The sequence below is a fragment of the Acidiphilium iwatense genome, assembly GCF_021556475.1.
Taxonomy (GTDB): Bacteria; Pseudomonadota; Alphaproteobacteria; order Acetobacterales; family Acetobacteraceae; genus Acidiphilium; species Acidiphilium iwatense.
On record NZ_JAKGBZ010000001.1, the window covers coordinates 54,268 to 274,167 of the forward strand.

225 protein-coding genes, 4 tRNA genes and 3 pseudogenes (1 of these 232 only partly in view) are annotated in these 219,900 nt (G+C 65.2%); 149 read left to right on the forward strand and 83 right to left on the reverse strand.

Annotated elements, in window-relative coordinates; all coding sequences use genetic code 11:
- The 3 genes from L2A60_RS00300 to L2A60_RS00310 all read right to left on the reverse strand — a co-directional run.
- A protein-coding gene (locus tag L2A60_RS00300; RefSeq protein ID WP_235702369.1) for a J domain-containing protein crosses the window boundary here: on the reverse strand, positions 1 to 71 show its 5' portion. It extends 394 nt beyond the left edge of the window; only the first 71 of its 465 coding nucleotides appear in the window; it begins with the start codon at positions 69 to 71; the stop codon falls past the left edge of the window.
- A 3-nt stretch (positions 72 to 74) separates the two neighbouring features.
- Positions 75 to 2,348 (reverse strand): NADP-dependent malic enzyme, encoded by a 2,274-nt coding sequence (locus L2A60_RS00305; RefSeq protein ID WP_235702370.1) that lies wholly within the window; start codon positions 2,346 to 2,348, stop codon positions 75 to 77.
- A 188-nt stretch (positions 2,349 to 2,536) separates the two neighbouring features.
- Positions 2,537 to 2,619, reverse strand: a tRNA-Leu gene (locus L2A60_RS00310).
- 24 nt (positions 2,620 to 2,643) lie between these two features.
- Between L2A60_RS00310 and lipB the strand changes: the two genes are divergently transcribed.
- On the forward strand, positions 2,644 to 3,330 hold the full coding sequence (gene lipB, locus L2A60_RS00315; RefSeq protein WP_235702371.1) for a lipoyl(octanoyl) transferase LipB: 687 nt from the start codon (positions 2,644 to 2,646) through the stop codon (positions 3,328 to 3,330).
- 3 nt (positions 3,331 to 3,333) lie between these two features.
- On the opposite strand, the gene L2A60_RS00320 is transcribed toward lipB, so the two are convergent.
- On the reverse strand, positions 3,334 to 4,800 hold the full coding sequence (locus L2A60_RS00320) for an oligosaccharide flippase family protein (RefSeq protein ID WP_235702372.1): 1,467 nt from the start codon (positions 4,798 to 4,800) through the stop codon (positions 3,334 to 3,336).
- Between the two features lie 166 nt (positions 4,801 to 4,966).
- Here L2A60_RS00320 and L2A60_RS00325 point away from each other — a divergent pair.
- Positions 4,967 to 5,058: transfer RNA gene (locus L2A60_RS00325), tRNA-Ser, on the forward strand.
- A gap of 577 nt (positions 5,059 to 5,635) precedes the next feature.
- Here L2A60_RS00325 and L2A60_RS00330 read toward each other — a convergent pair.
- The 7 genes and pseudogenes from L2A60_RS00330 to L2A60_RS00360 all read right to left on the reverse strand — a co-directional run.
- A pseudogene (locus L2A60_RS00330) lies at positions 5,636 to 5,710 on the reverse strand (hypothetical protein); the annotation flags it as partial.
- A complete protein-coding gene (locus L2A60_RS00335) occupies positions 5,707 to 6,660 on the reverse strand; it encodes a recombinase family protein (RefSeq protein ID WP_235702373.1) in 954 nt (317 codons plus the stop codon). The gene L2A60_RS00335 and the pseudogene L2A60_RS00330, both read right to left, overlap by 4 nt.
- Before the next feature lie 21 nt (positions 6,661 to 6,681).
- Positions 6,682 to 6,852 (reverse strand): hypothetical protein, encoded by a 171-nt coding sequence (locus L2A60_RS00340; RefSeq protein ID WP_235702374.1) that lies wholly within the window; start codon positions 6,850 to 6,852, stop codon positions 6,682 to 6,684.
- A 145-nt stretch (positions 6,853 to 6,997) separates the two neighbouring features.
- Positions 6,998 to 7,354 (reverse strand): type II toxin-antitoxin system PemK/MazF family toxin, encoded by a 357-nt coding sequence (locus L2A60_RS00345; RefSeq protein ID WP_235702375.1) that lies wholly within the window; start codon positions 7,352 to 7,354, stop codon positions 6,998 to 7,000.
- Positions 7,351 to 7,542, reverse strand: a complete 192-nt coding sequence (locus L2A60_RS00350) for an antitoxin MazE family protein (RefSeq protein WP_235702376.1) — start codon at positions 7,540 to 7,542, stop codon at positions 7,351 to 7,353. Before L2A60_RS00350 ends, L2A60_RS00345 begins: the two co-directional genes overlap by 4 nt.
- A gap of 281 nt (positions 7,543 to 7,823) precedes the next feature.
- Entirely contained in the window at positions 7,824 to 8,081 is a 258-nt protein-coding gene (locus tag L2A60_RS00355; protein WP_235702377.1) for a hypothetical protein, read from the reverse strand.
- A 22-nt stretch (positions 8,082 to 8,103) separates the two neighbouring features.
- Complete coding sequence (locus L2A60_RS00360) at positions 8,104 to 8,505, reverse strand: hypothetical protein (RefSeq protein WP_235702378.1); 402 nt, start codon at positions 8,503 to 8,505, stop codon at positions 8,104 to 8,106.
- 375 nt (positions 8,506 to 8,880) lie between these two features.
- On the opposite strand from L2A60_RS00360, the pseudogene L2A60_RS00365 reads away from it, so the two are divergent.
- Positions 8,881 to 9,015, forward strand: a pseudogene (locus L2A60_RS00365) (IS481 family transposase); the annotation flags it as partial.
- Positions 9,007 to 9,303, forward strand: a complete 297-nt coding sequence (locus tag L2A60_RS00370; RefSeq protein WP_235702583.1) for a helix-turn-helix transcriptional regulator — start codon at positions 9,007 to 9,009, stop codon at positions 9,301 to 9,303. The pseudogene L2A60_RS00365 and the gene L2A60_RS00370, both read left to right, overlap by 9 nt.
- Here the strand turns inward: L2A60_RS00370 and L2A60_RS00375 are convergent, their stop codons facing one another.
- Positions 9,304 to 10,155, reverse strand: coding sequence for a helix-turn-helix transcriptional regulator (locus L2A60_RS00375; protein WP_235702379.1), 852 nt, complete (start codon positions 10,153 to 10,155; stop codon positions 9,304 to 9,306). It lies immediately after the preceding gene.
- 92 nt (positions 10,156 to 10,247) lie between these two features.
- On the opposite strand from L2A60_RS00375, the gene L2A60_RS00380 reads away from it, so the two are divergent.
- Positions 10,248 to 11,132, forward strand: a complete 885-nt coding sequence (locus L2A60_RS00380) for an SDR family oxidoreductase (protein ID WP_235702380.1) — start codon at positions 10,248 to 10,250, stop codon at positions 11,130 to 11,132.
- A 31-nt stretch (positions 11,133 to 11,163) separates the two neighbouring features.
- On the opposite strand, the gene L2A60_RS00385 is transcribed toward L2A60_RS00380, so the two are convergent.
- Positions 11,164 to 11,514, reverse strand: a complete 351-nt coding sequence (locus L2A60_RS00385; protein ID WP_235702381.1) for a hypothetical protein — start codon at positions 11,512 to 11,514, stop codon at positions 11,164 to 11,166.
- Here L2A60_RS00385 and L2A60_RS00390 point away from each other — a divergent pair.
- Positions 11,486 to 11,956 (forward strand): transporter, encoded by a 471-nt coding sequence (locus L2A60_RS00390; RefSeq protein WP_235702382.1) that lies wholly within the window; start codon positions 11,486 to 11,488, stop codon positions 11,954 to 11,956. The genes L2A60_RS00385 and L2A60_RS00390 overlap by 29 nt on opposite strands.
- Here the strand turns inward: L2A60_RS00390 and L2A60_RS00395 are convergent.
- Positions 11,853 to 13,241, reverse strand: coding sequence for an aminotransferase-like domain-containing protein (locus tag L2A60_RS00395; protein ID WP_235702383.1), 1,389 nt, complete (start codon positions 13,239 to 13,241; stop codon positions 11,853 to 11,855). The two genes, L2A60_RS00390 and L2A60_RS00395, sit on opposite strands and share 104 nt — an antisense overlap.
- A gap of 158 nt (positions 13,242 to 13,399) precedes the next feature.
- Between L2A60_RS00395 and L2A60_RS00400 the strand changes: the two genes are divergently transcribed.
- On the forward strand, positions 13,400 to 14,263 hold the full coding sequence (locus L2A60_RS00400; RefSeq protein WP_235702384.1) for a DMT family transporter: 864 nt from the start codon (positions 13,400 to 13,402) through the stop codon (positions 14,261 to 14,263).
- A 218-nt stretch (positions 14,264 to 14,481) separates the two neighbouring features.
- Positions 14,482 to 16,473 (forward strand): elongation factor G, encoded by a 1,992-nt coding sequence (locus L2A60_RS00405; RefSeq protein ID WP_235702385.1) that lies wholly within the window; start codon positions 14,482 to 14,484, stop codon positions 16,471 to 16,473.
- A gap of 2 nt (positions 16,474 to 16,475) precedes the next feature.
- Here L2A60_RS00405 and L2A60_RS00410 read toward each other — a convergent pair whose 3' ends face one another.
- Positions 16,476 to 16,946 carry a MarR family winged helix-turn-helix transcriptional regulator gene (locus L2A60_RS00410; protein ID WP_235702386.1) on the reverse strand — a complete coding sequence of 157 codons (471 nt, stop codon included), beginning with the start codon at positions 16,944 to 16,946 and terminating at the stop codon, positions 16,476 to 16,478.
- 53 nt (positions 16,947 to 16,999) lie between these two features.
- Here L2A60_RS00410 and hmgA point away from each other — a divergent pair, with 53 nt between their 5' ends.
- From hmgA to L2A60_RS00440, 6 genes are read left to right on the forward strand one after another with little or no spacing between them, the layout of a single operon-like run.
- A complete protein-coding gene (hmgA, locus tag L2A60_RS00415; protein WP_235702387.1) occupies positions 17,000 to 18,307 on the forward strand; it encodes a homogentisate 1,2-dioxygenase in 1,308 nt (435 codons plus the stop codon).
- A gap of 22 nt (positions 18,308 to 18,329) precedes the next feature.
- Positions 18,330 to 19,622 (forward strand): fumarylacetoacetase, encoded by a 1,293-nt coding sequence (gene fahA / locus L2A60_RS00420; RefSeq protein WP_235702388.1) that lies wholly within the window; start codon positions 18,330 to 18,332, stop codon positions 19,620 to 19,622.
- A complete protein-coding gene (gene maiA, locus L2A60_RS00425) occupies positions 19,615 to 20,259 on the forward strand; it encodes a maleylacetoacetate isomerase (RefSeq protein WP_235702389.1) in 645 nt (214 codons plus the stop codon). Before fahA ends, maiA begins: the two co-directional genes overlap by 8 nt.
- A gap of 9 nt (positions 20,260 to 20,268) precedes the next feature.
- Positions 20,269 to 21,222 (forward strand): MBL fold metallo-hydrolase, encoded by a 954-nt coding sequence (locus tag L2A60_RS00430; RefSeq protein ID WP_235702390.1) that lies wholly within the window; start codon positions 20,269 to 20,271, stop codon positions 21,220 to 21,222.
- A 25-nt stretch (positions 21,223 to 21,247) separates the two neighbouring features.
- Entirely contained in the window at positions 21,248 to 22,861 is a 1,614-nt protein-coding gene (locus L2A60_RS00435; protein ID WP_235702391.1) for an FAD-dependent oxidoreductase, read from the forward strand.
- Positions 22,861 to 23,058: a DUF2783 domain-containing protein gene (locus tag L2A60_RS00440; RefSeq protein WP_235702392.1), complete on the forward strand. Its 198-nt coding sequence runs from the start codon at positions 22,861 to 22,863 to the stop codon at positions 23,056 to 23,058. Before L2A60_RS00435 ends, L2A60_RS00440 begins: the two co-directional genes overlap by 1 nt.
- A 15-nt stretch (positions 23,059 to 23,073) precedes the next feature.
- On the opposite strand, the gene L2A60_RS00445 is transcribed toward L2A60_RS00440, so the two are convergent.
- The 3 genes from L2A60_RS00445 to betC all read right to left on the reverse strand — a co-directional run bounded on the left by L2A60_RS00445 (position 23,074) and on the right by betC (position 26,807).
- Positions 23,074 to 24,243: an outer membrane beta-barrel protein gene (locus L2A60_RS00445; RefSeq protein WP_235702393.1), complete on the reverse strand. Its 1,170-nt coding sequence runs from the start codon at positions 24,241 to 24,243 to the stop codon at positions 23,074 to 23,076.
- A 64-nt stretch (positions 24,244 to 24,307) separates the two neighbouring features.
- On the reverse strand, positions 24,308 to 25,204 hold the full coding sequence (locus tag L2A60_RS00450; protein WP_235702394.1) for a glycine betaine ABC transporter substrate-binding protein: 897 nt from the start codon (positions 25,202 to 25,204) through the stop codon (positions 24,308 to 24,310).
- A gap of 64 nt (positions 25,205 to 25,268) precedes the next feature.
- On the reverse strand, positions 25,269 to 26,807 hold the full coding sequence (gene betC / locus L2A60_RS00455; RefSeq protein ID WP_235702395.1) for a choline-sulfatase: 1,539 nt from the start codon (positions 26,805 to 26,807) through the stop codon (positions 25,269 to 25,271).
- Positions 26,808 to 26,927: 120 nt separating this feature from the next.
- Here betC and L2A60_RS00460 point away from each other — a divergent pair, with 120 nt between their 5' ends.
- Positions 26,928 to 27,884 (forward strand): LysR substrate-binding domain-containing protein, encoded by a 957-nt coding sequence (locus L2A60_RS00460; RefSeq protein WP_235702396.1) that lies wholly within the window; start codon positions 26,928 to 26,930, stop codon positions 27,882 to 27,884.
- Here the strand turns inward: L2A60_RS00460 and L2A60_RS00465 are convergent.
- Positions 27,835 to 28,830, reverse strand: a complete 996-nt coding sequence (locus tag L2A60_RS00465) for a GlxA family transcriptional regulator (RefSeq protein WP_235702397.1) — start codon at positions 28,828 to 28,830, stop codon at positions 27,835 to 27,837. The genes L2A60_RS00460 and L2A60_RS00465 overlap by 50 nt on opposite strands.
- 142 nt (positions 28,831 to 28,972) lie before the next feature.
- On the opposite strand from L2A60_RS00465, the gene L2A60_RS00470 reads away from it, so the two are divergent.
- The 10 genes from L2A60_RS00470 to L2A60_RS00515 all read left to right on the forward strand — a co-directional run bounded on the left by L2A60_RS00470 (position 28,973) and on the right by L2A60_RS00515 (position 43,152).
- Complete coding sequence (locus tag L2A60_RS00470; RefSeq protein ID WP_235702398.1) at positions 28,973 to 29,884, forward strand: BKACE family enzyme; 912 nt, start codon at positions 28,973 to 28,975, stop codon at positions 29,882 to 29,884.
- The gene (locus L2A60_RS00475; RefSeq protein WP_235702399.1) at positions 29,881 to 31,389 is read left to right on the forward strand and encodes a carnitine 3-dehydrogenase; all 1,509 of its coding nucleotides are present in this window, start codon (positions 29,881 to 29,883) and stop codon (positions 31,387 to 31,389) included. The genes L2A60_RS00470 and L2A60_RS00475 overlap by 4 nt, the downstream gene beginning before the upstream one ends.
- 57 nt (positions 31,390 to 31,446) lie before the next feature.
- Positions 31,447 to 32,943, forward strand: a complete 1,497-nt coding sequence (locus L2A60_RS00480; protein ID WP_235702400.1) for a purine-cytosine permease family protein — start codon at positions 31,447 to 31,449, stop codon at positions 32,941 to 32,943.
- Between the two features lie 340 nt (positions 32,944 to 33,283).
- Positions 33,284 to 34,237: a fatty acid desaturase gene (locus L2A60_RS00485; RefSeq protein ID WP_235702401.1), complete on the forward strand. Its 954-nt coding sequence runs from the start codon at positions 33,284 to 33,286 to the stop codon at positions 34,235 to 34,237.
- A 98-nt stretch (positions 34,238 to 34,335) separates the two neighbouring features.
- Positions 34,336 to 35,298, forward strand: coding sequence for a cyclase family protein (locus L2A60_RS00490; protein WP_235702402.1), 963 nt, complete (start codon positions 34,336 to 34,338; stop codon positions 35,296 to 35,298).
- Between the two features lie 9 nt (positions 35,299 to 35,307).
- Entirely contained in the window at positions 35,308 to 36,966 is a 1,659-nt protein-coding gene (locus L2A60_RS00495; protein ID WP_235702403.1) for a class I adenylate-forming enzyme family protein, read from the forward strand.
- Between the two features lie 64 nt (positions 36,967 to 37,030).
- A complete protein-coding gene (locus tag L2A60_RS00500) occupies positions 37,031 to 41,416 on the forward strand; it encodes a Hint domain-containing protein (RefSeq protein ID WP_235702404.1) in 4,386 nt (1,461 codons plus the stop codon).
- Positions 41,417 to 41,453: 37 nt separating this feature from the next.
- Positions 41,454 to 41,840 (forward strand): DUF4345 domain-containing protein, encoded by a 387-nt coding sequence (locus L2A60_RS00505; RefSeq protein ID WP_235702405.1) that lies wholly within the window; start codon positions 41,454 to 41,456, stop codon positions 41,838 to 41,840.
- Positions 41,841 to 41,973: 133 nt separating this feature from the next.
- Positions 41,974 to 42,588: a 30S ribosomal protein S4 gene (gene rpsD, locus L2A60_RS00510; protein ID WP_235702406.1), complete on the forward strand. Its 615-nt coding sequence runs from the start codon at positions 41,974 to 41,976 to the stop codon at positions 42,586 to 42,588.
- A 369-nt stretch (positions 42,589 to 42,957) separates the two neighbouring features.
- A complete protein-coding gene (locus L2A60_RS00515; protein ID WP_235702407.1) occupies positions 42,958 to 43,152 on the forward strand; it encodes a hypothetical protein in 195 nt (64 codons plus the stop codon).
- 4 nt (positions 43,153 to 43,156) lie between these two features.
- Here L2A60_RS00515 and panB read toward each other — a convergent pair whose 3' ends face one another.
- The gene (panB, locus tag L2A60_RS00520) at positions 43,157 to 43,981 is read right to left on the reverse strand and encodes a 3-methyl-2-oxobutanoate hydroxymethyltransferase (RefSeq protein ID WP_235702408.1); all 825 of its coding nucleotides are present in this window, start codon (positions 43,979 to 43,981) and stop codon (positions 43,157 to 43,159) included.
- Between the two features lie 14 nt (positions 43,982 to 43,995).
- Complete coding sequence (locus L2A60_RS00525) at positions 43,996 to 44,610, reverse strand: carbonic anhydrase (protein ID WP_235702409.1); 615 nt, start codon at positions 44,608 to 44,610, stop codon at positions 43,996 to 43,998.
- A gap of 183 nt (positions 44,611 to 44,793) precedes the next feature.
- On the opposite strand from L2A60_RS00525, the gene L2A60_RS00530 reads away from it, so the two are divergent.
- The 6 genes from L2A60_RS00530 (at position 44,794) to L2A60_RS00555 (ending at position 52,953) form a co-directional block, all read left to right on the forward strand.
- Complete coding sequence (locus L2A60_RS00530; protein WP_235702410.1) at positions 44,794 to 45,948, forward strand: amidohydrolase; 1,155 nt, start codon at positions 44,794 to 44,796, stop codon at positions 45,946 to 45,948.
- On the forward strand, positions 45,945 to 47,237 hold the full coding sequence (locus tag L2A60_RS00535; protein WP_235702411.1) for a hypothetical protein: 1,293 nt from the start codon (positions 45,945 to 45,947) through the stop codon (positions 47,235 to 47,237). Before L2A60_RS00530 ends, L2A60_RS00535 begins: the two co-directional genes overlap by 4 nt.
- Before the next feature lie 6 nt (positions 47,238 to 47,243).
- A complete protein-coding gene (gene recO / locus L2A60_RS00540) occupies positions 47,244 to 47,975 on the forward strand; it encodes a DNA repair protein RecO (RefSeq protein ID WP_235702412.1) in 732 nt (243 codons plus the stop codon).
- A 161-nt stretch (positions 47,976 to 48,136) separates the two neighbouring features.
- Positions 48,137 to 50,365 (forward strand): DNA topoisomerase IV subunit A, encoded by a 2,229-nt coding sequence (parC, locus tag L2A60_RS00545; protein ID WP_235702413.1) that lies wholly within the window; start codon positions 48,137 to 48,139, stop codon positions 50,363 to 50,365.
- Positions 50,352 to 52,445, forward strand: a complete 2,094-nt coding sequence (locus tag L2A60_RS00550; protein WP_235702414.1) for an FUSC family protein — start codon at positions 50,352 to 50,354, stop codon at positions 52,443 to 52,445. Before parC ends, L2A60_RS00550 begins: the two co-directional genes overlap by 14 nt.
- Positions 52,432 to 52,953 (forward strand): TIGR00645 family protein, encoded by a 522-nt coding sequence (locus L2A60_RS00555; RefSeq protein WP_235702415.1) that lies wholly within the window; start codon positions 52,432 to 52,434, stop codon positions 52,951 to 52,953. The genes L2A60_RS00550 and L2A60_RS00555 overlap by 14 nt, the downstream gene beginning before the upstream one ends.
- On the opposite strand, the gene L2A60_RS00560 is transcribed toward L2A60_RS00555, so the two are convergent.
- Positions 52,944 to 54,065: a glycosyltransferase family 61 protein gene (locus tag L2A60_RS00560; RefSeq protein WP_235702416.1), complete on the reverse strand. Its 1,122-nt coding sequence runs from the start codon at positions 54,063 to 54,065 to the stop codon at positions 52,944 to 52,946. The genes L2A60_RS00555 and L2A60_RS00560 overlap by 10 nt on opposite strands.
- Before the next feature lie 35 nt (positions 54,066 to 54,100).
- Between L2A60_RS00560 and L2A60_RS00565 the strand changes: the two genes are divergently transcribed.
- Together L2A60_RS00565 and L2A60_RS00570 are read left to right on the forward strand one after the other, a co-directional pair.
- Complete coding sequence (locus L2A60_RS00565; RefSeq protein WP_235702417.1) at positions 54,101 to 54,295, forward strand: type II toxin-antitoxin system HicA family toxin; 195 nt, start codon at positions 54,101 to 54,103, stop codon at positions 54,293 to 54,295.
- Position 54,296: 1 nt separating this feature from the next.
- On the forward strand, positions 54,297 to 54,689 hold the full coding sequence (locus L2A60_RS00570; protein ID WP_235702418.1) for a type II toxin-antitoxin system HicB family antitoxin: 393 nt from the start codon (positions 54,297 to 54,299) through the stop codon (positions 54,687 to 54,689).
- Between the two features lie 10 nt (positions 54,690 to 54,699).
- Here the strand turns inward: L2A60_RS00570 and L2A60_RS00575 are convergent, their stop codons facing one another.
- Positions 54,700 to 56,214: a leucyl aminopeptidase gene (locus L2A60_RS00575; RefSeq protein ID WP_235702584.1), complete on the reverse strand. Its 1,515-nt coding sequence runs from the start codon at positions 56,212 to 56,214 to the stop codon at positions 54,700 to 54,702.
- A 98-nt stretch (positions 56,215 to 56,312) separates the two neighbouring features.
- On the opposite strand from L2A60_RS00575, the gene cysQ reads away from it, so the two are divergent.
- Entirely contained in the window at positions 56,313 to 57,086 is a 774-nt protein-coding gene (gene cysQ, locus L2A60_RS00580) for a 3'(2'),5'-bisphosphate nucleotidase CysQ (protein WP_407932498.1), read from the forward strand.
- Between the two features lie 17 nt (positions 57,087 to 57,103).
- Here cysQ and L2A60_RS00585 read toward each other — a convergent pair whose 3' ends face one another.
- The gene (locus tag L2A60_RS00585) at positions 57,104 to 57,268 is read right to left on the reverse strand and encodes a hypothetical protein (RefSeq protein ID WP_235702419.1); all 165 of its coding nucleotides are present in this window, start codon (positions 57,266 to 57,268) and stop codon (positions 57,104 to 57,106) included.
- Positions 57,269 to 57,660: 392 nt separating this feature from the next.
- Here L2A60_RS00585 and L2A60_RS00590 point away from each other — a divergent pair, with 392 nt between their 5' ends.
- Entirely contained in the window at positions 57,661 to 58,245 is a 585-nt protein-coding gene (locus tag L2A60_RS00590; protein ID WP_235702420.1) for a YdeI/OmpD-associated family protein, read from the forward strand.
- Positions 58,246 to 58,382: 137 nt separating this feature from the next.
- Here the strand turns inward: L2A60_RS00590 and L2A60_RS00595 are convergent, their stop codons facing one another.
- Positions 58,383 to 59,279, reverse strand: a complete 897-nt coding sequence (locus L2A60_RS00595; protein WP_235702421.1) for an ROK family protein — start codon at positions 59,277 to 59,279, stop codon at positions 58,383 to 58,385.
- A 78-nt stretch (positions 59,280 to 59,357) separates the two neighbouring features.
- Here L2A60_RS00595 and L2A60_RS00600 point away from each other — a divergent pair, with 78 nt between their 5' ends.
- From L2A60_RS00600 to dmeF, 6 genes are read left to right on the forward strand one after another with little or no spacing between them, the layout of a single operon-like run.
- Entirely contained in the window at positions 59,358 to 59,606 is a 249-nt protein-coding gene (locus L2A60_RS00600; protein WP_407932499.1) for a sulfurtransferase TusA family protein, read from the forward strand.
- 1 nt (position 59,607) lies between these two features.
- Positions 59,608 to 60,537, forward strand: coding sequence for a histone deacetylase family protein (locus L2A60_RS00605; RefSeq protein ID WP_235702422.1), 930 nt, complete (start codon positions 59,608 to 59,610; stop codon positions 60,535 to 60,537).
- Positions 60,538 to 60,575: 38 nt separating this feature from the next.
- On the forward strand, positions 60,576 to 60,824 hold the full coding sequence (locus L2A60_RS00610) for an exodeoxyribonuclease VII small subunit (RefSeq protein WP_235702423.1): 249 nt from the start codon (positions 60,576 to 60,578) through the stop codon (positions 60,822 to 60,824).
- Positions 60,821 to 61,726 (forward strand): polyprenyl synthetase family protein, encoded by a 906-nt coding sequence (locus L2A60_RS00615; RefSeq protein ID WP_235702424.1) that lies wholly within the window; start codon positions 60,821 to 60,823, stop codon positions 61,724 to 61,726. Before L2A60_RS00610 ends, L2A60_RS00615 begins: the two co-directional genes overlap by 4 nt.
- Positions 61,727 to 61,749: 23 nt before the next feature.
- The gene (locus tag L2A60_RS00620) at positions 61,750 to 62,721 is read left to right on the forward strand and encodes a glycosyltransferase family 2 protein (protein WP_235702425.1); all 972 of its coding nucleotides are present in this window, start codon (positions 61,750 to 61,752) and stop codon (positions 62,719 to 62,721) included.
- Between the two features lie 27 nt (positions 62,722 to 62,748).
- Entirely contained in the window at positions 62,749 to 63,966 is a 1,218-nt protein-coding gene (gene dmeF / locus L2A60_RS00625) for a CDF family Co(II)/Ni(II) efflux transporter DmeF (RefSeq protein ID WP_235702426.1), read from the forward strand.
- Here dmeF and L2A60_RS00630 read toward each other — a convergent pair whose 3' ends face one another.
- Complete coding sequence (locus L2A60_RS00630; RefSeq protein WP_235702427.1) at positions 63,967 to 64,839, reverse strand: Kdo hydroxylase family protein; 873 nt, start codon at positions 64,837 to 64,839, stop codon at positions 63,967 to 63,969.
- Between the two features lie 229 nt (positions 64,840 to 65,068).
- On the opposite strand from L2A60_RS00630, the gene paaD reads away from it, so the two are divergent.
- Complete coding sequence (gene paaD, locus L2A60_RS00635; protein WP_235702428.1) at positions 65,069 to 65,548, forward strand: 1,2-phenylacetyl-CoA epoxidase subunit PaaD; 480 nt, start codon at positions 65,069 to 65,071, stop codon at positions 65,546 to 65,548.
- A 447-nt stretch (positions 65,549 to 65,995) separates the two neighbouring features.
- Here paaD and L2A60_RS00640 read toward each other — a convergent pair whose 3' ends face one another.
- Together L2A60_RS00640 and L2A60_RS00645 are read right to left on the reverse strand one after the other, a co-directional pair.
- Positions 65,996 to 66,196, reverse strand: a complete 201-nt coding sequence (locus L2A60_RS00640) for a hypothetical protein (protein ID WP_235702429.1) — start codon at positions 66,194 to 66,196, stop codon at positions 65,996 to 65,998.
- Positions 66,197 to 66,288: 92 nt separating this feature from the next.
- The gene (locus L2A60_RS00645; protein WP_235702430.1) at positions 66,289 to 67,941 is read right to left on the reverse strand and encodes an acyl-CoA synthetase; all 1,653 of its coding nucleotides are present in this window, start codon (positions 67,939 to 67,941) and stop codon (positions 66,289 to 66,291) included.
- Positions 67,942 to 68,132: 191 nt separating this feature from the next.
- Here L2A60_RS00645 and L2A60_RS00650 point away from each other — a divergent pair, with 191 nt between their 5' ends.
- From L2A60_RS00650 to L2A60_RS00665, 4 genes are all read left to right on the forward strand, one after another.
- Entirely contained in the window at positions 68,133 to 68,759 is a 627-nt protein-coding gene (locus L2A60_RS00650) for a hypothetical protein (protein WP_235702431.1), read from the forward strand.
- A gap of 101 nt (positions 68,760 to 68,860) precedes the next feature.
- Positions 68,861 to 70,360, forward strand: coding sequence for an IMP dehydrogenase (gene guaB, locus L2A60_RS00655; RefSeq protein ID WP_235702432.1), 1,500 nt, complete (start codon positions 68,861 to 68,863; stop codon positions 70,358 to 70,360).
- A 9-nt stretch (positions 70,361 to 70,369) separates the two neighbouring features.
- Entirely contained in the window at positions 70,370 to 71,650 is a 1,281-nt protein-coding gene (locus L2A60_RS00660; protein WP_235702433.1) for an RsmB/NOP family class I SAM-dependent RNA methyltransferase, read from the forward strand.
- 10 nt (positions 71,651 to 71,660) lie between these two features.
- A complete protein-coding gene (locus L2A60_RS00665) occupies positions 71,661 to 72,194 on the forward strand; it encodes a GNAT family N-acetyltransferase (RefSeq protein ID WP_235702434.1) in 534 nt (177 codons plus the stop codon).
- Between the two features lie 38 nt (positions 72,195 to 72,232).
- On the opposite strand, the gene L2A60_RS00670 is transcribed toward L2A60_RS00665, so the two are convergent.
- From L2A60_RS00670 to L2A60_RS00730, 13 genes are all read right to left on the reverse strand, one after another.
- Positions 72,233 to 72,607, reverse strand: a complete 375-nt coding sequence (locus L2A60_RS00670; RefSeq protein ID WP_235702435.1) for a GFA family protein — start codon at positions 72,605 to 72,607, stop codon at positions 72,233 to 72,235.
- 31 nt (positions 72,608 to 72,638) lie between these two features.
- Complete coding sequence (locus L2A60_RS00675; RefSeq protein ID WP_235702436.1) at positions 72,639 to 73,577, reverse strand: tyrosine recombinase XerC; 939 nt, start codon at positions 73,575 to 73,577, stop codon at positions 72,639 to 72,641.
- 1 nt (position 73,578) lies between these two features.
- Positions 73,579 to 73,983 carry an ExbD/TolR family protein gene (locus tag L2A60_RS00680; RefSeq protein WP_235702437.1) on the reverse strand — a complete coding sequence of 135 codons (405 nt, stop codon included), beginning with the start codon at positions 73,981 to 73,983 and terminating at the stop codon, positions 73,579 to 73,581.
- A gap of 3 nt (positions 73,984 to 73,986) precedes the next feature.
- The gene (locus tag L2A60_RS00685; protein ID WP_235702438.1) at positions 73,987 to 74,664 is read right to left on the reverse strand and encodes a MotA/TolQ/ExbB proton channel family protein; all 678 of its coding nucleotides are present in this window, start codon (positions 74,662 to 74,664) and stop codon (positions 73,987 to 73,989) included.
- A complete protein-coding gene (locus tag L2A60_RS00690) occupies positions 74,661 to 76,577 on the reverse strand; it encodes a dipeptide ABC transporter ATP-binding protein (RefSeq protein WP_235702439.1) in 1,917 nt (638 codons plus the stop codon). Before L2A60_RS00690 ends, L2A60_RS00685 begins: the two co-directional genes overlap by 4 nt.
- Positions 76,574 to 77,461: an ABC transporter permease gene (locus L2A60_RS00695; protein WP_235702440.1), complete on the reverse strand. Its 888-nt coding sequence runs from the start codon at positions 77,459 to 77,461 to the stop codon at positions 76,574 to 76,576. Before L2A60_RS00695 ends, L2A60_RS00690 begins: the two co-directional genes overlap by 4 nt.
- 15 nt (positions 77,462 to 77,476) lie before the next feature.
- Entirely contained in the window at positions 77,477 to 78,430 is a 954-nt protein-coding gene (locus tag L2A60_RS00700; protein WP_235702441.1) for an ABC transporter permease, read from the reverse strand.
- Between the two features lie 46 nt (positions 78,431 to 78,476).
- Positions 78,477 to 80,201, reverse strand: coding sequence for a peptide ABC transporter substrate-binding protein (locus tag L2A60_RS00705; protein WP_235702442.1), 1,725 nt, complete (start codon positions 80,199 to 80,201; stop codon positions 78,477 to 78,479).
- Positions 80,198 to 81,916 (reverse strand): peptide ABC transporter substrate-binding protein, encoded by a 1,719-nt coding sequence (locus L2A60_RS00710; RefSeq protein WP_235702443.1) that lies wholly within the window; start codon positions 81,914 to 81,916, stop codon positions 80,198 to 80,200. Before L2A60_RS00710 ends, L2A60_RS00705 begins: the two co-directional genes overlap by 4 nt.
- Before the next feature lie 206 nt (positions 81,917 to 82,122).
- A complete protein-coding gene (locus L2A60_RS00715) occupies positions 82,123 to 84,738 on the reverse strand; it encodes a TonB-dependent receptor (RefSeq protein WP_235702444.1) in 2,616 nt (871 codons plus the stop codon).
- A gap of 595 nt (positions 84,739 to 85,333) precedes the next feature.
- Positions 85,334 to 87,958: a TonB-dependent receptor gene (locus tag L2A60_RS00720; RefSeq protein WP_235702445.1), complete on the reverse strand. Its 2,625-nt coding sequence runs from the start codon at positions 87,956 to 87,958 to the stop codon at positions 85,334 to 85,336.
- 411 nt (positions 87,959 to 88,369) lie between these two features.
- Entirely contained in the window at positions 88,370 to 89,059 is a 690-nt protein-coding gene (locus tag L2A60_RS00725) for an energy transducer TonB (RefSeq protein WP_235702446.1), read from the reverse strand.
- A 257-nt stretch (positions 89,060 to 89,316) separates the two neighbouring features.
- A complete protein-coding gene (locus tag L2A60_RS00730; protein ID WP_235702447.1) occupies positions 89,317 to 90,189 on the reverse strand; it encodes an ATP-binding protein in 873 nt (290 codons plus the stop codon).
- A 125-nt stretch (positions 90,190 to 90,314) separates the two neighbouring features.
- Between L2A60_RS00730 and yajC the strand changes: the two genes are divergently transcribed.
- The gene (yajC, locus tag L2A60_RS00735; protein ID WP_235702448.1) at positions 90,315 to 90,677 is read left to right on the forward strand and encodes a preprotein translocase subunit YajC; all 363 of its coding nucleotides are present in this window, start codon (positions 90,315 to 90,317) and stop codon (positions 90,675 to 90,677) included.
- Positions 90,678 to 90,684: 7 nt separating this feature from the next.
- Positions 90,685 to 91,326 (forward strand): TMEM175 family protein, encoded by a 642-nt coding sequence (locus L2A60_RS00740; RefSeq protein ID WP_235702449.1) that lies wholly within the window; start codon positions 90,685 to 90,687, stop codon positions 91,324 to 91,326.
- A 48-nt stretch (positions 91,327 to 91,374) separates the two neighbouring features.
- On the opposite strand, the gene L2A60_RS00745 is transcribed toward L2A60_RS00740, so the two are convergent.
- Positions 91,375 to 91,980 carry a superoxide dismutase gene (locus L2A60_RS00745; RefSeq protein WP_235702450.1) on the reverse strand — a complete coding sequence of 202 codons (606 nt, stop codon included), beginning with the start codon at positions 91,978 to 91,980 and terminating at the stop codon, positions 91,375 to 91,377.
- Between the two features lie 118 nt (positions 91,981 to 92,098).
- Between L2A60_RS00745 and L2A60_RS00750 the strand changes: the two genes are divergently transcribed.
- The 3 genes from L2A60_RS00750 to L2A60_RS00760 all read left to right on the forward strand — a co-directional run bounded on the left by L2A60_RS00750 (position 92,099) and on the right by L2A60_RS00760 (position 94,959).
- The gene (locus tag L2A60_RS00750) at positions 92,099 to 92,839 is read left to right on the forward strand and encodes a squalene/phytoene synthase family protein (RefSeq protein ID WP_235702451.1); all 741 of its coding nucleotides are present in this window, start codon (positions 92,099 to 92,101) and stop codon (positions 92,837 to 92,839) included.
- A gap of 186 nt (positions 92,840 to 93,025) precedes the next feature.
- Positions 93,026 to 94,102 carry a tellurite resistance/C4-dicarboxylate transporter family protein gene (locus tag L2A60_RS00755; protein WP_262312233.1) on the forward strand — a complete coding sequence of 359 codons (1,077 nt, stop codon included), beginning with the start codon at positions 93,026 to 93,028 and terminating at the stop codon, positions 94,100 to 94,102.
- A gap of 23 nt (positions 94,103 to 94,125) precedes the next feature.
- A complete protein-coding gene (locus tag L2A60_RS00760; RefSeq protein ID WP_235702453.1) occupies positions 94,126 to 94,959 on the forward strand; it encodes a universal stress protein in 834 nt (277 codons plus the stop codon).
- Positions 94,960 to 95,042: 83 nt separating this feature from the next.
- On the opposite strand, the gene L2A60_RS00765 is transcribed toward L2A60_RS00760, so the two are convergent.
- Positions 95,043 to 95,858, reverse strand: a complete 816-nt coding sequence (locus tag L2A60_RS00765; RefSeq protein ID WP_235702454.1) for a transporter family protein — start codon at positions 95,856 to 95,858, stop codon at positions 95,043 to 95,045.
- 459 nt (positions 95,859 to 96,317) lie between these two features.
- Between L2A60_RS00765 and gyrA the strand changes: the two genes are divergently transcribed.
- The 4 genes from gyrA to L2A60_RS00785 all read left to right on the forward strand — a co-directional run bounded on the left by gyrA (position 96,318) and on the right by L2A60_RS00785 (position 100,391).
- A complete protein-coding gene (gene gyrA, locus L2A60_RS00770) occupies positions 96,318 to 99,056 on the forward strand; it encodes a DNA gyrase subunit A (RefSeq protein WP_235702455.1) in 2,739 nt (912 codons plus the stop codon).
- Positions 99,049 to 99,561 carry a pantetheine-phosphate adenylyltransferase gene (coaD, locus tag L2A60_RS00775; RefSeq protein WP_235702456.1) on the forward strand — a complete coding sequence of 171 codons (513 nt, stop codon included), beginning with the start codon at positions 99,049 to 99,051 and terminating at the stop codon, positions 99,559 to 99,561. Before gyrA ends, coaD begins: the two co-directional genes overlap by 8 nt.
- Complete coding sequence (locus L2A60_RS00780; RefSeq protein WP_235702457.1) at positions 99,558 to 100,109, forward strand: peptidylprolyl isomerase; 552 nt, start codon at positions 99,558 to 99,560, stop codon at positions 100,107 to 100,109. The genes coaD and L2A60_RS00780 overlap by 4 nt, the downstream gene beginning before the upstream one ends.
- Before the next feature lie 206 nt (positions 100,110 to 100,315).
- Positions 100,316 to 100,391: transfer RNA gene (locus L2A60_RS00785), tRNA-Lys, on the forward strand.
- Positions 100,392 to 100,403: 12 nt separating this feature from the next.
- On the opposite strand, the gene L2A60_RS00790 is transcribed toward L2A60_RS00785, so the two are convergent.
- The 4 genes from L2A60_RS00790 to L2A60_RS20725 form a co-directional block, all read right to left on the reverse strand.
- The gene (locus L2A60_RS00790) at positions 100,404 to 100,619 is read right to left on the reverse strand and encodes a DUF2934 domain-containing protein (protein WP_235702458.1); all 216 of its coding nucleotides are present in this window, start codon (positions 100,617 to 100,619) and stop codon (positions 100,404 to 100,406) included.
- A gap of 71 nt (positions 100,620 to 100,690) precedes the next feature.
- Entirely contained in the window at positions 100,691 to 101,281 is a 591-nt protein-coding gene (locus L2A60_RS00795) for a nitrile hydratase subunit alpha (protein WP_235702459.1), read from the reverse strand.
- Positions 101,278 to 101,556, reverse strand: a complete 279-nt coding sequence (locus tag L2A60_RS20720; RefSeq protein WP_329603543.1) for an SH3-like domain-containing protein — start codon at positions 101,554 to 101,556, stop codon at positions 101,278 to 101,280. Before L2A60_RS20720 ends, L2A60_RS00795 begins: the two co-directional genes overlap by 4 nt.
- The gene (locus L2A60_RS20725; protein ID WP_329603544.1) at positions 101,553 to 101,861 is read right to left on the reverse strand and encodes a nitrile hydratase; all 309 of its coding nucleotides are present in this window, start codon (positions 101,859 to 101,861) and stop codon (positions 101,553 to 101,555) included. Before L2A60_RS20725 ends, L2A60_RS20720 begins: the two co-directional genes overlap by 4 nt.
- Positions 101,862 to 101,993: 132 nt before the next feature.
- On the opposite strand from L2A60_RS20725, the gene L2A60_RS00805 reads away from it, so the two are divergent.
- From L2A60_RS00805 to L2A60_RS00820, 4 genes are read left to right on the forward strand one after another with little or no spacing between them, the layout of a single operon-like run.
- Positions 101,994 to 102,719, forward strand: a complete 726-nt coding sequence (locus L2A60_RS00805) for a TetR/AcrR family transcriptional regulator (protein WP_235702460.1) — start codon at positions 101,994 to 101,996, stop codon at positions 102,717 to 102,719.
- Between the two features lie 39 nt (positions 102,720 to 102,758).
- Positions 102,759 to 103,727: a transporter gene (locus tag L2A60_RS00810; RefSeq protein ID WP_235702461.1), complete on the forward strand. Its 969-nt coding sequence runs from the start codon at positions 102,759 to 102,761 to the stop codon at positions 103,725 to 103,727.
- A gap of 14 nt (positions 103,728 to 103,741) precedes the next feature.
- The gene (locus L2A60_RS00815; protein WP_235702462.1) at positions 103,742 to 105,202 is read left to right on the forward strand and encodes an amidase; all 1,461 of its coding nucleotides are present in this window, start codon (positions 103,742 to 103,744) and stop codon (positions 105,200 to 105,202) included.
- Between the two features lie 33 nt (positions 105,203 to 105,235).
- On the forward strand, positions 105,236 to 106,738 hold the full coding sequence (locus tag L2A60_RS00820) for an MFS transporter (RefSeq protein ID WP_235702463.1): 1,503 nt from the start codon (positions 105,236 to 105,238) through the stop codon (positions 106,736 to 106,738).
- Positions 106,739 to 106,753: 15 nt separating this feature from the next.
- On the opposite strand, the gene L2A60_RS00825 is transcribed toward L2A60_RS00820, so the two are convergent.
- Positions 106,754 to 107,608: a DUF2189 domain-containing protein gene (locus L2A60_RS00825; RefSeq protein ID WP_235702464.1), complete on the reverse strand. Its 855-nt coding sequence runs from the start codon at positions 107,606 to 107,608 to the stop codon at positions 106,754 to 106,756.
- Positions 107,609 to 107,828: 220 nt separating this feature from the next.
- Between L2A60_RS00825 and soxC the strand changes: the two genes are divergently transcribed.
- From soxC to L2A60_RS00870, 9 genes are all read left to right on the forward strand, one after another.
- Positions 107,829 to 109,082: a sulfite dehydrogenase gene (gene soxC / locus L2A60_RS00830; RefSeq protein ID WP_235702465.1), complete on the forward strand. Its 1,254-nt coding sequence runs from the start codon at positions 107,829 to 107,831 to the stop codon at positions 109,080 to 109,082.
- Positions 109,066 to 109,821: a c-type cytochrome gene (locus L2A60_RS00835; protein ID WP_235702466.1), complete on the forward strand. Its 756-nt coding sequence runs from the start codon at positions 109,066 to 109,068 to the stop codon at positions 109,819 to 109,821. Before soxC ends, L2A60_RS00835 begins: the two co-directional genes overlap by 17 nt.
- 10 nt (positions 109,822 to 109,831) lie before the next feature.
- Positions 109,832 to 110,170, forward strand: coding sequence for a sulfur oxidation c-type cytochrome SoxX (gene soxX / locus L2A60_RS00840; protein ID WP_235702467.1), 339 nt, complete (start codon positions 109,832 to 109,834; stop codon positions 110,168 to 110,170).
- A 10-nt stretch (positions 110,171 to 110,180) separates the two neighbouring features.
- Entirely contained in the window at positions 110,181 to 110,681 is a 501-nt protein-coding gene (soxY, locus tag L2A60_RS00845; protein WP_235702468.1) for a thiosulfate oxidation carrier protein SoxY, read from the forward strand.
- Between the two features lie 12 nt (positions 110,682 to 110,693).
- Positions 110,694 to 111,005, forward strand: coding sequence for a thiosulfate oxidation carrier complex protein SoxZ (gene soxZ, locus L2A60_RS00850; protein WP_235702469.1), 312 nt, complete (start codon positions 110,694 to 110,696; stop codon positions 111,003 to 111,005).
- A gap of 37 nt (positions 111,006 to 111,042) precedes the next feature.
- On the forward strand, positions 111,043 to 111,879 hold the full coding sequence (gene soxA, locus L2A60_RS00855) for a sulfur oxidation c-type cytochrome SoxA (RefSeq protein WP_235702470.1): 837 nt from the start codon (positions 111,043 to 111,045) through the stop codon (positions 111,877 to 111,879).
- A complete protein-coding gene (locus tag L2A60_RS00860) occupies positions 111,876 to 112,181 on the forward strand; it encodes a hypothetical protein (protein ID WP_235702471.1) in 306 nt (101 codons plus the stop codon). The genes soxA and L2A60_RS00860 overlap by 4 nt, the downstream gene beginning before the upstream one ends.
- Before the next feature lie 100 nt (positions 112,182 to 112,281).
- Positions 112,282 to 114,015 (forward strand): thiosulfohydrolase SoxB, encoded by a 1,734-nt coding sequence (gene soxB, locus L2A60_RS00865; RefSeq protein ID WP_235702472.1) that lies wholly within the window; start codon positions 112,282 to 112,284, stop codon positions 114,013 to 114,015.
- Positions 114,015 to 114,452: a DsrE family protein gene (locus L2A60_RS00870; RefSeq protein WP_235702473.1), complete on the forward strand. Its 438-nt coding sequence runs from the start codon at positions 114,015 to 114,017 to the stop codon at positions 114,450 to 114,452. The genes soxB and L2A60_RS00870 overlap by 1 nt, the downstream gene beginning before the upstream one ends.
- Before the next feature lie 6 nt (positions 114,453 to 114,458).
- Here the strand turns inward: L2A60_RS00870 and L2A60_RS00875 are convergent, their stop codons facing one another.
- The 7 genes from L2A60_RS00875 to L2A60_RS00905 all read right to left on the reverse strand — a co-directional run bounded on the left by L2A60_RS00875 (position 114,459) and on the right by L2A60_RS00905 (position 120,765).
- Entirely contained in the window at positions 114,459 to 115,178 is a 720-nt protein-coding gene (locus tag L2A60_RS00875; RefSeq protein ID WP_235702474.1) for an oxygen-binding di-iron domain-containing protein, read from the reverse strand.
- A gap of 21 nt (positions 115,179 to 115,199) precedes the next feature.
- Positions 115,200 to 115,697 carry a DsrE family protein gene (locus tag L2A60_RS00880; RefSeq protein WP_235702475.1) on the reverse strand — a complete coding sequence of 166 codons (498 nt, stop codon included), beginning with the start codon at positions 115,695 to 115,697 and terminating at the stop codon, positions 115,200 to 115,202.
- A 70-nt stretch (positions 115,698 to 115,767) separates the two neighbouring features.
- Positions 115,768 to 116,928, reverse strand: coding sequence for an MFS transporter (locus L2A60_RS00885; RefSeq protein WP_235702476.1), 1,161 nt, complete (start codon positions 116,926 to 116,928; stop codon positions 115,768 to 115,770).
- Positions 116,929 to 116,959: 31 nt separating this feature from the next.
- The gene (locus L2A60_RS00890; RefSeq protein WP_235702477.1) at positions 116,960 to 117,964 is read right to left on the reverse strand and encodes a substrate-binding domain-containing protein; all 1,005 of its coding nucleotides are present in this window, start codon (positions 117,962 to 117,964) and stop codon (positions 116,960 to 116,962) included.
- Between the two features lie 28 nt (positions 117,965 to 117,992).
- The gene (locus L2A60_RS00895) at positions 117,993 to 119,018 is read right to left on the reverse strand and encodes an ABC transporter permease (RefSeq protein ID WP_235702478.1); all 1,026 of its coding nucleotides are present in this window, start codon (positions 119,016 to 119,018) and stop codon (positions 117,993 to 117,995) included.
- Positions 119,015 to 119,800 (reverse strand): ATP-binding cassette domain-containing protein, encoded by a 786-nt coding sequence (locus tag L2A60_RS00900; RefSeq protein WP_235702479.1) that lies wholly within the window; start codon positions 119,798 to 119,800, stop codon positions 119,015 to 119,017. The genes L2A60_RS00895 and L2A60_RS00900 overlap by 4 nt, the downstream gene beginning before the upstream one ends.
- 107 nt (positions 119,801 to 119,907) lie before the next feature.
- Complete coding sequence (locus tag L2A60_RS00905; protein WP_235702480.1) at positions 119,908 to 120,765, reverse strand: NUDIX hydrolase; 858 nt, start codon at positions 120,763 to 120,765, stop codon at positions 119,908 to 119,910.
- A gap of 34 nt (positions 120,766 to 120,799) precedes the next feature.
- Here L2A60_RS00905 and L2A60_RS00910 point away from each other — a divergent pair, with 34 nt between their 5' ends.
- Positions 120,800 to 122,662 carry an ABCB family ABC transporter ATP-binding protein/permease gene (locus tag L2A60_RS00910; protein ID WP_235702481.1) on the forward strand — a complete coding sequence of 621 codons (1,863 nt, stop codon included), beginning with the start codon at positions 120,800 to 120,802 and terminating at the stop codon, positions 122,660 to 122,662.
- A gap of 78 nt (positions 122,663 to 122,740) precedes the next feature.
- Positions 122,741 to 122,989: a hypothetical protein gene (locus tag L2A60_RS00915; protein ID WP_235702482.1), complete on the forward strand. Its 249-nt coding sequence runs from the start codon at positions 122,741 to 122,743 to the stop codon at positions 122,987 to 122,989.
- A gap of 39 nt (positions 122,990 to 123,028) precedes the next feature.
- On the opposite strand, the gene L2A60_RS00920 is transcribed toward L2A60_RS00915, so the two are convergent.
- Positions 123,029 to 123,292 (reverse strand): DksA/TraR family C4-type zinc finger protein, encoded by a 264-nt coding sequence (locus L2A60_RS00920; RefSeq protein WP_235702483.1) that lies wholly within the window; start codon positions 123,290 to 123,292, stop codon positions 123,029 to 123,031.
- 241 nt (positions 123,293 to 123,533) lie between these two features.
- On the opposite strand from L2A60_RS00920, the gene L2A60_RS00925 reads away from it, so the two are divergent.
- Genes L2A60_RS00925 through L2A60_RS00935 form a run of 3 tightly spaced genes read left to right on the forward strand, consistent with a single transcriptional unit; the run spans position 123,534 to position 126,678 of the window.
- Entirely contained in the window at positions 123,534 to 124,643 is a 1,110-nt protein-coding gene (locus tag L2A60_RS00925; RefSeq protein ID WP_235702484.1) for a sugar ABC transporter substrate-binding protein, read from the forward strand.
- A gap of 59 nt (positions 124,644 to 124,702) precedes the next feature.
- A complete protein-coding gene (locus L2A60_RS00930) occupies positions 124,703 to 125,479 on the forward strand; it encodes an ATP-binding cassette domain-containing protein (protein WP_235702485.1) in 777 nt (258 codons plus the stop codon).
- Positions 125,476 to 126,678: a sugar ABC transporter permease gene (locus L2A60_RS00935; RefSeq protein ID WP_235702486.1), complete on the forward strand. Its 1,203-nt coding sequence runs from the start codon at positions 125,476 to 125,478 to the stop codon at positions 126,676 to 126,678. The genes L2A60_RS00930 and L2A60_RS00935 overlap by 4 nt, the downstream gene beginning before the upstream one ends.
- Before the next feature lie 4 nt (positions 126,679 to 126,682).
- Here the strand turns inward: L2A60_RS00935 and L2A60_RS00940 are convergent, their stop codons facing one another.
- A complete protein-coding gene (locus L2A60_RS00940; protein ID WP_235702487.1) occupies positions 126,683 to 127,294 on the reverse strand; it encodes a metalloregulator ArsR/SmtB family transcription factor in 612 nt (203 codons plus the stop codon).
- A gap of 163 nt (positions 127,295 to 127,457) precedes the next feature.
- Between L2A60_RS00940 and L2A60_RS00945 the strand changes: the two genes are divergently transcribed.
- The 5 genes from L2A60_RS00945 to L2A60_RS00965 all read left to right on the forward strand — a co-directional run bounded on the left by L2A60_RS00945 (position 127,458) and on the right by L2A60_RS00965 (position 133,401).
- Complete coding sequence (locus tag L2A60_RS00945; RefSeq protein ID WP_235702587.1) at positions 127,458 to 129,773, forward strand: xanthine dehydrogenase family protein molybdopterin-binding subunit; 2,316 nt, start codon at positions 127,458 to 127,460, stop codon at positions 129,771 to 129,773.
- A complete protein-coding gene (locus L2A60_RS00950) occupies positions 129,770 to 130,192 on the forward strand; it encodes a DUF1489 family protein (protein WP_235702488.1) in 423 nt (140 codons plus the stop codon). The genes L2A60_RS00945 and L2A60_RS00950 overlap by 4 nt, the downstream gene beginning before the upstream one ends.
- Entirely contained in the window at positions 130,189 to 131,019 is an 831-nt protein-coding gene (locus L2A60_RS00955; protein ID WP_235702489.1) for a S49 family peptidase, read from the forward strand. Before L2A60_RS00950 ends, L2A60_RS00955 begins: the two co-directional genes overlap by 4 nt.
- Positions 131,020 to 131,283: 264 nt before the next feature.
- Complete coding sequence (locus tag L2A60_RS00960; RefSeq protein ID WP_235702490.1) at positions 131,284 to 131,766, forward strand: GNAT family N-acetyltransferase; 483 nt, start codon at positions 131,284 to 131,286, stop codon at positions 131,764 to 131,766.
- A gap of 90 nt (positions 131,767 to 131,856) precedes the next feature.
- Positions 131,857 to 133,401, forward strand: coding sequence for a S53 family peptidase (locus tag L2A60_RS00965; protein ID WP_235702491.1), 1,545 nt, complete (start codon positions 131,857 to 131,859; stop codon positions 133,399 to 133,401).
- A gap of 24 nt (positions 133,402 to 133,425) precedes the next feature.
- Here the strand turns inward: L2A60_RS00965 and L2A60_RS00970 are convergent, their stop codons facing one another.
- Together L2A60_RS00970 and L2A60_RS00975 are read right to left on the reverse strand one after the other, a co-directional pair.
- Positions 133,426 to 133,689: a hypothetical protein gene (locus L2A60_RS00970; RefSeq protein ID WP_235702492.1), complete on the reverse strand. Its 264-nt coding sequence runs from the start codon at positions 133,687 to 133,689 to the stop codon at positions 133,426 to 133,428.
- A gap of 633 nt (positions 133,690 to 134,322) precedes the next feature.
- Positions 134,323 to 134,709, reverse strand: coding sequence for a DUF2784 domain-containing protein (locus tag L2A60_RS00975; RefSeq protein ID WP_235702493.1), 387 nt, complete (start codon positions 134,707 to 134,709; stop codon positions 134,323 to 134,325).
- Between the two features lie 26 nt (positions 134,710 to 134,735).
- Here L2A60_RS00975 and L2A60_RS00980 point away from each other — a divergent pair, with 26 nt between their 5' ends.
- Both L2A60_RS00980 and L2A60_RS00985 read left to right on the forward strand, forming a co-directional pair.
- A complete protein-coding gene (locus L2A60_RS00980; RefSeq protein ID WP_235702494.1) occupies positions 134,736 to 135,908 on the forward strand; it encodes a BaiN/RdsA family NAD(P)/FAD-dependent oxidoreductase in 1,173 nt (390 codons plus the stop codon).
- Between the two features lie 19 nt (positions 135,909 to 135,927).
- The gene (locus tag L2A60_RS00985; RefSeq protein WP_235702495.1) at positions 135,928 to 136,248 is read left to right on the forward strand and encodes a hypothetical protein; all 321 of its coding nucleotides are present in this window, start codon (positions 135,928 to 135,930) and stop codon (positions 136,246 to 136,248) included.
- Positions 136,249 to 136,592: 344 nt separating this feature from the next.
- On the opposite strand, the gene L2A60_RS00990 is transcribed toward L2A60_RS00985, so the two are convergent.
- Positions 136,593 to 137,138: a hypothetical protein gene (locus tag L2A60_RS00990; protein ID WP_235702496.1), complete on the reverse strand. Its 546-nt coding sequence runs from the start codon at positions 137,136 to 137,138 to the stop codon at positions 136,593 to 136,595.
- 85 nt (positions 137,139 to 137,223) lie between these two features.
- On the opposite strand from L2A60_RS00990, the gene L2A60_RS00995 reads away from it, so the two are divergent.
- Positions 137,224 to 137,373: a hypothetical protein gene (locus L2A60_RS00995; RefSeq protein ID WP_235702497.1), complete on the forward strand. Its 150-nt coding sequence runs from the start codon at positions 137,224 to 137,226 to the stop codon at positions 137,371 to 137,373.
- Here L2A60_RS00995 and L2A60_RS01000 read toward each other — a convergent pair.
- The gene (locus L2A60_RS01000) at positions 137,363 to 139,765 is read right to left on the reverse strand and encodes an EAL domain-containing protein (RefSeq protein WP_235702588.1); all 2,403 of its coding nucleotides are present in this window, start codon (positions 139,763 to 139,765) and stop codon (positions 137,363 to 137,365) included. The genes L2A60_RS00995 and L2A60_RS01000 overlap by 11 nt on opposite strands.
- 218 nt (positions 139,766 to 139,983) lie before the next feature.
- Here L2A60_RS01000 and ffh point away from each other — a divergent pair, with 218 nt between their 5' ends.
- From ffh to phbB, 11 genes are all read left to right on the forward strand, one after another.
- Positions 139,984 to 141,357 carry a signal recognition particle protein gene (ffh, locus tag L2A60_RS01005; protein WP_235702498.1) on the forward strand — a complete coding sequence of 458 codons (1,374 nt, stop codon included), beginning with the start codon at positions 139,984 to 139,986 and terminating at the stop codon, positions 141,355 to 141,357.
- A 65-nt stretch (positions 141,358 to 141,422) separates the two neighbouring features.
- Positions 141,423 to 141,767, forward strand: a complete 345-nt coding sequence (rpsP, locus tag L2A60_RS01010) for a 30S ribosomal protein S16 (RefSeq protein WP_235702499.1) — start codon at positions 141,423 to 141,425, stop codon at positions 141,765 to 141,767.
- A 23-nt stretch (positions 141,768 to 141,790) separates the two neighbouring features.
- Entirely contained in the window at positions 141,791 to 142,315 is a 525-nt protein-coding gene (rimM, locus tag L2A60_RS01015) for a ribosome maturation factor RimM (RefSeq protein ID WP_235702500.1), read from the forward strand.
- Positions 142,312 to 143,013, forward strand: a complete 702-nt coding sequence (gene trmD / locus L2A60_RS01020; RefSeq protein WP_235702501.1) for a tRNA (guanosine(37)-N1)-methyltransferase TrmD — start codon at positions 142,312 to 142,314, stop codon at positions 143,011 to 143,013. The genes rimM and trmD overlap by 4 nt, the downstream gene beginning before the upstream one ends.
- Before the next feature lie 25 nt (positions 143,014 to 143,038).
- Entirely contained in the window at positions 143,039 to 143,419 is a 381-nt protein-coding gene (gene rplS, locus L2A60_RS01025) for a 50S ribosomal protein L19 (protein WP_235702502.1), read from the forward strand.
- Between the two features lie 231 nt (positions 143,420 to 143,650).
- Positions 143,651 to 145,057, forward strand: a complete 1,407-nt coding sequence (leuC, locus tag L2A60_RS01030) for a 3-isopropylmalate dehydratase large subunit (protein ID WP_235702503.1) — start codon at positions 143,651 to 143,653, stop codon at positions 145,055 to 145,057.
- Positions 145,057 to 145,677 (forward strand): 3-isopropylmalate dehydratase small subunit, encoded by a 621-nt coding sequence (gene leuD, locus L2A60_RS01035; protein ID WP_235702504.1) that lies wholly within the window; start codon positions 145,057 to 145,059, stop codon positions 145,675 to 145,677. Before leuC ends, leuD begins: the two co-directional genes overlap by 1 nt.
- Before the next feature lie 6 nt (positions 145,678 to 145,683).
- Positions 145,684 to 146,796: a 3-isopropylmalate dehydrogenase gene (leuB, locus tag L2A60_RS01040; protein ID WP_235702505.1), complete on the forward strand. Its 1,113-nt coding sequence runs from the start codon at positions 145,684 to 145,686 to the stop codon at positions 146,794 to 146,796.
- A gap of 161 nt (positions 146,797 to 146,957) precedes the next feature.
- A complete protein-coding gene (locus L2A60_RS01045; RefSeq protein ID WP_235702506.1) occupies positions 146,958 to 148,046 on the forward strand; it encodes a glycosyltransferase family 4 protein in 1,089 nt (362 codons plus the stop codon).
- A gap of 79 nt (positions 148,047 to 148,125) precedes the next feature.
- Positions 148,126 to 148,482, forward strand: coding sequence for a hypothetical protein (locus tag L2A60_RS01050; RefSeq protein WP_235702507.1), 357 nt, complete (start codon positions 148,126 to 148,128; stop codon positions 148,480 to 148,482).
- A 68-nt stretch (positions 148,483 to 148,550) separates the two neighbouring features.
- The gene (phbB, locus tag L2A60_RS01055) at positions 148,551 to 149,273 is read left to right on the forward strand and encodes an acetoacetyl-CoA reductase (protein WP_235702508.1); all 723 of its coding nucleotides are present in this window, start codon (positions 148,551 to 148,553) and stop codon (positions 149,271 to 149,273) included.
- Between the two features lie 84 nt (positions 149,274 to 149,357).
- Here the strand turns inward: phbB and L2A60_RS01060 are convergent, their stop codons facing one another.
- The 3 genes from L2A60_RS01060 to L2A60_RS01070 all read right to left on the reverse strand — a co-directional run bounded on the left by L2A60_RS01060 (position 149,358) and on the right by L2A60_RS01070 (position 154,240).
- Positions 149,358 to 150,893 (reverse strand): flavin-containing monooxygenase, encoded by a 1,536-nt coding sequence (locus L2A60_RS01060; RefSeq protein ID WP_235702509.1) that lies wholly within the window; start codon positions 150,891 to 150,893, stop codon positions 149,358 to 149,360.
- 64 nt (positions 150,894 to 150,957) lie between these two features.
- Positions 150,958 to 152,424: an amidase gene (locus tag L2A60_RS01065; RefSeq protein ID WP_235702510.1), complete on the reverse strand. Its 1,467-nt coding sequence runs from the start codon at positions 152,422 to 152,424 to the stop codon at positions 150,958 to 150,960.
- Between the two features lie 217 nt (positions 152,425 to 152,641).
- Positions 152,642 to 154,240 carry a gamma-glutamyltransferase family protein gene (locus L2A60_RS01070; RefSeq protein ID WP_235702511.1) on the reverse strand — a complete coding sequence of 533 codons (1,599 nt, stop codon included), beginning with the start codon at positions 154,238 to 154,240 and terminating at the stop codon, positions 152,642 to 152,644.
- Positions 154,241 to 154,882: 642 nt separating this feature from the next.
- Here L2A60_RS01070 and L2A60_RS01075 point away from each other — a divergent pair.
- Positions 154,883 to 155,242, forward strand: a complete 360-nt coding sequence (locus tag L2A60_RS01075) for a tRNA-binding protein (RefSeq protein WP_235702589.1) — start codon at positions 154,883 to 154,885, stop codon at positions 155,240 to 155,242.
- Entirely contained in the window at positions 155,242 to 155,718 is a 477-nt protein-coding gene (gene gpt, locus L2A60_RS01080; RefSeq protein WP_235702512.1) for a xanthine phosphoribosyltransferase, read from the forward strand. Before L2A60_RS01075 ends, gpt begins: the two co-directional genes overlap by 1 nt.
- A 92-nt stretch (positions 155,719 to 155,810) precedes the next feature.
- Here the strand turns inward: gpt and L2A60_RS01085 are convergent.
- Positions 155,811 to 155,906, reverse strand: a pseudogene (locus L2A60_RS01085) (7-cyano-7-deazaguanine synthase); the annotation flags it as partial.
- Positions 155,907 to 156,007: 101 nt separating this feature from the next.
- Between L2A60_RS01085 and L2A60_RS01090 the strand changes: the two are divergent.
- From L2A60_RS01090 to L2A60_RS01110, 5 genes are all read left to right on the forward strand, one after another.
- Positions 156,008 to 156,715 (forward strand): hypothetical protein, encoded by a 708-nt coding sequence (locus L2A60_RS01090; RefSeq protein WP_235702513.1) that lies wholly within the window; start codon positions 156,008 to 156,010, stop codon positions 156,713 to 156,715.
- Between the two features lie 49 nt (positions 156,716 to 156,764).
- Entirely contained in the window at positions 156,765 to 157,532 is a 768-nt protein-coding gene (locus L2A60_RS01095) for a HesA/MoeB/ThiF family protein (RefSeq protein WP_235702514.1), read from the forward strand.
- The gene (locus L2A60_RS01100) at positions 157,525 to 158,046 is read left to right on the forward strand and encodes an SH3 domain-containing protein (RefSeq protein WP_235702515.1); all 522 of its coding nucleotides are present in this window, start codon (positions 157,525 to 157,527) and stop codon (positions 158,044 to 158,046) included. The genes L2A60_RS01095 and L2A60_RS01100 overlap by 8 nt, the downstream gene beginning before the upstream one ends.
- Positions 158,047 to 158,317: 271 nt before the next feature.
- Positions 158,318 to 158,803, forward strand: a complete 486-nt coding sequence (locus L2A60_RS01105; RefSeq protein ID WP_235702516.1) for a GcrA family cell cycle regulator — start codon at positions 158,318 to 158,320, stop codon at positions 158,801 to 158,803.
- A gap of 70 nt (positions 158,804 to 158,873) precedes the next feature.
- Positions 158,874 to 160,031 carry an MFS transporter gene (locus tag L2A60_RS01110; RefSeq protein WP_235702517.1) on the forward strand — a complete coding sequence of 386 codons (1,158 nt, stop codon included), beginning with the start codon at positions 158,874 to 158,876 and terminating at the stop codon, positions 160,029 to 160,031.
- Between the two features lies 1 nt (position 160,032).
- On the opposite strand, the gene L2A60_RS01115 is transcribed toward L2A60_RS01110, so the two are convergent.
- Positions 160,033 to 160,479: a MarR family winged helix-turn-helix transcriptional regulator gene (locus L2A60_RS01115; protein WP_235702518.1), complete on the reverse strand. Its 447-nt coding sequence runs from the start codon at positions 160,477 to 160,479 to the stop codon at positions 160,033 to 160,035.
- Between the two features lie 83 nt (positions 160,480 to 160,562).
- Here L2A60_RS01115 and L2A60_RS01120 point away from each other — a divergent pair, with 83 nt between their 5' ends.
- From L2A60_RS01120 to L2A60_RS01130, 3 genes are read left to right on the forward strand one after another with little or no spacing between them, the layout of a single operon-like run.
- The gene (locus L2A60_RS01120; RefSeq protein ID WP_235702519.1) at positions 160,563 to 161,342 is read left to right on the forward strand and encodes a VOC family protein; all 780 of its coding nucleotides are present in this window, start codon (positions 160,563 to 160,565) and stop codon (positions 161,340 to 161,342) included.
- A gap of 12 nt (positions 161,343 to 161,354) precedes the next feature.
- A complete protein-coding gene (locus L2A60_RS01125) occupies positions 161,355 to 162,434 on the forward strand; it encodes a WD40/YVTN/BNR-like repeat-containing protein (protein ID WP_235702520.1) in 1,080 nt (359 codons plus the stop codon).
- Positions 162,434 to 162,715: a ubiquitin family protein gene (locus L2A60_RS01130; protein ID WP_235702521.1), complete on the forward strand. Its 282-nt coding sequence runs from the start codon at positions 162,434 to 162,436 to the stop codon at positions 162,713 to 162,715. Before L2A60_RS01125 ends, L2A60_RS01130 begins: the two co-directional genes overlap by 1 nt.
- Before the next feature lie 38 nt (positions 162,716 to 162,753).
- Here L2A60_RS01130 and L2A60_RS01135 read toward each other — a convergent pair whose 3' ends face one another.
- From L2A60_RS01135 to groES, 3 genes are all read right to left on the reverse strand, one after another.
- Positions 162,754 to 162,942 (reverse strand): hypothetical protein, encoded by a 189-nt coding sequence (locus tag L2A60_RS01135; protein ID WP_235702522.1) that lies wholly within the window; start codon positions 162,940 to 162,942, stop codon positions 162,754 to 162,756.
- Between the two features lie 561 nt (positions 162,943 to 163,503).
- Positions 163,504 to 165,156: a chaperonin GroEL gene (groL, locus tag L2A60_RS01140; protein ID WP_235702523.1), complete on the reverse strand. Its 1,653-nt coding sequence runs from the start codon at positions 165,154 to 165,156 to the stop codon at positions 163,504 to 163,506.
- A 39-nt stretch (positions 165,157 to 165,195) separates the two neighbouring features.
- On the reverse strand, positions 165,196 to 165,510 hold the full coding sequence (gene groES, locus L2A60_RS01145) for a co-chaperone GroES (protein ID WP_235702524.1): 315 nt from the start codon (positions 165,508 to 165,510) through the stop codon (positions 165,196 to 165,198).
- 278 nt (positions 165,511 to 165,788) lie between these two features.
- Between groES and L2A60_RS01150 the strand changes: the two genes are divergently transcribed.
- The 15 genes from L2A60_RS01150 (at position 165,789) to L2A60_RS01220 (ending at position 176,743) form a co-directional block, all read left to right on the forward strand.
- The gene (locus L2A60_RS01150; RefSeq protein WP_235702525.1) at positions 165,789 to 166,046 is read left to right on the forward strand and encodes an usg protein; all 258 of its coding nucleotides are present in this window, start codon (positions 165,789 to 165,791) and stop codon (positions 166,044 to 166,046) included.
- A 182-nt stretch (positions 166,047 to 166,228) separates the two neighbouring features.
- On the forward strand, positions 166,229 to 167,041 hold the full coding sequence (locus tag L2A60_RS01155; RefSeq protein WP_235702526.1) for a hypothetical protein: 813 nt from the start codon (positions 166,229 to 166,231) through the stop codon (positions 167,039 to 167,041).
- A 129-nt stretch (positions 167,042 to 167,170) separates the two neighbouring features.
- Positions 167,171 to 168,559: a phage terminase large subunit gene (gene terL / locus L2A60_RS01160; protein WP_235702527.1), complete on the forward strand. Its 1,389-nt coding sequence runs from the start codon at positions 167,171 to 167,173 to the stop codon at positions 168,557 to 168,559.
- 3 nt (positions 168,560 to 168,562) lie between these two features.
- Entirely contained in the window at positions 168,563 to 169,975 is a 1,413-nt protein-coding gene (locus tag L2A60_RS01165) for a phage portal protein (protein ID WP_235702528.1), read from the forward strand.
- Entirely contained in the window at positions 169,972 to 170,376 is a 405-nt protein-coding gene (locus L2A60_RS01170; protein ID WP_235702529.1) for a hypothetical protein, read from the forward strand. The genes L2A60_RS01165 and L2A60_RS01170 overlap by 4 nt, the downstream gene beginning before the upstream one ends.
- A 202-nt stretch (positions 170,377 to 170,578) precedes the next feature.
- Positions 170,579 to 171,901 (forward strand): DUF4043 domain-containing protein, encoded by a 1,323-nt coding sequence (locus L2A60_RS01175; protein WP_235702530.1) that lies wholly within the window; start codon positions 170,579 to 170,581, stop codon positions 171,899 to 171,901.
- Positions 171,902 to 171,913: 12 nt separating this feature from the next.
- Positions 171,914 to 172,222: a hypothetical protein gene (locus L2A60_RS01180; protein ID WP_235702531.1), complete on the forward strand. Its 309-nt coding sequence runs from the start codon at positions 171,914 to 171,916 to the stop codon at positions 172,220 to 172,222.
- 1 nt (position 172,223) lies between these two features.
- Positions 172,224 to 172,628 (forward strand): hypothetical protein, encoded by a 405-nt coding sequence (locus L2A60_RS01185; RefSeq protein WP_235702532.1) that lies wholly within the window; start codon positions 172,224 to 172,226, stop codon positions 172,626 to 172,628.
- Between the two features lie 7 nt (positions 172,629 to 172,635).
- Positions 172,636 to 173,280 carry a hypothetical protein gene (locus L2A60_RS01190; protein ID WP_235702533.1) on the forward strand — a complete coding sequence of 215 codons (645 nt, stop codon included), beginning with the start codon at positions 172,636 to 172,638 and terminating at the stop codon, positions 173,278 to 173,280.
- On the forward strand, positions 173,280 to 174,125 hold the full coding sequence (locus L2A60_RS01195) for a hypothetical protein (RefSeq protein ID WP_235702534.1): 846 nt from the start codon (positions 173,280 to 173,282) through the stop codon (positions 174,123 to 174,125). The genes L2A60_RS01190 and L2A60_RS01195 overlap by 1 nt, the downstream gene beginning before the upstream one ends.
- A gap of 10 nt (positions 174,126 to 174,135) precedes the next feature.
- Positions 174,136 to 174,273 (forward strand): hypothetical protein, encoded by a 138-nt coding sequence (locus tag L2A60_RS01200; protein WP_235702535.1) that lies wholly within the window; start codon positions 174,136 to 174,138, stop codon positions 174,271 to 174,273.
- Between the two features lie 3 nt (positions 174,274 to 174,276).
- Positions 174,277 to 175,833, forward strand: coding sequence for a phage tail protein (locus tag L2A60_RS01205; RefSeq protein WP_235702536.1), 1,557 nt, complete (start codon positions 174,277 to 174,279; stop codon positions 175,831 to 175,833).
- A 12-nt stretch (positions 175,834 to 175,845) separates the two neighbouring features.
- Complete coding sequence (locus L2A60_RS01210; protein ID WP_235702537.1) at positions 175,846 to 176,274, forward strand: hypothetical protein; 429 nt, start codon at positions 175,846 to 175,848, stop codon at positions 176,272 to 176,274.
- The gene (locus L2A60_RS01215) at positions 176,271 to 176,576 is read left to right on the forward strand and encodes a hypothetical protein (RefSeq protein ID WP_235702538.1); all 306 of its coding nucleotides are present in this window, start codon (positions 176,271 to 176,273) and stop codon (positions 176,574 to 176,576) included. The genes L2A60_RS01210 and L2A60_RS01215 overlap by 4 nt, the downstream gene beginning before the upstream one ends.
- A 14-nt stretch (positions 176,577 to 176,590) precedes the next feature.
- Positions 176,591 to 176,743, forward strand: a complete 153-nt coding sequence (locus tag L2A60_RS01220) for a hypothetical protein (protein WP_235702539.1) — start codon at positions 176,591 to 176,593, stop codon at positions 176,741 to 176,743.
- Between the two features lie 509 nt (positions 176,744 to 177,252).
- On the opposite strand, the gene L2A60_RS01225 is transcribed toward L2A60_RS01220, so the two are convergent.
- Positions 177,253 to 177,438, reverse strand: coding sequence for a hypothetical protein (locus tag L2A60_RS01225; RefSeq protein WP_235702540.1), 186 nt, complete (start codon positions 177,436 to 177,438; stop codon positions 177,253 to 177,255).
- Between the two features lie 18 nt (positions 177,439 to 177,456).
- Here L2A60_RS01225 and L2A60_RS01230 point away from each other — a divergent pair, with 18 nt between their 5' ends.
- From L2A60_RS01230 to L2A60_RS01280, 11 genes are all read left to right on the forward strand, one after another.
- The gene (locus L2A60_RS01230) at positions 177,457 to 177,594 is read left to right on the forward strand and encodes a hypothetical protein (protein WP_235702541.1); all 138 of its coding nucleotides are present in this window, start codon (positions 177,457 to 177,459) and stop codon (positions 177,592 to 177,594) included.
- A gap of 17 nt (positions 177,595 to 177,611) precedes the next feature.
- The gene (locus tag L2A60_RS01235) at positions 177,612 to 178,298 is read left to right on the forward strand and encodes a hypothetical protein (RefSeq protein ID WP_235702542.1); all 687 of its coding nucleotides are present in this window, start codon (positions 177,612 to 177,614) and stop codon (positions 178,296 to 178,298) included.
- Entirely contained in the window at positions 178,295 to 178,486 is a 192-nt protein-coding gene (locus tag L2A60_RS01240) for a hypothetical protein (protein ID WP_316044763.1), read from the forward strand. The genes L2A60_RS01235 and L2A60_RS01240 overlap by 4 nt, the downstream gene beginning before the upstream one ends.
- Positions 178,479 to 179,486: a hypothetical protein gene (locus L2A60_RS01245; RefSeq protein WP_235702543.1), complete on the forward strand. Its 1,008-nt coding sequence runs from the start codon at positions 178,479 to 178,481 to the stop codon at positions 179,484 to 179,486. The genes L2A60_RS01240 and L2A60_RS01245 overlap by 8 nt, the downstream gene beginning before the upstream one ends.
- The gene (locus tag L2A60_RS01250; RefSeq protein WP_235702544.1) at positions 179,483 to 180,031 is read left to right on the forward strand and encodes a phage baseplate assembly protein V; all 549 of its coding nucleotides are present in this window, start codon (positions 179,483 to 179,485) and stop codon (positions 180,029 to 180,031) included. Before L2A60_RS01245 ends, L2A60_RS01250 begins: the two co-directional genes overlap by 4 nt.
- On the forward strand, positions 180,031 to 180,393 hold the full coding sequence (locus L2A60_RS01255; RefSeq protein ID WP_235702545.1) for a hypothetical protein: 363 nt from the start codon (positions 180,031 to 180,033) through the stop codon (positions 180,391 to 180,393). Before L2A60_RS01250 ends, L2A60_RS01255 begins: the two co-directional genes overlap by 1 nt.
- 26 nt (positions 180,394 to 180,419) lie before the next feature.
- Positions 180,420 to 181,544: a baseplate J/gp47 family protein gene (locus L2A60_RS01260; RefSeq protein WP_235702546.1), complete on the forward strand. Its 1,125-nt coding sequence runs from the start codon at positions 180,420 to 180,422 to the stop codon at positions 181,542 to 181,544.
- Positions 181,545 to 181,547: 3 nt separating this feature from the next.
- On the forward strand, positions 181,548 to 182,216 hold the full coding sequence (locus L2A60_RS01265) for a hypothetical protein (protein ID WP_235702547.1): 669 nt from the start codon (positions 181,548 to 181,550) through the stop codon (positions 182,214 to 182,216).
- A 21-nt stretch (positions 182,217 to 182,237) separates the two neighbouring features.
- Positions 182,238 to 183,491: a glycine-rich domain-containing protein gene (locus L2A60_RS01270; protein WP_235702548.1), complete on the forward strand. Its 1,254-nt coding sequence runs from the start codon at positions 182,238 to 182,240 to the stop codon at positions 183,489 to 183,491.
- 135 nt (positions 183,492 to 183,626) lie between these two features.
- The gene (locus L2A60_RS01275; protein WP_235702549.1) at positions 183,627 to 184,118 is read left to right on the forward strand and encodes a phage fiber-tail adaptor protein; all 492 of its coding nucleotides are present in this window, start codon (positions 183,627 to 183,629) and stop codon (positions 184,116 to 184,118) included.
- 10 nt (positions 184,119 to 184,128) lie between these two features.
- Complete coding sequence (locus L2A60_RS01280; protein ID WP_235702550.1) at positions 184,129 to 186,675, forward strand: right-handed parallel beta-helix repeat-containing protein; 2,547 nt, start codon at positions 184,129 to 184,131, stop codon at positions 186,673 to 186,675.
- Between the two features lie 6 nt (positions 186,676 to 186,681).
- On the opposite strand, the gene L2A60_RS01285 is transcribed toward L2A60_RS01280, so the two are convergent.
- Complete coding sequence (locus L2A60_RS01285) at positions 186,682 to 187,113, reverse strand: DUF805 domain-containing protein (protein ID WP_235702551.1); 432 nt, start codon at positions 187,111 to 187,113, stop codon at positions 186,682 to 186,684.
- A 77-nt stretch (positions 187,114 to 187,190) separates the two neighbouring features.
- Here L2A60_RS01285 and L2A60_RS01290 point away from each other — a divergent pair, with 77 nt between their 5' ends.
- The 6 genes from L2A60_RS01290 to L2A60_RS01315 all read left to right on the forward strand — a co-directional run bounded on the left by L2A60_RS01290 (position 187,191) and on the right by L2A60_RS01315 (position 192,349).
- The gene (locus L2A60_RS01290; RefSeq protein ID WP_235702552.1) at positions 187,191 to 188,804 is read left to right on the forward strand and encodes a collagen-like protein; all 1,614 of its coding nucleotides are present in this window, start codon (positions 187,191 to 187,193) and stop codon (positions 188,802 to 188,804) included.
- 2 nt (positions 188,805 to 188,806) lie between these two features.
- Complete coding sequence (locus tag L2A60_RS01295) at positions 188,807 to 190,942, forward strand: hypothetical protein (protein WP_235702553.1); 2,136 nt, start codon at positions 188,807 to 188,809, stop codon at positions 190,940 to 190,942.
- Positions 190,943 to 190,946: 4 nt separating this feature from the next.
- Complete coding sequence (locus tag L2A60_RS01300; RefSeq protein ID WP_235702554.1) at positions 190,947 to 191,297, forward strand: hypothetical protein; 351 nt, start codon at positions 190,947 to 190,949, stop codon at positions 191,295 to 191,297.
- A 37-nt stretch (positions 191,298 to 191,334) separates the two neighbouring features.
- Positions 191,335 to 191,556, forward strand: a complete 222-nt coding sequence (locus L2A60_RS01305) for a hypothetical protein (RefSeq protein ID WP_235702555.1) — start codon at positions 191,335 to 191,337, stop codon at positions 191,554 to 191,556.
- A complete protein-coding gene (locus tag L2A60_RS01310; protein ID WP_235702556.1) occupies positions 191,553 to 191,948 on the forward strand; it encodes a hypothetical protein in 396 nt (131 codons plus the stop codon). Before L2A60_RS01305 ends, L2A60_RS01310 begins: the two co-directional genes overlap by 4 nt.
- Before the next feature lie 140 nt (positions 191,949 to 192,088).
- Positions 192,089 to 192,349: a hypothetical protein gene (locus L2A60_RS01315; RefSeq protein ID WP_235702557.1), complete on the forward strand. Its 261-nt coding sequence runs from the start codon at positions 192,089 to 192,091 to the stop codon at positions 192,347 to 192,349.
- Here the strand turns inward: L2A60_RS01315 and L2A60_RS01320 are convergent.
- The 4 genes from L2A60_RS01320 to L2A60_RS01335 are packed head-to-tail and all read right to left on the reverse strand — an operon-like array spanning position 192,319 to position 196,967.
- Complete coding sequence (locus L2A60_RS01320) at positions 192,319 to 194,502, reverse strand: RNA degradosome polyphosphate kinase (protein ID WP_235702558.1); 2,184 nt, start codon at positions 194,500 to 194,502, stop codon at positions 192,319 to 192,321. The two genes, L2A60_RS01315 and L2A60_RS01320, sit on opposite strands and share 31 nt — an antisense overlap.
- A 30-nt stretch (positions 194,503 to 194,532) precedes the next feature.
- Positions 194,533 to 195,270, reverse strand: coding sequence for a DnaA/Hda family protein (locus L2A60_RS01325; RefSeq protein WP_235702559.1), 738 nt, complete (start codon positions 195,268 to 195,270; stop codon positions 194,533 to 194,535).
- A gap of 30 nt (positions 195,271 to 195,300) precedes the next feature.
- Positions 195,301 to 196,395 carry an AI-2E family transporter gene (locus L2A60_RS01330; RefSeq protein ID WP_235702560.1) on the reverse strand — a complete coding sequence of 365 codons (1,095 nt, stop codon included), beginning with the start codon at positions 196,393 to 196,395 and terminating at the stop codon, positions 195,301 to 195,303.
- Positions 196,392 to 196,967: a CDP-alcohol phosphatidyltransferase family protein gene (locus tag L2A60_RS01335; protein WP_235702561.1), complete on the reverse strand. Its 576-nt coding sequence runs from the start codon at positions 196,965 to 196,967 to the stop codon at positions 196,392 to 196,394. Before L2A60_RS01335 ends, L2A60_RS01330 begins: the two co-directional genes overlap by 4 nt.
- Positions 196,968 to 197,118: 151 nt before the next feature.
- Here L2A60_RS01335 and purM point away from each other — a divergent pair, with 151 nt between their 5' ends.
- Both purM and purN read left to right on the forward strand, forming a co-directional pair.
- On the forward strand, positions 197,119 to 198,189 hold the full coding sequence (purM, locus tag L2A60_RS01340; protein WP_235702562.1) for a phosphoribosylformylglycinamidine cyclo-ligase: 1,071 nt from the start codon (positions 197,119 to 197,121) through the stop codon (positions 198,187 to 198,189).
- The gene (purN, locus tag L2A60_RS01345; RefSeq protein ID WP_235702563.1) at positions 198,186 to 198,806 is read left to right on the forward strand and encodes a phosphoribosylglycinamide formyltransferase; all 621 of its coding nucleotides are present in this window, start codon (positions 198,186 to 198,188) and stop codon (positions 198,804 to 198,806) included. The genes purM and purN overlap by 4 nt, the downstream gene beginning before the upstream one ends.
- 263 nt (positions 198,807 to 199,069) lie before the next feature.
- Here purN and argF read toward each other — a convergent pair whose 3' ends face one another.
- Both argF and L2A60_RS01355 read right to left on the reverse strand, forming a co-directional pair.
- Positions 199,070 to 200,008 carry an ornithine carbamoyltransferase gene (gene argF, locus L2A60_RS01350; RefSeq protein ID WP_235702564.1) on the reverse strand — a complete coding sequence of 313 codons (939 nt, stop codon included), beginning with the start codon at positions 200,006 to 200,008 and terminating at the stop codon, positions 199,070 to 199,072.
- Positions 200,005 to 201,201, reverse strand: a complete 1,197-nt coding sequence (locus L2A60_RS01355) for an aspartate aminotransferase family protein (protein WP_235702565.1) — start codon at positions 201,199 to 201,201, stop codon at positions 200,005 to 200,007. Before L2A60_RS01355 ends, argF begins: the two co-directional genes overlap by 4 nt.
- 218 nt (positions 201,202 to 201,419) lie before the next feature.
- Here L2A60_RS01355 and L2A60_RS01360 point away from each other — a divergent pair, with 218 nt between their 5' ends.
- The 4 genes from L2A60_RS01360 to L2A60_RS01375 all read left to right on the forward strand — a co-directional run bounded on the left by L2A60_RS01360 (position 201,420) and on the right by L2A60_RS01375 (position 203,619).
- Positions 201,420 to 202,250, forward strand: coding sequence for a shikimate dehydrogenase (locus L2A60_RS01360; RefSeq protein ID WP_235702566.1), 831 nt, complete (start codon positions 201,420 to 201,422; stop codon positions 202,248 to 202,250).
- Positions 202,247 to 202,831: a dephospho-CoA kinase gene (coaE, locus tag L2A60_RS01365; protein WP_235702567.1), complete on the forward strand. Its 585-nt coding sequence runs from the start codon at positions 202,247 to 202,249 to the stop codon at positions 202,829 to 202,831. Before L2A60_RS01360 ends, coaE begins: the two co-directional genes overlap by 4 nt.
- Positions 202,828 to 203,502 carry a DNA polymerase III subunit epsilon gene (gene dnaQ, locus L2A60_RS01370; RefSeq protein WP_235702568.1) on the forward strand — a complete coding sequence of 225 codons (675 nt, stop codon included), beginning with the start codon at positions 202,828 to 202,830 and terminating at the stop codon, positions 203,500 to 203,502. Before coaE ends, dnaQ begins: the two co-directional genes overlap by 4 nt.
- 43 nt (positions 203,503 to 203,545) lie before the next feature.
- Positions 203,546 to 203,619 (forward strand) — tRNA-Gly (locus tag L2A60_RS01375).
- Between the two features lie 237 nt (positions 203,620 to 203,856).
- On the opposite strand, the gene L2A60_RS01380 is transcribed toward L2A60_RS01375, so the two are convergent.
- Positions 203,857 to 204,363 carry a DUF2147 domain-containing protein gene (locus tag L2A60_RS01380; protein WP_235702569.1) on the reverse strand — a complete coding sequence of 169 codons (507 nt, stop codon included), beginning with the start codon at positions 204,361 to 204,363 and terminating at the stop codon, positions 203,857 to 203,859.
- Between the two features lie 236 nt (positions 204,364 to 204,599).
- On the opposite strand from L2A60_RS01380, the gene L2A60_RS01385 reads away from it, so the two are divergent.
- The 3 genes from L2A60_RS01385 (at position 204,600) to clpA (ending at position 208,742) form a co-directional block, all read left to right on the forward strand.
- On the forward strand, positions 204,600 to 205,601 hold the full coding sequence (locus L2A60_RS01385) for a lipid A deacylase LpxR family protein (RefSeq protein WP_235702570.1): 1,002 nt from the start codon (positions 204,600 to 204,602) through the stop codon (positions 205,599 to 205,601).
- Positions 205,602 to 205,881: 280 nt separating this feature from the next.
- Entirely contained in the window at positions 205,882 to 206,211 is a 330-nt protein-coding gene (clpS, locus tag L2A60_RS01390; RefSeq protein ID WP_235702571.1) for an ATP-dependent Clp protease adapter ClpS, read from the forward strand.
- A gap of 200 nt (positions 206,212 to 206,411) precedes the next feature.
- On the forward strand, positions 206,412 to 208,742 hold the full coding sequence (gene clpA, locus L2A60_RS01395; protein WP_235702572.1) for an ATP-dependent Clp protease ATP-binding subunit ClpA: 2,331 nt from the start codon (positions 206,412 to 206,414) through the stop codon (positions 208,740 to 208,742).
- 274 nt (positions 208,743 to 209,016) lie between these two features.
- On the opposite strand, the gene L2A60_RS01400 is transcribed toward clpA, so the two are convergent.
- Complete coding sequence (locus L2A60_RS01400; RefSeq protein WP_235702573.1) at positions 209,017 to 209,655, reverse strand: glutathione S-transferase family protein; 639 nt, start codon at positions 209,653 to 209,655, stop codon at positions 209,017 to 209,019.
- Positions 209,656 to 209,919: 264 nt separating this feature from the next.
- On the opposite strand from L2A60_RS01400, the gene aroQ reads away from it, so the two are divergent.
- From aroQ to L2A60_RS01425, 5 genes are all read left to right on the forward strand, one after another.
- A complete protein-coding gene (gene aroQ, locus L2A60_RS01405; RefSeq protein ID WP_235702574.1) occupies positions 209,920 to 210,369 on the forward strand; it encodes a type II 3-dehydroquinate dehydratase in 450 nt (149 codons plus the stop codon).
- Positions 210,366 to 210,818, forward strand: a complete 453-nt coding sequence (gene accB, locus L2A60_RS01410) for an acetyl-CoA carboxylase biotin carboxyl carrier protein (RefSeq protein WP_235702575.1) — start codon at positions 210,366 to 210,368, stop codon at positions 210,816 to 210,818. The genes aroQ and accB overlap by 4 nt, the downstream gene beginning before the upstream one ends.
- A gap of 4 nt (positions 210,819 to 210,822) precedes the next feature.
- Positions 210,823 to 212,163 (forward strand): acetyl-CoA carboxylase biotin carboxylase subunit, encoded by a 1,341-nt coding sequence (gene accC / locus L2A60_RS01415; RefSeq protein ID WP_235702576.1) that lies wholly within the window; start codon positions 210,823 to 210,825, stop codon positions 212,161 to 212,163.
- Positions 212,164 to 212,333: 170 nt separating this feature from the next.
- Entirely contained in the window at positions 212,334 to 212,576 is a 243-nt protein-coding gene (locus L2A60_RS01420; RefSeq protein WP_235702577.1) for a hypothetical protein, read from the forward strand.
- Between the two features lie 13 nt (positions 212,577 to 212,589).
- Positions 212,590 to 215,343: a Hint domain-containing protein gene (locus L2A60_RS01425; protein WP_235702578.1), complete on the forward strand. Its 2,754-nt coding sequence runs from the start codon at positions 212,590 to 212,592 to the stop codon at positions 215,341 to 215,343.
- Here the strand turns inward: L2A60_RS01425 and L2A60_RS01430 are convergent.
- Entirely contained in the window at positions 215,308 to 217,110 is a 1,803-nt protein-coding gene (locus L2A60_RS01430; protein WP_235702579.1) for an ABC transporter ATP-binding protein, read from the reverse strand. The genes L2A60_RS01425 and L2A60_RS01430 overlap by 36 nt on opposite strands.
- A 184-nt stretch (positions 217,111 to 217,294) precedes the next feature.
- On the opposite strand from L2A60_RS01430, the gene L2A60_RS01435 reads away from it, so the two are divergent.
- Positions 217,295 to 218,344 (forward strand): glycosyltransferase family 4 protein, encoded by a 1,050-nt coding sequence (locus L2A60_RS01435; protein ID WP_235702591.1) that lies wholly within the window; start codon positions 217,295 to 217,297, stop codon positions 218,342 to 218,344.
- 28 nt (positions 218,345 to 218,372) lie between these two features.
- On the opposite strand, the gene L2A60_RS01440 is transcribed toward L2A60_RS01435, so the two are convergent.
- The 3 genes from L2A60_RS01440 to L2A60_RS01450 form a co-directional block, all read right to left on the reverse strand.
- On the reverse strand, positions 218,373 to 218,684 hold the full coding sequence (locus tag L2A60_RS01440; RefSeq protein WP_235702580.1) for a BrnA antitoxin family protein: 312 nt from the start codon (positions 218,682 to 218,684) through the stop codon (positions 218,373 to 218,375).
- Positions 218,685 to 218,950: 266 nt separating this feature from the next.
- The gene (locus tag L2A60_RS20545; protein WP_268920078.1) at positions 218,951 to 219,439 is read right to left on the reverse strand and encodes a helix-turn-helix domain-containing protein; all 489 of its coding nucleotides are present in this window, start codon (positions 219,437 to 219,439) and stop codon (positions 218,951 to 218,953) included.
- A 156-nt stretch (positions 219,440 to 219,595) separates the two neighbouring features.
- On the reverse strand, positions 219,596 to 219,900 hold a 305-nt coding region (locus tag L2A60_RS01450; RefSeq protein ID WP_235702581.1), incomplete at its 5' end, for a hypothetical protein.

Consider the following 219,900-nt stretch of genomic DNA (forward strand, 5'->3'; position numbering starts at 1 on the left):
CAGAACAGCACCAGGAACGCCGCTCCGGCGAGCAGCCCCGCGAGGATCAGGCGATCGGCGGCGTCCGCCATGCGCTATTTCGCGAGCAGCGCCGCTTCCATCGCGGCGACGGCGCTCATGTTGATCAGGCCGCGCGCGGTGACGCTCGGCACCGCGATATGCAGCGGCTTGGCGAGCCCGAGCAGGAACGGCCCGACGGTCACGGCTTCCCCGGCCGCCTTGAGCAGGTTGAAGGAGATGTTCGCGGAATCGATATTGGGCAGCACCAGCAGATTGGCCGAGCCGGTCAGCCGGCTGTCGCAGACCGAGCGCGCGCGGATCGGCTCGAACAAAGCGTCGTCGGCGTGCATTTCGCCGTCCACCTCCAGCTCCGGGTCTTCCGCGCGGATCAGCGCCAGCGCCTGGCGCATCTTGCGCGCCGACGGCGAGTTCGAGGCGCCGAAATTGGAATGCGAGAGCAGCGCCACCTTGGGCGCGATGCCGAACCGCGCCACCATGTCGGCGGCGAGATGGGTCATTTCGGCGATTTCCTCGGCGGACGGGTCCTCGTTCACATGGGTGTCGCAGAAGAACAGATTGCCGCTTTGCAGGATCAGCGCGGTCACCGCCGAAACCCGGCTGATCCCCTTCCGGCGCTGAATGATCGGCATGGCGTAGCGGAACTGGCGCGACCAGTCGCCCAGCCCGCCGCAGATCGCGGCATCCGCCTCGCCGGCCGAGAGCAGCATCCCGGCGGCGACGGTCGGGCGGCGGGAGAGCTGACGGGTCGCTGCGTCCGGCGGCACGCCGCGCCGCCCGACGATGCGCTGGTAGTCGTCGAGCAGGCGGCGGAACAGCCCGGTATCACGCTCGAAATCGACGATGCGGAAATCCTGCTCCGGCTTCATCCTGAGCCCGAGCGAGGCGATGCGGCGCAGGATGGTCTCGCTCCGTCCGACCAGCAGGGGTATGCCGAGCCGGTCGTCGATCACGCTTTGCGCCGCGCGCAGGGTACGCTCGTCCTCGCCTTCGGCATAGACGATGCGCTGCCGCGCCTGCCGCGCGACCTCGATGACCGGGCGGAGCAGCAATCCCGAGCGGAACACGAACCGCTCCAGCTCGTGGGCATAGACATCGAAATCGGCGATCGGCCGCCGCGCCACGCCTTCGTCCATCGCGGCTTTGGCCACCGCCGGGGCGATGTGCAGAATCAGGCGCGGGTCGAACGGTTTGGGAATGATGTAGTCCGGCCCGAACACCGGCGCCTGCCCGCCATAGGCCGCCGCCACCGTCTCCGACGCCTCGATCCTGGTGAGTCCGGCGATCGCCGTTACCGCCGCGAGCTTCATTCCCTCGGTGATCGCGGTCGCGCCCACATCCAGCGCGCCGCGAAAAATGAACGGGAAACACAGGACGTTGTTCACCTGGTTGGGAAAATCGCTGCGCCCGGTGCAGATGATCGCATCCGGCCGGTGCTCGGCGACCAGGTCGGGCATGATTTCCGGCTCGGGATTGGCCAAAGCGAGGATCAGCGGGTTCGGCGCGAATTTGCCGAGCCATTCGGCCTTCAGCACGCCCGGCGCGGACAGGCCGAGGAAAATATCGGCGCCGTCCAGCACCTCGTTCAGCGTCCGCGCCCCGGTCTCGCGGGCGAAGGCTTCAAGCGTGGGGTCGAGCTTCGGCCGTCCCTGGTAGATGACCCCTTCGATATCGGTCATCGTGACGTTCTCGCGCTTGGCCCCCAGCGCGATCAGGATGTTCACGCACGAAATCGCCGCCGCCCCCGCGCCCGAAGTGACGATCCTGACGTCGCCGATCGCTTTGTCCTGGAGACGGAGTGCATTGGTGACCGCCGCGCCGACGATGATCGCGGTGCCGTGCTGATCGTCGTGGAACACCGGAATATTCATCCGCGCCCGCAGGGTCTGCTCGATGCGGAAGCATTCCGGCGCCTTGATGTCCTCGAGATTGATCCCGCCGAACGAAGGTTCCAGCGCGGCGACGACTTCGATGAATCTGTCGGGATCGGGCTCGTTCACCTCGATGTCGAACGTGTCGATTCCGGCGAACTTCTTGAACAATACCGCCTTGCCCTCCATGACCGGCTTCGACGCCAGCGCGCCGATATTGCCGAGGCCGAGAACGGCGGTGCCGTTGGTGATCACCGCGACCAGATTGCCGCGGATCGTGTAGTCGTAGGAGGTGTCGGGATCGTCCTTGATGGCGAGGCACGCGGCGGCGACGCCGGGTGAATAGGCGAGCGCGAGGTCGCGCGAGGTCTCCATCCGCTTGGTCGGCGTGATCGCGAGTTTGCCCGGTCGCGGGTAGCGGTGGTAGTCGAGTGCCGCCTTGCGGAGCGTGTCATCCATGTTTTCGTTCCCCTTCTCGCCGGCAGAATGCGCGATCGCGGCGGCGGGAACAACCGGGGCGGCATGGCAGGCGCGCGTAGACGAGCTATGCGCGGACACTCCGTGCGGCCATATATGTGCGCGAACAAGCCGCTCGGGGCACTATAAATGTCCGCCGGGCCGGTCTCGCCAAGGTTTCGGGATCAGAATGCGGTCGAGAAGACTCGAACTTCCACAGGGTTTCCCCCACAAGCACCTCAAGCTTGCGCGTCTACCATTCCGCCACGACCGCATCGCAGCGGGAGCGCTATAGCCGATGGATCGGCAGGCATCAATAACCGCTCCGGTCGAGTGGGCGAGGGCGTCCGGCCGCGTCGATTACGCGGCGGCTTTGGCCGAAATGCAGGCCCGCGCCGTGGCGATTCGCGCGGGCGAAGCGGCGGAACTTGTGTGGCTGGTCGAGCACGCGCCGCTCTATACCGCCGGCACCTCGGCGCGCGACTCCGACCTGATCGGGCTTGGCGGAATTCCCAGCCATCGCACCGGGCGCGGTGGGCAATGGACCTATCACGGGCCGGGCCAGCGAGTCGCCTATGTCATGCTCGATCTCGCGAAGCCGCACGGCGCGGTGCCGGCGCGCGATATCCGCCAATTCGTCGCCGGGCTGGAAGCCTGGATGATCGGCGCGCTCGCGCGGTTCGGGGTGCGCGCGGAGACGCGCGCGGGGCGGGTCGGACTCTGGGTCGTCGATCCCGCGACCGGCGCCGAGCAGAAAATCGCGGCGATCGGGGTGCGGGTGTCGCGCTGGGTCAGCTTCCACGGCGTGGCGCTCAACGTCGCCCCCGATCTCGGGCATTACGCCGGCATCGTGCCCTGCGGCATCAGCCAGCACGGTGTCACTTCGCTGGCCGCACTCGGCGTCGATGCCGCGATGGACGCGGTCGATGCCGCGCTGCGGGCGGAATTCGCCAGGATTTTCGGAGTCGAATTGGTGGATTTCTGAAGGTCACACCGTTTCCGGCACGGCGGGCACGCGGCGAAACGCCCCGATCAGGCGACGGACCAGCCCGATCACGCGCGACGGGGCGAACAGCATCAGCACGGCGAGAAACGTGAGCCCGGCGATGCCCGCGCCGAGAACCAGTTGCGCAATGAGCGGCGTGGCGGGTGCTATGTGCCGGAGCAGAACAGCGGCTGCAATTCGGGCAGCGACCAAAGCGATGAGCGGGGCGGCGAACAGGCGCAGCAGCGGCCAGGCCGAGCGGCCGATGCCGATCGACAGCGCCGGCAATAGCACCAGCGCCGCGAGAGCGCCGCGCGCGGCCAGCGTCCAGGCCAGCGGCACCAGCCCGAACGGCGCCGAAACCCAGGCGGCGAGCGCGATGGTCAGCGCGTTCAGCGCCGCGAAGCTGGAGACGAGTCCCGGCCGCTTCAGCGCGGTCAGCATCGGGTTGACGAAGGCGTAGAGCGCCGCCGCCGGCACGATCAGGCTCATCGCGGCGAATACCGGAGCCGCCTCGGCCCAGCGGGCACCGAACATCAGCACCACGATCGGCTTCGCCGCCGCCCCGGCCATCGCCGCCGCGCCGAGCGAGACGATCGCCAGCGCGTCCATCAGCGTCTTCGCCACGGCGAAGCGGCGCTCCGGGTTCTCGCGCACCGCGACGAAGACCGGCAGAAACACCTTGCTCGCCGGAAAGATCGCCAGTTCCTGCAGCACCTCGGCAAGCCGCTGGGCGATGCGGAACTGCCCCACCGCGACCACCGGCATCCGCGCGCCGATCAGCACGACATAGCCGGTCGCCGCGATGTAATCGACGAACGCCGCCCCCATCATCGGGATGTTGAAGCGCAGCGCGGCGCGGATCACCGATAGCGGCGGCAGGACGGGCGGACGCCAGCGCGCGGCGATCGAGGCGGCGGCGGCGAAGAAGGCGATTCCCACCATGCGCTGGGCGACCAGCGCGCCTAGCCCGTGACCGGTGAACACCAGCGCCAGGGCCGCCGCACCGCCGAGCGCCGTGCTGCCGAACGACATCAGGCTGAGCGCGCGGAAGCCGAACCGTTGGGCGAGCCGGGCCGACGGCACGATCAGGAATGCGCCGGTGACGATATTGACCGCCAGGGCGCGGGTCACCCAGCCGAGCGCCTGTGCGCCATAGGCGTGCGCGAGCAACGGCGCCGCCGCGAACAAGAGGCCGGCCGCCGCCAGAGCGAGCAGGAACTGTGCCCAGAACGCCCCCGCCTCGACCGTGCGGTCGCCTGGCGAGGCGATCACCTGCTCGCCCGAGCCGCCGGTGGTGATCATCCGGCCGATTTCCGAAATCGCCGAAGCGATCGCGACCACGCCGACATCGCGCACCGATACGTGCCGCAGCAGGATCACCAGAACCGTGAAGCCGAGGCTGCGCTCGCCCAGCACGGAGGCGAGATTCCACGCCGCCCCGCGCGCCGCGCCGCGCCCCAGGCTCATTATCGGAGACCCATCGAAGTTGGCGGCATCAATGTTCGGGACATGAAGGGAAGAATAATGAATTCTTCAGTATCGGGACAGGGCGCAGTGCGAGAAATCGCATCACTCTTTACGAACCCCCGCGCTCTCTTTATGAACCGCGCCTGCATACGCCGTGGACCCCGGCGGAGGGGTGGCCGAGTGGCCGAAGGCGGCGGTTTGCTAAACCGTTAGACGGGTTAAACCGTCTCGTGGGTTCGAATCCCATCCCCTCCGCCATTTCAGAACAGAACTGCGAACGCCGGGCATAGCCGGCTTTACGCCGGCTGCGGTGGCCAGTGTCTGAAGCAGATTGGTCTTTGAGCCGATGATGCGGACCTCTCGATCTGCCACCTCGACGCGCTGGGCGAGCGCGCGGAGATGGTCGCGGCGGTAGCCGCCGCCGTCGATCCTGATCCGCTCGCGTGCCGTCCTGGCGAACCTCTGGACCATCTGCGGCGAGATGGATTGTTGGCTTGACGTCTCCAGCATCGCGGCGGCACGCGCAGCGTCGGCTCGCGCCTGGTCGCGGATCGTCTTGAGGCTTACGACGCGCTCCTTCAGCGCCGGGTCGTCGAGATCGGCGACGCCGGCCTCGATCGCGTCCATAGAGCCGCTTGAGCCGCAGGTCGGTCTCGGCGGCGCGCTTGTTCAATTCGGCGATATGCTCGCGGCGGCGCTCGGTGCGTTCCTGCAGGCGGTCGAGGATGGACGCCAGAAGCTCCTCGAGCCGTTCCGGCTGGAGCAAGCGATCGGCAAGGTGCTTGGCAACAAGGCTGTCCAGCTTCTCCATTGGAATCGAGCGGCCCTTGCAGCCGGTCTCGCCCTGCCGCGCTTTGATCGAGCAAGTGTAATAGCGATATCGCCCTCCCTTCCCGGTCCTGAGCGTCATGGCGCCGCCACAGGCGGCGCAGAAGCAGATGCCGGTAAGGAGGTTGGGCCGCTCACGACGCGCGCCGGCGTGACCTTCGGATTGCGGGCGCGCAGATGCGCCTGCACGGCATCGAACGTCGCCTGATCGATCAGCGGCGGCACGGCGACAGTGACGATCTCACTGGCGGGCTTCAGCGCCTTGCTCTTGCCGCGCTTGTTGAACTCGTGGCGGCCGACATAGGTGGTCCGCGTCAGGATGCGGTGAACCTGCCCGATGCCCCAGCGTCCGCCATCGCGCGTGAAGATGCGGCGTTGATTGAGATAAGCCGCGATGTTCTTGACGCCCATCGGGCCGGATGTCCCGTCGCCCTCCAAGGCGAGGCGGTAGATCAGCCGAATCGTGTCCGCGTGTAGCGGGTCGATTTCGAGCTTCTTCTTGATCTTCGCGCCGCGCTGCTTGGCCGCGACGACGCGGTAGCCGATCGGCGGCAGTGAGCCGTTCCAGAAGCCTTGCCGGGCGTTCTCCTTCAAGGCCCGCAGCACATGCTTCGCGTTTTCCTTGGACTGATACTCGTCGAACAGCGCCATGATCTGCCGCATCATGACGTGCATCGGATCGTCGCCGATCTCCTGGGTGATCGAGATGAGCCGCACCCCGTTCTTCGCCAGCCTGCGGACGTAGAACTCCAGCTCGAAGTGGTCGCGGAAGAAGCGCGAGAAGCTGTGGACGATGACGATATCGAACGGGGCGGGCTTGCTCGTACCCGCTTCGATCATGCGCTGGAACTCGGGGCGTCGGTCATTGGTTGCTGATGCGCCGGGCTCGACATAGGTCTCGATGAGCTGGTAGCCGCGCGATGCGCAATACGCCTCGCCTTGACGCTTCTGATCGGGAATCGAGACATCGTGCTCGGCCTGCCGCGCCGTCGAGACGCGCAGATAGAGGGCAGCGCGTAGCGGCACGGTCATGACGCATGTCTCCTTCTTAACTCATCGGCATGGCCCGAATAGCCCGTCGAACAGGTCGGCAAACCATCGCTCGAACACCTCCACCTCGGCCTCCGTGACGGGCACATGCTCCGGCCAGTCATCGGTGACGGTCCAGGTCGAAAGGTCGTGCTTCGGCGGTCGGCCGGGAAAGGGCCAAGGATAGCCGAGCAACGCTCCAAGCTGCTCGGATACGGTTGGAACAGGTTTACGCGCGGGCCGTGGCATAGCAGCAGTATCGCGCGGGCGCAGTTCAAGCAGAACAGCCCATGATTTCGCCGCGCTGCGCCGGGCTTCACCTCGGTCGCGGCGCTTCTCATCATTCTCCTTTCTGGCCCGTTCTCGGCGACACCGCCAGACCGAGGAACACCATGACAGCCTGGTTGAGCCGGACCACGTCCTCGTCGTCCAGCCGGCCAATCCGCTCGCCGACCTTGGACTTCGGGACGGTGGTGATCTTGTCCACCATCAGCCGGGAGGCGGAACGCAGCCCATTGCGCTCATTCGGCTCGACCGGAAGCCGGAACAGGGGCGCTTCCGTCGGGTCGGTGGTGAAGGCGCAGATCGTGATCGAGTCCGTCGCGTCGAAGCTGTCATCCTGCACGATGACGACGGGACGCGGCTTGCCCGCATAATCCTTGCCGCCGGAGACGGTCCAGATGTCCCCCCGCCTCATTCATCGTCCCAATCGGAGACGGCGTCGATGAACGCCTGGTCCTCGGCTGCATGGGCGCTCGCCGCCACGGCTAGCGATTGCCGGTGCGCCTCAGATCGGAAGGAAGACGCGCGCACATCCGGCACCCAAATCTGGATCGGCCGCAGGCCCTGGGCGCGCAGCCGGTCGCGATGCTCCTGCACCTTCATCTTGGTGGGCTTAGCGCCTCTAACCTGCGCCATGACTTGGTTCTCCAATATGGTTACATGTAATCTATCACGCAACGCTCGGCATGGAAAGCGGATTCGATCCGGCAGCTCAGCTATCGCCGACTGAGAAATGTGCAAAAAGTTGTTATTGGGCAATATGTTGACGGCACGGCGCACGTTGCGCTTCAGGGCCGCACATTGTCGGTTCGGCGAAAAACAGAAGTAAAAACAATCAACCGACCGATCCGCAATGTGCGGCCTTTTATCTGGCCCTCGCAGATTCAGACTTGGAACTGACGTGTCGAAACGCGATCTCCCCAAAACTCAGCGACCGCATCTTGATATTGACGCGCTTGCCGATGGGTCGGCCAGACGATCCGAAGATAGCCTTGCTGGTGAATGCGAAGGTTGGTTTGACCGCGCTTGCCAATGATTCCAGGGCGACCGAACTCGTCAGCCAGCCTCCGGACTTGACCGATAAGACGAGCTTTATGAAGATTCCCGAAATCATCAAAATATACGCGAACCGAAAACGCCATGTTGGATCTCTCCGTGAGGAAGTTACTCGTCGCCGTCGTCGGGTTCTGGCAAAGGTTCGAACTCCGCTTCCGCGTCGTCGATTGCGCTGGAATCGCCAGCTCGCAGTCGCTTGATCAGATCGTCACACCGCTTGGTGGCTATCTTGGTCCATGTCGCGGCGCTGTCTTTTTTCAGGAGTAGGAACTCCTCGGCGTCGAGGAAAACCAGCCAACCGTAATCGCGAGCCATCGCCTCGGTCCAATCATCGATCAGTGCATCCCGAAGTCGCTCGCGTACGGCCAGCCGCCGAAGCGAGTTTCTGGCCAATCGGAAGCGCGAGACGTCCTTGCCTCGTTCCGCGCTGTATCGCTGGATGAGGAGCGACACGAGAAGCGCGAGCTGACTGGCGGTAGGCAATACGGGTTGTGGCATAGCGACCTTCATCGGCTGACATCGGCAGAGTCGTTTATGGCACTATATTGGTGTCGCATCAACCAATTTGGTGCCCAGCACCAGTTTAATAGCGCCACAGCGAAAACGTAGTGATCATCGCTATCGGGCATGGCCCGCCAACTTAGCCGCATAAATAATTGATATAAAACAAAAATCCTGGCTATTGCGGTTCTACCCACACTTTATACCTAATACCTACGCCTAAGAGGCGGCGCAGCAAGATGATGGCTGAAGCGGCGTACAGGAAGGCTTCGGCGGATGATTTCGAGCGTGATGTGGATGGCGTTGGCCGCCCGTTCGCCCGCGTAGGTGTTTGATCCCGGACTTTTATGGTGCGATATTTTCCCGTGGATGGAAGGAGGCCCTATGGTCCAGGTTTTACATGGGCGCGCCACCACGACAGAGGCGGTCCGTCGAGCGATACAGCATAGTCAAGAGAGCCTGAGGGTTCTAGCCAAACGCTACGGGGTCAACCAAAAGACGGCCGCACAATTGGCGAAGGAGGCCGAGCTCTCTCGTTCAGCATTCTTCGAGCGGTTCAGCTGCGCGGTAGGCGTCACGCCGATGGAGTATCTGCTCGCCTGGCGCATGGCCTTGGCTAAGAACATGCTCCGGCAGAACGAAAGCGGCGTCGCCGAAATTGCGGAACGCGTCGGCTACGGCTCCGCAAGCGCGTTCAGCGTCGCATTCACCCGCTATGTCGGACTGCCGCCGGCACGATATGCGCGCGAGCAGACAGAACCGGCGACGCTTGCAGCCTCGACACGCCGCAGCAGCACGGAGCGATGATCATATCTCCTCGCGTCTTGGCGTCGAGCCGATCTGCGATCTGATCTTCTCCGTATCCGCCGGCGTCGCCGGGTTGTAGACCACCATGCTGAGATCCGTCCGTCCGTCGACCGAGAAGGCCGAATATTCAAAGGCGAGTGGTCCCAGCATCGGGTGGCGTATGTGCTTGACGGCTTCGTACTGGCCGCCACGCACATCGTTCTCCGCCCACATCGTCCTGAACTCGGGACTGAGCCGGCAGAGTTCATCAACGAGAGGTCCCACCTCCGCCGCGGCTCCTGCACGCGCGGCGTCTACACGGAACGCGCCCACCACGTGGCGCGCCACGCTCTCCCAGTCGTACTGCACGGCGCGGGCGCGCGGGTCGAGGAAGATGATGCGCAGCACATTTCGCTGATGCGGCGGCAAGGAGCCATAGTCGCCCAGCATGACGGTGGCCGCCCGGTTCCAGGCGACCACGTTCCAGATCGCCGTCCGAATGAGCGCAGGGCTCGGGTCCAACGCGTCGAGGACGCGCTGTAGCCGGGGCGTGACGCCGTCGTTCTCCTGGTAGCGGACCTCGGGCGGGCGTCCGAGGCCGAGCAGGAAGAGGTGCTCGCGCTCGACCTCCGTCAGCATCAGCGCGCGGGCGATCCGGTCGAGCACGTCGGCCGAGGGCGCGCCGCCGCGCCCCTGTTCGAGCCACGTGTACCAGGTCGGGCTGATATTGGCGCGTTGCGCCACTTCCTCGCGGCGCAGGCCGGGCGTGCGGCGGCGCTCCGGGGGAAAGCCGAGAGCGGCCGGGTCGAGCTTGGTGCGGCGGTCCCGCAAATAGATCCCGAACAGGTTCTCGGTAGCCAGATGCGCGCTCATCCTGTTAATCATCATACCATGATAAAGTCACTACTTTACCAGAATAAACCTTGGGCCGAGATTTGTCTGCAGCAAAACCTGGAGACCTGCTCATGCGTGTTTTCGTCACCGGTGCAACCGGATTCATAGGCATTCCCACCGTCAAGGAACTGATCGCCGCCGGACATAAGGTTCTCGGCATGGCCCGTTCGGAGGAAGGGGAAAAATCCCTGGCCGCCATTGGCGCGGATGTTCTTCGCGGTTCGCTTGAAGACCTTGATAGCTTGCGTCAGGGGGCAAGCGCTTCGGATGCCGTCATTCACCTGGCCTTCATCCACGACTGGTCGAAATTTGCAGAGAATTGCGAGATCGACCGCCGCGCCATTAAAGCCTTGGGTTCTGTTCTGGCTGGTTCCGCCAGCCCCCTCATCGTTACAGGGGGGCTCGCGGGATTGGCCGGGCCCGGTCAGATTGCGACCGAAGATGACGTGATACCGCCGGATTTCCCATTCCCCCGTGTTTCGGAACAGACGGCTCTCTCGCTGAAGGGCGTCCGCGCTTCGGTCATGCGCCTTCCCCAGGTCCACGACCCGATCAAACAGGGTCTCATCACCCCTGCGATCGAGGTGTACCGCGAAAAGGGCGTGTGCGCCTATGTCGGCGACGGACTCAATCGCTGGCCGGCGGCGCATATTTCGGATGTCGCCCGGCTTTACCGGCTGGCGCTGGAGAAGAATGAAGCGGGTGCCAGATATCATGCGGTCGCCGAAGAGGGTGTGCCGATGCGCGATATTGCCGAAGCCATTGGTGGGCGCCTGAACCTGCCGGTCAAATCCATCGCCCCGGAAGAGGCCCAGGCCTTTTTTGGCTGGCTCGGCATGTTTGCGGCATACGATATGCTCGCGTCCAGCGCGCAGACGCGGAAGACGCTCGGATGGGAACCAACTGGACCTGGGTTGATCGCCGATCTCGAACAACTGCGCGTATCCGATAGCTGACGTTCGCAAGGACAATCCGAGGCACAGGAGATCAGACCGAAGGTCGTGGTCTCGGGCGAGCCAAGGCATAAACGGCCACGATCGCTGCGGCGAGGCCTGAAGCCGCGCCGACGCCGAGGACCCAGCGTGGCCCGCAATGATTGGCCACCCAGCCGACGATCGGCGCGCCCCCGAGTGCGATGCCGACGCGCAGCGCCATCACCTGCCCGCGCGTGGCCGGCTCGGTCGAGAGCTGCATCAGGCTGTTCGTCGTGTTGGTGAAGGTAAGTGCCGCGGCGCCGATCAGCAGCAACGGGAACTTGGGCTTCTCACGCCGGGCGCCCAGAAGCGCGCCCGCCACCGTGCCGATCGCCATGATCGGCACGGTGAACGGCGACCTCACGCGGCTCGGTCTGCCGAAACCCGATCACCTCGCCCTCGCCCGCCGTCCGATCATGAACACGCAGATCCTGCACCATCTCGCGCATGGCGACATCGCCGCCACGAACCCGACCAATTCCCCGTATCATTCGGGCAACGAACTCGGCATCGACTTTGCCGCCGGCTGGAATTTCTCGCCGAAATTCGAACTGGGCATCACCGGCTACGTCTACGACCAGACCACCAGGGACAAGCTTACCGCCCCGCTGGCCGAAGGTTGGAGAATTCGACCAGATTGGCGCACGCCATGGCCATGCACTGCCTGGAGCAAGGCCGTCGGCATCCTCGCCATCCGCCGCCTCAACGTTCCGATTGCCGTGCCAAGTCGCGCGGCGCCTGCGATTGCCGCAGCGCCCGTTCGAGAACGGCAAACAGGCGCTCGTCGGTCGATTGAGCCACGTTGAAGCGCAGGAAGCCCCTGGCGGTCTGCGAGAGGCTGAACGCATTGCCGGGGGCGAGCACCGCGCCGTCGGCCAAGGCCCGCCGCGCGATGTCGGCGGCGTCGATCCCGCCGGGCAGCCTGCACCAGAGAAACATGCCGGCCTGGGGCTCGATCCATGGCACGATCCCGAGCGCTTTCAGCCGGGCGGATGTCTCGATCATGGCACGGGAAAGGCGCAGGCGCAGCGCCTCCATATGCTTGCGGTAGCTGCCGTCCCTGAGCAGCATCAGCACCAGTTCCGCCGAGAGCCGGCCGCCGCCGAAAGCGGTCGCGAGCTTGAGATCGGTCAGCCCCTCGATCCAGCCGCGCGACGCGGCGATGAAGCCGCAGCGCACCGAGGCCGACAGAGTCTTGGAGAAGCTGCCGATATGAATGACCCGGTCGAGACCGTCGAAGGCGGCCAGCCTCGGCGCCGGCGTGTGCTCGAAATCGGCGAAAATGTCGTCCTCGACGATGATCAGCCCAGACTGATCCGCGAGCTTGAGCAGCCGGTGTGCCACGACGGGCGACAGGGTCGCGCCGGTCGGATTGTGGATCGCCGAATTGGTGATGTAGAGGCGCGGCCGATGTTCGGCGAGCGCCTGCGCGAACATGTCGATGTCCGGCCCCGACGGCGTGTAGGGAACGCCGGCGACCTTCGCCCTCTGAGCCCGCAGAAGGGCATGAAAATTGAAATAGCAGGGATCGTCGACCAGCACGGCGTCGCCGGGTTCGAGCAGGAACCGGCACAGCAGATCGATCGCCTGCGTGCCCGATTCGGTCAGCATGATCTGGTCCGGCGGCACCTCGATACCGCGCTCGCCCAGGCGCCGCGCCAGAAGCTGGCGCAGCGGAGCAAGCCCGAGCGGCGAACCGTAATCGGTCAGAGTCGCGTCCCTCGCCCGCGCCAGGGTTCTGAACGCCCGGCGCAACGCCGCTTCCGGCATCCACGAGGCGGGCAGCCAGCCGCAGCCGGGCTTCATGATATCCTCGCCCGCCTCCAGCGCCTGGCGGGACACCCAGAGCGGATCGACCTCCCGGTCGAGCCTGGGGCCGATTTCCGCCAGCGATAGCGGCGCGAGCGGACTCGAGACATAAAAGCCGGAACCGGGGCGCGAGCGGATCGCGCCTTCGGCGGCCAGCCGCTCATAGGCTTCGACGACGGTGGACGTGGAGACAAGCATCGTCTTGGCGAGGGCCCGGATGGACGGCAGCTTCGCCCCCGGCGTCAGGCTGCGCGCGGCGATCCGCTGGCGAATCGCCGTCATGACTCGCCCGACCAGGGTTCCCCCCGCTCTTTCGATAAGCTGATGATCGTCCATCCGTACTGCTTCACGTGTCATAACAGTTTCGCGAAACCATACCGGATCGTCTCTGGCAAAGCCATGCGCCGGGTTCGATAACCGGCAAAACGACGGAGCAGGCGGTGGACAAGACGACGGCCGGATGGATCAACGGATTCCTGGGGATGCTGGTGTTCAGCGGGTCGCTGCCGGCGACGCGGGCGGCGGTGGTGGATTTCGATCCGGTGTTTCTGACCGTCGCGCGCGCGACCATCGCCGGCCTGCTGGCCTGCGTCCTCCTGCTCGCCTTTCGCGAGCAGCGTCCGAGGCGCGGCGATCTGATCTCCCTCGCCGTCGTCGCGCTGGGCGTGGTCGTCGGCTTCCCGCTGTTGACCGCGCTGGCGCTCCGGCTGGTCACCGCGGCCCATGCCATCGTCTTCGTCGGGCTGCTGCCGCTGGCAACCGCGATCTTCGGCGTGCTGCGCGGCGGCGAGCGTCCTCGCCCGGCTTTCTGGCTGTTCTCCTGCCTCGGCAGCGCGCTGGTCGCGGGATTTGCGCTGTCGCAAGGCCTCTCCGCCGCGTCTGTCGGAGATGTTCTGATGCTGGTGGCGATCGTCGTGTGCGGTCTCGGCTATGCCGAAGGGGCGAAGCTTGCGCGCCGGCTCGGTGGCTGGCAGGTGATCTCGTGGGCGCTTGTGCTGTCGCTTCCGGTCATGCTGCCGCTGACCTTGGCGACCATGCCGCCGTCCCTCGCGAGCATTCGCGGGTCGGCGTGGGGCGGCCTCGCCTATGTGTCGCTGTTCAGCATGCTGATCGGCTTCGTGTTCTGGTATCGCGGGCTGGCGTTGGGCGGCATCGCCGCGGTTGGCCAGTTGCAGTTGCTTCAGCCGTTTTTCGGCCTCGTCCTTGCTGCGATTCTGCTGCACGAGCGGGTGAGTCCGGCGATGATCGCGGTGACCGCCGCCGTCGTGCTCAGCGTCCTGGGCGCGAGGAAATTCGCGGCATAGCAAACGCGGCGATGTCGCGATGAACACCAGTGCCATCACGGCGCTGACCCGCGCCGCCGCCGGCTAGCGCGCTTATTTTTCCAGGCTCCTGTTGATCGCGCCGAACTGAACCGGCCATGTCGGCTCTTGCCGTCGGCCGTCGTACTCGCTTGAATGATCGCGTGCGGTCGTCGCGGAAACCTGCCACACTAGCGTCGCTTGACGAGGGAGAAGAAACGATGGGCAACGCCGAATCCCACGCAATCCAGCACGGACCGCGCGCGGTCGCGCTGATCGGCCCCTACGGCAGCGGCAAGACCACCCTGTTCGAAGCGCTGATGACGGCCTCCGGCACGCCGCTCCGGCGCGCCGGGGAGGCGAAATCGCACATCCCGAGCACCGAAACCCGGCTCACCCATTGCAGCTTCCTCGGCGATCCCTGGGCGATGCTCGACTGCCCCGGTTCGGTCGAGTTTGCCTATGAGACCGCTTCGGCGCTCGCCGTCGCCGATCTCGCGGTCGTGGTCGCCGAGCCCGACCCGTCGCGCGCGTTGGCGCTGCGCTCGATCTTCCGCATGGTCGAGGCGGCCGAGGTGCCGTTCATCGTTTTCGTCAACAAGATCGACACGCTGAAAGTGCCGCTGAAGGATCTGCTCGCAGCACTTCAGGCGGAGGCGGACCGGCCGCTGGTACTGCGCCAGATGCCGATCGGCGAGGGCGGGGCGATCACCGGCTATGTCGATCTGGTTTCCGAGCGCGCCTATCGCTACCGGCCCGATACCGCGTCCGAACTGATCCGCATGCCCGACGATATCGCGGGAACCGGGCAGGCGGCGCATGAGGCGCTGATCGACACGCTCGCCGACCGGGACGACGCGCTGCTTGAAAAGGTGATCGAGGGTGCGATTCCGACTCCGGCGGAGCTCTACGAACACCTGCAGAAGGATGTGGCGGAGCGGAGCCTTGCCGGGGTGATGCTCGGCGCGGCGGACCATGCCAACGGGGTGATGCGGCTCTGGAAGGCGCTTCGCCACGATACGCCCGATCCCGCCGCGACCGCTTTGCGGCGGGGCATCGCGCCGGACGGCCCGCCGCTCGCCCAGGTGTTCAAGACCACCTATGCCGGCCAGGCGGGCAAGCTCGCCTATGCGCGGGTCTGGCGCGGCAAGCTGCGGGACGGCGCGAGTTTCGACGGCGTGCGGATCGGCGGCATTCTCCGCAATCCGGGAAACGACACGCAGAAAATCACCGAGGCGAAAACCGGCGATCTGGTCGGCCTTGGCCGGCTCGACGGGGTCGCAACCGGGGCCGCGCTCGGCGAATCGCCCGAATCGCTGCGGTTTCCCGCCCCGCCGCCTGCGGTCCATGCCATCGCCATCGCCGCCGCCGACCGCAAGGACGATGTCAAACTCTCGGGCGCGCTGCAGAAACTTCTCGAAGAAGACCCTTCGTTCAGCCTGATCCGCGACCCCGAGACCGGCGAGATGCTGCTCACCGGCCAGGGCGAGATCCATCTCAACCGGGCGATCGACCGGCTCGCCAAGGTCTGGGGCCTTGCGGTCGGCACCGCGCGGCCGCGGGTGCGGTTCAAGGAAACCATCCGCAAGCCGGTGCACCAGCACGCGCGGCTCAAGCGCCAGACCGGCGGGCACGGCCAGTTCGCCGACGTGAAGCTCGATATCGCGCCCCGCGCGCGTGGCGAGGGCTTCCTGTTCATCGACCGGATCGTCGGCGGCGCGGTGCCAAGGCAATACATCCCGGCGGTGGGCGATGCCGCCGAGCAGGCGACCCGCAAGGGTCCGTTCGGCTACCCGGTCGTCGATATCGGCGTCACCCTGGTCGATGGCGGGTTTCATTCGGTCGACAGTTCGGACATGGCGTTCCGTTCGGCGACCCGCGCCGGCATGGCGGAAGCGCTCGCCAAGGCCGATCCGGTGCTGCTCGAGCCGATCCATCGCGTCACGGTGAGCGCGCCCAACATGTTTACCGCGAACGTGCAGCGCCTGCTCACCGGGCGGCGCGGACAGATCCTCGGCTACAGCGAAAAACCCGGCTGGTCCGGCTGGGACGATACCGAGGCGCTGGTGCCGGAGGCCGAACTGCACGGAATGATCATCGAACTCCGCTCGCAGACCGCTGGGTTAGGCGGCTTCGTCCATCAATTCGACCATCTGGCCGAAGCCCCCGCCCGGCTCGCCGAAAAGATCGCCCGCGACGCTGCCGCGCAGTAAAGTTATTCGCCCGTCGTCGTCTGGCGCGGCGGGAGCAGCTTGTCGATCAGCGCGCGAAAGACGCGCCTTTCCTCCGGCGACAGCACCGAGAGCGCGTCCCGCTCGTAAGCCAGCGCCAGCGGCTCGATCTGCTCGAAAACCTGCCGGCCTTTCCGGGTCAGCCGCAATTCGACCAGCCGGCGATCGGCGCCGTTCACTTTCTTCTCGACCAGGCCGATGCTTTCCAGCCGCGCCGTCGCCCGGCTCACTTTCGATTTATCCATGGCGGCCCGCTCGTGGATTTCGCGGACCGAGACGTTCCGGTGCTGCGAGAGATGGGCGATCACCCGCCATTCGGGAATCGAAATGCCGAAGCGCGCGGCGTAAACCTCGGCGAGTTCGTCGCTGAACCGGCTGGCCAGCCGGTTCACCAGATAGGGCAGGAAATGGTCGAGATCGAGCATGGCGCTCCTGGCGGTTGACAATCGTTTCATTTGATTTGATACAATATAGTCAGGAGCGGGACATATCCATAGGAAACACCGTGATGACGTTGCGCTACATGCCGGGTTTTGGCAACGATTTCGAGACCGAGGCGCTCGAAGGCGCCCTCCCGCAAGGGCAGAACTCGCCGCAGCGTTGCCCCTATGGCCTCTATGCCGAGCAGTTGTCCGGCTCGCCGTTCACTGCACCCAGGGGTGCCAACGAGCGCTCCTGGCTCTATCGGATTCGCCCCTCGGTCAAGCATGTCGGCCGCTTCCGGCCGGTCGACCTGCCATTCTGGAAAACCGCGCCGCATATCGTCCGGCACGGCCTGCCGCTCGGCCAGCTCCGCTGGGGCCCGGTGCCGATCCCGGACGAGAAACTGACCTTCCTGACCGGGATCAGAACGATCACCACCGCCGGCGACGTTTACAGTCACGCCGGCATGGCCGCGCATGTCTATCTCGTCACCGAAGCGATGATGGACGAGTATTTCTACAATGCGGACGGCGAATTGCTGATCGTGCCGCAAACCGGCGCGCTGCTCATCTTCACCGAATTCGGCAAAATCTCGGTCGGCCCCGGCGATATCGCGGTCATTCCGCGCGGGGTGAAATTCACCGTCGCGCCGATCGGCGGGCCGTCGCGAGGTTATGTCTGCGAGAATTACGGCGCCAAGCTGACCCTGCCCGAGCGCGGCCCGATCGGCGCGAACTGCCTGGCCAACCCACGCGATTTCAAAACCCCCGTCGCCGCCTTCGAGGACAAGGAAACGCCCTGCCGCGTCACGGTCAAATGGTGCGGCGACTTCCACGTCACCGACATCGATCATTCGCCGCTCGATGTCGTCGCCTGGCACGGCAATTACGCGCCTTATAAATACGATCTCAGAACATTTTCGCCGGTCGGCGCGCTCCTGTTCGACCACCCCGATCCGTCGATCTTCACGGTCATGACCTCACCCTCCGGCGAGGCCGGAACCGCCAACATCGATTTCGTGATTTTCCCGGAACGCTGGCAGGTGGCGGAGCATTCCTTCCGCCCGCCCTGGTATCACATGAACATCATGTCCGAGTTCATGGGGCTGATCTACGGGCGCTACGACGCGAAGGAAGAAGGGTTCACTCCCGGCGGCATGAGCCTGCACAACTGCATGCTGCCACACGGACCGGATGCCGGCGCTTTCGAAAAAGCGAGCACGGCGGAGCTGAAACCGGTCAAGCTGACCGATACCCTGGCCTTCATGTTCGAGACCCGGTTCGCCCATCAATTGACCGAATTCGCCGCCCAACTGCCGTCCTTGCAACATGACTATGTGGAGTGCTGGCGCGACATCGCGAAAAAATTCGACGGCTCGCCGGAGCCGAAATAACAGCGCGGACCGGAAAACCATGATGAAAAGCTGGATCGAAACCGCCAATCTAATCGAGTGTCATTTCAGCCTCGCCAACCTGCCCTATGGCGTGTTCGGCCGCGACGGCGAGGCGCCGCGTTGCGGCGTGGCGATCGGCGATGTCGTGGCCGACCTTGCGGCGCTGGAACGTCTGGGACTGATCGAGGCCGGGGACGCTCCGGTCTTCGACAAGCCGGCGCTCAATGATTTCATGGCACTGGGAAAACCGCGCTGGGCCGCCGTGCGGGCGCGGCTCAGGGCACTTTTCGCGCGCGACGGCGATCCGGCATTGCGCGACGATCCGGCGCTCCGGGCCCGTGTTCTGGCGCCGCTGGAGGCGGTGCGCCTGCACCTGCCGTTCAAGGTCGCCGGCTTCACCGATTTCTACGCCAACCGGCATCACGCCCAGAATGTCGGCACGATGTTTCGCGGCCCCGAGAATGCCCTGCCGCCGAACTGGCTCAGCATCCCGATCGGCTATAACGGCCGCGCCTCCACCGTCGTCGTCAGCGGCACTAACATCACGCGCCCGCTCGGCCAGATCAGGCCGGCCGGCCAGGGTCTGCCGGGATTCGGCCCCTGCCGCCGGCTCGATCTCGAACTCGAACTCGGCGCCGTGGTCGGCACGCCGTCGGTCATGGGCAGGCCGCTCACCGTCGCCGAAGCGGATGCCATGATTTTCGGCTATGTCCTGCTGAACGACTGGTCGGCGCGCGACATCCAAGCTTGGGAATACCAGCCGCTCGGCCCGTTCCAGGCGAAAGCCTTCGCCACCTCGATTTCGCCCTGGGTCGTCACCGCGGCGGCGCTGGCGCCGTTCCGGGTTGCCACGCCACCGCGCGAGCGGCCGTTGCTGCCCTATCTGACCGAACCGGGCCCGATGCTCTACGATATCGACCTCGAAATCCGGCTGCGGCCCCCGCGCGCGCGCCGGCCGACCACGATCAGCCGGACCAATTACCGCGAGATGTATTTTTCCGCGGCCCAGCAATTGGCGCACCACGCGAGCAGCGGCTGCAAAATGGAAACCGGCGATCTGCTCGGCTCCGGCACCATCTCCGGTCCGGCGAAAGACAGTCGTGGCTCGTTGCTGGAACTCGCCTGGGGCGGCGCCGAACCGCTGACCCTCGATACCGGCGAGATGCGGACATTTCTCGAGGACGGCGACACGCTAACGCTCACCGGCTGGGCACAGGGCGAGGGCTATCGCGTCGGCTTCGGCGACTGCACCGGCAGAATTCTCCCCGCACCGGCCGAGCCGGACTGGACAGCGGCGGAGGCGCACCTTGGCTGACCCCTCGCTCTATGGATATTTCCGGTCTTCGGCGGCGTATCGGGTGCGCATCGCGCTCAATCTGAAAAACGTGCCCGCCGAGACCGTCAGCGTGCATCTGCGCAAGGGCGAGCAGCGCGGCGGCGCGCATCTGGCGCTCAATCCGGCCGGGCTGGTGCCGGTCTGGCGGGAGGACGACGGTTTCACCCTCGGCCAGTCCCTCGCCATCATCGAGTATCTCGACGAATTACACCCGGAGCCGCCCTTGCTGCCGGCGGACCCAAGGCTGCGCGCATGGACGCGCGAAATCGCGCTCACCATAGCCTGCGACATCCATCCGCTCGGCAATCTGCGTGTGCTCGAACGCCTGACCTCCGAATTCGGCGCCGATGCCGGGGCGCGCAAGCTCTGGTACCGCCACTGGATGGCGCTCGGCTTCACCGCGATCGAGGCAAGGCTCGCCCAGACCGCCGGACGCCATGCGGTCGGCGATGCGCCGACATTGGCCGATATCTGTCTCGTCCCGCAGCTCTATAACGCAAGACGCTTCGGTCTCGACCTGACACTATATCCGCGCCTTGTCGCGGTGGATGAAGCCGCCCGCGCGCTGCCGGCTTTCGCCGCCGCCGCACCCGAACGCCAACCCGATAGCGAGTAGGAAACCCCCATGACTAGGCCAGGCTTCGCCTCCACCGGCGACATGACGGAAAAGCAGGTTTCGTTCACCGAAATCGGCCCCGGACTCTGGGCCTATACCGCCGAGGGCGATCCCAATACCGGAATCATCATCGGCGATGACAGCGTGATGGTGGTGGACGCGCAGGCAACGCCGGTGATGGCGCAACGGGTGATCGAAAAAATCCGCGGCGTCACCGACAAGCCTATCAAATACGTCGTGCTGTCGCATTACCACGCCGTGCGCGTGCTTGGCGCCTCCGCCTATGGCGCGTCCGAAATCGTCGCCTCCGAAACATGCCGCGCGATGATCCACGAGCGCGGCAAGGAAGACTGGGACAGCGAATTGGGGCGGTTTCCCCGCCTGTTTCAGGCGGCGGACAGCGTGCCGGGCCTGACCTGGCCGACCGTCACCTTCACGGACAGAATGACAATCCATCTCGGCGGCCGGCGGGTCGATCTCATGCATCTTGGCCGCGCCCATACGGCGGGCGACATCGTCGCCTTCGTGCCGGATGCAGGCGTGATGTTCTCGGGCGATATCGTGGAATATCGCTCCGCCTGCTATTGCGGCGACGCGCATTTCACCGACTGGCCGGCGACGCTGGCGGCGATCGCGGCGTTCAAGCCGAAAGCCCTGGCGCCGGGGCGCGGCGGCGCGCTGGTCGGCACCGCCAAGGTGGAAGAAGCCCTTGCCCTCACCAGCGATTTTCTCAGCAGCACGTTTCGCCCGGTCGCCGAGGTCGCCGCGCGCGGCGGTTCGCTGAAAGAAGCGATGGCCGCGTGCCGCGCCGAATGCGATGCCAAATTCGCGTCCTACGCCATCTACGAACATTGCCTGCCGTTCAACGTGGCGCGCGCCTATGACGAGGCACTCGGCATCGACACGCCGCGAATCTGGACGGCCGAGCGCGATAGGGAGATGTGGGCGGCGCTGCAAGGATAGAGAAAGCAAACGCGGGAGGGGAAAAATGGCGCGCTTCGCCTATGCACCGTTTCCGTATCGCACGCCGCCGGAACTTTCCGGCGGTCGCACGGGGCCCGCGCCGATGGCGATTGTCGGCGCCGGCCCGGTGGGCCTCGCGGCGGCGATCGATCTCGCTCTGCACGGCGTGAAAGTGGTGATTCTTGACGATAACGACACCGTCTCCACCGGCTCGCGGGCGATCTGCTGGTCGAAGCGGAGCCTGGAGATTTTCGACCGGCTCGGCATCGGCGAACGGATGGTGGCCAAAGGCGTGACCTGGCAGGTCGGCAGGCTGTTCCACCGGGACCGGGAAATCTACGCCTTCGATCTGCTGCCCGAGCAAGGCCACAAGATGCCGGCCTTCATCAACCTCCAGCAATATTACGTCGAACATTATCTGGTCGAGCGCTGCGCCGATTTTCCCGATCTGATCGATCTGCGCTGGAAAAACAAACTGATCGGTGTGGCCCGGCGCAAGGACGGCGTGGTGGCTTCGGTCGAAACGCCGGATGGCACCTACGACCTCGCCGCCGACTGGCTGATCGCCTGCGACGGCGCCCGCTCGCGCACGCGGGAATTGCTCGGTCTCGATTTCGCCGGGCAGGTCTTCGAGGATCGCTTCCTGATCGCCGATGTGGAAATGACGGCGGAATTTCCATCGGAAAGATGGTTCTGGTTTGATCCGCCGTTCCATCAGGGGCAATCAGCACTGCTGCATAAACAGCCTGACCATATCTACCGGATCGATCTTCAACTCGGCCGCGATGCCGACCCGGAAGAAGAAAAAAAGCCCGAACTTGTGATTCCCCGGATTCAGGCGATCGTCGGCGACCGGGAATTCAGCCTCGACTGGGTTTCGGTTTACACATTCCAGTGCCGCCGCCTGGACCGCTTCGTCCATGATCGGGTGATTTTCGCCGGCGATGCCGCGCATGTCGTCTCGCCGTTCGGCGCGCGCGGCGGCAATGGCGGTATCCAGGATGTCGATAACCTCGCCTGGAAACTCGCGATGGTGATTCATGGCAACGCTGATGCGGCGCTGCTCGCGAGCTACGATGAGGAGCGGATTCGTGCAGCGGACGAGAATATCCGCCATTCCGCGCGCGCGACCAATTTCATGACGCCGAAGAGCGACATGGAACGAATTTTTCGGAATGCGGCGATCGAGCTTGCCGCCGATCATGGATTTGCCCGCCGCATGGTGAATTCGGGCCGGCTGTCGCTGCCGTGCTCGCTCGCCGGATTGTCGCTGCAGACCGATGGACCGGATTGTGCCGGGGCCGCTCCCGGCCTGGTCTGCCCGGACGCGCCGGTGACCGGAGCCGATGGGCGAAATTCCTATCTCCTCGACCATCTCGGCGGCAGCTTCACCCTCCTGGCGATCGGCGATATCGAGGCGCCGTCAATTCCGGGACTCGACATCGTGCGGGTCGGCAAGCGGGGTTTCGCCGATCCCGAAGGGTTGGTCGCGGCCCGGCTCGGCCGCGATGTTCTTTATCTCGTCCGCCCCGACCAGCACATCGCCGCGCGGTTTGTAGCATCGACGCCGGAGGGCATCGCCGCCGCATTCGCGCGCGCCATCCGTATGAACCCGAAAAGAACCGAGGCAGCGGCATGATGGTTCCGATCGACCTTTCAACCGATCGCCTCGGCGGCCGGTCGGACGATGTTTACGCCGCCCTGCTGCACGCGCATGAGGGGCTCGATCCCGATGCGAGTGCGGCACTGAACGCGCGGCTGATCCTGATCCTCACCAATCTCGCCGGCGACCCCGACGCGGTGATCGCAGCGATCGCCGCTGCGGCAAAACGCTGAGGCGTCGATGTTTCGCTACAGCAGAAATCCGAGTTCGAGAACGCCGTAGAACTGTCCGGGTCCGCCCCGATCGGCGCCAAATCCCTGCCCCTGCGCATAGTGCGACAGATGAACATACGCCATCACCGGCCGCACGAAAACGTTTTTATATTGCCAGGTCGGGTTGACCTGAAAGCTCCAATAGGACACGCCGGCGCCGAAGCCGAACCAGTCGCCATAGATCGCCGCGTTGGCCCGATCCGCCTTGTCGGTGTTGCTGCCGACCCAGGCGATCTGGCTGCCGACCGACCATTGCTTGCTGACCTGATAGTCGGTGCTCAGAACCGCGCCCATGTAGCCATAGGTTTTCGCGGCGCCGACAACCGGGTCTTTCGGCGTCCATTGATACTGGACGTAAGGCTGCAGTGTCAGCTTGCCCACGACATAATTGATGCCGCCGCCCACCATGTTGCTGTTGTCGAAGGCGGAAGCCGCGGGTTTGCCGGCAATGATCGTCCTTCCGGCATTGAATCCACCGTAAAGATAAACATAGCTTGCCGGGTTCAGGGTATAGGTCAGCGCCGCCTGCACATAATTGAACTGCTTGGTATAGTAGCCATCGGAAAACTGGGCGTTCAGTGTCACCGGACCGTAACTGAAGTTCGCCTGCACGCCGCGTCCGGTGCCGATTTCGTCATATCCCGGACCGGAGAGAAAGAAATTTGGATTCTTCCAGTCCCGCCCATATTCGAACCCTTCGAGCGAGGTGAGCTTGCCGATCTCGATGCTGAAATGATCGCTCGGATTGAGCGACACCGCGGCAAAGTGAACGGGATCGGTATAGATCTGCCCGGCACGGGGCCGCGTATAGAGAATCTTGGGCGAATCGGCATAGCCGATCACCGGAAACGAATAGGCGCCGATCTCCACGTTGAACCGAACCAACCCCGACGGCTTGACGATATGAATTTGCGCATTGGCGATCGCCGCATTGGTCGGATTCTCGCGCCCGGAGCCATCCGGTATTGGATTGCTGACCACCGCGCCATAGCCGTCGATACCGCCGAGAACATCCCACGTTCCGAGCGGACCGAGATCGACCGGAATCGCTTGCGGTCCATTCATCGCGCGTGCCTCCGGCGCCGCCGCCAGAATCGCGCCAATACCCAGGCCACAAACTAACATCGAGTACATCAATTTCTTCATGTTTCATCGCTCCTTGGTTGTTTGGCGTCCCTGCTGGAAAGTCTTCTTTGTTATTCGGTCTCGTCTATTTGATGCCCAGTGCCTGTTCGGCGGCCGGCAGTGCTTTCTGGCCGGAAGCGGTCTTCACGCCCTTGAGCCAGCTTTGCAGAAGCTGCGGATGCTGCTTGAGATAATCCACCGCTTCATGTTTCGCGCTGACCTTTCCCTTGGCGACCGGCACCATCATCAAGTTTTCCATGGCGACGTTGAATTTCAGTTGCCCGAACAGATGCGCGAGATTCGGGCATTGTCGGGAAAATCCCGGACGCCCGAGCGTATAGACCGTCGCCTGGCCGTAATGCGGACCGAAATATGCGGCACCACCCTTGAGATAGGTGATATGGTAGCGCACGTTCATCGGATTGGGCTCCCAGGCGAGAAACGCGATCCACCGATGCCGGGCGACATCGCGCGAAACTTCCGACAACATGCCGACTTCGCTGGACGCGACTAGCTTCCAGCCCTTGAGGCCATCGGCATTCGCCGCGATCATCTTGCGGATATTCTGATCCGCCGGCGCTCCGGGACCAATTCCGTAGATTTTATGGTCGAATTTCGCGGCATGTTTGTTCAGATCGGATATGTTGTGAACGCCAGCGGCGGCCACATATTCGGGGACCGCCAGGGTAAATTTGGCGCCGCTCAGATTGGTGCCCAGACGCTCGAAACCGCCTTGATAGGATTTGACGAAGTGCTTCTGGGCCGGCATCCAGTTGCCTTGAAACACGTCGATCTGCTGGTTCTTGAGTGCCTGATAGATGATCGGCACCGCCAGATGTTCGATTTTCTGATGGTAGCCAATCGCATCCAGAACTGTTCCCGCGAGCGCGTCGGTGACGCGGATATCGGTCCAGGATGGCTGGCCCATTTTCACCACTTTGCAGGACGCGGGATCGGCCCGCGCCGTCACGGTTATCAACATCGCAACGTTGATGGCACCAAGCCAAACCAGAGTCCGATATTGTCTCGGCATGATCTTCATCCTTTCAGGTTTTCGTGACTTTCGGAAAGCGCGCGCGGCTCTCAAGCTCGCCGAGCTTCAGGTGATTGCGCATATATTGTTCCGAGGCATCGGTGACGGGCTGGAAATCCCAGTGCCGATACCGTCCTTTGCGCAAGGCATCGTTGATGAACCGGCGTCGCTTCTGGCTCGCCAGCACGTCGGCATGGATCGCGGGCAGATCCCAGCGGTGGCCGACCTCGTTGCGAAACGCCGCGACCAGTTCGGCATGGTCGGGGCTATGCGCGAGATTGACCACCTCGTCGGGATCGGCGCGCAGATCGAACAACTGATCGGGGTCGGCCGGCGAATGGATGAATTTGAATGCACCCCGCCGGATCATCACGATCGGCGCGACAGCACCTTCGCCCATATATTCGCCGAAAACCCCGTCGTGCCCGCCATCGCCCGAAAGATGCGCGAGCAGCGACCTGCCATCGACCGGTACGCCATAATCCAATGTCCGGCCACCCTGCGCGATATCAACGAGCGTCGGCAGTATATCCACCGACGACACCGAAGCGGTGACGGTTGCCGGGAGGAACCGTCCCGGCGCGTGCACGATGAGCGGTATCCGGCACGCATTCTCGAAAAACGTCATCTTGTACCAGAGACTGTGCTCACCGAGCATTTCGCCGTGATCGGCGGTGACCATGGTGACGGTCCGCTCCATCAGGCCGCATTGCCGCATCGTGTCGAGCAGAAAACCGATCTGGTCATCGACATAGGAAATCGCGGCATAATAGGCATGGCGCGCATCGCGGATATTGTCCTCGCTCACCGGCTCGCGATCCATATTGGAAACGTACCGGAGCCGTCGCGAATGCGGGTCGAGATCGGCGGCAGCGGGACGAATCCGCGGCATGTCGATCTCGACCGGCTTGTAGCGGTTCCAGTATTCCTCGGTCATCGCGAACGGGTCATGCGGATGGGTCAGCGACACGACCATGCAGAATGGCCGGTCGTCGTCGTCGCGCGCCAGGTCGAACAATTTCCGGCGCGCGCTGAAAATCACCTCATCGTCGAAATCCATCTGGTTGGTGCGCACGCACAGGCCGGCGTCGCGCACCGAACTCATGTCGTGATACCAGTCGGGCCGCGTGTCGAAGTCGCTCCAATCGGGAGTCCAGCCAAAATCGGCCGGGTAGATGTCGGTGGTCAGGCGCTCCTCGAAGCCGTGCATCTGGTCCGGCCCGCAGAAATGCATCTTGCCCGAAAGAATCGTGCGATAGCCGGCATTGCGCAGATGATGCGCGAAGGTGGGCAGGGTCGCCTGAAATTCGACGGCGTTGTCATAGGCGCCGATCGCCGATGGCATCCGGCCGGACATGAAGACATAGCGCGACGGCCCGCAGAGCGGGCTGTTGCAATAGGCGTTGGCGAAGATCACGCCGGTTTCGGCCAGCGCATCGATATGCGGCGCCTTGGCGACGCGGTTGCCATAAGCGGGCAGGGCGGCCGCGCCAAGCTGGTCCGCCATGATGATCAGAATATTGGGCTTGCGTTCAGGTCGCGCAGTCGGCACTCTTGGATGCTCCCGTTTGTCGAAATCCGGCTCAAACCGGAATGCTGAAGACAAAGCAGGAATGTTTGAAGACAGAATCTCCTAATGGTTCGTATTCGCATGACTAATGGCAACTGGCGTTTGATCTTGCCTTCTCTTGCCGTTTTCGAAGCGGCGGGACGGCATCTCAATTTCAGCGGCGCGGCGCGGGAGCTCGGCACCACGCAACCGGCGGTCAGCCATCACATGTCATGGCTGGAAACCGAACTCGGCTGCCTTTTGTTTCGCCGCCTGCATCGCGGCGTCAGCCTGACGCCGGAAGGCCGCGTCCTGTTCGACGCCGTCAGTTCGAGTCGCCAGGCGATCGAGCATGCGTTGACCGAAATCCACAACCGCTCCGGCCGGAAACTCGTCAACATCGCCACCGATTACGGCTTCGCCGGCGATTGGCTGATTCCGCATCTTGCCGCGCTCCCCTCGTCGGTTTCTGATGTCGAAGTGCGGATCGTAGCCTCTCAGTCCGCGATCGACCCCCGAACCGAAGCGGCCGATTTCGTCATTCTGCTGGGCTCGGGGCAATGGCCGGGCTGTGTTAGCACATTGTTGTTTCGCGAAACCGTCTATGCGGTTGCCAGCCCGCTTTTCCTTGCCAAATGCGGGCCGGTGAAAAATGCCGCCGAGCTGGCCCGGTTGCGGCTGCTGCATCTTGAAAGCCGCGACCGCTGCCCCTGGCTGACCTGGAGCGGCTGGTTCGCCGGCCACGGCGTCGCGTTGAATTCGCGCCAGGGCGATTTCTTTTTCAATACCTACTCGCTGGTCCAGCAGGCGGCGATCGCGGGGCAAGGTATCGCGCTCGGCTGGCGACCATTGATCGACCATGCGATCCATGCAGGGCTTCTCGTTCCGGTTCTGGATCAGCCGGTCTCCACCGACATGGGATATTACCTGGTGGAAGGCGCGAACCGGTCAACCCCGCCGGCTTTCGCCCGGTTTCGGGACTGGCTGGTGGCCGAATGCGCGCGCGCAGGCGCCGGGCCGCGCGCGAAATCTACCAGCGAAACCCCTCGGAAGCCTGACGGCGTGCGTCAATCGGGCTAACGCCGTAGCGGCTGCGGAATGCCCGCGCAAAGGCCGAGGCGGACCCGAAGGCATAGGCAGCGGCGGTTTCGGCGACACTGTTGCGCGTCTGCTGCAACATGCGCCGCGCCGCCGCGAGCCGCAGGTTGAGATAGTATCCGTAAGGCGACATGCCGAGCTGTGCATGAAACCGCAACTGCAGATTCCGCACCGACAATCCCGCCTGCCGGGCGATGGTCTCGATCGGCAGCGGCTCGGTCAGGCTGGTTTCCATGAAGCCGATGGCCCTGGCCAAAGCCGGGTCCTTGGTTTTCAGCTCGCCGGCCAGGACGATGTGCTGTGGCTGCTGCGCGATGGTCTTCTGGTCGTAGATGAAGATGCTGGCGGCATCCAGCGCCAAAGCGAGGCCGTGTCGCGCGCGGATCATGTCCAGGATCATGTCGAGGGTTGGCGCGGCGCCGCCGGTCGTGCAGCGCCCGCGATCGATCACATAGCGCTCGTTGACCACGTCCACGGCGGGAAATGCCGCCGCGAATTCCTCGATATCCTCCCAATGGGTGGTGGCGCGGCAGCCGTCAAGCAAACCGGCTTTCGCGAGCACCCAACTGCCGGATTCGATTCCGCCCAGCAGCATGTCGCGCCGCGCCAGGCGCCGCAGGCTGGAGGTCAGGCCCGCGGCGTGGCGCCGCGCACCGAAAGCGGCCACGACGAACAGCGCGTCGCGTATCTCATCGGTGGCAAATTTTCCTTCGACCACGATGGGAATCCCGGAACTGGTCGGCGGCGACGCACCATCGGTGGACAGCAGCCGCCAGCGATACAGCTCCCGGCCCGATGCCCGGTTCGCGGCGCGCAGCGGTTCGATCGTCGCGGCGAGCGACATCAGCGAAAAATCCGGCAGGACCAGAACGTCGATATGACAGATCCTGCCTTCGGCCGATGCGAATAGTCTTGACCAGTCCGACATGGATTTCCGTGAACGGAACGTAGAACTACCGAATTCGTATCAAGATTTTCGCTTTTTGTATAGCATGTTATGCGCACCCGAGACAAGCTTTGCGCGGGAATTTATCGCGGCGACAACGCCGCCTGTTAGGGAACGATCTGCCATGAACTGGGATATTTTCATTACCTGTGCCGTCACCGGCTCTGGCCTCACGGCCGACAGGAGCGAGCACATCCCGATCACCCCGAAGCAGATCGCCGATTCAGCCATCGAAGCGGCGAGGGCAGGGGCCGCGATCGCCCATATCCATGTGCGCGATCCCGCAACCGGCGCGCCGTCGCGCGACCCGGCCCTGTACCGGGAGGTTGTGCAGCGGGTGCGCGACTCGGAAACCGACGTGGTGCTGAACCTCACCGCCGGCATGGGCGGCGATCTCGTTCTCGGCGGCACCGATTGCCCGCTTCCGCTCGATCCGGCCAAGACGGACATGGCCGGCTCGGACGAAAGGCTGGCGCATGTCGCGGAACTGCTGCCGGAAATCTGCACGCTCGACTGCGGGTCGATGAACTTCGCCGAAGGCGACTACGTCATGACCAACACGCCGGCAATGCTCCGCGCCATGGCGCGGCGTGTGCAGACGCTCGGCGTGCGGCCGGAAATCGAAGTGTTCGACACCGGACATCTGGTTTTGGCAAAGCAACTGGTCAGCGAAGGGCTAATCGACGATCCGGTGATGATTCAGCTCTGCATGGGAATCCCCTACGGTGCCCCGAACGACATGGCCACCCTCCAGGCGATGGTGCAGAACCTGCCGGCCGGTTGCGTGTTCTCGGCCTTTTCGATCGGCCGGATGCAACTCCCCTATGTCGCGATGGCGGCGCTTGCCGGCGGCAATGTCCGCGTCGGGCTGGAGGACAATATCTGGCTGAACCGAGGTGTCAAAGCGACGAACGGCCAGCTTGTGGAACGCGCCGCGACGACATTGCGCGCCATGGGCGCGCGTCTGCTGGGTCCGGCCGAGGTGCGCCGCAAGCTGCGCCTGCGGAACCCGGCGGTCCAGGGAGCGGTAGCATGAGCGATATCCGAACCGCCGCGGTGATCGGCGCGGGCGTGATCGGTGCGGGATGGGCCGCGCGCTTCGTGCTGAACGGCATCGACGTTATCGTTCACGATCCCCACCCGGAGGCCGAGCGCCGCACCCGCGACGTGCTGGCGAATGCCGAGCGTTCCCATGCCCGCCTGACCATGGCGCCGAGCGGCCGGCAGGGAACGCTGCGTTTCGCCCCATCGATCGCGGAGGCCGTCGCCCAGGCTGATTTTGTGCAGGAAAGCGCGCCGGAACGCGAGGACGTCAAGAAAGCCCTGCTCGCCGAAATCGACGCCAGGGCGCGCCCCGATGTGCTGGTGTGCTCGTCCACTTCCGGCCTGCTGCCGAACCGCCTGCAAATGGACATGAAATACCCGGACCGTTTCCTGGTCGGGCACCCGTTCAACCCGGTCTATCTCCTGCCGCTGGTCGAATTGTGCGGCGGCAAACGGACCGCCGCCGATGCCATCACCCGCGCGCGCGAATTCTATAACGGGATCGGCATGCGGCCGCTCGTGGTCCGCAAGGAGATCGACGGCTTCATCGCGGACCGTCTGTTAGAGGCGCTGTGGCGCGAGGCGCTCTGGCTGGTGCATGACGACATCGCCACGGTCGAAGAGATCGACGATGCGATCCGCTTCGGCGCCGGTCTGCGCTGGGCCTTCATGGGCACCTTCCAGCTTTACCGCCTCGCCGGCGGCGAGGACGGAATGCGTCATTTCATGGCGCAGTTCGGTCCCGCCCTGCAATTGCCCTGGAGCAAGCTGACCGATGTGCCGGAATTGACCGATGCGTTCATCGACAAAATCGCCAGGCAATCCGACGCCCAGGCCGGCGGCGCTCCGCTTCGCGACGCGGAACGCAAGCGCGACGATTGCCTGGTGGCGATCATGCAGGCGTTGAAAGCCCAGGACTATGCCGCCGGTGCGGTATTGGCAGGCTACGAAGAGAAACTCTTCGCCGCGGCGCATGAAGACGCCGGTGCTGAGCGCGAGACCGATCCGACCCAGCCTCTGCAATTGCACACCGGCCGCGTGCTCCCCGAATGGGTGGACTACAACAACCACATGACCGAAAGCCGCTACCTGCAAATATTCGGCGACAGTTCCGACGCGCTGTTCCACTCCATCGGCATCGATGGCGACTACCACGCATCCGGCTTCAGCTATTACACGGTGGAGACGCATATCGTTCATCGACGCGAAATCGCCGGTCTTGAACCGTTCTATACCACCACGCAAATCCTCGATGCCGATCCGAAGCGCCTGCACGTGTTTCATCGCCTGCATCACGGCCGATCGCATGATTTACTGGCCAGCGCTGAACAAATGCTGCTGCATGTCGATACGCGGCAGAGCCGTGCCTGCCCCGCGCGCGCCGACATCCACGAACGGGTCATCGCCCTGCGTGACGCGCATGTCCACCTGGAACGGCCCGAGCAGGCCGGACGGCATGTCGGCGTGATGACCGCGCCTGAGATCGCGGCGCCCTAACACCATCCGGCTCGCCTGCGACAGGTCCGAGCCATCGCGAACGAAAAAGAGAGAAAAATGCAGGAAACCGTCCATCATATCGCCGGTCGCCCGAGTCCGACCGCCAGCCGGTCCAATCTGGTCGAAGCCCATTCGATCGATTACATTCCGCTGAAAGAACGTCATGGCAAGGTCTGGCATCTGTGGCCGGTCTGGTTCACCGGCGATGCCCATCTCGCGACCCTCGCGACCGGCGTGCTGGGTCTGTCGATGGGGGCCAACCTGATCTGGACGATCATCGCGATCGTTCTCGGCTGCGCGTTCGGCACGTTCTTCATGGCATTCCACTCGACGCAGGGTCCGCAGCTTGGCCTGCCGCAGATGATCCAATCGCGGCCGCAATTCGGCTATATGGGCGCCTTGCTGGTCTGGATCATCGCGCTCGTCTGCTATATCGGGTTCAATGCGTTCAATCAGTTGCTCGCCGGCCAGACGATTCATCAACTGACCGCCGTTAACACAAAGTTATCGTTTTCGGTCTTCACCATCGTTTCGATCGTCATCGCAATCATCGGCTATGATTGGATTCATAGGGCGCAGCGGCTGATATCGTTCATCATGATCGCCGTTCTGGTGGTTTTCACCGTCGGCGTCAGCGCCTATGCCGGATTTCCCGGACACGCATTCGATCTGGCGTCCTTTCAGTCCATCCCGTTCCTCGCCGAATTTTTCGCGGCGGCGGCCTATCAGTTGAGCTGGGCGATCTACGTTTCCGACTATTCGCGATATCTGCCGCCCGATGTCGGCGTTCGCGCGTCATTCTGGTGGACCTATCTCGGCGCCTTGATCGGCGGCGCCTGGATGATGATCGTCGGCGCGCTCGCCGCAGCCCTGGCGCCCAAGGTCGATGTCGCGCAAGCCGTCCTCCACGCGGGAAATCTGATATTTCCGGGGTTTGGCGTCATCGTTCTCGTCGCCTCGTTTCTTGGTCTGATCACCATCACCGGTCTCAATTTTTACGGCGGCTCATTGACGCTGCTCAGCGCGGTCGATTCGTTCAAGCCGGTGAAAACCAGCGTGAAGACCAGAATTATCAGCGTGCTCGCGGTCGCGGTCGCGGCAACCGCGATCGCCTTCATGGCCTCGGGGAATTTCATGACCGGATTCGGTAATTTCCTGACAATTCTGCTGTATCTGTTCACGCCGTGGACGGCGATCAATCTCGTCGATTTCTATTTCGTCCGGCACGGAATGTACTCGATCCGCGAAATTTTCAATCCAAAGGGCATGTATGGCCGCTGGAACTGGCGCGGCCTGGTCGCCTACGCGATCGGCTTCGTCGTCATGATCCCGTTTTTCAGCACCGGCATCTATACCGGGCCGATCGCCCACATGCTGGGCGGCGCAGATATTTCGATGCTCGTCGGCCTGCCGGTTTCCACCATCGTCTACCTTCTCGCGTGCCGTTCCCTGAACCTCGCCGGCGAGCGGCGCCTGGTGGAGCGCGCCGATGCGAGCCTGGAGCCGGTGGTCGCGAAACGAAGCCACGCGCCAGCAATGGCCGACGCCAAATGACGACAGTGTGATCGGAACGCGACTTTCCAATTTATACCGGCCACTATTGTAATAATGTCGGCTATTGTGGATGCGGAAGACTTCCCTTCGTGTGCTGGGGGGATTGTGTGTCATGACGCCCGCTATATATCAGTCCGTGCATCCAAACACTTGTCGAACTGTGTTTTTTGGTCGGGCCTGCGGGATCGGCAGCCCGGCAGGCCCGGTCTCCGAACGATCGGGCAGTTCGCTCGCCAAACCGCACGCCCTTATTCCCTGGAACCAACGCCCCGTGTCGCCCATGCCCCAGCCCAGAACCACTCCGAGCCTTCCCGCATCGGCAGACGCCAATTGGCGCGCCATGGTGGCGCCCTATCTGAGGCCGGATGCGCGGCGTGCGCTGATCCAGTTGGTGAACACCGGATTGCCGTTCCTTGCGGTAATGGCGAGCATGTTCGTGGCGCTGGACCATGGAATCCTGGCGGCGGCGCTGCTGTTTCCCGTCGGTGCGGTGTTGCTGGTGCGGTTGTTCATGTTCCAGCATGACTGCGGACATGGCTCGTTCTTCGCGGCGCGCTGGGCGAACGATCTGCTTGGCTGGGTGCTGGGTGTGCTGACCCTGACGCCATACACGTCCTGGCGCGGCAGTCACGCGATCCACCATGCCAGTGCGGGCAATCTGGACCGCCGCGGCATCGGCGACGTCACCACGCTGACGCTGCCCGAATATCTGGCCCTGCCGAAATGGCGGCGACTTGCCTATCGGCTCTACCGGCATCCTCTGGTGATGTTCGGTATCGGCCCCATCTGGCTGTTCTTCATCTGCAATCGTATCCCGGCCGGCAATCCCCGGCGCCGCTGGCGGGACTGGCTGAGTATCATCGGCACCGACGCGGCTCTGGCCGCCATGCTGGCCACGCTGGTGCTGACCCTCGGGCCGGCGGCGGTGCTGCTCGGCTGGCTGCCGGTCATGCTGCTGGCGGCCTCGATCGGGGTCTGGCTGTTCTATATCCAGCACCAGTTCGAGGACGCGTACTGGGAGCCCCGGTCGCGTTGGGATTTCCGCGCGGCGGCGCTGCAGGGCGCCTCGTTCTACGACCTGCCGCGCGTCCTGCACTGGATGACCGGCAATATCGGGTTTCATCACATTCACCATCTTTCCAGCAGAATTCCGAATTACCGGCTGCGCGAATGCCACGAGGCAAATCCCGCCTTCCAGGCAGCACCTCGGCTGACCTTGCGCGCCAGCCTGAAATGCGCGCGCCTTGCTTTGTGGGACGCGGAACGGCGCAAGCTGGTGCCGTTCGGGGCGTGACATCGCGGGGAATTTTGCCGCCGAATCGCTCGGAATAATCCTCTTGCGCGCAAACGATCCCGAATGCAGGATGCCGCAAACATCAGGAGGAGATCGCCATGGCCTTGCGCGCGGAAATCCCCGTCACCGAACTGCTCAAGAACGATCCGAAGAACTGGGGCCGCTGGGGTGCGGAGGATGAGGTCGGCAGCCTGAATTTCCTGACCCAGGCGGAGGTTCTGCGCGGCGTTCAGGCGGTGAAGCAGGGCAAAACCTTCACCCTCCAGGTAATGATGGGCCATCCAAAGGGCGATCCGGTCTGGCCCGGCCGCGCCCAGCCGGTGCGCGTCAACGTGATGGACAAGGGGCATTATCTATGCGGCAAGGGCCCGGTGTTTCCCGGCCACGCCGAATACGCCGACGATATGCTCATCATGTATCTGCAAGGCTCGACGCAGTATGACGCGCTCGGCCATGTCTGGTGCGACGACACGCTCTATAACGGCTACGACGCGCGCACCACCGCCGGCAAAATGGAAAAAGCCAGCGTCCTGCCGATCGCCGAACGCGGCGTCGCCGGGCGCGGGATATTGATCGACATCGCCCGCCATCGCGGCAAACCCGTGCTCGATCGTGGCGAGACGTTCACCCATGAGGACGTTCTCACCGCCGCCAAGGCTCAAGGCTGCACCATCGAGAAACACGATATTCTACTGATCCGCACCGGCTGGATCGGCTCGTTCTACGATCGCGACAAGACCGAATTCTACAAGGATTTCATCGAGCCCGGCCTCACCTATTCGCCGGCACTGGTCCAATGGTTTCATGAAATGGAGATTCCCAACCTCGTCACCGACACCATCGCCAACGAGGTCACCGCCGATCCGGTTTCCGGCGTGGTCCTGCCGCTGCATAACGCGCTGATGCGCAATCTCGGCATCACCTTCACCGAAATCGCCGCGCTCGACGCGCTGGCCGAGGATTGCGCGAAGGACGGCCAATGGAGTTTTCTCTACACCGCCGCACCGTTGAAGGTCGCGGGTGGCACCGGCGCGCCGGTCAATCCGGTGGTGATCAAATAGGCGGCGGCCATGAGCGTTCCCGCGAGCGTCTATGACGACAAACCCTGGCTCGGCCTGTATGATCCCGGCCAGCCCGAAACCTTGACCCAGGATTATACCGATGCGCTGGCGATGTTCCGCTCAGCCGTCGTCCGCGCGTCCAACCGCCCGGCGATCCTGTATTTCGATGCCGCGATCACCTATGCCGAACTGGATCGTCTGAGCGATTCTCTTGCGACTTTCCTGATCGAACGCGGTTTCGCGAAAGGCGACCGCTTCGCGATCTATCTGCAGAACGTGCCGCAATTCGTCATCGCCATCGTCGCGGCCTGGAAAGCCGGCGGCATCGCGGTCGCGGTCAACCCGATGAACCGCGTGCGCGAAATCGGCGTGCTGTTCGCCGATTGCACACCGCGCGCGGTGATCTGCCATGGCTCGACCTATGAACAGACCGTCGCGGCGCTCGATCCAGCGCTCCGCCCGCAAATCGTCATCACCACCAGCGCGCTTGCCTTCCAGACCCGCAACGATCCGCGCCTGTTCGCAGAGGTCAAGCCCGGACGCGTCGCCCACACGGCCGATTTCGAAACCGTCATGGCCGAAGCAGGCAAGCCCACCCCGCCGCCACGATCCGGCGCGAACGACATCGCCTTCCTGGTCTATACCTCCGGCACCACCGGCGTGCCGAAAGGGGCGATGAGCACCCATGGCAACGTGACGTTCAACGCCCAGACCTATCGCGACTGGATCGGCCTGGATGAGGGCGCGCCGCTCCTTGGCATCGCGCCCTTGTTCCACATCACCGGGCTGATCGGCCATGTGGCGGCGGCCTTCATCACCGCCGCCCCGCTCATCCTCGCCTATCGGTTCGAGGCGGGCGTGATGCTCGATGCGATCGAGGAACACAAAGCCGCCTTCACCATCGGCGCGATCACCGCCTTCATCGCGATGATGAACCATCCGAGCGCGGTGCCGGCGAAACTCGGAACGCTCACCAAAATCTATTCCGGCGGCGCGCCGATTCCGCCCTCCGTGGTCGTCGCGTTCCGGGAAAAATTCGGCCACTACATCCATAACGGCTATGGCCTGACCGAGACCAATTCGCCTTCGCATGTCGTGCCGCTGTCGCGCGAGGCGCCGGTCGATCCCGCTTCCGGCGCGCTGGCCATCGGCGTGCCGGTCTATAACACCACCTCGTGGATCTGTGATGACGACGGCAAACCCGTGCCGATCGGCGAGGTCGGCGAAATCGTCACCCAGGGCCCGATGGTGGTCCCCGGCTACTGGAACAAACCCGACAAGACAGCCGAAGCGATCCGCGCCGGGCGGTTCCACACCGGCGATGTCGGCTTCATGGACCGGCATGGCTGGTTCTACCTGGTCGATCGCAAGAAGGACATGATCAACGCCGCCGGCTACAAGGTCTGGCCGCGCGAGGTCGAGGATGTGCTCTACACCCACCCCTCGGTGCGTGAGGCCGCGGTGGTCGGCGTGCCGGATTCCTATCGCGGCGAGACGGTCAAGGCGGTGATCAGCCTGAAACCCGGCGCCACGACCACGCCGGAAGCCATCATCGCCTTCTGCAAGGAGCGTATGGCCGCCTATAAATACCCGCGGGAGGTCGCGATCATCGACGATCTGCCGAAAACCGTCACCGGCAAAATATTGCGCCGAGAATTGCGCGGTTGATCAACATCCATGTTGAACAACTTGTAGTTGAATTGTAACCTGCCTCCCATCAGCGGAGGCAGGCATGAGCGGAACGTTGCAGATCGTCGGGCCGGGCGAGGTCGAGTTGATCGAGGGTGTCGCCACCACCTCGCTCGATCTGCTGCCGCCCGGCGGCATCGCCCTGGCCGATTCTAACCCTGCTGCAAGCGTTTCCGTCACCCTGCAAAGCCCGGCCGCGCTGTCGGCCAGCAGCGCGGGCGGCGCGACGATTTCCGGCGTGTCCGGCAACCTGACCATCTCCGGCGCCCTCGCCGCGGTGAATGACGCGCTCGCCAACCTGTCGATTTCCGGCACCGCGCCGGGCACCACCACGATCGCGATTGCGGCGAGCGACGGCACGCTCGGCACCACGGCCACGCTCGCAGTGCAGACCGTGCCGGACGCGCCGCCCGCCTTCGTCGCACCGCCGTCAAGCCTCGCCCTCACCGCCGGAATCGCCACGCCGCTCGGTCTCACCCTCGCCGACGGTGCGGCGTCGGCGCTCGGTGTGCTGGGCGCGGCCCCGGAATCGCTCACCGTCACGCTGATCGCGAGCAGCGGTGACTTATTGCTCGACCCTTCGGCATTTCCGGGCATCGCGATCGTCGGCGATGTCACCGATGCGATCACCCTGTCCGCGACCTCCGCCGATCTCGCCGGGCTGAACGCCGCCCTTTCCGCCATCGCGCTGGAGGCGCCGTCCGGCGGCACGTTCGAATACATCGCGCGGCAGACCGGCGGGCCGCTGACCGCGACCGTCACCTCGGGCAGCCTGACCTATGCCGCGTCGGGCAGCATCGCCGCGAGCACCGAAACCTGGTCGGGCGGCGCAGGGGACTGGCAAAATCCGGCCGATTGGTCGGGCGGCGCGGCACCCGGTCTCGGCAGCACGGTGACCATCGGCAATGGCGCGACACTCGAAGGCGACGGCGTCGCGGCGCAAATCTCGCTCGCGGCGAATGCCTCGGTGGTTCTCGACGCCGCGATCGGCGTCGGCTCCGCCGATCTTGCCGCCGGCGGCACTCTCGCGATCATTGGTGGCAGCTTCAACGCGGGCGGCGTCACTCTCGGTCCGGCCGGCGCGCTGATCGATTTCGGCGCCCTGGTGCTGGACGGGCTGGACGCGCAGGGCACGGCGCTGCTGCCCAATGGTGCGGTGCTTGGCGGCCCGGTCGCGGTGCAACAAGGCGGGTTGATCGACTTTGCCGGGCTGGTGCAGGTGGATTCGGCGGCGGCGACGACCGGCCTCATCGCTATTTCGCTGGATGCCGGCGCCACCATCGAGGGCGCCGGCACGCTGATCGCCGGCAATTTCAGCGAATCCGAAAACATCGCCGGCCCAGGCACCATCCTCGCCCGCGGCCCCGCGCCGCTCACCGTCTCGGCGGGCAGCCTCGGCGGCGGCGCGCATCTGGTCATCGCCCCCGGCGCGGTGCTGGAACTCGGCGCGATCTCGCCCTTGTTCGGCGTGTTTAACCCGACGCCGATCAGCGTCGATGGCTCGGCGACCATCAGTTTCGCACCCGGCGCGAGCGACGCGCGGGATCGTGGCCCCTATGCCAGCGCGCTGGGCGAGCAGGGCGGCGTGCTGGTGCTCGACAATCCCGGCCATTTTTCCGGCACCATCGACAATTTCGCCCCCGGCGACCGCATCGTATTCGGTACCCTGACCAGCCTGTCGGTGTTCGACGTCACCGGCACCTCCTTCGAGGTTTCGGGCGTGAACGCGGCGGGCCAGACCGAGATCGTGACAATCCACGCCAGCTACGCCAGCGGATCGAGCCCGGCGATCGAAACCGACGCCGCCGGCAATCCGGTGATCGGCCTGCGCGCCACCGGCGCCGCCCTCACCGTGAACGACACCCCGGCCACCAGCGCGGAAATCGACGCGGTCGGCGGCTTCGCCACGCCGATCGAGGGGCTCGGCCTGATCGTGCCGAGCAACGGCGGCGCCGGGCTGGTCCTCACCATCGCCCCGGTCACCGGGCTGATCGCCGAGTCGGGCGGTGCAGCGACCGCCTCGCTCACCCTGACCGCCGCGACCGCGCTCGCGCTGAACGCCGATCTCGCGGCGCTCGCCTATACGTCGCGGGGCAGCGGTTCGGGCGATACGCTGCGCTTTACCGGCGGCGGCGGGCTCGCCGGCTTCACCGCCGCGATCGGCGTCGCTGTCACCGCCCCGGCCACCCTCGGCTTCGATGGCGCCAGCGGCGCCGGGTTCGGCGCCGACGATGCCTGGCAGGGCGGCGTCGCCCCCGCGAACGGCGATCTGGCGGTGCTCGGCACCCATGCCGGCGGCCCGGACATCGTCACCGGATCGGGAGTCGCGGGCGAGGTTTCCATCGGCGGAGCTTACGATCTTGCCGGGGTTTTCGATCTGCCCGGCCTGGCCGGCACCGCGCTCGACATCGGTTCCGGCGCGACGGCGCTGTTCGACGCCAACGCCGTCGTCACCCTCGGCGGCGCGGCCATGATCGGCGATGTAACGGGCGCGGGCACTCTGGGCGTCGCCGGAACCCTGGTTGGCGATATCACCGTCGGTGGCGCGGCGCGGGCGGGCGGCAGCCTGCTCGATGTCACCGGCAGCATCTCGGGTTCCAGCCTCGCGATCGGCACCGAAGCGCCGGCAACGGCCGATGTCGCGGGAACGCTGGGTTTCGCGGCCACCACGCTCGGCGGCGCGGCCGGCTCCGGCGCGATCCTCGCCGCCGGCACCGCATCGCTCGGCCTCGGCGCGCTCGATATCGCGAACGGTACGCTGTCCCTCGCCGGCAGCGCCATCGCGACCGCTGGTTCCACTACCCTCGCCGCTGGGTTGCTGGCCATTGGACCCGAAACTGGCCTCACCGCCGGCACGATCGCGATCGGAGTTGCCGCGACGCTGGATCTCGCGGGACATCTCGCCGCCTCGGTACTCGATGCCTCCGGCGCGGCAACCATCGCGGGCGGTGTGGCATCGCTCGCCGGCGCGGTCAGCCTCGGCTCCGGTGCAATGCTCGATTTTGCCGCCGGCACGCTTGCCGCCGCGAGCCTCACCGTCGCCTCCGGCGCCACCCTCACTGGTTCCGGCGCGATCGGTGCCGCCGCGACCGGCGTGTCGCTCATTCCGATCGATGCCGCCGGCATGCTCGAAGCCGAGGGCGGCACACTGATCCTGGGCGGCGATCTCGCCGGCGATGCGGCCATCGCGGCGAACGCGGTGCTCGATCTGGTGGGCGGCGCATCGGGCGGCACCATCGGTTTCGCCGGGACCGATGCCGTGCTCACCATCGACGATGCCGCCACCATGCGGGATTCTGTGGTCAATTTCGCCGCCGGCGACGCGATCGACCTCGTCGGCATCGCGCCCTCGCTGGTCAGCGTCGCGAACGGCACGGTGAGCATCGCCGATCCCGCGCAGTTCGCGCTTGCCACCGGCTCGGGCCAGCCATCCCCGACAGTCTCTGGCGACGGCCATGGCGGCAGCCTGATCACCGCCGGCGGCGCGATGCCGTGTTTCACGCGCGGCACGATGCTGCTCACCCCGGACGGCTACCGGACGGTGGAAAGTCTCCGGCCGGGAGACAAGCTTGTCACCATCGGCGGCATCGCCCGGCGCGTCGCCTGGATCGGCTGGCGCAGCCTCGATCTCGCGACCGATCCTTCGGTGGACGCGTTGCGCCCGGTGGCGATCGCGCCGGGCGCCTTCGGGCCGGGCCGGCCGGGCCGCGTGCTCGCCGTCTCGCCGCTGCACGCCATTTTCGTGCAGGACGCGCTGATCCCGGCGATATTGCTGGTCAACGGCGCCACCATCACCCGCGACGCGGCGGCCTTCGCCGTCACCTATTATCATGTCGAGCTCGACCGGCACGATATCGTGCTCGCCGAAAACCTGCCCGCCGAAACCTATCGCGACAACGGCAATCGCGGCCGCTTCGCCGAATCCCTCGGCGTACCCGGCGCATTCCTGCCCGCCTGCGCCGAACTGATGCTCGGCGGCACGCCGCTCCGCGCCGCCCGCATTGCACTGCACCGGCGCGCGCTCGCGTTGGGCTATGAAATCGTCCATGGCACCCGGCTCGACGCCGCGATCGGCGCGGATATCGTCGTCGCCCGGCGGCGCGGCACGCGCATGATCTTCGATCTGCCGAACCCCACAAACCGGATCGCGCTGCGCACCGCGTGCGGCGTCCCGGCCGAAACCGATCCGGCATCCGAGGACCGCCGCCGCCTCGGCGTCTGCGCGGGCGCGGTCCGCGCCGATGGGCGCATCGTCGCCGCCGAAACCGGCGCCGGATGGCATCCGCGCGCCCCTGCCGACCGGGGACGCTGGAGCACGGAACGGGCGGAGCTTCTGCTGCCACGCGCCGCGCGGCGCATCAGCATGGAAATCCTCGGCAGCATTCCGTGCTGGCAGGCGAGCGCCATGCCTTATATCATGTCTCGCTGATCTTGCGCCGCACCGCAAAAGGCGCATGTGCCATCCCATGCGCGCGACACTCTCCCGCCGGACCCTGCAAATCGTGATAGCCATCGCCGGGCTGGTCCCGATCGGCGCCGGACTTGCCGGAATCATCGCGGGCCCAGGCTTCGTCGGGCAGGTGCTGGCAATCCCGGACCTCACCAGCCATTTCGCCTATCTCTCGGGGCTGCTGCTCGCCATCGGCCTGCTGTTCTACAGCACGATCCCACGTATCGAGCGCCACGCCGCCCGGTTCCGCCTGCTGACCCTGATCGTGGCGATCGGCGGCCTCGGCCGGCTTGCGAGCCTGGCGCTCCATGGCGTTCCCGGACCGTCGATGCTCTTCGGCATGACCATGGAACTCGTCGTCACCCCGCTTCTGTGCCTCTGGCAGTCGCGTATCGCCATTTGACAATCCGCCTCGCCTTCTGTAGCGCCTCCCGCATTGCCGGGAACGCGGACGCATCTTCGGGATGCGCGCCCGTCTCGCTGCGCGTGCAGCGGGGCCTACCGGCGCAACACGAAGAAAAAGGAGTGCGGCACGCATGACCAAGCGTACCGAAAGCAAGTACAAGATCAACCGCCGCCTCGGCGTCAATCTCTGGGGCCGGTCGAAATCGCCGATCAACAAGCGCGAATACGGCCCCGGCCAGCACGGCCAGCGCCGCAAGAAGCCGTCGGATTTCGGCGTGCAGCTCATGGCCAAGCAGAAACTGCGCGGTTATTACGGCAATATCGGCGAAAAGCAGTTCTACCGGTATTACGAGGAAGCGGTCCGCCGCCGGGGCGACACCTCGGAAAACCTGATCGAATTGCTGGAGCGCCGGCTCGATGCGGTGGTCTACCGCATGAAATTCGCGATCACCCCGTTCGCCGCCCGCCAGTTCGTCAGCCACGGCCATATCCTGGTCAACGACCGCCGCGTGAACATCGCCTCCTATCAGGTCCGCGACGACGACGTGATCGAGGTGCGCGAGAAATCCAAGCAGCTCGCCGTAGTGCTCGACGCCACCCAGAGCGCCGAGCGCGACGTGCCGGAATACATGGAGGTCGATCACCGGGCGATGAAGGGCCGCTTCACCCGCGCGCCGAAACTGGCCGACGTGCCCTATCCGGTGCAGATGGAACCCAACCTCGTCGTCGAGTTCTACTCGCGTTAAAAGACTGCCCGTAAATTCTACTCCGGCGGCCATGCAACGCGGTTTTCTCCGCTTCCGGTGCTCACGTGCCTTCAGGCACGCTCCGCACCGGTTCTCGAAAACCACGCCGACCGACTCGCCGGAGCGAATTTCCAGACAATCTTTATGTCCTGTCCGGGTAATCCGTTAATTTCGCGTCATCCGCCCACGCGCACATTGCCAATCGCGCCGGAGCAGGCACTATGCCGGCTTCGGCGCTAGAGCAAGGTAGGTTCTGGTTGAACCATTCCGTTCAATCAGAACCGGCCAGCTTGCTCGCCAAAACAAAAGTAGAGCGTGATTGACTTGAACCGATCACGCTCTACTCCCATTGGTAATGAAAGGGTGAGCATGACATCACTTCGGACCGATCGAACCATCCGCTCCAGGCGGCTCCGGGGCGCGATCACCCTTGCGCTGGGGCTGGTCATGGCAGGCGCCTTGTCGGGCTGTATTTCGCTCGGCGGCGGTTCGCCGCCGCAGAAAACCTATATCGTCGTGCCGCCGGGATCGCAGGCGGTCCCGGTCCCGCCGCCGAACCAGTAAGCGATCAAGACTCGGGCGGAAACGCCCGCGCCCTGACCTCCTCGGCATAGTGGCCGATCGCGCCCCGGACCAGCCCGGCGCCGTCCAGATAGGTCCGGGCGAAACCGGGCACATAGCCGCCGGTCAGGCCAAGCACGTCGTGCAGCACCAGAATCTGCGCATCGGTGCCACCGCCCGCGCCGATGCCGATGGTCGGCACCGCCACGCGCCGGGTGATCTCGGCCCCGAGTGGCGTGGGGATCGCTTCCATCAGCACCATGCGGGCACCGGCTTCGGCCAGGGCGACCGCATCCAGGATCAGCCGTGCCGCCGCATCCTCGGTCTTGCCCTGGCGCTTGAACCCGCCGAACTGCCGCACATGCTGCGGCGTCAGCCCGATATGCGCACAGACCGGCACCGCCCGCGCCGACAGGAACCCCACGGTCTCCACCATGGCGGCGCCGCCTTCGAGCTTGATGACATCCGCCCCGGCCTTGAGCAGTTCGGCGGCGCTGGCAAAGGCCTGCGCCGGTCCCGCCTCGAAGCTGCCGAACGGCAGATCGGCCATGATCAGGCAGTCCGGCGCGCCGCGCGCGACCAGCCCGGTATGATACACGATCTGGTCGAGGCTGACGCGCAGCGTATCGCGCTCGCCCTGCACGGTCATTCCCAGCGAATCGCCGATCAGGATGCCGTCGATCCCCGCCTCCTGCGCCAGCCGCGCGAACGGATAGTCATAGGCAGTGATCAGCGCGCGAATTTCGCCGTCGCGCTTGGCGCGATCCCAGGACGCGATCGATTTCCGGTCCGTCTTCCGCGCCGGCGTGACCTGTCCGACAGGCTTGTCCATCCCGTTCTCCGTTGTCATGGTTCGCCCAGTCCGCCATCCGGCAGGACGCGCCCGAGCGTGCCGGTGCCGACATCGAAATAAAATCCCTGCACGGCCAGATGCCCGGCGTCGCGCGCATCGGCGATCCAGGGAAACGTCGCGAGATTTTCGAGCGAAACCCGCACGGTCTCGATCTCGGCCGCCCGCCGCAGCGCCTCGGCATCGCCGTCCGCGACCGCCTCGGCCCGGCGCTTGGCCGGCTCGGCGATGCGCACCCAGTTCGCGACGAAATCGCTCGCCTCGGCCGGCGGTTCGTGGAGCAGCGCGTGGATGCCGCCGCAACCGCTATGGCCGATCACCGCGATGCGCCGCACCTTCAGCACCTTCACCCCGAATTCCAGCGCTGCCGAGGTGCCGTGATTCGCCATGTCCGGCGCATAGGGCGGCACCAGATTGGCGATGTTGCGCACGGTGAAGATATCGCCCGGCGCGCAGTCGAAAATCATCTCGGGGGCGACGCGCGAGTCGCAGCAGGCGATCGCCAGCGTGTGCGGCTGCTGACCGTCGCGCGCCAGCGCCTCCAGGGCGTCCCGCTGGTGCGGCCAGCGTTCCGTGCGAAACCGCCGGTATCCCTTGATCAGTTCGTCCATGCGCATCCCCTTCGGAACACCAGACTCTATTATTTTGGTGACCTGCTGATTTCTGAAGTCCATGCAAGAACTTCAGGGGCAGGGCACCTGCCTGTAGCAACCTTGGTGCGGTGCGGCAAATCCGCCTCTTGCCGAGTGCCGGAACCGGGGCTTATCTCTTTTGTCCGACCAACAGGTGTTCCCATGCCCGATTTCGCCGCCGAACGCATCGCCGATACGCTCACGACCTGGCGCCATCATCTGCACCGGCACCCCGAAGTGTCGTTGCACGAGGAAAAAACCGCCCAGTTCGTCCGCGACAAACTCACCGAACTCGGTATCCCGTTCGAAGCCGGCATCGGCGGCCACGGCGTGGTCGCCACCTTGCGGCGCGGCGGCAATCGCAGCGTGGGCCTGCGCGCGGATATGGACGCGCTGCCGATCGTCGAGGCCACCAACCTGCCCTACGCCTCCGCCAATCCGGGGGTGATGCATGCCTGCGGCCATGACGGGCACACCACCTCGCTGCTCGGCGCCGCCATCCTGCTGCGCGACGACCCCGACTGGTCAGGCACGGTGCATCTGGTGTTCCAGCCCGCCGAGGAAGGCTTCGGCGGCGCCCGCGCGATGATGGCCGACGGCCTGCTCGCGCGCTTCCCGATGGAGCGCATCTTCGGCTACCACAACTGGCCCGGCCTCGATGCCGGCACGGTGATGATCCATGACGGCCCGATGATGGCCCAGGGCGAGCGTATCGCCATCACCGTGCACGGCCATGCCGGCCACGCCGCGATGCCACATCTCACCAGCGACCCGGTGATGTGCGCCGGACATATCCTGGTCGCCCTGCAATCGGTGGTCGCCCGCAACGTCAACCCGCTGGACGCCGCCGTGGTCTCGATCTGCGTGCTTCAGGGCGCCGAGGCGGAAAACCAGATCCCCGACACCGTCACCATGCGCGGCACCTTTCGCGCGCTGAGGCCCGAAGTGTTCGAGCTGGTCTCGGCGCGGATCAGGGCGGTGGTGACCGGCACCGCCGAGGCGATGGGCTGCCGCGCCGATGTCGTGTTCGAACGCACCGTCGCGGCCACCATCAACCACAAGACCGAAGCTGAACTCGCCGCCGAGGCTGCGGCGAGCATCGGCATGCCGGTCCGGCGCGATCTGCCGCCCACCATGGCGAGCGAGGATTTCGGCTGGTATCTGCGCGAAATCCCCGGCGCCTATGCCTGGATCGGCAACGGCCCGGCGCGCAAGGGCGCGTTCCTGCACAACCAGGGTTACGATTTCAACGACGCGATCCTGCCCGCCGCCGCCACCTATCTCGCCGCCACCGCGAAACGGGCGCTTGCCGGATGAGCACTGGCTTCGAGCCCGAGCTTCCGACGCGCTGGCTCGCCCCGCTCTCGGCCGATACCCGCCGGCACCTTGCCCGGTTGCTGATCGGCGAAGCGGCGGACGCACCCGAACCGGAACCTGCTCCGGCGCTGCGGCCCGAACCGGCGCCCGCCATCGATCCCGCCGCCGCGCTCGCTGCGGCGACGGCCGGAAAAATCGGCCTGGTCAGCGTGTCCTGGCCGGATCTCGCCCATCCGCTCTGGCTGCGTGCCGGCTCGAACGATGCCGCCGACTGCGCCGCCACCATGCGCGACTTCGCCGCGCAGTTGCGCATTCCCTTCGCGCCGAAACGCATCATCGAACTCGGCGCCGGCGCCGGCTATCGCAGCGTCGCCCTCGCCCAGGCGCACCCGGACGCGACGATCGCCAGCCTGGAAGCGGTGCCGGCGCTCGCCCGGCTCCATGCGCTGAACACGCTGCCCTGGCGCCAGATCGCCGGCGCCAGGCTCGCCGTGTCGGAGACGGCGCGGCACTACGCCGTCGCTTCCCATGCCGATACCGGCCGCCCCGCGCTCGCCGCCATGGAAAACGGCCCGATCCAGGCCGTCACCCTGGCCGAACTCTATCGCCGGCTCGGCTGGGACGGCGCGGATGTGCTGATCGCCGACCCGGATTTTTGCTCCGGCCTCGATAGTGCCGCCATTGCGCCGGCACTTGCCGGGATTCGCCTGATCGCGATCGCCCGCCCCGGACCGGACGTTGCCTTGCCCGCCGGACTGCTGGCCAACCTGCCGGAGGCCACCCATGCGCGCCGGGCCAGCCGCGACTACGAGCTGTTCTTCAGGCGCGAATCCGAAACGCCGGTCGCTCCGCCGCGCCGGCTCGCCGCGTTCGATATCGGCGGCGCCGCCACGTCCTGCGAGCGCATCGGCATCACTTCGGACCCCTGGTCGTTCTTCCCGATCAGCGATACCGGGTTCCGGCTGCACCCGAACCCGGCCGATGCACTGCCGCCACGGCTGATCCTGCGCCAGTTTCTCGCCGGGCCCCGCCGGTTCGAGTCCACCTTGCGCCTCAACCATGCCGAGGCACGGCCGGTCCGGTTCCGCGTGGCGATTTTCGCCGGCGAGACCGATCGCGCGATCCATCGCGACGAAACCGTGCTGAGCGCGAGCGAAACCCGGCAATGGTCCGCCGACCTGCCGCTCTATTTCGGCGAGGCGCGGATCGCGTTTTCGACCGAAATGGCCGATCCCGCCGATGCCAACGGCTTCGCCTGGGCCGAATTCATCGATCCGGGCTTTCTATAACGCGCCTTGGAGTGGTCCGAACCCGTCATCGTCCTCAGCATCGCCCCGTATGGCGAGGGCGATCTGCGCGCCGTGGTGCTCACCGAGGCGCAGGGCGCCTGGCACGGGCTCGCGCGCGGCGGCGCCGCGCGGCGGGGCGCCGCGATCTGGCAGGAAGGCAATCTGGTCGCGGCCCGTTGGGTCGCGCGCCTGCCTGAACAGCTCGGCAGCCTGACCGGCGAGCTGGTCCATCCCGCCGCCGCCCTTGCCATGGAAAATCCGCTGGCGCTCGCCGTGCTGCGCGCCGCCTGCGCGGTCGCCGCCGGCGCGCTGCCGGAGCGCGAACCGCATCCCTCGGCGTTTCTCGGCCTCGCCCGCCTGCTCGCCGGCATCGCCATCGAAAACGCGGCACTCCCCGCTTTGGTGCGCTTCGAGGTCGATCTGCTGCGCGAACTCGGCTACGGGCTCGATCTGTCCGCCTGCGCGCTTACCGGGGTCACCGAAAACCTTGCCTTCGTCTCGCCGCGCACCGGCCGCGCAGTCGCGCGCGAGGCCGCCGGCATCTGGGAATCCCGCCTGCTCGTCCTGCCGGCATTCCTGGTCGGCGACGCCCCGGCCGATCTCGCCGCCTGCCGCGACGGCCTGGCGCTGACCGGCCATTTCCTCGCCCGCGACGCCTTCGGCTCGCGCCACGCGCCGCTTCCCCAGGCCCGCCTCGCCCTCTATGACCTAGTGTCCCGATTCGGCAATTCGTCGTAGCCGAACCAAGCGCTCTACGAATTGCCGAATCGGGACACTAGGTAAACATATGGTTCGAGTGTGGTTCATTGTTCTGAAGTTCCTAAAATCGCCACCGCATACGCGTAGGAACTTCAGAACCACCGCACTCGTTAGACGAAGACTGAACGGAGACGATACCCATGCCGGATGATCACCGGGGCACGATCCAGGACACCCCGCTCGCAACCGCACTATCCGAGCGTTATCTGGCCTATGCGCTCTCGACCATCATGGCGCGCTCGCTGCCCGATGTGCGCGACGGCCTGAAGCCGGTGCATCGCCGGCTGATTTTCGCGATGCGCCAGCTCAAGCTTGATCCCGGCTCCGGCTTCAAGAAATGCGCCCGCGTGGTGGGCGACGTGATGGGCAAATTCCACCCGCATGGCGACATGTCGATCTACGAAGCTCTGGTGCGTCTCGCGCAGGATTTCGCCTCGCGCTATCCGCTGATCGAGGGCCAGGGCAATTTCGGCAATATCGACGGCGATAACGCGGCGGCGATGCGCTACACCGAAAGCCGACTCACCGAAATCGCCGCTGCCCTGCTCGACGGAATCGACGAGGATACCGTCGATTTCCGCGCCACCTACGACAACGAGGACAGCGAACCGATCGTGCTGCCCGGCGCGTTTCCCAATCTGCTCGCCAACGGCGCCGCCGGCATCGCGGTCGGCATGGCAACCTCGATCCCGCCGCACAACGCTGGTGAGCTGTGCGCCGCCGCGATCCGTCTGATCCGCGATCCCGAAACGCCGACCGGCGATCTTCTCGATATCGTCCAGGGGCCGGATTTCCCGACCGGCGGAGAACTGGTCGAGGACCGCGAAACTCTGCGCGCCGCCTACGAGACCGGTCGCGGTTCCCTGCGCGTCCGTGCGCGCTGGACCAAATCCGATCTCAAGGGCGGCATGTGGCAGATCGTCGTCACCGAAATTCCCTATCAGGTGCAGAAATCCCGCCTGATCGAGCAGGTCGCCGAACTCCTCGCCGAGCGCAAACTCCCGCTGCTCGCCGACATCCGCGACGAGAGCACCGAACATGTGCGCATCGTGCTGGAACCGAAATCGCGTAACGTCGATCCCGATATGCTGATGGCCAGCCTGTTCCGCGCCACCGCCTTCGAGCAGCGTTTCTCGATGAACATGAACGTGCTCGACGCCGACCGCACGCCCCGCGTGATGAGCCTGCGCGATATGCTGCGCGCCTGGCTCGATCATCGCCATGTCGTGCTGGAACGGCGCTCGCGCCACCGCCTCGCCGCGATCGCCCGGCGCCTTGAAGTCCTCGAAGGCTATCTCGCGGTGTTTCTCAATCTCGACGAGGTGATTCGCATCATCCGCACCGAGGACGAACCGAAACAAGCCCTGATCGCCGCGTTTTCGCTAACGGATACCCAGGCCGAGGCGATCCTCAACATGCGGCTGCGCAGCTTGCGCCGGCTGGAGGAAATGGAAATCCGCAAGGAGCACAAAGCGCTTTCGGCCGAACGCAAATCGCTCGCCGCGATGCTCGCCGACCCCGCGAAGCGCTGGGCGCGGATCGAGGCCGAAATCGAGGACACGCGCAAGCGCTTCGGCACCGGCCCGCTCGGCGTGCGCCGCACCACCATCGGCGCTGCCCCAACCGTTGTCGAGGTCACTGCCGAAGCCCTGGTCGAGCGCGAACCGCTCACCGTCATTCTCTCCGACAAGGGCTGGGTCCGCGCACTGAAAGGCCATGTCGCCGCCGATGCCGATCTCCGTTTCAAGGAAGGCGACCGCCTCAAATTTCTGCTCCGCTGCGAAACCACCGACCGCATCGCGGTGTTCGCCACCAATGGACGCATCTATACCATCCGCGCCGCCGACCTGCCGCGCGGGCGCGGCGATGGTCAGGCGATCCGGCTGTTAGTGGAACTCGGCAACGAGGACGATGTGGTCGCCCTGTTCGTCGCTGACCAAGCCGCGCGCTACCTGGTCGCGAACACGGCGGGCAGGGGCTTCATCGTCGCCGGCGCGGAACTCGCCGCGGAAAAGCGCACCGGCAAACAAATCCTCACGGTCAAACCCGGCGAGGAAGCCAAACTCTGCATCCAGGCATCGGGCAATCATCTCGCGGTGATCGGCCAGAATCGAAAACTGCTCGTCTTCCCGCTCGACCAGGTGCCGGAGATGACGCGCGGCGCCGGCGTGATCCTGCAGAAATACAAGGATGGCGGCCTTGCCGACGCCAAAACCTTCACCCTCGCCGACGGTCTCACCTGGCGCCTCGGCGACAAGACCCGCACGGAAACCAGGCTCGCCGACTGGCTCGGCGCGCGCGGCCAGGCCGGCCGCCTGCCGCCCAGCGGCTTCCCGCGCTCCGGCATGTTCGGCGATGGCGCGGGCTGAAGCCACGCTCGCTGGAATCGCCGATCGCGACCGCGCCGGCCTGCCGTCGATTGCCGGCCTCACGCTGAATTTCCGCGCGATTTCGCTGCTCGAAGGCGTGCGCGCGGCAATCGCGGTCGCCGGCACCATGGCGGCGGGCTCGCTGCTCGGTGCGCCTCGCCTCGGCATCGCGGCTCTCGGGGCGCTGCTCGCCTGCTTCGCCGATCCGGGCGGCCCGGTGCGCGCCCGCCTGCCGCCGATGCTGATTTTCGGCGTGCTCGGCGCCATCTGCTTCTCTGGCTTCGGCCTGATCCTCGCGCGCAGCCCGACTTTCGCGATCCTGCTGGCGGGGGCGACGATTTTCGCCTGCAGCTTCGCGCGCATCTACGGCCAGGGCGGGTTGCAGACCGGCAATCTCCTCGCCGTCGCCACCGTTCTCTCGCTCGATACGCCGGTGCGCGCCGTCTCGGCGGCACTGGCGCCGGGCGTCGCGTTCTGGGCCGGTGCCGCCGGTGCCGCCTTGCTCACCCTCGCACTCTGGCGCATCCGCCCGTTCGGCCCGGCGCGCGCCGCCTTGGCCGATATCGCCGCCGCCCTCGCGTCGCTCACCCGCGATCTGGTCGATCTCGCGGCGGACGGCACCGCCCGTTCCGGTGAGGACGAATTCGATCTCCATGCCCGCGGCCATCGGCGCGCGGTGCGCGAGGCGATCGAACGCGCCCGTGCCGTCACCCTCGCGACTCTGCGGCGCCGCGGCGCTGCCAGCGCGCGCGCCAACGCGATCGCGCTGCGCCTCGCGATTTTCGACCAGTTGTTCGGCGCCCTGATCGCGATCGGCGAGGCGCTGGCTGCCGATCCGGCGCCGCGCCGCGCCGTCGCACCCGCCTTGCGCGATCTCGCCGCCCTGCTCGACGCCGTCGCCCCGGCGATCGAGGCGGATCGCTCGCTCGACATCGACAAGCTGCACGCATCCCTCGCGAGCCTGCGCGAAGCCGCCGCAAGTCTCCCTGCCGGCATCGCGCTGCACCGCCTGCTCGATGTCGTCGCCGAACGGCTCGCGGTGGTGCTGAACGTCTCGAAGGCGCCGGGCCCGCAGCCACTGACAGACGGTACCGCCCCGGACTGGCGCGAGACGATCTTCGGCCCGATCCGCGCCAACCTAACCTGGAATTCAGTGCCGCTGCGCCATGCGGTGCGCACCGCGCTGGTCAGCACGCCGGTGCTCGGCTTCGTGTTCTGGCTGGGCGATCCGTTCGGCCACTGGCTCGCGATCACGGTGATTTTCGTGCTTCAGCCGCATTTCGCGGGAACCTGGGTGCGCGCGATCGAGCGGGTCGCCGGCACCGCGGCGGGCGGCGTCATCGCCGCGCTGATCGGCCTGGTCTGCCACACCCGGCTGGAACTCGCGCTCGCGATGATCCCGCTGACCATGCTCGCCTTCGCGATTCGCGGGGTGAATTACAGCGCCTATATCGCGATCCTCACGCCGATGATCGTACTGCTGATCGAACAGATCGCGCCCGGCATGAATCAGTGGCGCATCGCGGCCTCGCGGGTCGGCTTCACCCTTGCCGGCGGCCTGCTCGCGGTCGCCGCGAATCTCGCGCTCTGGCCGAGCTTCGAGAGCAACCGGCTTGCCTCGGCGCGCGATGAGGCGATCGCCGCGCATCGCGCCTATCTCGCGGCGAGTTTCGCGCATCTGCTCGACCGGGCACCGTTGCCCGATGCGGCGCGGCGGCAGGCCGGGCTTGCCAGCAACAATCTCGAAGCGTCGATCTCGCGCGCCCTGATGGAACCCCATCGCACGCGCGATCCGCTGCTGCGCTCGGCGCTGGTGGCCGATGCCGCGCTGCGCCGCGTCGCCGGGCGGCTCGCCGTGCTCGGTTTCGATCGCGCACCGGCCGCACCCGAAGACCGTCCGCTCTGGCAGGCGTGGCGGGATTGGCTGGATGCCGCGTTCGATCCCGCGCGCGGCCCAGCCTCGCCGGCGCCGGCGCCGGTCGGCGGCGAAGTGGCACGGGAAAGCTTGACCCGGCTCGCGCGGCAGGCGGAACTTGTCGCCGAGGCATTGCATCGTGAGGCCGATCATGAACGGGAGTGACGAAAAACCACCGCGCGCGGTGCGCATCGTCGAGGCGCTGCTGTTCGGCGGGCGCTGGTTGCTCGCCCCGCTCTATCTCGCGATGCTGGTTCTGCTCGCCTTGCTGGTCGTGCGCTTCGTGCTCGAACTGATCCACGCGGTGCCGACCCTGCCGACGATGGACGAAACCCATGTCATCATGACGGCGCTGTCGCTCATCGACCTCTCGCTCACCGCCAATCTGGTCGTCCTGGTGATCCTCACCGGCTACGAGAATTTCGTCGCCCGCATCACCCTGGCGGAGGGCGACCGCAGGCCGGACTGGATGGGCAATATCGATTTCAGCGGGCTGAAGCTGAAACTGATGGGCTCGATCACCGCGATCGCCGCGGTCCATGTGCTGCGCGTGTTCCTGGAGGTGCGCGGCGAGCCGGACCGGGTGGTGCTGTTCCAGGGCGGGCTGATGCTCGCCTTCGTCGTCACCGGCCTGTTACTGGCACTGACCGACCGGGTCGCCGGTCATGGCTGACCGCACAGCGCCGCGACGAAACGCCTGAATTTTCCGGCATCTGCGCGAAACACGCCGGGCGCGGTTTCAGCCACGCCTTCGGTGAAATAGGCGATGCGCTGGCCGCGCAGCGCCGCGATATGCGACTGGTCGGGTGCGGTGAACCGGATCACCCCCACCGCGGCACCCTCGGGCGCGAACAGCGCGTTATGCATGCCCGAACCCGCCTGGCCCAGAACTACCCGCGCCTGCGAGAACCGCCCCACCTGCTCGGCGAATTCCAGCGTTTCGGGATGCACCACGGAAAACCCGAACGCGCGCGTGGCGATATCCGCCAGCTCCGCTTCGTTGGCGAGCACGCGGTTCGGCGCCGCCGGGTTGGAAAATTCGCCGCGCGCCACGAACAGCCGCTCGATCGGCGACGATGGGGGCACCGCGATGCGCGCCGCGAATTCGGCGAACCATGCGCGCGCCGCCGGATGATACCCCGCCGCGCGCGAGACCAGCGGCAGAATAATCGCCCGATCCAGGTCGAGTTGCTCGCTTCGCGAATCGAACCAGATCGCGCCCGCGTCGCCGATGCCGAAATGCCGGTCGAGACTCCGCAGCAGCCAGTCCGGCATCGCCCGGTCGAGCACCGGCATCGCGTCGCCGAACACGGCGGGAAAGCGCCGCGCCAGTAAAAGCTTCGGCAGCATCTCGATCAGGAAATGGCCGAACACCTGAATGCCCCAGCCATGAAACACCAGCGCCGTCCTGCCATCCCGCCGCACCGGTAGGGCGCAGGGCGCGGCGACCAGCGCGTCGCGGAATTTCTCCAGCACCGGCTTCACGTAAACCGGCATGATCGCGTCATCGTCGAGCAGCGCGCCGCCGCGCCAGATCAGCCCCGGCCCGTTCAGCCTGACCGCCATCGGCCCCAGCGACGCGAGATCGAACGGCTCGCCCGCCATCCCGTCCGCGTGAAACTGCACCCAGTGCTCGGCGACCAGTGCCACATCGTCGATGCACAGACGGGGCAAGGGGCGCGGCATCGCCGCCCCCGCCAACCGGATGCGCGTAACCGGCGCATCCCCGAGCCGTACAAGCCCCGACCATCCACCGGATTGTGCCGTTGTCGAATTCAGCCCCATGTTGACATCACATAATTATGTGTATAAATCCACATATGAATAGCCGCCTCGTCCTGAAGGCATTGACCAAAGCCGGATGGCAGACGGTTCGGATCACCGGCAGCCACCATCACCTTCGGCACGACGAACGCCCCGGAACCGTGACTGTTCCGCATCCGAAGAAAGACCTGCCGATTGGCACGCTCCGCAGCATTGAGCGGCAATCCGGCATCACGCTGAAAGAGAACTAGAATGATCCGCTACTACCCCGCCGTCATCGAGAAAGGTACCGAAGGCTACGGCGTGATTTTCCCCGATCTGCCTGGCTGCGTCAGCGCGGGCGACACGGTGCAGGAAGCGGCGCGCAACGCCGAGGAAGCGCTCGCCACCTGGCTCGACCTCAGCACCGAACATGGCGACGCCATCCCCGAGCCCGGCAACCTCGATACCACCCCGGATTGGCTGGGGGATATCGACATCGCTGCCCGCATCCTGGTGCGCTGCGAAACCAAATCCCGCTCGGTCCGCGTCAACATCACCCTGCCGGAGGATTTGCTGCAGGCGGTCGACCGCTATGCGGAGCGGCATGGTTTCAGCCGGTCCGGCGTGCTCGCGCAGGCCGTGCGCGAGCGTATCCGGGCATAGAACTCCGGCATTACTGCTCGTAATGCTCGGCCACCAGCCGGTCGAGCAGCCGCACGCCGAACCCGGTCGCACCCTTAGGCGCCAGCGCGCCCTCCTTGGTGCCCCAGGCCATGCCCGCGATATCCAGATGCGCCCAGGGCTTGCCGTTGACGAAGCGCTTGAGGAATTGCGCGGCGGTGATCGATCCGCCGGCCCGTCCGTTGCCGATATTCTTCATATCGGCGATCTCGCAATCGATCAGCTTGTCATAGGCCTCGCCCAGCGGCATCCGCCACACGTCTTCCCCGGTGGCCTTGCCCGCCGCGATCAGCCGCTCCGCCAGCACGTCGTCATTGGCGAACAGCCCGGCATTCTCGTGGCCGAGCGCGACGATGATCGCCCCGGTCAGGGTCGCGAGATCCACCATGAAGCGCGGCGCGAACCGCTTCTGCGCGTACCAGAGCACGTCGGCCAGCACGAGTCGCCCCTCGGCGTCGGTGTTGAGCACCTCGATGGTCTGGCCGGAATAGGATGTGACCACGTCGCCCGGCCGCTGCGCATTGCCCGACGGCATGTTCTCGACCAGCCCGACCAGCCCGACCGCATCGACCCGCGCCTTGCGTCCCGCGAGTGCCGCCATCAGCCCGATCACCGTGCCCGCGCCGGCCATGTCCCATTTCATGTCCTCCATCCCGGCGGCGGGCTTGATCGAAATCCCGCCGGTGTCGAAGGTCACGCCCTTGCCGACGAACACCACCGGCTCCTTCGGCGCCGGCTTGGCCGCTTTCTTACCCGATTTCCCATGCTCCTCCGCCGGCGTCGCGCCGAGCCACTGCATCACCACCATGCGCGGCTCGTTCTCGCTGCCCTGCGCGACGCCGAGCAGCGCGCCGAAGCCGAGCTTCTCCATATCGCGCCGGTCGAACACCTCCACGGCAACGCCCAGCGATTTCAGCGCCTTCGCCCGGTCCGCCATCTCCTCCGGGCTGAGGATATTCGCGGGCTCGGAAACCAGATCGCGGGTCAGTTCGACCCCCGACGCCACCGCCGCCAGCGGGATATACGCCGTGCGCGCCGCCGCCGCGTCGCCCGCGAGAATGGTCACCCGCTTAAGCTTCGGCTTCGCGTCCTCCTTCAGCGTGGTGCGGTATTTGTCGAACCGATAGCTGCGCAGCCGCGCGCCGAGCCCGGCATGGGCGAGCATCGCCGCATCCAGCCCGTCCGCCGCGATGCTCGCCTGCTCGTCCTTTTGCAGCGCGGCGGCGGCTTTCGCGCCGGCGGTCTCGGCATGATGCGCGGTGAGTTCATCGAGCTTGCCGAGCCCCACCGCAACCACCCGGTCGAGCCCGGCGCCGGGGGCCAGCAGCACGGCGCTCTGATCCCGCTTGCCCTTGAACGCGGCGGCGGCGAGCGCGCGGGCGAGCCCGCCCTTCAGCGCCGCATCCAGCTCGGCGGCGAGGCCGGTGAGCGCCGCGCCCTCACCCAGCAGCAGCGCGAGCGCGCCCGATTTCGGCAAAGCGGCCTTGGCGAAAGCGATGTCGATCATCCGGTCCCATCCCCAATTGTCGTGGCGGCGTTTCGTTTCGCCGCGCACCATGCCCGCCAATTTGGCGTTTTCCAAGCCCCGCGATATCAGCCGCACCCATGAACGCCATGCCGAACGATACCGAACTCCTGGAACTGGCCGCGCGCCTCGCCGAAGCCGCCGGCCGCGAAATCCTCGCGGTCCGTCAGGCCGGATTCACTATTGATCGCAAGGACGATTTTTCCCCCGTCACCCTGGCCGACACGCGTGCCGAAAAACTCATTGTCGCCGGGCTGCGCGACGCCACGCCGGACATTCCGGTCATCGCCGAGGAAGAAGTCGCCGCCGGGCGCATCACCGAACCTGGTGCAAAATTCTGGCTGGTCGACCCGCTGGACGGCACCCGCGAATTCGCCGCCGGGCGCGATGAATTCGCCGTCTGCATCGGGCTGGTGGCGGACGGCAGGGCGGTGCTCGGCGCGGTCGGCGCGCCGGCCCAGGGCATCGTCTATGCCGGCATCGTCGGCCAGGGGGCCTGGAAGCGCGACGCCAGCGGCACCACCAGAATCGAGGCGCGCACCCCGCCGGCCGAGGGCATCACCGTCTACGCCTCGCGCCACTACGCCGATGACCCGCAACTCGCGGCCTATCTCGCCCGCTACAAGGTCGCCAAGCTCACCAATATCGGCTCGGCGCTGAAATTCTGCCGCCTCGCCGAGGGCGTCGCCGATTTCTACCCGCGCCTCGGCCGCACCATGGAATGGGACACCGCCGCCCCCCAGGCGGTGCTCGAAGCCGCCGGCGGCCGCGTCCTCACCATGGACGAATTTCCGCTCCGCTACGGCAAACAAGGCTTCGAAAACCCCCATTTTCTGTGTTTTGGCCGGGGATAGCGGACACCACGTGCAGCTTACGCCCTTTTGCGCGGCTGCACGGCGGCTTCGAGCGCCTGGCGGATGAAACGCTGATACGGCATCCCGGCCTTGGCCGCCCTGGCTTTCACCGCATCCAGCTCGAAGCCGCCGCCGGCCGCGTCGTCATTGCGAGCCCGCGTGACACGGGCGAACCAATCCACACGGCCCGTCATTGCGAGCCCGCGTGACGCGGGCGAAGCAATCCAGCGACCGGAAGGGCCGGCTTACGCCTGTCTTGCGTCTTGCGGATGCACGGCTGGCATGGAATGTCGATCATCCTCCTGCCCGCCTTGAAAGCGCATCGCGGCAAACATTTCTGCTCCGGGCACCACCGCCCGCCGAACCCCATGCTCGGTCGTGAATCACGCCCAGACTATGCACCGGAATTCCGCACCACAAAGGCCCGCTCCATGTCTATGGGGTGACATTGGCCTGAAATCGCGAATTATGCACCAAACGGCAAAATTGGGTGGTTTGCGGATCGACAGCTATCAGACCCGGGTTAACGGAAGCGGACCTTTATCGAATCCACGGACCGCGCTAAGGGTAGAGAATGACTGAATTGCGTTCTGGCCTTCCGATAGTTTCATTTGCTGATCAAATTGCACTGGAGAGCTGGTTGGCGGCGCAACCGAGCGATTCCAACGGTGCGTGGGTTAGATTTCATAAGAAGGGTTCGAGCGTCGCCAGCGTCACCAAAGCTCACGCGATCGACAGTGCCCTTTGCTATGGCTGGATCGACGGTCAACTCGACAAGTATGATGCTAAAAGCTGGTTGATACGCTTTACCCCACGCCGACCGCGCAGCAAGTGGTCGGATGTAAATCGGAAACGCGCGCTGGAACTGATTTCGGAGGGGCGCATGCAGGCGTCTGGACAGTTGGAAATTGATAACGCGAAGGCAGATGGCAGATGGGAGGCGGCGTATGCACCAGCTAGCAAAGCTGAGGTTCCACCGGATTTGCAGACCGCGCTCGATGCGAACCCGAAGGCCGCAGCTTTCTTCGCTACGCTCATTGGCGCTAACCGATATGCGATCTTGTATCGGATTGGCGCGGTGAAGAAAGCTGAAACCAGAGCCCGAAAGATCAGGGACTTCGTTGGTATGCTAGAACGCGGAGAGACCGTTCACGGCTGAAACGACCGCTTTCGGGATCGTCCACTCGGCGGTCCGGTGACCGACATGGGTCGATTTCCGCTGGTGCGAAATTCTTGATTTTCGTTCCAGCGAGGCCCGTTTAAATCGCCGCTGCCCAATGCGATGCGCCGGCTGGCTCACCCCGCCGGCCACAGCCATGCCGCGCCGCGCACGCCCGACGAATCGCCGTGCTTGTTGCGCCGTATCGGCGTCTCGAACGTATCGCTGATCACATAGGGCGGCATCAGCGCGGGAACCCGCTCGTACAGATGATCGAGATTGGACAGGCCGCCGCCGAGCACGATCACGTCCGGGTCCAGGATGTTCACGATCATCGCCAGCCCGCGCGCCAGCCGCTCGGCATGAATATCGAGTGCGCGGATCGCTCGTTCGTCGCCCGCTTCCGCGCGCGCCGGCAGCCCGCCGGCATCGCGCGCGCCGATCCCGTCCGCCTCGGCGGCCAGCGCCGGGCCGGACACATAGGTCTCCAGGCACCCCACCTTGCCGCACCAGCATCGGCGCATCGGCATTTCGTCGGCGCGCGGCCAGGGCAGCGGGGTATGGCCCCATTCGCCAGCAATCCGGTGCCGCCCTTCCAGCACCCGCCCATTCACCACGACGCCGCCGCCGCACCCGGTGCCGACAATCACCCCGAACACGCAATTCACCCCGGCGCCGGCGCCATCCGCGGCCTCGCTCATCGCGAAGCAATTGGCGTCGTTGGAAACCCGCACCTTGCGGCCCAGCCGCGCCTCCAGATCCTTGTCGAACGGGTTGCCGTTCAGCCGCTCGGAATTGGCGTTCTTCACGAAGCCGGTGGCCGGGCTGATCGTGCCGGGAATCCCGATCCCGATGCCGTGGGCCGGTCCCAGCGCGCGTTCGGCGCCCGCGACCAGCTCGGCGATCGTCTCGATCGTCGCGCGATAATCGGGCGGTGTCGGCACCCGCACCCGGTGTTCGAGATCGCCGCTCGCCATCAGGGCCGCGATCTCGATCTTGGTGCCGCCGAGATCGATGCCGATTCGATAGGTCATGGTCCATCCTATGTGCGGGTTCGCTTGTCCCTCTATCCTCCAACGCGGCTCTTGCTCAAGAGGCCGCGAGGCGTCACCATGGTGCCCATGGCGGAAGCGGTGATCGACGCGAAATACCTCAAGGGCCCGATGCCGGTGCTGCGCGCCGCGCGCGCCCTGCGCGCGCTCGATGCCGGAGAAAAACTGCGCGTGCTCGCGACCGATCCCGGCACCGTCGCCGATTTCCGCGATTTCTGCCGCGACAACGGCCACGCCCTGATCTCCTGGAGCGAGGCGAAAGGCGTGTTCAGCTTCACCATCAGGCGCGGCGAAGGCGCGAAAACCTGACATGCCGGTCGCCCTGATCACCCACCCCGACTGTTTCGATCACGATACCGGGCCGCACCACCCCGAGCGTCCGGCCCGGCTGCGCGCCGTGCTCGCCGCCCTCGAAGCGCCCGAGTTCCAGCCCCTGCTGCGCGAAGCCGCGCCCGAAGCGCCGGAAGAGGCGATCCGCGCGGTGCATCGCGACGAGTATGTCGATGCGATGTTCGCTCTGGAACCGGAACCCGGCCAGCACATCCATCTCGATGCCGATACGGTGGCCAGCCCCGGCACGCTGCGCGCCGCCCTGCGCGCCGCCGGCGGCGCGATGCGCGGGGTCGATGCGGTGCTGGAAGGCTGGGCGCGCGCCGCCTTCGTCGCGACCCGCCCGCCCGGCCACCACGCCGAGCCCGACCGCGCGATGGGGTTCTGTCTGTTCGCCAACGCGGCGATCGCCGCCAACCACGCCCGCGCCCACGGGCTGCGCCGCATCGCGGTCGCCGATTTCGATGTCCATCACGGCAACGGCACCCAGGCGATCTTCGAGAACGACGCCGATCTGTTCTACGCCTCCTCGCATCAATTCCCCTGCTACCCAGGCACCGGCCGCGCCACCGAGCGCGGCATCGCCGGCAACCTCGTCAACGCCCCGCTCCGGCCCGATACCGGATCGGCGGAATTCCGCGCGGCGTGGCGCGACATCCTGATCCCCGCGCTGGATTGGTTCGCCCCGGAACTGCTGATCGTCTCGGCGGGGTTCGATGCGCACCGCGCCGATCCTCTCGCCCAGCTCAATGTCGAGACCGAGGATTTCGCCTGGGTGACCACCGCGCTGATGGATGTCGCCGAGCGCCATTGCGGCGGACGCATCGTCTCGCTGCTCGAAGGCGGCTACGATCTCGGCGCTCTGGCGGCGGGCAGCGCGGCGCATGTCCGCGCCTTGATGCGCATCTGATTCGCCGCTACCGCACGGGAAATCCAGGAGTTATTCCGATGCCAACCACGCCGGACCCCGCGCCTGATATTGCGTCCTTCTCGTTCGAGGAGGCGCTGGCCGAACTCGAACGCATCGTGCGCGGGCTGGAATCCGGCCAGCAAAGACTGGAGGACGCCATCGCCGCCTATGAGCGTGGCGCCGCGCTGAAGCGCCATTGCGACGCGCGGCTCGCCGAGGCGGAAAGCCGGGTGCAGGCGATCGTCGCGGGCGCCGGCGGCGCGCTCTCGCTGAAGGACGCGCCATGAATCTCGCGCCGGAGAACACAACGCTGCGCGCGGCGCTGGACGATGCTGCTTCGATCATCGAATCCGAGCTGGATGCGCTGCTGCCGCTGGCCGAAGGCGAGGAGCGCCGGCTGGTCGAGGCGATGCGCTATTCCGTGCTCGGCGGCGGCAAGCGGATGCGCGGCTTTCTGGTGATCGAAACCGCGCGGATGTTCTCGGTCAATATCACCTGCGCGGCCAGGGTCGCCGCCTCGGTCGAGATGCTGCACGCCTATTCCCTGGTCCATGACGATCTTCCGGCGATGGACAATGACGATCTCCGGCGCGGCAAACCCTCCTGCCACAAGGCGTTCGACGAAGCGACCGCGATCCTCGCCGGCGATGCGCTGCAGACCCGCGCCTTCGAGGTTCTCGCCGAGCCCGACACCCATTCCGACCCCGAGGCGCGCTGCGAACTGGTCGCCGCCCTCGGCGCCGCCTCCGGCGCGCGCGGCATGGCCGGCGGGCAGATGATCGACATGGTCTCGGAAGGCCAAACGCTGGAACCGCCGATGATCACAAGGCTGCAGGCGCTGAAAACCGGCCGGCTGATCCAGTACAGCGCCGAGGCGGGGGCGATTCTCGGCCGCGCGCCCGGTCCGCTGCGCCATCTCATCGCCGCCTATGGCCGCGATCTCGGCGCCGCGTTCCAGATCGCCGACGATATTCTCGATGCCGAAGGCTCCGAGGCGACATTGGGCAAAACCGCCGGCAAGGACGCCGCCCAGGGCAAGGCCACCATGGTCTCGGTGATGGGGGTCCAGCGCGCGCGCATGCACGCCGGGCACCTCGCCCAGCAGGCCGCGACCTATCTCGACAGTTTCGGCGAAAAGGCCGACCTGCTCCGGGCATTGGCCGCCTTCACCGTCGCCCGGCGCAGCTAGCCGATGCAGGGCGGGTGAGGGCGATGCGCCTGGTTGCCGTCACCCGCATCCTGAACGAAGACGATATCGTCGAAGCCTTCGTGCGCCACAACGCGGTCCATGTCGGGCACATGATCTTTCTCGACAACGGCAGCACCGACCGTACCCTCGCCATCCTGAAAGCGCTCAAGGACGAGGGGTTTCCCCTCACCGTGTTCCAGACCCTGTCGGCGCGGTTCGACGAAGCCTCGTTCAACACCTGGCTCTATCGCCTCGCCGACCAGATGCACCGGGCCGATTGGGTGATTTTTCTCGACGCCGACGAATTCATCGCGGCCGAGACCGAAACCAGCCTCGCCGAAGCGCTTGCCGGCCGCGATGACGACGATCAGGCGATCACCGTGCCGCTCATCCATTATTTTGACTATGCGGAAGACGACCGGACCGAGCCGGTCGTGCCGGTCAGGATGCGTTGGCGGATGCGCGCGCCCACCGGCACCTACAAAATCTTCGTGCGCGGCGGTCTGGGTACCCGTGTCGTCATCGATGCCGGCAATCACTGCGGATTTCTCGACGGCAGGATGTTACCGGCGCCGCTCGACCGGCGCATCGGCCTCGCCCATTATTCGCGCCGCTCCGGCTGGCAGAACCTCCATAAAATAGTCAATGGCTGGCTCAAGATCCTCGCCGCCGGCGAGGCGGCGATGGCGCAGGGTTGGGCGGCGCATTACCGCGCGCCATTCGAGCAATTGCGCGATACGCCCGGCACGCTCGTCGGCAATCCGCTCTATTTCTCGCCCGGCGCGGACCGTTCGATCGCCGAGGAAGCGCCTCTGGCCTATCGCGGCGGCGCGCTGCGCTATACCGAACCCGCCGATCCCGCGCTGAAAGCCCTTGAACTTCTGCTGCGCTACGCCGAGCAGCTCGCCCGCAGCCATGGCAGGCTGATCGACCAGTCGGTCGAAGCCCGCCGCCTCGCCGATGGCTGGAACGCCGAGCGCCGCTTCCTGTTCTGATCCGGTTTTTTCGGCTATGATGACCCGATGACGAACGGGCACCGGCATATCTTCCTGGGCGAGAGCAATGCGCGCAACGAGCGCCGCACCTGGTTCGTCGTGGCGCTGACCACGGCGATGATGCTGGTCGAAATCGTCGGCGGAACTCTCTTCCATTCGATCGCCCTGGTCGCCGACGGCATCCATATGAGCACCCATGCCGGCGTCATGCTGCTCGCGGCCCTCGCCTACCGCTATGCGCGCCGCCATGCCGAGGATTCGCGATTTGCGCTGGGCACCGGCAAATTCGGCGATCTCGCCGCCTTCGCCAGCGCCATCGTGCTCGCGATGTTCGCGCTCCTGATCGGCTACGCGGCGATCAGCCGGTTTTTCGCGCCGGAACATATCGACTATGCCGCCGCCATCCCGATCGCGGTTATCGGCCTCGCGGTGAACGCGGCGAGCGCGCTGCTGCTCGCTGGCGATCACGACCATGGCCATGATCATCATCACGGTCACGACCATGGGCACGACCATCATCACGACGACGCGCATCCGGTGCAGAGCCGGTTCGGCCTGTTCGCGCTTGAGGTGTTCGAAGACGGCGTACCGCCGCGCTTCCGCCTGACCGGCCCGGCCGAGGGCCTCGCCGCGACCATCGAAACCGTCAGGCCGGATGGCACGCGCCAGAGCTTCGCCATGGTCGCGCGCAGCGGTTTTCTGGAGTCGCGCGACGAGATCCCCGAACCGCACCAGTTCCAGGCGGTCGTGCGGCTGGATCGGGGCGGAACGTCGGAAACCCACGACATCGCGTTCGCGGAGCACGCGCATGACGATGCGCTGCATCGCGACAACAACATGCGCGCCGCCTATGTCCATGTGCTTGCCGATTCGGCGGTCTCCGGGCTGGTGATCGCCGGGTTGCTGATGGCGAAATTCCTTGGCTGGGTCTGGATGGACCCGATCATGGGGCTCGTCGGTGCCGGCGTCGTCGCCAACTGGTCCTATGGGCTGATCCGCGCCGCCGGCGCCATCCTGCTCGACATGACGCCGAGCCCGGATATTCCGGCGCGGATTCGCTCGGCATTGGAGCGGGACGGCAACCGGATCACCGATCTGCATGTCTGGCGCCTCGGGCCGGGCCATCTCGGGGCGATCATCGCGCTCCAGTCGCCCGCGCCCGCGCCGCCGGAGCGCTACAAGGCGCAGCTCGCCGCGATTCGCGAACTCTCGCACGTCACCGTCGAGGTAGAGGAAGTCGTATAGTCAGACCATAGCCGCGCCGCACATGCGCTTCAGCACGGCGAGCGGCGCGGTCTCCGGCCGCGCCAGCGCGCCCGGTTCGACATAAAAACTCTGTTCGAGCGCATTGCGCCCGGCGGTCGCCGCGTGCGCCACCTGATCGGTGAACACCGCCCAGGCGCAGCCGGGCGGAAAATCGACCTCCTGTACCGGCGCATCGCGCTGCCAGCCGAGATCGCGCTTGGCGGCGTCGTGCAGGAACAGCATCACCTCGTCGTAGCGGCTGCGCCGCGCCCTGGTTACGCCGAGCCGGTGCAGCAGCCAGGATTTTCCCGGCACCGCGCGCGGCAAGGACGGCAGGAACCGCGCCGCATAGGTTTCGAAATCCGGCCCGATCCGCCAATGGCGCGGCGTGCCGTCGAGGTCGATATTGGCGAAGACGCGCAGGATGCGCCGGCCTTGCATCGGGCGGCTCGGAAACGCATCGACATGCAGGCGCTTGTCGTCCTGCCGCCAGGAGGAGTGCCGGCCGGAAATCTCGACCGGGCGGAAGCTGGTCCGCGCCCGTTCGAGCCCGGCGGCATAATGCGGCAACAATCCTTCGACCAGGGACCGCGCCGATTTGCCGAACCGGTCGAGCATCGCGGTCAGCGTTGCCAGTTCGGTGCCGGAGATGGTGCTGCCCTTGCACTGGCCGGTCGCGGGATCGAGGCTGATATTCTTGGCCGAACCATCCGAGCCGGCGGAGCGGACCAGCGCCGTCTCCGTGTCGTCGAGCGGAAAGCCGAGCGACGGGAACAGCAGAACCGCCCCCGCCTCGAGCCGCTCGGCGGCACGCCGGCGGAAATTGTCGTCATAGGGACCGGCCCAGGAAACGATGTCCAAGGTTTCGATCATAGCAGGCGAATTCTAGACGATTTCCGGCAAAGATGAAATCACATTTTATCGAGATGAGCGGTGTCGCTGTGACAAAAAGTTAATTATAATAACTGTCCTTTGTTTCACGTGAAACAAAGGAACCAGACCGGACCTATTTGCCCAAATCCGCCCGGATACATCGCTTGCACCGTCCGGTCGTTCTCTCCATGAATATCCGACATCCGTTCCCGTCCTGCCGGAGCCCGCCATGAGCGACGAAACCGACCTGGTTGCAACCGACATCGTCCGCCGCGCGCGTGCGGTGGTCGAATGCATTGCCGACCCCGAGCTGCCGATGCTCAGCGTCGTCGATCTCGGCATTTTGCGCGACATTCTCCCTTATCAGGGCGGCGTCGAGGTACTGATGCTGCCGACCTATCCGGGCTGCCCCGCGCTCGACATGATCGCGCTGGAAATCAGCAGGGCCCTGACGGCGGCGGGAATTTTCCCGGTCAAGGTGACGATGGTGACCAGCCCGGTCTGGAGCACCGAATTGATGTCGGCAGACGCGTTGCGCAAGCTGCGCGACGCCGGCATCGCCCCGCCGGAACGCAACAAGCCGGTGGTCTGCCCGAAATGCCTGGCCGACGCGGTCGAGGAAATCAGTCCGTTCGGCGCGACCGCCTGCCGCGCGGTGTGGCACTGCACCGAATGCGGCGAAAGCTTCGACCGTTTCAAGTGCCATTAGCTTCAAATGCCGCTATGCGTAGGAACTTCAGAGCCACCACACTAATAACCAATCTCATGAATCTCGACTCATGAGATTTGGTATGCGCGCGGGTTGGCGGGCGGCGCGCGCGAACATAAAGAGCGAATACCATGGGTCGCGATCAGCGAGACATGGTATAAGAACGATATAGCTTTAAGCGGAATCGCGCAGCGACCCGCAGAGCTGTGAAATTGCCCGCTCTAACGTGCCGTGCCGGGATTTCAGGATCGTTCTGAAATCCGGGACGGCACGAGACCGGTAATTCCAGAACCGGGATTCAGGGCGATCCGACGGGAGCCGATAGCGCGGATTCACCAGGAGCAAAGGCTGAATTGGCTTGGCATGGGGTTTGCTTATCTGTCTGCATCATCAGGCAGCAGGCGCGGAGCTTCGCGCCATAGGAGCAAACATGACCCCGTATGCGGCTCAGATCCGGTTCTTCTCGATCGCGCCGGATCGCATCGAGAATTCATCAATGAGGCTGGGATGGCAGCGGCCCCTGTCATTGCGCACAAAGGCGCCTTCGAGCCGGAACGAACGGCGCGGCATCGCGATGCCCGGCCTGACGGCGGTGCTTCCGTGTCTCTGCTCCTGCCTGTTGATTCTGTGGTTCGCGTTGTATTTCATTCCGGCGGCGCAGAGTTTCGCGCGGAACCTTGATGCCGGCAGTCATGGTCGTTGGATGAACGTCCAGTCAGGACACTGAAAAGCCGGTGCTTTCAATCATGGGCCGAAGACGATCGCGCCGCCTCGCGGAGCAGGAATTTCTGGATCTTGCCGGTCGAGGTTTTCGGCAGCTCGCCGAAAATCACCCGTTTCGGCGCCTTGAACCGCGCCATACTGGCCCGGCAATGCGCGATGATGTCTTCGGCGCTCGCCGCCATGCCCGGCTTCAGCAGCACGAAGGCGCAGGGAACCTCGCCCCAATGCGCGTCCGGGGCGGCGACCACGGCGGCTTCCAGCACCGCCGGATGGCGGTACAGCACAGTTTCCACCTCGATGGTCGAGATGTTCTCGCCGCCGGAAATGATGATGTCCTTGGCGCGATCCTTCAGCTCGATATAGCCATCAGGATGCGTCACGCCGAGATCGCCGGTGGCGAACCAGCCGCCCGCGAAAGCGGCTTCGGTGGCGTTCGGGTCCTTGAGATAGCCCATCATGGTGATGTTGCCGCGCATGAACACCTCGCCCATGGTGGCGCCGTCGGCGGGGACCGGTGCGTGGGTCATCGACTCCGCGACCATCAGCCCTTCCTGCACCGGGTAGGTTACGCCCTGGCGCGCGCGCAGCGCGGCACGCTCGCTAGGCGGCAGATCGTTCCATTCATCCTTCCAGGCGCAGACCGTGACCGGCCCATAAACCTCGGTGAGGCCATACACATGGGTGACGCGGATGCCGAGCGCTTCCATCCCCTCGATCACCGCGGCGGGCGGCGGCGCGCCGGCGGTCATCATCGCGAGACCGCGGCCCGCGAAGACCGCGCGCACCGGCTCCGGCGCGTTGAGCATCATGTTCATGACGATCGGCGCGCCGCAGAGATGGGTGACGCCGAAGCACCCGATCGCGGCGGCGATCGATGCGGCGTCGATCCGGCGCAGGCAGACATGGGTGCCGGCCAGCGCGGTAACGGTCCAGGGAAAGCACCAGCCGTTGCAGTGGAACATCGGCAGGGTCCAGAGATAGACCGGATGCTGGCCCATGCTCCAGGTGACCGCGTTGCCCAGCGCGTTCAGATAAGCGCCGCGATGGTGATACACCACGCCCTTGGGTTTGCCGGTGGTGCCGGAGGTGTAGTTAAGGCTGATCGCCGACCATTCATCGTCCGGGAAGCGCCAGGCGAATGCCGGATCGCCCGAAGCGAGCAGGGCTTCGTAGTCCATGATGCCGAGACATTCGCCGCCCCCGCCTTGAGCATGGGGCCCTTCGGGATCGGCGATGTCGATGACGATCGGCGCGGCATCGCCGAGTTCGGCCAAAGCGGCTTTGACCACCGGGGCGAATTCGGTGTCGGTAAGCAGAAGCTTCGCCTCGCCGTGGCGCAGGACATAGGCGATGGTCGGGGCGTCGAGCCGAACGTTCAGGGCGTTGAGCACCGCGCCGGCCATGGCGACGCCGAAATGCGCCTCGACGGTTTCGGGAATGTTCGGCGCCATCAGCGCGACGGTGTCGTTCGCGCCGATGCCCTGGGCGACCAGCGCCGAGGCGAGAGCACGGCAGCGGCGATAGGTTTCCGCCCAGTTCTGGCGCCGCGCGCCATGGACGATGGCGGTGCGCTCGGGCCAGATCGCCGCACTGCGCGCGAGGAACGACAGCGGTGAGAGCGGCTGGTAATTCGCCGCGGTCTTGCCGAGTCCGGTGCGATAATCGGTCATGGACGGTTCCTGTCGTTCGTTGCGCGGAAGTTAACAGCATGTAGGCCGCCTCGCCAATCGCGGCGGGGTGATCGCCGTGCGCGGTGTTGTGAATGCAAGCCGCGCGTGGCGTTCTGGACTTTGCAGGCGGACGCGCCAAAATCGTCCGACGATCGGCGTTGCCGAGATCACGGGATCATAGGAGATGCGTCATGGCCAGGAAAAGACGTTGGTTGATCGCGGCGGCCGCGGTGGCGCTCCCCGCTGCGGCACTGGCGGCCCACCGGGGGACCGGCACGAATAATAGACCGGGGACCGGGGCTTTCTATCGGCCTGTTGCCGCCGCGCAGCGGGTGCAAGGTGCGGTTCGCCCGGTCGGAATGATGGTTCCGGCATTTCAGCCGGTGATAATGGAACTGCCGCCGCTGGTGCCGATGGCGCTGATCCGTCAAGTTGTTCTGATACAGGATCAGATGCAGGCGAGTATGGCCGCATTGCAGCAATTTGCGATGCAACCGATGATGACGGCTTCACCTCCGCCGGGCGGTGCCGGCTTTGCCCAGGTGACGATGGTATCGGTGAGTGGTCTGCGTGGTGCGTGCGGCGAGAGCATGACCGTCGTGCCGGGGCCAAACGGTCAGCCGGTAGCTTCGGTCCGGCGGTTCGGCAATGGCTGCGCGCCGGTTCCGGCGGCGATGCCCGCGCCGGTGGCGCCGATGTCTGCCCCCGCTCAAGCCGTACCGCATCTGCCACCTGGCGCGCTGCCGCCGCCATCCAAGCTGATCTACGCGGATTACAAGCTTCCGCAGAAGACTTCCGTACCCGCGCGGCAGGGCTGAGCACGAGGCGGCGGGGCAGAAATGCGCCGCCGGCCTTGCCGCCATGGTCGCCGATGGCTAGTAGGGATCGCCAAGGTTTCGCAACTCCCCGAAGGTGAGCCATGGCTTCCCCACAGACTGACGCCGGACCGCGCGGCATCGACCGGATCACCGAGGCATTCGCCTTCGACGACGTGCTTCTGGTGCCCGATTATTCGCAGGTCCTGCCCGGCGCGGTCGATACCGAAACGCGGCTGACCCGCACGATCCGGCTGAACATCCCGCTGATCTCGGCGGCGATGGACACGGTGACCGAAGCGCCGATGGCGATCGCCATGGCGCAGCAGGGCGGCATCGGCGTGATCCACAAGAATTTCACCCCCGAGGATCAGGCCGCCCAGGTGCGGCAGGTGAAGAAATTCGAGAGCGGCATGGTGGTCAACCCGCTGACCATCCATCCCGACCAGACCCTGGCCGATGCCCAGGCGCTGATGACGCAATACCGGATCTCCGGCGTTCCGGTGGTGGAACGCGAAACCAATCGCCTGGTCGGCATTCTGACCCATCGCGACGTGCGGTTCGCGACCGATCCGGCCGCGCGGGTTTACGAGCTGATGACGCGGGAGAATCTGGTGACCGCGCCCGCCGATGTCGCGCCGGAAGTGGCGCGGCACCTGCTGCACAAGCACCGGATCGAGAAGCTGCTGGTGGTCGACGACGCCTATCGCTGTGTGGGCTTGATCACCGTGAAGGACATGGATAAGGCCGAGGCGCATCCGCTCGCCAACAAGGACGAGCTGGGGCGGCTGCGCGTCGCCGCGGCGACCGGGGTGGGCGAGGATGGCGCGGTGCGCGCCGAGGCGCTGATCGGCGCCGGAGTAGACGTGATCGTGGTCGATACCGCGCACGGCCATTCCGAGGGCGTGCTGCGCGCGGTCTCGCGGATCAAGGCGCGGTCGAACGCGGTGCAGATCATCGCCGGCAATGTCGCGACGCCCGAAGGGGCGGCGGCGCTGATCGAGGCGGGAGCGGATGCGGTGAAAATCGGCATCGGGCCGGGCAGCATCTGCACCACGCGGGTGGTCGCCGGGGTGGGGATGCCGCAATTCACCGCCGTGCTGGAAACCGCCGCCGCATGCCGCGAGGCTGGCGTGCCGGCGATCGCCGATGGCGGGGTGCGCACCTCGGGCGACATGGTCAAGGCGCTCGCCGCCGGGGCGGATTGCGTGATGGTGGGCTCATTGCTCGCCGGCACCGACGAAGCGCCGGGCGAGGTGTTTCTGTATCAGGGGCGCTCGTATAAATCCTATCGCGGCATGGGCAGCCTGGGGGCGATGGCGCGCGGTTCGGCGGATCGGTATTTCCAGCAGGAGATCAAGGATACGCTGAAACTGGTGCCCGAGGGAATCGAAGGCCGCGTCGGCTACAAGGGGCCGATGGCGGCGGTGGTGCATCAACTGGTCGGCGGGCTGCGCGCAGGCATGGGCTATACCGGCTGCGCCAATATCGCCGAATTGCAGACCAAGGCGCGGTTCCGGCGCGTCACCGGGGCTGGGCTGCGGGAAAGCCATGTCCATGATGTCGCGATCACCCGCGAAGCGCCGAATTACCGGCAGGACTGAGACCCTATCATGACACCGGCCGGACGGCTTCAGGCGGCGATCGAGCTGCTCGGCGCGATCGAGGCGGATCGCCGGCCCGCGGACGCCGTCGCCAACGAATTCCTGCGCACCCGCCGCTTCATCGGCGGCGGCGACCGGCGCGACATCGGCGAGACGGTGTGGTCGGTGCTGCGCGCGCGGCGCCGGCTGGGCTGGTGGCTCGAACGGATCGGCGCCGAGCCGACACCGCGCCTGATGGTGCTGGCGCTGATGGTGCTGGGCGGGGTGACGGTGCATCGCGCGGCCTCCGAATTCGGCGCTTCGCGCTTCGCCCCGCCGGCGCTGGACGAGGCTGAGCGCCGGGCGCTGGAGAAGCTCGACACGCACACGCTCGATCATCCGGACATGCCGGACGGGGTGCGGCTCGAAATGCCGGATTTCGTCGTGCCGCTGCTGCGCGCGCGGTTCGGCGAGAAATTGGCGGCGGAATGCGCGGCGCTGATGGTACCGGCGCCGCTCGATCTGCGGGTCAATCTGCTCAAGGCGACGCGCGAGGCGGCGATCGGCGCGCTGGCGAAGGTAAAACTCAAGGCGGAGCCGACGAAACTGAGCCCATGGGGCCTGCGGCTGGCGGCGCGGCAGAATGTGACGGTTGCGGCGCCGTTCCGCGATGGCTTCGTGGAAATCCAGGACGAGGGCAGCCAGCTGGTCGCCTTGCTCGCGGATGCGCAGCCGGGGATGCGCGTCGCCGATTACTGCGCGGGCGCGGGCGGGAAAACTCTGGCGCTGGCGATGACCATGCAAAACAAGGGGCACATCATCGCCTGCGATGTCTCGGCCCCGCGCCTCGACGGCGCGATCAAGCGGCTGCGCCGTGCCGGCGTGCATAATGCCGAGCGGCATCTGCTCGCGCCGGGCGATAAATGGGCCAAGCGGCAGGAGCGGAAATTCGATGTCGTCCTGGTCGATGCGCCCTGCACCGGAACCGGAACCTGGCGGCGCAATCCCGATGCGCGGCTGCGGCTGACCGAAACCGATCTCGCGGAACTGACGGCAAAGCAGGCGGCGATCCTCGACGAGGCGCAGCGTCTGGTCAAACCGGGCGGCGCGCTCATCTATGCGACATGCTCGATGCTCGCCCCGGAAAACGAGGATCAGGTCGCGGCGTTTCTGCGCCGCCATCCGGGGTTTCGCGTGACCAAGCTGGGCGACGCGTTTCCGGCCCATCTTCGGGGCGATTATCTGCGCCTGTCGCCCGCGCGCGACGGCACCGATGGTTTCTTCGCGTGCCGGCTGGAGCGCGCGGCATGACGGCGCCGCGATGATTACCATACGGCGCGCGCGGCCTTCGGATGCGCCGGGGATCGGCGATGTCCATGTCGCGAGCTGGCGCAGCACCTATGCCGGGGTGTTGCCGGAGCCGGTGCTGACCGGGCTCTTGGCGCCGCGCCAGGCCGGGTATTACGACCGGGTGATCCGCAGTGGTGGCGGGGTGCATGTCGCGGTCGCGTCGGGGGCGGATGCGGCGCCCGAGAGCGGCACCAGGGTCGTCGGGTTCGTGACCGCGCGGCGGCGGCGCGGCGCGCTCGCCGAGGGCGAGATCGAGACGCTCTACGTGCTCGACGATTTCCGCGAGCGCGGGCTGGGGCGGCAATTGCTGCGCGCGGCGGCGGCGCATCTCGCGGCGCATGGCTGCAATTCGGTGTTCCTGTGGGTGCTGGCCGATAATCCGGCGCGCTGGTTCTACGAGCGGATGGGCGGCAGGCACGTGGCGGACGGCACGGTCGGGGTGGGCGGGATACCGGTGGCGCAGGCGGCGTATCGCTGGGAGCCGATCGATCCGCTGGTCGGGTAGGGCTTTTCGCCCTGAATATCGGCCTGAAAACCGGATATTTATTCTCGCATGAACCGTTGCGCGGCAGCCTCCCAGTTTTCCCCGTCAAACGGGTGGATCTTCAGCCGCGACAGGTCGATGTCATCGACACAGCGCAGATTCACGGCCCACATGGTCGGAACGATTCTTGGGTGGCTGAAAGGGCTGACACCGCAGGCTTTGCAGAAGTAGTGCTTGGCGGTCATTGTGCCGAATTGGTAGAAGCCGAGATCGGCTTCGCCGGACAGCATGCGGAAGTGCGCATCGTCTGTGCCGTGCCAGATGGCGCCTTTCTTGCGGCAGATCGAGCAGTTGCACTCAATGGCCGCGTCAACGTTACCGTCGAAGTCGAAGGTAATGCGTCCACAGTGGCACGCGCCTTTATGTCTTTGCATGCGATAGGTCCTTATTGCGCTCTTCCGTCGATCAGCGCGCTCCGGCTCTTGGATGCGCGGATTGCCAGACCGCGAGCAACTGCGCGGTATCGACATCGGTATAGCGCTGGGTGGTGGACAGGCTGGCATGGCCGAGCAATTCCTGGATCGAGCGCAGATCGGCACCGCCGGCGAGCAGATGGGTCGCGAAGGAATGGCGCAGCGCGTGCGGCGTTGCGTGTTCCGGCAATCCGTTGGCCCGGCGGAAGTCGCGCAGCCGTTTCTGCACCACGCCGGCATTGAGCCGCGCACCGCGCGCGCCGATAAAAAGCGGGGAGTCGGGCGCGGCCGGATGATGGCGCAGCCAGTCGGTGAGGGCGGTGCGGATGATCGGCAGGAGCGGAATAACCCGTTGCTTGCCGCCCTTGCCGCACACGATCAGCGCAGCACCCTCGGGCGGCAGATCGGCGATATCGAGGGACAGGGCCTCGTTGATGCGCAGGCCGGCACCGTAGAGCAGCGCCATCAGGGCCGAATCGCGCGCGGCAATGGCGAGAGTCGCCGCGTCATCGCCGATCGCATCGACAACCGCGCGCGCATCCGGCGCGGTCAGCGCGCGGGGCAGCGGGCGACGGGCGCGCGGGGTGACGATCAGGCCGGGGGCTTCGTTGGCGATGCCATGACGGAGCCTGAGAAACCGGTAGAAGCTGCGTATCGCGGAGAGTTTTTTCGCCCGCGTCGCGTTGCCCGCATTGGCGGCGATGGCGGCGAGATAGGCGCGCAGATCGGCCAGGGCGAGGCCGGCGAGATCGGCGCCGGTGGGCTCATGCCCGAGATGGTTGGTCAGGAAACCGAGAAATTCGGCGAGATCGCCGCCATAGGTCTCGGTGGTTTTGGCGGCGGCGCGGCGTTCCCCCGCTAACCAGGACAGGAACGCCGCGCGCAACGCAACTCCGCTCAGCCGTGACGCAGGGCCACCGGCCCCGCCCATCTCAGTGCTTGGTCGCGAGGCCGATATCGGTGATGCCCGATTTGCGGATCGCATTCATCACCTGCATCAGCCGCTGGTATTTGATCGACTTGTCGCCGGCGATGATGACATCGACCTTCTTGTTGGCGTCCTTGAGGCCGGTCAGATAGGTCTGCAGCCCCGCACGGGTGATCGACTGGTTTTTCACGTGCAGCCCGCCGGTGGGGTCGATCATGATGACGATCTGGGTCGGTTTCAGCTCGTTCGCCGTCGAGGCGCCGGGCAGTTGCAGCTTCACCCCGGAATCCGGGATCATTTTCAGCACGATCATCACGAAGAACACCAGAAGGAACATCATGATGTCGATCATCGGCACGATTTCGAGCCGGGGTCGCTCGCGTTCGAGCATACTATGCCTGCGGCGCATGGATCAGACTCCCGCGTATTCGGAGGCGCGGCTTTCGGCCAGGGTCTCGTTGCTTGCCGGCGAACCGTCCGACAGGCCCTTGGTATGGAAGCGGTTGACCAGGACGACCTTGATGAGTTCGAGCTGCTGGATGATCCGGCGGCTGAGCGCATTGAAGTAGTTCACGAAATAGACCGCGATGATGGCGATCAGCAGGCCGGCTCCGGTGGAGACCAGCGCATCCGCGATGCCGCCGGTGACCTTGGACGGGCCGCCATGCTGCGACAGCACGTTGAACGCCTGGATCATGCCGATGATGGTGCCGAACAGGCCGAGCAGCGGCGCGATGGTGACCGAGGTGTCGAGAATCCAGAGGCCGCGATTGATCCGCGGCATGCTGTCCATGATTTCTTCCTCGAGATGATTATCCAGTTCGTCGGCGGTATCGGCGCGCGAGGCCAGCGCGGTGACGATCAGGTGGCCTTGCAGCGTCTTGCTGTTCGCTTCGGCGAGGTCGCGCAGCCCTTCGACATTGCGATAGCCGAGCTGGCGCAGTTTCGCATGGATGCGGGTGCCGGCGCTGATCGTCCGCTTGAGCAGCCAGAGGCGCTCGAAAGCGACGACCAGGGTGATCAGCAGAAGGATGGGCATGACGGCCAGAAGGCCGCCGGTGAGAAGAACAAGTCGAATGATTTCATTCATGGGTTATACTCCTTGGTCTGAGCGGTCTCGTGCTGAGCGGTTCGGGTTGCGTAGACGGGCATTTCATCCGCTCCGCCGCGTCCGCCCTGAGCGGCGCGAGGGCGGAAATGCGGCGAGGCGGCGATCAGTTCTTTCGTATAGTCGTTGCGCGGATGCGCGAGCACGTCGCCCGCCGGTCCGAACTCGACCAGTCTTCCGCCGTTCAACACGGCGACCTTGTCGGCCATATAGCTGACTGCGGCAATGTCATGACTGATAAGCATATAGCTTAAACCATCTTGACAAGCCAAATCTTTCAAAAGGTTCAATAAAAGTGCTTGGGTTGAAACATCGAGACTCGATGTGGGCTCATCGAGAACGATTATGCCAGGATTCGTGGCAAGAGCCCGCGCGATCGCGATGCGCTGCGCCTGGCCGCCCGAGAGCGAGCCCGGAAACATCGGCAGCATCCGCTCCGAAAGCCCGACCCGGTCGAGCAGTGCGGCGGCCTGGGTCCAGCGCTTGCGTTGGCCCGAGATTCCCGAGAGTTTCAGCGGTTCGGCGACGATATCGCCGATGCGCATCCGCGGGTTGAGGGATTCGCGCGGGTCCTGGAACACGACCTGGATGCGCCGCCTGGCGAGACGGCGCCGGCGGTGTTTCATCGCGCCGAAGCTTTCGCCCTCGAACACGACGCCGCCGTGATAGGGAATCATCTGCAGGACGGCGCGGCCCAGGGTCGATTTGCCGGAGCCGCTCTGGCCGACAATGCCGAGGCATTCGCCGTGCTTCAGGGTGAACGAGATATCTTCGAGCGCGCGCAGCCGGTCCTTGCGGCCGACGATGCCGCGCAGGAAGCTGGTCGCGGTTCGTTCGTAATCGACGGCGAGGCGATCGACTTTCAGCGCGGTGCCGTCCACCGTCCGCGCACGCGGCGGCGGCGACTCGGTCACCGCGTCGAGCGTGTCGGCCTGGGTGATCTCGCGGCCGCGCCGGCAGGCGAAGACCGTGCCGCCGGTGGTGTCGGGCGCCGGATAGGCGGTCTCGCACGCGGCTTCGCGGAAGGCGCAGCGCGGCGCGAAGCGGCAGCCCGGCGGGCGGGTTTCGGGATCGGGCAGATTGCCCTGGATGCTGGTCAGGCGGGTCTGGCCGAGCCGGGGGATCGCGCCGAGCAGCGCCTGGCTATAGGGGTGGCGCGGCTGGTCGAAGAAGTCGCGGGCGCGGCCCCATTCCACCGAGCGCCCGGCATAGAGCACATGAACCTGATCGGCGTGTTCCTCGACGATCGAGAGATCGTGGGTGATGAACAGCACGCCCATGCGGTGTTCGCGGCGTAAGCGGGTGAGCAGCGCCAGAATCTGGCGCGCGACGAGAAGATCGAGCCCGGTGGTGGGTTCGTCGGCGATCAGCAGCTTGGGCGAGCAGGCCAGCGCCATCGCGATCATCACCCGCTGGCGCATCCCGCCGGAGAACTGATGGGGATAGTCGTCGAGCCGGTCGGCGGGGTTCGGGATGCCGACCTCACCCAGCAGATCGAGCGCGCGGGCGCGGGCGGCGCGGTCGCTCTCGCCGGTATGCAGGCGATAGACCTCGGCGATCTGATTGCCGACCCGCGTGGTGGGGTTGAGCGCGGAAAGCGGGTTCTGGAACACCATGCCGATATCGCGGCCGCGCACCCGGCGCATTTCGGCATCGTTCAGGCGCGTAAGGTCGGTATCGCCGAGCTGGACGCGGCCGGCGATTTTGGCGCCGCGCGGCAGCAGGCGGATGATGCCGAGCGAGGCGACCGTCTTGCCCGAACCGGATTCACCGACCAGCGCGGTCATTTCCCCGGCGGCGACGGTGAGATTGACATCGTCGAGGATCGGCACCGGCTTGCCGCGTCCGCGCTTGAGCGCGACCGACAGATTGTCGAGGGTGAGAACCGCGCTCATCGTGCCGCACCGAACCGCGCGAGCAGCCCCTGGCCGAGCAGGTTGGCGGCCATGATCGCCAGAAAGATCATCGCGCCGGACGGCAGGATCATCCACCACGGGTTGAGCGCGATCAGGTTCAGCCCGGTCTGCAGCAGGCCGCCCCAACTCGTGTGCGGCGGCTGCACGCCCAGGCCGAGAAAGCTCAGCGCCGAGAGAGCGAGCACCGAATCGCCGATCAGGAAGGTGGCGTTGACCACCAGGATCGGCGCCATCACCCGCAGGATATGAACGCGCGCGACATACCAGGTGCCGCCGCCGAACTGGCGGGTGGCGAGCACGAAATCCCGCCCGCGCTGAGCGATCGCCTCGTTGCGCACGAGCCGTGCGAGGCCGGGCCAGGACGTGACCCCGAGCAGGACGACCAGCGAAAAATCATTGAGCGGCACCAGGGCGGCGAAGAAGATCAGCACGACGAGGGTGGGCAGAGCGAGAATCGCATCGAGCAGGCGCATCAGCACCTTGTCGAACCAGGACGGGCCGAGTGCGGCGGCGAGACCGTAGACGATGCCGAGCATGAAGGTGAGAATCGCCGCCGGAATGCTGACGATCAGCGTCGCGTAGCCGCCGGAGATCAGCCGTGCGAGTTCGTTGCGGCCGATCTGGTCGGTGCCGAACGGGAAGGCGGCCGAGGGTGGCTGCAGGGCGTGATGGCCATGCACCGCATAAGGGCTCGCGTGATAGAGCAGCCCGCCGACCAGGCTGAAGCCGAGCACGAAAACCGACAGGGCGATGCCGGCGATCAGCGTGCCGCGGTCGCCGATCCAGATCGAGGCGCGTTCGATCGCCGAGCGGCGCAGCATTCCGCCGGGGGCGGCGAGCGATTGCGACAGGGAATTACTCATGATGCGCGTCCATCCTCATTCGAATCTCTCCCTGGGGTCGAGCAGCCCGTTCACCAGATCGGCGAGCAGATTGCCCAGCACGGTCATCACGCCGATCAGCAGCACGATCGCGGAAATCACCGGATAATCCTGCGACAAGGCCGAGCGCCACAGCAGGTAGCCGAGCCCCGGATAGTTGAACACGGATTCGACCAGCACCGAGCCCGCGAAAATATAGGGAAAGGACAGGCCGAGAATCGTGACCAAAGGCCGCAGCGCGTTGCGCAGCACGTGGCGGAACAGCACGGCGCGGAAGGTCAACCCCTTGGCCAGCGCGGTGCGCACATAGTCCTTGCCCAGCTCCTCATGTACCGAGGAGCCGAAATAGCGCGACAATCCGGCGACGCCGAGCAGCCCGACGGTGAGCACCGGCAGCACGAGATGCCGCGCATAGACCAGGAGGCCGGGGTTTTCGATGCGCAGATCGGTGATGCCGCCGGTCGGCAATATCCCGAGCGTCACGCTGAAATACAGGATGAAAATGGTGCCGACGAAAAATGTCGGCAGCGCGTAGAGCGAGAGTTGGAATGCGCCGATCAGCTTCGCCGGCCAGCGCCCGTAGGTGACGCCCTGGACCAGCCCGATGCCGATCGACAGCACGACCGAAAGCACGATCGCGCCGATATAGAGCGCCAGGGTGTTCGCCATGTAGTCGCCGACCAGCTGGGTGACCGGCCGGTTCAGCAGATAGGAATAGCCGAGCCGGCCCTGGAGCAGGTGCCACCACCAGATCGCGTATTGCTTCCAGAGCGGCGCCGCGAGGCCGAGGCGCACATTGAGTTCGTGGACGGCGGCGGGCGTGGCTTTCTGGCCGAGAATCGAATAGGCCGGGCCGCCGGGGGTCGCATGGGTCATCGCGAAGACGATGGACACCAGGATGACCAGCGAGAGGATGGCGGTGGCGAGCCGCGTGGTGATCATGCGCAGCATGTTTTTGCTCCTGCTCCGTGCCTCGTTCCGTGGTGGCGACGCCGGGTCATGGCTTGGTGTTCGCCGCGAGCTGGGCGCCGCAATGCGGCGTCGTCCAGTGCAGATATTGCGGCGACCAGGAGCCGGTTGGCGAGAATGTCTTGCGGATGCCGCGCAGCCCGTCGCGCGCGAGCAGCACGACGCCGGTATTGTTCTGGAAAATCACCGGCTGCTGCTCGGACGCGTAATCCTCGTATTTGTAGAGCGCCTGATTGCCGGGGGTGGTGGTCACCGCGGCGAGCAGGCGATCCATTTTCGGATCGTCATAGCCCATCTGGTTGTAATTGCCGTTGCTGCGGAACTGCGGGCCGTCCGACGGGTAGCTGCCGAGCGACCAGCCATAGCTCATCGCCTGCCATTCGAGCGGCTTGTAGGTCATCGCGATCAACTGGTTGAACGTCACCTGCCGGATATCCATCTGGATGCCGACCGCCCGCAAATTCTGCTGCCATAGCTCGGTCCACAGAGTTGCCGTCGCGCCGCCCGAGGGGATGACGTTGGTGAATTCGAGCTTCCTGCCGTTCTTTTCGCGAATCCCGTCCGGCCCGACTTTCCATCCGGCCGCGTCGAGCAGTTGGCGCGCCTTGGCCGGATCGTAGCCGACCGGATATTTGCCGGCGCGCGCCGAGGGCGACAGGAAGGTCGGCGGATCGACCGGCACCGGTCCGTATTGCGGCTTGACCGTGTTATGGTAGAGGACCCGGATCGCCTGTTCCTGGTTGATCGCATCCGCGATCGCCTGGCGGACGCGGAGGTCGCGGAAGAACGAAACGCTCGGGTTTTTGTAGTTCAGCTGGATCATCTGGAAGCCGAAATTCGGTGTCACCTCCATCATCCGCACGTTCTTCAGCCGGTGGCCGGCTTGCCAGAGCGAGAAGGGCAGGTTGCTGACATCGAGCGTGCCGGTGCGCATGCCGAGGATTTCCGCGCCCGAGGAGTGCAGGAACTTCATGATGAAGCGGCGGATCCGCGATTTATGGCCCTGATAGGTGGGGTTCGGCCCGAAAGTGATGTGCCGGCCCATCTTGAAGCTGACGATCCGGTAAGGCCCGTCGATCACCTTGAAGAAACTAGGGTCGGATTGCCGGCGCCACATCTGGTTGACGGTATATTTGCCCCAGGAATGGGCGGGATAGGGGATGAACTGGCTGAGGCCGGTGATCTCGAACCAGTTCGGGTTGACCGGATGTTTCAGCACGATCTGGAACTGTTCGGGGCCGAGCACCCTGAAGTGCTTGATCAGCATCGGGATGCCGCCTGACCCATAGGGGATGTAGGCCGTGCCGAGCTTTTTGATCAGATCGTAGGTGAATTGCACGTCTTTGGTGGTCACCGGCCTTCCGTCGGACCAGGTCCAGGGCTTCATGGATACCGTGAAGGTCGTGTCGTCCTTCGAAACGCCGATCTTCGTCGCGAGGCTGCGCGAGAAATCGATCTTGTGGTCGCGGTTGACCCAGAGCAGCCCGTAATAGAGCAGGCCGGCGGCTTCCTGGTTGTATGCCGAGCTGAGCACGAACGTATTGAGCGAGGTGACCGAGGCGGGCGGGGTGCCGAGGCCGACGCCGGGCGGCACGATCACGGTGCCGCAGGCAAGCGGCGCGGCGGCGAAACCAGGGCGCGCGGTCGCCAGCGCGGCCAGGGCGGCGAGCCCGACGGCGGCGGGCAGGCGGCGCAGGATGCGATTCCGGGGAAGCGCATGGGCCGTATCGGCGGAATTGGGGTGGCCGGTCATGGGCTGGCGTTCTCCGCGACCCGCGCCGTGCATTGCGGCAGGGCCCAGTGCAGATATTGCGGCGACCAGGAGCCGGTGGACGGGAACGACTTGCGGATGCCCTTCAGCCCGTTGCGGACCATCACGACCGATCCCGGCTCGTTGAAAAAGATTTCCGGCTGCTGTTCCGCCGCGTAGTCCTGATACGCATAGAGCGCCTTGTCGCCCGGCTCGGTGCGCACCGCCTCGATCAGCCGGTCGAGCTTCTTGTTGCTGTAGCCGGCCTGGTTGTAGGCTCCGCCGGTTTCGAGCTGATTGCCGTCGGACGGATAGGAGGCGAGCGACCAGCCGAAGCCCATCGCCTCCCAGGTCAGCGGACGGTGCGACAGCGCGAGCAACTGGTTGAACGTCACCTGGCGGATATTCATCTGGATGCCGACCGCGCGCAGACCCTGCTGCATCATTTCGGCATAGAGCATCGCCGTCGCGCCGCCCGCATAGGTGAGATAGGTGAATTCGAGCCGCCTGCCGTCCTTCACGCGGATGCCGTCCGCCCCCGGTTTCCATCCGGCCGCGTCGAGCAGCCCGCGTGCCCTGGCCGGATCGTAGCCGACCGGATATTTGCCCGCCCGCGCCGAGGGCGACAGGAAGGTTGGCGGATCGACCGGCACCGGCCCGTGCTGCGCGTGGGACATGCCATGAAACAGCAGCTTGATAGCGGCTTTCTGGTCGATCGCGTCGGCGAACGCCTGCCGCACCTTCAGGTCGCGGAAAAAAGCGACTTTCGGGTTGCGGAAGTTGATCTGGATGAAGTCGAACCCCCAGTTGGGGGTCATGCGGAGCAGGTTGATGTTCTGCAGGCGCCGTCCCGCCTGCCAGAGCGAGAAGGGCAGGTTGCCGATATCGAGCGTGCCGGTTTTCATCCCCGCGATGACCGCGCCGGACGAATGCAGGAACTTCATGACGAGGCGCGGGATTTCCGGCTTGTGGCCCTGGTAGGTCGGGTTGACGCCGAAAACGACGTGCCGCCCCATGCGGAAGCTGACCACGCGATAGGGGCCGTCCACCACCTTGACGAAGCTCGGCTGCGACTGGCGCCGCCATATCTGATTGATCGTGTATTTCCCCCAGGAATGCGCGGGGAAGGGGGTGAGGATCGGCAGGCCCTGGAGTTCGAACCAGTCCGGGTTGACCGGATGCTTCATCACGACCTGGAATTTTTCGGGACTCAGCACCGCGAGCGATTTGATCAGCGTCGGCACGCCGCCGGTGCCGTAATTCAGGAAGGTCGGTCCAAGTTTCCTGATGAGGTCGTAAGTGTACTTCACGTCCGCGGCGGTGACCGGCACGCCGTCCGACCATGTCCACGGCTTCATGGATACGGTGAAGGTCGTGTCGTCCGTCGAAACGTCGATCTTCGTCGCAAGGCTGCGCGACCAGTCGATCTTGTGGTCGCGGTTGACCCAGAGCAGCCCGTAATAGAGCAGGCCGGATGCCTCGGTGTCATAGGCCGATTTCGCGAGCAGCGGGTTGAGCGAGGTGACCGAGCCCGGCGGGGTGCCGAGGCCGACGCCGGGCGGCACGATGACGGTGCCGCAAATGGGCGGTGCCCCGGCAAAAACAGCGGGGGCGGTGACGATCGTGGCGAGGGTGAGCACGGCGGCGGACAGGCGGCGCGGACGGCGATTCCGGGGGCTTGTATGGGCTGTATAGGCAATCTGGGGGTCGTCGGTCATGGTCTGGTCTCGCCGGTTCTCGGAATGCGCGTCAGGCAGCAAGGATATCATGCAATGTAGCGCGAAAAGAGACGAGGCTTCTCTCATGAATGTGTATCTTAGAACGAATTGAGCAAGAAAAAATCATCAAATCGTGCAATCTGGAAGGGTTTTGCGCATCGGGGCGGCGCTGGCGCGCCACCCCTTTGCAACCGGACATTGTCCGATCAGAATTTCGCCGAGACGTTGAAGAAGATCGAGCGCGGGATGCCGACGAAGGAGGAAGCGTAGGTCGGGGTCGGCACGAAGCTGCCATTTAGCGGGATTTCCGCTGGCGCCAGGAAGAAGTGCTGATAGTAGTGCAGCCCGAGCAGATTGTGGATGTTCAGCGAGAATTTGAGCGACTGGATATGGTCGTAGCCGTGCAGCCGCAATTTGTAGCTCAGGAACAGATTCATCAGGATGTGGCCGGGCAGCTTGAAGTTCTGAACCGGCGGCAGACCGCCGAGCGCCTGGGCGAGATTGCCCGGCGCGGTCGGATAATAGGGCGAGGTCGCCTGAGACAGCGCCGAATTCGGAACGCCCGAAACGATGACCGGAGAATTCGGCAGCACCGGCAGATCGAAGGTGATGTATTGCTGGCCGGTATACTGGCCGGAGAGTCGGGCACTGAACGGTCCGCGATCGTATTCGACGCCGAAATTGCCCAGCCAGTTCGGAATACCGGCCAGTGGCTCGCCCTTGAACACGTAGCCGAATTGACCCTCGAACGGCGTATCCTGCGCGAAGAAATTGTTGAGATAATTCGCCTTGGTATAGGAGGCGTTGCCGAACAGTTCGATATCGTGGGTCAGCCGGTATTTGCCGGAGAATTCGTAGCCGCGATACTGGGACGATCCTGTGTTCGAATAGAACGACAGCAGGGTCTGGTAGTTGGTGTAGAACGAGAACTGGTCGTTGATCTTCTGGTAGTAGATGTCGGCGTTCAGATAGAGGCGCGAGGTGTCGTAGCGCATGCCGGCTTCGTAGAGATGCACGATTTCCGGCGTCGGCGCATGGGTCGTGCTCCCTGCCGTTCCGAGCGTATAATCGGTCGCCGGGGCGAAGCGGGCGGATTTGCCGTAGCTGGCGTAGGCGACCAGGTGATAGGGCAGGTCGTAGCTGATGCCGAAATAGGGTTCGGCCACCGCGCCCCAGTTCTGCAGTTTCGCCGGCAGACCCTGCAGGCTGAACTGGGTGATGTTGCTGGTATAGATCCCGGTGAAAGTGACGCCGGGCAGCAGGTGCAGCCTATTGTGCAGCAGGCTGATCTTGTCCTGCAGATAGGCGGAATAGAGCGTGCGCTGGACGCCGCCGCCGAACCCGAAGGAGTTGTAGCCGATCTCATTCGGCATGTTCGGCGTGGCGTACATGAAGCTTTGGCCGCTGCTCGATTCCTTGGCGATCAAAGCGCCGATGGTGATGTCGTTATGCGGCAGGAAGATATTGGCCTTCGGGGTGAAGCCGATGGTGGTGCTGTGATTATTGATCTGCTCGGCGGATTCGCCGTAGGAATAGCAGGTCGCGTTGGTCGGGCTGCATCCCGCCGGCGCGAACATGAACGGATCGTAGGTGAAAAACCCCGGCTTGTAGGCGCCGGGGTTGGTCGCTACGCCATTGGCTACCGCCGTCGGCCCGAGAGCGCCGTAGCCGAGATAGGGAACCTGGAAATTCACCTGATACGGGAAATTCGGGTCCGGCGAATAGGTTCCTGGCGCGTAAGGGTTCATGAAGCTGGTGAAATCCGACGACGAGCGGATCATGAACAATTTGCCGCTGACGATCAGGTGCGGATTGATATAGGTCTCGTCGCTCAGGATCGCGGTGAGGTATTTGTTGTTTTCCTTGCTGAAGCTCAGGGAATGCGGGAAATTGTAGCTGTAGCTGTTGGCCTGCTGCAACGGGACCGGAATCGAGAATGCCGAGATATAGCCATCGGCCCGGTTGAACAGAATCGTTCCCGAAAGGTGGGATAACCCTTCGTCATAGGGCTTGACGATCGAGAACAGCATGTCGCCGGAACGGATCGAGTTGCCGTCCGGGAAGCCGGCGGTATATTGCTGATTGTAGCGCAGCAAAGCGCGCGGCGCGTCGATCCCGCTGCCGATCCGGCCGGTGTTGATCTCGAAGCCGGCATGGGTGGTGTCGAACGAGCCGATGCCGCCGAAAATTTCCGCATAGGGCTTCGATGTCGGTTTTTTCGTCTCGTAGGCGATGGTGCCGCCGACGGTCGCGAAGCCCTGCTTGTCCGGCGGCGCGACACCCGGATAGACGGTGGTGGCGGAGAGCTGGCCCAGGGTGATCGGCGAGCCGACATTGTTGTTCAAAAAGGCGCCCTGGGAGCCGGAAATCAGGTCCTGCATCGGGATGCCGTCGAGCGTCTGGGCAAGCTGCGAGTTGCGCACGCCGCGCACGGTGAGCACCGGAACGCCCTGGCCGATATTCTGCTGATATTCGTTGACCGAGGGGGTTTGCTTCAAAAGGCTCTGAATCGAGCCGGCCTGCTCGCCCTCCGCCTCGATCTGCTTGTGGCCGACGCTCGATACCGCGTTGGCGATGTTCTTTTCCTTCAGCAACAACTCATGGTAGAATTTCTTGATCTTCGCGATATGCACCGCCTGGGCTTCCGGGGTCGCGGCACTGCCGCCCGGAATGATCGGCCCGGCGCCGGTCGCCGGTGCGGCCGGCACGATCACCGGAGCCGGCGCGTTCTGCGCCCAGACCCGCGCGGAGAATACCATGCCGGTCGCGACCGAACAGGCGGTGAGCAGCAACAATCGCTTACGCGTTGACCCAACTTGCATGTACAACCCCCAGAGCTCTTTACGAGCAGAAAAACCAGTTCCCGTTCAGGGCAATTCGTTTCGCCGCTCCGGCTCGGACCCATGCCGAATTTGATGGACGGCGTATTACAGACCCGCGCATGTCGCATGGCGTCAATTTCGCTGCCAAGAGCGCCCGAGCAACAGGATGCCGGTTTTCGGGTGCGGACCGATCCAATATTGCGCTGCAACATGCCGCGAGTCGCACACGTCAGCCTGTTTCTGTCGCGGGATGGGGGGGGGATTGAACGAAGCTGTCTGTCGCATTTGTGCAACATGACGTTTCATTGCCCGAAACCTGCGATTGCGCAAAATTATCACGATTGCGTGATCGACTGTTTCATCGGCACATGAAAACACGGTTTTCCGCGTTTGTTCCGTCTCAAAAATATACTAACGCCGGGACTCGCGGAAACGACGCCTTTCAGGACACCCGGTGATGGATCACGTCGTCGCTGCGCTCCTCGTGACGACGGATGGGGGGGGGCTGGTTCGCGCAATGAGGCTTCAAGTGCCGCATTGCTCAAAAAAACCGGCCCCGCAAGGGGCCGGTTAGTGGGTGTGGTAGTCCGGTTAATCAGAACCGCGCGGTGACGTTGAAGAAGATCGACCGCGGAATGCCGACGAAGGCCGAGGCGTAGGTCGGGGTATTTACGAAACCACCCGCGCCGTTGGGAATTTCCGCCGGCGAGAGGAAGTAGTGCTGATAGTAGTGCAGCCCGAGCAGATTGTGGATATTCAAGGAGAATTTCAGATACTGGATATGGTCGTAGCCGTGCAGCCGCAGTTTGTAGCTCAGGAACAGATTCATCAGGATGTAGCCGGGCAGCTTGAAGTTCTGAACCGGCGGCTGGCCGCCGAGCGCCTGGGCGAGATTGGCCGGCCCGCTTGGATAATAGGGCGCGGTCGCCAGGGCCAATGCGCCATTTGGGACCCCCGGAACAATGACCGGAGTGTTCGGCAAGACCGGCGGCAGATCGAAGGTGATATATTGCTGGCCGGTATACTGGCCGGAGAGCCGGGCACTGAACGGTCCGCGATCGAATTCGACGCCGAAATTGCCGAGCCAGTTCGGGATCGCGGCGAGCGGATTGCCCTTGAACACGTAGCCGAATTGACCCTCGAACGGCGTATCCTGCGCGAAGAAATTGTTGAGATAATTCGCCTTGGTATAGGAGGCGTTGCCGAACAATTCGATATCATGAGTCAGGCGATATTTGCCGGAGAATTCGTAGCCGCGATATTGGGATGAGCCGGTATTCGCGTAGAATGACAGCAAGGTCTGATAGTTGGTGTAGAACGAGAACTGGTCGTTGATTTTCTGGTAGTAGATATCGCCGTTCAGATAGAGGCGCGCGGTGTCGTAGCGCAGCCCGGCTTCATACAGATGCACGATTTCCGGCGTCGGCGCATGGGTGGTGCTTCCCGCCGATCCTCGCGAATAATCGGTTGCCGGCGCGAAGCGGGCGGATTTGCCGTAGCTGGCATAGGCGACCATGTGATAGGGCAGGTCGTAGCTGATGCCGAAATAGGGTTCGGCCACCGCGCCCCAGTTCTGCAATTTCCCCGGCAGGCCCTGCAGGCTGAACTGGGTGATGTTGCTGGTATAGATCCCGGTGAAAGTGACGCCGGGCAGCAGATGCAGTCTATTGTGCAGCAGGTTGATCTTGTCCTGCAGATAGGCCGAGTAGATCGTGCGCTGAATGCCGCCGCCGAACCCGAAGGAGTTGTTGCCGATCTCATTCGGCATGTTCGGCGTGGCGTACATGAAGCTTTGGCCGCTGCTCGATTCCTTGGCGACCAAGCCGCCGATGGTGATATCGTTATGTGGCAGGAAGATATTGACCTTCGGGGTGAAGCCGATGGTGGTGCTGTGATTATTGATCTGCTCGGCGGATTCGCCGTAGGAATAGCAGGTCGGGTTGGTCGGGCTGCAACCCGCCGGTGCGAACATGAACGGATCATAGGTGAAGAAGCCCGGCGCATAGGCTTCAGGATTTGTTGCCACGCCATTGGCTACCGCCGTCGGCCCGAGAGCGCCGTAGCCGAGATAGGGAACCTGGAAATTCACCTGATACGGGAAATTCGGGTCCGGCGAATAGGTTCCTGGCGCGTAAGGGTTCATGAAGCTGGTGAAATCCGACGACGAGCGGATCATGAACAATTTGCCGCTGACGATCAGGTGCGGATTGATATAGGTCTCGTCGCTCAGGATCGCGGTGAGGTATTTGTTGTTTTCCTTGCTGAAGCTCAGGGAATGCGGGAAATTGTAGCTGTAGCTGTTGGCCTGCTGCAACGGGACCGGAATCGAGAATGCCGAGATATAGCCATCGGCCCGGTTGAACAGAATCGTTCCCGAAAGGTGGGATAACCCTTCGTCATAGGGCTTGACGATCGAGAACAGCATGTCGCCGGAACGGATCGAGTTGCCGTCCGGGAAGCCGGCGGTATATTGCTGATTGTAGCGCAGCAAAGCGCGCGGCGCGTCGATCCCGCTGCCGATCCGGCCGGTGTTGATCTCGAAGCCGGCATGGGTGGTGTCGAACGAGCCGATGCCGCCGAAAATTTCCGCATAGGGCTTCGATGTCGGTTTTTTCGTCTCGTAGGCGATGGTGCCGCCGACGGTCGCGAAGCCCTGCTTGTCCGGCGGCGCGACACCCGGATAGACGGTGGTGGCGGAGAGCTGGCCCAGGGTGATCGGCGAGCCGACATTGTTGTTCAAAAAGGCGCCCTGGGAGCCGGAAATCAGGTCCTGCATCGGGATGCCGTCGAGCGTCTGGGCAAGCTGCGAGTTGCGCACGCCGCGCACGGTGAGCACCGGAACGCCCTGGCCGATATTCTGCTGATATTCGTTGACCGAGGGGGTTTGCTTCAAAAGGCTCTGAATCGAGCCGGCCTGCTCGCCCTCCGCCTCGATCTGCTTGTGGCCGACGCTCGATACCGCGTTGGCGATATTTTTTTCCTTCAGCAACAACTCATGGTAGAATTTCTTGATCTTCTCGATATGCACCGCCTGGGCTTCCGGCGTCGCCGCCCCGCCGCCCGGAATGATCGGCCCGGCGCCGGTGGCGGGCATTGCCGGCACGATCACCGGAGCCGGCGCGTTCTGCGCCCAGACCCGCGCGGAGAATACCATGCCGGTCGCGACCGAACAGGCGGTGAGCAGAAGCAGCCGTTTGCGACCCGGATGAGACAATTTCATGAAAATTCTCCTGAGCGGCCAAGGATGACGCGCCAGCCATCGCGAAAACGAATGGCTGGTCTGCGCATCATTTATTGGACGGAGGGCTTTGCCTAGAGCTTTTTAGCAACAGGCGGAAAATGTCTGTTCCGAGAATGGCTTGGCGACAGCACTTAAAATCTGTCGTTTGGGGATTTTTGAAATTATTCCCGTAAAACTCCTTAAAATTCAGCAATAAAGTTTTTCAAATTGCAACAATTTTGTCATACCGTGAGATGACGGGAAATTAATCACGATTTCGTCATTGTGGATTCTAGGGAATGAATGCTGCCCGGTTTGCCGGAATTCCGGTCAGAATGCTCCAATTTCAGGCGGTTTTCTGGCATAAAAAACCCCGCCGCGACGGGCGGGGTTTTGCCGGGGCTTGACGTCTCAGCCGTTGGCGTAGGGCAGGATCTCGATCGGCAGGGCGAACACCTTGTTCTGCCCGCCGGGGAAGGGCGGGAAATGCATCCGCCGCACCGCCGCGAGCGCCGCTTTGTCGATCAGCGGGTTGCCGCTGCTGCGATAGAGGCTCGCCGAGATCAGTTGGCCGCTCGGGGTCAGGGTGAACTCGATATAGGCGGTGCCGCGCAGCTTCAGCATCCGCATCGCCCGGCTGACATGCACGAGATGCTGGATCGGCGCGCGCAGCCCGGCGGCATAGGCCTGGAAGTTGTAGGCCGGCGCGGGCGGCGGGGCCGGCGGCGGCGGCGGTTTTTTCAGCGGCGGCGGCGGCTTGTGATGGATGATCACGTGCTTCACCGGAATCGGGATCTTGGTCGGCATCGGCGAGACGTGATGGATGATCGGGTGCGGAATCGGCTTGGGCACCGGCACCGGCACCGGCGGCGGCGGCTTGGGCAGCGGCGGCGGCGGCTTGTGCTTGGGCAGTTGCACCATATGCACGAAGGTCGTCGGCACGTTCGGCCTTGTGACATGCGGCAGATGATGCGCGGCATACCAGATGCCCGCGAAAGCCAGCGCCATCAGCGCGATGCTGATCCCGCTTGCGCCCGGCAGCCCCAGCTCGTCGGGTTCCCAGGGCGGCAGGCCCCCGTTCATGGTCGCGCCATCCAGCATCAGCACGCTCTCCAGCCGGTCGGTTGGTCTCGGTCACGCATCGTCATGCAAGCCTGTCCACGGATCAGATATGGGTCTGTAATGCGGTTGACACCGGCGATGTCAAGCAACCGCCATGCCGGAAACCGCCGGTTTGGCTTGTGTGCAGTGCAATAGAGATGCGCATTTCGCAGCGGTGTTTCGCGGTTTGTCCCATGGCCTTGCCATCGCTTGCGCCGGGAGGTTCCGCACCGCAATTTCTGGAAACGAAAATTTTTTTAGCCTCTGGCATGGTGCGGGGCGATATCCCGCCCCAGGCGCCCGGCGATATCGTTGATGAACTGCCAGGCGACCCGGCCGGAGCGCGCGCCGCGCGTCACCGACCACTCGGCGGCCTCCGCGTGCAGCGCCCCGGCCTCGATCGGCAGGGCGAACCAGGCCGCATAGGCATCGACCATCGCGAAATAGGTGGCCTGATCGCAATTGTGAAAGCCGATCCACAACCCGAACCGGTCCGACAGCGAGACTTTTTCCTCGGTCGCCTCCGAGGGGGTGATCGCGGTCGCGCGTTCGTTCTCGATCATGTCGCGCGGCATCAGGTGGCGCCGGTTCGAGGTGGCATAGAACAGCACATTGTCCGGCCTGCCCTTGATGCCGCCGTCGAGCACCGATTTCAGCGCCTTGTAGTCGGCATCCTCGCGCTCGAAGCTGAGATCGTCGCACAGGACCAGGCACCGGCGCGCTTCGGCGCGCAAAACGTCAAGAAGATCGGGCAGGGTCGCGATATCCTCGCGATGGATCTCGACCAGAGCGAGGCTGCCGGGATGGGCGGCGTTCGCCGCCGCGTGAGCGGCCTTGACCAGCGAGGATTTGCCCATGCCGCGCGCGCCCCACAGCATGACATTGTTCGCCGGCAGCGAGCGGGCGAAGCGCAGCGTGTTCTCCAGGAGAATCTGCTTCTGCCGGTCGACTCCCTGAAGCAGGGAAATATCGACGCGCGAGACCCGCGCCACCGGCTCCAGGGTTCGCCGCGCCGGGTGCCAGACGAAGGCGTCGTGCCCGGCGAGCGAGGCCGGCTGCGCCGGCGGCGGCGCGAGCCGTTCCAGCGCCGAGGCGATGCGGGTCAGGATATCGAGGGCGGTTTGATCCATGAGAGCTTCCGGCTTGACGGGCTGGGCAGGCAAACTGCCTGGCCCGGCTTGACGGGCTGGGCCGGCTAATTATGGTCCCGCCCGGTCCGCGACAAGCGGTCTCGCCACAAATCAGGGTTTCATCCATGTTCATCGCCACCGCCTATGCCGCCAGCGCCGCCTCGCCCGACGGAGGAATGTCGGCCATTTTCAGCTTCGGGCCGCTGGTTCTCATCGTCGTCGTTTTCTACTTCATCCTGATCCGGCCGCAGCAGCAGCAGGCGAAGACGCAGAAGACGCGGCTCGCGGCGATCCGCCGGGGCGACCGGGTGGTGACCGGCGGCGGCATTATCGGGCAGGTGGCGAAGGCGGCCGAGGGGGCGGAGGAGATCGAGGTCGATCTCGCGCCTAACCTGCGCGTCACCGTGCTGCGCAGCACGATCAGCTCGGTGCTGACCGAGAAGCAGCCGGAGGCGAAGCCGGCCGAAGCCAAGAAAGCCGCGAAATAGGAGACCGATGCCGGACCGGCAGGAGCTATCCTACAACCGGATTTCCGGTCAGAATCTCGACCGGCTGGCCGCGCTGAGCGACGGGCTGTTCGCGATCGCGATGACCCTGCTGGTGTTCGACCTGCATACTCCGGTGGTCGCCGCGATCCATGACGAGGCCGGGCTGTGGCGCGCGCTGCTGCGTCTCGGCCCGCATTTCGCGACGTTTCTGATGAGTTTCCTGACCCTGGGGATTTTCTGGGTCGGCCAGCAGACCGGGCTCGGCATGGTCGCGCGGTGCGACCGGCATCTGACCTGGCTCAATCTCGGCTTTCTGTTCGCGATCTCGCTGCTGCCGTTCTCGACCAGGCTGATCGGCGATTTCCCGGACTATCGGCTGGCTCTCGGCTTTTACTGGCTGAACATCCTGCTCGGCGGCGTGATGATCTATGCGAGCTGGCGCTATGCCCGCGCGGCCAGGCTGCTGAAACCCGAGATCACCGAGGCGACGGCCTGCGCGATGGAGCGGCGCGTGCTGGTCGCACAGGGGCTCTATGCAGCGGGAGCCGCGCTCTGCTTCATCGATGTCGGGTTCAGCATCGCCGCGATCATCCTGGTGCAGATGATCTATGTGATCGGGCCGCGCACCGGATTTCTCGCGCGGCTGTAACGCGACGGCTCCGGGAGCGGCTTCCCGGAGCCGTCTTGGCGCAGAAAATCAGCCCAGAAGATGTTCGGCGTGGGCGTAGTGCGCCAGCTTGTCGAGCCAGTTCTGCACATAGTCCGGCCGGCGGTTGCGGAAATCGAGATAGTAGGAGTGTTCCCAGACATCGATGCCGAGCAGTGCCTTGCCTTCGCCGGTGGCGAGCGGGTTCGAGCCGTTCGGCGATTTGGTGACCGCGAGCTTGCCGGCGGGGTTGAGGATCAGCCACGCCCAGCCGGAGCCGAACTGGCCGACCGCGGCGGCCTTGAACGCTTCCTTGAATTTATCGACCGAGCCGAAATCCTCGGCGAGCTTTTTTTCCAGCTTGGCGGGGATCTTGCCGCCATCCTTGGGCGACATCGCCGGCCAGAACAGCGTGTGATTCCAGTGCTGCCCGGCATTGTTGAACACCGGCGCCATGTCCGCCTTGTTGTGGGTGTGCTTGATGATCTCTTCGAGGCTCTTGCCCTGCAGCTCGGCATTCTTCTCGACGAAACCGTTCAGCGCCGTCACATAGGCCTGATGGTGCTTGTCGTGATGCAGCTCCAGGGTTTCCTGGCACATGCCATGCGCGGTGAGGGCGTTGTGGGGGTAAGGCAATGCGGGGAGTTCGAATGCCATGGGGCATCTCCGATCCTGTTTGGAATTTTATGTCTGATCCGGCGCGCGGACCGCGCCGGCTGCACTGATCTAGCTATGGTCCGGGGGGTGCAGCGTCAAGCTTCGATCGTGTCCGGCAATGAATGAGGCGGCGCTCGCCGCGCTGGTGCGCCGTGCCGATCCCGATCGGTTCCTCGGGGCGATTTTCGCGCCGGCGGCGCTGCGGCGCGATTTGCTGCTGCTCTATGCGTTCAATCACGAGCTGGCGCGGGCCCGCGAGGTGGCGAGCAGCGGGCCATTGGCGCTGATCCGGCTGCACTGGTGGCGCGAGGTGGTCGAGGGTGCGCGCCGCGACCACCCGCTGGCGGCAGCACTCCGTGCCACGCTGGAAAAGGGCACGTTCGATGCCGGGGATCTTCTCGGCCTGATCGACGCGCGCGAGGCCGAGGCCGAGCCGGTCCCCGACCGGGCCGCCTTCCTCGCCTATGCGCGCGGCACATCGGGCGGCCTGATGCGCATTGCCGGAAGGTTGCTCGGCGCGGCGGATGACGACGGCCTGGCCGCGCTGGGGGATCTGGGCACCGGCTATGCGATCGCGGCGATTCTGCGCGCCGCCCCCGCGCTGCGTGCGGCGGGGCGCGATCTGTTGCCGCAGGACGGCGCGGGCACCACCGCGTTGATCGCGGCGGCGCGGCCCCTGCTTGCGGCAGTGCCGCCGCGCGCGGCGTTGGCGGCGGCACTCCCCGCCGTGCTGGCGCGGCGCGATCTCGCCAGGCTCGAACGCGGCGTTTCGCTCCGCCCGCGCGGCCTGCCCGACCGGCTGGCGGTGATCGCGGCGGGGTTTCTGGGGCTTGGACATTCGCGATCGGATGGGAAATGATCCGATCATGAACGGCGCCATTGGGGACGCACCCTGAAGCAGGCCAGCCCGCGGCATCCCTGGCAAACTCACGCCGTCGGACCTATATTCCATAGGCCGGCGCAGAGGCGTGGCAACGCCGTGTTGCCGCGGGATGCAAAGGCTTGGGGCGCATCGCCTGCGCGAACACGCTCCCGGAATTCGAGGATGGCAAGCGGCTCGACAGCAGAGGCCGGCCCTCGTTGGCTCAGGGACTTTTTCCCTGGCTATTTCGCCATGGTGATGGGGACGGGCATCGTCGCGGTGTCGGCACGGCTGCTTGGCCGCGTGGCGTTGGCTTGGCCGCTGTTCGTCGTCAGCCTGATCGCCTATCCGCTGCTGTGGGCGATACTGCTGGCCCGCATCGCGCGGTTTCCCCATGCGGTGCTGACCGATTTCAAGAGCCACGAGCGCGGGCCGACCTTCCTCACGATCGTCGCCGCCAACGGCGTGCTCGGCAGCGAGTTCGCGGTATTCAACACGCTGACGTTCCTGCTGCCGGTGCTGTTCTGGTTCAGTCTCACCTTATGGGCGTTGCTGGTCTATGGCTTTCTCACCGCAGTCACGGTCAGCACCGCCAAGCCGGACCTGGCGCACGGACTGAACGGTGCCTGGCTGCTGCTGGTGGTGGCGACGGAATCGATTGCCGTGCTGGCCTGTTTCCTTGCGCTGCGCACCGGCGCGCCGCCGCCGCTCGTGTTTGCAGCCCTCTCTTTCTATCTGCTTGGCACGATGCTCTATGTGTTGCTCTCGGCATTGATATTCTTCCGTTGGGTATTCCGCCCGATGCATCCGGCGGAGATGGGCGCGCCGTGGTGGATCAACGTGGGCGCGGTGGCGATCGCGACGCTCGCCGGTGCACGGCTGATGGCGTTACCCGGCGATAATCCCAATCTCCTTCTGCTGCAGCGCTTCGTGGCACCTTTCACCGTGCTGTTATGGGCCACCAGCACTTTTTGGATTCCTCTGCTCGTGATTTTGTTTCTCTGGAAGGAATTGCGACGCGGTCCGCATGGTTATGATCCGGGCCTATGGTCGGTCGTGTTTCCGCTCGGCATGTATGTCGCGGCGACGCACGAATACGCGACCGAGGCGCATCTGCGGTTCCTCGATGCCATTCCGCATGTGGTGTTCTGGGTGGCGCTTCTGGCCTGGGCGCTGACCTTCGTGGGCATGTGGGTGCAGCTGCTGCGCCCGCTTTCCGTCCTGCCCCACGGGCGCGACCACCAAGCGCCCCCCCTGTGAAACCCAAAAACTGAGGTGCTGTCATGCCGGAAACGATCCTGGTCCTGTTGCGACACTCCGAGGAGGCAAATTCACTGCTTGGTGCCGCCGCGCGCCTTGCGGAAATCATGGGCGGCGCCCGCGTCAATGCAGTCGCGGTTTGCGAGACAATTCAGATCGCCCCGTCACCCGCGGCAACGCTGGTCGGCAGAAGCGAAGCCCTGCTCGATGCCAGGGAAGAAGAACGGGAGCGGGTCCTGGTCTTGAGAGGATTGTGCGATGGCTGGAACGCGAGCACCGGCCGGCGGGCTGCGGAGGTTCACTGGTTCGAGGCGGAGGGGGGCACGGAGGACATCGTGGCCCAATGGGGGCGGCGCGCCGACGTCATCGTCACGGGGCGGCCCTCGCCGGGGGACTGGCTGGGGCATCAGGCGTTCAAGGCCGCACTGCTCGGCACGGGCCGGCCAATTCTGATGGTGCCGCCAGGGCCGGCCACCTCGGAGACGGGTGCAGCATTCGGCCGCTGCATCGCCATTGCCTGGAGGGACGACAAGCAGGCGCTTAGGGCGGTGCTTCCGGCGCTCCGTTGGCTCGCCGGCGCCGAGGAAGTGCACGTGCTGGTCGGGGTGAGCGATACCGCGCACGCCCTCGGTGTCCCCTCGGTCCTCCTGGAGCACGGGCTTAGGGCCAGCCTGCATGTGCTTGCGCTTCGTCCGGGCCCGCTCGGTCAGAGGCTTCTCGACCTCGCACACAATCTCTCCGCTGACCTGCTGGTCATGGGCGCCTATGCGCACAGCCCGCTGCGCGAATTGGTCTTTGGCGGCGTGACGCGCCACATGCTCGCCTGCGCCGACCTGCCGGTGCTGATGCGCCATTGATTCGCGGAGGCGGGCTCGGCGCGGCCGGCATGCGATAGGGTCAGGGTGTGCCCGAGCAGGGAGCACACCTTGAAGGCCGGTTATCAGGAGCCGAGCGGCACGATGATGCGGAACCAGAACCGCGTATCCTGGCCGCCGTAATGGGTTTCGCTCACCGTTTTGGTCAGATAGGTCTGCAGGATCACTGGGCCGAAATTGTAGCCGACCAGGCCGCCGAGCGCGAACTGGCTCTGTTTCCGGTAGCCGGCATAGGGCGTGTTGAGATCGGTCGAATAGTAGCCGACCGGGCCCACCGACCATTTGCCGAAGCTCTTCGTCGCGGTGAGATCGAGGTTGAGGAAATTCGGGTTGGTCCGGCTATCGAGCTGGGTGCCGTAAATGACGCTCGCGGTCAGGTCGTAACCGCCGCCGGTATAGCTGAGCGCGCCCCATTGGTTGATCGACGAGGAATGGTCGGCGACCGGCGAATCGATGCCGATATAGGCGCCCAGCGCGTAGCTCGCGCCGAAGCCGTCGCCGAGATTCCAGGCGAGCTGGCCCTGGATCAGCGGGTTGTACCAGCCCTGGGCATGAAAGCCCGGCGTGCTCGCCTCCACCAGCGGGGGCGCCACCAGTGCCTGCACCTGGGCGCCCAGAATGTGGAACGGCGTGGCCCAGACGATCACCGGAATCGTGACGCCGACCGTCTCGTGGCTCGGTGGCGTGCGGCCGCCGAAATCGGTGGTATCGACGAAATAGAACCCTTGCGGCAGCGGCGCGCCGGCCGCAAGGCCGATGCGCTCGCCCGGCTGGGTCACCGAGCCGGCATGGGCGGTCTGCGTCGGGCCGATCAGAGCCAAGGCGCAGGCCAGGGCGATGCCGCACGCCAGGGCGTGCGGGATTTTCGTTTTGGTTGTCATGAACGTAACTCCCTGTTATCGGACGGCGATGCCCTGAGACGCGGCCATCCGATGGAATTTTGCATTATTGGTCGTTATCGGGCCCAGGAAACCGATGGTTCCTCTAACGGAAAAAGGCAGGTCCGCCGGGGAAAACGGCCCCTGCCAGCGTCATCGGCTCCTGGCCCATCTGCGATCGATTCTGCCGAGTCGGACACCTCCCTGAAACAGGTTTTCCTTGATAATCCGCGTGCGGAGGCGCGCATTGCGATCCTCCGATACATTAAGCAAATGCCGTGCCAATCGTGACACGGGGAGCTGGGCTCCGTGTTTTCGTTTTCTGAAAAACGAAACCGTCACGAAGGAGGACACCCTGTCGCGAAATTCCGGGACAGAATGACAGCGGACGGACCCAATGGCGCTGCGATCGGACCGGCCTGGCCTCTCGCCGTGGCATTCGACAGATGATATGACGCCGCCATGACCGATCAGACCGACCAGACGGAGGGGCCGCGCGGCCTCGCCCCCGTGGCCATCGAGCAGGAGATGCGCCGCTCCTATCTCGATTACGCGATGTCCGTGATCGTTTCGCGCGCCCTGCCGGATGCGCGCGACGGGCTCAAGCCGGTGCACCGGCGCATCCTCTATGCGATGGCGGAATCGGGCAACACGCCGGACAAGCCCTATCGCAAATCCGCCCGCATGGTCGGCGACGTGATGGGTAAATACCATCCGCATGGCGACGCCGCGATCTATGACGCGGCGGTGCGCATGGCGCAGGCTTTTTCCATGCGGGTGCGGCTGATCGACGGCCAGGGCAATTTCGGCTCGGTCGATGGCGATCCGCCGGCGGCGATGCGCTATACCGAGGCGCGGCTCGCCGACGCGGCGATGGCGCTGCTCGCCGATATCGACCGGGACACGGTCGATTTCCAGCCGACCTATGACGAGAGCGACAATGAGCCGCGGGTTCTGCCCGCCGCGTTCCCGAATCTTCTGGTCAATGGCGGCAACGGCATCGCGGTCGGCATGGCGACCAACATTCCGCCGCATAATCCAGGCGAGATTATCGATGCGACGCTGCATCTGATCGAGCACCCCGAGGCGACGCTGGACGATCTGATGAAAATCGTCCCCGGCCCGGATTTCCCGACCGGGGCGTTGATTCTGGGCCGCTCGGGCATCCGCAGCGCCTTTGAGACTGGGCGCGGCTCGATCGTCGTCCGCGCGCGCGCCGCGATCGAGGAGATCCGCAAGGATCGTCTCGCGATCATCGTCAGCGAGCTGCCCTATCAGGTGAACAAGGCCAATCTGCTGGAGCGCATCGCCGAGCTGGTGCGCAACAAGGAGATCGAGGGCATCGCCGATCTGCGTGACGAGAGCGACCGCGACGGGATGCGCATGGTGATCGAGCTGAAGCGCGACGCGACGCCCGAGGTGGTGCTGAACCAGCTCTATCGCTTCACCCAGTTGCAGACCGGCTTCGGCATCAACATGCTCGCCCTCGATGGCGGCCGGCCGCGCCAGTTGGGTCTGCGCGACGCGCTCGACTGCTTCATCGTGTTTCGCGAGGACGTTATCCTCCGCCGCGCGCGGTTCGACCTGAACAAGGCGCGGGACCGGGCGCATCTATTGGTCGGGCTCGGCATCGCCGTCGCCAATATCGACGCGGTGATCGCGCTGATCCGCGCGGCCCCCGATACGGCGACGGCGCGGGCCGCGCTGATGGCGCGGGACTGGCCGGCGGGGGACGTGCTGCCGCTGCTCGCGCTGATCGACGATCACGGCAATCAGGTGACCGGCGCGGGCACCGTGCGGCTGACCGAGGCGCAGGCGCGCGGCATCCTGGAATTGCGCCTGCAACGGCTGACCGGCCTCGAACGCGACAAGATCCAGGCCGAACTGCGCGAGGTCGGCGAGAAGATCGGCGAGCTGCTGGACATCATCGGCTCGCGCCCGCGCCGGCTTGAGGTGATGCGCGACGAATTGCTCGCCGTGCGCGAACGCATCGCGAGCCCGCGCCTGACCGGCATCGAGGACAGCGTCGCCGATCAGGACGACGAAAGCCTGATCGAGCCGGGCCAGATGGTCGTGACCATGACGCGCGACGGCTTCATCAAGCGCACCCCGCTCGACCTGTTCCGCGCGCAGAACCGGGGCGGGCGCGGCCGGGCGGCCGCCTCGATGCGCGGCGACGACGTGATCACCCGCAGCTTCAACGCCCATACCCATCAGTTCGTGCTGTTCTTCAGCCAGGGCGGCAAGGCGTTCCGCGAAAAAGTGTGGCGCCTGCCGGAATCCGCGCCGGCCGCCAAGGGCCGCGCGATCGTGAATATCCTGCCCGAACTGAACGGCGACGCGATCACCACGGTGCTGCCGCTGCCGCAAGATGAGAGCCTGTGGAACGATCTGCACCTGGTGTTCGCCACCGCCTCGGGCAATGTGCGGCGCAACCGGCTGGCCGATTTCCGCAATGTGCGCGCTTCCGGCCTGATCGCGATGAAACTGGACGACGGGGACCGGCTGATCGGCGTCGCCACCTGCCGCGAGGGTGACGACGTGTTCCTGGCCACCGGGCTGGGCCGCTGCATCCGGTTCCAGATCACCGACGAGACGTTGCGGGTGTTTGCCGGGCGGGATTCGGCGGGGGTGCGGGGCATCCGGCTGGGTGCGGGCGACGAGGTGATTTCCCTGTCGGTGCTGCGCCATGTCGCGGCAAGTGTCGAGGAGCGGGCGGCCTATCTCAAGCTCGCGTCCGCCCAGCGGCGCACCGGCGCGGAGGACGAGGCCGAGCCGGCGATGGACACCGAGGACACCGCGGCGGAGATCGCCCTCGCGCCGGACCGCGCGGCGGCCCTCGCGGAGGTCGAGGACATGCTGCTCACGGTGACCTCCGGCGGCTTCGGCAAGCGCAGCTCGGCCTATGAATACCGGGTCACCGGGCGGGGCGGGCAGGGCATCGCCAATATCGGCCTTGCCGCGCGCAACGGCCGCTCGGTGGTGGCGACCTTTCCGGTGCGCGCGGGCGACGACATCATGCTGGTCACCGATCAGGGCAAGCTGATCCGCGTGCCGGTCGATCAGGTGCGCATCACCGGGCGGCAGGCGATGGGGGTGACGCTGTTCCGGGTCGACAAGGACGAACACGTCACCAGCGTGTTCCCGGTGCTCGACGAGGGCGACGACGAGGTGGAGACGGCGGGCGCGGACAATGTCTGACCGCGCGCTGACCGGGTTGTATCCCGGCACGTTCGATCCCGTCACCAACGGCCATCTCGACATCATCAGCCGCGCCGCGGGCCTGTGCGAACGGCTGGTCATCGGGGTCGCACGGAATATCGGCAAGGGGCCGCTATTCTCCAGCGACGAGCGGGTCGAACTGGTCCGCGCCGAGATCGGCCCGATCGCCGAGCGCACCGGGACGGTGATCGAGGTTCTGCCGTTCTCGACCCTGCTGATCGGCTTCGCCCAGGAAGTCGGCGCGAACGTGATCGTGCGCGGCTTGCGCGCGGTTTCCGACTTCGACTACGAGTTCCAGATGGCCGGCATGAATTATCGCCTCGATCAGTCGATTGAAACCATCTTCCTGATGGCGAGCGAGCGGCACCAGTTCATCTCGTCGCGCTTCGTCAAGGAAATCGCCCAGTTGGGCGGCGATATCGCAAGCTTCGTGCCGCAACTGACCCTCGAACGCACCCTCAACCGGGTTGGCAGAACCGCATGATCAAACGACGCACCATTCTCGCCGCCGTTGCGGCTTCCCCTCTCGCTGGAGTCCTCATGTCCGAAACCGCGACCGCCGCCGATCTCGCCAACACCATCTATCTCACCTTGCCGTTCGGCCGGGTGACCATCGTGCTGCGGCCCGATCTCGCGCCGCTCACGGTGCAGCGGATCAAGACGCTGACCGGCCAGGGTTTCTACAATGGCTGCGAATTCTTCCGGGTGATCGCCGGGTTCATGGCGCAGACCGGCGATCCCACCAATACCGGCACCGGCGGCAGCAGCCTGCCCAACCTGCCGGCGGAGTTCACCACCCAGGCGAGCTTCCTCACCGGCACGCTGGGGATGGCGCGCACCAACGACCCGAACAGCGGCAACAGCCAGTTCTTCATCTGCTTCGCGCCGGCGACCTTCCTCGACGACAAATACACCCTGTTCGGCCAGGTGACCGAGGGCATGGAGTTCGTGGATCAGATTAAAAAGGGTCAGGGCCAGAGCGGACGGGTGACCGACCCGACCAGGATCGTGACAATGGAACTCGCGGCCTGAGCCTCTTTCGAAACTCTACTCCGGCGGCGATCCGGCGGCATTCCGCTGCGCTCCGATGCTCACGCACATCAAGTGCGCTCCGCTTCGGTGCTCGCAAAACGCCGCCGGCTCACTCACCGGAGTGAATTTCAAAAGAGGCTCCATGTCGCCACCCCTTGACGAAACCCGCCGGAGTTGGTCTTTCCGGCGGGCGGCGATTTTGGTGAGAGCCTGTAGCTCAGTCGGTAGAGCACGAGACTTTTAATCTTGGGGTCGTGGGTTCGATTCCCACCGGGCTCACCAATTCACACCAGTTTATCGTCCGGGGCCGGTGATGCCGGTATTCGAGTGCGGGTCGCTGGCGGGAAAGCTGCCGTCATCCGCATCGCTGGTCCGTTCCTCGCGTGCGCGCTCTTCAGCCTTGGCCTGGTGCCAGAACGTCTCGTGCTGACCTTCGGGGCTGCCGGCCTGCTGCCAAAGCGCGTAGGCGCGTTCCCGTATCCTCTGTTCGCGATCGTCGCTGTTCGGCATGGCTGCCTCCGCCCGATGCTATCCTGAACAGATAATCCCGCGCGACCCTGCTTCAATACCGAATTACCGCGCTATGTCGCGATCGCGGGAATCGTCACGCCGATCATGTCGCCGTCGCGAACGATCGCGGCGAGGCGCGCCTCGTCCCAGCCCTCGGTGCCGGCGGGGCGCAGCGGCAGCACCATCCAGCGGTAATCGGCGGTGCTGTCCACCACCCGGAGTTTGACGGTGTCCGGCAAAACCGTGCCCCATTCGGCCAGCAGCCCGCGCGGATCGCGCACCGCCCGCGCCCGGTAGGCGGCAGATTTGTACCAGAACGGCGGATAGCCGAGCACCGCGCGCGGGTAGCAACTGCACAGCGTGCAGACCACGAGGTGATGCAGACCGGGCGTATCTTCCAGCACGCCGAGCGGCGGCAGGCCGCGCATCGGGATATCCAGCGCCTCGGCGGCGCGCGCGCCGTCGGCCAGCATCAGCGCGCGATAGGTCGGGTCCGCCCAGGCGCGGGCGACCATGCGCGCCCCTTGCGCCGGGCCGCCGGCATCGGTCACCCGGATGCGCTCGGTGATTTCCGCGCCGGTCGCGATGGCCTTGTCGGCGAGCACGGCGCGCAGTGCCGCCAGCAGGCGGTCGGAATCGGTTTCGGTCAGGTTCATGCTCATGCCGACTCCAGCCAGTGCTGAAAAATCTCGATCATCAGCTCGTCTCCGGTCGCATCCGGCCAGACCGCCCGTGCATCGAACCGGACGTGATAGAGCGGCACGGTCGCCGCCGGACGGGCGAAGGCGAGATCTTCGGGATTGGCGAAATCGCCGAGATGGCGCACGATTTTGCCCTCGACCCCGCGCACGTAATGCGGCGTGCGGATATGGCAGCGGCCGCGCCGCTCCGGCCAGTCGTCGCGCACCCGCACCGCCGAGCCCGGCGCGAAGATCATTGCTGCTCCAGGGCGCGGCGCAGCTCCGCCTCGGTGATCGCGTCCTTTTCCAGCAGGATCGCGACGATCGCGCGCAGCCAGCGCTGGTAATAGGACAGGCGATGATAGTCGGTTTCCGGCAGCGCCTCGATGCCGCGCCGCAGCTCGTCGACCGACATGATCCGCTTCTGCCCGAGCACCTGCCGGATCGCATCGACCGTGCGGTCGAACTCGGTCAGCGCATGGGGTTCCTTGTCGACCGGCGCGCAGATGAACGGCGAGACGCCGCCAAGATCGTGCATGGCGCGTGAAGGGGATGGTTCCATGGGGCGGGATATTAACGGCGGGCGACGCGAATTTCCATCCCCGCCACTTGACTCGCCGACAAAACGTTAATTAGATTGAATTAATACAGTCGAATTAATTGCCGGGCAAGCGGCGGGGCGGGCGGAGCGGGCGTGAAGGCGATATCGGACCAGGCCGGCACGACAGGCGGAAATGCGAGCGAGCATGCGGAGGAAACCCGCGCCTTGCTTCTCGATGCGGCTGAGCGCCTGTTCGTCGAACGCGGGATCGATGCGGTCAGCCTGCGCGAAATCGTCCGGGCCGCCGGGCAGCGCAACGCCTCGGCGCTGCATTATCATTTCGGCTCGCGGGACGGCGTGCTGGAAGCCTTGATCGACCTTCGAATGCCCGCGGTGAACGCGCGCCGGCTCGCCCTCATGGCGCCGGTCATGGCGGGCAGGCGAAAACCCGCGCCGCGCCGCCTGGCGGAAGCCCTGATCCTGCCGCTCGCCGAAATCGCGGAACCCGGCAACGAGCACGGCAACTGGGTGCGGCTGGCCGCGCAGATCTATGCCAATGACAGCATCGGCTTCGCGGCTATTTTCCGGCGCAAGAACTACGACGAAGGCTTGCGCCAGGTGGGTCTGGCGCTGCGCCGCGCCCATCCCGGCGCCCCGCCGCTGCTGCTCGACCAGCGCAACATGCTCGCCGTCCGCCAGGCGGTTCACGCGCTCGCCGACTGGCAGCGCGGCGTGCTGACCCGGCAGAGCGGTGTCGCGATCATCTCCTTGCCTCTGTTCGTCGCCAATCTGCTCGACGTGACCGAGGCGATGCTGGCGGCGAAATTTTCCGCCGAAGCGCTGCGGCTGGCGCCGAAAGACGATCCTGAAATGCCTTAACGAACGATCGATCAAAACAAAACGGGAGACCAACGATCCATGCAGTTCAAAATAAAGAGCAAAAAATTTTCCGCCGTTTTTGCCAGCGCCGCTTTCAGCGCCGTGGCGACGGCGGGGGTTGCCCGCGCCGGCGGACCGCTGCCCTATGATGCGGCGACGCCGGTGCCGAACACCAGCGTGGTGATGGTCTACGACCAGTTCGCCAGCGCCAGTTCGGCCTATACCGTGAGCGGCACGAAAATCGGCAATACGCGCATCCAGACCGACGTGCCGGTGCTGCGCCTCGTCCATAGTTTCGGCAACATCGACAATATCGCGCTGTTCGGCGTGCAGGTGATCGCGCCTTACGTTGCCTTCCTCGGCACCCAGGAGGAAGGCGGAAGGATGCTCACGCACAGCAGCGGCTTCGCCGAGCCGCAGCTTTCCGCTTATGCCAAATTCTTCAACGATCCGAGCGAGGACCAGACGCTCACCCTGACCTATTTCGTGAGCCCGCCGAGCGGTTCGTATAACCCGGCCTATACGCTCAACGGCTCGACCAACAACTGGGTGAACAATTTCGAAATCGGCTTCGTGCATCGGATCGCCGGCGCGACGAACAAGCGGCGGCTCGATCTTCAGGTCTGGGGCGATGTCTATTTCTACGGCGCCAATACCGGCGCCAGGATCGCGACCAGGCGCGGCGCCGTCGCCGCGGCCACGCACACCGAGCCGGTCGAACAGATCATCGCCTATCTGCCCTACTATTTTCACCCGCAAACGGCCGGTTATGTCGGGCTGAGCTTCGAGCAGACGTTTGGCGGCAAGCAGTATCTCACCTCTCCCGCGCTCGGCGCGCTGCGCTACGATACCGGCACGCGCAACAACTTCACCCGGATCGGCCTGATCGCCGGCTCGTTCATCGCGCCGACCATGTTCATGCAAGGCGAGATCTCCACCGATGTCAGGGTGCGCGGCGGTGTGAAGAACGACGTGTTCGCCGAAGTCCAGATCGGCAAGATCTTCTGACGGAATTGTTCCGAATGCGGGGGATTTCGATGGAACTCGGTTTCCGGTCCGCTGGCTTCGTCGCGCGCCAGATAAAAAACGGCAGGCTGTCCTGCGTGGACGCGCTGGAGTATTTCATCCGGCGGGTGGAGGCGTTCGATGGCAGGCTGAACGCGGTCGTGGTCCGGGATTTCGAGCGCGCGCGCCGGCAGGCAAGGGCGCTCGACCGAAACCGGGCATCGCTCGATTGCCTGCCGCCGCTCTACGGCGTGCCGATGACGGTGAAGGAAAGCTTCGACGTGGCCGGCCTGCCGACGAGCTGGGGCGTCGAGGCGTTCCGCTCTAACGTCGCGGCGGACGACGCGGTCGCGGTGGCCCGGCTGAAGCGCGCGGGTGCGGTGATTTTCGGCAAGACCAACGTGCCTGTCATGCTGATGGATTGGCAAAGCCGCAACCCCGTCTATGGCGGAACCGCGAATCCCTGGGATATCGCGCGCACGCCGGGCGGCTCGTCCGGCGGGTCGGCGGCGGCGCTGGCCGCCGGGTTGACCGCGCTCGAGACCGGCAGCGATATCGGCGGGTCGATCCGCGATCCGGCGCATTATTGCTGCGTCTATGGTCACAAGCCGAGCTGGAATGTGATTCCGGCGCAGGGTCATGCCCTTGGGCCCGGCCACGCCGCGACGGATATCTCGGTGGTCGGGCCGATGGCCCGCTCGGCGGGCGATCTCGCCCGCGCGCTGGCGGCGATGGCCGGGCCGTTGCCCACCGAACCCGGCCTCCGCCTGGTTCTGCCGAAACCGCGCGCGACCGCGCTCAAGGGGTTGCGCGTCGCGATCATGGCCGAGCATCCGCGCTGCCCGGTCGCCGCCGAAATCCGGGCGGCGTTCGCCGGGCTGGCCCACCATCTGCGCCGGGAGGGCGCCCTGGTCGACGAGGCGGCGCGGCCGGACGCCGATCTGGATGCCGGCGACGATCTGTACCGGATGCTGCGCAACGCCGCGCTGTCGGGGCGCCTGCCGGATGCGGAGGCCGAACGGCTGCGGGCCAAGCTTGCGCGTCCGCACGACCCCGAGGAGATGCAGCCGGCGCGGGACATGCTGATGGACCATCGGAACTGGCTGCGCCGTCACGAGGAGCGATGCCGCCATCGCGCGGCCTGGCGCGGGTTTTTTCGGTCTTTCGATGTCATGCTGACGCCGGTGGGCGCCACGGCGGCGCCGCTGCACGACGATAGCGGCCCGTTATGGCGCCGGACGATCATGGTGGACGGCGAGCCGGTCAACGCCGCGCGGCAATTGTTCTGGGCCGGTCTCGCCTCGATGCCGCTGCTTCCCGCCACCGCGGCGCCGCTCGGCTTCACCGGGAGCGGGCTGCCGTTCGGCATGCAGATTATCGGCGCGCCTTACGACGACCGGACGACCATCGCGGTCGCCGGCCTGCTGGAAAAATCCTGGCTCGATTTCAGCAAGCCAGACGGATACGCCGACGGATAATACCCGCACGAAAAAATGAACAAGGAGGAATTCATGTCCATCTCGCTCTGGCGGCGCGACCTGCCGCACTACCCGGATGCCGGACCGCGACGCTTCTACCTGCTGCTGGTCGTCGCGATCACGATTTCGCTGTATTACTCGCTCTACGCGGCCAGCGGCGTGACCCCCCTGCTGCTGGCCGGATTGCATCTGCCGTTCCGCGATTTCGTGTTCATCCTTGCCGGCGGCAATCTGGTCGGCGCCTTCGCCTCGCTGCTGGCGGGGCTGAGCGATCGGTTCGGCCGGGCCAATCTGGTCGTCTACGGACTGCTTGTGGTCGGCGTGCTGGTCGCCTTCGTGATGCCGAGCGTCACCACCGGCGCGCAATGGGCGCTCGGCTTCGGCGCGATTTCCTTCGTCGAAGGCATCATCCTGGTCGCCACCCCCGCGCTGATCCGGGATTTTTCGCCGCAGGTCGGCCGCGCCACCGCAATGGGATTCTGGACCATCGGCCCGGTGCTCGGCAGCCTCACCGTCAGCCTGGTGACGACTCTGACCTTGCCCGTCACCCGCACCTGGCAAAGCGAATACCGCATCTGCGGCGCCGTCGGCCTCGCCATGTTCGCGATCGCGTTTCTGTTCCTGCGCGAACTGGCACCCGCCCTGCGCGACCAGTTGATGGTGAGCGAACGCGACCGCACCCTGGTCGAGATGCGCGCGAAGGGGCTGGATATCGAAGCCGGCCTGCGCAATCCGTGGCGGCAGATGCTCCATGCGGATGTCATCGCCTCGGCGTTCGGCGTGTCGGTCCTGCTGCTGTTCTATTATACCACGGTCGCGTTCGGGCTGATCTATCTGGTCACCGTGTTCCGGCTCTCGGTGGGTGAGGCCAACGAGGTGGCGAACTGGAACTGGGCGACCAATGCGGCCGCGCTGATCCTGGCCGGCGTGTTGTCCGACCGGCTCAGGGTCCGCAAGCCGTTCATGATCCTGGGCGGGCTTGGCGGGCTGGTGTTCATCGCACTTTATCTGCTGCAGGCCGGCGGCCATCCGTCCTTCGCACGGCTCGCTTTTCTGGTCTGCGCGCAATCCTTGTTCGTCGGCTTCGCCTATGTCACCTGGATGGCGTGCTTCACCGAGACGGTGGAGGCGCGCAACCCGGCGCTGACGGCGACCGGCCTCGCGATCTGGGGCTGGCTGCTGCGGCTGGTGGTGACGGCATGTTTCCTGGCACTCCCCTTCGTCGTGAAGGCGGTGAATCCGCTGATCGAAGCGCCCTATTACATCGCGGCCTACAGGCACGCGCTGGCGGCGCATCTAGCACCCGGCGCCGCGCTGCTCGCGCATCTCGCGGCGATCAAGGCGGCGGCCGAAGCGGCGCCCGGCCAGTGGCGGAGCTGGTTCTGGATTTGCGAGGCTGGCATCGTGGTGTTTCTCGGCACCGTGTTCCTGATGCGCGGCCGCTGGAGTCCAAAAGCCGCGCGGGCGGATGACGCGGCGCACCATGCGCAAGTGGCCCGCGAACTCGCGGCACTGCGCGATCAGCCGGCGGAATAGGCGGGCGATTGCGCCCTAGCCTATCACCCGCCGGTAGAGATGCCAGGTGGAATGGCCGAGGATCGGCAGGACCACCGCGATGCCGAGCAGGGCGGGCAGCGAGCCGATCGCGAGCCCGACGGCGACGATGCAGCCCCACAGAAAAAGGGTTTTCGGATTCTCGTAGAGCGCGCGGGCCGATATGCGCAGCGCCGTGGGCATGTCCACCTTCCGGTCGAGCAGCATCGGAAACGACATCGCGCCGATCGCCAGCGCGATCACGGCGAAGACGAAGCCGACCGCGATGCCGAGCACGATCATCTCCCAGCCCGGTAGCGTCGTGAGCGTCGCCCTGGCGAAGGCCGAGAACGAAACCGGCATCGCGGGGCCGAGGGTGCGCAGATAGATCAGATCCGCCGCCCCGAGCCAGAGCAGGAACAGGCAGATCTGCACGATGCCCATCGCCACGATCGAGCCGATCTGCGGCGAGTGGACCAGACGGATCGCGTCGATGACACGCGGGGATTCGCCCGCCTCGCGGCGGCGGCTGAGTTCGTAGAGCCAGATCGAGGCCAGCGGCCCGATCAGCGCGAACCCGGCGATCAGCGGAAAGATCAGCGGCAGCACGTGCCGGTTCGTCGCGACGGCGGCGAAGAACAGCCCGGCGATCGGGAAGACGATCGCCAGCGTCACCACGTCGGTGCGGTCGGCCTTGAAATCCTCGAGCCCGAGGGCGAGGGCGGCACGCAGATCGTTGGTGGTGATCCGCCGCACCTCGGGCTTCGTCGGGGCGGTTTGCGGCCAGTACTCCGCCTCGCTCGCGGAGCCGACTTCGCCGGCAGCGTCCGGCGGCGCCGAGAGAACCCACTCGATCGGATTGCGGATATGCATCGCCCGCCTCCTCTTGGTTGCCGGACAAAGATAGATCACAGTTAAGGCGCGCCTTCGCCCGATATCAAGATGGACCGGCGGCGGGACCGTCCGGTCGTTTCAGCATGGCCGGCTGGGGCGATCGTTGCGCGATACGACGAAAAGCATCCTTGACATATTCCATATGTCAAATATAGCATGTATCAACTGAATAACGACAATAATGTCGGGTCGGGGGAACATGGCCAAGCCGAATCGCCGGGATATCTTCAAGATGGGCGCCGCCGCCGGAGCGACGGCAATCGCCGCCTCGGCCCGCGCCGCGGCGCAACCGGCGGCAGCACCGCCCGCCGACGATTCCTGGTCGAACGCGCTCGGCCCCGGCGTCGATTCCCGGCCCTATGGCCGGCCGTCGCGCTTCGAGAAGGATGTCGTGCGGCGCTATGTGCCGTGGCTGTCGCCGACCCGCGACGCCGATGCCAGCTTCACTCCGCTGCAGGACCAGCCGGGCATCATCACCTCTAACGGGTTGTTTTTCGAGCGCTATCATGCGGGCCGCCCGACGATCGATCCCGACCGGTACCGGCTGATGATTTCCGGGCTGGTGCGCAAGCCACTGCTGCTCACGCTCGACCAGTTGATGCGGTTTCCCTCGGTCTCGCGCATCCATTTCATCGAATGTCCGGCCAACGGCGCGACCGAATGGCCGGCGGCCCAGCTCAATTCCCTGCAACTGACCCACGGCATGGTCGGTTGCGCGCTCTGGACCGGGGTGAAACTGTCCACCCTGCTCGACGAGGTCGGGTTGCTGCCGGAGGCGAAATGGCTGCTCGCCTCGGGTTCCGACGGCGCGCATATGGACCGTTCGCTGCCGCTGGAAAAATGCCTCGACGACTGCATCGTCGCCTATGGCCAGAACGGCGAGGCGATCCGGCCCGAACAAGGCTATCCGGTGCGGCTGGTGGTGCCGGGCTGGCAGGGCAACGTCAACATCAAATGGCTGCGTCAGCTCCAGCTCGGCAAAACCCCCTGGATCACCCGCGAGGAGACCAGCGAATATTCCGAATTGCTGCCCTCTGGTAAGGCGCTCGGGTTCACCTGGGTGATGGACGCGAAATCGGTCATCACCTTTCCGTGCCCGGAAAAGCCGCTGACGGGAGGGCCGGGATTCTACGAAATCCGTGGCCTGGCCTGGAGCGGTCGCGGCCGGATCAAGCAGGTCGATGTCTCGCTCGATGGCGGCGTGAACTATCGGCGAGCAAAACTCGACGAACCGGTCCTGTCCAAATGCCTCACCCGCTTCACCCTGCCCTGGCGGTGGGACGGCAAACCGGCGCTGATCCAGTCCCGCGTCACCGACGAGACCGGCTACGTCCAGCCGACCATCGCGCAGAAGCACAAATTCTGGGGCAACGACCCGGTCTACGAGAACAATTCGATCCAGACCTGGCAGATCCTGGCCAGCGGGGCGGTGAACAATGTCCAGATCTCGTAGCATTGCCGCCGCAGCCGTCGTGCTGGGCGCATTGCTCGGGGCGCGCGCGGCCATGGCCGGAACCCCGGTCGCGAGCACCCAGGCGCAGGATCGCGCGGTCTGGAACGCCGAAGGCGGCGCGGGCCACTACAAACCGGCCAAACCTGTGGGGTATTACGCAATCGGCACTACGCCGACGCCGGCCGAGATCGCCGGCTGGACCATCGCGATCCCGCCGAGCGGCGCCGGATTGCCGGCAGGGCAGGGCACGGCCGCTCAGGGCGAGACGATCTACGCGAGCAATTGCGCGATGTGCCACGGCACGTTCGGTCAGGGCAAGAACGGCTATCCTCAGCTTGTCGGCGGCGTCGGGTCGCTCGCATCGTCGGCGCCGGCGAAAACCGTCGGCAGCTACTGGCCCTACGCCACGACCGTCTGGGACTATATCAACCGGGCGATGCCGTTCTACGCGCCGCACACGCTGAAACCCGATCAGGTCTATGCGCTGACCGCCTATCTCCTGAACATGAACGGCATCGTGCATTCCGGCTTCGTCGCCGATGCGACAACCCTCCCGGCGGTGAAAATGCCGAACCGCGACGGATTTATCTGGAAGGACCCGCGGCCGGTGACGCATAATGCCGCCTGCATGACGCAATGTGCCAACCCGGTTACGATCAAAATCACCTCCAACGCGGCGTCGATGAACCTGACGCCGCGCCTGACCGGGCCGGTCGATCACATGAAACCCGGCAAATGAGGATGGTGCCATGAAGAGTCTCGCGATCGCGCTGGTTCTGGGCTTTCTGCCGGTCGCGGCGCTGGCGGCGACGAAAGCGGATATCGAAGCCGGCCGGAAAATCGCGACGACGACGAGTCTCGGCAATTGCGATGCGTGCCACATGTTCGCCGGCGCCGATGAAGCGGGAAATATCGGCCCGGAGCTGAAAGACGTGAAAACCATGATCCCGGACCGCAAGATTTTCTACGCGATCATCTATGACGAACCGGCGCGCAATCCACGGACCCTCATGCCGCCATTCGGCAGGAACGCGATTCTGACGCCGAAGCAGATCAACGACGTCATCGACTTCATGTACACGAAATAAGCGAGGATTCATGAAACACGCCGACCAGAGCAAGCCTCGTTCGCCGCGCCGCCGCGAGGTGCTTGCCGGCGCCGCGGCGGGCACCGCCGCGATGCTGATCCCTCCCGTCGCATCGGCGGCGAGCGATGCCGGAGCCGCGCAAGCCTCGATCTATCCCGCCAGGGCCTTCGCGCAGACCAGCGAAGCGGCGGCGCTGCAGGCGATGTTCGGCAAGACGCCGGCGCATTCGTCCGAGGTCAGGATGAGCGCGCCCGATATCGCCGAGAACGGCGCGGTGGTGCCGGTCGCGGTCGATGCCAATCTGCCGGATGTCACCACGATCGCGATCATGGCGATCGACAATCCCTTCACCATGGCCGCCGCCTATAAAATTCCCGCCGGAACCAGCACAGCGATTTCGAGCCGGATCAAGCTCGCCAAGACGACCAAGGTGGTCACCGTCGTCGAATCGGCTGGAAAACTCTACAGCACATCGAAGCAGGTCAAAGTCACCCTCGGCGGCTGCGGTTAGGAAAACGGAGCGATGGCACATCAAATCCTGGTTCACGCGATGGCGGCGGGCGGCAGCACCACGGTCGAGGCGCTGGTCAAGCACCCGATGGATTCGGGTTTCGTGAAGGACAAGGCAGGCAAGCTGATTCCGCCGCATTATATCGAGGTGATCGAGTTCACCCATAACGGCAAAGTGGTTCTCACTGGCTTCTGGGGGCCTGCGGTCTCGAAAAACCCGTTCATCAAATTCGCGTTCAAGGGCGGCAAATCCGGCGACAGCATCGGCGTGTCCTGGGTCGACAACAAGGGCGAGACGGCAAGCACGACGGCGAAGATCATGTAACGACAAGGCGACGCGTCGAACAAGGGAGGACCGACACATGAAATTCGCGTATCTGGCCTTGGCGCTCTTGGTCATGACGCCGGGAGCATTGGCGTCGAACAAGCCCGATCCGGCTTCCGACCTGAAGGCGTTTCAAGGCTATTTCCTCAAGCGCTTTCCGAAAATTCCGCTCGCCGCCTATGTGAACGGTCCTTATGATTTCAGTAAATCCGAGCGCGCGCAGTGGAAACAGATCATGGAGTTTCCGCCGTATCAGTTCGCGCTCGATCACGGCAGGAAACTGTTCGAGGCCAAATTCCCGAACGGCAAAAGCTACGCCGCGTGCTTTCCGCATGGCGGCATCGGGATCGCCCAGAACTATCCGATGTTCGATCCGAAAACCGGGCGCGTAGTCACGCTCGGCATCGCGGTCAATCGCTGCCGGGTCGCGAACGGGCTGGGCAAGCTGAAACTGACCACCGGACCGATGGCCGATATTCTCGCCTACATGACCGATACCTCGCGCGGCAAGACAATCGACGTGACGGTGCCGGATAACCCGAAAGCGCTCGCGGCCTATCAGGCCGGCAAGCAATATTTCTATTCGCGGCGCGGGCAGTTGAATTTTTCCTGCGCGAGCTGCCATGTTCAGGCGGCGGGGATGCATCTGCGCGGCAATGTGCTCGCACCCGCGCTCGGCATCACCGCATCGTTCCCGCTCTACCGCTCGAAATGGGGCAATATGGGCACGCTGGTGCGCCGCTTCATCGGCTGCAACAAGAAGGTGAGGTCGGTGCCCGACAAGCCGGACAGCGCCGCCTATCGCGATCTCGCCTATTTCCTCACCTCTATGAGCGACGGCTTGCCAATCGCGGGTCCGGGAGCGCGGCCATGAAACCCATCGTCGCGATCCTGATCGCGTTAGCACTTCCGGCCGCCGCATCGGCCGCCGGTGCGACCAAGGCGAGCGCCGCTCGTGAAATCGCCCTGGCAAAACCGAAACTGCGTGTGGCGGCTTCGATGAACGACCAATGGACGCCGACGGTCGCCGCATTGAAACAGGCCGAGACAGCGGAGCGGAAGGGCGATTTCGCGACCGCGCAAGCCAAGGCGATGCGGGCGCGAAAACTCGCCGAATTGTCGATTGCCCAAGCGATGCAACAAAAGAAACTCTGGGTGAACGAGGTTCCGCGCTGATGTGCCGCCGGATTCGCGATCGTCATTGCGAGAAGCGAAGCGCCGAAGCAATCCAATGCTTGGCTGGATTGGATTGCTTTCAGAAAGACTTGATATAAGCATGAAAACCTCCAGGCGCGGCGTGATGATCGCGGCGGGAAGCACCGCCCTGCTGCCGCGCATCGGCATCTCCGCCAGCGACCCCTACGACGTGCCGATGCGGGGCGATGTGCGGATCATTCACCAGACTGATACGCACGCCAACGCGCTGCCGGCGCAGTTCCGCGAGCCGTCGCAGAATATCGGTGTCGGCAGTGCGGAGGGCCAGCCGCCGCATCTGGTCGGCCACGCTTTCCTGAACCACTACCACATGAAACCGGGAACCCGCCCCGCTCACGCCTTCACCTTTCTCGATTTCGAAAATCTTGCGCATCGTTTCGGCCCGCTCGGCGGCTTCGCTCATCTGAAAACCGTGATCGACACGCTGCGCGCCGGCACCGGACCGGGCAGATCCCTCCTGCTCGATGGCGGCGATCTGTGTCAGGGCTCGGGTGTCGCCAATCTCACCGGCGGCCTCGACATGGTGGCGCTCGCCAACCTGCTCGGCATCGACGCGATGACCGGGCATTGGGAGTTCACCTACGGGCAGGAAGGGATTCGAAAGATCATCGCCGCCTTCAAGGGAAACTTCATCGCGCAGAACGTGTTTCTCTCCGCCGAGGCGGGAATGATGGGCAAGCCCGCCTTCGACCAGACCACCGGATCGGTGTTCGAACCCTTCATCATCCGCGCGTTGGGCGGTTATCGCCTTGGCATTATCGGCCAGGCGTTTCCCTATGTGCCGATCGCCCATCCGCGCCGCTTCACCCCGGACTGGCGCTTCGGCATCCGCGCCGCAAACATGCAGAAACTCGCCGACGCGCTGCGCCGGAAACACAAGGTCGATGCCGTGCTCCTGCTGTCGCATAACGGCATGGAAGTCGATCTCAAGCTCGCGTCCGAGGTTAGCGGGATCGACATCATTCTGGGCGGCCACACCCATGACGCGGTGCCGGTCCCGGTTCTGGTCAGGAATGCCGGCGGCAAGACGATCGTGACCAATGCCGGCACGGCGGGCAAATTCGTCGCCGTGCTCGATCTCGACCTCGCCAGGGGCAAGCTCAAGGATCTGCATTACCGGCTGATGCCGATCTATACTGACATGATCAAACCGGACCCTGCCGTATCGAAGGCGATCGACACCTGGTCCGCGCCGCACCGGGCCATGCTCGGCGAAAAGCTCGCCGAGGTGGACGATCTTCTGTACCGGCGCAATAATTTCTACGGCTCGGTCGACCAGGTCATCATGGATGCGATGCGCGAGGAGATGGACGCCGAAATCGCCTTTTCGCCCGGTTTTCGCTGGGGCAATTCCTATCTGTCCGGCACCGATTTCACCATGGGCGATCTGCTGAGCGAAACCGCGATCACCTACCCGATGGCCTATACCCAGATGATGACGGGCGCTTCGATCAAGGCGATGATGGAGGATGTCTGCGACAATCTGTTCAATCGCAACCCCTATTATCAGCAGGGCGGCGACATGATCCGCGTCGGCGGCATGAACTATGCCTGCGCGCCGCGCCGGTCGATCGGCCATCGCATCTCGGACATGGCGCTCGACAACGGCAAGCCGATCGAACCGAACAAGAGCTACAAGATCGCGAGCTGGGCCTCGGTGACCCTGCCGCAGACCGGCAAGCCGATCTGGGACATCGTCGCCGCCAATCTGAAGCGCAAGAAAACCATCCGCATCGGCAAACCCAATCAGGTGAAACTGATTGGCGTCGCGGGCAATCCGGGTTACGCTGCCTGATGCAGAGGCGGGCGACACTGTTCGGGCTGCTGGCGGCCGGGCTCGCGGCCGGATCGAAATCCGCGCGGGCCGGCCAGAATCCGTTCGCGACCCACAAGCTCGTGCTGCAACTCTCCGACGCCTCGGCCGAAAAACAGCAACTGATCATCAGCGTCGCCAATTCGGTTCTCAAGGACTATCCGAATACCGCGTCGATCGTCGTCGTCGCCTTCGGCCCTGGCGTCGCCTTGCTCTATGCCAACGGCCCCGAACGCGTCGCGGTCGATAGCCTGGTCGCTCAGGGCGTCGAGTTCGATGTCTGCATGAACACGATCGACACGATCAAGCGCAAAACCGGCCATGCGCCCAAGCTCAACCCGCGCGCCCGCCCGGTGCCCTACGGCGTGCCACGCATCATGCAGCTCGTCGCGAAAGGCTACGTCCTGGTCAGGCCGTGAGCACGATCATCCCAGCACCTCGCCCAGGATGATTGCAAGTTCCCGCAAAGCCGCAGCGCCATCCCCGGCATAGCTTGAGCCATGCATGATCGCGAGCGTTCGCGGGGCAAAGCACGCGAGATCCTCCAGCGCGCGGCCGGTATTGTGCGTATAGGGAATCGCATGGGCGAACGGTCCCGCCTCGCCGTCGATCAGCGATGTTCGCACCCGGTCCAGGATTGAGCCGGCGGATAGCGGCTCGCCCGCGCCGGATTGCAGGAAAAGGTCGGAACAGAACAGGGTCCTGTCGGTTTCTTCGAAGAGCAGGCTCGCATCCCAGCCGTGCGGCAAATGCGGCGTCGCCAGAAGGCGAAACCGGCGCTTGCCCGTGATCAGCACGTCGTCATGCCCCAGCACCCGCGCCGTGCGCATCGCAAAATCGTTCACGCTGACCAAGGCGCCGACCAGCCCGCAGACCGGCTCGGCGCGCGGCGCCAGCCCCAGCCATTGGTTCAGCGCGCCGCACTCGTCGGACTCGAAATGGCTGAAGCCGATATGGCGGATCGACGCCGGGTCGACCAGCCGGACGACGGCATCACGAAGCTCGGGAAACATGCCGCGCAGCCCTGCGTGAAACAGCAAGGGCTCGTCGTCGCGGACCAGGAAGTGGTTGAATGTCAGCCCGATGTCCGGCACGTAAATCGAGATGCGATACACATCGGGCGCGATCTCATCCACTTGTGCCATCTCGGTTGCCGCGCCGGACCGTCACGGTTTGATATAGGCGAAACCGTGGGTTTCGAGCTGCATGATGCGCACGATTCCCGCCGGCACGATAACCGCCTGGGGCACCAGAACGGGCATGTGGCCGGTCGCGTGCATCATCGCCATCATCGTGTTGTGGCAGGCGTCGAACTCGATGCCCTCGGCGTCCATCGCGGCGATGCGCTTCGCATCCGGCGAGTTCGCGAGCAGCATCTTCAATCCCGGCCCGTAGGCAACGACGACGATCTGCACCTTGTCGTCGCCCATGAAGTTGAGCACGTTCTGGGCGTTGTTGAGCGCGAGAGTCCAGACCGCCGGATAAGCCTCGCTCACCTGGAGCACCAGATGCCGGGTCGCGAATTGATGGGGATGCTGGAAGATTGGATGGTCGAATTTGAAGTCCTTCAGCATCGACGGATTCGCTCGCGCCAATCCTGCCGGCATGAATCCGAAAACCGCTAATCCGAAAAACGCGGCGACCAGCCTTTGCCTTGCCGTCATGCCCATCTCCTCAACTTGCCGTTTTTGATTGCTCCCATCAATAGAACGGCTGGGCGGTAAAATAAAGCGATCAGGCGATCATCGTGACGATTCCCGCGAGCTGGAACAGAACCGAAATCGCGGCAAGTGCGGCGATATTCACGTCATAGAGAGCCCCGAGCAACAGGCTGCCGGCGAACCAGGCCGTGCCGCGCACCAGATCGAACAGCCCGAACGCCGTGGCACGCTCCTCCGTGCGAACCATGCCGCCGATCGCCGCCTTCAGAACCGAATTCTGCACGCCCATGCCGACACCCCAGAGCGCGACGCCCGCCACCGCCGCGCCGAACCCGCCGAGAAACACCAGCGGCGCGGCAAACGCGGCAAGGCCGAGGCCGATCGCGGGGGCAATCATACCGCGCCGGTCGAACCATGAGCCGCTGGCCAATGATGCCGCCCCCGACGCTCCCATGGCGATCGCATAGAGAACCGGAATCCAGAGCGGCGCCATCGTGCCGGCCTTGCCGAAGTGAAACGCGATCAGCGCGAAATCGGCATAGCCGGCGGCCAGCATCGCGGCGGCGGCGGTGAAGCGCCAATAGGCGGTGCCGAAATCGAAACGCTTCGGCAGCCGTGCCTTGATGATCAGCCGCCCGCGCGCCGGATAGCGCAGCCTTGCGCCGATCAGCACGGCGTAGCCGATCACCGCCGGAATCGCGAGGAATCCGAAACCCTGACGATAGACGCCGCCCAGCCCGAGAATCAGCGCGATGCCGAGCGGCCCGATCATCGCCCCGGTCTGGTCCATCGCCTCGTGCAGGCCGAAGCCCCAGCCGAGCCCCTTGGCTTCGGCGGCGCTCGCCAGCATGGCGTCGCGCACCGGCGTGCGAATCGCCTTGCCGGTGCGTTCCAGCAGCAGCAGCAGGATCACCACCGGCAGCCCGCCCGCCAGCGCCAGCAGCGGCAAGGCGAACAGGTTGAACGCATAGCCGGTGAACATGATCGGCCAGTATCGGCCGGTGCGGTCGCCGAGATAACCGGAGACGAGGCGCAGCGCATAGCCGATGAACTCGCCGAAGCCGCCGACGAAGCCGACCAGCAGGCCGGAGGCGCCGAACTGCGCGAGATAGGGGCCGGCGATGCTCCGGCCGCCCTCATAGGTCATGTCGCTGAACAGGCTGACCGTGCCGATCAGAACGATGAAGGCGACGGCGCCGCGCCGGATGCGATCGGGATGTGCCGTGTCATCCATGATCGCACCCGTCTGCCCCAGGCGGGGCCGGTCAGTAAATCCCTTTCTTGATCAGCGGAATCATCTTCTCGATCATCGCGCCGTTATCGGTCCCGGCGGCGGTATTGGTGTTCATCCCCTCCAGCCCGAATTTTTTCGTCAGCACGCATTGCGCGACCGGCAGGAACCCTTGCAGATAGAGCTGCTGGTTGAGCGTCACGGTGATGTATTTGCTTTTCAGCCCGGAAATCGTCGCCGGCGCGAGGTCGATGCCGCCGACAGTGATCTGCCCCGGCTTCTTGCCCGCCTCCTTCAGCGCCTGCGGAATGAACGAGGTCACCAGCCCCTGCTGGGTGCCGATCGCCTTGATGGTCGGGTGCCGCTCGATGAACGCGACGATGATCGGCACCGCCAGGGCCGGATCGGAATTCACCTTGTTCGAGATGTTGAGCGTATAGACCTTCAGCCCGGCCTTTTTCAGCCCGTGCGCCAGCCCCTTGTCGGACAGCCCGCGAATCCCCTCGGCGAACACGCCGTATTCGAGCGCGATATCGCCCTTTTTCAGATTGCCCGCCTTGATCATCGCCTCGGCGGTGGTCTCGCCGCCCTTGAACAGATAGGTGCCGGCATAGCCGAACCCGTTGGCGCGATACAACGCCTCCAGCTTGGGCAGCGGCACGTTGCCGGCGGTCACAACGATTCCTGCCTTTTCCGCCTGCGCCACCAGGGGCATGAACGGCTTGTTGCCCGGATGCCCCATGATCTCGATGCAGTCGGGCTTCGCCGCGAGCGCCTGGCGGAACTGGGTAATCATGGTTTCAGGCTGCCAGTTGGAATATTGCTCGACCAGCTTGACGCCGAACGCGCGGGCGGCGTCCTTGGCGCCGATCTCGCGCGGCAGGGTCGAGCCGTCGCCGGGGCTGCCGCCCATCTGGAAATACATGGTCAGTCCGGCGCCGAGTTTCGCGCCCGAGGGTGCGGCTATCGCAACCCCCGAAGCAAATGCCAACAATGCAGCGGCACCGGCGCCGCGACACAGGATCGAACGTATTTTCATGGATTGGTCTCCCCGTTGTCAGTAACGATTAAGTCCTGCCGCGCAGCCGCCGGTGCAGCAGGCGCAGCCGCGCCGGATCGTCGAGCCCGATATGCAGCACCACGGCGGATACGAACACCAGCCCGACGATCACCTCGACCCAGAACCCCGCAACCCCGGTCGCGACGATCCCCGCATCGAGCATCCCGATGATCAGCGCGCCGAAAAAACTGCCCACCACCGTCGCCGATCCGCCGAATACCGAGGTTCCGCCGATGAACACGGCGGCGAGCGCGGAGAGCAGAATGCCCTGGCCCTGGGTCGGGAAATAGCTCAGGTTTTCCAGGGTCATCAGCACGCTCGCGAAACCGGCGAGCGCGCCCATCAGGACGAACAGCTTGATCCGCTCGCGCATCGTATTGATGCCGACCACGCGCGCGACCTCCCGCGAATCGCCGATGAACAGCAGATGCTCGCCGAAACGGTGCCGGTTCAAAATGAACCAGACCGCCACCGCGACCCCGAGCGCCCAGAACGCCTCGGCCGGAATGCCGAACAGCGTGCCCGCGAAAACTCCGTTGATCGCGCTGCCGGTGAGGCGTTGCAGCGTGTAGGACATGCCGCCCGACAGAACCGTGGCCACGCCGGACCAGAAGAACGACGTGCCGATGGTGATGATGATCGAGGGAATCCCGATCACCGCGACCAGCCAACCATTGATGATGCCGATGACGGCACCGCCCGCGATCGCGGCGGCGAGCCCGAGCCAGGGCATTCCGAAATGCCGCGTGACATAGGCGAACAGGAAACCGGATAACGCGATGACAGCGGGAAACGACAGATCGATCTCCCCCGCCGCGATCACCAATGTCAGCCCGAGCGACAGGATCAGCATTGGCGGGATGGTGACGAGGAACGAGTTGTAGATCGGCCAGTTCAGGAAAACCCCCGGCGCGAAGCCGATGAACAGCCCGATCAGCACGAAGAACACGACGATGATCGGCAGGCCTTCGAGCTTGAATGCCGGGCGCCGGGCCAGCATCGGGGCGGTCTGTTTCATCGGGGTTCCGCTCATGCCGCCACTCCGGCGTGCTTGGTCTGCTGCAGCCCGATCAGGAACCGGGTCAGCTCTTCAAGGTCCATTTCGGCAGGCCGGATATTGGCGACGATGCGCCCACGGTCGAGCACCACCAGCCGGTCGGCCAGCGCGTGCACATGGGCGAGATTATGCTCGATATAGATCGCCGCCCGCCCGGACTCCTTGATGCGGCGCACGAAATCCAGAACCTTCTGCACTTCCTTGATCGCGAGTGCCGTGGTCGGTTCGTCGAGAATGATCAGATCGGCGTCGAAATGCATTGCCCGGCCGATCGCGATGCCCTGGCGCTCGCCGCCGGAAAGCTTGGACACCGTCGACTCCGCGTCGATCCCGACGCCGCGAAACCCGAGCTGGCGCTGCAAAATCTCGTTGGCGATGCGCCGCTCCTCGCGCACGTTGATGAAGCCGAACCGGTTGACGATCTGCCTGCCCACGAAAAAATTGCGCCAGAGCGGCTGTTTCTCGCCGAGCGATTTTTCCTGATACACCGTCTCGAAGCGCAGATCATGCGCGCGGCGCACCGAAAAATTGTTCCAATCGACTGCCTGATCGCGAATGAACAGCCGCCCGGAGGAGGGCGGAATCACCCCGGTCAGCGTCTTGATCAGGGTGGATTTGCCGGCGCCGTTATCACCGATCAGCCCGACGATCTCGTTGCGCCCGATCGCCAGGTCGATATCGGTCAGCGCGCGCACCTTGCCGAAGGAGACGCAAAGTTTCTCGGCGCGGACGATGTGCTCATAGGCGCGGTCGGACATGTTTGCTCCCTTGGCGCTTGGGCACGCGAGCGCCTTGCTGTTTTTTATCGAAGGAAGACAGGTCTATGTCAATTGAATTTATGGCGATTATGGAATTATTTTCTGTATCATGGAACTGTAGCCGCCGGCATCGCCGCGAGGGTTGTGCGCAAACCCCCCGCATCGTCGGCGAGAACGTCGTGGCGGAGCAGAAAATCGATCAGCACGAGATTGACGTTGAACTTGAAATCCTCGCCGGACGCCATGCGCTCCAGCACGAGCCTGGCCGGCATCAGCTCGAAGCTCTCGACCTCGCCATCCGCCGCGTGCGGCACGAAATCCTCGGGCAGGTCGAGATCGTAGCACACCAGCACGTCGCGCCGCAGGCCTTCCGGGCGCGCCATGTCATAGGCGATGCGGGAAACCTCGCGCGTCCCGGCGATCAGCGCCTCGGGAATCGCCGCCTCCTCGGCGGCTTCCTTCACCAGGGTCTCGTCCGGCGTCATCCCCGCCGACACGCCGCCGCCGACCAGATTGTCGAGCTTGCCCGGATCGAGCTTTTTCTCGGCACTGCGCCGCGCGATCCATAGATGCAGCCCATCGGCGCGGCGCACCACGCCGTTCAGATGCGCGCCAACCCCGATCACGCCGAATGCCGGCAGGGCGCCGCGATCGAGCACCGCGAGAACCGGCCCGCCGAGGCGCGCCCGCACGTCGAAATCCTCGCCGCGCATCCGAAACCCGAATTGGGGCGCGAGCCCGGCGGCGATCAGGTTCAGTCGCGCGGCATCATCGGGTGCGATCGTCACGCCGCCGGGCTCGACCGTCGCAGCCCCCGCCAGCGCCGCGGCGAGGTCCGGCGCCACGTAGCCGACATGGGACGCACCGATGCGGAGCGGAATCCGGTCGCCCGGCAGGGTCGCGTTGCGGCATCGCGCGATATGGCCGTGCAATGCCGCCAATACCTGCCCTTCTGCCTTAACCATTTGCAATCCCGCGCTCACGTGCCATTTGCCGGAGATGGCCCGAACCGTCGATATTGCCAAGCCCGATCGCTCCTGGCGCACCATCAAATCCCTGCTGCCCTATCTCTGGCCCAAGGGCGAAATCTCGCTCCGGGTCCGCGTGGTGCTGGCCGCGGCCGCGCTCATCCTCGCCAAGGTCGCTGTGGTGATCGTGCCGATCGTGTATTCCTGCGCGGTCAACGCGCTGTCGCCCAAGGCCGGCCCGCTGATGATTCCGGCAGCCCTGATCGTCGCCTACGCGATCGTGCGCATTGCCGCTTCGGGTTTCAACGAATTGCGCGACGCGCTGTTCGCCGCCGTGCAGCAGCGCGCGGCGCGGGTGGTCGGCCGGGAAACCTTCGAGCACCTGCACGCGCTGTCGATGCGCTATCACCTCGACCGCCAGACCGGCGGCCTTTCACGGGTGATTCTGCGCGGCACCACCGGCATTCAGACCGTGCTGCGCCTCGCCACCTTCAGCGTGGTGCCGACCCTGTTCGAACTCGTCCTCACCATGGGCGTTTTGTGGACCCTGTTCGACTGGCGCTACGCCGCCGTAACCCTGATCGCGGTGGGCGGCTACATGGCGTTCACCTTTTCCTTCACCGCCTGGCGTATCAAGTTCCGCCGCCAGATGAACGAGACCGACAATGTCGCCCAGACCAAGGCGATCGACAGCCTGCTGAATTTCGAGACGGTGAAGTATTTCGGCAATGAACGGCACGAAAGCCGAAGATTCGACGAAAGCCTCGCCGCGTATGAAACCGCGGCGGTGCGCTCGCAAGTGACCCTCAGCGCGCTCAATCTCGGTCAGGCCGCGATCATTTCAGTCGGCCTCGCGGTGATGATGCTGATGGCGGCGCGCGGCGTCGCCGCCGGCAGGCTCAATATCGGCCAGTTCGTCCTGGTCAACACCTATCTCATCCAGCTCTACCAGCCGCTCAACTTCCTCGGCTTCGTCTATCGCGAACTGAAACAGGGGCTGGTCGACATGGAGCAGATGTTCTCGCTGCTCCGCACCCAGCAGGAAATCACCGACCGCGCCGACGCAAAAACCCTGGCGCCGCGCGGCGCGCCGGTCGCCGTCGAATTCGCCGACGTCCGGTTCGGCTACAACCAGGACCGTGAAATCCTCCACGGCATCGCGTTCCGCGCCGAACCGGGGCGGAAAATCGCGCTGGTCGGCCCGACCGGCTCGGGCAAATCGACCATTTCGCGCCTGCTGTTCCGCTTCTACGATGTCTCGGAGGGCGCGGTATTGGTCGACGGCATCGATGTCCGCGATCTCGCCCAGCAATCCCTGCGCGCCGCGATCGGCGTGGTGCCTCAGGACACCGTGCTGTTCAACGACAGCATCCGCTACAACATCGCCTATGGCCGGCCCGGCGCGTCCGACGCCGAGATCGAACAGGCCGCGAAACTCGCGCAGATCCACGATTTCATCGCCTCCCTGCCGCAGGGCTACGAAACCCGCGTGGGCGAGCGGGGCCTGAAGCTGTCGGGCGGCGAAAAGCAGCGCGTGGCGATCGCGCGCACCATCCTGAAGGACCCGCGCATCATCATCCTCGACGAGGCGACCAGCGCGCTCGACACCGCGACCGAGCAGGACATCGGCACCGCCCTGCGTCAGGTCGCGCGCGACCGCACCACCCTGGTCATCGCGCACCGGCTTTCGACGGTGATCGACGCCGACGACATCTTGGTGCTGCGTGACGGGGTCATCGTCGAGCGCGGCACCCATGCCGCGCTGCTGGCGGCGGGCGGGGTCTATGCCGCCATGTGGGCGGCGCAGTCGGAACTGGCCGACGCGGAACAGACGGCGGATCGCCTCGCCACCGGCCCGGCCACGCGGGAACTGGCCGCGAATGTGGCGGAATGAGCCATGGTGGTGCTTAATTTAGACATCGTCGATCATTAACTGACAAGGGTGCGTGAGATGACGAGTCAGGAGTCTTGCATGACGGATATGGGCGATTACGCGACCGAGGAACAGATTCTGAAAGCAGGCTCGATGATCGACCGGGTGGTCAAGCACATGATCGAGCAGAAGCTGCCGCCCATCGCGGTCGCCTCGGCGCTGCTCGGCGGCGCCCTCAACGTGCTGTCCGCCTCGTTGCCCGACGATGCGATCCTGCGCATCCTGCACAACGCGATCGACAGCGTCGAATCCGGCGAACTGCGCGACATCGACCAGCCCCGCCAGTAAATCCGGCAGGTTCTGACCAAACCGCAACGGCGCCGAGCGCTATCTGAGCTGGCTGTCCTTGTTACCCCTGCGGTTGAACCCGCTGTTCACCGGACGACGATCGAGCGCAGACTGACACACGACGCAGGTTCGGGCTCCGGGCAGCGCCCGGCGGCGCGCTTGCGGGATTTCCTCGCCGCATTCCACGCAATGGGTCTCGCCCTCGCCCGTGGGCATGAGCGCTCGGGCTCTCATCACCTCGTCCGTGATGGTATCGTCGATCTGATCCTGCACCGCCCCGTCCGGAGCCCATCCGTTCGCCATCGCCGCTATCCGACTGCCTTATCGTCCCAAGGAGCTGAGATAGGGAATCCCAACGCCCGATCCAAGCATCGCGATGCGCACGGCATTCCCGAGAAACCCTGACTCACTACCCCAAATTCTTCCTGCTTGACACCGGAACGGGTTCCACGATAACGACCGATTTACTACAAGGGTCAAATTAATTTGGCGCGCCGCGCAGCCAGCCGGATGCGCCGAATTTCGTCGAACAGGGAAAAACGCCATGACAATCGCTTTCAGGTCCATCCTTGCCGCCTCCGCGCTCGCCGCCGCCGCATTCGGCGTGCAGACCGCTCATGCCCAGGCCATCGCGCAGCCCAAGCCGGTCAGGATCAGCACGAAAAAAACCACCATCGCCTTCCTGCTGCCGGAGAACTCCTCACCGCGCTACGAGCAGGTCGATCGCCCCTGGTTCATCAAGATGGCCAAGGCCGCCGACCCCAACGCGAAGCTCATCGTCAGCAACGCCAATTCCAGCCCGGATACCCAGCTCAACCAGGCGCAATCGGCGATTTCCAACGGCGCCGACGTTCTCGTGGTCGATCCGGTGGATGGCAAGGCGGGCGCGGCGATCGTCAACTACGCCGCACGCAATCACATCAAGGTCATTTCCTATGACCGGCTGATCCAGGATTCCAAGCCCGACTACTATGTCTCGTTCGACAACGTGAAGGTAGGCGAGCTCCAGGGCCAGTACATCGCCGCGCACACCAAGGCCGGCGGCCATGTGATGATGATCAACGGCGCGCCGACCGACCCCAACGCGTTCGATTTCCGCAGGGGCGCGATGAACGTGCTCGGCCCGCTGTTCAAATCGGGCAAGCTGCATCTGGCCTATACGGTGATGACGCCGGACTGGAGCGCGCAGAACGCCTTCACCGAATCCCAGCAGGCGCTGACCCGGCTGCACAACAAGGTGAATGCGGTGCTCGCCGCCAACGACACCACCGGCGCCGGCGCGATCCGCGCGCTCCAGGCGGTCGGGCTCGCCGGCAAGGTGCCGGTGACCGGCCAGGACGCGACCAATGGCGGCCTCACCTATATTCTTGAGGGCCTGCAGTCGATGACCGTGTTCAAATACGTCCCCGACGAAGCGGCGGCGGCGGCCCAGCTCGCGGTCGCGGTGGCGACCCACACCAAGCCGCCCGCCGGGCTGCTGAACGGCAAGACCAACAACAAGATGATCGACGTTCCCTCGGTCCTGCTGACCCCGGTGGTGGTGACCAAGAAGAATCTTGCGGCAACGGTGATCAAGTCCGGCTATACCACCTGGAAAGCGATCTGCGTCGGTCCCGCCGCCGATGGCGCGATCTGCAAGACGCATAGCGGCTGAATTTGGTGCGGGGAGCGGGAAAAACCCGCTCCGCCGGCGTTGGTTTCGGGAGGGATATCATGAGTGGCAGTGCCGCAACGCCGTTGCTGACCGTGCGCGGCCTGAAAAAGCGCTTCGGCGCGGTCACCGCCCTGCGCAATGTCGGGTTTTCGGTCGAGCGCGGCGAGGTGACCGCCCTGCTCGGCGATAACGGCGCGGGCAAGTCCACCACCATCAAGGCGATCGCCGGGGTCGCGCCGATCGACGAGGGCGAAATCCTGCTCGAAGGCCGGCCGGTCACGATCCGCCACCCCTCCGAGGCCAATGCGCTGGGGATTCAGACCGTCTATCAGGATCTCGCCCTCTGCGACAATCTCGGCATCTGCGCGAACCTGTATCTCGGCCGCGAACTGATCGCCAAGCCCACGCCGCTCGGCCCGCGCGTGCTGCGCGATGTCGAAATGGAGGCCGAGGCCCGCCGCGTGCTGAAAACCCTGCGCATCAACCTGCCGGCGCTCGATACCCCGGTCGCCTCGCTGTCCGGCGGACAGCGCCAGGCAGTGGCGATCGCCCGCGCGGTGCTGTGGAATTCCAAGCTGGTCATCATGGACGAACCGACCGCGGCTTTGGGCGTCGCCCAGACCGCCGAGGTGCTGCGCCTGGTGCGCGACCTCGCCGGCCAGGGCTACGGGGTCATCCTGATCACCCATAACATGCAGAACGTGTTCCAGGTCGCCGACAATATCGCGGTGCTGCGCCTCGGCGAGACCGTGCTGGAGGCGCGCAAGGCCAATCTCACGCCCGATCAGGTGGTGGGCGCGATCACCGGAACCCTGGCGATAGGAGCGGCGGCATGACCACGACCACCCAACCGGCCGTGCCGGTGCAATCGCCGTTCAAACGCTGGCTGTCCGGTGTCGCCAACGCGTCCGATCTCGGCATGCTGCCGGTGATCGCGGCGCTGATCGTCATCTGGATCGTGTTCGAGGTGCTGAACGCGAATTTCCTTACCCCGCGCAACCTGTCGAACCTCGCGGCACAGATCGTCGTTACCGGCACGCTGGCGCTCGCCGAAATCTACATCATCCTGCTTGGCATGATCGATCTGTCGATCGGCTGGAACTCGGTGCTCGCCGCCTCGATTTTCTCGCTGAGCACGGTGTTTTTCCATCTGCCGGTCGTGGCCGGGCTGGTGCTCGGCATCGTTTTCGCCACAGTGGTCGGTTTTCTCCAGGGCATGCTGGTTTCGCGGGTCGGGGTGCCGAGTTTCGTGGTGACCCTGGGCGGCGCGATGGTCGCCGAGGGCATCACCCTCGGCATCCTCACCCCGCATGGCGGCTCGGTGCCGCTCTCGGATTCGCTGACCACCGCGATCGGCACGCTCAACCTCGCCCCGCTCTGGAGCTGGGTGCTCAGCATCGTCCTGTTCGGCGCCTATGCCGCCGTCACCCTGAACCAGATCCGGCAGCGCACCGCCGGCGGCCATGAGGGCGGTTATGCGGCGGTGATGCGCCTGATCGGCGTCGGCGTTCTGCTGTTCGGTGCCGTGTTCATGCTGAACGCCTATCGCGGCGTGCCGTTCCTGCTGCTGATTTTCCTGATCGCGCTGTTCGCCTCCGCCTTCGTGACGAAATCGACCCAGTTCGGCCGGCATCTCTACGCGGTGGGCGGCAATGCCGAGGCGGCGCGCCGCGCCGGCATCTCGGTGCGCGGCATTCAGCTCGCTGCCTTCATCATCGCCGGGTTCCTGGTCGGCCTCGCCGGCTATCTCGACGCCGCGCGCCTCGGCGTGGCCTCCGCCTCGGTCGGCAACGGCGATATCATGCTGAACGCGGTGGCGGCGGCGGTGATCGGCGGCACCTCGCTGTTCGGCGGGCGCGGCAGCGTCTACGGCGCGCTGTTCGGCGCGCTGGTGATCGAGAGCGTGAGCAACGGGATGAACCTGCTGGGGGCTGCATCGTCGGTGCGGTTCATCGTCGAAGGCGGCATCCTGCTCGCCGCGATCACGGTGGATACCGTGCTGCGGCTGAAACGCCTGCGCACCGGCCGGGCCTGATCGCTCATCGTTTCGTCGGGCGCAGCCTTGCGGGCACCTTGGGCTGCATCAGCCAGTCCGCGTCGGGGCGCACCCACCAGTAGGCGCCTTTGCGGCCCATCATGCGGTGCGACAGGAACAGGCTCTTGAGCTGGGCGATGTCGGGATAGAATTGCTTGAGGTCGTAATCCAGATCGGGCTCGCGAATCCGGCGCCGCTTGTCGATCCGGCTGATGATGTAGCCCAGCACCGCCCGGCGCTTGCGTGCCGATTGCGGAATCTCGGTGATGCTGGTGTCCGGCCGCAGATAGGGTGCGGCGATCGTGCAATCCGCCTCGCGCGACATGACCGGGTGCGCCAGCGACGCCGTGCCGTCGCGGGTCAGCAGAATATCGCCGATCTCGGTCAGGTTTTCCTGGATCAGTGCATACCAATGCGTCGTCCCGGCGAGGCGAAGCCGGACCAGCCCCGCCTTGCGCAGGGTGCTCAGATGATGCGATGCTGTCGGCGGCTTGATGCCGGCCAGGGCAGCGAGATCCTGCACCTTCTGTTCGCCCTGGGCGAGATGACCGAGAATCGTCAGCCGCTTCCGGTCGGCCAGGGCCTTGAGGGCGTTCACCAGTTCGAAATAGAGCATCGATCCCCGCCGAATTATGACGATATTTAATTTTACTAACTCATAATTAGATCGCCTCCGCCGGGGTGGGCAAGCAAAACGGCACCTGTCTCTTGTATTTTCCCGGCCGCGCCATATCCTTCGGCAGGGTTCCCGATGCAAAAATAAAATGGGGTTGTCGATCATGGTAAAATTCGGAATTGCGCAGCCGGTCAAGCGGGTCGAGGATTCGCGGCTGCTCAAGGGCGCGGGCCGCTATACCGACGACGTGCCGGCCAACGGCGCGCTGCGCCTGCATGTTGTGCGCTCGCCCCATGCCGCGGCGGTCATCGCCGGGATCGACGTCAGTGCGGCGAGGGCGATGCCGGGCGTGGTCGCGGTGATCACCGCCGCCGATCTCGCCGCCGAGGGGATCGGGGCGATTCCCTGCGTCATCCCGCTGGCCAATCAGGACGGCTCGCCGCGGGCGAACGCGGACTGGCCGGTGCTGGCGCGGGGCGTGGTGCGCCATGTCGGCGAGCCGGTCGCCTTTGTCGTCGCCGAGACCATCCAGGCCGCGCGCGACGCCGCCGAGGCGGTGGAGGTGACCTATGAGACGAAGCCGTCAGTCACCGAACTGTCCCGCGCGATGGATGGGGATGTGCCCCTGGTGTGGGACGACGTGCCGCGCAACCTTGTGTTCGACTGGGCGGTGGGCGATGCCCAAGCGGCCGATGCGCTGTTCAAGCAGGCCGCGCACGTGACGAGGCTCCGCGTGGTGAACAACCGGATCGTGGTCAATTCGATGGAGCCGCGCGCCGCCCGCGCCGAATACGATGCCGCGACCGGCCGCTGGACCCTGACCTCCGGCACCCAGAGCGTCTGGATGCTCAAGGACATCCTCAGCCAGGCGGTCTTCAAGGTCGCTCCCGACAAATTCCGGGTGATCACACCCGATGTCGGCGGCGGATTCGGCATGAAATTCTTCGTCTATCCCGAGCACGTCATGGTCTGTTATGCCGCGCGCAAATTCGGCCGGGCGGTGAAATGGATCGCCGATCGCGGCGAGGCGTTCCTGTCCGACACCCATGGCCGCGACCACGTGACCGAGGGCGAATTGGCACTCGACGCGGCAGGGAAATTTCTTGCCCTGCGGGTGCGCGACATCGCCAATATGGGCGCCTATCTGTCGAATTTCGCGCCGCTCGTCCCCACCGTCGCCGGCACCAAGGTGCTCGCCAGTGTCTACGGCTTCAAGGCGGTCCATGCCCAGGTCTCCGGCGTGCTGACCCATACCGTGCCGGTCGACGCCTATCGCGGCGCCGGGCGGCCGGAGAGCAATTACCTGGTCGAACGGCTGATCGATGCGGCGGCGCGCGAGATCGGTGCGGACCGGGCGGAACTGCGCCGGCACAATTTCGTCCCGTCGAGCGCGATGCCGTATCGCTCGGCGCTGAACGAGATTTACGATTCGGGCGATTTTCATAAAGTGCTGGACCGGGCGCTCGACGTGATGGACTGGAAGGGTTTCCCGGCGCGGCGCGCCCGCTCGGCGGCGGAGCAAAAACGGCGCGGCATCGGCATGGCCTATTACCTGGAGGCGACCGGCGGAGCGCCGGAGGAACGGGCCGAAATCCGCTTCACCCGCGACGGTTTCGTCGATGTGTTCGTCGGCACCCAATCGACCGGGCAGGGGCATGAGACCGCCTATGTCCAGTTGGTCGGCGACCGGCTGGGCATCGACGCGGAACGCATCCGCGTCCGCCAGGGCGATAGCGATGCGATTCCGAGCGGCGGTGGCACCGGCGGCGCGCGCAGCCTGTATTCCGAGGGCCAGGCGATCGCGCTGACCACCGCGAGCATCATCGAAAAGGGCAGAAAGGCGGCGGCCGACATGCTGGAGGCGGCGGTGGCCGACATCGTGTTCGAAGCCGGCGCGTTCAAGATCGTCGGCACCGACCGGCAGGTCGATATCATTTCGCTCGCCGGAACCCTGCATGACGCGGACGGCAACGCGCTGGATACGGCGGAGATCGCGGCCATCGAGAAACATACCTTCCCGAATGGCTGTCATATCGCCGAGGTCGAGGTCGACCCCGAAACCGGGGTGGTTTCGGTGCTGCGCTATCTGGTGTGCGACGATGTGGGGACCATCGTGAACCCGATGATCGTGCGCGGCCAGGTGCATGGCGGCGTGGCGCAGGGGCTCGGCCAGGCGCTGCTGGAAAACACCGCCTATGACCCGGAAAGCGGCCAGCTCATGTCCGGCAGCCTGATGGACTACGCCCTGCCGCGCGCCGACGATGTGCCGGATATCGAGGTCGAGTTCGTCGAAATTCCCTGCGCGTCCAACCCGCTCGGCGTGAAGGGCGCGGGCGAGGCCGGCGCGGTGGGTTCGCCGCCGGCCCTGATCAACGCGGTGATCGACGCGCTGGCCGAGGACGGGGTGCGCGGCATCGACATGCCGGCGACGCCGGAGCGTATCTGGCAGGCGATTTCCAGTGTAAGACAGGCGGCGTGATTCACTTGGTCAAGCTCGCGGTGGGGGTGAAGGATGTCGGCCATCTGGCCGAGATCCAGCGCCGCCGCGCGCAAGCCGAGCCGCCGCTGCGCCACCGGACCCGCTCGATGCCGAAACGCGCGGATGAGCTGCGGAATGGCGGCTCGATCTATTGGGTGGTCGGAGGGCTCGTTATCGTGCGGCAGCGCGTGCTGGACGTGACCCTCGATGCATGGGACGATGGCTCGCCTTGCGCCGGGCTGGTGCTCGACCCCGCGCTGGTGCGGGTCGCGGCGCGGCCGATGCGGCCGTTTCAGGGCTGGCGCTATCTGGCACCGGAGGATGCGCCGATGGATATCACGCGGGACGCGGCGACAATCGAAGACAAGCTGCCGCCCGAATTGCGGCGCGATCTGCGCGCGCTGGCGTTGCTGCCATGACCGATTTTGCCGAATTGCGGGCAAAATTGCCGAAAAAACTGCCCTGGACGCCGGTGACAGTGCCGGTGGTGCGGATGACCGGCGTGATCGCGCCACGCGAGGCGGCGGTCAATCTCGACCGTTTCTCCGGCGCGCTGACGCGTGGGTTCAGCACGGCGAAAGCGGGCGAGAAACTGCTGATCCTGGCGATCGAAAGCCCCGGCGGATCGCCGGTGCAGTCGGATCTGATCGGCCGGTTCATCCGCCGCAAGGCGGGTGAGACCGGGGTGCGGGTGGTCGCGGTGATCGGCGATGTCGGGGCGTCGGGCGGCTACTGGATCGCCTGCGCGGCGGACGAGATTCTCGCCAATCCGATGAGCATCGTCGGCTCGATCGGGGTGATCGGCGGCGGGTTCGGCGTGCCGGAACTGATCGGCCGCCTGGGCATCGAGCGGCGCATCGTGACGGCGGGTTCCAACAAAATGCGCAACGACCCGTTCGCGCCGGCGCGGCCCGAGGACGAGCAATTCACGCGCGCATTGCTCGACGATATCCATGCCGGGTTCAAGGCGTGGGTGCGCGAGCGGCGCGGTGCGGCGATCGACGGGCATGAGGACGCGATTTTCGATGGCTCCTACATGCTGGGCGAGCGGGCGAAATCGCTTGGCCTGATCGACGGGTTCGGCGATGTGCGGAGCGTGATCGCCGAGCGGTTCGGCGCCAAGGCAAGACCCGATTTCATCGGGCCGAAGAAGCGGTTCAGCCTGCTGCGCCTGCTCGGGCGCGGTGCGGGGGCGGAGATTCTGAACGCGATCGAGGCCGAGGCGATGAAGGCGCGGCTGCGTTAGGTCGGCTTTAAGAGTGACCGGTGAAGCAAGCTTCTGCCTACGCCCAATGTCATTGCGAGAAGCGAAGCGCCGAAGCAATCCAGAAATTCTTGAGCATTTTTCCGAAAATGTGGATTGCTTCCGCCGGCGCTTCGCTTGGCATCGCAATGACGGCGTTGGGGTGTGGATCGCTTCGCCGGCTTCGGCCTCCTCGCGATGACGGGGTTTGTATCGCGTGGCGGGCCGGTCTTGCCCAATCGCGTCGGATCGGGCGATGATGCGGTCATGACAGAGAACGGAACAACTGAAGACTCGCCGATGCTCGTCGCCGATCCGGTGCGGCCCGAGGAAACCGGGCTTTTGCTCGATATGGCGCGGACGTTTCATAGCGAGGACGGGCATCCGATGGATGCGGCGGCCGAAGCGGCGACGCGGGCGAGCGTGACCGGCGAGGGTCATGCGGCGCTCGCGCCGACCTGGCTGCTGCGCCATGAGGGCAGGGTGGTCGGTTATTTCGTGCTCTCGCTCGGCTACAGCCCGGAGCATGGCGGGCTCGATGCCTTCATCGACGATATTTTTCTGGTTCCAGACATTCGGGGTCGCGGCTTGGGCCGCGCGGCGCTCGGTTGCGCGGTCGAGTCGGCGCGCGCGCGGGGCGCGCGGGTGCTGATGCTGGAGGTCGAGAAACACAACGACCGCGCCTATCGGCTCTATGCAAGCGAAGGCTTCGTCGATACCGGGCGGCGACTAATGTACCGTCATTTATAGAAACATTAAAGCGAGGTCACGGGACGGTTTGCGCTTGCCGATCCGGCGCGTCCTCCGCCATGGTGCGGGGTGAATAACCAGGAGATGACGATGGCCGATCCACGCTATGTTCCGTTTCCCGACAGCCACCACGAGGCGCCGCGCAATGCGCGCCGCATCGGCAGGCTCGACGATGGCGAGCGCGTGGAGGCAAGCGTCTATGTGAAGCCACGGCCGGCAACGGCGGGGCTAGACTCGCATGAGGCGGTGCTGGAAGATCGCGCGCGGCGTCACGCGCCGGATATCGACAGGATCAGGCATTTCGCGGCGGATCATGAATTTGACGTGATCGAGGCGGATGCGCGGCGCCGGCTGGTGCGGCTTTCCGGCACGGCGGGGGCGATGCGCGCGGCGTTCGGCGCCGAACTGCACTGGTTCGAGGGCGGGGGCGCGCGGTTCCGCGGCTATACCGGGGCGCTGCAGCTGCGCGCGGATATCGCCGATATCGTGGAATCGGTGCTCGGGCTGGATACCAGGCCGGTGGCAAAGCCGCGCCTGCGGATAATGCTGCCGGCGCAGGCGGGGGCTGCCTATCTGCCCAATCAGGTCGGCGGGTTCTACGGGATTCCGACCACGCCGACCGGTGCGGGCGAGTGCATCGCGATCATCGAACTGGGCGGCGGGTATCACCAGAGCGACATCACCGCCGCGTTCGGCGCGATGGGGCTGACGCCGCCAACCGTGGTCGCGGTGAGCGTGGACGGCGCGACCAATGCGCCCAGCACGGCGAATTCGGCGGATGGCGAGGTCGGGCTGGACATTCAGGTGGCGGGCGGCATCGCGCCGGGGGCGAAGCTCGCGGTGTATTTCACGCCCAACAGCGATGCCGGGTTCGCCGATGCGATCACCCGGGCCGCGACCGATGCGGTCAACAAGCCGTCGGTGATGTCGATCAGTTGGGGCGGCCCGGAATCGGGGTATTCCACGCAGGGCCGCACCACGCTGAACACCGCGTTGCAGGACGCGGCGAATGCCGGGGTGACGGTGACGGTCGCATCGGGCGACAATCTGGCGACCGACGGGGTTTCGGACGGCGCGGTGCATATCGATTTTCCGGCGGCGAGCCCCTATGTGGTCGGCTGCGGTGGCACCAGCATCACCGTGTTGGGCGGCGCGATCACCGCCGAGACGGTATGGAACAGCGGTGCGAACGGCACCGGTGGCGGGATTTCCACCGTGTTCCCGGTGCCGTCGTTCCAGTCCGGGGTGAAACTGCCGGCGAATGTCAGTACCGGCGGCACCGGGCGCGGGGTGCCGGATGTCGCGGCCGATGCCGATCCGGCGACCGGGTTTCAGGTAATTGTCGATGGGCAGAATTTCGTCGCCGGCGGCACCAGCGCGGTCGCACCGCTCTGGGCCGGGTTTTTCGCCCTGGTCAATGCGGCGCGCGGATCGCGGCTGGGGTTCGTGAACCCGGCGCTCTATGCGAACGCGGCGGGGTTCCGGGAAATCACCACCGGCAATAACAAGCCGGCGGGATCGAACCTGGGTTACAGCGCGGGGCCGGGCTGGAATGCCTGCGCCGGGCTGGGCGCGATGCTCGGCGCGAAATTGTTTGCCGCGCTGAAGGCGGCGAAGGGCTCGCCGGTGGCGTGACGCTCCGCGCGATGACATGACCCGTCATGGATCGGCGTCATTGATTTGGATGGAGACGGGCATGCCGTGCAGCAGACCGAGCGGCGCGGCGGCGGCTTCGATATCGTCGGCGTGTTTGGACATGCTTCCCAGAAAAACGCAGTGCTCGTTGACAATTATCGGCGCGTGCGCTCTTTGATTATAACGTTTTCTCTCCATTGGCTGAGCAGATGGGCTCAACTCGTCCACAACCCGCTTGAGAACAAAAATGGACGACCCGCTTCTAACGCTCAAAACGCTCTCGAACAACACTCACTATATTCGCGATTTTTATTATCGGATGATTCTAGGATTTACTGTTCTTTTAGATATTTATATTGTTGGTCTCCAGATTGTTGACGTTTTTGTTTTTATTGATTTTTAACCACTGAAAAAAATTCCAATTTATATTACAAATTTAATTCTTTTTACTGTAATTCCAGTAACGTTCTACACAGCAAAGTATCTGTCAATAAGAAAAACTCGATATTATTTGATGTATAATATTTCTATATATGCAATTTTTTCCATTTCATTTATGGCATGCTATGTACATGCTATTGGTAATATTTTGGAAACCTTGCCTGCCGGCCCATTTCGTCTAGCATTCACTTATCAATATTTCTTTGGCGTGCTGTGCTGCAGCATAAATGCGATGTATGCTTTTTCAAAGAAATATATTTATTTTCTTCCTAACTCTATGCGTAATAAATGATAATTTCTGTGCGTCGGATTCAACCGCCGTAGGCTACGCTCAGTGATTTGGTGGCCTGATTGTCGGTTCAAGAACCTGACCGAAAAAGATAGTTGAGTGATTTCAGTAGGTTGTGTTTCTGTCTGCTTTCCACAACGGACGGAAGCACGATGCCCTGGAAATCACTCGGCGGGCGGATTGCCGGCAGGTCAAGGGCGGGAGGAGAAACGCCGGCCGAACGGGACGAGGATCGAGAGGGCGGCGACGTAGAGAAACACCGTGACATAGAGCGCGGTGAAGACCCAGAGCGGAAAATTCCAGTAGATCAGGCGATCGACAAAATGCACGATCAGCGGCGGCGGCGATGCACTTCGGCCGGTCAGTTCGCTCTGCCAGAGGGTGAGGATGCAGGCGCGGCCGGCGAGCGCCTGGCCGGCGACGATCGCCATCAGGGCGAGGTGCAGCAGGCGGAGCCAGGCGATGCGGACGATGCGCCAGCCGAGCCACGCACCGAGCGGGATGACGACGAGGAAAGCGACGTTGAACGCGATGACGACGAGGTGGAGTGCCAGGACCGCTTCGGCGAGAGCAATCATGGCGGGACAGTAGGACGGGGGTTCGGTTGCGGCAATTCGACGTGGTGGTTCTGGGCGCGGGTGCGGCGGGGTTGATGTGCGCCATTGTGGCGGGGCGGCGCGGCCGGCGCGTGCTGGTGCTCGATCATGCCGATGAGCCGGGCAGAAAAATTTTGATTTCCGGTGGCGGGCGCTGCAATTTCACCAATATCCATACCGCGCCGGAGCGGTTCTTTTCGGCCAATCCGCATTTCTGCAAATCCGCCCTGTCGCGCTACACGCCACGGGATTTTCTGGATCTGGTCGAGAAGCACGGCATCGCGTGGCACGAAAAGACGCTGGGGCAATTGTTCTGCGACGGTTCGGCGCGGGCGATCGTGGCGATGCTTCTGGCGGAATGCGAGGCGGCGGGCGTAAAAATCCAGTTGGGCTGCCGCATCGCGGAGGTGACGCGGACCGAGCGGTTCCGGGTCGAGACCGATACGGGAGCGATCGCGGCAGAGTCTGTGGTGCTGGCGACGGGAGGCTTGTCGATCCCGAAACTGGGGGCGACCGGGCTGGCACATGATATCGCCGTGCGGTTCGGGTTACGGCTGATCGGGATCAGGCCAGGGCTGGTGCCGCTGAGCTTCGCGGCCGCCGATCTCGCGCGCACCCAGAAGCTGGCGGGTGTGTCGCTGCCGGTGGACGTGCGGTGCGGAGCGAAAAAATTTCGCGAAGCGATGCTGTTCACCCATCGGGGGATTTCCGGGCCGGCGATTTTGCAAATTTCGTCGGTGTGGCGGGACGGGGTGCCGATCATGCTCGATCTGCTGCCGGATGAAGCCGCCGGGTTTCTGCAGGCGCGGAAACGCGCGCGGCCAGGCGTTTCAGCGCGTACGGTGCTGGCGGAGGTGCTGCCGCAACGGATGGCGGACGTGTTTCTGCCGGACGAGTTGTCAGCGGGCCGGATCGGCGCACAACCGGACCGGGCGCTGATGGCATTGGGATCGGCGTTGAAGTCGTGGCAGGTTACCCCCGCCGGCAGCGAAGGCTATGCGAAGGCCGAAGTGACGCTGGGCGGGGTCGATACGGCTTGCCTGTCCTCCCGGACCATGGAGGCGCGCAGCGCAAAAGGGCTGTTCGTGATCGGCGAGGCGGTGGATGTGACCGGCTGGCTCGGCGGATATAATTTTCAATGGGCCTGGGCGAGCGGCTGGTGCGCCGGGTGCGTGGCCTGAACCGGAAGGGAGCAGAAGAATGGATCGCGACGAGCTTACGAGATGGGCGCTGGCCAATGGCTGGCAGATGATCGGCGGGCACCCGAGCCTGACCAAGCCATCCGCGCCGAAAGAGGCGATCGTGCGGATGGTGTTCAAGGCGACCCTGGTGAATGTGGAGGCAAAGAAGCCGGCGGGCAAGTGGGAAAAGGTGTCCGGCGCGCCCTACGGGCAGATCGCGCCCGATGAGGAGAGCGGATTGCCGCGCGGCCTGGGGTTCACCAGCCTGCAAGGGTTTCGGATGCTGATGGAGGATAACAAGGACCGCGCCGTGTTCGCCAAATTCACCGGGAAGGCGTGAGCGCTAGCCCTCGACCGTCGCATTACCTCCCCTGCCAAACGCATCTTCGGGTATCGCGGCTGCAAACAATTGCAGCCCTTCTGAAATGATCAAGTCGGTTCGAAATTCTTATCGACCGTCAGTTGTCCGCGATTTATCGGACGGCGATCGGAAGCGGTCAATTGCTGGATCAAGGTCGAGAGGGGCCGCGGTCCGCCACCATGCGCCGTGGCAATCGCACTCGAAGCCAAACGCGCAATGGGCGTTATCGTTCTCAATTCGGGGAGCGTGCGCCCTTCGACGGCTCCGAACAGGAGCGGGTCGAGTTTCCATGCCCGGCGTCCGGGGTCAGGCCGTCGGCATGGTTAGATGCCCTCCCCCAAGGGTTTGTCGAACGCCTTGGCGGCGATGGTGGTTTCTTCACCCAGTGCGTTTCGCGTCGCGATGACGTGTTCGATGAAGATGTGACCATCCACCCGCTTCGTCCAATGGCCCTTGCCGGTCAGCAAATAGCCGACATGCGGCCGGTCGGGCCCGTTGACGTCGATGCCCGGAGGAATGTCATCGAGGTCGATCATCAACTGCCAGTTGGTCGCGTGGGTGCCGTGGCCGCCGATCGTCCGCATTTTCCATTCGACCGGGACCCGCCCGCTGAGCGGTGTCATGCGCTCAATGCCGGTCGGCGATATGGGGGCCGTCTTGGTGGCGAAGAACTGGCCGCCGAAATCCTTTCGTTTAAGGTCGAGCTGGCCGCTGGAGTAGGTTTTCACCTTGGCAAAGATGATTTCGAGCGCCTGGTCGAACAATTCGGGCCAATGCTTGACGACGGCATGGGGGGTCCGAAGCGGATTGTTCTGGATATCGGCGTCACAATCCTCCAGGGTGTAGGTTCCGCCGCGCACCTTTGGCATCGTGTCTTGCCTCCCTCGCGAAGCAGCGCGGTGTTCTTCGGTTCGTCCCGCCCGGTCGGGCGAGGCTGCCGATCCGGCGCTTCACATGCAGACTAACGCAGTTGCGCGCTGCCTGAAAGTGCTTTCTATTCCCGGTTGCCGGGCCGATACCAGCGGGTTGGCGCGCATGGATGGCTTCGCGTTGCTCGCCATGACGATCGAGGCGCGGGACGCTGGGGTGATCGTCAGGCGGTGATATTGGCGGTCCAGCGGTCGAGCCAGGATTGGGCGGGTTCGGGCCGGCCGAACAGATAGCCCTGCATCGCATCGCAGTCGCGCATGCGCAGGAAACTTGCCTGCGCCTCGGTCTCGACCCCTTCGGCGACCACCGAGAGGCCGAGATGGCGGGTCATCGCCAGGATCGCCTCGGCGAGGGTCGCGTCCCGCGCGCCGTCGGGCAGATGGCGGATGAAGCCGCGATCGATCTTGATCTCGGCGATCGGCAGGGATTGCAGATAGCCGAGGCTGGAATAGCCGGTGCCGAAATCGTCGATCGAGAACCGCACGCCAAGGGACGCGAGCGCGCGCATTTTCGCGGCGGCCTCGTCGATCCGGTCGATCAGCAGGCTTTCGGTGATTTCGATCAGCAGATCGTGCGGGTCGACGCCGGTTTCGGCGAGAATGCGCTCGACATCGGGCACGAAAGCGGGATCGCGGAACTGGCGCGGGCTGACATTGATCGCGATGCGCAGCCGCCGCCCCTGCCGCGCCTGGGCGGCGATGATGCGGCAGACCGCGCGCAGCATCCATCGGCCCATGGCGAGCACCACGCCGGTCTGCTCGGCGATCGGGATGAACTCGCCCGGCAGGACGATGGTGCCGTCGGCACGGCGCAGGCGGATCAGCGCCTCGGCGCCGGTGACGTCGTTCGCCCGTCCGACCTGGGGTTGCAGCCAGACCTCGAAACGGTCATGATCGAGCGCCTCGCGCAGCGCCTGTTCGATCGCGTGGCGATGGGCGACGCGATCCTGCATCGCCGGTTCGAAGAACGCGACGCTGACCGAATCCGACGCCTTGGCCTGATACATCGCGATATCGGCCTGGCGCAGGATATCGTCGATGCCGGAAGCGTCCTGCGGGAACAGCGCGATGCCGATGCTCGCGGTCACGTAGCATTCATGGGTCACGGCGTGGATCGGCGGGGCGAGGGCGGCGCGCAGTTTCTCGGCGAGTTCATGGGCGATTTCCGCCGCGCGGTCCGCCGTGTCGGCAAGCCGGGCGAGCAGGACGACGAATTCGTCGCCGCCGAGGCGCGCGACGATATCCGAGGCGCGCAGCGCGGCTTGCAGCCGGCGGCCGACCTGGTCGAGCACGATGTCGCCGATCGAATGGCCGTGCAGGTCGTTGATCGCCTTGAAACCGTCGAGGTCGATGAACAGCAGGGCGCCGGCCAGGCCGGAGTCCCGCGCCGTCGCGATTTCGGTTTGCAGGCGCAGCCGCAGCGCGGCGCGGTTCGGCAGGCCGGTCAGCGGATCGAAATAGGCGAGGCGTTGGATATCCTCGTCGGCCTGGTGCTTTTCCGTGATGTCGACCCAGGCGCCGACGATGCGCGCCGTGCGCCCGTCTGCATCGCGGATCGCGGTCAGCTCGTCGCGCACCCAGCGATAGACGCCGTCGCGGCGCCTGAACCGATAGCGGTGAACGATGGTGTCCTGGGTCAGCAGGCGACGGCTTTCGGCAAGGGCGGCGGGCCGGTCGGCGGGGTGGACGTTGTCGGTCCACCAATCGGCGCCGAGCGCCGCGTCCGGCCTGTAGCCGAACAGGCGCTCGATATTGGCGCTGATCTCGGCGAACTTGAACGATGCCGGATCGGCCTCGCCGTTCGGGCTTTCCATCGCGTAGATGACGGTGGAACTCGCTTCGAGCAGGCGGGCGAGCCGCTGTTCGCTGGAATGCAGGGCGGCGCGGGCGGAATCGCGCGCGGCGCGGTCGCGCAGGGTGCGGATGCCGTAGGCGAGATCGGCGGCGAGCTCGGCCAGCAGCCGGATCTCCTCGGCGTCGAAGCCGCGGTACGGGGCACCGCCGGCGGGTTTCCGGCCGGTCGCGTACAGGGTGAGGGCGCCGAACGCGGCGCCTGCCTCGCCGCGCAAGGGGAGCGCGATGCAGGCGGTGTAGCCGGCGCGCCTTGCAGTATCGCGCCAGGGCTCCATGCGGGGATCGTGTTCGAGATCGTCGATCGTGACGACACGGCCTTCGCGCACGGCGGTTCCGGTCGGGCCCCTGCCATGGGGATTGTCCGCCCAGGAGAGCGGCAGGGATTCCAGCCGGTCGAGCCCGATGCCGGCTTTCGCCACCGGCCGCAAAGCCGCCTCGGCACCGGATTCCGCCATGCCGACCCAGGCCGCGCTGTAGCGGCCGACATCGACGGCGAGGCGGCAGATCGCGGCGGTCAGCTCCGCTTCGCTTGCGGCGCGGGCCAGGGCCTGGTTGCAGCCGATCAGGGTCTGCAGGGCCCGGTTGGTCCGGTCGAGCAGCGCGTTCGACCGGGCCAGCGCATCCTCCACGGGACCGGCCGGGTCCTCATGCCGCCGAATCGCCTCGCTCCCGAGCGGCTCGATCAATGAATTTTCGCTGCCGTCACCCACCACTTCACCCAATCACGACGCTCCGTGCGACGTTCGGCCAATCCTATGAAGGGAGACGGTTAATAGATAACTAAGACTGAAAGTAAAAAAATTTAGACATATCAAGGCTGTGGGGGCGAGGCTTGACCGGGGAGGCGGGTTGGGGCAGATCTCCGCCCTCTCGATCCGCCGCGCTGCGAGTTTCGCACCGCGGCGCGTTTTGCGTTTGAGGAGCCATAGCGATGTTCGACGCCCTTTCGGGCAAACTGGGCGATGTGTTCGACCGGCTGCGCCGGCGCGGCGCGCTGTCCGAGACCGACGTGATCGAAGCGATGCGCGATATTCGTCTCGCGCTGCTCGAAGCCGACGTCGCTCTGCCCGTGGTGCGCGATTTCATCGCGAAGGTGCGGCTGCAGGCGGTGGGCGCCGAGGTCCTGAAATCGGTCTCGCCCGGCCAGCAGGTCGTCAAGATCGTCAACGACGCGCTGATCGAGGCGCTGGGCGGCGCTGGCGCGGTGCCGCTGAATTTGAACGCGGCATCGCCGATCCCGTTCCTGATGGTGGGCTTGCAGGGCTCGGGCAAGACCACGACTTCCGGCAAGATCGCCCTGTTCCTCAAGGACAAGCAGCGCAAGAAGGTGCTGCTGGCGAGCCTGGATACCCAACGGCCGGCGGCGCAGTTGCAACTGGCGCAGTTGGCGGAACGTGCCGGGGTGGCGTCGTTACCGATTATCGCCGATGAGGGGCCGGTGCAGATTGCCCGTCGCGCGATGGATACCGGGCGGCGCGAAGTTTTCGATGTCGTGATCCTGGACACCGCCGGACGGTTGGCGATCGATGAAGCGCTGATGGACGAGGTCAAGGCGATCCGCGCCGCGACCGAGCCGGCGGAGACGCTGCTGGTCGTCGATGCGATGACCGGGCAGGACGCGGTGGCGACCGCGAGCGCGTTCAACGAGGCGGTGAGCGTCACCGGCATCGTGATGACGCGGCTCGACGGCGATGCGCGCGGCGGTGCGGCGCTGTCGATGCGGGCGGTGACCGGCGCGCCGATCAAGCTGATGGGCATGGGCGAGAAGCTCGATGCGCTGGAGCCGTTCCACCCCGAGCGGATCGCCGGGCGCATTCTGGGCATGGGCGATATCGTTTCGCTCGTCGAGCGGGCTTCGGAGAATGTTGACCAGGAGAAGGCGGAAAAGCTCGCGGCCAGGATGGCGCGCGGAAAATTCGACCTGGAAGACTACGCTGAACAGCTCAAGCAGATCACCAAGATGGGCTCGCTGTCCGGGATTCTCGGCATGTTGCCGGGGGTGGGCAAGATCAAGCAGCAGCTCGCCGATGCCGATCTCGATACCTCGATATTGAAGCGGCAGGCGGCGATTATTTCCTCGATGACCCGCGCCGAGCGGCGCAATCCCGACCTGATGAAGGCGAGCCGCAAGAAGCGCGTCGCCGCCGGGTCGGGGACTTCGGTGCAGGAGGTCAACCGGCTGCTCAAGCAGTTCGACCAGATGAAGGATATGATGAAACGCGCGCAGAAGCTCGGCCAGAAGGGTTTGGCGCGGGGTGGACTGGCCGCGCTGATGCCGCAAGGCGGCGGACGCCGCCCGTTTTGACGCAAGGATGCGGCGGACGCCGGCCGTTCTGAGTTTTTGTTGTTTCAGTAAGGAGACTAAAGCAGATGTCGCTAAAGATCAGACTTGCCCGCGCCGGTGCGAAAAAGCGGCCATTCTACCACATCGTGGTGGCCGATAGCCGCAGCCCGCGCGACGGCAAGTTCATCGAGAAGCTCGGCAGCTACAACCCGATGCTGCCGGCCGAGCACGAGGACCGGGTGCGGCTGCAGAACGAGCGCATCACCCATTGGCTGAGCCAGGGCGCGCAGGCGACCGACCGGGTCGCGCGGTTCCTCGGCCGGGCCGGGCTGGCGCCGATGCCGGCGATTCCGCCGCAGCCGATCCAGTCCGCGCCGAAGAAGAAGGCCCAAGAACGTGCCGCCGAGCGCGCCAAGGCGGCCTCGGCGTAACGGACCAGGGTACACACCCTAACGTGAGCGACCGGCTGATCCTGATGGGGATGATCGGCAAGCCGCATGGGGTGCGGGGGGCGGTGCATGTGCACGCCTATACCGAAGACCCGCGCGCGCTGGCCGAGCTGAAGCTGCGGGATCAGCGCGGGCGAATCATGGCGCTGGACTGGACCGGCGACGGGATCGCGCGGGTCACGCTGCATGAAGCGGATGGCGCCCATGTGGTCGCCGATCGGGATGCGGCGGCGCTTCTGGCCAATACGCGGTTGTTTGTCGAACGGAGCCAGTTGCCGCCGGCGGACGAGGACGAATTCTACCTCGTCGATCTGATCGGGCTGGCCGCGATCGGGGAAGACGGCGCGACGCTCGGCACGATCGCCGCCGTGCACGATTACGGCGCGGGAGCGAGTATCGAACTCGACGACGGGCGGCTGATTCCGTTCACCAGGGCCTCGGTGCCGGCGATCGACCTCGACGCGAAGCGGGCGACCGTGGTGCCGCCCGCGGAAATCGAGGCCGAGCTTGAAAGCAAGGCGGGGCCATGAGCTTTCGCGCCACCGTGCTGACCCTGTTTCCCGAGATGTTTCCGGGGCCGCTCGGCCATTCGCTGGCGGGGCGGGCGCTGGAGTCCGGCATCTGGACGCTCGATTGCGTGAATATCCGCAATTTCGGTCTCGGCCGGCATCGCGCGGTGGACGACACGCCGTTCGGCGGCGGCGCCGGCATGGTGATGCGGCCCGACGTGATCGACGCCGCGATCGCCTCGGTGCGCGACGAGCGCCAGCTGATCGCCCTCACCCCGCGCGGCGCGCCGCTGACCCAGGCGCGGGTGCGCGACCTCGCCGCCGGGGGTGGCGCGATCCTGCTCTGCGGCCGCTACGAAGGCTTCGATCAGCGCGTGCTCGACGCCAACGGCGCCGAGGAAATCAGCGTTGGCGACTACGTGCTCTCGGGCGGGGAAATCGCTGCCCTCGCCCTGCTCGACGCCGCCATCCGCCTGCTTCCCGGCGTGATGGGTGCGGCGGACAGCGCCGCCGAGGAAAGCTTCGCCGAACCATTGCTCGAATATCCGCACTTCACCCGCCCCGCCGAATGGCGCGGCCGCGCCGTGCCGGAAACTTTGCTGTCCGGCCACCATCAGGCGGTCGCCGACTGGCGCCGCGCCGAAGCCGAAACCATCACCCGCGCCCGCAGACCTGACCTTTGGGCACGATACATTGCCAGCCAGCCGGCTCGGCCGTAAATGAACACCGCGAAAGGATATCCCGATGAACGTGATCCAGACAATCGACGCCGAACAGATCGGCAAACTGACCGAAAGCCGCGCCGTGCCGGAATTCCAGCCGGGCGACAACCTGCGCGTCTCCGTCCGGGTCAAGGAAGGCGAACGCACCCGCATCCAGGCGTTCGAAGGCGTGTGCATCGCCCGCTCCAACCGGGGCATCAACTCCAACTTCACCGTGCGGAAAATCTCCTACGGCGAAGGCGTGGAACGCGTATTCCCGCTCTATTCCCCGAACGTCACCGAAATCGCGGTGACCCGCCGGGGCGACGTGCGCCGGGCGAAACTCTATTACCTGCGCGGCCGCCGCGGCAAATCGGCGCGCATCGCCGAAGCGGCCCGCGAGACCCCGGCCGCCGGCGTTTGAGTCCAAGGGTAAGATCAGGGGGCTTTGCCCCCTGAAACCCCCACCAGGAACTGAGTTCCTGGACCTCCCTCATTGGGCTCTGGCAGGCGGGGGCAGTGCTATCGATGTGGCATGTCAGCCCCCGCCTGCCAGAGCCCCAACTAGCGGGGTCCGGGGCCTAAGGCCCCGGCGGAGTCCAGAGGCGGAGCCTCTGGCCTACCCTTTTGGTCCAAACGCCGAAGGAGTGGTCGCATGGCCGAAGCGCGGACGATGTTCGACAAGATCTGGGCGGCGCATGTCGTCGACCGGATGCCGGACGGGACGTGTATTCTCTATATCGACCGGCATCTCGTGCATGAGGTGACGAGCCCGCAGGCGTTCGAGGGGCTGCGTGCGGCGGGGCGGGGCGTGCGGCGGGCCGATGCGACGATCGCGGTTGCCGATCATAACGTACCGACCGAGAACCGGGCGGCGGGGATCGCCGAGCCGGAATCCGCGCTGCAGGTGGCGACACTGGAACGCAATGTGCGTGAGTTCGGGGTGCCGTATATTCCGGTGACCGACGCGCGGCAGGGGATCGTGCATATCATCGGGCCGGAGCAGGGGATTTCGCTGCCGGGGATGACGATCGTGTGCGGCGATTCGCATACCTCGACGCATGGGGCGGTGGGAGCCCTGGCGTTCGGGATCGGCACGTCCGAGGTCGAGCATGTGCTGGCGACGCAGACTTTGCTGCAGAAACCGGCCAAGAACATGCTGGTGCGGGTGGATGGGGTTTTGCCGGCGGGGTGTTCGGCGAAGGACATCATTCTCGCGGTGATCGGCAAGATCGGCACGGCGGGCGGCACTGGCCATGTGATCGAGTATGCCGGCGGGGCGATCGAGGCACTCGACATGGCCGGACGGATGACCGTGTGCAACATGTCGATCGAGGCGGGCGCGCGGGCCGGGCTGATCGCGCCGGACGAGGTGACGTTCGACTATGTGCGCGGGCGACCTTTCGCGCCGAAGGGCGCGGCGCTGGAGCGGGCGACCGAGCATTGGCGGAGCTTGGTTTCCGACGCGGGCGCGCATTACGATCGGGTGGTGACGCTCGACGCGAGTGCCTTGGTGCCGCAGGTGACCTGGGGCACCAGCCCGGAGACGGTGGTGCCGATCACCGGGCACGTGCCGGACCCTGCCGCGGAGCCGGATGCGGGCAAGCGGGCGCAGATGGAGCGGATGCTTCAATATATGGATTTGCGGCCCGGCCAGGCGCTGGCGGGAACGAAAATCGACGCGGTGTTCATCGGCTCCTGCACCAATGCGCGGATCGAGGATTTACGGGTCGCGGCAGGGGTGGTGCGCGGCAGGCGGGTTGCGGATCATGTGCGGGCGATGGTGGTGCCGGGCTCGGGGCTGGTGAAGGCGCAGGCCGAGGCCGAGGGGTTGGCGAAGGTTTTCACCGATGCCGGGTTTGATTGGCGCGAGGCCGGGTGTTCGATGTGTCTGGGGATGAATCCGGACAAGCTGAAGCCGGGCGAGCGTTGTGCCAGCACGAGCAACCGCAATTTCGAGGGACGGCAGGGGCCGGGCGGGCGGACGCATCTGGTTTCGCCGGCGATGGCGGCGGCGGCGGCGATCGCGGGGGCGCTGACCGATGTGCGGGAGATGGCGTGATGGAGGCGTTCGGCAGGCTTGAGGCGGTTGCGGCACCGTTGCGGATGGCGAATGTCGACACCGACAAGATCATTCCGGCGCGGTTTCTGAAGACGATCAAGCGCAGCGGGCTCGGGGTTCATGCCTTCGCCGGGCTGCGCTATCGCGAGGACGGCAGCGAAAACCCGGATTTCGTGTTGAACAAGGACAAATACCGGCGGGCGAAGATCCTGGTCGCCGGTGAGAATTTCGGGTGCGGCTCGTCGCGCGAGCACGCGCCCTGGGCGCTGCTGGATTTCGGGATACGCTGCGTGATCGCGCCGAGTTTCGCGGATATTTTCTTCAATAACTGCTTCAAGAACGGGATTCTGCCGATCGTGCTGCCCGAGGCGGAGTGCGCGGCACTGATGGATGATGCGGACTCGGGGCCGAATGCGCGGATCATTGTCGATCTGGCGGCGCAGACCGTGTCCCGGCCGGATGGCGAGGCGTTTTCGTTCGAGATCGACCCGTTCCGCAAGCGGTGCCTGCTGGAGGGGCTGGACGATATCGGGCTGACCCTGGAGAAGGCCGGTTCGATCGATGCCTATGAGGCGGATCATGTCGGTGCGCCGTGGCTGCCCTCCATCGAGCAGGTTTGACATCGCATGATTCCAAATAAAAAAATCCTGCTGCTGCCGGGTGACGGCATCGGCCCCGAGGTGATGGCGGAAGCGCAGCGGGTGATCGACTGGCTGACGCGTGCCGGGCGGGTCCGGTTCGAGATCGCCGAGGATCTGGTGGGCGGGGCGTCGATCGATGCGCATGGCCGGCCGATCACCGATGCGGTGATCGCGCGCGCGCTGGAGGCCGATGCCGTTCTGTTCGGCGCGGTGGGCGGGCCGCAATGGGATGCGCAGGGCTTCGACAACCGGCCCGAGATCGCGATTCTCGAACTGCGCAAACGGCTGGGCCTGTTCGCCAATCTGCGCCCGGCGCCGGTGTTCGACGCGCTGATCGATGCGAGCCCGCTGAAGCCGGAGATCGTGCGCGGGCTCGATATCATGATCGTGCGCGAGGCGATCGGCGGGATTTATTTCGGCGAGCCGCGCGGGATCGAGACGCTGCCGGATGGCGGCAGGCGCGGGGTGAATACCGAGGTCTATACCACCGGCGAGATCGAGCGGGTGGCGCGGGTGGCGTTCGAGCTGGCGCGCAAGCGCTCCGGCCGGGTGACCAGCGTGGAAAAGGCGAACGTGATGGAGAGCGGGCTGCTGTGGCGGCAGACCGTGACGGCGCTGGGCGCGGCGGAGTACCCGGACATTCATCTGTCCCATATGTATGCCGATAATTGCGCGATGCAGTTGGCGAAGAATCCGCGCCAGTTCGACGTGATCGTGACCGGCAATCTGTTCGGCGACATTCTGTCCGATCTGGCCTCGATGCTGACCGGCTCGCTCGGGATGCTGCCTTCGGCGACGCTGGGGGCGGCCGATGGCGAAGGACGGCGGCATGCGCTGTACGAGCCGATCCATGGTTCGGCACCGGATATCGCGGGCAAAGGGCTGGCGAATCCGCTGGCGCAGATTCTCAGTTTCGCGATGCTGCTGCGCTATTCGTTCGACATGCAGGAGGACGCGGCGCTGGTCGAGCGGGCGGTTTCGGCCGTGCTGTCGAGCGGGATGCGGACGGCGGATATTTTGCAGGCGGGCACCGCGAAGATCGGCACCAGGACCATGGGCGACGCGGTGCTGCGGGAACTCGACAAGCTCGGCGGCTGATGCCGGGCGCGGGCCGCCGGACCGTTTCGCGAGGTTATGGTATTCGCTGTCATCTTGATGTGGGGCGGTGCTGGGCGATGGCTTGTCGCTTCTCATGATAACGGGGAATTCGATCGAGGTCGATTGAATGGGCGCAAAACTTCGGCCATGGTCCGCGCCGCATGAAGCCGGTCCCGTTTATCGCGCATCCCGATTTCGCCACCCTTGCCCTGCCCCGGCATCTCGCGCTGTTCGCGGGGCTGGCGCTGTTCTCGGGCATCGTGGTGCGGGTGATGATGGCGGTGGGCATTCCCGACCGGCCGGATGCGCGCAAGGCGCATGTTCAGGAAATACCGAAATCGGGCGGGGTGGGGATCGTGAGCGCGTTCCTGCTCGGGCTTTTGCTGCTGTATCGGTATGGCGAGGTGTCGCGGCTGGCCGCACCCTTGTTCCTCGGGGTGATCGCGGCGGCCATTCTGATCGCCGCCGTATCGCTGCTGGATGATCTGTATGATTTTCCGTTCGCGGTGAAGCTGGCGGCGCAACTGCTGGCGGCGCTAGCGGCGGTGGGCGCGGGGCTGGCGGCACGGCGGTTCGATTTTCCGGTGATCGGCGCGGTGCCTCTGGGCCGGGCCGGGCCGGTGCTGTCGGTGCTGTGGATAGTGTTCGTCACCAACGCGATGAATTTCATCGACGGGCTGGACGGGCTGGCGGCGGGGACCACGCTGGTGGCGTGTTTGTTCCTGGCCGGGATCTCCGGCCTGCATGGCGGGTTCTTCGTCTATACCACCGCGCTGCTGCTGGCCGGCGGGGTGGCCGGATTTCTGCCGTTCAACTACCCGCGCGCGCGGATTTTCATGGGCGATGTCGGCAGCCAGTTCTGCGGGTTCATGCTCGCACTGCTCGGGATCGCGGCGACGCATTATCAGCGCGTGTCGCTGTCGTTCCTGGTGGTGCCGCTGCTGCTCTCGGGCGTGCTGCTTGACGTGGCGTTCACCCTGGGGCGGCGGGCGCTGGCGGGGCGGAATCTGGCACAGGCGCATCGCGGGCATCTGTATCAGGTGGCGCATCGGGCCGGGATGGATGCGCGGGCGATCGCGGTAATCTACTGGGGGTTCGCGATGTTCGGCGGAGCGAGCGTGGTGGCGTTCCTGCACGCGGCGACCGATTGGAAGCCGGTGGTGATTTTCGCGCCGCTGATCCCGTTTCTGCTCTGGGCGGGCTATGTGGCGCACCTGGCGCGGCGGGCGGAGATCGGGGCGTGGGGGTGATCGCCGGATCGAAACGGATCGTCGCTTCCGCGGGGTTCGCATGGTCCTTCGCCGGCTGAACCGCTGGACGAGATTTCGATTGAAAACACTCCGTGACGAGCGGCGCGGCGCGATGAGTGTCGATGCGGATGGCCTCACGATATGGCGGGGCGGACAGGCTCATGCGATCCCCTGGGCGAAGATCGCAACGATCACCGCGACCAGGGCGGATGCTTTTCTCGGCGACGTGATCGGGGTGGCGGTCGAGGCGGAGGGCGGCCTGACCGGCTTTGCCTCGGAGCACGACCCTGAATGGCCGGCCCTGGTCGCGGGAATCGCGCGACATCTGGCGGGCAGCCTGCCCTATGCGAGATGGGCGCTTGGGCTGGTGGCCGGGCATCGGACCTCGATCACGGTCTATCGCAAGGGCGAATGTCCCGATCCCGGCGATTGTTGAATTAGCATGGACTTTCGCGGCGGATCGGGGTCAAAATGCGTCTCTGAGTCGAAACGGGAGGAAACAAAATGTCGCGCATTGCACTCGTCACCGGCGGAACGCGGGGAATCGGGGCGGCGATCAGCGTCGCGCTGAAGGCGGCCGGGCGCACCGTGGTCGCGAGCTACGCCGGCAACCAGATTGCGGCGGAGAATTTCACCGCGGTTCACGGCATCGAGGCGATGAGGTTCGATGCCTGCGATTTCGGGCAATGCGTGGCGGCGGTGCAGTCGATCGCGAGCCGGCTCGGGCCGATCGAGATTCTGGTGAACAATGCCGGGATCACCCGCGACGGCACGATGTCGCGGATGACCCGCGATATGTGGGACGCGGTGATCGACACCAATCTTGGCTCCTGCTTCAACCTGTGCAAGGCGACGTTCGACGGGATGAAGGCGGCGAAATTCGGCCGGGTGGTGAATATCGGGTCGATCAACGGGCAGGCCGGGCAATATGGCCAGGTGAATTACGCGGCGGCGAAATCCGGCATCCATGGCTTCACCAAGGCGCTGGCGCAGGAGGGCGCGAAATTCGGCATTACCGTGAACGCGATCGCGCCCGGCTATGTGGATACCGACATGGTGCGCGCGGTGCCGGCGGATGTGCTGGAGAAGATCGTCGCGCGGATTCCGGTGGGACGGCTGGGTCATGTCGAGGATATCGCGCGCGGGGTGGTGTTCCTCACCGCCGACGATGCGGATTTCGTGACCGGATCGACGCTGTCGATCAATGGCGGTCAGCATATGTATTGAGGCGGAAGCCCGAAGGGCTGACAATCGGGCTCGTGCGAACGCACGCTTTCATGTGACGCGATCTCGCGATGGCGGGGGTTTGCGCTATGCGGGTTCGGAGACGGCGGTACGGGTTTCGGCGGCGCGGTGCTGGGCGGCGGGGCGCGAGAAGATCATGGTGCCGTCGTCGAGTTTGCCGAAACGGAGCGTCAGCAAATCGAGGGCGTAGTTCTGGTAGAGGCGCCAGGGCTTGCGGTCGCCCTGGCGGGGCATGCGGTCGAGGGCGCGCTGGACGTAGCCGGACGAGAAATCGAGGAAAGGGAGTTCGCCGACGCCGGGATCGCGCTTCGGGCGGCATTCGGTGACGCCGTGTTTGTCCATATAATCGAGCAGGCGGCAGACATAGTCGCTGGTGAGATCGGCTTTCAGGGTCCAGGAGGCGTTGGTGTAGCCGAAGGCGGAGGCGAGGTTGGGCACGCCGCTATACATCATGCCCTTGTAGCTGAGGGTTTTCGCGAGATCGACCGGGGTGCCGTCCACCGTGACCGGGATGCCGGAGAGAACCTGGATTTTCAGGCCGGTGGCGGTGACGATGATGTCGGCGTCGATCGTCCGGCCGGAGCGGAGCAGAAGCCCGGTTTCGGTGAAGCGCTCGATATGGTCGGTGACGACCGAGGCGGTGCCCTTGCACAGCGCGCGGAACAGGTCGGCATCCGGGACGATGCAGAGGCGCTGGTCCCACGGATCGTAGCTGGGGGTGAAATGGGTCGCGACGTCGAAATCGGGGCCGAGCTGCTTGCGGATCATGCCGATGATGCGCCGCTTGAACCAGGCCGGGTAGCGGCGCGCGATAGTGTAGAACAGCAGTTGCAGAAGCACGTTGCGCCAGCGGATGATGCCGTAGGCAGCGCGCGAAGGCAGGGTTTCGCGCAGGCGGTTGGCGAATTTGTCGCGCGCGGGGAGCGAGACGACATAGCTGGGCGAGCGCTGCAGCATGGTGACGTGCGCGGCCTGCTCGGCCAGGGCCGGGACCAGGGTGACCGCGGTGGCACCGCTGCCGATGACGACGACGCGCTTGCCTTCATGGTCGAGCGCCTCCGGCCAATGCTGCGGATGAACGATTTGGCCCTGGAACGTCTCGGTGCCGGCGAAGTCGGGCGTATAGCCCTCGGCATAGTCGTAATAGCCGGTGCAGGTGAACAGAAAGTTGCAGGTGAAGCGGATGGTTTCGGGCGACGCATCGTCGGTGGCGCGGCGTTCGACCTCGACGGTCCAGCGCGCGGCCTCGGAGGACCAGCCTATGGCGGTGACGCGGTGGCGGTAGCGGATTTTGCGGTCGATGCCGTAGGCGGCGGCGGTGTCGCGGACATAGGCGAGGATCGAAGGGCCGTCGGCGATCGCCTTCGCGTCGGTCCAGGGGCGGAAGGCGTAGCCGAGCGTGTACATGTCGGAATCCGAGCGGATGCCGGGGTAGCGGAACAGATCCCAGGTGCCGCCGATGGATGGGCGGCTTTCGAGGACGAGGACGCTCTTCGACGGGCATTTCATCGCGAGATGGCAGGCGGCGCCGATGCCCGAGAGCCCTGCGCCGATGATCAGCACGTCGAGATGGCCGGGATCAGGGCGGGCGATGGCGGTCATTGGCGGTCCTTCAGCGGATAATGGACGATAATAATATCAACAATAATGTCAATATTATTATGGTTCAGCCCATGTCAAAGAATCCCGGCACGTCGCGCAACGGTGGCGCGGAAGCGAGGGCGGCGAGGTCGGGGACGGGTCGGGACAGGTCCGGGTCGCGGGTGCAGGCCGCCTCGATCGCGGCGGCGATCGCGATCGCCTCGGCGTCACCGTGACGGCGCGCGACGATCTGGACGCCGAAGGGCATGCCGTCGGTATCGGTGCCCAGAGGCAAAGACAGCGAGGGATGGCCGGCGAGGGTGACGGCATAGGCCAAAGCGAGCCAGTGATAGTAGGATTTGGTTGCCGCGCCGTCGATTTCGCTCGGGAACAGCTCGGACCAATCGCGCGGCTGGATGGTGACCGACGGGGCGATCAGCACGTCGAAGTTTTCGAAGAAGGATTGCCAGCGCCAGTAGAGGGACGTTTGGGCCATGGTGGCGCGGGCGACATCCTCGGCGGTGTAGCGCAGACCTTCCTCGACATTGGCGCGGACATTGGGGCCGAGGCGCTCGGGGCGGGTGCGGTAGGTGCCCCCGAAGCCGGCGAGGAAATTGACCGCACGGAGCACGGCGAAAATTTCGTCGGCACCCGAGCAGTCCGGCGTCGTTGCCTCGGCCATGCCGAATAGCGGGATCAGGTGTTGGATTTTATCCGCAAATAGGTTCCGCACCGCACGGGAGGTCGGAGCAAAACCGAAATCCGGCGTGACGGCAACGCGCAGCGTGCCGAGATCGGTCGTTTGCTCCCGGAACGGCTTGATGGGGGCTGCGAGGATGTCGCGCGGGTCGTAGCTCGCGATGGCGCTCATCATCAGTGCCAGGTCGGGCACGGTGCGCGCCATCGGGCCGAGCACGCCGAGGCCGGAGGGGCCGAGCAGGCGCTTTTCCGAGGGCACCAGGCCGGGCGACGGGCGCATCCCGACAATGCCGCAATAGGCGGCCGGGTTGCGCAAACTCCCGCCCATGTCGGAGCCGGTGGCGAGCGGCACCATCCCGGTCGCCAAGGCCACCGCCGAGCCGCCCGACGAGCCGGCGGCGGATTTTCGCGGGTCGAACGGATTGCCGGTCGCGCCATAGACCAGATTGCGCGTGTTCGCGCCGGCACCGAATTCCGGCGTGTTGGTCTTGCCGAGAACGATGCCGCCCGCTCGCTTCACATCGGCGACGATGCGCTGGTCGGCGCGGGGCACATGGTCGCGGAACATCACGCTGCCATAGGTGGTGCGCAGGCCCTCGGTATCCTCCAGGTCCTTGATGCCCACCGGCAGGCCATGGAGTTTTCCGAGCGTGGCGCCAGCGATGACCGCGGTTTCGGCGGATTTGGCGGCCGCGCGGGCACGGTCGAAATCCCGCGCCACCATCGCATTCACCGCGTGGTCCACCGCCTCGATGCGGGCGATGCAACTCTCCATCAGCTCCACCGGCGACAGACGCTTCGCCCCGATCAGATGGCGGGCCTCGACGGCAGACAGGTCACACGGCTCGGACATGGATAGCTCCGCTGTTGGGCGTTTCAAGGAAGGCCAAGGGGCTTTGCCCCTTGGAACCCCACTAAGGGCTTAGCCCTTAGAACCGATAATGGGCGTTTGTCTGATGGGGGGAGTGCCATGTCGGACAATCTTCTGCCCCCATCAGACAAACGCCAAAGTCATGGATTCCAAAGGCTCCGCCTTTGGCGGGGTCCAGGGGCGGAGCCCCTGGTTTCCCTCAATACCCAAGGGCGCAGCCGTCTTTGCGCGGGTCGGAGCCGCCGATGAGGATGCCGCGCTGGTGGTCGATGAGGATGGCCTGGCCGCCGCCGAGGGGGCGGTCGGTTGTGGCGAGGGTATGGCCGCGGGCGATGAGGCCGTCGATGGTGGATTGGGGGATGCCGCGTTCGAGTTCGACCTGTCCGGCGTAGGGGAAGGCGCGGGGGAGATCGAGCGATTCCTGGATGTCGAGGCCGTAGTGGCGGAGATTGGTGAGGAGCCAGGACTGGCCCATCGGCTGGTAGTGGCCGCCCATGACGCCGAACGGCATGACGGCGCGGCCGTTCCGGGTGGCCATGCCGGGGATGATGGTGTGCATCGGGCGTTTGCGGGGCGCGATGCAGTTGGGGTGGCCGCGACGGAGCGAGAAGCCGAGGCCGCGATTTTGCAGGATGATTCCGGTGTTGCCGGCGAGGATGCCGGAGCCGAAGCTTTCATAGGTGGAGTTGATGAAGGAGCAGGCGTTGCCGGCCTCGTCGACGACGCAGAGATAGACGGTGTCGCGATGGGCGGGGAGAAGGTTTTCTCCGGCGCGGGGCAGGTCCTTAATCGTTTGTTCATCATTGATGAGTAGTCTCAGCGAGGTCAGGTAATCGTCGCTGAGGAGGTGGTCGATGGGGATCGGGGATTGGTCGGGGTCGGCGAGGAGGGCGTCGCGATCGCGATAGACGAGGCGGGCGGCTTCGATGTGGCGGTGCAGGCGGACCGGGCCGAGCGGGCCGTCGGGCGCAGGGCCGAAGCCTTCCAGGATGCCGAGCAGCATGAGGGCGAGGATGCCTGAGCCGTTGGGCGGGCACTCCCAGATGGTCATTCCGTCGAAGTCGCGCTGGATCGGGGTGACGAATTTGGCGGCGGTGCGGCCTTCGGCGAAGTCGGCTTCGGTGTGGAGGCCGCCGCGCGCACGGAGTTCGGCGACCATGGCGGCGGCGATGGGGCCTTCGTAGAAGGCGCGGGCGCCGTGCGCCGCGATGGCGCGCAGGGTGCGGGCGAGGTCGGGCTGGCGGATGATCGTGCCGGGGGTGGGCGGGTTGCCGCCGGGGAGGAACTGGTCGGCGCCGGTCTTGCGGAGCTTGTCGGCGGCGATCGCCCAGTCGAACGCGACGCGGGGATGCACCGGGAAACCGGCTTCGGCGTAGCGGATGGCGGGGGCGAGAGCGGCGGCGAGGTCGCGCTTGCCGTGGGCGGCGAGCACGGTTTCCCAGGCGGAGACGGCGCCGGGGATGGTGACTGTGTGGGGCGAGGTGGGGTCGAACTCGGTGATGCCGTGGGATTCGTAATGGTCGATCGTGGCGGCCTGAGGGGCGCGGCCGGAGCCATTCAGGGCGATGATTTCGGGTGAATCGGCTTTCTTGTAGAGGCAGAAGCAGTCGCCGCCGATGCCGGTGGATTGCGGTTCGATCACCGCGAGGGTGGCGGCGGCGGTGACGGCGGCGTCGAGCGCGTTGCCGCCGGCGCGCAGTGCGTCGAGGGCGGCGAGGGTGGCGGCGGGCATCGAGGTGGCAGCCATGGCCCGGCCGGCATAGACCGGGCTGCGGCCGGGGAAGTGGAAGTCGCGCATGGGGTTGCCTCCTGTTCGGTCGGCGGCAGGGTCGCATCGCCCGGCGCGAATGACAATCCGCGCCGGGCACAATGGTCGCCTGATTGTGACGCTTGCCGGAACCGTCGGCCTGCCTATGTCGATTCCGGAAGGAGGTGATGGCGGTGCGGCGATTGTACGAGTTCGGTGGCTTGGTGCTAATTTTCGGCATGGTCGGGTTTCTGCTCGCGGGTTGTGCGTATCAGGCCGGAGCGGCCGGCGAGCCGATCGGAACCAATGTGATGGCTCAGGACATGGGCGGAGGTAATCATGTCCGTCCGGGATATAATGACGGGGATCACGATAGCGATGATCGAGGGTCAAGCGCGCGGAGCGAAGGTCATATGGGCGGCTTCGGCGGCGGTCATGGCGGCGGCGATGGCGATGGCGATGGTGACGGCGGGGGCCATGGCGGCGATGGCGATGGGGGGCGGTGACGGCAGGCCTTTGCCGAGCTTTTTGATATCAAAAAAGCCAGCCCTACCATCATAAATGACGTAATATATGACGATCAATCAGATATAAGATTGCGCGCGATCAGATCATCGAGCACGGCGCGCCGAGCGGTGGCGGTTTTGTATCGTGGCGATTGACAATCGCGCGAAGCTGGCCAATCCCGGCGCGATGAGCAGCGAGTCCATCATCCGTGACCCCATCGCCTATGCCGATTTCGAGCGGATCGATATCCGGGTCGGCACCGTCGTCGATGCGCAGCCGTTTCCCGAGGCGAGGAAGCCGGCGATCAAGCTGTGGATCGATTTCGGGGGTGCGATCGGGGTGAAGCGGTCCTCGGCGCAGCTTTCGGTGCATTACGCGCCGGACCGGCTGATCGGGCGGCAGATCTGCGCGGTGGTGAATTTTCCGCCGCGCCAGATCGGGCCGTTCATGTCCGAGGTGCTGACCCTGGGGATGCCGGATGCGGAGGCGGCGGTGGTGCTGATCCGGCCGGATTTCGTGGTGCCGGATGGCGGGAGATTATTTTAATGGCGCAGCATTATTACACCGTGTCGTGGGATCAGTTGCATCGTGATTCCAAGGCGCTGGCGTGGCGGCTGATCGGGATGCGGCCGTTCGCGGGAATCGTCGCGATTACGCGGGGCGGGCTGATCCCGGCGGCGATCGTCGCGCGCGAGATGGAATGCCGGCTGATCGAGACGGTGTCGATCGTGACCTATGACGAGGAGGAGCGCGGCGCGCCGCGCGTGACCAAGCCGCCGGCGGCGGCGGGGGACGGCGAGGGCTTCCTGATCGTCGACGATCTGGTGGATACCGGGGCGACCGCGCGGGTGGTGCGCGGGCTGCTGCCGCGCGCGCATTTCGCGACGGTCTATGCGAAGCCGGCGGGCAAGACGATGGTGGACACGTTCATCACCGAGGTGTCGCAGGATACCTGGATCCTGTTTCCCTGGGACACCGAGCCGCAGTTTATCGCCCCTTTGGCGCGGTCCGGCGCAGCATAAACTGATCGGCGTCAGGCCGCGAACCGCCAGCGCTCGCGGATCAGAATGTGGTGGAAACCTAAAATCGCGCCGGCAAGCAGCGCGTTCGGGAGTTCGGCCCGTTCATGACGGTCGAGCGCATAGGCGAGGCAGGCGGCGCTGTCCTGTCCGCCGGAGAACAGCACGAGGGCGCGGTTGTCGGAGGTCATCGGCGGAGAATGCCGGGCGGAAACTGGCCGATCAAGGGGCGGCGCGGCTTGACCGGGCGGGAAATCGCTGATGTTCTGCCGGCGAAACAGGGAGGGATGGGATGCGTCGAGTGATCGGGTTCTGCCGGCGCTGGGCCGCGATGGCGGTGCTGGCGCCAATACTGGCGGCCTGCGCGGTGACGCCGCTGGCGCCGACCATCGCCTATCATCCAAGCGGCGGGGCGCGGACGATCGCGCTGCTCACGCCCTATGTGCCGCCGCATGAGAGGCTGACTTCGTTAGGACCGGTTACGCTTATCGGTTATACTGGGTTGCTCGGTGTCATATACGACCAATCGGTGCAGAAGGATCACGAGATTGCTTTCGACGCTCTGCTGGCGCGGCAGGGGTTCCGGCCGCGGGCGGTGCTCGCGCGCGATGTCACGCAGCGCTTGGAGGGTGAGGGCTATCGGGTGGTGCCGCTCGCCGCCGCGCGGCCGGGGCCGCATTTCCTCGCCGCCCTTCCGCCGGCGCCGCCGGGGGTGACGCTCGAACTCGATGTCGTCGCCGTTCATATCGGCTATCTGCGGCTCGGAAGGTCGTATCGACCCGATGTCGAGCTGAAATACCGGCTGGTGCGGACAGGAACCGGCCAGGTGCTAGGCGAGGGCGCGGCGGACTATAGCGCCCTTGGGGGCGGCACGCCGCCCGACCCGGCCTACAGCTATGCCGGCTATGGCCGTTTCGCCGCCGATCCGTCGCGCGCGGCGAAGGCGCTGTCGGAGCTGCTGGACCGCGCCGCCGCGCGGATCGCCGCCGGGCTGCACTGAGCGGCGCCCGGTCTTGCCTTGCCGGGGCGAGGGTGCGATTCTGCCTGGGATGGACCTGGATTTTTCGGAAGCGGAGATCGCCCGCTATTCGCGCCACATATTGCTCCGCGAGGTGGGCGGCGAAGGGCAGGCGCGGTTGCGCGCGGCCTCGGTGCTGATCGTCGGCGCCGGCGGCCTCGGCAGCCCGGCGGCGTTGTATCTCGCGGCGGCCGGCGTCGGGCGGATCGGCATCGTCGATCACGACGTGCTCGAATTGTCGAATCTGCAGCGCCAGGTCATCCATACGGTCGAAGGTCTGGGCGCGCCGAAGGTGGAGGGCGCCGCCGAGGCGCTGCGGCGGATCAACCCGGAAATTCTGCTCCGGCCGATCCGCGCGCGGGTGACGGCGGAGACCGTCGATGACCTGGTCGGCGAGCATGACATCGTGCTCGACGGCACCGACAATTTCGCCACCCGTTTCCTGGTCGCCGATGCCTGCGTGCGGGCGCGCAGAACCCTGGTCTCGGCGGCGGTGCTGCGGTTCGAGGGCCAGATTTCGACCTTCAAACCCCATGCCGGGCCGGATTGCCCGTGCTACCGCTGCCTGTATCCCGAGCCGCCGCCGCCGGGCATGGTGCCGAGCTGTTCCGAGGCCGGCGTGCTCGGCCCGGTGACTGGGGTGATGGGCACGCTGCAGGCGACCGAGGCGATGAAGGAGATTCTGGGCATCGGCACCTCGCTCGCCGGACGGCTGCTGCTGTGGGACGCGCTGGATGCGCGGTTCCGCATGATCGCGATCCCGCGCGATCCGAATTGCGCGGTGTGCGGGAATGTTTAGGCGCATCGCGGCGCTCGGCTTTTGTGTGCTTCTGCTCGGCGGCTGGCACGCGGCGCAAATCGGTCCCGGCCCAGGGCCGGCCAAGGGGGCTTCGACCGGCTGGCCGGTGCCGCGCTTCGAGAGTTTCCGCTCCGATCAGATTTACATGCGGGCCGGGCCGGGATTCCAGTATCCGATCACCTGGGTCTATCATCGCTACGACCTGCCGGTGGAGGTGATCGGCGAATTCAATGTCTGGCGCCATGTGATGGCGCCGGATGGCGGTACCGGCTGGGTGCACGAGGCGCTGCTGCACCTGGTGCGCAGCTTCATCGTGACCGGCAAGCGCCATGCGATGCGCGCCGGGCCGCATTCCGGCGCGGCGCCCGTGGCCTATCTCGACAAGGGCGTGATCGGGGTGATCCGCGCGTGCCGGGCGGATGCCGATTGGTGCCGGGTGAGCGCCGGGCACCGGAACGGCTGGCTGAAGCGGAGCGATTTCTGGGGCTCCTTCGCCGGCGAGGAAATAAGATAATTTTGCCCTCAAACGCCGGGCGGAGTTGCGCGAGGTTCCGACGATCCGAAGGGTCGCTGGAAACGCAACGAAGCGGGGGCGCATCCGCGCCCTTGGCTTTCGCGCCATAAGGCGCGCGCCGCATTCGCGGCGAGCAGCGGAACGAGCCAAGGCTACGTTCCGCTGTTTATTCAAGTTTTCCACAGAAATCTGAGGTCCGGTCACCAACAATATGTTGAGTGAAAATGGTAGTTGATCTACATTATGTAGTATCAACCATGAGGGCAGAGCCATGGAATGGACAGACGAGACGATCGACCGCCTCAAGGGTTTGTGGACCGAGGGCCTGTCCACCGCCGAGATCGGCAGGCGCCTGAATATCTCCAAGAACGCGGTGGTGGGCAAGGCGCACCGGCTCGATCTGCCGGCAAGGCCGTCGCCGATCCGCCGCGATGCCGGGATGGCGGCGCGGCCGCGCCCGCCGGCGCCGCGCCGGGTGTCGGGGCCGACCCTGCCGTCGTTTGCGGCACTCTCGCCCGCCATGCCGTCGCGCCCGGCGGCGCCGGTAGCGGGTCGCCCCAATTTGGTTGCCGCCGGTTTCTCCGGGATCACCCGGACCGCGCCGCGCACCCCCGCCTGCTGCTGGCCGATCGGCGAGCCGGGCACGCCGAGCTTCCGGTTCTGCGGCGATCCGTCTTTGGCCGGAAAACCCTATTGCGGGCCGCACGCCGAGATCGCCTACGTGCGGGTGCGCGATCGCCGCGAGGATGTTGCGTAATCCGCGTGCGGCGATCCCGGATTGCTTCGGCACAGGGTGCCTCGCAATGACGGATTGAACTGATCTCACCATGCCCCTGCCCCTGATTGCGCTGATCGTCGCGAGTTTCGCGATCGGTACCAGCGAGTTCGTGATTGTCGGGTTGCTGCCGGAACTGGCGCGGGATTTCGCCGTGTCGATCCCACAGGCGGGATATCTGGTTTCGGCCTATGCGCTGGGGGTGACGTTCGGCTCGCCGTTCGTAGCGGTGCTGGTCGGGCGGTTGAACCGCAGGGCGGCGCTGATCGTGCTGATGGGCGTGTTCGTTCTGGGCAATTTCCTCTGCGCGCTGGCGCCGGATTACGGGCTGATGATGGCGGCGCGGATCATCACCGCTCTGTCGCACGGGGCGTTTTTCGGAATCGGCTCGGTGGTGGCGGCGGACCTGGTGCCGCGCGAGAAGCGCGCGCGGGCGGTGGCGCTGGTGTTCCTCGGGCTGACCATGGCGAATGTGCTGGGTGTGCCGGCGGGGACCATACTGGGGCAGGCGGCGGGGTGGCGGGCGACGTTCTGGGCGGTGCTGGCGATCGGGGTTCTGTCGATGGCGGCGATCGGCTGGCTGCTCCCGCGCGATTTGCGGGGCGGGTCGGGGCGGCTGCTGAACGAGGTGCGGATTCTCGGGCGGAAGCAGGTGCTGCTGGCGATGCTGATGGCGGTGCTGTCGTCGGCGAGCCTGTTCAGTGTGTTCACCTATATCGCGCCGTTGCTGGAGCGGGTGACCGGGCTGACGCCGCATTGGGTGAGTTTTGTGTTGCTGTTGTTCGGCGCGGGGCTGACGGCGGGCGGGCTGCTGGGCGGCAATCTGGCGGACCGGCATTCGGCGCGGACCATCGTGATGACGCTGGTGGGGATTGCGGCGGTATTGGTGGTGTTGTGGTTGACCAGCGAGGATGCGGTGTTGGCGGTACTGACGATTATGGTCTGGGGGGTGGCGGTGTTCACCATGGTATCGCCGTTGCAGACGCGGGTGATCGATCATGCGCGGGATGCGCCGAATCTGGCCTCGACGATCAATCAGGGCGCGTTCAATCTGGGCAATGCGAGCGGCGCGTGGCTCGGCGGGGCGGCGCTGGGGCTGGGGGTTGGGTATGCGGGACTGCCGCTGGTGGGAGCGGCGTTGGCGGGGGTTGCGCTGATCGTGGCGGTGGTCGCGTTCCGGCTGGAACGGCGGGAGCGCGAGCAGGGTTAGCTTACGACAGGCGGCGCAGATCCTCGCAGAGGCGGTCGGGGGATGTGGAGCCGAGACGGCGCTGGATTTCGGCCTGGGTCTCGCGCCAGGCCGGCATGGCGGCGGCCAGTGCCGCGCGGCCCGACGGCGTGAGGGTCAGCAGACGGCTGCGCTTGTCGGCGGGATCGGCCGTTATCGTGAGCAGGCCGCGCCGCTCCAGCGGCTTGAGATTGGCGGTGAGCGTGGTGCGGTCCATCGCCAGCAGGGCGGAAACCGCGCCCATGCGCGGCGGTTCGGGACGGTTGAGCGACATCAGCAGGGAGAACTGGCCGCTGGTGAGGCCGGCGGGACGCAGCGTGTCGTCGTAATAGCGCGCGAGAACCCGCGCCGCGCGCTGCAGGTGAAGGCACAGGCAGGAGTCGCGGACCTCGATCGTGACGGTGAAGGGCAGTTCGTCTGGCTTTGACACAGCCTAATAATGTTGATATCAACGCAAATGTCAAGGCATTCGCGACCGCGCGAGGCCGGCAAATCAAAAGGGGAGTCAACACGATGTCCGCTTCTTCTTCAGCTTCGGTCGTCACGTCCGGCCGTTTCGTCTGGTACGAACTGCAAACCACCGATACCAGGGCCGCCCAGGAATTTTACGGGAGCGTGGTCGGCTGGGGCACGCAGGACGGGCCGGTGCCCGATATGGCCTATACGATTCTCACCGCCGGCGGGACGCCGGTGGGCGGGTTGATGGATCATGGCACGCCGCCGGGCTGGATCGGCTATGTCGGGGTGAAGAATGTAGACGAGGTTGCCGGGCAGGTGGCGCGCCTGGGCGGCAGTGTCCATGTTCCGCCGACCGATATTCCGACGGTGGGGCGGTTCGCCATGGTCGCCGATCCGCAAAAGGTGGTTTTCGCGCTGTTCTCCACGGCGGAACCCGGCGCGGACGAGCCGCCCGCGCCGGCGCCCGGAACGCCGGGCCATATCGGCTGGCACGAGCTGTTGACCACCGACTGGCAGAAGGCGGTCGACTTCTACGGCGAGATGTTCGGCTGGCGGAAGGACCACGAGTTCGATATGGGGGCGATGGGTACCTATCAGATTTTCTCGATCGGTGGCGTGCCGGCCGGCGGCATGTTCAACAAGCAGCAAGCCGAGACCGCGCCGTATTGGCGGTATTATTTCAATGTCGAGGATATCGATGCGGCGTCCGCGCGGGTGACTGCGGGCGGCGGAAAGGTTGTCAATGGTCCGATGCAGGTGCCGGGCGGCGATTGGATCATCCACGGTCTCGACCCGCAGGGTGCGGATTTCGCGCTGGTCGGCAAGCGTCGCTGAGCGGAGGCGGAGATGGCACGGAAAGTTCTGGTGCTGCTCGGCACCAAGAAGGGTGCATTCATCGCCGAAAGCGATGCCGCGCGTCGGGAATGGTCGCTGCGCGGGCCGTTCTGCGAGGCGTGGCCGATGAACCATGTGATCGGCGATGCGGCGAGCGGGACGATTTATGCCGGCGGCGGCAATGCGTGGTTCGGCCCGGCGGTGTGGCAATCCACCGATCTCGGCGCGAGCTGGACCCATTCCAGCGAGGGGCTGGCCTATCCGGTCGGAGCGGAGCCGGTGACCTCGGTCTGGAGTCTGGCGCGGGGAGCCGGAGGTTTCTACGCGGGGGTCGAGCCGGCCGGGCTGTTCCGCAGCGCGGATGGCGGGGGCTCGTGGCGGCACGTGGCCGGGTTGCAGGAGCATCCATCGCGGCCGGATTGGCATCCGGGCGCGGGCGGGCTGATTCTGCATTCGCTGATTCCCCATCCGCGCGACGACAAGCAGATCTGGGTCGGGATTTCGGCCGCCGGCGTGTTTCACACGGCGGATGGCGGGACGAGCTGGACGGCGCGCAACCGGGGCACGCGCGCCGATTTCCTGCCCGAGGAGCAGAGATACCCGGAATACGGCCAGTGCGTGCATTGCCTGGTGATGGCGCCGGGGATGCCGGACCGGCTGTATCAGCAGAATCATTGCGGGATGTATCGAAGCGATGATGGCGGGGTGCGCTGGGAGAGCATCGAGGCGGGGTTGCCGTCGAGTTTCGGATTTCCGGCGGCGGTGCATCCGCGCGATCCGGCGACGGTCTATCTGGTGCCGCTGAATGGTGCCGAGGCCGGGCGGTATGTGCCGGAGGGACGGGCGGCGGTGTGGCGCACGCGCGATGCCGGGGCGAGTTGGCAGGCGCTGCGGGATGGGTTGCCGCAGGAGAACGCGTTCTTCGGCGTGCTGCGTCAGGCGCTGGCGACCGACGACCTGGCGCCGGCGGGGGTGTATTTCGGCACCGGGACCGGGGAGTTGTATGCCAGCGCGGATGAAGGCGAGAGCTGGAACTGCATCGCCCGGCATCTGCCGACGATCGCCTCGGTGGAGACGCTGGTGATGGATTGATGGATTTTTCGCCCGCGACCGTGAATGTGGTGCTGCCCACCGCGCTTGTCCTGCTGTTTCCGGGGTGTTCGCGGGAGGTTGCGGTCGCGGCGGGAACGGTAAGCGAGGCGATCGGCGCGCTGGATGCGCGCTGGCCGGGGATGCGCGACCGGCTGTGCGACGAGCGGCCGGCGATCAGGCGGCATATCAACGTGTTCGTGGGCGGCGAGCGGGCGGGGTTGGCGACGTGGCTGGAACCGGGGGCGGAGATGGTGGTGCTGATGGCGATCAGTGGAGGGTGATGGCGGTTCGGGGTTTGAGCGGGTTGGCGCGGCGGAGTTCATCGGGTCGAAAATTGTCGCCGTGGTTTCCCTACTGAATCTTCGCTCGCCTGAGGGTTGCCCAGGCGGCGCTGGGCGGCGAAAATTTTGCGAAGTTCGTCCTGCTGGTCGTCGCGCAGCATGGAACTGGAAAATCCACCGTCACGATTGCGCTTGCGGGCGCAAAATTCGGGGTCGCGGGCGAACATTTCGCCGACGGTTCGCCATTAACTCAGTCGCTCCCTTGTCGCGGCGACGGCGGATGACGCGCCGCATGCCGCGTTTTTCGCGTCGGACGCTGTTCGTGGGCCTGCGCTCCTTGTCGGTTTCCGGGGCGTCGAACATGCGGGTGCCACAGGCGAGGATGCGGCCGACGGGTTCGTCGATGGTGATGACGGCTCAGCCGACGGATGCGATGCCGGCGTCTAATCCGAAAATATGCATGGAGCGCTACTCCCTGTGTGCCGTTATTTGCTAACTTGACAAAAAACGACGAAAGCGCAATGAGCGTTATGGGAAATCAGTAGGGAACCCACGGCAAAGTGGATTTTTCCACTGACGGATTACCCCTATCTCAGCAATGAGATAGGGGGATTCTGCGGCCGGATGGGCCGATGCCAGTCAAATTCAGGTTCAGATCGGGTTGGGTCGGGATGGATCGCTTCGCTGCGCTCGCGATGACGGGGTTGGACCGCGTGTGCGAAGGGCAAAAAGAAAGGCCGTGGGTTGCCCCACGGCCTTCTCGGTAGGTGTCGCGGCCGAGAGAACTATTAAAAGTCCATGTCGCCCATGCCGCCCATGCCACCCATTCCGCCGCCGGGGCCGCCGGCCGGAGACTTCTTCTCCGGGCGTTCGGCGACCATGGCTTCGGTGGTGACCAGCAGGCCGGCGACCGAGGCCGCGTCCTGCAGGGCGGTGCGGACCACCTTGGTTGGGTCGATGATGCCGGCCTTGACCAGGTCCTTGAACTCGCCGGTCTGGGCGTCGAAGCCCCAGCCGTACTCGTCCTTGTCGAGCACCTTGCCGGAGATCACCGCACCGTCCTCGCCAGCGTTTTCGGCGATCTGGCGCAGCGGCACCTGGATCGCCTTGCGGACGATCTCGATACCGAAGCGCTGGTCGTCGTTCTCGGCCTTGAGCTTGGAGAGGATCAGCGAGGCGCGGGCGAGAGCGACGCCGCCGCCCGGCACGATGCCTTCCTCGACCGCCGCGCGGGTCGCGTGCAGCGCATCGTCGACGCGATCCTTGCGCTCCTTCACCTCGACCTCGGACGCGCCGCCGACGCGGATGACCGCGACGCCGCCGGCGAGCTTCGCGAGACGTTCCTGCAGCTTCTCGCGGTCGTAGTCGGAGGTGGTTTCCTCGACCTGGGCGCGGATCTGGTTGCAGCGGCCGGTGATGTCGGCCTTCTTGCCGGCGCCCTCGACGATGGTGGTGTTTTCCTTCTCGATCAGCACCTTCTTCGCGCGGCCGAGCATGTTCAGCGTGACGGTTTCGAGCTTGATGCCGAGGTCTTCGCTGATGACCTGACCGCCGGTGAGGATGGCAAGGTCTTCCAGCATTGCCTTGCGGCGATCACCGAAGCCGGGCGCCTTGACCGCGGCGATTTTCAGGCCGCCGCGCAGCTTGTTCACGACGAGCGTGGCAAGGGCTTCGCCTTCGACATCCTCGGCGATGATCAGCAGCGGCTTGCCGGACTGCACGACGCTTTCCAGCAGCGGCAGCATCGGCTGCAGGCCCGACAGCTTTTTCTCGTGGATCAGGATGTAGGGGTTGTCGAGATCCGCGACCATCTTCTCCGGGTTGGTGATGAAATACGGAGAGACGTAGCCGCGATCGAACTGCATGCCCTCGACCACGTCTAGTTCGGTCTGGATGCCCTTGGCTTCCTCGACGGTGATGACACCCTCGTTGCCGACCTTCTGCATCGCTTCCGAGATCATTTTGCCGATTTCGATTTCGCCGTTGGCGGAAATCGTGCCGACCTGGGCGGTTTCGGTCGGGTTGTTGATCTTTTTGGTGCGCTTTTTCAGCTCGTCGACGACAGCGATGACCGCCTTGTCGATGCCGCGCTTGAGGTCCATCGGGTTCATGCCGGCGGCGACGGCTTTGACGCCTTCGCGGACGATGGACTGGGCGAGGATGGTGGCGGTGGTGGTGCCGTCACCCGCGAGGTCGTTGGTCTTCGAGGCGACTTCGCGCACCATCTGCGCGCCCATGTTCTCGAAGCGGTCGGCGAGCTCGATTTCCTTCGCGACCGTCACGCCGTCCTTGGTGATGCGCGGGGCGCCGAAGCTCTTTTCCAGGACCACGTTGCGACCCTTGGGGCCGAGCGTGACTTTCACGGCGTTGGCGAGCAGATCGACGCCGCGGAGCATGCGCTCACGGGCATCGGCGGCAAAACGAACGTCTTTGGCAGCCATTCTTTTATTCCTTTCGATATCGGATGGGATCGCGGGAGATCAGGCGGCTTTCTTTTTCGCAGCACTGCCCTCGATGATGCCCATGATGTCGGATTCTTTCATGATGAGCAGCTCTTCGCCGTCGATCTTGACCTCGGTGCCCGACCACTTGCCGAACAGGATGCGGTCGCCGGCCTTGACGTCCAGCGCCACGATGGCGCCGGCTTCGTTGCGCGCGCCGGGGCCGACGGCGATGACTTCGCCTTCCATCGGCTTTTCCTTGGCGGTGTCGGGGATGATGATGCCGCCGGCGGTCTTTTCCTCGGCGCTGAGCCGACGGACGACCACGCGGTCATGCAGGGGACGGAATTTCATCTGGATCGCTCCTGACGTTGGTCTGTTGCAACAATGACTGGCTCAGCAAACGCCGGCCCGAATGCGGCACCGGGCGCTGCTAGCACTCTCATCGGGAGAGTGCCAGACATCTAGAAGTCGCGGGGAATTGTGTCAACCCCGGCAGCACTGCGGGATGTAGAGTGCTAAATAGCTGATATTACAAATTTTATTGTCAAATTTCCGGGCTGTCGTGGCATAATTGGGTGATAAGGAAACCGAGCCGCATGGCCCATCCAACGATGCGATGAGGTGCGATCATGAGTTTGAGCAGGCAACTCCAGGGATATCGGCTGACGACCGCCGAGATTCTCTACCATATGCCGGATCACCCCGGCGTGCTGCAGACCTATATCTGGCAGGAGTTGGATATCGCGCCGCGCTATCCGGTGCTGCATCGATTCCTCGATTTCTGGACGCGCCAGTTGGACGGGCCGCTGCATTCGGTGCGGGTGGGGTCGGCGGCGCTGATTTCGCCGGGCGAGATGCGGCATGGCAGTCTGCTGACGTTGCAATAGGGCGCGCCGAGCCGTGGCATGAAGGACACGGCCGGGCGCTAATCGACGCGCAACTCACCCGGAAGCTCAGCAAATGTTAATCATTCGATGCGATAGTGATATCGTGCTTCGAAGGCAGAGATTGCCGCTGCCGGAGCGCGCGGGATCGGGCGATGTGCAGGGGCTGGGCTGTTTTTCTCAGGTTGAGCGGATGGCTGGCGCTGGCGGCGCTGGTGGGCGGCGCCGCGCGCGGGGCCAGCCCCCCAACGCCCGTGAACCCGGCGATTGCGGCGGCGGAAACGCGGGTGGCGCTCGGCGTGTCGGTGTCGGGGTTCCTGTATCGCGAATCCTTCGGTGGGGTGTCGGCTCGGGAAAGTGGCGTGCTGCCGGGATTTATGGCCAGCATGTCACGACTGGGGCCGGTGCTCGGCGTGCCGGATGTGTATACCGGGGTCGTCTATGATTTTTCGGGCGGACCGCTCGCCTATCGCGGCTATGTCCAGGGTTCCGGCCAGGGCTTGTCGCCCTATGACGCGACGGATCATGCGCGGTTCAACCATGTCGAGGTGCGGCTTGGCCGGGCGCTGGCGCTGACGTCGTCGGTCGATCTGATTCCGTTCGTCGTGGCGGGGTATCAGAACTGGTATCGCAATGTCGGCGGGCCGGCCGGCTATGGCGAGTTCTACCGCGCGGCGCTGGCCGGCGTGGGGGCAAAACTCGACGTCGCGGTGAGCGATGAGCTGGTGTTGTCGGCGAGCGCCGAGGGAATGGCGGTGCTGGGCGGCCGGGCATCGGCGCCGGCGCTGGATTTCACCGGCAATTTCGGAACCAGCGGCGAGGAGACGGTGCGCCTGGGCGCGGATTGGCGGCTTGGCAATGTATGGCACGTGTTCGCCGGGTTAGGCGTGCGGCATTTCGACTATGCGGGATCGGGGTTGAACAACGGCTATTACGAACCGCCGAGCCGCACGCTGGAGTTCCAGAGCGAGATCGGGGTCGCGTTCGGATTTCGCTGATAGGGGGCAAGGTTGCTGTTCCCGGCGAGGCTAAAATAATTTCTAACATATAGTTATTTTCGCTTTCCCACCCGCCCCGGTTTGGGCTATCCGTTCTTTCATGATGAGGCTTTGCGCGCGGATGCGGCGGTGACGCATCGCGCGGGCCTCGCGAGGGATGAATTCGGGCTGGCCGGGTTTCGGGATTTCGCCGAAACGATACTCTCGGTACGCGGGGACCGGCCGGCACGGCACCATGTCGCGCTGATCGAGGCGCTGGAGCGTGTGGCCGAGGGGGCGATCGACCGGCTGATGGTGCAGATGCCGCCGGGGGCGGCGAAATCGACCTACGCCTCGGTGCTGTTTCCCGCTTTCTGGTTTGCTCGCAGACCGGAGAGCGAGGTGATCGCCGCGTGCCACACCGCGTCGCTCGCCGAGCATTTCGGCCGGCAGTTGCGCGGGGTGATCGCCGAGCACGGCGAGGCGCTGGGATTGAGGCTCGATGCCGGCAGCCGCGCGGCGGGGCGGTTCGGGCTGGTTTCGGGCGGGCAGTATTTCGCGACCGGGGTGCGCGGGCCGATCACCGGCCGACGCGCCGATCTGATCCTGATCGACGATCCGGTGAAATCATGGGCGGAGGCCGACAGCCGGTCGGCGCGGGACGCGCTGGATGGCTGGTATCGGGCGGAATTGCTGTCGCGGCTGAAGCCGGGCGGCCGGATCGTGCTGATCATGACCCGTTGGCACAAGGATGATCTGGCGGGACGGCTCGGCCGGACCGAGGATGGCTGGACGGTGCTGCGGTTTCCCGCACTTGCCGAGCCGGACGATCCGCTCGGGCGCGCGGTGGGCGAGGCGCTGTGGCCGGAATGGGAGAATGCGGCGGCCATTTCGCGTAAGCGGGCGGCGGTGGGCGAGCGGGCGTTCATGGCGCTGTATCAGCAGAACCCGACCTCGGATTCCGGCCAGCAATTCGATGTCGATCGGGTCGTGCTGATTACGGAGGTGCCGCCGGTGCTGCGGACCGTGCGGGCCTGGGATTTGGCGGCGAGTGTGGCGACGCCGGGGCGCGACCCGGACTGGACCGTGGGCTTGAAGCTGGGACGCCTGGAGGATGGCCGATACGTCGTTCTCGATATCGTGCGGGTGCGCGAGCGGCCAACCGATGTCGAGCAATTGCTGGTCGGAATCGCGACGAAAGATGGCGTGGGAACCGCGATTGCGCTGGCGCAGGACCCTGGGCAGGCGGGGGTGGCGCAGATTGAGCATTACAAGCGGCGGCTTGCCGCGTTTCAGGTGATGTCGAGCCCGGAAAGCGGCGCAAAAATGACGCGGGCGATGCCGGCGGCCGCCGAACTCGGCAGCGGACGGATGATGGTGCTGCGTGCCGAATGGACCGCAGCGTTTCTGGACGAATTGCAGGCGTTTCCGAATGGCGAAAAGGACGATCAGGTGGATGCCTTATCCCGTGCTGTCATCACGATCGCGAAGTTGCCGGCGCTGAGCCGGCGGATCGATCTTTCTCTGTTAGGGCGATGAGGTATGTTCGAGACGATTTGCCAGACGATTCCGGCCGATCCGCATCTGGCGCCGCGGGCGCGGCGGCTGGAAATTTATAGGCGAGTGCTGGAGGGTTCGATTTACGATGCGCTGCCCTATGCGTTCCAGGAGGAACGCAACGGGGCGGGCGAGTATATTCCGTTGCGGGCGAGGCGGCCTTCGGTGCGCTATGGGTTGTGCCGGATCGTGGTCGAGAATTCGGTGGCGTTGCTGTTCAGCGCGGGGCATTTTCCAGCCGTGGAGTGCGCTGACCCGGCGACCGAGGCGCTGCTCGGCGACATCGTGCGCGAATCCCGGCTGAACGAGGTGATGATCGATGCGGCGTTGCGCGGCGCGGTGGGATCGGTTGCCATTTTGCTTCGGGTGTTGCGCGGGCGGCTGTTTTTCTCGGTTCTCGAAACGCAGTATATGACGCCGGCGTGGCGCGAGGATGCGCCCGATACGCTGGCCTCGGTAACCGAGCGTTATAAAGTAAAAGGCGCTGAGCTGCTTGCTCAGGGTTACGACAATGTCGAGCCGGAGCAAAAATACTGGTTTCAGCGGCGCTGGGATGCGGGGTCGGAAACTTGGTTTTTGCCGCAGGGCATCGCCGACAACGCGGCGCCGGAAATCGACCGGGCGCGCAGCGTGCGGCATGATCTGGGCTTCGTGCCGATCGTGTGGATCAAAAATCTGCCGGGTGGCGAAGGTGTCGACGGCGCCTGCACGTTTCGCGCGGCGATCGAGACCGGGATCGAGATCGATTATCAGTTGTCGCAGGCGGGGCGCGGGCTGAAATATGCCTCCGATCCGACGCTGCTGATCAAGGAGCCGGCGACCACCGATCGGGAGATGGTGAAAGGCGCTGGAAATGCCTTGATCGTTTCCGAAAAAGGCGATGCGAAACTGCTGGAGATCGGCGGCACCGCCTCGGCCGCGGTGATCGAATATGTGCGCACGTTGCGCGAGATGGCGCTGGAAAGCGTGCATGGCAACCGGGCGAATGCGGACCGGCTGAGCGCCGCGCAATCGGGGCGGGCGCTTGAGATGATGAATCAGGGGCTGATCTGGCTCGCCGATAATTTGCGGATTTCCTATGGCGAAGGCGGGTTGCTTCTGCTCCTGCGCATGGCGTTGCGGGCGAGCAGGCGGTTTTCGCTCCAGGTGATGGGACGGGACGTGCCGAAGCTGGATGCCGAGATACGGCTGAATTTGCGCTGGCCGCGCTGGTATCCGGATTCGGCGGATGACCGGCTCAAGGACGCGCAGGCGATCGCGACCCTGGTGAATGCAGGACAGATCTCGCGCGAGACGGCGGTGAAGACGCTGGCGGCGCCGCATGGAATTGCCGATGTGGCCACCGAGTTGGACCGGCTCGCCGGCGCGGAAGAACACTCGGAGCAGGAGCAGGCATGACGGATGAGATCACGGATGATGGCGCGGGTCGGGATGACTGGCAGGCGCGTGCCGAGGCGGCGGAGCGCGCGCTCGGGCAAATGCGGCATGAGAGCGGTGAAAAGCTCAAGCGTGCCGAGTTGAAGATCGAGGCGGTGCGCGCGGGGATGATCGACCTCGACGGGCTGAAGCTGATCGATCTCGACCAGGTAGAGCTTGGCGAGGACGGCGGTGTGACCGATGCGGCGTCCATCATGACCAGGTTGAAGCGTGAGAAACCGTGGCTGTTCGGGGCGGCATCGTCGTCCTCGACCGCGGGCGTGCCACGCGCCGAGCCATCGCGGACGCGCCATGCGCGCGAGTTGAGCGAGGCGGAATGGCGCGCCGCGCGCGCGGAATTGCTGCGGCGGTCGGGAGGATAGAGGTGAGTGTCCAGTTGTGGCGGGATGGATTGCTTCGTCGCTGTGCTCCTCGCAATGACCGGTTGGAGTTGACCACGGACGGGTAAGACTGTGGACCAGAGTAACAAAAGCTTTTCGGTTCTTTTTTCAAAAAAGAACTGCTTTCTTCATCAACTGCGTTCCCCTGGAGCGCGGTTTTTTTGCGTTTCGCAAGGGGACAAACATGGGTATTTCCAACTTTCCGGCGGCACTTCAGCCGATCATTCAGCAGGGGTTTCTGGAGCGCGAGTTCGAGCAGGCGTTGCGCTCGCGACTTGGTTACCGGATGGTGGCAGACCGCGAGTCGTTCGCCGTCGGGATCGGCGAGACTCTGACCAAGACACGGGCGGGGCTGAAGCCGTCGGTGACCACGCCCCTGGCGGCGAGCGCCAATACCAATCTCGATAACGGGCTGACGCCGCAGGGCTGGGGTGTCGAGCAATATACCGTGACGCTGAATTTCTATGCGGCGACGCAGGATCTGAACATGGTGACCAGCCGTGTGGGAATCGCCTCGCAGTTTCTGCAGAATGCCGCGACCAATGGCGAGCAGGCGGCGCGGAGCCTGGACGAGTTGGCGCGAAATGCTTTGTTCGCACCCTATTTCGGCGGCAATACGCGGGTGGTGACCAGTCTCACGAGCGCGGGACCGACCATCGAGGTCGATGACGTGCGTGGTTTCACAACAGTATTCGTCAATGGCGTGCAGATGGCGGTGTCGGCGACCTACCCGCTGACGGTGACGATGGGGGGCGGCGTCTATACGCTTGTGAGCGCGACGCCGGACGTAAACAATGCCTCGACGGCGCCGGGCGGTATGTCGGGCCAGTTGACGTTTTCAGGCAATGTCAGCGTCAGTGACGGCGCGGCGGGCAATGCGGTGCAGGCGGCGACCGCGAGCACGATCGTGCGGCCGGCGGGGGCGCTGACCACCAGCGGATTGCAGGCGAGCGATACGCTGACCATGTCCGCGCTGCTCGATGCGGTGGCGACGCTGCGGCAGAATGCGGTGCCCGAGATCGACGGCGTCTATAACTGCTATCTCGATCCGGTTTCGGCCAGGCAACTCTTCGCCGATCCCGATTTCCGCCAGTTGTTCCAGGGTGCGACATCGAGCAATCCGGTGTTCCGCCAGGGCATGGTGAATGATTTCCTCGGGCTGCGCTTCATCACCACCACCGAAGCCTATGTGCAGCCGCATCCTTCGCTGCAGGGGCTGGCGGTGCGCCGGCCGATCGTGTGCGGCAAGGGCGCGCTGATCGAAGGCGATTTCGCCGGGATCGGGGCAGAGGACGTGGCGCCGAAGGATGCGCTGGTTCACATTATCGACAGTGTGGCGATGGTGACGCGCGAGCCGATCGACCGGCTGCAGCAGATCATCGCACAGTCCTGGTACTGGATTGGCGGGTTCTGCGCACCTTCGGATACCACGACCACGCCGACCACGGTGCCCACCGCGACCAATTCGAACTTCAAGCGCGCGGTGATGATCGAGCATATCGGCTGACGGAGCAAAATCATGTCAATCGGGGCTGCGTTACCGTTCCGGCCTTCCGGTACGGCATCGGTTGCCGGATCGACCGGTGCGGCTGCGGTCGCCCTTGCGGGCGGCGGGTCGAGCGTGCTGGTGTTCAACGCGTCCGGTGCGGTCGCGTTCGTGCGGTTCGGCATGGCGGCGGCGCTTTCGGCGAGTGTGGGCGATCTGCCGGTACCGCCGGGTGGGCGCATGTTAGTCGATGCCGGGCGGCTGGTGACCCATGCGGGTGCGGTGCTCGCCTCGGGGACCGGCACTGTCTATTTCACCCGAGGCGACGGCTCGGTGTATTGAGATGTCGGGGTCTTATTCGAGCGCACCGGGGGTTCTGAGCGAGGCGCAGAAGGTCGATGTGCGGCGGTTCTGCGGCTATCCGGCCTATGGCGCGGGGGCGGTCGGATTCGAATCCTGGCGGTTTTTCCAGGCCTATGGAACGCTCGAATACCGGATGAATAATCTGGCTCCGGCCGAGATCGCGGTGGTGGCGAATTATCTCGCGACGCTCAATGCGCTCGAGGCGGCGATTCCGCTGGCGAGCGGCAATCTGGACACCGAGGTGGCGGCGAGCTGGCAGCATAATCCGCAGGAAGTGCGCGACCGGGCTGCGTTGTTCGATGGCTGGCGGCGGCGGCTGTGCGGGTTTCTCGGCCTGAAGCCGGGTCCGGCGATGGAGACTTCCGGTATCACCCTGATCGTTTGAGGATCGCATGGACGGTGTGAGGCTGGCCGACCGGATCGCCTATGGCGGCGGCATGGCCGCGCGCAAGGCGGGCGTGATCTGCGACGCCTATCGGCCGAATGGCGGTACGTGTCCGATTGCAGCGCAGAACCGGACGGTACGGCTCGGCGTGCTCGCGCTGCCGGTTTCGGGTTCGATCCGCGGGCCTGCGCCGTTCGGGGTGCCGTATCGGCAATTGGTGCTCGATCAGGCCTATGTGATGCCGGGGGATTACGTGGTCGGTCCGCTGGGGACGCTGCTGGTGGTCACCAACGAGCCGCCGGCGCCGGTGCTCGGCGTTCAGTGCAACGAGACGGTGTCGCTGTGGCGGCCCGCCGCGCCCGTGCTGGCGGGGGCCAATCCCTATGGCGCGATCCTGGCGGCCGGGGCGACCGCTCTGCTCGCGGGGTTTCCGGCGGCGCTGCTGTCCGGCGGGGTCAGCGACCGGACGCGCACCGGGTTGCCGGACGACACCAAGCTGCCGGGTTATGTCGCCGCGATCGCCACCGTGACTGGGCTGGCGCCGCAGGTTGCCGACATCGTGCGCGACGCGCGCGGGCGGCAATTCGTCGTCGATGCCGTCGTTGCTTATGCTGGCGTCTGGCGGCTGGCTCTGACCGAAAGTGTGAGTTGATGGCAGATCAGGCGGATGTCGAAAACGCGCTGGTCTCATTAGTTGCCAATGCGATCTATCCGAACGGGGCAGCGGCGGCTTCCGCGATCATGGGGCCATCCGGGCCGGTGACCTGCCGGGTGTATCGCGGGATGCCGAACGGGCCGGCGCTCGACACTGATCTGGTGCGGGGCGTGATGCATGCAACCGTGTTCGCTGATGCGACGCCGGTGCGCAACACGACGCGATTCCCGCGCATCTGGCAGGAGGTGGCGCCGGTGCCGGCGACGCTGAACGTTAGTATAGCAGGCACCGCCGCGAGTTTCGCTGGGTTATGCGCGGCGGGGCAGCTCGCCGGCATTGCGGTGGATGGTTCGACCTTCCCCTATGCCGTGCAGGCGCGCGACACGCCGCCAACGGTGGCGAGCAATCTTGCCGCGATGCTGCGCGCGGCGGGCTGGCTGGTCGATTACGCCGGGAGCACGGTGGCGGTACCGGCGGCGAGGCTGTTCGGTGCGCGTGTCGTTTCCGGTGGGATGGCGCTTCAGGAAATCAAGCGCCAGGAGCAGCAATTTCGCATTTCATTGTGGTGTGGCGATCCCGGCATACGCGATACGGCGGCCGCGTCGATCGATACCGCACTGGCGACGCCGAATTTCATCGGCTTGGCCGATGGGTCGTCCGCGCGGATCAGTTTCGCGGGTGGGGCGACCACGGACAAAAGCGCCGATGCGGCATTGTATCGGCGCGACCTGATCTATGCCGCCGAATATCCGACCACGCTCGCCGCGACGACTCCCGCGCTGTTGTTCGGCGTAGGCGGATTCGAGGCGAACGGCGCATTCATCGCTGGTATTTCCGGCTGAAGGAGATCAAATGACGATAAAACTGGTCGTGGTGAAGCCGTTCCGCGGCTTCACCCGCGGGGATGTGATCACCGATAACGCGAAGATAGCGTCGGTGCTCGCGGAGGGCCATGCGCAATCGGTCGTGCGCGTTCCGGCGGAGGGTTGAGCGATGCCGATTTCAACAACGGGCGCGCTGAACACCACGGCGCTGATCGTTCCCGATTTATATGTGCAGATCGTGCCGCCGCAGAGCCTGCTGCTGAACGGCGTGCCGACCAATGTGGTGGGCGTTGTCGGCAGCGCAAGCTGGGGTCCGGTGGGCGAGCCGGTGATCGTCGGCTCGATGGGCGAATTTGCCACTTCCTTTGGTCCGGTGATGGCGCGGCAATATGATCTTGGCACCGTCGTCGCCATCGGGGTGCAGCAGGGCGCTTCGAATTTCCGCTGCGTGCGGGTAAGCGACGGCACCGACACCGCCGCGTCGGTAACGATCCTGGGTGCGATCACGCTGACGGCGCTTCATACCGGCAGTCTTGGCAACACGCTGATCGCGACGCTTTCGAGCGGATCGGCGGCGAATTCCTGGCGCATGACCATCGCATTGCCGGGACGCACGCCCGAGGTGTTCGATAATATCGTGGGTGCTGGAGCGGCATTCTGGCAGGCATTGGCGAGCGCTATCAATAACGGGACCGGAGTGCTGCGTGGCGCCTCGCAACTCGTGGTCGCGAGTGCGGGAACATCGTCGCAGGCGCCGACAGCCGGGTCGTTCCCGTTCTCGGCCGGCACGCCCGGCAGCGACGGCGCTTCGGGTCTCGGATCGGCGACGCTGGTGGGGCGGGATACGCCGCCGCGAACCGGGATGTATGCGCTGCGCGGCCAGGGATGCAGCCTTTGCGTGCTTGCCGATCTTGCCGATTCCACGCAATGGAGCACCCAAGTAGCGTTCGGTCTGGAAGAAGGCTGCTACATGATCCTGACAGGTCCGCCGGGCGATACGATTGCGAACGCGATTGCGTCGAAGCAGGCGGCGGGCGTCGATTCCTACGCCGCCAAGCTGATGTTCGGCGATTGGATCTGGTGGTACGATCAGGCGAATGCGACGACGCGCCTGGTTTCGCCGCAAGGATTCGTGGTCGGGCGGCTCGCCAATCTGTCGCCCGAGCAATCCTCGTTGAACAAGCCGCTTTATGGTGTGATCGGCAGTCAGAAATCGGGCCAGGCGGCGGCGGGAACGCGCAATGCCTATTCCACGGCGGATCTTGCCGCGCTGCTGACGGCAGGGATCGACGTGATCGCCAATCCGCAGCCGGGCGGCGCATTCTGGGGCGTGCGCGGCGGACACAATACGTCGTCGGACAGCGCGACCAATGGCGACAATTATACGCGCTTGACCAACTATATCGCCGAGACCTTATCGATGGGGATGGGCGCCTATGTCGGGCAGTTGATCAATGCGACCCTGTTCCAGCGCATTCGCTCGACCTTGCTCGCGTTCCTGAACGCGATGCTGGGCCAGGGGATTCTGGGATCGACCGACGGATCGCTGCCCTTCGCCGTGGTATGCGACATCGCCAACAATCCGCAATCGCGCACCGCCCTTGGGTATGTGCAGGCGGATGTTCAGGTGCGGTACCAGGCGATCAACGAGAAATTCATCGTCAATGTCGAAGGCGGGCAGACCGTGCAGGTCAGCCGACAGACCCTGCCCCAAGGCACGCTGTGAGGATACCGAACCATGCCCTATAATACGTTTTCTGTCGGTAACGACTGTCAGTTGGTGGTGATGGGGCCGTTCGGCCGCATCGATCTGTCCTATGTGACCGGGTTCGAGGCGAATCAGATTACCCAGAGCGTGCGCGTGGACCGGCTCGATGGCGTGCAGCTCGGGGCTGAGTTGCCGCGCGGCTGGCAGGGGAGTTTCAATCTTGATCGCGGCACCTCGGTTGCCGATGATTTCATCGCTCAGATCGAGCAGGCCTATCTGGCAGGCCAGGCGATTCCGCCCGGTACGCTCTATCAATATGTCAGCGAAGTCGACGGTTCGACATCGACCTATCAATACGAGGGCGTGGTGTTCAAGCTGAGTTCGGCGGGACAGTATCGGGGCGATATGCCGGTTGCGCAGAAGCTGGATTTCTTCGCGTCGAGCAGGAAGCGGGTATGAGCGAGCGCAGGATCGAGGATGCGCGCGGGCGCACATTGTCGCTGCGGCCATTGACGATGCTCGACCGGTTGCGGTTGTTCAAGGCGCTGGGCGCGGAATTGGCGATGAACGACGCCTATCTTGGCGTTGCGGCGTTGGCGGCATCGGTGGTCGCGATCGATGCCGTGCCGCTGCCGTTTCCGGCGAATGAAGCCGCTGTTGAAAATGCCGTCGAGCGGCTTGGCGAGGATGGGATCGAGGCGGTGGCGCTGGCACTCGACCAGAGCGATCCCGCGATGATGAAGGCGCTGGCGGGAAACTGAGCCGGCACCCCGCGTTGATCGATTGCCTGTATCTGGTCGGACGCGGGGTGCCGTTCGACATTGCGTTCGGCCTCGGCGAGGCGGAGCGCATCGCATTCGTGGTGGCCTGTGGCGAGCTGGATGGACTCGATTTCGATTGGAAAACCATGCGGTGGATGCGGGAATGAGGGTATATCGCGATGCCATCGGCGCACGATTGGGCAAGGATGCACGGCGCTGGACCCGATTTGCGCGCATCGCGACATGGGGTGGTGCCCGCGTCGCCCCGCGATGCGCAACGTTCAAGCGCAAGCCGTTGCGGGATATGCGATATTTTGGGGATGCGGGTTTCGCGTTCGGCGGTCGGTGGGATCGATCCCGGCATGAGACGAGGGCGTATGATGCTGCGAAAACGCGGCGGAGGCCGAAGGCGATATGGCAGCGTTCGAACCGGCCGGGACCCGGAAATTTCGCTGTCGGTGGCACGCCGCGCCGGTTCGCAAGATTGCACTGGATTGCCCTGAACATCCGTGCGCGTTGGAAAGCCGGGGTGGCACCATCGTGGGCACGTCGACGTTTTGTCGGGACGACGCGGCGGACGCAAAGCCGGCCTGTTTGGCGGGTTCACGTTCCGTTGCGTCTGAACAGGGCGGAGCGCCTCGCAGAGCCCAGGCGGGTTCGCGCGGCAGGAGGGGTTCTATCCCATGCGGTTGCGCCGGTGCGTCAGGGATATTCCGGGTTCGATGAAGGATCGCGAGAGGCCCGTCCCAGTAGCGTGAAGAATTGGGGACAGCGTGCCGATTTTACCGCGTCGATAAGCAGGCACCGAAGCAAAACCGTGCGGCGCGAGATGGATTTCGCGCGCGAAACCGGTTTCGGTCATGGTGTGTCTTCCGGAATCATGACACTGCACCCGCACGACATGGCGCGCTGGTTCAGCGATTTGTTTGCCGATGAGGCACGGCGGCCGCCTTCGGGCGTGACTGGGTTCGATAACAGGCTGGCACCGATTTTTCCCGGCAGAAAGCCGGGATTTTGACATTCAGGCAGGTAGGCATGACTTCGATAGCGGTAACGCTGGGCGGCGTCGCATTCCGCGACTTCGAGATTCCCGAGGAGATCGCCTTCGGTGGCACCCAGCGGCTTGCGGTGCATCAGCCGGTTGGCGGGGGGCGGGTGATCGATGTTCTCGGCGCCTCCGCGGGGGAGATTGCTTTCGAAGGCGTGTTTTCCGGGCCCGATGCCGAGCAGCGTGTGCAACTGCTTGATATCGCGCGAAATACCGGAGCGGTGCTGCCGCTGACCTGGAGCGGATTTGCCTACATGGTGGTGGTTGCCGCGTTCAGCGCGTGTTTTCAGAAATCCTGGTGGATTCCGTTCGAGATAAGGCTTGTTTCGGTCGAAAATCTGGTGACCGCGATACCAAGTGCATTGGCGCAGGCTGGGCTGGATATCGTGAGTGCAGCCGGATTTTCAGCATTAAGCGGAGTTTCGTTCGATGCGGTGAACAGCGCGAATGCCGCGGGCGTGACCGCCGCACAAGCCGATCTGGCATCGGCAGTGCTCGGTGCCGGTACGACGCTTGCCGCCGCGACGGCGGCATTCTCGGGCGGCGCGGGGGCGGATGGTGCGATTGCCGTGTTGGGCACGCTTGGCGGAGTTTCGGCCATGCTTGCCGGTGCCGCGGCGGGACAAGCCTATATCGGCCGGGCGGCGGTCAATCTGGGAAGGAATCAATCGTGAACGAATCGACGATTACCGCCGTTGGCGGCAATCTCTTCGTGCTCGCCGCGACGTATCTGGGCGACGCGACGCAATGGATTCGAATCGCGCAAGCGAACGATCTCAGCGATCCGGTACTGAACGGCATGATCAAACTGGTTCTGCCGCCGGTCGATCCATCTGCCGGCGGCGGTGTGCCGAATGTCTGAGACATTAACAAGCCATGCGGTGACGCTATCGGTCACGGTCGATGGCGTTCCGGTGCCGGGTGCGGAGCGACTGGAATTATTGCAATGCGGGCATTTCGCCGCCGACCGATTCCGCGTAATGCTTGCCATGAACGCGATGCAAGGCGGAGCTGCTTTCTATGCGGCGTTGCAAACCGCAACCGTGACAATCGGGATTAACCTTGGCACGGCGGCGTTTCCTGGTGGTTCCGCGGACACGATTCTGATCGGTCGGCTCGATAATGTGGTGATGGATTTTGGCGCGGGCCAGGTGGTGCTGTCGGGGCGCGATTTGTCGGCGCGGCTGATCGATGCGGAAGTCCAACAGACATTTTCCAACCGGACCGCAAGTCAGATCGCCTGGAGTTTTGCGTCGGATGCAGGGCTTTCTGAAAATGTGACCGTGACAAAAACGCCGGTCGGGCAATATTACGAATTGGCGCATGTCCGCACGGGATTGGGGGCGCACACGCGGCACATGACGCGGTGGGATCTGCTGGCGGCGCTCGCCGAAATCGAGCGATTTTCGCTGTCGGTGACCGGGACGGTGCTGAATTTCGGCCCGGTTCCGCAGGCCGCGCCCGTCCTGCTGAATTTCGGACGGGATCTGGTGTCGCTTTCGGTGGATCGGGCACTTGGACTGATCGAGCCGAAGGTGACGGTAAAAAGCTGGAACCCCAAATTGAAACAAGCGTTTTCCAGCAGTGCCGGCAGCACCGGCGGAGTGACTCTGGTTCGGCCGAATCTGATGCAGGCGGAGGTGGATCGGCTGGCCGCTTCACGGCAGGCCGAGCTTGCCGGGCAGGCGGTTCTGGCGCGGGCAACCATGCCGGGCGAATTTCTGCTCCGGCCCGATCGTCCGGTTTTTCTGCAGGGTACCGGAACGGCGCTCGATGGAAAATACATCGTTCGCACCGTCGAGCGCTTTGTGGATATGCGCGAGGGGTTCATTCAGCGCTTCGAAGCCGTTCAGGTTGTATGATGGAGGCATTCTGGAACACGGTGAAAGCCCGTGCCGCGGCGCTCGACGGCATGTCGGCGCAGGCGCGGTTCGGCATTGTCGCGAGTTTCGATTCCACCGCCTATGCCGCGCGGGTGATGATGCAGCCGGAAAATCTGCTCTCGGGCTGGCTGCCGGTGCTGGCGGGATGGATCGGCGCCGGATGGGGGATGGCGGCGCCGCTTTCGCCGGGCGATCAGGTGATGGTGCTGGCCCAGGAGGGCGACGCCGAACAGGCGGTCGTGGTCGGCCGGGTGTGGTCGAACATCGAGCCGCCGCCGGCCGTGCCGGTTGGCGAGCTGTGGCTGGTGCACCAGACGGGCGCATTCATCAAACTGCGTAACGACGGGACGATTGCGATGCAGGCGAGCACCGTGTCGATCACGGGCGATCTGACGGTCAGTGGCGAGATTTCCGATCTCGGCGGCGCGCACGGCAGTTTCGATCATTTGCGGCAAGCCTATGACCGGCATGTCCACCCCGACGCGCAGGGCGGCGAGACCGGAACAACCTCGGCGGCGGTGTGATGGCGGATTTGTCGTTGGTCTATGGCGGTGATCTCGCGATCGGGGCAACGGGGGATCTCGCGATCTCGACGGGTTCGGCTCTGACCGAGCAGCGTGTGCTGCGCAGGCTATTGACCAATCCCGACGATTATATCTGGCAATTATCCTATGGCGCCGGGCTGGGCCGATTCGTGGGTGCGGCCGGAGCGGCGGGACAGATAGCGGCGGTCGCGCGAGCGCAATTGCACCAGGAGACGCGGGTGGCGCAAACGCCGCTGCCGCGAATCGGCGTGAACCATGCCGATCCGTCCGGTATCGCGATGACGATCGATTATCGGGACGCGATGACGGGCCAAAGCGTGGCGCTGACACTTCCCGGCTGAAACCGCGGTCTTTCAGAGGAATTTTCATGCAGTTATCGTTGCAGAACTTCACCGCGATGGTGGAGCAGATGGCGGCTGCCGTGCAGGGTGCCGCGATTCAGACGCTTGATCTCGCGGTCGGCTCGGTGTTGCGTGCGGTACTGGAAGCGAATGCATCGCTCGGGCTTTGGCTGCAATGGCTGATCGTCCAGGTTCTGCAAACCACGCGGTTGGCGACCAGCAGCGGGGCGGATTGCGACAGTTTCGGCGCCGATTTCGGTTTTACCCGTCTGCCGGCGGCGACGGCGGGCGGGATCGTGAGTTTCGGGCGGTTCGCGCCGGTGCTGTCGGCTTTCGTGCCGGTGGGTGCGGTGGTGATGACCAGCGATGGCAGCCAGAGTTTTGCGGTGACTGCCGATCCCACGAACCCGGCATATTCGGCGAACCTTGGCGGCTATACTCTGGCGGCGGGAATTGCCTCGATCGATCTGCCGGTTGAAGCAAACATCGCGGGCGCGGCGGGCAATGTGCTGGCGGGGACTGTTGGGCTCATGGCGAGTGCGATTCCCGGTATCGACACGGTGAGCAACGCGACCCCGTTGACCGGCGGGTTCGATGCCGAGAGCGATGCTGCGTTCAAGGCGAGGTTCGGCAACTACCTGGCCAGCCTGTCGCGGGCGACGATGGGAGCGATCGAGGCGGCGGTGACTGGCGTGGAGCAGGGATTGTCGGTTGCAATTTCAGAGAATATCGACCAGACGGGCGCGGCGAGCCTCGGCAATTTCGTTGTCACCATTGATAACGGAACCGGAGCGCCGCCGGCCTCGTTGCTTGCCACGGTCCAGCAGGCGGTGGATACGGTGCGGCCGGTCGGGACGCGATTCGCGGTGCAGGGGCCGGTCGTGGCGCTCGCGGATGTGTCGTTGACACTAACGTTGGTTCAAAATGCGGTATCGCAGACCGTGATCGGCGCGGTGACCGATGTGATCGGCGCCTATATCGCCAGTCTGCCAGTTGGAGCGACGCTGCCGCATTCGAAACTGGCGCAGCTTTCCTATGATGCGTCGAGCGCGGTGATCAACGTGACCGGCACGCTGCTGAATGGCGGTGTGGCCGATCTGGTGCCGCCGTTGTTCGGTGTGGTGCGCGCCGGCACGATCAGCGTGACCTGAACCATGAGCACGATGACGGGCGACGCCGCGGATATGCGGGCGCGGCTGAAAGCGGTGCTGCCCGCAAGGTGGTTCGGCGATGCAACCCCGGTGCTCGATCTGTTGCTCGGCGGTCTCGCCGCGCTATGGGCGACGCTATATTCCTTGATCGGACTGGTTCGTGCGCAAGCCCGGATTGCGACGGCGAGCGGTCCGTTTCTGGATATCGCGGCGCTGGATTATTTCGGTACGGCGCTCGCGCGACGCGCCGGCGAAACCGATGAAGCGTTCAGCACACGGATTCGCGCCAATCTGCTGATGCCGCGCGCGACCAGGGCGGCACTGATCGGTGCGCTAGCCGAATTGACTGGACGCACGCCTGTGGTGTTCGAGCCGTTCAATGCCACCGATACCGGCGGCTACGGCACGAATATGCTCGGCTACAACACGGTCGGCGGTTATGGCAGCCTGATGCTGCCGTATCAGTGTTTCGTCACCGCGTATCGACCCGTGGTCGCGGTGTCCGGCAATGACGGCGGGTATAATCTGGGGCCTGGCGGCTACAATGCCGCGCCGCTCGCCTGGAGCGATCTCTCCGACGATCCCGGCTTGATGACCGATTCCGACATCTGCGCCGCCATCGTCTCGGTTCTGCCGGTGAACGCCGTCGCCTGGGTCAGGATTTCCAATTGATTGAGCAACAGGGAAAAATTCATGGACCGCACGATCGTCTATCCGGGGGCAATTCCGCTCGACACCGACATTCTCAACCTTAACCGCAACGTCATGGTGGGAATCGGGGCGCTGAACGCCGCCGTGCTCGGCACCGCGATGGTCGCCGACGGGCTGGCTTGCACGCCCACCGTTCCTGCCTCGTTGACGGTGACCGTGGCGCCCGGTTCGATCACTCAGCTCGGCCCGCTCGACATCAACGCCTATGGCAGCCTGCCGGCGGATCAAGCCGAACAGATCGTCAAGACCGGGATCAATCTCGATCCGGTGACATTTACGCTCGCGGTGCCGGCGAGTTCAGGCGAGTCGGTGAATTACCTGATCGAAGCGACATTTTCCGAGACCGATGCGGTTCCTGTCGTGCTGCCTTACGTGAACGCGGCGAATCCGTCGCTGCCTTATTCCGGGCAGGGCAATTCGGGTGGGGCGCAGAACACCGCGCGGGTTCAGCGCGTGCAGTTGCAGGTCAAGCCGGGTGCGGCGGCATCGGCGGGGACGCAGACGACGCCTCCCGTCGATACCGGCTGGGTTGGGCTTTACGTGGTGACAGTGAATTATGGGCAAAGCGCGATCACCAGTGCGGATATCGTGACGCTACCGGGCGCGCCTTTCCTTGCGTTCAAATTACCCCAGCTTCGGCCTGGATTTTCTGCGATGCAAGTGTTCGAGACCTCGGGCAGTTTCGTGGTGCCGGCAGGGGTTATGCAGGTGAAAGCGAAGGTCGTGGGCGGCGGCGGTGCGGCCGGCTATCACGTGACCTTGCCCGGCGCCGGCGGCGGCGAGGGCGGCACTGCGATCGATATCGTGACCGGATTAACATCGGGTCAGACGATTCCGGTGACGGTGGGTGCGGGTGGTGTGCCGACGACCTCGCCCGGCAACGGCGGGGCTGGCGGTATATCGAGCTTCGGTGCCTATCTTTCGGCAACCGGCGGTGAGGGTGGTCAGGGCGGTACCGCGAATTTGTTCGCGACGGCCGGCGGCAATGGCGGAATCGGCCAGGGTGCCAGAATCATCCAGGGCGGCGCGATGGGATCGGACGGAATCGCGGTGGCGAGTCGCGGTGGCGATGGCGGCGGTGCTGGTCGTGGACGCGGGGCGAGCGGGCCGCTGGCCGGATTTGCCGCCATCGGCTTCGGCGGCGGCGGCGGCGGCGGCGGGGCGTCGAGCGGTTCGAGCCCGGTGGGCAGTCCGGGTGGTGCGGGCGCGCCGGGCGTCGTCGTCGTCGAATATTGATTTGCCCTCAGTCGCCGGGCGCACGCATCCGCGCGCTTGGCTTCGCGCCATAAGGCGCGCGCCGCATCCGCGGCGGCAGCGGAACGAGCCAAGGTTGCGTTCCGCTGTTAAGCAATTAAAAACAGAGCAGAATCCATGAGCGGAACGGTGACGCCGGCGACTCACGTCTGGCAGGTTTCCCTGGCGCGGCTGATCGAGATCGAGGGATTCATCCCGACCCCGCGCGGGCTGGCGCTTCTGCCGCCACAGCCTCTGGCGTGGCCCGAGAAGGACCCCGGCGACACGCTGGATTACGTATTCGAGATCGCACCGGCGCTGAGCGGCAATCCGGGCGATACGATCGCGACGTTGAAGGTCGCGATCAGCCCTAACAATCCAGGCGATCTGACGCTCGCCTCGGCGGCGGCGGACGGCACGAGAGCGGTTCTGTGGCTGAGTTCGGGGCAACCGGACACCAACTATACGGTGACGATCGGCATCACCACGGTCTGCGGACGAAGCCTGGCGCGCAGCATTACGCTTCCCGTGGTGGCGCTAGCTTCGGTGCCAGCGCCGGCGAGTGCGATCACTACGCTTGGCGGCGCACCGATCACCAGCCCGTCCGGCCTGCCCATCACCGCGAACTGAAGGCGACATTATGCCAACGATCGGACAATTGCCGGAAGCCGCTTCGGTTTCCGACAGCGATGAGCTGCCGATATTCCAGGGGGGCCAGACCGTGGCCGCAACTCGCGCGCAGCTTCTGGCTGGAATGCAGCAAGCGATCGCCATACCTCAGGGCACGGTGCTTGGCGGCGTGGGGCCTGGTGTGACGGCGCCGACGCCGATCACCATCGGGGCGAATTTGAACCTGAGCGGCACGACGCTGTCGGCCACCGCGGCGCCGTTCGAGATCGCCGGATTACCGGCGGGTGCAGCGCCGGCCGCGGGTGATAGCGTGCCGCTTGGTCAATTCGGCACTAACGCGGCGATTCCCTATGCGGCGTTCATGCAGGGAATTGCCGGCGTTTCCGGCGTTCAGGCCAGCGGATTGCAGGCGATGGCCGCCGGCGCGACGACCGCGCGCAGCCTCGCCGCGGTCGCGGCGAACGCCGTGGCGATCGAGGATTTCGGGGCGGCGGGCGATGGCGTGACCGACGATAGTGCGGCGCTGCTCGCTGCCCTTGCCTCGGGCAATCCGGTGCGGTTCGGTCCGAAAATCTATCGGATCGATGGCGAATGCGATATCGGCGGGGCGAGCGCGACGCTGATCGGCGTGCCGGGATCGACGGTACTGACGCGCGGCGCGCAGAGCCGCAGCGGAACCTCGTTGAATCCCGCATGGATCAGCATAAGCGCGGCGCAGTTCAGCGCCGACGGCATCATCTTCGATGCGAATCGTTCGGTTACCCAGGACACGTGGGGGGTGGTGGTTCAGGCGTCGTGCACCAGTGCCAATATCACTCGCGCACTGTTTCGCAACGCGATGGGGTCGATCTATGGCTGGGGCCTCGCGATCGCGCCGAGCGATCCGGCGCTGACGCGGCATCACATCCATGACTGCGAATTTACCGCGAACGCGGTGGACGGCATGTGGGTCGCGGCGACCGATTCCGTGGCGGTAACCAATTGCCGGGCGCATCATAACGGGCGCAACGGCATTTACGTGGACAGTCAGGACCCGACGTTCGTTCTGAAGATCCGCGATGTGCAGGTTGTCGGTAATACGTGCTGGAACAATCCGGGAACTGGCATTTCGGTCGGTAATTTCAACGCGACCAATACCGAGCCGGGCGTTTACGGCAATGCGAACCCGGACGTGCTAGGTGGGCTCGTCGCCGATAACTGCGTGTTTGGCAATGCCGGTTACGGTATTTCGGTTTCCGGCCGGAACATCCTGGTCACCGGCAATCTGATCGTCAATAACGGGCCGGCGGGCGGCGGGATGCTCGCCAATACGAGCTATTGCCGGATCACCGATAACATGATCACCGGCACGGGGGGGTTCGGCATCGATGCCGGCGGATCGATTTTCGTCGATCTGACGGGAAACTATATCGACGGGCCGACGATCGGGATCGGTATCGGAGGTAGCCAGAATTGCACGGTGCGCGGCAATTTCATCCAGGATTGCGCAATCGGAATCATTGCCCTCAATGTTGAATCCGACGGGCGCGGCGACAATTTCGGGATTGCCTGCAATAATCTGTCGATCATCGGCAATTGGATCGGTTATAACACGGGCGGATCGGGGATCGTTCTACGCGATGCGCCGCAACTGGTGCTGGTCGCGGAGAACGTCGTGTTGTCCGGGGTGTCGGGCGATCCGCTGAATGCGCTGGTTCCGTATACCGATTCGGTCGTCATTCGCGACAATGTGGTGAATTTCGCGCAATCCTGGCCGGTCAATCCGATCGCCTCGGGCGGCGTGAATACGCTGGTGTTTCCCGATCTGTTGGACCGGGTTGCCGTCTCGCAGAGCACCGGCCCGGTCGGGAGCATGATCAGCGCGACCGCGCAGCGTATGGCGGGGCAGATCAGCTTCATCAAGGTCACCAATGGAGGGTCGAACTATACGAGTGCGACGGTTGCGATCACCGGAGCGGGCAGCGGGGCTTCGGCAGGCGCATTCGTCGCCAACGGGGCAGTGATCGGCGTCTATATCACGAATGCCGGCAGTGGTTACGGGCCGGGCACGCAGGCGGTGATTTCGGGCGACGGGACCGGGGCAACCGCTGTGGTCCAGGTCGGCCTGCCGGTGGTGCAGGGGCGACGGCTCGCGGTGCATTGCCTCGCCCCCGTCGGGTTCGCGGCGGCTGGTAGCGCACCGGCGCAGGAGAACTGGACCGGCGCGCCCGTGACCGTACCGACAGGTGGGGCGATCGAGTGGGAAGGCGAGGCCGGCGCCTGGCAGGCGGTGCGGTTCATCCAATCGGACTATGTCGCACCCAATGGCGATGGCAGTGTCACGTTCCGCAGTCAGAGCGGGGATGTCATGCTGCATCCCGTTTCGGGCGGTGCGGTGCGGCTGATTTCCGATACCGAGTCCGTCGGCTGTATGAGCCTGATCGGGCGTGGGTCGCCTTTGGGGGTAGTGAGCGCACCGCCGGGGTCGAGCTATCGGAATCTCGACGGTGGCGCGGGAGGGACCTTCTGGGTCAAGCAGACCAGTACGGGAAGTACTGGTTGGGCGGTGGTCGCGTGAAGCTGTTCAGGCGAGCAGGTTCGGGCCCTGGCCGTAGCGATTCGGTCCGGCAGTGCCGCGAGCGAACAGAAGAACGATACCGGCGGCCAGGACGATCAGGTCGGGAATCAGGGCGGCAAGCCGATGATAGCGTGCGACGATCTGCGTCGCATCCGAGAACAGCACGATGCCGATCGCATACCAGCCGCTATGGCCGAGATCGTGCAGACGCTTCCATTGCAGGGCGAGCGTGGCCCAGGTGGTCAGGATGAAGCCGGCGACGGCCAGAATGCCGCCAACGGTTAGGCTGTGCAGATGGATCATGTAGAGGCCGAACAGGAACATCAGTCCGAACGTGATGCCGTTCAGGCAGGTCAGGCCGAAAAATCGCAACCGGCCGAGCCGCCCTTGAAATCCGAAGAGACTTTCCAGCCAGGGCATCGGTGCCGATCCGGTCATGATGGCCGAACGGTATTGAGCCGCTCTCCACGTGTCAACGACAATGCGCGCCCGCGGGCGCGACTGGAAAACCGACCATGACGACGATTCCGCAACTGCAAGCTGCCCCGGATGTGGGGCCGGGCGATCTCGTGCCGCTGTCGCAGAACGGCAATCTGTATGCCGCGACGGTCGCCCAGCTCACCGCCGGGCTGCAGGCCGAGATTTTGCTTCCGACCGGCGATATTCTGGGCCGTGCCAGCGCGGGTGCGGGTGAGCCGGAAGCGCTCGGATTGGGCGCGGGCCTGGTGTTGGAAGCGACGACGCTTGCCGCCACCGGGGCCGATCATCTGGCGTTCCCGCTGCTGGGCACGTTTTCGGCCAGCACCGAGGTGATCGTGAATGCCGCCGGCCAGCCGGCGCGCCTGCCGGTGACGGAACTGCGCGGCCTGTTCGCGGCGGGATCGGGCATCGCGATCGATGCGAACGGCACGCTGAGCGTGACGGCGGGTGCCATCGCCGGTCCCGCGGGGCCCGAGGGACCGGCTGGTCCAGCCGGACCGCAAGGGGCGAACGGGCCGAGCGGGCCGCAAGGGGCAGGGCTGACCGCGCCCGGCTCCGCCAACGCCGCCAGCACCATCGCGGGCAGCGACTATGTTGCGATCTGGCAGAACGGCGCCAATGCCTGGATCACCTATCAGCAATTGATCGGCGGCCAGACCATCGACCAGTTGCCGGCGGCGGGTCCGGCCGCGGATTCCGATCTGCTGCTGGTTGCCCAGGGCGGCAATGCACTGTCGAGCCAGAGTTTCGCCGCGATCTGGACGTATGCCGCACAGAAAATCCCTACCCTGCGCCAGGGAGTCGTGGAACTGACCACCAATACGGTGCTGGATGCGACCACGCATAACCAGCGCATTCTCGTGGCGAGTCAGCCGATCACCGTGTCGGCCAATTTCGTCAACATGGGCAGCGGATTTTCCTGCCGGGTGATCAATCTGTCCGCCGGGGCGGTGACCATGGGCACCGGCATCACCTCCGGTTCCGGCGGCTCGGTCCTGGCGCCCGGTGCGGCAGCGGAATTGACGGCGCTGTCCTATTCCGGCGGCTCGATCGTGTGGTGGAGCGGCGCCGCTGCGGTTGCGCCGACGATCACGGTGAACGCGATCGCATCGCCCGCACCGAACGCCGCGTTCGCGGTGAGCGGCGATCTGTTCGATGCGGCCCCTGCGGCGCTCGACTATTCGACCGACGGGATGACCTGGACGGCGGCGGCTTCGCCGGCGATCACGGCAAGCAGTTACAGTTTTCAGATGCCGGGACTTGTGGTGGGAACCTATACGCTTCGGGTGCGCGACCACACCAATCCAGCGGTGGTAGGAGTCAGCCCGGCATTTTCGGTGATTGCCGCGCCGAGCGTGAGCTACACGATCAACCAGCCGGCAACGACGAGTTTCGCGGCGGGTTCGGGCACGGTCGCGCTCAATGGCGGGATCAGCCCTGCGCAGGCCACCGCGACCCAGGTTGCGCTCTCGACTTCGAATACGACACCGCCGGCGAGCGGCTGGCAGGCGGCGTCGATCATCGACAACGACGCGCTCTGGGCGGTCTATGCGACGATTCCGGCGACGGCGGGAACCTACTATGTCTGGGTCGAGACCGGGACCGGCGCGGCCGCGACCGTCTCCAGCTTCACCATCACGGTGACCTGACCATGGCGGTGATGTCGGTGGCTCGGGGGGCGCCGCTCGCCGGTGCGACCGGGCGAATCCTGACCCGCTCGCTCGGTGCGGCGAGCGTGCCTTCGGGTGGGTTCAGCGGACCGCGACCCTCGGCGATCGCCGGGCTCGCCGGCTGGTGGGATGCCGGCACGCTGGGCGGTGCGCGCGATGCGAACGGCAATGTCGTCGGGTCGTGGAACAGCACGGTGGCAGCGCTTGCCGATCAATCCGGCAATAACACCGCACTTTTGCCATTCCATATCGCGACGGATACCGCATCGAACCCCACGCTCGCCGTGCCGCGCGTCAACGGATTTCTCGGCGCGGTCGGCAGCCCGGACGGCACGATCGCGCAATACGGCCCGACGCTCGATCCCGATTGGGGCCTGTCGCATCCAGGGTTCGATCTCGGCAGCGGCGCGGCGTGGACGCTCTATCTGGTGTGGACCAGACCGAACTGGCGGCAAGGCACCATCCAGGTGAACGGCGCACCGACGCCGCTGCTGCACGCGATGGCGACCGGGACGACCATCGTGCAGGCGGCGGGGCCGGCGGGCGGCGGTCTGACGCTGTTTCCGGGTGCGCCACAGAGCGCCTCCATCGCGGCGACGCTCGATCGGCGGCATAGCCATGCTTTGATCCTGCGCAATACGCCGGGCGTCGGTGTGGATGTGTGGCTCGATGGCGCGCAGACGGTCACGACCGCGCCGAATCCGCTGCCGGCCAGCGCCATGGGCCAGGTTCTGCTGTTTCACGACAATACCGTGCAGGGTTCCGCGCAATGCTGGTTTCACGAAGCGGCGTGCTGGACCCATGCGCTGGCGGCTTCGGATATCGCGACACTCATCGCCTGTCAGGGTCGCTGGAGGCTGGGTGCGCGGCGCGGTGTCAATTTGTTAGTGATGGGGCAGTCCAACGCGGAGTGGTTCGTGCAGTCCGGCGCGCCGCTGGCGCTGGCGCTGGGCGTCGCCTGGTATCTCGGGGCAGCCGCGTGGGCTTCGACCGCGCTGCAATCGGGCGATTATAACAGCCCGCCGCGCTATTCGATGGTCGCGGGCCATCCGATTTCCAATTCCTCGGCACCGCTGTTTCCGCCGGGTGCCGGCAATGGCACGTTCCTGATCAATCCCGGCGACGGTTCGGCTCCCTCGACCTGGGCGCTCGGGCCGGACGGACAGGCGCTGATAGCCTACTTGTCCGGCGCGCAGGCGCTGGTTTCGGCGCCGGACGAGAACGACATCGCGTTCCTGCTCTGGCCATGGTCCGAGCAGGACAGCACCATGCCCTATGCGAACAAGACGCTGTATAAAGGCAGCGTATCGCAGTTAGCGAATCTGACGCGGCGGATTTTCGGACGAACTGCCGCCGAAATGCCGCTTCTGATGTGGAGCGCGATCCCTTACGAGACCGATATCGGCGTGCAGATGGTGCGCGAGAGCGTGCTCGATCTTGCGCTCGATCCGGCCCAGAATATCGTCGCCTTCGCGGCGCAGACGGCGGATTCGAATCCGCTGAACGCGACCTGGAATCCGAATACCGGCGTCTTTTCCGGTGGCGACCCGCAGCACCGCGACCAGCCCGATCTGCTGCGCTACGGCAGGCTTGGCTCGCACATGGCGGCGCGCGCAGCGTTGGCGCTGGGGCTTTCGGATTCGATTCCGGCGGGCGATGTGCCGGCCGCCGGCCTGCCGGTCGCAGGCGGGCCGAAAATCGTCCATGCCTACCAATCGGCGCCCGCTCAGGTGATTCTGACCATCGAGCATGATGCCGGCAGTGATCTGGTCGTGCCGTTGCAGGCGGCGAACGGCGCGGGTTTCGCGGTGATGGATGGCGGTTCGGTCGCCAATCCGGGCCCGATGATCGCGGCGGTCGCGGCGGCGCGGGTCGATGCGACGCATGTTTCGGTCACGCTGGCGCAGGCGCCGGCCAATCCGGCCGCTCAATGTTTGTTTTACTACCCGTTCGGCAGCAACCAGATCGGCAGGGGAAACGCGGTGACCGACAATCTTGCATCATTGGCGCCGCCCGCCGGATGGTCGATGGCGAATGATCTCGGCTCCGCCTTCGCGATCGACATGCCGCTGCAAGCCACCGCCTATGGCCTGACCTTGTCCGCCAGCCCGACCTGATCCCGTGACGGATGAGACGATCGCGATGCTGCGCGAAGCCATGGCCGATTTGCGCGCGGAGGTCGGGCTGCTGCAGAACGAGGTCGCCTCGGCGCGCCGCGATATCGCGGCGATCGAGGCGCGGCATATGGCGCTGGAAGCCTGGCGCAGCCGGTTCGAGTTACAGGTTGCCTCGGCGCAGGATCGGTTCATCGGAAAATCCGACGAGCTGGTCAAGGAATTGTCGCGATTCCATGCCGAGCTTGCCCAGTTCCGGGGCGAGCAGTCGGGCAGCCATCGGGTGACGATGATCGTGGTCAGGCTGCTCTCCGCGGTGATCGGCAGCATCGCCGTGCATTTCCCGCGCGCGTTCTGACAATTGGTGTGACATCAAACCAAAAAGGCCGGCACGCATGAAACCGTTCCTGTTGAGCCTCGTCTCCGATTCGAAGGGACGTTCCGACGAAATGGCGATGCTTTCGATTCTCGGTGTTCTGACCTTTATCGGGTTGGAAGCGTTCAGCGTGATCCTGCGTCATCAACCCTTCGAGCCGGATCGGTTCGGCATGGGGCTCGGCTCGGCGATCGGCGCCGCGGCGATCGGTATGGGCTTGAAATCACGCCTCGGAGAATGACGATGCCGGCTTTGATCCTGCCTTATCTGACCCGGTTCGCGCCATGGATTCTTGCCGCCCTGCTCGCGATCGGCGGGGTGATCTATGTGCGGCATCTGCAGGACGCGCTGCGCGTGGCGAATGCCGATATCGTCATTGCCAGAACCACGATCGCCCGTCTCAGTGCTGCCAACAAGCAGAATCTCGCCACGCTGCGGCGCTTGCGGAGCGAAGAAGCCGCATGGCGGGCCGCATTGACCACGACGATGACAACCGACAATCGCGACACGCGGTTCACCGACGGATTGTTGAACGGGATCGCCGCCGCTCCCGCCAGGAACGACGCGCCGGTCGCTCCGGTGCTCGCGGCGACGCTTGCCGCGATCGCCAAGGCTCAAGGAAAAATGCGATGAATCGCGCGATCGTCTTATACCGGCAACCCGCAGGGCTGACGGTATCGTGCGCAGGGCTGGTGTGGCGGCTGCGCGCAAAAGCAAAGAGATACCAGCGGCCTGACAATAATCGAACGAGCCATTTATTCAGGCCGCTGGTATTGTGCGTCCTGCTGGCCGGCTGTGCGGCGAAGCCGGTCGCGATCACCAAAATCAGGCTGGTGCAGCCGCAAATTCCGCAACCATTGCTGATTTGCCCGAATGCGCCCGCCGTGCCGGCGGCAACACGGCAATCGCAGGTCGCCGCCTATATCGCGGAACTCTGGCGTGCCCATGCGGTGTGCTACGACCATCTCGCGGCGGTCCGGCGGACGCTCCGGCCCAAAACCGGTTATTCGTTGATCAGGAAGGTCTTGCGGTAGCGCGTCCGCTCGCGCTGATGATGATTGATCGGGCTACGCAGCGCAGAACCGCGGCCCGAGAGCGACGGGTTGGTCATGAAATACTCATGCGCCGAAACCGGCGGATCGCCGGCGCGAATCTTGGTCCAGCGCGCATCCGGCCCGAGTTCCCAGGAATCGACATCGTCGCGCAGATTGACCGCCATCACCTGATCCAGCACCTGGGCATGGACGGTAGGGTTATGGATCGGCACGAAGGTTTCCACCCGCCAGTCGAGATTGCGCGCCATCCAGTCCGCACTCGAAATGAAAACCTTGTTCTCGCGGCACGGCATTTCGGCGCCGTTCGCGAAAGCCGCGATGCGCCCGTGTTCGAGAAACCGGCCGATGATCGATTTGACCTGGATGGTTTCCGACAATCCGGGCACGCCGGGACGCAGGCAGCAAATGCCGCGCACCACGCAGATGATCGGCACCCCCGCACCGGACGCGCGATACAGATGATCGATCAACCGCTCATCGACCAGAGAATTCATTTTCAGCCAGATGCCGGATGGCCTGCCGGCTTCGGCGGCGGCGATCTCGGCGTCGATCAGCGTCTCGATGGTGCGGCGCGTGGTCAGCGGGCTGAAAACGAGCTGTTCCATCCGTTCGGGCCGCGCATAGCCGGTCATGTAGTTGAACAGCCGTGCGGCGTCGCGCGTGAGTTCGGGATCGGTGGTGAAGAACGAAAGATCGGTATAGATGCGCGCGGTGATCGGGTGATAGTTGCCGGTGCCGAAATGTGCATAGGCGCGCATCGAGCTGCCTTCCCGGCGCACCACCAGCGAGAGTTTCGCATGGGTCTTCAGGCCGAGGAATCCATAGACCACCTGAACGCCGGCGGCTTCCAGCGCTCGGGCGAGGCGGATATTGGCCTCCTCGTCGAAGCGCGCGCGCAACTCGACCATCGCGGTGACGCTTTTGCCCGATTCCGCGGCCTCGATCAGCGCGCCGACGATCGGCGAATCCCGGCTGGTGCGATACAGGGTCTGCTTGATCGCGACGACATTGGGGTCCGCCGCCGCCTGGCGCAAGAACTGCACCACCACGTCGAAACTCTCGAACGGATGATGGACGATGATGTCCTTGTTGCGGATGGCGGCGAAGCAGTCGCCGCCGAAATCGCGGATTCGTTCGGGAAAGCGCGGGGTATAGGCGGGGAACAGAAGCTCTGGCCGGTCATCGACGATCATTTCCTTCAGATCGACAAGGCCGAGCATCCCTGGCTCGATGAAAATCTCATCGTCCGGCGCGTCCACCTCCTCCACGACCAGGGCGCGCAAATCGTCCGGCATGTCGGCGGCCAGGGCGAGCTGGATCGCCGCCCCGCGCCGCCGGCGCTTCAGCGCGGTCTCATAGGATTGCACGAGATCTTCGGCCTCTTCCTCGAATTCGACATCGGTGTCGCGGCTGACCCGGAACAGGCCGGAACCGGCGAGGCGGAATCCATGAAACAGCCGATCGAGGAACAGGGCGACGAGCTCTTCGAGCATAATGAACCGGATCGTCGCGGACGAGGCGTCCGGCAGGCGGATGAACCGCCTGATCTGCGCGGGCAGCGGAATCAGCGCGCGCATCACCCCGGCATCGTCCTCGCGAATCAGCTTGAGCGCGAGCACAAGCCCCATATTCGGCACGAACGGGAACGGGTGCGCCGGGTCGATGGCGAGCGGGGTGAGCACCGGAAATACCCGCTCCATGAAATACTGGTCGAGAAACCGGCGATCCTCCGGCCCGAGTTCGCCGGGGCCGACGATGGTAAGTCCAACCGCACTCAGCTCGGCCCGCAGATCGGCGAAGGCGCGCTGCTGCGCTTCGATCAGGGAACGGGCGCAACGATTGACTTCGGCGAGCTGCTGGGTCGGGGTCAGCCCGTCGGATGATTGCAGCACCAGCCCGGCGCGCGCCTGACCGATCAGCCCGGCGACACGGACCGAATAGAATTCGTCGAGATTCGACGCGCTGATCGACACGAAACGCAGCCGTTCGAGCAGCGGGTAGCGCGGATTTTCCGCCGCGGCGACGACGCGCAGGTTGAAATCGAGCCAGGAAAGCTCGCGGTTGATGAAGCGGGCCGGGTCTTCGCGCGAGATCGGCTGGGCTAGCGCGCCGGGATGTAGGGCCAGATCCATGCGCGCATTCTGGCACGAAAGCCCGCGCGACTAAAGCAGAGACGCCATGTCGGTTTCGTGACGTTCCGTTGATCCTCCGGCATGATTCGGCGGGTCGGCCAGCTCGGCGAGCAGCCGTTCGGCCATCCGTCGCGAGGGGGCGGTTCCCAATGCCAGCGCCGCGCGGTCGAGCCGGGCCACCGCCTCGTGCAGCACGGAGGGCCGGCGCGGCAGGCGGGTCAGCAGAAACTGGCGCAGCGGCGCGGTCAGGGTCATCTGCCGCGCCGCGGCGAGCCGGAGCAAAAGCGCTTCGAGCAGCGATTCCTCCGCCGGCTCGATCTGGATCGTCAGGCTCGCGCGCAAGCGGCTCGCGAGATCCGCCGGTTCGACGGCAAGCCGCGCCGGCGGCACCCGGCTGGTCAGCAGCACCGATTGTTGCGCGGCCAGTGCGCGATCGAGCGTCGCCAGCACGGCGAGTGGGGCCGCCATGATGTCGATATCCTCGATCAATAAATCCCTGCCCTCGGGCGAGACCGGCTCGCGCAGGCGCGCGGCTTCCAGCACGATCGCGCCGCGCGCTTCGACCCAGAGCCGCCCCAGGTTGGTTTTGCCGCATCCCGCCTCGCCCCACAGCACCAGCCGTCGGTTCACCCAGGACTCAGGTGCCGCGAGTGCGGTCCGCGCCTGCGCGTTCGATTGCGCCTCGATGAAATCCGCCGCGGCGAAGCTCTCCGGCTCGTCGAACGGTAAAGCGAGCTGCCGCGCCTCGGCGATCACCCGATCCGCCATGGCCGCACTAGGAACTTCGGAACCACCACACTAGGAGCCCGAGCGCGGCGGGTCGAGATAGAGCGGGCTTTGCAGATAGTGCCTCAGCCAGAACCGGGCGAGCACGCCCAGCGTGGCGGTGACCGGCACGGCGAGCATCACGCCGAGAAACCCGAACGTCTCGGCGCCCGCGAACAGGGCGAAAATCACCCATACCGCCGAAAGCCCCAGCCGGTCGCCGAGGAAGCGCGGCGCGACCACGTAATCGTTCAGCAACTGGCCGACGACGAAAATCACTCCCACCACGATGACGTGGTCGATGCCATTGAACTGTCCGAGGGCGAGCACGATCGACGACACCGCGCCGACGATGGTGCCGACATAGGGAATGAACGAGAGCAGCCCGGCTGTGAGGCCGACGACGAGGCCGAGATTGAGCCCGGCGATGGTCAGCGCGATCGCGTAGAACGCGCCGAGGAACAGGCAGCAGATCGCCTGGCCGCGCAGCCAGGCGTTCAGAATCCGGCTGATCTCCTGCGCCAGGTTGCGGATCACGCTTTCATGCGAGCGGGGCAGCCAGGAATCGATCCGCGCCATCACTCCGGGCCAGTCGCGCAGCAGATAGAAGGCGACGATCGGGGTGATGATCAGCAGGGTGAGGATGTTGAACAGCGCGAAGCCGGTGCCCACCACCCGGCGCGCGGCGGTGCCGATGAAGCCCATGATGGCGCCGCCCTCGCTGGTCACCAGCGATTGGAGTTTGCCGGAGACGAAATTCGGCCCGAGCCGCGCCTGGAGATTGCTGATCTCGTGGGCGACGAATTTCTGCAGGCTCGTAATCATCCCCGGCAATTGCTGGACCAGCAGCCCGATCTGCGCCGCCACCAGCGGATAGAGCAGCAGGGCGCACAACCCGACCCCCGCGATCAGCGCGAGCAGCATGAGTGCCGAGCCGAGCGAGCGCGGCAGTCCGAGCCTTGTCAGGGCCGAAACGGCGGGATCGAGAAAATAGGCGATTCCGGCCGCCGCGACGAAGGGCAGCAGGATCGGCGAGAACAGATGCAGGAACAGCACGACCAGCAGAAGCGCCGCCCCGATCGCGGCGATGCGCGGCCAGCGCGGGCCGCCCTCGAACCGGTCGCTCATACGAGTCTGGTGCCGCGCATGACGTAGGCCGCCCCCGAGATCAGCGTGGTCAGCGCGACCGCCAGGATCAGCGCCGCGCGGAGATAAGGCGGATGCACGGGGAAACCGGCTTCGGCAAGAGCCACGCCCACCAGAGCGATCTGGGCGACCGTGTTGACCTTGGAGACGATCAGCGGACGGATGGCGACTGCGCTGCCGATCAGCCGCAGGAGGCCGATTCCGCCCACGATCATCACATCGCGGAACACCACCATGATGGCGAGCCAGAGCGGCAGCAGCCCGACGGCGGTGAGTGTGACGAACATCGAGGTCAGCAGCATCTTGTCGGCCAGCGGGTCGAGCAGCGTTCCCAGCGCTGTGACGCCGCGCCGGCGCGCGAGCCAGCCATCCGCCGCATCGGTCAGCCCGGCGAGAACGAACAATATGGCTGCCGCCGCGCAATCGTCGCGCAGCACCAGCCAGACGGCGACCGGCACGGCGCAGATGCGCCCGAAGGTCAGGATGTTCGGCACCGTCACCACATCCTGCGAGGCGGGGCGTCCTGCCGGCGCGTAGTTCATACCATCCGGCATCGTCGGTCGGCTTTCATCCTGTTGCGCCGATCCGGGCGGTGTGGTGATAACCGCGCCGAACGCGCCATGGGTCGGGTTCGTGGTCGGTCGCCGGCTATGGGGGGCGTGGCCAGAAGATCCATGGCATCGGCATAGCGCATCGGAGGCGGGCATGACCAGCAGCGGCGGCGGGAACGGTGCGACCTATCGGGCGGCCGGGGTCGATATCGAGGCGGGCGACGCGCTGGTCGAGGCGATCAAGCCGCTGGCCAAGGCGACCGCCCGCCCCGGCACGATCGGCGGCCTGGGCGGGTTCGGTGCCTTGTTCGACCTGCGCGCGGCGGGGTACGCCGACCCGATTCTGGTTTCCGCCACCGATGGCGTGGGCACCAAGTTGCGCCTCGCGATCGACACCGGCAGTCACGACACGGTCGGCATCGACCTCGTTGCCATGTGCGTCAACGATCTGGTGGTGCAAGGCGCCGAGCCCTTGTTTTTCCTGGACTATTTCGCGACCGGCAAGCTCGACCTCGCCGCCGCCGGGGCGGTGATCGCCGGAATCGCCGAAGGCTGCCGGATCGTTGGCTGCGCGCTCGCCGGTGGCGAGACCGCCGAAATGCCCGGCATGTATGGCGATGGCGAGTACGACCTCGCCGGCTTCGCCGTGGGTGCGGCGGAGCGCGGCGCGCTGCTGCCCGATGGCGTCGCCCCCGGCGACATCCTGCTCGGCCTGCCGAGTTCCGGCATCCATTCCAACGGATTTTCGCTGGTCCGCCGCATCGTCGCGTTGTCCGGCCTGACGCTCGACGCGCCGGCGCCGTTTGCACCCGAACTCTCGCTCGGCCAGGCGCTGATGACGCCGACCGCGCTTTACGTCCGCCCGGTGCTCGCGCTGACCCGTGCCGGTCTGCTGCGCGCCGCCGCCCACATCACCGGCGGCGGCCTGCCCGGCAACCTGCCCAGGGTTCTACCCGAAGGCTGCGCCGCCGAACTCGACGCGCCATGGCCGATGCCTCCCGTGTTCCCCTGGCTCGCCCGCACCGGCGGCGTCGCCGGTGCGGAAATGCTCCGCGTGTTCAATTGCGGCATCGGCATGGTTCTCGTGCTGCGCGAGGCGGATACCGACGCCGCCACATCACTTCTCGAAACCCAGGGCATCGCCCCGCTCCGGCTTGGCAGGATCGTGGCGGCCGAGGGTGCGGCCTCGGTCCGCATCGCCGAGCCGGATGCTTTGTTCGCATGAAAACCCGTGTCGGTATCCTTATCTCGGGGCGCGGCTCGAACATGCAGGCGCTGATCCGCGCCGCCGAAGCCGCCGATTACCCGGCCGGCATCGCATTGGTGATCTCCAACCGCGCCGATGCGGTCGGGCTCGACATCGCGCGCCAGCATGGCGTGCCGGCGCTGGCGATCCCCGGCCGGGATTTCGGCGCCGACCGTGCTGCGCACGAGGCGGCGATCGATGCCGCACTGCGCGATGCCGGCTGCGAGATCGTCTGCCTCGCCGGCTATATGCGGCTGCTCACGCCATTCCTGGTGCATAACTGGGCGGGGAAAATGCTCAACATCCACCCCTCGCTGCTGCCAGCCTATCCAGGGCTCGACACCCATGCCCGCGCGCTCGCCGCCGGAGCGAAAATCCATGGCTGCACCGTCCATCTGGTCACCGAAACCGTGGATGACGGCCCGATTCTCGCCCAGGCCGCCGTGCCGGTGCTGCCCGGCGATACCGAGCAGTCGCTGGCCGCGCGGGTTCTGGCGCAGGAACACCGCATCTACCCGGCCGCGCTCGCGAGCCTGACCGGCGCCGCCGCCGTGCCGGCCGATCGCGGGATTTCGCTGATCAACCCTTGCGTTTGAACGCGGGAAACAATAATCCTTGAATATGTCACGAACGCGTGTGGCGTGAGGAAACCTGGAAGCGGCGCGAAAGGGTCAAGGCGATAATGATGGCTGATACCGAATCTCGGAACCATGTGTCGATCGGTTCAAACGATATGGACCAGGAGAGTCAGACATTCTGGAACGGGTTCACCCGGTTTCTGGTCATCACCGTCATCAGCGTCGTCGTCATCCTGCTTCTGATCGCGGCGTTCACCGTCTGGAGCTGAACCGGGGCCGGTTCAGCCGCCCAGGCACCAGGCCAGAATCCCCTGCTGGGCGAACAGCCGGTTCTCCGCCTCGTCGAACACCACCGATTGCGGTCCGTCGATCACCCCGGCCGACACCTCCTCGTCGCGATGCGCCGGCAGGCAGTGCATGAAAATCGCATCCGGCGCCGCCCGCGTCATCAGGCGCTCGTTCACCTGATACGGGGCGAGCAGATTATGGCGCGACTCGGTATCGTCGTCGCTCATGCTCACCCAGGTATCGGTCACCACGCAGCGCGCCCCGGCAACCGCCGCCGCCGGGTCGCCGGTCAGCACGATATCGGCCCCCTGCGCCCGCGCCCAGGCGAGCGCTGCGGCATCTGGCGGCAGTTCCGCCGGACAGGCGAGGCGAAGCGAAAACCCGAACCGCGCCGAAGCCTCGATCCAGCTTTTCGCCATGTTGTTGCCGTCGCCCACCCAGGCGATCTTTTGCTCCGCGATCGGGCCGTGGCGTTCCTCGAAAGTCATCACATCGGCCATCACCTGACATGGGTGCGACCGCTCGGTCAGCCCGTTGATCACCGGCACGGTGGCGTAGGTGGCGAGTTCGCGCAGCTTGGATTCCCGGTCGGTGCGCAGCATGATCGCATCGACATAGCGCGACAGCACCCGCGCGGTATCCGCCACGGTTTCACCCCGCCCGATCTGCATTTCGCGCGAGGATAGCATCACCACGTCGCCGCCCAGGCCGCGCATCGCCATCTCGAAGCTCACCCGCGTCCGGGTCGACGGTTTCTCGAAAATCAGCGCGAGCGCCCGCCCGGCCAGCGGCCGCGCAGCGGATCGCCCGGCGCGCTTGAACCGCACGGCGGAGTCCAGAATCCGGCGCAGCACCGGGGTTTCGATCAGCGACAGGTCCAGGAAGTGGCGCGGGGGCTCTTGCATGGTCGTGGTTTCGATCGCGGCGCTCATTTCGCGGCATTCCGCAGGGCGGAGGGTTTGCAGCGCCGTGCCGCACCGTCGAGCCGTTCCAGCGCTTCGCCGATTTCGGCATCGCCGATCACCAGCGGCGGAATGATGCGCAGCACGTTCTCCCCGGCGGCCACCGCGAGCAGCCCTTCGGCGAGGCACGCGGCCTGCACCTCGGTGTTCGGCACCGCGCACACCAGGCCGAGCATCAGCCCCCGGCCGCGTGCTTCGGCGAACACATCCTTGTGGCGCACAACCAGCGCATCCAGCCCGGTTCGCAGCCGCGCGCCGAGACGCGCGACACCATCGAGAAATCCCGGCGCCAGAACAACGTCGAGCACCGCGTTCCCCGCCGCGCAGGCGAGCGGGCTGCCGCCGAAGGTCGTGCCGTGGCTGCCGGGAACCAGATGCTTCGCCACAAGCTCGCTGGCCAGCAAGGCGCCGAGCGGAAACCCGCCGGCGATGCCCTTGGCCGTGCTCACCGCATCTGGCATCACCCCCGCCCATTCATGGGCGAACAGCTTCCCCGTCCGGCCCATGCCGCATTGCACCTCGTCGAAGCCGAGCAGGAGGGAAAATTCGTCTGCCGCCGCGCGCAATCCGCGCAGATAGTCCGCATCCGCCGGCCTCACCCCGCCTTCGCCCTGGATCGGTTCGACCAGAATCCCGGCGGTTTCCGGGGTGATCGCGGCGCGCAGCGCGTTCAGATTGTTGAACGGCACATGGTCGAATCCGTCCACCTTGGGTCCGAACCCGGCCAGATATTTGGCATTGCCGGTTGCGCTGATCATCGCCAGCGTGCGGCCGTGGAACGCGCCCTCCGCGCAGATGATCCGGTAGCGCTCGGGCTTGCCGTCATCCGCCATGGTCCGGCGGAACGCCTTGACCAGCGCCTCGTTCGCCTCGGCGCCCGAATTGCAGAAGAACACGCTGTCGGCGAAACTGGCTTCGACCAGCCGTGCCGCCAGCCGTTCGGCCTCCGGCACGCGATACAGGTTGGACACATGAATCACCTTCGCCGCCTGCCCGGCGATCGCGCTGGTCAGGCCGGGATGCCCATGCCCGAGCGATGAGGTCGCGATGCCCGCGCCGAAATCGAGGAATCGTCGCCCATCCGCCGCAACCAGCCACGCGCCTTCGCCATGATCGAAGGCGAGGTCCATCCGGTTGTAATTCGGCATCAGGGCAGGGATCATTCCACGTCACTTTCTTTCGCGAACCGACTATTGTGCGAAGCAATACCGCCAAGTCAAACCCGAATTTTCACGGAACGGCCCGAATCGGGCCGGAATCGCAGGGATCAGGGTTGCGAAACGGGATGGGCCGGAATTTCAATGCAGGTCGTCCGTGCCCGACGTGAACGGCCGAACCGCCCGCCCTTGCCGGAAACCCCGCTTCGTGATCGAAACGGCGCATGGTGCTCTCCGGTCACGCGCGTCTCGCCGGGGTGATCGGCTGGCCGGTCGCCCATTCCCGCTCGCCGCGCCTGCACGGCACCTGGCTCGCGCGTCATGGCATCGACGGCGCCTACCTCCCGCTCCCGATCAGGCCGGAGCATTTTGCCTCATGCGTGGCCGCGCTCGTCCGCATGGGCTTCGCGGGTGCGAACGTGACCATTCCGCACAAAGAAGCCGCCTTCGCCGTGTGCGATGCGCTGGAGGACAGCGCGCGCCGCGCCGGGGCGGTGAATACGCTGATCTTCCGCGACGGAACCATTCTCGGCTCGAACACTGACGGCGCGGGCTTCCTCGCCAATCTGCGCGCCTGCGGCGTCGATCCCGCCGCCGGCCCGGCGCTGATCCTCGGCTCCGGCGGCGCCGCGCGGGCGATCGGTGCCGCGCTGATCGACGCGGGCGCGCCGGTCACGCTGTGCAACCGCACCTGGGATCGCGCGGCCGCTCTCGCGGCGGAACTCCCGGCCCGCGCGCTCGGCTGGGAGCAGCGCCACGCCGCCCTCGCCGATCACGCGCTGGTGGTGAACACCACCGCGCTCGGCATGACGGGGCACGACCCGCTCGATCTTTCGTTCGACCGCGCGTCGCCCGGTCTCGCCGTCGCCGACATCGTCTATGTCCCGCTGGAAACGCCGCTTCTCGCCGCCGCTTCATCCCGCGGCCTGAAAACCGTCGAGGGGCTGGGCATGTTGCTGCATCAGGCGGTGCCCGGTTTCGTCGCCTGGTTCGGCGTCACCCCCACGGTCGATGCCGAGCTCTACCGCATCGTCGCCGCCGATTTCCCGGCATGAAAATCATCGGCCTGACCGGCGGCATCGGCATGGGCAAATCCACCGTCGCGACGGTGTTTCGCCGCAGCGGCATTCCGGTGTTCGACGCCGATGCCACGGTGCGCGCGCTGCAAGTGAAGAACGGCAGAGCCATCCCGCGCATCGCCGCCGCCTTCCCCGATGTGGTGCGGGACGGCGTACTCGACCGCACCGCCCTGCGCGCGCGGATTCTGAGCGATGCCGGCGCGAAACGGCGGCTTGAGGCGATCGTTCACCCGCTGGTCCGCACCGCGGAGCGAAAATTCGTCGCCGCAGCGCGCCGCCGCCACGCGAAAGCGGTGCTTCTCGACATTCCGCTGCTGTTCGAAACCGGCGGCGAGCGGCGGGTCGATCTCGTGATCACCGTCTCCGCCCCGCGCTCGGTGCAGATGGCCCGCGTGCAGCGGCGCGGCCTGCCCATCGCCGACATCGAAGCGATCATCGCCCGCCAGATGCCGGATGCCGAAAAACGCCGCCGCGCCGACGTGGTGATCCGCACCGGCCTGTCGCGCCATCACGCCATCAGCGCAGTCCGCCGCCTGATCCAGGAGATCCTGCCATGACCCGCGCCGTCCTGTTCGATACCGAAACCACCGGCCTCGATCCGCTCAACGGCGACCGGGTGATCGAAGTCGCGGCGATCGAACTGCATAACGATCTGCCGACCGGCAAGGTCTTCCACACCCTGATCGACCCGGAACGCGAAATCCCGTCCGATGCCAGCCGCATCCACGGCATCACCAGCGCCGATGTCGCGGGGAAGCCCAAATTCGCCGCGATCGCCGCCGATTTGCTCGCCTTCTTCGGTGACGCTCCCTTGGTCGCCCATAACGCGGCGTTCGATTTCGGCTTTCTCGACGCCGAATTCGGCCGTATCGGCCGCCCAGCGCTCGACCCGGCGCGCATGATCGACACGCTGGCGCTCGCCAAGACGCGATTTCCCGGCATGCCGAACAACCTCGATGCGCTGTGCCGGCGCTTCGAGATCGACCTCACCGCCCGCACCACCCATAACGCGCTGCTCGACTGCAAATTGCTCGCCGATGTCTATGTCGAACTCACCGGCGGCCGCCAGCGCGGCTTCGACCTCAACGCCGATTCCGCCGCTCTCGCCCTGGTCGAATACCGGCACGACGCGACGCGCACCCCGCGCCGCATGGCGGTGAATGCCGCCGAGGCCGAGGCCCATGCCGCTTTCGTCGCGGCGATCAAGGCGCCGGTCTGGCAGCGCTGAGCCAGTTGCGCCGCGCGCCGCGCCGACTTACAACCGCCGCAGCGCGGGTATGATGTAATGGTAGCCTGTCAGCTTCCCAAGCTGAATGCGCGGGTTCGATTCCCGCTACCCGCTCCAGCCCGACACTCAGCGACTCACGGTCAATTCCGGCGGTTATACCAACCGCCGTTGCCTACGACTCACGCCTGACGCCAACTCGTCATTGCGAGCGAAGCGAAGCAATCCAGCTTTTTCGGGTAAAATACAGAAAAAATGGATTACCTCCGCGTTGTTCCAGCAATTCCTTGGATTGCCGGAACCTTTCGGCGCTTCGCCACGCCTGCTGACGCCTGCTCGCAATGACGGGGTGATGGGTCATTGTCCAGGGCGGCCGGTATTATTTGTCCGAACCTCGGATCCGGCGGTTTGCGCCCGATCGATCCGGCAGGATCGCGGCACGGTGCCCTCATAGCGCATCCAATGCTGGGTCTCGCCGAACACCGGCAGGCCGAGATAGCCACGCAGCGCGAGCTCTCCCGTCCGCGTCACCTGGAATTCGGCGTGATAGGCTCTGCCGTTGCGCGGATCGACGATGCGCCCGTGCCATTCGGCACCGGACCGGGTGACGGAGGGGCGGATCAGCTCGAAGCCGCACTGGCTCCTTCCCTGCCAGTCCATCGGCATCGCATCGCCATGATCGAGCACGATCCCGACGATATGCCCGCACAGCCCCGTCCCGCCGGCACAGGGCGCGATCCGCACCACGGCGCCGCCGCGCCCAGTCAGCCAGTCCCCCTCCGGGGATCGCGGCAGCGCGGCCAGGGCGAGCGAGGCCCAGAGCATTCCGGTCATCGTCAGCACTATCAGGGCAATGCGTCTCATCGCCATTATCCGATCGAATTCGCCATCGCGACGATAACATAGTTTACGATCGCGGCGGTGAAACCGATGCTTCGCGCATGGGTTCCATGCCGCCGATGTCATCATTTTTCACCGTCCCGTGACGGAATCGGCGCAGCCATCTTGCATCCGGCGCGCGGTGAGCCATACAAAAGGACAATATTTCGTAACCTTTCGGGCGCGTCCCGCGGCCGATCCATCGTCCCAGGACGTCCCGCATGACCAAAAATCTGGCGCTGATCGCCTGTTGTGCCGTGCCGCTGCTGAGCCTGGCTCCGCTAACCGCGCAAGCGGGGCAGGGGTTTCCCTCCGGTATCTGGACCATCCAGGACGAAAACGCCTCGATCAGCACCCAGAGCCTGACCGACCGCTATTACGTCAACGGGCTGCATATCGGCTGGACCTCGCACCGAGGCGACGTGCCGTCCTTTCTCGCCGGTCTCGGCCACGTGGTCTGGGGCGACGGCACCCAGCGCGTCAGCATCGGCGTGACGCAGAAAATCTTCACCCCGGCGGCGACGCAACTGGCCGATCCGCCGCTGAACGACGAACCCTATGCCGGCTATCTCGCCGCCACGCTCGGGCTGATCCAGGATACATCCACCACGCGCAGCGTTCTGGCGGTCAGCGCCGGCGTGGTCGGGCGCGATGCCGGGGCGGAAATCGTGCAGAACGGGTTCCATTCGGTCATCGGCCAGAACGGCACCCATGGCTGGGCCCATCAGCTCCCCAGCGAGCCGGCCTTCGACATTCTCGTCTCGCGCACCTGGCGCGTCCCGCTCGGCCGCTTCGGCAACGGGATCGAGGCGGATGCGCTGCCCCAATTGTCCGGCATGATCGGCACCACCGAGATTTACGCCCAGCCCGCCGTCACCTTCCGCATCGGCGAGGGGCTGAACTCGGATTTCGGCACACCGCTGCTGCGCCCCGGCCCGTCGGGGTCGGATGCGTATCGCCCGACGCGGCCTTTCGTCTGGTATGTGTTCGGCGGCATCGCCGGCAAGCTGGTCGGCCATGACGAATTCCTGCAAGGCGCGGATTTCCAGACCAGCCGCTCGGTGGACCCGTATCGCGCGGTCGGCCAGATCGAGGCGGGGGTCGCGATCATCTGGCGCGGCCTGCGCTTCAGCTACACTCAGGTATTCCAGACGCGGCGCTTCCACGGCCAGATCGGCGGCATCCACGAATACGGCTCGCTCGCCGTCTCCGCGCGGTTCTGATGGCCGAAGGCGGCGGCATGGCGGCCCGATCCGCCGCCACGCGCCGCCGGCCGCGCAAAAATTCCCCTTCCCCAAGCGCCTGCCGGTGAATATGCTAGTGTGGTGGTTCTGAAGTTCTGCGTATTCGCGGTGGTGATTTTAGGAACTTCGGAACCAAAAACTACACTAGAATCATACGTTTGCTAGTGTCCTCTCGATTCGGAAGTTCGTAAAACGCCTCAATCAGCACCAACGAACCTCCGAATCGGGATACTAGCGGGGTGAGGATGAGATAGGATCGATGTCTGGCTCGGATCGTCGCGGAACTGGCAATGGCCTGGGCACCGGGGTTGCAACCCGGACTCGGATCAAGACGCGCAAGCCCGCGCTCTATAAGGTCCTGATGCTGAACGACGACTACACCCCGATGGAGTTCGTCATTCACGTTCTTGAGCGCTTCTTCTCGAAAAGCCGCGAAGAAGCGACCCGGATCATGCTTCATGTGCACCGGCGCGGCGTCGGCGTCTGCGGCGTCTTTACCTACGAGATCGCCGAGACCAAGGTGACCCAGGTGATGGACCTGGCCCGCCAGAGCCAGCACCCGCTGCAATGCACGATCGAAAAAGAATGAACGAAACGGATGACAGGACATTGATGCATGGATGACCTGATGCCGGTCATCGTTGCGAAAGATTTTTCCGATATCATGTCATCGCTATGATACACTGCCACGGAGCGCCGTGGCCGATTTCGCGGTCCTGCGGGCCGCTGCGGGCTTGACCAGGGCGGCAGGGGCCGTCTGCCGGAAGCCCGGCTGGGAGTGAATTGGATATGCTGTCTCGCAACCTGGAACAGACGCTGCATCGTTCCCTGGCCTTCGCGGCCGAGCGGCGCCACGAATACGCGACGCTCGAGCACCTGCTGCTCGGCCTGATCGACGACGCCGACGCGCTGACCGTGCTGCGGGCTTGCGGCGTCGATATCGAACGCCTCCGCCGCGAAGCCACCGAATTTCTCGACAAGGACCTCGCCGGCCTCGCGACCGACCGCGCCGGCGACCCCAAGCCCACCGCCGGCTTCCAGCGAGTGGTGCAGCGCGCGGCGATCCATGTGCAATCCTCCGGCCGCGACGAGGTCACCGGCGCCAACGTGCTGGTCGCCCTGTTCTCCGAGCGCGAGAGCCATGCGGTCTATTTCCTCCAGGCGCAGGACATGACGCGGCTGGACGCGGTGAACTTCATCAGCCACGGCATCGCCAAATCGCCGGGCCGCTCGGTGCCGCGCACCCCCTCGGGCAGTAGCACGGACGGGCCGGAGGCCGAGGCCGAGCAGAAACCCAAGCGAGGCCAGGACGCGCTCGCCAATTACTGCGTCAACCTCAATAAAAAGGCGCAGGCCGGCAAGATCGACCCGCTGATCGGCCGCGAGTTGGAAATCGAGCGGACCATCCAGATTCTCTGCCGCCGGTCGAAGAACAACCCGCTCTTCGTGGGCGATCCCGGCGTCGGCAAGACCGCGATCGCCGAGGGCCTCGCCAAGCGCATCGTCGATGGCGAGGTGCCCGACGTGCTCGCCAAATCCACCATCTACGCGCTCGACATGGGCGCCCTGCTCGCCGGCACCCGCTATCGCGGCGATTTCGAGGAACGGCTGAAAGCCGTGGTCTCCGAACTCGAAGCCATGCAGGGCGCGGTGCTGTTCATCGACGAGATCCACACCGTGATCGGCGCGGGCGCCACCTCGGGCGGGGCGATGGATGCATCGAACCTGCTCAAGCCGGCCCTCGCCTCGGGCACGCTGCGCTGCATCGGTTCGACCACCTACAAGGAATTCCGCACCTATTTCGAGAAGGACCGCGCCCTGGTCCGGCGCTTCCAGAAAATCGACGTGAACGAACCCTCGATCGACGATGCGGTGAAAATCCTGCGCGGCCTGAAATCGACCTACGAAAAACACCACAAGGTCCGCTACACCGACGATGCGATCCGCGCCTCGGTCGAGCTTTCCGCCAAATACATCCACGACCGTAAACTGCCGGACAAGGCGATCGACGTGATCGACGAGGTCGGCGCCTCGCGGATGCTGCTGCCGGAGGCAAAGCGCCGCAAGACCGTCACCTTGCGCGATGTCGAGGAGATCGTCGCGAAAATCGCGCGGATTCCACCCAAATCGGTCTCGGCGGACGATAAGGAAACCCTGCGCACCCTGGAACGCGACCTGAAATCCATGGTGTTCGGCCAGGATTCCGCGATCGAGGCGCTGGCGGCGGCGATCAAGCTCGCCCGCGCCGGGCTGCGCGAGCCGGAAAAGCCGATCGGCTGCTACCTGTTCTCCGGCCCCACCGGCGTCGGCAAGACCGAGGTGGCGCGGCAACTGGCGAGCACGCTGGGCATCGAACTCACCCGGTTCGATATGTCCGAATACATGGAGCGTCACTCGATCTCGCGGCTGATCGGCGCCCCGCCCGGCTATGTGGGCTTCGACCAGGGCGGGTTGCTGACCGACGCGATCGACCAGCACCCGCATTGCGTGCTCCTGCTCGACGAGATCGAGAAAGCCCACCCGGACCTGTTCAACATCCTGCTCCAGGTCATGGATCACGGCAAACTGACCGATCATAACGGCAAGAACGTCGATTTCCGCAACGTGATTCTCATCATGACCACCAATGCCGGTGCGGCGGACATGGCCAAGGCCGCCATTGGTTTCGGGCGAGAAGTCCGCGTCGGCGAGGACGAGGAAGCGATCAAGCGGATGTTCACGCCGGAATTCCGCAACCGGCTGGACGCGACGATCGGCTTCTCCGGCCTTACGCCGGAAATCGTCGCGCGCGTGGTCGAAAAATTCGTCATGCAGCTCGAGGCGCAGTTGGCCGACCGCAACGTGACCATCGAACTCTCCTCGGCGGCCAAGGAATTCCTCGCCGAACGCGGCTACGATCCGCTCTATGGCGCTCGCCCGCTCGCCCGTGTCATTCAGGAACTCATCAAGAAACCGCTGGCCGAGGAATTGCTGTTCGGCAAGCTGGTGACCGGCGGCGCGGTCAAGGTCAGCTTCCGGGACGGCGCCCTGGCGTTCGACATCGCCGAGGCGCCGCGAGCCGCCCTGCCGAAACCCGACAGCGACCAGGAAGAATCAATTCCGCCGCAGGAAGTGCAATAACCACACTAGGCTTAAATGTTTGCTAGTGTCCTTTCGATTCGGAAGTTCGTAAACCGCCTTTATCAGCACTAACGAACTTCCGAATCGGGACACTAGAGCGACATCCGATCAGATGGAATCATCTGATCGGATCAAGGTGTTCTCTAAAACAATGAGATAGAGCATTATCCGCGAGCAATGCGAACGGAAAATGTTCTGGCGCAATATGGCTTTAAGCGATCCCCAAAGCCACCCGCCCATGGACACCAAAAGACGCTTGATCAAACCGGATATTCTAGGCTTCGTCCGCCGCCGCGAAATTCCGCTGCCAGACCGAAGCGAGGCGGGGGTTGGAGTCGGTTTGGGCCGCGATCGCGGCGAGCTTCGGGCAGTGTTCGGCGAACCAGGCACGACGCGGCCGCCAGTGAGTCATGATCGCGAGGTAGATGTCGAGCGCGGAGAGCCGGTCGCCGAGGAAATAGGGCGTGCCGGCGGTCTGTTCGACGACGCGCCAGAGCCGTTGCGCGTAGGCGTCGACCGCGTCGCGGAACCCGGCGCGGGCGGCTTCGTGGGCGACGAAGCGGGCGGGATCGTCGGCGTAGGTGAAGGTCGGGTAGAGATTGGCGACCAGGAAAACCAGCCAGCGCAAAAAGCCGGGGCGGAGCGGATCGCCCGGCGCCGGCACCAGCGAATCGGTTTTGGTGACATCGGCGAAATGCAGGGTGATCGCCGCACTTTCGGTCATCACCGTGCCGTCGGGCAGCACCAGGGTGGGGATTTGCGCGAGCGGGTTGACCAGGGTGAGGCGTTCGCGCGCCGCCGAATCCTCGAACAGGTCGCCCACCGTTTCGATCCGGTATGGCAGGCCGTACCAATCGAGCTGGACTTCAGCGAGGGCGGAGCCCCAGCCGGGGCGAGCATAGAGCAGATACATGGCAGCACTCCAGATGGAATGTTCAGAATCGAAGGCGAATGGTCACGGCCGGGCCGGGCGGGTCGATTCTGTCATGGTCGCATCCAGCAGTCCAGCCGCTCCGGCATGGATGGCTTCCACCTTCGTTGCCATTCCAACGATGCTGCGCATCGCCGGAACCTTGGCAACTCCGCCTTCGCGTGACGCTTGGCGTCGCCATGACGCGCTTAAAATAGGTGCGGGGCAAAAGTTGGCCGGGGCGGAGGGGTGTGCTAGGCGGCGCGGATGGCGGAACCTTTGATTGCCGTTCTGAACGGTCCCAACCTCAATCTGCTCGGGCTGCGCGAGCCGGAGATCTACGGCATCCAGACGCTCGACGACCTGGAGGCGGTGTGCGCCGAGGCGGGCGAGCAACTCGGCCTGGCGATCGATTTCCGCCAGACCAACGGCGAGGGCGAGCTGATTACCTGGGTGCATGAGTGCCGGGGCCGGGCCGCGGGGATCGTGATCAATCCGGCTGGGTATTCGCATACCTCGGTCGCGCTGATGGACGCGCTACACGCGGTCGAGCTGCCGGTGATCGAGGTGCATTTGTCCAACATTCATCAGCGCGAGGCGTTTCGCCACCATTCCTATGTGTCCCGCGCCGCTCGGGGCGTGATTTGCGGGTTGGGGTTTTCCGGGTATCGGCTGGCGTTGCAGGCGATCGCCGAGATTGTGGAGCAGGAAGCATGAGTTTGTCCTTCGACCCCGAAAAGCTGCGCGAGCTGGCAGCGCTGCTGAACGAGAGCGGGCTGGCCGAGATCGAGCTGGAGGAAGGCGATCGACGGCTGCGGCTGGCGCGCGCGATGCCGCAGCAGATGGCGATGCCGGCGATGGCGGCGCACCCCGCGCCAATTCCGGCGGCGCCGACGGCTGCCGCGACGGCGATGGCGGATTTCGCGGCGCATCCGGGGGCGGTGAAGTCGCCGATGGTGGGGGTCGCCTATCTGGCGCCGGAGCCGAACGCGCCGCCGTTCATCAGCGTGGGGCAGAGCATCGAGGCCGGGCAGACACTGTTGCTGATCGAGGCGATGAAGACCTTCAACCAGATCAAGGCGCCGCGCGCCGGCACGGTGCGCCAGATTCTGATTTCCGCCGGCCAGCCGGTGGAATACGACGAACCGCTGGTTATTTTAGAATAACGCCGTGTTTTCGAAGATCCTGATCGCCAATCGCGGCGAGATCGCGCTTCGGGTGCAGCGCGCGTGCCGCGAGATGGGCATCGCCACGGTCGCCGTGCATTCCACCGCCGATAGCGAGGCGATGCATGTCAGGCTCGCCGACGAGAGCGTGTGCATCGGGCCGCCCGCGGCACGGGAGAGCTATCTGAACATGCCGGCGATTTTGTCGGCGGCGCTGATCACCGGGGCGGAGGCGATCCATCCGGGGTACGGGTTTCTGTCGGAAAACGCCGATTTCGCCGAGATGGTCGAGGCGCACGGGCTCGCCTTCATCGGCCCCTCGCCCACCCATATCCGCATGATGGGCGACAAGATCACCGCCAAGACGACGATGACGGAGCTGGGCGTGCCGCTGGTGCCGGGATCGGACGGCGAGGTGGCGGATGCAGCGGCGGCGCGGGCGGTGGCGGAGCGGATCGGCTGTCCGGTGCTGGTGAAGGCGGCGGCGGGCGGCGGCGGGCGCGGCATGAAAGTGGCGCGCACGCTCGGCGAGGTCGAGGAGGCGTTTTCGCTGGCGCGTGCCGAGGCAGCGGCGGCGTTCGGCAACAATGCCGTCTATATCGAGAAATATCTCGACCGGCCCCGCCATGTCGAGTTGCAGGTGCTGGGCGACAATCACGGCAATGTGGTGCATTTCGGCGAGCGCGACTGTTCGCTGCAGCGGCGGCACCAGAAAGTGCTTGAGGAAGCCGGATCGCCGGGGATCACGTCTGAAGAACGGGAAACCCTGGGTTCGATCGCAACGGCGGCGTTGCAGAAATTCGGCTACCGGAATGCCGGCACGCTGGAGTTTCTGTATCAGGACGGGCAGTTCGCCTTCATCGAGATGAATACGCGGCTGCAGGTCGAGCATCCGGTGACCGAGATGGTCGCCGAGGTCGACCTCGTGCGCGAGCAGATCCGCATCGCCGCCGGCGAGACGCTGGGTTACGGCCAGGCGGATGTGGTGCTGTCGGGCCACGCGATCGAATGCCGGATCACCGCCGAGGACCCGGAGACATTCGCGCCGTCGCCGGGGCTGGTGTCGATGTTTCATCCGCCGGGCGGGTTGGGCGTGCGGATCGATTCCGCGCTCTATGCCGGGTATCGGGTGCCGCCGCATTACGACAGCCTGGTGGCGAAGCTGGTGGTGCATGGGCGCGACCGGCCCGAGGCGATCGCGCGGATGCGCCGGGCGCTGGAGGAGTTCGCGATCGCCGGGATCAAGACGACGATCCCGCTGCACCGGCGCATCCTGGACGACGCCTCGTTCAACGCGGGCGACTACACCATCCATTGGCTGGAGCGGTTCGTCGCGGGCGGGTAGGTTGCAATCTTGGATTGTTTTGACGACTCCGTGAGGTGTGGAGCGGGCGTTATCATTTTCTTTCCGTTTCGAGCGATCCCGGTGTTAAGGTCCGAATAACCACTTTTTAATATGGTGCTGGCCGGGATCGCCCGCCGCTAGAAAAGGGCGCCCGTTTCGGGAGGCCGACAATGAGCGGACGAACGACAATCGACCATGCGTCACTGACGCTGGCCAATACCGGTATTGCCGGAGTTCCGGCCGATAACGTGACGATCGAGGCTGGCATTGGATCGGCGGTCAATCTCAACGGCGTAAACAATCTGTTCGTCAACGAGGGTGTGTTCGAGAGTAGCGGAACGCTGATCGACGCCGTTGCCGCGACCCTGCCCCATCCGCCCGCCACCGCGCCGAAACCTCGCCGCATCCTCTAGGGAGATCGTTGTCATGTCCGGGTCAAACACCGTCGTTGCTACCGAAACCCTGACAAGCGGCGCCACGACCGTCAGTGCGCCGGTGACGCGGACGATATCGGGCGCCCTGTCCAATTCGGGAACACCAACGATTACCACGGCAATGTATGTGCCGGTCGGAGTCGGGGTGACCATCACCAATAACAGCACAATCGAGATCTCCGGGCAGGCCACCGAGGATCGGGTGAAAACCGGGTCGTTCCATCCGATCTACTACGACGAGGGGATTGGCCTGCAGGTGACGGGGACGTTGTCCACCGTGATCAATAACGGGTCGATCGTCAGCGACACGACGTTGTTCGTGCCCAGTGGGTCCACGACCTATACTGTCTATGGCATCGGCCTCAGCGTGCAGGATGGCAAGGTCGTCAACGAGGCCGGGGCGCTGATCAATGGCGACGGCGATGGCGCCGTGCTGCTGGTGAGCACCATGACCAATTACGGTGTGGTCGAGGGGCATCAGGGTGCGGGCAATCTCGGTGTGCTCATGCAAGGAAGCGGGGTTTCCAATGCGGCCAGCGCGGTGATCGCCGGAGGATATCTGGGGATTTATGAACAATTCTTCGAGGTCGGCGGGACGGTTTTCGCCAGCACGGTGGTCAATTCCGGGCTGATCGAGGCGACGGGCCTGAATGGCTCTGGGATCGGCGCTGCGGTTCTTGGCGGGAATCTGACCAATGAGAAGGGTGGCACGATCCTCGGCTTCAGCGCTGGCGCGGTGTATGCCACCGGTGCCGTGCTCGGCAAAGGCAATACGTTGACTAATGACGGGCTGATCAGCCTGACCGGCACCCTTGGCGATGGCGTGGAGGCGCTGTTCGGGACGCTGATCAATCAGGCCAATGGCACGATCGCGGGCGTCAAGCTCGGTTCGACGATTTCGTCGGGGACGCTGCAGAATAGCGGGTTGATCGCGCCGCCGCTGGCCAACGTCGCAGGGGTATTTGTCAACGCCGGCAGCGGCACGAATTTTTCCGGCGGTGTGATCGAGGCGGATCATTATGGCGTGGCGATCGGGGCTTATTCGGCGACGGCCTCGTTCAGCAATGCGGGCACGATCGAAGCCATCGCGACGAATGCGGGCGAAGGCGTGTTCCTCGATCAGGGCAGTTTCGCCAACCAGGCCACCGGGACGGTAAGCGGGTATAAGGGCATTGTCGGCAACACGCTCGCGATCAGCCTGTATAATGACGGGATCGTGGCGGCTGACGGCACCAAGGCGGCGGGTGTCGCGTTCACCTTGGGCACGCTGGTCAATGACGGGGTGATTGGCGGTGCGACGGCTGTAGCGGTGGCAGGAACCGCGACGGTTTCGATCGTGGATGCCGGCGCGCTCGCCTCGACCCTGGGCACGTTAGGGATGGCGCTTACCGACCCTTCGGGCGCGGTCGCGCTTACGCTCGATCCAGGAGCGTCGCTCGTTGGGTCGGTGGCGCTGGATGCGACGGCGGAGAGTGAACTCGTCCTGGCCTCGGCAACCAGTGCCGGATCGCTCACGGGCTTGGGGGAAACGATCACCGGCTTTGCCGATATCAGTTTCGCGTCCGGCGCGAGCTGGACGATCGAGGGTGATTCGGCGGGCCTCGCGGCCGGGCAGACCATTTCCGGCTTCGCGCAACACGACACGATCGTGCTCGACAGCTTCGCCGCGACGTCCGACAGTTTCGTGAGCGGAACCGGGCTGGAGCTGACCAGCGGATCGAGCACGATCACGCTGGATATCACCGGCAGCTTCACCACGAGCGATTTCGCGGTGACCGACCCGCCCACGAATACGACGATCGCGCTCGTCCCACCTTGTTTTGTAGCTGGCACGCACATCCTGACGGCAACGGGCGAGGTCGCGGCCGAGGATTTGCGCGAGGGCGACCGGGTGGTGCTGCATGGCGGCGGGACGGCGCCGGCCAAATGGATCGGGCGACGCCGGCTCGATCTGCGGCGGCATCCTAGGCCCGAGACGGTCCGGCCGATCCTGATCGAGGCCGGGGCGATCTGCGGCGGCGTGCCGAAGCGCGACCTGCTGGTTTCGCCGGATCATGCCTTGTTCCTGGACGGGCATCTGATCCCGGCGAAGGCGCTGGAGAACGGCGCGACGATAAGGCAGGTGGCGCGACGCGGCGTGACCTATTTCCATGTCGAGCTTGAGCATCACGCGGCGCTCTACGCCGAGGGGTGCCCGGCGGAGAGCTATTTGGAGACCGGCAATCGCGGCGCGTTCGAGAATGGCGGCGTGGCGATGGTGCTGCATCCCGATCTCGCGCAAGTGTTGCGCGAAGTGGAGGGATTTGCGCCGTTCGCCGAAAGCGGCGCCGTGGTCGAGGCGGTGCGGGCGCGTTTGATCGCGCGGGCGGGGATCGAGACTACCGACGATCCTGGGCTGACGATCCGTTACCGCCGCGATGGCTCTGCGGTCATCGAGAGCCGGAGCGCGATCCCCGGCCATCTGATGCCCGATCCGCGCGACCGGCGGATGCTGGGGGTGAAGATCGCGGCGCTACGCGCCGGCGGGGCCGATATCCGGCTCGACCATCCGCTTCTGGCGCAGGGATGGCACGACGCGGAGCCGGACGGGCGATGGACCGATGGACGGGCTGTCGTGCCTGTCGCATTGCTGGGCGGCAGGCGTGATCTGTCGGTGCGTTTGTCGGGAACGGTCCGATATCCACTCGAATGCCGGGTTGAGGGGCGCCGGTCAGGCGGCGATGATGTGCAGCCCCTGATGGCGTAGCAGGTCGCGATAGGGGCCGGGACGGCGGGCGAGAACGCTGGGCGCGCCGTCGTCGATGATGCTTCCGTCCTCCATGACCACGATGCGGTCGAAGTCGCGCAGGGTGGAGAGCCGGTGCGCCACCGCGATGACGGTGCGGCCGGCGGCGAGCTTGTCCAGCGCTTCCTGAACCCCGGCCTCGGATTCCGAATCCAGCGCCGAGGTCGCTTCGTCGAGCAGCAGGATCGGCGCGTCGCGCAGGAAGGCGCGGGCGATGGCGATGCGCTGGCGCTGGCCGCCGGAGAGTTTCATGCCGCGTTCGCCGACCAGGGTTTTGTAGCCGTCGGGCAGGGTTTCGATGAAGGCATCGGCATGGGCGGCGCGGGCGGCCTCGCGGACCTCGCGGTCGGAGGCGCCGGGCTTGCCGTAGCGGATGTTTTCCAGCACCGAGCGGTGGAAGAGCTGGACATCCTGCGAGACGACCGAGATCGCGTCGGCGAGGCTGGCGCGGCTGAGGCTCGCGATATCCGCGCCGTCGATCAGGATGCGGCCGCGCTCGACATCGTATTGGCGCTGCAGCAGGGCGAGCAGGGTGGTTTTGCCCGAGCCGGAGCGGCCGACCAGGCCGACCCGCTCGCCGGGGGCGATTTCGAGGGAGAACCGGCGCAGCACCGGCCGCGCGCCGGCATAGTCGAAGTCAATATCGTCGAACCGGACGCCGCCATGCGGGGCTTCGAGCGCGGGGGCCGAGGGATCGTCCGGCATGTCGTGCGGGACGAGGAGCGAGGTCAGCGCGTCGTTGAGGCGCGCCCAGTCTTGCACCATCTCGACCAGGGCGACCGCGAGGTCGCGGGTGCCGTGCAGCACGGTGAAACCGAGGGTGGCGATCAGAACCACGTCGCCGGGGGTGGCGAGGCCATGCACCCAGCGCGTCAGCGCCCAGGCCAGCAGGCAGGCGGTGAGGCCGGCCGTGGTGACTGCGTGGAAGATGCGGAGTTTTTCGAGATAGCGCAGGCTGTCGCGGCGGGCGGACATTTCGCGGTCGACATCGGCGGCGAAGCGGTGGCGCTCGCGCAAGGAGGCGCCGAAGGCGCGCACCACGCCGACATTGTTGATGACATCGACCAACTCGCCATCGACCGTGGCGGCGGCGGTGGCGTATTCGTGATGCAGGGAGCGGCCGGCATCGGCCATTTTCGCGAGGATGAGGCCGAGCACGACGGCGACGCCGACCAGCACGGCGCCCATCAGCGGATCGACCGTGGCGATGACGCCGATCGCGCCGAGCACGCCGAACAGCGGCGGCAGCACGTTCCAGGCGGTGAGGCTTTCGATGCGGAACACCGCGTTGCCGGTGGCGGAGATCCGGCCGGCGAGCATGCCGGGCCGGCGCTCGGCGAAATAGCCGGGCGCGTGGCCGAGCAGGTGGTCGAACAGGGTGCGGCGCAGATCGCCGGTGACCGCGACGAAGCTGCGCGCCGCCATCCAGCCGCCGACCCGCCAGGACAGGTTGTCGGCGGCGATCAGCCCGGCGAGCACGGCAAAGGCGCCCCAGATGGCGCCGGTATTGTGCCGGGCCAGCACGTCCACCATGTTCTTGATGGCATATTGCGAGCCGACGGCGCAGCCGACCGCCGTGACAACCGAGAGAAAAATGACCAGATGGCCAAGTTTATGCTTGCCGATCGCGCGCAGGATGAAGCGCAGCGGCCGTCGCTCGATCGTGCCGGGAGCGACCTCCGGCGGGTTCACGAATTTTTCATCCGATACGATCCGTAAACCGGGCATCGGCGCTGTCCCTTCGGATTTCGGGGATTTCGGCGGCGCTTTCGTCTGTGCATCTGACATGGTTCGCAGTGTGCGGCGCAATGCGGCAGCAATAGGGCAGGGGTGCCAAATCTTTGCCGCATCGAGCCCAGAACTCTGCTCGCGTGGTTGAAAATGCAGCCTCATTCACAGGAGTTTGATGACGATGCGAATTGCGCAGATTGCACCTTTGACCGAGGCGGTGCCTCCGAAACTTTATGGCGGGACCGAACGGGTCGTCTCGTTCCTGACCGAGGAGCTGGTCGCGATGGGTCACGACGTGACGTTGTTCGCGAGCGGCGATTCGGTGACGCGGGCCAAGCTGGAAGCGGTGTGGCCGCGCGCGCTGCGGCTCGATCCGACGATCCGCGATTTCATGGGCCCGCATATGCTGCTGATGGAGCGGGTGCGGCAGCTGGCACGCGAGTTCGACGTGCTGCATTTCCACATGGATTACTGGCCGGCCTCGCTGTTTTCGCGCCAGGCGGTACCGTTCCTGACCACGCTGCACGGCAGGCTCGATCTGCCGGAGCTGAAGCCGGTCTATGCCGGGCTGCCGGAGATGAACCTGGTGTCGATTTCCGACAGCCAGCGCGAGAAGCTGCCGGAAGGCAATTTCGTCGCGACGGTCCATCACGGGCTGCCCGAACATTTGCTGACGCCGATGCCCGTCGAGCAATCCTATGTCGCGTTCCTGGGGCGGATCTGCCCGGAGAAGCGGCCGGACCGGGCGATCCGCATCGCGCGGGCGGCAGGGATTCCGCTGAAACTCGCGGCGAAGGTCGACCGGGCCGATGTCGAGTATCACGAGGAACATATCCGGCCGATGCTGGGGCCGGATGCCGAGCTGATCGGCGAGATCGACGACCGGGCGAAGCCGGATTTTCTGTCCGGCGCGCGCGCACTGCTGATGCCGATCGACTGGCCGGAGCCGTTCGGGCTGGTGATGATCGAGGCGATGGCGTGCGGCACCCCGGTGATCGCCTATGACCATGGCTCGGTGCCGGAGATCGTCGAGGACGGGGTGACCGGGTTCATCGTGAAGGACGAGGCGGAGGCGGTGAGCGCCTTGCTGCGGGTGGCGGCGCTGCCGCGCACGCGCATCCGCGCCGAGTTCGAGCGGCGCTTCACCGCGCGTCGGATGGCCGAGGATTATCTCGACATGTATGAGCAGCTCATGGTGCCGCGCAGCGAAAGGCTGCGGCTGGTGGGTTGATTTTTTGCCGGGAAATCCCGCTCCTGGTTCAGGGGCGGGATTTTTGCTTGAGCTGCATGAAGGCGCGCAGGGCGGCGTTCATCCGGCTCTGATAACCCGGTCCCTGGCGCTTGAACCAGTCGATCACGTCGGCGTCGATGCGCAGCGACAGCAGCGCCTTGGGAATCGGGCGGACCGCTTCGGCGGTTGCGAGCCAGACATCGGAAATGCCGGCGAAATCGGGATCGGATGCGATATCCCGCGCCAGCTCCGCCTCGGACTTGGCGCGGACTCGGGCGAGGTCGGAGCGGCTTTCGCCGCGTGCCTTCATCGCGCGCAATTCAGTGGCCGAAAATTTCATGGTTTGTGACCTTTTTTATCCTGCCGCGCTCCTGGCTGCTTGTAGCTACAATATATAGCTATTTTATTTTCGTGCAAGAGCTTTGAGCGCTTCCATGGATGGATCGCTTCGCCTTCGGCTCGCGATGACCTCATTTGGCGAGGGTTTCCTGGTTCGGCTGGAAGAGGATCGTTTCTTCGCCCCGGCCGATATCGGGAACGCGTCGCGCGGCGGTTGCCTTAATGCAGGCGAGCGCGGTGCGATGATCGGCAAAACCGGAAGCCGGGTCAGACGTCGAGGGCGCCCTGGCGGTCCGGGCCGGATTCGCGCGGGGCGCGGCGAAACCCTTCGGTGGGGGCATAGCCCGGTAGGTCTGGCTTCATGCCGGCCATGAGCTGGGCGATGGTGACGATCTGCAGTTTCGGATGACGGCCGAAGCTGGTTTCAAAGAAGCCGGCGGCGGCGGCTTCGCGCGCCATTTCCCTGGTCGGCTCGGCGAGGGTGAGGAACAGGCCGCCGAGCGCGCGTTCGCGTTCGACGGTGCCCTTGCGGTTGATCAGCCCATCCGGCCCCTGCTCGTTGAAACGGACCACCCAGTCCCGGATGATTTGCACCCCAACCCCGCCGATCCGCGCCGCCTCACTGCGCTGAACACCATCGTAGATCGACGCCAATGCCAGAAGCCGGCGCGCCTGGTTCGCGTCCCGCGTCCGCCGCGCATGGCCGCGCAATGCCACCGCAGTGAAGTCGGAACGCAGTGCAATCGGCGGTGACATGGCGAACTCTTCCCGTGCGCCAACCATCGAATCATAAAAGCCCGATTCGGGGAATCTAAAGGTTTCTGTGAGGTCGCGCACCGTTGGCGCCGTGGCACGAGGTTGAGGGCGACCTCATTGAAACCGGATTGAACGAAACCGCGGGCCGTGAGGCAACTATGGGGAGAGTTGCCTTTGGCTGGGGGCTTGGCATCTGATTTTGGCCAACTGTGTGGCTGCTATTTCGACTTGGCTGATCTGTTTGAGGCCGGTGATGTCGTGCCGATCGTTGTAGGTTGGACCTTGAAGGGTTCGATTGTACTGGTTTCTTTGTGAGAACGGCCTGACACCGGCTTTGTCGAACAAGCGTTGCCTGCCGGCCCGCATGTCGCCGTGTTGCCAGATGGAATTTTTGTAGGTGGAGCGGTGGCTGTTCATGAGGTGTTGCTCCAGGTTGGACGCTGCAACGGGCGTGGTCCGTT

What these genes read in the sequence shown, in the direction of transcription:
- L2A60_RS01130 (WP_235702521.1), top strand. Translation starts at nt 162,434, where the DNA reads ATGGATTTTTCGCCCGCGACCGTGAATGTGGTGCTGCCCACCGCGCTT.
- L2A60_RS00920 (WP_235702483.1), bottom strand. Translation starts at nt 123,292, where the DNA reads ATGGCGAACGGATGGGCTCCGGACGGGGCGGTGCAGGATCAGATCGAC.
- L2A60_RS01165 (WP_235702528.1), top strand. Translation starts at nt 168,563, where the DNA reads ATGTTCGAGACGATTTGCCAGACGATTCCGGCCGATCCGCATCTGGCG.
- L2A60_RS00345 (WP_235702375.1), bottom strand. Translation starts at nt 7,354, where the DNA reads ATGAGGCGGGGGGACATCTGGACCGTCTCCGGCGGCAAGGATTATGCG.
- rpsD (WP_235702406.1), top strand. Translation starts at nt 41,974, where the DNA reads ATGACCAAGCGTACCGAAAGCAAGTACAAGATCAACCGCCGCCTCGGC.
- L2A60_RS01305 (WP_235702555.1), top strand. Translation starts at nt 191,335, where the DNA reads ATGAAACCGTTCCTGTTGAGCCTCGTCTCCGATTCGAAGGGACGTTCC.
- L2A60_RS00705 (WP_235702442.1), bottom strand. Translation starts at nt 80,201, where the DNA reads ATGACCGGCCACCCCAATTCCGCCGATACGGCCCATGCGCTTCCCCGG.
- L2A60_RS01330 (WP_235702560.1), bottom strand. Translation starts at nt 196,395, where the DNA reads ATGAGCGACCGGTTCGAGGGCGGCCCGCGCTGGCCGCGCATCGCCGCG.
- L2A60_RS00435 (WP_235702391.1), top strand. Translation starts at nt 21,248, where the DNA reads ATGGCGCGCTTCGCCTATGCACCGTTTCCGTATCGCACGCCGCCGGAA.
- L2A60_RS00350 (WP_235702376.1), bottom strand. Translation starts at nt 7,542, where the DNA reads ATGAAGGTGCAGGAGCATCGCGACCGGCTGCGCGCCCAGGGCCTGCGG.
- L2A60_RS00730 (WP_235702447.1), bottom strand. Translation starts at nt 90,189, where the DNA reads ATGGATCAAACCGCCCTCGATATCCTGACCCGCATCGCCTCGGCGCTG.
- L2A60_RS00555 (WP_235702415.1), top strand. Translation starts at nt 52,432, where the DNA reads ATGAACGGGAGTGACGAAAAACCACCGCGCGCGGTGCGCATCGTCGAG.
- L2A60_RS00535 (WP_235702411.1), top strand. Translation starts at nt 45,945, where the DNA reads ATGAGCACTGGCTTCGAGCCCGAGCTTCCGACGCGCTGGCTCGCCCCG.
- L2A60_RS00670 (WP_235702435.1), bottom strand. Translation starts at nt 72,607, where the DNA reads ATGCAAAGACATAAAGGCGCGTGCCACTGTGGACGCATTACCTTCGAC.
- coaE (WP_235702567.1), top strand. Translation starts at nt 202,247, where the DNA reads ATGAAAATCATCGGCCTGACCGGCGGCATCGGCATGGGCAAATCCACC.
- rpsP (WP_235702499.1), top strand. Translation starts at nt 141,423, where the DNA reads ATGTCGCTAAAGATCAGACTTGCCCGCGCCGGTGCGAAAAAGCGGCCA.
- L2A60_RS00505 (WP_235702405.1), top strand. Translation starts at nt 41,454, where the DNA reads ATGCGCGCGACACTCTCCCGCCGGACCCTGCAAATCGTGATAGCCATC.
- L2A60_RS01210 (WP_235702537.1), top strand. Translation starts at nt 175,846, where the DNA reads ATGCCCTATAATACGTTTTCTGTCGGTAACGACTGTCAGTTGGTGGTG.
- L2A60_RS00470 (WP_235702398.1), top strand. Translation starts at nt 28,973, where the DNA reads ATGAACTGGGATATTTTCATTACCTGTGCCGTCACCGGCTCTGGCCTC.
- L2A60_RS01070 (WP_235702511.1), bottom strand. Translation starts at nt 154,240, where the DNA reads ATGCGCGACTTCCACTTCCCCGGCCGCAGCCCGGTCTATGCCGGCCGG.
- soxB (WP_235702472.1), top strand. Translation starts at nt 112,282, where the DNA reads ATGAAAACCTCCAGGCGCGGCGTGATGATCGCGGCGGGAAGCACCGCC.
- L2A60_RS00745 (WP_235702450.1), bottom strand. Translation starts at nt 91,980, where the DNA reads ATGGCATTCGAACTCCCCGCATTGCCTTACCCCCACAACGCCCTCACC.
- L2A60_RS00715 (WP_235702444.1), bottom strand. Translation starts at nt 84,738, where the DNA reads ATGCAAGTTGGGTCAACGCGTAAGCGATTGTTGCTGCTCACCGCCTGT.
- L2A60_RS00790 (WP_235702458.1), bottom strand. Translation starts at nt 100,619, where the DNA reads ATGCCGAACAGCGACGATCGCGAACAGAGGATACGGGAACGCGCCTAC.
- gyrA (WP_235702455.1), top strand. Translation starts at nt 96,318, where the DNA reads ATGACCGATCAGACCGACCAGACGGAGGGGCCGCGCGGCCTCGCCCCC.
- groL (WP_235702523.1), bottom strand. Translation starts at nt 165,156, where the DNA reads ATGGCTGCCAAAGACGTTCGTTTTGCCGCCGATGCCCGTGAGCGCATG.
- L2A60_RS00485 (WP_235702401.1), top strand. Translation starts at nt 33,284, where the DNA reads ATGGTGGCGCCCTATCTGAGGCCGGATGCGCGGCGTGCGCTGATCCAG.
- soxY (WP_235702468.1), top strand. Translation starts at nt 110,181, where the DNA reads ATGAAACACGCCGACCAGAGCAAGCCTCGTTCGCCGCGCCGCCGCGAG.
- L2A60_RS01280 (WP_235702550.1), top strand. Translation starts at nt 184,129, where the DNA reads ATGCCAACGATCGGACAATTGCCGGAAGCCGCTTCGGTTTCCGACAGC.
- L2A60_RS01230 (WP_235702541.1), top strand. Translation starts at nt 177,457, where the DNA reads ATGACACTGCACCCGCACGACATGGCGCGCTGGTTCAGCGATTTGTTT.
- clpS (WP_235702571.1), top strand. Translation starts at nt 205,882, where the DNA reads ATGTCTGGCTCGGATCGTCGCGGAACTGGCAATGGCCTGGGCACCGGG.
- L2A60_RS00955 (WP_235702489.1), top strand. Translation starts at nt 130,189, where the DNA reads ATGACCGATTTTGCCGAATTGCGGGCAAAATTGCCGAAAAAACTGCCC.
- L2A60_RS00700 (WP_235702441.1), bottom strand. Translation starts at nt 78,430, where the DNA reads ATGCTGCGCATGATCACCACGCGGCTCGCCACCGCCATCCTCTCGCTG.
- L2A60_RS00600 (WP_407932499.1), top strand. Translation starts at nt 59,358, where the DNA reads ATGGTGCCCATGGCGGAAGCGGTGATCGACGCGAAATACCTCAAGGGC.
- trmD (WP_235702501.1), top strand. Translation starts at nt 142,312, where the DNA reads ATGAGCTTTCGCGCCACCGTGCTGACCCTGTTTCCCGAGATGTTTCCG.
- L2A60_RS00905 (WP_235702480.1), bottom strand. Translation starts at nt 120,765, where the DNA reads ATGGTTAAGGCAGAAGGGCAGGTATTGGCGGCATTGCACGGCCATATC.
- L2A60_RS00645 (WP_235702430.1), bottom strand. Translation starts at nt 67,941, where the DNA reads ATGACCGATTATCGCACCGGACTCGGCAAGACCGCGGCGAATTACCAG.
- L2A60_RS01235 (WP_235702542.1), top strand. Translation starts at nt 177,612, where the DNA reads ATGACTTCGATAGCGGTAACGCTGGGCGGCGTCGCATTCCGCGACTTC.
- L2A60_RS00450 (WP_235702394.1), bottom strand. Translation starts at nt 25,204, where the DNA reads ATGTTGATAACCGTGACGGCGCGGGCCGATCCCGCGTCCTGCAAAGTG.
- L2A60_RS00690 (WP_235702439.1), bottom strand. Translation starts at nt 76,577, where the DNA reads ATGAGCGCGGTTCTCACCCTCGACAATCTGTCGGTCGCGCTCAAGCGC.
- L2A60_RS01380 (WP_235702569.1), bottom strand. Translation starts at nt 204,363, where the DNA reads ATGAGACGCATTGCCCTGATAGTGCTGACGATGACCGGAATGCTCTGG.
- L2A60_RS01045 (WP_235702506.1), top strand. Translation starts at nt 146,958, where the DNA reads ATGAAGCCGGTCCCGTTTATCGCGCATCCCGATTTCGCCACCCTTGCC.
- paaD (WP_235702428.1), top strand. Translation starts at nt 65,069, where the DNA reads ATGAGCGACGAAACCGACCTGGTTGCAACCGACATCGTCCGCCGCGCG.
- L2A60_RS01225 (WP_235702540.1), bottom strand. Translation starts at nt 177,438, where the DNA reads ATGACCGAAACCGGTTTCGCGCGCGAAATCCATCTCGCGCCGCACGGT.
- L2A60_RS01185 (WP_235702532.1), top strand. Translation starts at nt 172,224, where the DNA reads ATGTCGGGGTCTTATTCGAGCGCACCGGGGGTTCTGAGCGAGGCGCAG.
- L2A60_RS01335 (WP_235702561.1), bottom strand. Translation starts at nt 196,967, where the DNA reads ATGCCGGATGGTATGAACTACGCGCCGGCAGGACGCCCCGCCTCGCAG.
- L2A60_RS00960 (WP_235702490.1), top strand. Translation starts at nt 131,284, where the DNA reads ATGACAGAGAACGGAACAACTGAAGACTCGCCGATGCTCGTCGCCGAT.
- L2A60_RS01215 (WP_235702538.1), top strand. Translation starts at nt 176,271, where the DNA reads ATGAGCGAGCGCAGGATCGAGGATGCGCGCGGGCGCACATTGTCGCTG.
- L2A60_RS00675 (WP_235702436.1), bottom strand. Translation starts at nt 73,577, where the DNA reads ATGGGCGGGGCCGGTGGCCCTGCGTCACGGCTGAGCGGAGTTGCGTTG.
- L2A60_RS00815 (WP_235702462.1), top strand. Translation starts at nt 103,742, where the DNA reads ATGCGGGGGATTTCGATGGAACTCGGTTTCCGGTCCGCTGGCTTCGTC.
- L2A60_RS01090 (WP_235702513.1), top strand. Translation starts at nt 156,008, where the DNA reads ATGCGTCGAGTGATCGGGTTCTGCCGGCGCTGGGCCGCGATGGCGGTG.
- L2A60_RS00550 (WP_235702414.1), top strand. Translation starts at nt 50,352, where the DNA reads ATGGCGCGGGCTGAAGCCACGCTCGCTGGAATCGCCGATCGCGACCGC.
- L2A60_RS00870 (WP_235702473.1), top strand. Translation starts at nt 114,015, where the DNA reads ATGCAGAGGCGGGCGACACTGTTCGGGCTGCTGGCGGCCGGGCTCGCG.
- soxC (WP_235702465.1), top strand. Translation starts at nt 107,829, where the DNA reads ATGGCCAAGCCGAATCGCCGGGATATCTTCAAGATGGGCGCCGCCGCC.
- L2A60_RS00875 (WP_235702474.1), bottom strand. Translation starts at nt 115,178, where the DNA reads ATGGCACAAGTGGATGAGATCGCGCCCGATGTGTATCGCATCTCGATT.
- guaB (WP_235702432.1), top strand. Translation starts at nt 68,861, where the DNA reads ATGGCTTCCCCACAGACTGACGCCGGACCGCGCGGCATCGACCGGATC.
- L2A60_RS00940 (WP_235702487.1), bottom strand. Translation starts at nt 127,294, where the DNA reads ATGCTCTATTTCGAACTGGTGAACGCCCTCAAGGCCCTGGCCGACCGG.
- coaD (WP_235702456.1), top strand. Translation starts at nt 99,049, where the DNA reads ATGTCTGACCGCGCGCTGACCGGGTTGTATCCCGGCACGTTCGATCCC.
- ffh (WP_235702498.1), top strand. Translation starts at nt 139,984, where the DNA reads ATGTTCGACGCCCTTTCGGGCAAACTGGGCGATGTGTTCGACCGGCTG.
- L2A60_RS01285 (WP_235702551.1), bottom strand. Translation starts at nt 187,113, where the DNA reads ATGACCGGATCGGCACCGATGCCCTGGCTGGAAAGTCTCTTCGGATTT.
- L2A60_RS01200 (WP_235702535.1), top strand. Translation starts at nt 174,136, where the DNA reads ATGACGATAAAACTGGTCGTGGTGAAGCCGTTCCGCGGCTTCACCCGC.
- L2A60_RS00430 (WP_235702390.1), top strand. Translation starts at nt 20,269, where the DNA reads ATGACTAGGCCAGGCTTCGCCTCCACCGGCGACATGACGGAAAAGCAG.
- L2A60_RS01105 (WP_235702516.1), top strand. Translation starts at nt 158,318, where the DNA reads ATGGAATGGACAGACGAGACGATCGACCGCCTCAAGGGTTTGTGGACC.
- L2A60_RS01325 (WP_235702559.1), bottom strand. Translation starts at nt 195,270, where the DNA reads ATGGCGGATCGGGTGATCGCCGAGGCGCGGCAGCTCGCTTTACCGTTC.
- L2A60_RS00810 (WP_235702461.1), top strand. Translation starts at nt 102,759, where the DNA reads ATGCAGTTCAAAATAAAGAGCAAAAAATTTTCCGCCGTTTTTGCCAGC.
- L2A60_RS00335 (WP_235702373.1), bottom strand. Translation starts at nt 6,660, where the DNA reads ATGACCGTGCCGCTACGCGCTGCCCTCTATCTGCGCGTCTCGACGGCG.
- L2A60_RS01175 (WP_235702530.1), top strand. Translation starts at nt 170,579, where the DNA reads ATGGGTATTTCCAACTTTCCGGCGGCACTTCAGCCGATCATTCAGCAG.
- argF (WP_235702564.1), bottom strand. Translation starts at nt 200,008, where the DNA reads ATGAGCGCCGCGATCGAAACCACGACCATGCAAGAGCCCCCGCGCCAC.
- L2A60_RS01190 (WP_235702533.1), top strand. Translation starts at nt 172,636, where the DNA reads ATGGACGGTGTGAGGCTGGCCGACCGGATCGCCTATGGCGGCGGCATG.
- L2A60_RS00995 (WP_235702497.1), top strand. Translation starts at nt 137,224, where the DNA reads ATGCAGACTAACGCAGTTGCGCGCTGCCTGAAAGTGCTTTCTATTCCC.
- L2A60_RS00500 (WP_235702404.1), top strand. Translation starts at nt 37,031, where the DNA reads ATGAGCGGAACGTTGCAGATCGTCGGGCCGGGCGAGGTCGAGTTGATC.
- L2A60_RS00440 (WP_235702392.1), top strand. Translation starts at nt 22,861, where the DNA reads ATGGTTCCGATCGACCTTTCAACCGATCGCCTCGGCGGCCGGTCGGAC.
- L2A60_RS01440 (WP_235702580.1), bottom strand. Translation starts at nt 218,684, where the DNA reads ATGAAATTTTCGGCCACTGAATTGCGCGCGATGAAGGCACGCGGCGAA.
- aroQ (WP_235702574.1), top strand. Translation starts at nt 209,920, where the DNA reads ATGGCGGAACCTTTGATTGCCGTTCTGAACGGTCCCAACCTCAATCTG.
- L2A60_RS00475 (WP_235702399.1), top strand. Translation starts at nt 29,881, where the DNA reads ATGAGCGATATCCGAACCGCCGCGGTGATCGGCGCGGGCGTGATCGGT.
- leuC (WP_235702503.1), top strand. Translation starts at nt 143,651, where the DNA reads ATGGCCGAAGCGCGGACGATGTTCGACAAGATCTGGGCGGCGCATGTC.
- L2A60_RS01060 (WP_235702509.1), bottom strand. Translation starts at nt 150,893, where the DNA reads ATGACCGCCATCGCCCGCCCTGATCCCGGCCATCTCGACGTGCTGATC.
- L2A60_RS01135 (WP_235702522.1), bottom strand. Translation starts at nt 162,942, where the DNA reads ATGTTCGCCCGCGACCCCGAATTTTGCGCCCGCAAGCGCAATCGTGAC.
- L2A60_RS00410 (WP_235702386.1), bottom strand. Translation starts at nt 16,946, where the DNA reads ATGAAACGATTGTCAACCGCCAGGAGCGCCATGCTCGATCTCGACCAT.
- L2A60_RS00760 (WP_235702453.1), top strand. Translation starts at nt 94,126, where the DNA reads ATGCCGGAAACGATCCTGGTCCTGTTGCGACACTCCGAGGAGGCAAAT.
- L2A60_RS00885 (WP_235702476.1), bottom strand. Translation starts at nt 116,928, where the DNA reads ATGGATGACACGGCACATCCCGATCGCATCCGGCGCGGCGCCGTCGCC.
- L2A60_RS01110 (WP_235702517.1), top strand. Translation starts at nt 158,874, where the DNA reads ATGCCCCTGCCCCTGATTGCGCTGATCGTCGCGAGTTTCGCGATCGGT.
- L2A60_RS00915 (WP_235702482.1), top strand. Translation starts at nt 122,741, where the DNA reads ATGACGGATATGGGCGATTACGCGACCGAGGAACAGATTCTGAAAGCA.
- dnaQ (WP_235702568.1), top strand. Translation starts at nt 202,828, where the DNA reads ATGACCCGCGCCGTCCTGTTCGATACCGAAACCACCGGCCTCGATCCG.
- L2A60_RS01430 (WP_235702579.1), bottom strand. Translation starts at nt 217,110, where the DNA reads ATGCCCGGTTTACGGATCGTATCGGATGAAAAATTCGTGAACCCGCCG.
- L2A60_RS01360 (WP_235702566.1), top strand. Translation starts at nt 201,420, where the DNA reads ATGGTGCTCTCCGGTCACGCGCGTCTCGCCGGGGTGATCGGCTGGCCG.
- fahA (WP_235702388.1), top strand. Translation starts at nt 18,330, where the DNA reads ATGAAAAGCTGGATCGAAACCGCCAATCTAATCGAGTGTCATTTCAGC.
- L2A60_RS00650 (WP_235702431.1), top strand. Translation starts at nt 68,133, where the DNA reads ATGGCCAGGAAAAGACGTTGGTTGATCGCGGCGGCCGCGGTGGCGCTC.
- L2A60_RS00975 (WP_235702493.1), bottom strand. Translation starts at nt 134,709, where the DNA reads ATGATTGCTCTCGCCGAAGCGGTCCTGGCACTCCACCTCGTCGTCATC.
- L2A60_RS00305 (WP_235702370.1), bottom strand. Translation starts at nt 2,348, where the DNA reads ATGGATGACACGCTCCGCAAGGCGGCACTCGACTACCACCGCTACCCG.
- panB (WP_235702408.1), bottom strand. Translation starts at nt 43,981, where the DNA reads ATGGACAAGCCTGTCGGACAGGTCACGCCGGCGCGGAAGACGGACCGG.
- L2A60_RS00795 (WP_235702459.1), bottom strand. Translation starts at nt 101,281, where the DNA reads ATGAGCATGAACCTGACCGAAACCGATTCCGACCGCCTGCTGGCGGCA.
- soxA (WP_235702470.1), top strand. Translation starts at nt 111,043, where the DNA reads ATGAAATTCGCGTATCTGGCCTTGGCGCTCTTGGTCATGACGCCGGGA.
- L2A60_RS00925 (WP_235702484.1), top strand. Translation starts at nt 123,534, where the DNA reads ATGACAATCGCTTTCAGGTCCATCCTTGCCGCCTCCGCGCTCGCCGCC.
- L2A60_RS00725 (WP_235702446.1), bottom strand. Translation starts at nt 89,059, where the DNA reads ATGCTGGATGGCGCGACCATGAACGGGGGCCTGCCGCCCTGGGAACCC.
- dmeF (WP_235702426.1), top strand. Translation starts at nt 62,749, where the DNA reads ATGACGAACGGGCACCGGCATATCTTCCTGGGCGAGAGCAATGCGCGC.
- L2A60_RS00490 (WP_235702402.1), top strand. Translation starts at nt 34,336, where the DNA reads ATGGCCTTGCGCGCGGAAATCCCCGTCACCGAACTGCTCAAGAACGAT.
- soxX (WP_235702467.1), top strand. Translation starts at nt 109,832, where the DNA reads ATGAAGAGTCTCGCGATCGCGCTGGTTCTGGGCTTTCTGCCGGTCGCG.
- cysQ (WP_407932498.1), top strand. Translation starts at nt 56,313, where the DNA reads ATGAACGCCATGCCGAACGATACCGAACTCCTGGAACTGGCCGCGCGC.
- L2A60_RS00605 (WP_235702422.1), top strand. Translation starts at nt 59,608, where the DNA reads ATGCCGGTCGCCCTGATCACCCACCCCGACTGTTTCGATCACGATACC.
- L2A60_RS00930 (WP_235702485.1), top strand. Translation starts at nt 124,703, where the DNA reads ATGAGTGGCAGTGCCGCAACGCCGTTGCTGACCGTGCGCGGCCTGAAA.
- soxZ (WP_235702469.1), top strand. Translation starts at nt 110,694, where the DNA reads ATGGCACATCAAATCCTGGTTCACGCGATGGCGGCGGGCGGCAGCACC.
- L2A60_RS01205 (WP_235702536.1), top strand. Translation starts at nt 174,277, where the DNA reads ATGCCGATTTCAACAACGGGCGCGCTGAACACCACGGCGCTGATCGTT.
- L2A60_RS00380 (WP_235702380.1), top strand. Translation starts at nt 10,248, where the DNA reads ATGCGTGTTTTCGTCACCGGTGCAACCGGATTCATAGGCATTCCCACC.
- purM (WP_235702562.1), top strand. Translation starts at nt 197,119, where the DNA reads ATGACCAGCAGCGGCGGCGGGAACGGTGCGACCTATCGGGCGGCCGGG.
- L2A60_RS00565 (WP_235702417.1), top strand. Translation starts at nt 54,101, where the DNA reads ATGAATAGCCGCCTCGTCCTGAAGGCATTGACCAAAGCCGGATGGCAG.
- L2A60_RS00355 (WP_235702377.1), bottom strand. Translation starts at nt 8,081, where the DNA reads ATGGCGTTTTCGGTTCGCGTATATTTTGATGATTTCGGGAATCTTCAT.
- L2A60_RS01320 (WP_235702558.1), bottom strand. Translation starts at nt 194,502, where the DNA reads ATGGATCTGGCCCTACATCCCGGCGCGCTAGCCCAGCCGATCTCGCGC.
- L2A60_RS00570 (WP_235702418.1), top strand. Translation starts at nt 54,297, where the DNA reads ATGATCCGCTACTACCCCGCCGTCATCGAGAAAGGTACCGAAGGCTAC.
- L2A60_RS00860 (WP_235702471.1), top strand. Translation starts at nt 111,876, where the DNA reads ATGAAACCCATCGTCGCGATCCTGATCGCGTTAGCACTTCCGGCCGCC.
- L2A60_RS00825 (WP_235702464.1), bottom strand. Translation starts at nt 107,608, where the DNA reads ATGCATATCCGCAATCCGATCGAGTGGGTTCTCTCGGCGCCGCCGGAC.
- L2A60_RS01260 (WP_235702546.1), top strand. Translation starts at nt 180,420, where the DNA reads ATGCAGTTATCGTTGCAGAACTTCACCGCGATGGTGGAGCAGATGGCG.
- L2A60_RS00445 (WP_235702393.1), bottom strand. Translation starts at nt 24,243, where the DNA reads ATGAAGAAATTGATGTACTCGATGTTAGTTTGTGGCCTGGGTATTGGC.
- L2A60_RS01120 (WP_235702519.1), top strand. Translation starts at nt 160,563, where the DNA reads ATGTCCGCTTCTTCTTCAGCTTCGGTCGTCACGTCCGGCCGTTTCGTC.
- phbB (WP_235702508.1), top strand. Translation starts at nt 148,551, where the DNA reads ATGTCGCGCATTGCACTCGTCACCGGCGGAACGCGGGGAATCGGGGCG.
- L2A60_RS01245 (WP_235702543.1), top strand. Translation starts at nt 178,479, where the DNA reads ATGTCTGAGACATTAACAAGCCATGCGGTGACGCTATCGGTCACGGTC.
- L2A60_RS01435 (WP_235702591.1), top strand. Translation starts at nt 217,295, where the DNA reads ATGCGAATTGCGCAGATTGCACCTTTGACCGAGGCGGTGCCTCCGAAA.
- L2A60_RS00780 (WP_235702457.1), top strand. Translation starts at nt 99,558, where the DNA reads ATGATCAAACGACGCACCATTCTCGCCGCCGTTGCGGCTTCCCCTCTC.
- L2A60_RS00615 (WP_235702424.1), top strand. Translation starts at nt 60,821, where the DNA reads ATGAATCTCGCGCCGGAGAACACAACGCTGCGCGCGGCGCTGGACGAT.
- L2A60_RS00525 (WP_235702409.1), bottom strand. Translation starts at nt 44,610, where the DNA reads ATGGACGAACTGATCAAGGGATACCGGCGGTTTCGCACGGAACGCTGG.
- L2A60_RS00575 (WP_235702584.1), bottom strand. Translation starts at nt 56,214, where the DNA reads ATGATCGACATCGCTTTCGCCAAGGCCGCTTTGCCGAAATCGGGCGCG.
- leuB (WP_235702505.1), top strand. Translation starts at nt 145,684, where the DNA reads ATGATTCCAAATAAAAAAATCCTGCTGCTGCCGGGTGACGGCATCGGC.
- L2A60_RS00965 (WP_235702491.1), top strand. Translation starts at nt 131,857, where the DNA reads ATGGCCGATCCACGCTATGTTCCGTTTCCCGACAGCCACCACGAGGCG.
- L2A60_RS00465 (WP_235702397.1), bottom strand. Translation starts at nt 28,830, where the DNA reads ATGTCGGACTGGTCAAGACTATTCGCATCGGCCGAAGGCAGGATCTGT.
- L2A60_RS01425 (WP_235702578.1), top strand. Translation starts at nt 212,590, where the DNA reads ATGTCCGGGTCAAACACCGTCGTTGCTACCGAAACCCTGACAAGCGGC.
- L2A60_RS00515 (WP_235702407.1), top strand. Translation starts at nt 42,958, where the DNA reads ATGACATCACTTCGGACCGATCGAACCATCCGCTCCAGGCGGCTCCGG.
- L2A60_RS01400 (WP_235702573.1), bottom strand. Translation starts at nt 209,655, where the DNA reads ATGTATCTGCTCTATGCTCGCCCCGGCTGGGGCTCCGCCCTCGCTGAA.
- L2A60_RS00880 (WP_235702475.1), bottom strand. Translation starts at nt 115,697, where the DNA reads ATGACGGCAAGGCAAAGGCTGGTCGCCGCGTTTTTCGGATTAGCGGTT.
- parC (WP_235702413.1), top strand. Translation starts at nt 48,137, where the DNA reads ATGCCGGATGATCACCGGGGCACGATCCAGGACACCCCGCTCGCAACC.
- L2A60_RS00360 (WP_235702378.1), bottom strand. Translation starts at nt 8,505, where the DNA reads ATGAAGGTCGCTATGCCACAACCCGTATTGCCTACCGCCAGTCAGCTC.
- L2A60_RS00935 (WP_235702486.1), top strand. Translation starts at nt 125,476, where the DNA reads ATGACCACGACCACCCAACCGGCCGTGCCGGTGCAATCGCCGTTCAAA.
- L2A60_RS00680 (WP_235702437.1), bottom strand. Translation starts at nt 73,983, where the DNA reads ATGCGCCGCAGGCATAGTATGCTCGAACGCGAGCGACCCCGGCTCGAA.
- L2A60_RS00395 (WP_235702383.1), bottom strand. Translation starts at nt 13,241, where the DNA reads ATGACGGCGATTCGCCAGCGGATCGCCGCGCGCAGCCTGACGCCGGGG.
- L2A60_RS01290 (WP_235702552.1), top strand. Translation starts at nt 187,191, where the DNA reads ATGACGACGATTCCGCAACTGCAAGCTGCCCCGGATGTGGGGCCGGGC.
- L2A60_RS01265 (WP_235702547.1), top strand. Translation starts at nt 181,548, where the DNA reads ATGAGCACGATGACGGGCGACGCCGCGGATATGCGGGCGCGGCTGAAA.
- groES (WP_235702524.1), bottom strand. Translation starts at nt 165,510, where the DNA reads ATGAAATTCCGTCCCCTGCATGACCGCGTGGTCGTCCGTCGGCTCAGC.
- L2A60_RS01170 (WP_235702529.1), top strand. Translation starts at nt 169,972, where the DNA reads ATGACGGATGAGATCACGGATGATGGCGCGGGTCGGGATGACTGGCAG.
- L2A60_RS01255 (WP_235702545.1), top strand. Translation starts at nt 180,031, where the DNA reads ATGGCGGATTTGTCGTTGGTCTATGGCGGTGATCTCGCGATCGGGGCA.
- L2A60_RS00620 (WP_235702425.1), top strand. Translation starts at nt 61,750, where the DNA reads ATGCGCCTGGTTGCCGTCACCCGCATCCTGAACGAAGACGATATCGTC.
- L2A60_RS01250 (WP_235702544.1), top strand. Translation starts at nt 179,483, where the DNA reads ATGATGGAGGCATTCTGGAACACGGTGAAAGCCCGTGCCGCGGCGCTC.
- L2A60_RS00375 (WP_235702379.1), bottom strand. Translation starts at nt 10,155, where the DNA reads ATGAGCGCGCATCTGGCTACCGAGAACCTGTTCGGGATCTATTTGCGG.
- L2A60_RS00495 (WP_235702403.1), top strand. Translation starts at nt 35,308, where the DNA reads ATGAGCGTTCCCGCGAGCGTCTATGACGACAAACCCTGGCTCGGCCTG.
- L2A60_RS00895 (WP_235702478.1), bottom strand. Translation starts at nt 119,018, where the DNA reads ATGAGCGGAACCCCGATGAAACAGACCGCCCCGATGCTGGCCCGGCGC.
- L2A60_RS01275 (WP_235702549.1), top strand. Translation starts at nt 183,627, where the DNA reads ATGAGCGGAACGGTGACGCCGGCGACTCACGTCTGGCAGGTTTCCCTG.
- L2A60_RS00685 (WP_235702438.1), bottom strand. Translation starts at nt 74,664, where the DNA reads ATGAATGAAATCATTCGACTTGTTCTTCTCACCGGCGGCCTTCTGGCC.
- L2A60_RS00910 (WP_235702481.1), top strand. Translation starts at nt 120,800, where the DNA reads ATGGCCCGAACCGTCGATATTGCCAAGCCCGATCGCTCCTGGCGCACC.
- L2A60_RS00480 (WP_235702400.1), top strand. Translation starts at nt 31,447, where the DNA reads ATGCAGGAAACCGTCCATCATATCGCCGGTCGCCCGAGTCCGACCGCC.
- L2A60_RS00900 (WP_235702479.1), bottom strand. Translation starts at nt 119,800, where the DNA reads ATGTCCGACCGCGCCTATGAGCACATCGTCCGCGCCGAGAAACTTTGC.
- L2A60_RS00665 (WP_235702434.1), top strand. Translation starts at nt 71,661, where the DNA reads ATGATTACCATACGGCGCGCGCGGCCTTCGGATGCGCCGGGGATCGGC.
- L2A60_RS00320 (WP_235702372.1), bottom strand. Translation starts at nt 4,800, where the DNA reads ATGAGCCTGGGGCGCGGCGCGGCGCGCGGGGCGGCGTGGAATCTCGCC.
- L2A60_RS01125 (WP_235702520.1), top strand. Translation starts at nt 161,355, where the DNA reads ATGGCACGGAAAGTTCTGGTGCTGCTCGGCACCAAGAAGGGTGCATTC.
- rplS (WP_235702502.1), top strand. Translation starts at nt 143,039, where the DNA reads ATGAACGTGATCCAGACAATCGACGCCGAACAGATCGGCAAACTGACC.
- purN (WP_235702563.1), top strand. Translation starts at nt 198,186, where the DNA reads ATGAAAACCCGTGTCGGTATCCTTATCTCGGGGCGCGGCTCGAACATG.
- yajC (WP_235702448.1), top strand. Translation starts at nt 90,315, where the DNA reads ATGTTCATCGCCACCGCCTATGCCGCCAGCGCCGCCTCGCCCGACGGA.
- L2A60_RS20545 (WP_268920078.1), bottom strand. Translation starts at nt 219,439, where the DNA reads ATGTCACCGCCGATTGCACTGCGTTCCGACTTCACTGCGGTGGCATTG.
- L2A60_RS00630 (WP_235702427.1), bottom strand. Translation starts at nt 64,839, where the DNA reads ATGATCGAAACCTTGGACATCGTTTCCTGGGCCGGTCCCTATGACGAC.
- L2A60_RS01150 (WP_235702525.1), top strand. Translation starts at nt 165,789, where the DNA reads ATGAGTTTGAGCAGGCAACTCCAGGGATATCGGCTGACGACCGCCGAG.
- L2A60_RS00720 (WP_235702445.1), bottom strand. Translation starts at nt 87,958, where the DNA reads ATGAAATTGTCTCATCCGGGTCGCAAACGGCTGCTTCTGCTCACCGCC.
- L2A60_RS00640 (WP_235702429.1), bottom strand. Translation starts at nt 66,196, where the DNA reads ATGAAATACAACGCGAACCACAGAATCAACAGGCAGGAGCAGAGACAC.
- L2A60_RS01355 (WP_235702565.1), bottom strand. Translation starts at nt 201,201, where the DNA reads ATGATCCCTGCCCTGATGCCGAATTACAACCGGATGGACCTCGCCTTC.
- L2A60_RS01180 (WP_235702531.1), top strand. Translation starts at nt 171,914, where the DNA reads ATGTCAATCGGGGCTGCGTTACCGTTCCGGCCTTCCGGTACGGCATCG.
- L2A60_RS00405 (WP_235702385.1), top strand. Translation starts at nt 14,482, where the DNA reads ATGGGCAACGCCGAATCCCACGCAATCCAGCACGGACCGCGCGCGGTC.
- L2A60_RS00390 (WP_235702382.1), top strand. Translation starts at nt 11,486, where the DNA reads ATGATCGGCACGGTGAACGGCGACCTCACGCGGCTCGGTCTGCCGAAA.
- L2A60_RS00660 (WP_235702433.1), top strand. Translation starts at nt 70,370, where the DNA reads ATGACACCGGCCGGACGGCTTCAGGCGGCGATCGAGCTGCTCGGCGCG.
- L2A60_RS00990 (WP_235702496.1), bottom strand. Translation starts at nt 137,138, where the DNA reads ATGCCAAAGGTGCGCGGCGGAACCTACACCCTGGAGGATTGTGACGCC.
- L2A60_RS00710 (WP_235702443.1), bottom strand. Translation starts at nt 81,916, where the DNA reads ATGACCGACGACCCCCAGATTGCCTATACAGCCCATACAAGCCCCCGG.
- L2A60_RS20725 (WP_329603544.1), bottom strand. Translation starts at nt 101,861, where the DNA reads ATGGAACCATCCCCTTCACGCGCCATGCACGATCTTGGCGGCGTCTCG.
- L2A60_RS00590 (WP_235702420.1), top strand. Translation starts at nt 57,661, where the DNA reads ATGACTGAATTGCGTTCTGGCCTTCCGATAGTTTCATTTGCTGATCAA.
- gpt (WP_235702512.1), top strand. Translation starts at nt 155,242, where the DNA reads ATGGCGCAGCATTATTACACCGTGTCGTGGGATCAGTTGCATCGTGAT.
- L2A60_RS01195 (WP_235702534.1), top strand. Translation starts at nt 173,280, where the DNA reads ATGGCAGATCAGGCGGATGTCGAAAACGCGCTGGTCTCATTAGTTGCC.
- L2A60_RS01420 (WP_235702577.1), top strand. Translation starts at nt 212,334, where the DNA reads ATGAGCGGACGAACGACAATCGACCATGCGTCACTGACGCTGGCCAAT.
- L2A60_RS00765 (WP_235702454.1), bottom strand. Translation starts at nt 95,858, where the DNA reads ATGACAACCAAAACGAAAATCCCGCACGCCCTGGCGTGCGGCATCGCC.
- L2A60_RS01095 (WP_235702514.1), top strand. Translation starts at nt 156,765, where the DNA reads ATGGACCTGGATTTTTCGGAAGCGGAGATCGCCCGCTATTCGCGCCAC.
- L2A60_RS20720 (WP_329603543.1), bottom strand. Translation starts at nt 101,556, where the DNA reads ATGATCTTCGCGCCGGGCTCGGCGGTGCGGGTGCGCGACGACTGGCCG.
- L2A60_RS00835 (WP_235702466.1), top strand. Translation starts at nt 109,066, where the DNA reads ATGTCCAGATCTCGTAGCATTGCCGCCGCAGCCGTCGTGCTGGGCGCA.
- L2A60_RS01385 (WP_235702570.1), top strand. Translation starts at nt 204,600, where the DNA reads ATGACCAAAAATCTGGCGCTGATCGCCTGTTGTGCCGTGCCGCTGCTG.
- L2A60_RS00890 (WP_235702477.1), bottom strand. Translation starts at nt 117,964, where the DNA reads ATGAAAATACGTTCGATCCTGTGTCGCGGCGCCGGTGCCGCTGCATTG.
- L2A60_RS01075 (WP_235702589.1), top strand. Translation starts at nt 154,883, where the DNA reads ATGAGCAGCGAGTCCATCATCCGTGACCCCATCGCCTATGCCGATTTC.
- lipB (WP_235702371.1), top strand. Translation starts at nt 2,644, where the DNA reads ATGGATCGGCAGGCATCAATAACCGCTCCGGTCGAGTGGGCGAGGGCG.
- L2A60_RS00750 (WP_235702451.1), top strand. Translation starts at nt 92,099, where the DNA reads ATGAATGAGGCGGCGCTCGCCGCGCTGGTGCGCCGTGCCGATCCCGAT.
- L2A60_RS01100 (WP_235702515.1), top strand. Translation starts at nt 157,525, where the DNA reads ATGTTTAGGCGCATCGCGGCGCTCGGCTTTTGTGTGCTTCTGCTCGGC.
- L2A60_RS00610 (WP_235702423.1), top strand. Translation starts at nt 60,576, where the DNA reads ATGCCAACCACGCCGGACCCCGCGCCTGATATTGCGTCCTTCTCGTTC.
- L2A60_RS00560 (WP_235702416.1), bottom strand. Translation starts at nt 54,065, where the DNA reads ATGGGGCTGAATTCGACAACGGCACAATCCGGTGGATGGTCGGGGCTT.
- accB (WP_235702575.1), top strand. Translation starts at nt 210,366, where the DNA reads ATGAGTTTGTCCTTCGACCCCGAAAAGCTGCGCGAGCTGGCAGCGCTG.
- L2A60_RS01295 (WP_235702553.1), top strand. Translation starts at nt 188,807, where the DNA reads ATGGCGGTGATGTCGGTGGCTCGGGGGGCGCCGCTCGCCGGTGCGACC.
- L2A60_RS00595 (WP_235702421.1), bottom strand. Translation starts at nt 59,279, where the DNA reads ATGACCTATCGAATCGGCATCGATCTCGGCGGCACCAAGATCGAGATC.
- L2A60_RS01065 (WP_235702510.1), bottom strand. Translation starts at nt 152,424, where the DNA reads ATGTCCGAGCCGTGTGACCTGTCTGCCGTCGAGGCCCGCCATCTGATC.
- L2A60_RS00820 (WP_235702463.1), top strand. Translation starts at nt 105,236, where the DNA reads ATGTCCATCTCGCTCTGGCGGCGCGACCTGCCGCACTACCCGGATGCC.
- L2A60_RS00945 (WP_235702587.1), top strand. Translation starts at nt 127,458, where the DNA reads ATGGTAAAATTCGGAATTGCGCAGCCGGTCAAGCGGGTCGAGGATTCG.
- leuD (WP_235702504.1), top strand. Translation starts at nt 145,057, where the DNA reads ATGGAGGCGTTCGGCAGGCTTGAGGCGGTTGCGGCACCGTTGCGGATG.
- L2A60_RS00530 (WP_235702410.1), top strand. Translation starts at nt 44,794, where the DNA reads ATGCCCGATTTCGCCGCCGAACGCATCGCCGATACGCTCACGACCTGG.
- clpA (WP_235702572.1), top strand. Translation starts at nt 206,412, where the DNA reads ATGCTGTCTCGCAACCTGGAACAGACGCTGCATCGTTCCCTGGCCTTC.
- L2A60_RS00695 (WP_235702440.1), bottom strand. Translation starts at nt 77,461, where the DNA reads ATGAGTAATTCCCTGTCGCAATCGCTCGCCGCCCCCGGCGGAATGCTG.
- L2A60_RS01270 (WP_235702548.1), top strand. Translation starts at nt 182,238, where the DNA reads ATGGACCGCACGATCGTCTATCCGGGGGCAATTCCGCTCGACACCGAC.
- L2A60_RS00985 (WP_235702495.1), top strand. Translation starts at nt 135,928, where the DNA reads ATGGATCGCGACGAGCTTACGAGATGGGCGCTGGCCAATGGCTGGCAG.
- L2A60_RS00755 (WP_262312233.1), top strand. Translation starts at nt 93,026, where the DNA reads ATGGCAAGCGGCTCGACAGCAGAGGCCGGCCCTCGTTGGCTCAGGGAC.
- L2A60_RS01310 (WP_235702556.1), top strand. Translation starts at nt 191,553, where the DNA reads ATGACGATGCCGGCTTTGATCCTGCCTTATCTGACCCGGTTCGCGCCA.
- L2A60_RS00740 (WP_235702449.1), top strand. Translation starts at nt 90,685, where the DNA reads ATGCCGGACCGGCAGGAGCTATCCTACAACCGGATTTCCGGTCAGAAT.
- hmgA (WP_235702387.1), top strand. Translation starts at nt 17,000, where the DNA reads ATGACGTTGCGCTACATGCCGGGTTTTGGCAACGATTTCGAGACCGAG.